Here is a 225,077-nt window from a genome sequence, read left to right on the forward strand (position 1 = left end):
CCCATGTGGTGGTGATAGGCCAGCCGGATGCCGTAACACTCCAGCAGGTGCGCGCCAAAGGCATCCAGCCGCCACGCATAGCGCTGCCAGGCCGCATCGTCGGCAAAGCGCGGGCGCCGGGACACAGGCGTGCCGATCTGCCCCTGGACCGTGCCCGCGCATTCGCCATAGACCACCACGTCGACGCCGTTGTGGCGCAGCCTGTCCATGTGGGGCTTGCAGCGCTCGGCCTCGGCGGCAAGGGCCTGGTCGTCGCTGCCCGCATCGGCCTGCGCCAGAAAGCCCGAGTACCAGCCGGAGACGCAGGCCAGCCCGTACGCGTCGAGCCTGGCCTTGAGCGCGGGGCCGGTTTTCGGAAACTTGTTGCCCAGCTCGAAACCCGCGTAGCCGATCTCGGCGCCCTCCTTCAGTGCCGTGTCCAGCGGCGTATCGCCCCCCAGCGAAGGAAGGTCGTCGTTCATCCAGGACAGGGGATTGATACCGATGCGAACCTTCCAGTTCATGCGAGTCCTCCTTGGGGCAGATAGGCGCCTAGACAGTTAGGCAGATGGGCAGAAGTCGGGCAGGGCGACGGTGGCGCGGCGTCAGCGCCGCTGGCCTGCCTTGTGGTGCAGGTACTCGCGCCGCGCGCCCTGGACCTCGGGGCGGCCCGAGACCTCGGGCACGGCAACCTCCCACCAGGCGCCGCCGTCGGCCGTGGTGCGGTGGTGGGTGGTGTCTATCACCAGCACCTGGCTGCGGCGGGACGCCCGCGCACGCAGCATTTCGCGGCGCAGTTCCTGCACACCGCCCACGTGGACGGCCTCGGCCCCCATGGCAGCGGCGTGGCGGGCGAAATCGATGGACGAGCGCTCGCCGCCCTCGGGCACGCAGTCGTCGAGCATGTTGTTGAAGCTGGCGCCGCCGCAGCGGATCTGCAACCGCTCTATGCAGCCGTAGCCACGGTTGTCCAGCACCACGACGATGATCTTTCGGCCCAGCAGCACCGAGGTGGCCAGCTCGGCGTTGAGCATCATGTAGGAGCCATCGCCCACGACCACGATGACCTCGCGCTCGGGCCTTGCCAGCTTCACGCCCAGACCGCCCGCGATCTCGTAGCCCATGCAGGAATAGGCATAGTCCACGTGGTAGTTGCCCGGCAGGCCGCTGCGCCACAGCTTGTGCAGCTCGGCCGGCAGCGTGCCGGCCGCGCAGACCACGACGTCATTGCGGGCGCTGTCCAGCCCTGCGTCGGCGGCAGACTCGCGCAAGGCCCCGATCACCTCGGCGTCACAGGGCAGCTCGCCCTGGGGCACGTGCAATGTCAGCTCCGCCACGCGCTGTGCCCAGGCTGAGGCCCGGGCGCGCAGCTCTTCGGTCCACCGTGGATCGGCCCGCCAGCCGGCCAATCCTGCACCCAACTGGGCCAGGCCAATACGGGCATCGGCCACCAGTTGGCGGCCACGCTTCCTGGCGGCATCGAAGGGCTGCACGTTCAGGCCCAGCACCGTGGCCTGGCTGTACAGCGCCTGCGAGCCGCTGGTGAAATCCTGCTGCCGCGTGCCGATGGCCAGCAGCACATCGCAGTGCCGGGCCGCGTGGTTGGCAGCCGGCGAGCCGGTCACGCCGATGGCGCCCAGATTGAGGGCATGGTCCCAGGCCAGGCTGCCCTTGCCGGCCTGCGACTCGGCCACCGGCACGCCATGCGTTTCGGCAAACACGCGCAAGGCCTCCCAGGCCTGGCTGTACAGCACGCCGCCGCCCGCCACGATCAGCGGCCTTTTGGCGCAGGCCAGCAAGGCCACGGCCTGCTCCAGCTCGGCGGCATCGGCCGGCGGGCGACGCAGGCGGATCAGCGGCGGGTGGAAGAAATCCAAGGGCCAGTCGAAGGCCTGGGTCTGCACATCCTGCGGCAGCGCAAGGCAGGCGGGGCCGCACTGCGCCGGGTCGGTCATGACCTGGATGGCGCGCGGCAAGGCCGCCAGCAATTGCCCGGGCTGCATGATGCGGTCGAAGTAGCGCGTGACCGGACGCAGGCAGTCGTTGGCGCTCAGATCACCCTGCTCGAAGCTCTCCACCTGCTGCAGGACGGGATCGGGCAGGCGCGAGGCAAAGATGTCCCCGGGCAGCAGCAGCAGCGGCAGGCGCGCCACATGCGCCAGCGCGGCGGAGGTCACCAGGTTGGTGGCGCCGGGGCCGATGCTGGAGGTCACGGCCATCATGCGCTGGCGGAAATGGGTCTTGGCAAAGGCCACGGCCGCATGGGCCATGCCCTGTTCGCTGTGGGCGCGAAAGGTGGGCAGCCTGTGCCTTTCGGCATGCAGGGCCTCGCCCAGCCCGGCCACGTTGCCATGCCCAAAGATGGCGAACACGCCGCCGCAATAGGGCTGGATGGAGGTGCTGCCGTCCGGCTGCACGACCTCGGCCCGCAAGACCGCCAGGTAGCGGACCAGCGCCTGGCTGACGGTCAATCTCACAGTGCTTGTCATGGCTTGCCTTGTCTCCGATGTCCGCCGTTCAGAACATGGCCGAAAGATTAAAACTATTGGAAATTATTTTCCTTAGGTGTAATCACTTAGAAATTAATTTCCAAAATTTCACGGCACGGAACTACAGTTCTCCTCACGGTCCGGTGCAATCCGGTGTGTGGCGAGTCCATGCGGGGCCTGCATGCGCCCCGCTGCCGCTCAGGAACAAGGAGACGAGGGATGAGTAAAAGACACCTGCTGGCTGCCATTGCCGCAGCCCTTCTGGCCGCCCTGCCGTTGCATGGCCAGGCTCAGGCTCAGGCTCAGCCACGGGCAGCGCAGGCCCAGGCCCCGGTGCAGCCCCTCAGGATCGGCGTGGCGATGGCGCTGTTTGACGACACGGGCCTGACCATCCTGCGCAACGGCATCGTCGATGCAGCGAAAAGGCACGGAGCCGGCGTGCAGATCGAGGACGCCAGCAACGACGTGGGCAAGCAGCTGAGCCAGATCCAGAACATGATTGCCCAGCGGGCCGACGCCATCATCGTCAACCCGGTCGATACCGACGCCACGCCCAAGATCACCCGCATGGTGAGCGCCGCCCGGATTCCGCTGGTCTACGTGAACCGCCAGCCCGTGGATTTCGACAAGCTGCCCGCAGGCACTGCCGTGGTCGCGTCCGACGAAAAGCTGTCGGGCACGCTGCAGGCCCGCCAGGTCTGCAAGCTGCTGGGCGGCCGGGGCGACCTGCTGGTGCTGATGGGCGAGCTGTCCAACGATTCGGCGCGCGTGCGCACCCGCGACATCGAGGAAGTGCTGGCGACCCGCGAGTGCGCAGGCATGAAGATCCTGGACAAGCGCGAAGGCAAATGGAGCCGCACGCAGGGCCAGGACATCACCATGAACTGGCTGAGTTCGGGCATGAAGTTCGACGCCATCCTCGCCAACAACGACGAGATGGCGATAGGCGCCATCAACGCGCTGAAGTCGGCCAGGAAATGGACGCCCGACATGATCGTGGCCGGCATAGACGCCACGCCGGACGGGCTGGCGTCCATGAAGAACGGCGACCTCAAGGTCTCCGTCTTCCAGAATCTGGCGGGCCAGGGCGCCAATGCCGTCGATGCCGCCCTGCGCCTGGCCGGCAAGCAGGCCGTGGAGCGCTTCGTGAACGTGCCCTTCGAACTGGTCACGCCCGAGAACATGGACCAGTACGCCAGGCCTTGAGCCGGCCTCGCCTGGTCCGCGTCGCCCCGTCACCCCCGCCCACGCCACCTCTTCACAACCTGTCCTCCAAGGAGTGCCCATGCCCACCGTCTCGCCGGGCAGGCCGCAGGCCGCCCCCTGGCCTGCAGCTTCCCCATCCCCTGCTGGCGACTGGCTTCTGGAAGTGCGTGGCGTGGGCAAGTCGTTTCCCGGCGTCGTGGCACTGGCCGATGTGCAGCTGCGCGTGCGCAGCGCCAGCGTGCATGCGCTGATGGGCGAGAACGGCGCCGGCAAATCCACGCTGATGAAGATCATTGCCGGCATGCATGCGCCCGACCAGGGCGAGATCCGCCTCAGGGGCAGACCCGTCACGCTGCACGGCCCGCTGGATGCGCTGCAGCAGGGCATTGCCATGATCCACCAGGAGCTGAACCTCATGCCCGGCATGAGCGTGGCCGAGAACATCTGGATTGGCCGCGAGCCGCTCAACCGCCTCGGCCTGGTCGACCACCGCCAGCTGCGCCAGCGCACGCAGGCGCTGTTCGACCGGCTGGCCATCGGCATCGATCCCGGGGCCGAGGTGCGCACGCTGACCGTGGCCAGCCGCCAGATGGTGGAGATCGCCAAGGCCGTGTCCTTCGACTCCGAGGTGCTGATCATGGACGAGCCCACCTCCGCGCTCACCGACAGGGAGGTGGAGCACCTGTTTCGCATCATCGGCCACCTGCGCAGCCAGGGCAAAGGCATCGTCTACATCACGCACAAGATGAACGAGCTGTTCGAGATCGCCGACGAGTTCTCGGTGTTCCGTGATGGCCGCTACATAGGCACGCATGCGGCCGCCGACGTCACGCGCGACGACATCATCCGCATGATGGTGGGGCGCGAGATCACACAGATGTTCCCCAAGCAGGACGTGGCCCTGGGCGACGTGGTGCTGTCCGTGGACGGGCTGGGCGTGCAGGGCGTGTTCAGCGGTCTGTGCTTCGAACTGCGCGCCGGGGAAATCCTGGGCGTGGCCGGCCTCGTGGGCTCCGGGCGCTCCAATCTGGCCGAGGCGCTGTTCGGCGTGGTGCCCGCCACCAGCGGCGAGATCCGCATCGACGGCCGGCCGGTGAAGATCGACTCGCCCGCGCAGGCCATGCGGCACGGCATGGCCTTTCTCACCGAGGACCGCAAGGACACCGGCTGCTTCACGGGCCTGGACCTGCAGGCCAACATGGAGATGGCGGTGCTGAGCAGCCGCCATGTGAAGTGCGGCTTCGTCGAGCGGGCTGCGCTGCGCCGCGACTGCGAGCACATGGCGCGCACGCTGCGCATCAAGTCGCCCGGCCTGCATGAACAGATACAGAACCTGTCGGGCGGCAACCAGCAAAAGCTGCTGATCGGCCGCTGGCTGCTGACGCGGCCCCGCATCCTCATCCTCGACGAGCCCACGCGCGGCATCGATGTCGGCGCCAAGGCCGAGATCCACCGCCTTGTCGGCACGCTGGCCGCCGAGGGCGCGGCCGTGCTGATGATTTCCTCGGAGATGCCCGAAGTGCTGGGCATGAGCGACCGCATCCTGGTCATGCATGAGGGACGCATGACGGGCATCGTCGAGCGCAGGGACGCCGACCAGGTACGGATCATGGAACTGGCTTCCCGCTGAGCCGGGGACCCCAAGCGGAGACAGGCAAGATGAGCAATACCCCATCGATTTCGCAGGCCCCCTCCCCGCCCGGCCCGGGCACCGGCCCGTTGCACCGGGCCAGGCGGCCGCCGGAACTGAGCATCTTTCTGGTGCTGCTGGGCATTGCACTGTTCTTCGAGGCGGCCGGCTGGCTCACCGTGGGCCAGAGCTTTTTGCTCAACGCCGAGCGGCTGCAGATCATCGTGCTGCAGATGGCGGTGATCGGCATCATCGCCGTGGGCGTCAACCTCGTCATCATCACCGGCGGCATCGACCTGTCGTCGGGCTCGGTGGTGGCCGCCACCGCCGTGGTGTCCGCCAGCCTGGCACAGGTGTCCGACTTTCCGCGTGCCGTGTTCCCGCAGCTGACCGACCTGCCCGTGGTCTGGCCGGTGGCGGCCGGCATGTGCGTGGGCCTGATGGTCGGCCTGCTCAACGGCTCGCTGATCGCCTTCACGGGCATTCCGCCCTTCATCGCCACGCTGGGCACCATGGTGGCCGCACGCGGCTTTGCCAAGTGGTTCACCAACGGCACGCCCGTCTCCATGCTGACCGACGACTTCGCAGCGATCGGCTCCGGCGCCCATCCGGTGATCATCTTTCTGGTGCTCGCCGCCGTCTTCCACGTGGTGCTGCGCCATACGCGCTTCGGCAAATTCACCTATGCCATCGGCTCCAACCGCCAGGCAGCCGTGGTTTCGGGCATCAACGTGCAGCGGCATCTGGTCTGGGTCTACATGATTGCCGGCCTGCTCGGCGGCATCGCCGGCACGGTGACGGCGGCGCGGGCCATCTCGGGCCAGTCGGGCATGGGTGTCATGTACGAGCTCGATGCGATTGCCGCCGTGGTGATCGGCGGCACCTCGCTGGCCGGCGGCATGGGCCGCATCACCGGCACGGTGATCGGCGTGCTGATCCTGGGCGTCATGACCTCGGGCTTCACCTTCATCCGCATCGACGCCTACTACCAGGAGATGGTCAAGGGCGCCATCATCGTCGCGGCCGTGGTCGCCGACCAGTACCGCAACAAGAAGGCGCGGCGCTGACGGCACGCCCTGCAGGCAGACACCATGAAAATCGCCCTCGATCCCTACATGATCCGGCACGAGCCGCTGGACCGGCTGCCGCAGGCCGTGGCCGAACTGGGCTATGCGCACATCGAGCTGTCGCCGCGCAGCGATTTCCTGGACTGGTGGGTGATGCCGCGCGCCACCAAGGAGCGCATGGCCGCATTCCGCCAGGCCATGCGCGCCAGCGGCGTGGCACTGGCATCGCTGCAGCCCATGTACCGCTGGGCCAGCCCGTTCGAGGACGAACGGCAATGGGCGATGCGCTGCTGGAAGAAGGCCATCGAGGTGGCCATCGAGATGGAGTGCGCGCTGATGGTCTCGGAGTTCGGCCGTGGAGCCTCGCCCGAGCGCTCGGTGAACGGTCCTGCCGGCGCGAATCCGAAGGAGATGTGCGAGGCCGCCTGGTTCCGCTCCATGGACGAGCTGCTGCCCATCCTGGAGCGCGAAGGCATCACGCTGTCCGTGGAGCCGCATCCGGAGGACTGGATAGAGCAGCTGCGGCCGGCCATGGACATCGTGAGGAACATGGGCTCGAAGGCGCTGCGGCTGTCCTATATCGCCCCGCACACCTTCCACTACGGCGGCGACATGGCCGCCATGCTGCGCGAAGCCGCGCCGCTGCTGGCCCATGTGCGCGTGGCCGACACCTTCGACCACAGGAAGAGCAGCCAGCTGCGCTACATCGTCAACCCGCCGGGCTCGCACCACATCCGCGTGCACCAGCACCTGGACATGGGCCAGGGCGAGATCGACTGGGACCTGTTCTTCGACACGCTGGGCAGCGCCGGCTTCGACGGCGTTCTGTCGTCCTGCGTGTTCGCCTGGGAAGAGCGTGCGGCCGAATCCAGCCGCTTCATGCGCCAACAGATACAGCAACAGCTGGAAAGGCATTTCCCGGACCGCTTTGCGCCCCTGACCACCGCTTCCCACCCGAGTCCCGGCCCATGACGAATCCCATCCATTTCGCCATCAACCGCATCAGCGCCTCTCGCATGCCGTTTGCCGGCTACCTGGCCATGTGCCGGCGCCTGGGCGTGTCGGCCATCGAGATCCGCAACGACCTGTCCCATGCCGAGACCTGCGACGGCACGGCGCCCGCCGCCATCCAGGCCGCGGCGCGGCAGGCCGGCATCACCATCGTGTCCATCAACGCGCTGTATCCCTTCGACGTTTTCGACGCCGGCCTGGAGCGCAAGGCGCGCGCGCTGGCGGCGTATGCGCGTGACTGCGGCGCCCGGGCCCTGGTCATGTGCCCGTTGAACGACAGGGCCGACCCGCGCACGCCCGGCCAGCGGCGGCGCGACCTGGTGCGTGCCCTCAGGCAGCTGCGCCCCCTCCTCGATGGCCATGGCGTGCAGGGACTGGTCGAGCCCCTGGGCTTTGCCGAGTGCGCGCTGCGCCGCAAGTCCGATGCCGTCGAGGCGATCTACGGCGCAGCCGGCGAACGCCACTTCAGGCTGGTGCACGACAGCTTCCACCACTACCTGGCCGGCGAAGACATCTTCTTTCCCGACCTGACCGGGCTGGTGCATGTCTCGGGCGTCGAGGACCACCGGCTCCAAGACGGCCAGATGCGCGACGGCCACCGCGTGCTGGTCGGCGAAGGAGACCGCCTGGGCAACATCGCCCAGTTGCGAGAACTGCTCGATCGCGGCTATGGCGGCCCGGTCTCGTTCGAGCCGTTCGCGGCCCGGATCACGGACGCGGACAGCAACGAAGCCCTGCTGCGCCAGAGCATGGACTTCATCCGCCATTCATTGCTTTGAAAGAAGGGAACCATATGACGCTGCAGATCGGAGCAATAGGCTGCGGAGCCATCGGACAAGACCACATCCGCAGGATCTCCCGGGTGCTGTCGGGCGCCCGGGTGGTGGCGGTGACAGACATCGATGCGCAGCAGGCGCGGGACGTGGTGGCCAGACATGATCCGGCCATCGAGATCATGGACAGCGGCCGGGCGCTGATCGCCGCGCCACAGGTGCAGGCGGTGCTGGTCACCTCCTGGGGTCCCTCGCACGAGGAACTGGTGCTGGAGGCCATCGCCCACGGCAAGCCCGTGTTCTGTGAAAAGCCGCTGGCGGTGACCGCCGCAGGCTGCATGCGCATCGTGCAAGCAGAGGTGGCGCAGGGCCGGCGCCTGGTGCAGGTCGGCTTCATGCGCCCCTACGACGCGGGCTACCGTGCGCTGCGCCATGTCATCGCCGCCGGCGAGATTGGCGCGCCCCTGATGGTGCACTGCGCGCACCGCAATCCCACGGTGGCCGGGGGCTACACCACCAGCATGGCCATCACCGACACGCTGATCCACGAGCTCGATGTCCTGCGCTGGCTGCTGGACGACGACTACGCCAGCGCCCAGGTGGTGTTCCCCAGGAAGACGCGCCACGCATTGCCGCATCTGAACGATCCGCAGATCATCCTGCTGGAGACCGTGGGCGGTGTGCGCATCGACGTGGAGGTATTCGTCAACTGCCGGTACGGCTACGACATCCAGTGCGAAGTGGTGGGCGAGACAGGCATCGCGCGCCTGCCGGAGCCTGCGGCCGTGCCCATGAAGCGCGCGGCCAGCAGCTGCACGCCCCTGCTGACCGACTGGAAGCAGCGCTTCATCGCCGCCTACGACGCGGAGCTGCAGGCCTTCATCGACGGCGTGCGCGACCGGCAACTGACAGGTCCCTCGGCCTGGGACGGCTACGCCGCCGCAGTGGCCGCCGATGCCTGCCTGCTGGCGCAGTCCTCCGGCGCGATAGAGCGCATGGCGAGCGCAGCGCGCCCGGCGTTCTACCAGCCCTGAGCCCCCGACGCCATGACTGCGACCATGACAGCGTCCCTGACCATTGGCTGCGCGCCCTGCTGCTGGGGCGTGGACAACGTGGACAACCCGCACCTGCCGCCCTGGCGCCAGGTGCTGGACGAGGCCTGCGAGGCGGGCTTTCGGGGCATGGAACTCGGCCCCTGCGGCTACATCCCGCTCGAGGCGGCCCTGGTACGCACGGAATTCACGCAGCGGCGCCTGTGCATCACCGCCGGCACGATCTTCGACGATCTCGTCTCGCCGGCCCGGCTGCCGCAGCTGCTGCGCCAGACTCGCGAGATCTGCGGACTCATCAGCCAGCTTCCCAGGCCGGCCGCTGCAGCCGGGCAACGCTACCCGGCGCCCTATCTCGTGGTGATGGACTGGGGCCACCCCGAGCGCGACTTCGAGGCCGGCCACCCGGACCGCGCCCCGCGCCTGTCCGATGCACGCTGGGCCGCCATGGTCGATCACATCCACCAGATAGCGCACCTTGCCTGGAGCGGCTTCGGCGTGCGCGCGGTGATCCATCCGCATGCGGGCGGCTACATCGAATTTGCCGACGAGATCGACCGCATCGCCGCCGACGTGCCGGCGCAGGCCGCCGGACTGTGCCTGGATACCGGCCACCTGCACTACAGCGGCATGGACCCGGCAAGCTGGCTGCGCCGGCATGCGGCACGGCTGGAATACGTGCATTTCAAGGACATAGACGCCCAGGTGTACGGGCAGGTGATGGGCGAGCGCATTGCGTTCTTCGACGCCTGCGCCCGGGGCGTGATGTGCCCCATCGGCCAAGGCGTGCTCGACTATCCGGCCATAGGCGCCACGCTACGGGAGATCGGCTATGCAGGCTGCATCACGGTGGAGCAGGAGCGCGACCCGCGCAATGCGGGTGCCAGCCTGCCCGACGTGGCCGCCAGCCGCGCCTTCCTGGCCCGCACAGGTTTTTGCTGAAGACGCTTTTGCTGAAGACGCAACACAAAGGTGGACACCATGATCGACGGAACCCTTCTGCCCGGCCGCCCGATTGCCTGGGGCATGGTCGGCGGCGGACACAACAGCCAGATCGGCCATGTGCACCGGTCGGCGGCGCTGCGCGACCACAATTTCCGGCTCGTGGCCGGGGCGTTCGACATCGATGCCGCGCGCGGGCGCCGGTTCGGCGAACAACTGGGCGTGGACGTGCAGCGCTGCTACGCCGACTACCGGGCGATGTTCGAGGCCGAGGCCGGCCGCCCGGACGGCATTCGCGCGGTATCCATCGCCACGCCCAACAACACCCATTTCGAGATCTGCAAGGCCGCCCTGCTCTCAGGCCTGCACGTGGTCTGCGAGAAACCGCTGTGCTTCACCACGGCCGAGGCCAAGGAGCTGCTGGAGCTGTCCCTTGCCAGGAACCGCATGGTCGGCGTGGCCTACGGCTATGCCGGCCACCCGCTCATCGCCCAGGCGCGCGAGATGATCGCGCGGGGCGAGCTGGGCGACATCCGCATCGTGCAGATGCAGTTCTCGCACGGCTTTCACAGCGAGGCGGTGGAGCAGTCCAGCCCCGCCGCGCGCTGGCGCATGGACCCGGCCTTTGCCGGCCCCAGCTATGTGCTGGGCGACATTGGCACGCATCCGCTGTACCTCTCCCAGGTGATGCTGCCGGGGCTGAAGATCGAGCGGCTGATGTGCAGCCGGCAGAGCTTCGTCAGCAGCCGCGCCCCGCTGGAGGACAACGCCTTCACCCTCATGCAGTACCAGGGCGGCGCCATGGGCTACCTGTGGGCCTGCGCGGTCAACAGCGGCTCCATGCATGGGCACAAGCTGCGCGTCATCGGCGCCAGGGCCAGCCTCGAATGGTGGGACGAACACCCCAACCAGCTGCGCCACGAAGTCCAGGGCCAGCCGGCGCAGGTGCTCGATCGCGGCATGGGCTATCTGCACCCCGCCGCGCTGCAGGAAGACCGCATCAGCGCAGGCCATGCGGAAGGCCTGTTCGAGGCATGGTCCAACCTCTACCACCGCTTCGCGCTGGCCATGGAGGCCACGGACAGGCGCGATCGCGAGGCGCTGCAAACCATCCTCCATCCGGACATCCATGCTGGCATCGAGGGCGTGCGCTGGGTGGAGAACTGCGTGCGCTCGGCCGATGCCGGCGGGATCTGGGTGGACTACTGCTAGGGAATGCCATGCCCCGCCTGGGCTGCCAGCGGCCCGGGACCCGGGGATCGCCATGGCATCATGGCCCATCCAGAAATCAGTCGATCCCTTGCCCCGGGATCGCCCACCGGCCCGCCTGCGATGAGCCCTTCCCCGCCGCCCCCCGCATCCGTGGACCGACTCCTGCAGCAGATTGCCCAGGAATACGATGGCCTGAGCCGGCAGCTCAAGGCCATTGCCCGCCACATCGAGGTCCACCGCGACCAGCTCGGCCTGCAAGGCATACAGTCCCTGGCCGCGCAATGTGGTGTGCAGCCCTCGGCCGTCGTACGGTTTGCCAAGCATTTCGGGCTCTCGGGTTTTTCCGAAATGCAGCGCCTGTTCCGCGAAGGCCTTGCCGAGCAGATCGCGCCGGGCCGCGCCTATGAGCTGCGCGTGCGCGACATGGTCGAGGCCGGCCCCGCCGCCCTGGAGCCCGTGCAGATTGCCGACGAATTCCTCAAAGGCGGCATGGCCGGCATGCAGCAGCTGCGCCAGAACCTGGACGGTCAGGCATTCGACCGGGCGGTGGAGCTGCTGGCCGGCACGCAGGCGATCTGGATCACCGGCTCGCGCCGCTCGTTTCCCGTGGCCGTGTATCTGGAATATGCGCTGCAACACACCGACAAGCGCATAGGCCTGTTCAGCGCGCTGGGCAGCATGCAGCAGGGGCAGATCCGGTCGGTGCGCAGCGGCGACGTGATGATCGCCATTTCCTTCATGCCCTATGCGGACGAAACCGTGCAGGTGGCGCAGTGGGCCAGGCAGCGCAGCGCCCACCTGATCGCCATGACCGACAGCCGCATGAGCCCCATTGCGCGCGAGGCCGAGGCGGCCCTGATCGTGCAGGACAGCGCCACCTTCGGCTTTCGCGCGCTGACGGCGGCCATGGGGCTGGCGCAAAGCCTTTTCGTGGCCCTGGCCTACCGGCTGGAGCTGTCGCTGCGCTCGTCAGCCGCGCCCGGCAGCTTGGCAGGCGAGTAGACAAAGCAAAGCGCCACCCTGGGGTGGCGCAGCGGTGGGGCAGGCAGGGGCCGTTGCCGGCCCTTGCCCTGGCCAGGGCGTTCTCAGGCCTTGGCCACGGCGGCCTCGGCAGGCAGGGCCTGCACGGGCTCTCCGTCCAGGGCGGCGTTGAGCTTGCTGTAGTCCAGCTCGTTTTCCCAGCGCGAGACCACCACGGTGGCCACGGCGTTGCCCATGAAGTTCGTCAGCGAGCGGCACTCGCTCATGAAGCGGTCCACGCCCAGGATCAGGGCCATGCCGGCCACGGGCACCTCGGGCACCACGGCCAGCGTGGCGGCCAGCGTGATGAAGCCCGCGCCGGTCACGCCGGCAGCGCCCTTGGAGCTGAGCATGGCCACCAGCAGCAGCGCGATCTCGTGGCCCAGGGTCAGGTGGGTGTTGGTGGCCTGGGCGATGAACAGCGCGGCCAGCGTCATGTAGATGTTGGTGCCGTCCAGGTTGAACGAATAGCCCGTGGGCACGACCAGGCCCACGACGGACTTGCCGCAGCCGGCGCGCTCCATCTTCTGCATCAGCGAAGGCAGGGCCGATTCCGAGGACGAGGTGCCCAGCACCAGCAGCAGCTCGGCCTTCAGGTAGCGTGCCAGCTTGAGCACCGAGAAGCCGCACAGCCGCGCCACGAAGCCCAGCACCACGACCACGAAGAGCAGCGAGGTGATGTAGAACGAGCCCACCAGCCAGGCCAGGTTGACCAGCGAACCCAGGCCGAACTTGCCGATGGTGAAGGCGATGGCGCCGAAGGCGCCCAGCGGCGCAGCCTTCATCAGGATGCCGACCAGCTTGAACACGGGGGCCGTCAGCGCCTCCAGGAAGTTGAGCACGGGCTTGCCGGCGTCGCCGACCATGGCCAGCGAGATGCCGAACAGCACGGCCACGAACAGCACCTGCAGGATGTTGTCGCCCACGAAGGGGCTGACCAGCGTCTTGGGGATGATGTCCATGGCAAAGCCGGTGAGCGTCAGCTCATGCGACTTGGCCACATAGCCCTTCACGGCAGCCTGGTCCAGGTCGGCCGGGTTGATGTTCATGCCCGCGCCAGGCTGCACCACGTGCGCCACCACCATGCCGACCACCAGGGCCAGCGTGGAGAAGAACAGGAAGTAGGCCATGGCCTTGAGGAACACCCGGCCCACCGTGCGCAGGTGCGTCATGCCCGCAATGCCGGTGACGATGGTCAGGAAGATCACCGGCGCGATGATCATCTTCACCAGCTTGATGAAGGCGTCGCCCAGCGGCTTGAACTGCTCGGCGTACTGGGGCTCGAAGTGGCCGAGCAGCACGCCCGCCACGATGGCGACCACCACCTGGAAATACAGCTGGCGGTAGAAGGGCAGCCGCTCGGGGCTGGCGGCGTGGGTGGGGACGGCATGCATGGTGCGGCTCCGGCAGGATTTCTGTGGGGTTGACGCACCACCGAGGTGCGGCAAGTTGCGGGAAGGTGCAGGTTGTACCGCTGGCATCCTCCGGCGCCGATAACCTATTGGTATTAGGCGCAGGCGCTCTCCCAGGGAGAATGGACGCAGAATCAGGGTAATCCCCAACCCCTTCCCGTCCCTGGAAGGCACCAAGCTGGCGCCCAATCGGGCCCAGACCACCATGCCCCAACCCGTTCGACGCCCTTCACGCCGCTCCTTCTGGACCCTGCTGCTGCTGTTCGGCGGCATGCTCGCCTGCATGCTGCTGGCCGGGGAACTGGTCTACCACCGCGCCCTGCGCGGCGAGGCCGAAAGCGTGCAGCGCCAGCTCAGCCTCTACGCCCAGGCCCTGGGCCAGCGCATAGACCGCTACCGCACCCTGCCCGAGGTGCTGGCGCTGGATGCGCAGCTGCGCGCCGCCCTCACCCACCCGCTGTCCGCCGCCGAGGTCGATGCCCTGAACCGCAAGCTGGAGCAGGCCAACGGCGCCAGCCAGTCGTCCACGCTGACCCTGATCGACCGCCACGGCACGGCCCTGGCCGCCAGCAACTGGCGCGAGACGCGCAGCAACGTGGGCGTGGACTACAGCTTCAGGCCCTATGTGCAGCAGGCGCTGTCGCGCGGCAGCGGGCGCTTCTACGGCATCGGCCTGACCACGGGCCTGCCGGGCTACTTCCTGTCGCAGGCCATCCTGGACGAGCACAACGCCGTCGCGGGCCTGGTGGTGATCAAGATCGCGCTGCTGGAGCTGGAGCGCGAATGGCTGCAGACGCCTGACGTGGTCATGGCCTCGGACGAGCACGGCGTGGTCTTCCTGGCCAGCCAGCCCGACTGGCGCTACCGCCTGCTGTCACCCCTGAGCCCCGCCGACGAGGCGGACCTGGCCGCCACGCGCCAGTACATCGACCAGGAACTGCACCCCATGCGCTACCGGGTGCGCCAGGGCCTGGAGCAAGGCAGCCGCCTGGTGCAGATGCAGGAACCCGCCCTGCCCGGCACCACGCTGTGGCAGACCCTGCCCCTGCCCGGCAGCGACTGGCAGTTGCACCTGCTGCATGACACGCAGGCCAGCACCGTGGCCAGCCGCTGGGCGGCGGCGGCCGCTGCGGGCGGCTGGCTGGCCCTGGGCATGCTGGTGCTATTCGTGCGCCAGCGCAGGCGGCTGGCCGCGCTGCGCCTGCGCAGCCGCCTGGAGCTGGAGACCGTGCTGCGCCAGCATGCCCAGGAGCTGCGCACGGCCCAGGACGGCATCGTCCAGGCCGCGCGCCAGGCCGACACGGGCCTGAGCCGCAGCCTGGAGCACCTGCCCCAGGGCGTGGTGGTGATCGATGCCGACCTCAACCTGGTGGCCTGGAACTCGCGCTACGTGGAGCTGTTCCGCTTTCCCTCCGAACTGCTGCGCACGGGCCAGCCCATAGAGAACCTGTTCCGCTACAACGCCCGGCGCGGCCTGCTGGGGCCCGGCCCCATCGAAGAGGCCATCCACCGGCGGCTGCAGCATCTGCGCAGCGGCAGCCCGCACCTGCGCGAAAGCACCAAGGACGACGGCACGGTGCTGGAGATCCGCGGCAACCCGCTGCCCGATGGCGGCTTCGTCACCAGCTATGCCGACATCACCAGCTACAAGAACGCCGCGCGCGAACTGCGCTCGCTGGCCGATGCGCTGGAGCAGCGCATTGCCGAGCGCACGCGCGACCTGGCCGAGGCCAAGCGCGAGGCCGAGCAGGCCAACCGCTACAAGACCCGTTTCGTGGCCGCTGCGGTGCACGACCTGCTGCAGCCTCTGAACGCCGCGCGCATGTTCAGCTCCCTGCTGCGCAGCCATCTGCATGACGAGGCGGGCCGCCACGTGGCCGACAGCATCGACGGCGCCCTGGCCGCGCAGGACGCCATCCTGGGCAGCCTGCTGGACATCTCGCGCATGGAATCGGGCCAGTTGGAGGTGCGCGTGCGCGACTTCGCGCTGGGCCCGCTGCTGCAGGTCATGCGCCACAACTTCGGCATCCTGGCCGAAAGCCGGGGCCTGCGCCTGAGCGCGGTGGACACGCGCTGCGTCGTGCGCAGCGACGAGGCGCTGCTGCGCCGAATCCTGCAGAACTTCCTGTCCAACGCCATACGCTACACGCGCCAGGGCCGCATCGTCATCGGCTGCCGGCGCCAGGGCCAGCAGTTGCGCATCGAGGTGCACGACCAGGGACCGGGCATTCCCGAGAGTCTGCAGCACGAGATCTTCGAGGAATTCCGCCGCCTGGACGAGGGCCATGGCGACGACCGTGGTGCCGGGCTGGGCCTGGCCATCGTCGAGCGCCTGGGCCGGCTGCTGGGCCATGAGATCGGCCTGCGCTCGCAACTGGGCCGGGGCAGCGTGTTCTGGGTCTGCGTGCCGCTGGGCGACCCGGGCGCCGTGCCGCAGATCGCCGCAAGCGCGCAGACCGGCGACCCGGACCAGGATGCACCGCTGCAGGGCATGAACGCCTGGTATGTGGAGGACGATCCCCAGTCCTGCACCGCCATGCGCGCCCTGCTGCAGCGCTGGGGCTGCAGCGTGCCGCTGGCCGGCGGCCCGGCCGAGGCGCTGGCGCTGGCCGCGCCCGGCGAGGCACCGCAACTGGTGCTGCTCGATGTGCGCCTGGGCCAGTTGCACGGCCCCGATGTCTACGCGCAGCTGTGCCAGCGCTGGGGCCAGTCGCCGCCCGTGATCCTGGTCACGGCCGAGCGCGACGGCATGCTGCGCCGCCAGGCGGCCGAGCGCGGCTGGGGCTTTCTGGCCAAGCCCGTGCGCCCGCCCGCGCTGCGCGCACTCATGAGCCAGATGCTGCTGCGCCACCGGTAGGGGCACGGCACGCCGCGGCATGGAGTTCAGGCCGTGCCGTCGTTCTCCAGGCTCTTGACCAGCACGGCAGCCTGCGTGCGGCTGTAGCACTCCAGCTTCTTGAGAATGGCCGTCACATGCACCTTGACGGTGTTCTCGGCCAGCCCCAGTTCATGGGCGATCTGTTTGTTGAGCAGGCCGTCGGCCAGGCACAGCAGCACGCGGAACTGCTGGGGCGTGAGCTGGGCCAGCCGCGCGGCCAGCGCGGCGTCGGCCTCGGAGCGCTCGGCGGCCATGGGCGGGAACCAGCTGCCGCCGTCCAGCACTTCCTGCAGGGCCGTGCCTATGGCCTCGGCCGGCGCCGACTTCGGAATGAAGCCTGCAGCACCGAACTGCTGGGCACGGCGGATCACGCGCGGATGGTCGTTGGATGAGATCACCACCACCGGAATGTCGGGGTACTCGCCGCGCACATGCAGCAGCGCGGAGAAGCCGCGCGCGCCCGGCATGGCCAGGTCCAGCAGCACCAGTTCGATCTCGGGGTGCTGCTGCAGCGCCGCCCCCAGGGTCGCAGCGCTTGCGGCCTCCAGCACGGCGAACTGCGGCAGGGCCTCGCGCAGCACATGGATCACCGCAGCGCGGAACAGCGGGTGGTCATCGGCAACGAGCAGGGTGGATTCGGACATGGGCGCGAGTCTGACACGTCTGCAAACACATGCCCGGCTCATGGACCCCCGTGGAGGCCGGTGGCCGGGTTGCAGGCTGGCACGCCGTTTGCAATCAGTTGCAGCCACAGGCCTGGCAACAGGCGGAAATCTTCCTCCAACCGACGAACAAGGAGCCCTGAATTGACCTTTGAGCCCTCTTGCAAGGACCTGCTGCACAGGCCTGGTGCCCCGGCCCCAACCCAGTGCACGGCAGCGTTCAAGCCGCGAGAGTGCAAAACACAAATTAAGTTTCGTCATAACTGTGTCAAAGACACCACTTTCTGGCCGGTGCAATGGCTGGGATGCGTTGTAATACGCGGCTTAGCCAGTCTGGACTGCCTCGCGCGCGCGCCGCAAAGGCACGCCGACACCGGCCGGACCCTGATGCGAAAACGCCACTGTCCCAGGTTTGCCACATAGCCCGCCCAGGGCGTTTGCCTCATCGTCTGCCCCGGTCACAGCACTGGCCAACCGTTTCCACTATCCAACAATGAAAGACTCCTCAACATGAAACGTTCCTTCATCGCACTGGCCGCTGCACTGGCCTGCGCCGGCGCAGCACACGCCCAAAGCTCGGTCCAGCTGACGGGCCTGGTGGACGCCTATGCCGGCTCCATGCGCATGGCTGGCGACGCCAGCGGCAAGGGCGTCGTGGGTTCGGGCGGCATGACCACCTCCTGGTGGGGCATGAAGGGCCAGGAAGACCTGGGCGGCGGCCTGAAGGTCGATTTCCAGCTGACGGCCTTCATGCGCGTGGACACCGGCAGCCCCGGCCGCTTCGACGGCGACCCGTACTTCTCGCGCGATGCCAACGTCGGCCTGTCCGGCGGCTTCGGCACGGTGCGCCTGGGCCGCGGCATGGCGCCCAACTTCCTGCCCACCATCCTGACCAACCCCTTCGGCGACTCCTTCACCATCTCCCCGCTGGTGCTGCACGCCAACGTGGGCACGACAGCCTGGGGCTCGGCCAACCTGACCACGCCGTCCGACACCGGCTGGAGCAACCAGGTCGTCTACACCACGCCCAAGTTCGGCGGCCTGCAGGCCAACGTCCACTACCAGTTCGGTGAAAAGGGCGGCGATTCCGGCAAGAAGAACATCGGCGTGAACGCCATGTACTTCGGCGGCCCCCTGAGCCTGGTGGCCTTCTACGAGCGCGCCCAGATCAGCAACCCCGTGAGCCTGGCCGTGATGCCCACCAAGACCGACTGGATGCTGGGCGGCACCTACAACTTCGAAGTGGCCAAGCTGTACGCAACCTACGGCCAGGCCAAGGTCAAGGATCTGGATCGCAAGAACAGCACCTACTCGCTGGGCCTGGACGTGCCCGTGACCAGCGCCGGCACCATCAAGGCCGCCCTGGCCCGCACCAAGGCCGAGATCGGCGCCGTGGACTCCACGCGCACCACGGCCAGCCTGGGCTACGACCACTACCTGTCCAAGCGCACCGATGTGTACACCGTGCTGATGCACGACCGCATCACGGACCTGAAGTCGGGCACCAGCCTGATCGCGGGTATCCGCCACCGTTTCTAAGGCGACGCCTGGCCTGCCAGCACGGGCCAGGGACTTACGTCCCGAACTTTCAGCGAGGCTCTGCCTCGCTTTTTTTTCGGCCTCTTGAAAGTCGATAGAAATTTTCTCTCAGTACTTTTTTACAAACGTCAAGAGAGAAAGCGATTGTCCGACAGCCGCGCTGCGCAATCCGGTGTGCAATGGAGTCCAGGCCCAGCCCAATGCTCTGCCTGCGCTGCCAGACAGGAGGTCCACCATGCGCAGACCCAGCCCCTTCGGACGTCATCCCTTCATCGCCTTCACCGCCACGGTCGTGCTTGCCGTAGCCGCCAGCGTTGCCACCTTCTGGCTGGACAGCGCCGCCCCGGCTGCAGACACCTTGCTGCAAAAAGACCCGGGCGCCCTGCTGTCGTCGATGTAAGCCCTGCAAATGCCTGCCCAGCGCCATCCCTTTCGGACTGGCGCTGTTTTCATTTGCCGGCCGATGTGCCCCCACCGCTGGCCGTCTTCTCCAGCAGCGACAGCCTGCGCCTGACGGCCTGGGCCTTGTCCACCTCGCCCGCCTGATCATGGGCTCTGGCCTGCAGCAGCAGCCAGGCCATCACCGCACGGCGCCAGCCCTGGGCCGAGGCGGTTTCGGCACCCAGCTCCAGCAATTGCGGCTGCGCCGCACCCGCCCGCAAGGCCGCGCCGGCCGCCACCAGCCGGGGCAGCGGCTCCTTGATGGCGCTCACGGAGGCCAGCGCCGACGCAGACCCGCCCAGCAGCGCCTGTGCCACGGGGCGCTGTAATTCTGGCAATAGCGCAACGTCTTCGGGCCGGGGCCTACCTTGCAAATAGCGCGCATAGGCTGCCTCGGCCGGCGCCGCGTCAAGCGCCAGCGCCTGGTAGCCGGGGCAGTCATCCCATTCCAGACTGGCCACCTGGGCCGCGCAGCGCATCAGCTCCAGACGCGCGGCCAGGTCGGTGCGGCCCGTGGCGGCCACCTCGGTGCGGGCCTTGTCCCATTCCATGGCCTGCACGCGCTGGCGGCCTTCCAGGTAGGCGGTGGATGCGCGCTGGGACGCAGATTCGGCATTGAGCGCCCAGTCCGGCGCGGGCGGGCGGCTGCTGCAGCCGGCCAGCACCAGGGTCAGCACGGCGCCGGCGACGGCATGGCGCGCCAGGAGGGTTGCGGCAGAAAGTTTCTTGGCGGCAGCACTCATGGCAGCTTCAACTCCGGTTGATGGGCAAACGGCCACTTGCGCTGCAGGTCGGCCAGCACGCCTTCCAGGCGGCGCAGGTTGCCCTCCACCTCGGCGCGCAGGGCGCCCAGGTCGGCCGTGGCCTCGCGCGCATTGGAGCCCACGGCCTGGGCCTCGGCCAGCACGGCGTCCACCTTGCCCAGCGTGCGGCGCGTATCGGCCAGCAGGCCGTTGAGCTGCACCACGGTGGAACGCACCTCGGGCATGACGCCGCCGGCATCGAACACCTGGCTGTCGGCCCGCGCCACCATGCGCTCCATGCGGGCCAGCGTGGCATTGGCGCGGTCCAGCAGGGCCGTGACCTTGCGCGCCTCCTGCTCGCTGCCCATGACCACGCCCAGCACGCCGCCCGGCCCCTGGGCCCGGCCGGCCAGGCCGCGCAGCTCGGTCAGCGACCCACCCAGGGCCGAGTCCGGCGCCGTGAGCTGGGCGATGTTGCCCAGCACTTCCTTGGCCGTGGACATGATCTGCGGCAGCTCGGCCGTGGCATCGCCGCGCAGCACGGGGCGCACGGCCTCATCGGGCAGCGGCGGATCACTGAGGATGCCGCTGTAGGCCTTGATGGTGGTGCCGCCCACCAGCCCCTTGACCAGGGTGAAGACGCTGGACTCGCGCAGCCAGTGCGCGTCCTTGCGCGGCACGTCGATGAGGATGCGCACATTGCCGTCCTCGGCCAGCTCGATGCGGCGCACGCGCCCGATCGGAAAGCCCGAGAAGGTCATGTCCATGCCCACGCTCACGCCCTCGGAGTCGTCGGCCGTGAGCACCAGGCGCTGCGTGGCGTCGAACACGCCGCGCGAGTAGAGCAGGTACAGGGCCGATCCAAGAATCAGCACCAGCGTGAACAGCAGCAGGCCCGCGGCCTTGGCGCGCAGGTGCGCCACGGGCTTGAGGGCCTCAATTTCCTCGCCGTCCCAGGGGTCTGGCGGCGTGCGCCGCGTATCGGTCATGGCATTCCTTGTTCTGGCACGGGCCTTGCCGTGCATGTGGGGTTCGTGGAGTTCAGCGGGCGTGCTCAGTAATAGTTGCCCATGAGCGAGATCACCTCGATCACCAGCAGCACGGCAAACATGCGCGCAAAGCCGCCCAGCGCCGCGCCGCCGAGCCGGTGGCGCCGCAGTGGCGCATACAGGCCCGAGGCCATGGGCATGATGGCCACGGTGAGGCTGAAGAACCAGGTCTTGAGCACGAACACCAGGGTCACGGCCGGCGTGAAGATCTGGCCGAAGATGCGCGTGTAGCCGGGCAGTCCCGCCAGCGTGAAGCCATAGACGCTCAAGTAGACGGTAACCAGGGCCACCACGCAGCTGAGCACGGCCAGCGTGACCGAGGCAAACACGCCACCGGCCGCGCGCGGCACCAGGGCCATGCGCAGCGGGTCGGAGCCGCGCTCCTGCCAGGCCTGGAGCTGGCCCCGCGCGCGCAGCTGCGCAATCAGCGTGCCATTGGGAATGGTGCAGCGCATGGCCACGAACAGCGCGGCCGTCAGCGGGATCAGCTCGATCACCAGCACGCGCACCACCATCTCCAGCGCATAGCGCGACAGCCCATAGCTCAGCGCCGTGACGATGACGATGCGCGTGATGACCGCGCACAACAGCGCTGCCAGCGCCGTGAAGCCCAGCAGGATGGGGCCGGTCTGCACATAGATCTGGTGCGCCATGGCACGCCGCGCACCGCGCCGGTAGCTGGAAGGGGACATGGCCAGCACCAGCAGCACGGCGCCCAGGTAGACGCTGCGCCACCAGGCCAGCGCATGGTCGCGCAGCGCCGCCCAGATGCGGTCGGGAAGGGACAGGGCTGCGTGGCTGAGGCTCATCGGGCGATGATAGCGAGCCGTACCGGGACGGTCCGTCGGACGCCGGCGCAAGACAGGCAGCTGCAGACGGCGCTACACATGGCGCTTGGCGCCGGAGCTGCCCAGGGCGGGTGCCAGCGGTTCGTCGGCCTGGGCATGCAGGGCCTCGATCAGATGGCAGTAGCTGTCCGACCCGTCGCACTGGCTGCGCAGCTGCATCAGCTCATGCTCCAGCGCGCGCAGCTCGGCCAGGCGCTCGCGCACATGGCCCAGATGCGCATCCAGGGTTTCGTTGGCGGCCACGCAGTCGGCCTTGCTGGCGCCGTCCAGCGCCAGCAGGGTGCGGACCTCGTCCAGCGACATGTCCATGGCGCGGCACAGGCGGATGAAGCGCAGCCGGTGCACATCGCTGTCGCTGTACAGCCGGTACTGGTTGTCCTCGCGCACGCCTGCACTGAGCAGCCTTTCCTTCTCGTAGTAGCGGATGTTGGCGGCGGCCACGCCGGAACGCTTGGCCGCCTCGCCGATGCGCCAGCGCGCAGATTCATGCTGTGACATGCTTGACCTTGAAGTGACTTCACCGTTTCCAATGCTCGCATGAACTCCAATCGCCTGCCAAGCCCTCAGGGCAACGAGGCCCTGAAAGCCTCCCCTGCCCTTTCCAAGCCCGCCTCGACTTCGCCGTCTTCCGCCTGCGGCACCGATTGCTGCGCGCCCTTCACCATCACCCAGCCCACGCCGGCCCGCAAGAAGGCCCAAGGCCACTCGCATGCGCATGGCGAGGGCCATGGCCACGATCACGCCCATGACCACGACCACGACCATGACCACGGTCACGACGAGAGCGATCCCCATGCCGGCCACGACCACAGCGTGCTGCCCGGCTGGCCGCGCATCACGGCCGCGCTGATTGCAGCCGTGCTGGCCGAAGCCGCCCACTGGTTCAGCGGTGCCCAGGGCGGCGTGCCGGCCCTGCAATACGGCGGCATGGCCGTGGCCGTGCTGGCCATTGCCCTATCGGGCCTGGGCGTCTACAAGGCCGGCATCCGCGACGTGCTGCGCCTGAAGCTGGGCATCCACGCGCTGATGGCCATTGCCGTCACGGGTGCCTTCGCCATCGGCCAGTGGCCAGAGGCCGCCATGGTCATGGCCCTGTACGCCGCGGCAGAGCGCATCGAGGACCAGGCCATGGACCGGGCGCGCAATGCCATCCGCAGCCTGCTGCAGATGGCGCCCGAGACGGCCGACGTGCTCCAGCCCGATGGCAGCGTGCAGCGCGTGGCCGCCGCCGACGTGGCGCTGGACGCCACCGTGCGCGTGGCCCCCGGCGCGCGCGTGCCGCTGGACGGCGTGGTCCTGCGAGGCCAAAGCTCGGTCAACCAGGCGCCCATCACCGGAGAAAGCGCCCTGGCCGACAAGGCCCCGGGCGATGAGCTCTACGCCGGCAGCATCAACCAGGATGGCGAGCTGCAGATGCGCGTCACCTCGGCGGCCAATGACAGCCTGATTGCGCGCATCGTCCATGCCGTGGAGCAGGCTCAGTCCTCCAAGGCCCCCACCCAGCGCTTTGTCGATCGCTTTGCCGCCGTCTACACGCCCATCGTGCTGGTGCTGGCCATTGCGCTGGCGGTGCTGGCGCCGCTGGTCATGGACTGGAGCTGGCATGACGCGGCCTACCAGGCCCTGGCCCTGCTGGTCATCTCCTGCCCCTGCGCCCTGGTGCTGTCCACCCCCGTCACCGTGGTCAGCGCGCTGACGGCGGCTGCACGCCGCGGCCTGCTGATCAAGGGCGGCCAGGCGCTGGAATCGGCGCGCAAGCTGCGCGCCATTGCCCTGGACAAGACCGGCACGCTGACCACGGGCAGCCCGAAGCTGGTCGAATGGAAGTCCTGGAGCGAAGAGGATGCAGCCCGGGACACCGCCCCTGGCCCCGCCCTGCCCGCCGCACGCGCCCTGGCCCTGGCCGGCCGCTCGGACCACCCGGTCTCGCGCGCCATTGCTTCCGGCCTCCAGGCCGATGCCGCCGTGGCCGCCGATGCCGCACGGGCCTCGGTCAGCAAGCTGCTGGCCCTGCCCGGCCGTGGCGTGCAGGCCGAGATCGACGGCCAGCTCTGGACCCTGGCCAACCTGCGCTGGGTGCAGGAGCAAGGCTGGGACAGCGCCGCGCTGCGTGCCAGCCTGGCCACCCATGAGGCCCAGGGCCGCACCGTGACCCTGCTGGCCGACAGCAGCGGCGTGCGGGCCCTGTTCGCCGTGGCCGACCCGCTGCGGTCCCAGGCCCGCGAGGCCGTGGCACGCCTGCAGGCCCTGGGCGTACAGCCCGTGGTGCTCAGCGGCGACAACACGGCCACCGTGCGCTCCATCGCTGCCGAAGCCGGCATCCAGGATGCGCGCGGCGGCCTGCTGCCCCAGGACAAGCTCGACGCACTGGCCGAGCTGCAGCGCACACGCGGCCCCACCGCCATGACGGGCGACGGCATCAACGATGCACCGGCGCTGGCCCAGGCCGATATCGGCTTTGCCATGGGCGGCATGCACAGCACGGGCATGGCCATGGAAACCGCCGACGTGGTGCTGATGAACGACGACCTGCGCCGCCTGCCCGAAGTGGTGGAGCTGTCACGCAGCGCCCACGCCGTGCTCTGGCAGAACATCGCCCTGTCGTTGGGCGTCAAGCTGGTGTTCTTCGCACTGGCACTGGCCGGCAACGCCAGCATGTGGCTGGCCGTGCTGGCGGACATGGGCGTGAGCCTGCTGGTGGTCGCCAACGGCCTGCGGCTGCGCCGCTGGGGCAGCGACAGGGAGGCGGCATGACCGACGCCCAGCGCCGCGCCGCCTTCACCCACCTGCTGCACAGCTTCCGTTCAAGCCAGGACCAGGCGCCCGCACAGCGCTGGCTGCTGCTGGAGGCCAGCCATGTGCTGGGCCAGCAGCTGCTGGGCCTGCACTGGCGATCCCACTGCTGGATGCTGCGCCACGCGCTGCAGTTGCGCGACGGCAGGGAGGTCGCCGGCCAGCTGCTGCGCCTGGCCCTGGTGCCCGCAGGCCATCTGCTGGACCGGCTGCCGCGCGGCAACACCGGCCGCACCACGGTGCCGGCCACCCTGCCCATGGACATGCCACCCGCCATATCGGCGCTGATCGCCGAGGCACTGCGCACCACGCGCCGCCCGCCCGGGCAGAGGGCCCGCACCTGAGGAACTTCGTGGCACCGTCCGGTATCATCCATGCCTATGCGTCGCCCCTTGTCCATTGTCCTGGTCTTGCTGCTGGTCCTGCGTGGCCTGCTGGGCGATGCCATGGCCATGGGGGCGGCTCCGGTGATGGGCGTCCCGGCTCCGGCCGTCGCATTGGCGTCGGACTCCGCACTCCACCACCATGCGCCGGAGATAGCGCAGACGCCGGACAGCCATGAACGGCATCCGGCACACGCCACGGAGCAGCCCTCTCACCCCTCGCATACGTCGCACGCCGAGCACAGTGCAGACTGCTCCCCCCAGGCCGGCAGCCCTGCGGGCGGCGGCTGCGGCGAGCATGAACACGGCCCCAGCTGTACCCTGTGCGGCATCTGCCATTCGGCCCTTTTCACCCCTGGCCAGATCGGTTCGGACGGCGCTGCGCCGTCCGCCGCACTGCGCCCCCAAGGCAGCACGCGCTTTGCCAGCGCGGCCAAGCTGCAGGCCATCAAGCCACCCATTTCCTGAAGCCTGACGCCCGAAGTGCGTCCGCGCCATCCCTGCCGCCCGTCCATGGGCAGCCCGTTCTCGGGCATGGCAGGGCGCTTGGCTGCGGATGCGTCACCCGTTACGCATTCAGGAGATCACCATGCGCCGAGCGCATTTTCTCGCCCCCCTCATCCCCCTCATCCATTTCGGGCTGGCGGCCCTTGCCGCATCCAGCCCTGCTGCCTGGGCCCAAGCCCATGACGGCAGCCTCCCCCCGGCCTCTTCCTCCGCAGGCCTGACCGGCGCCATCGATCCGGCAGCCGCCAGCCTGCCCCTGCGCCATGCGGCCCTGCCGCCCAGCGGCGCCGTGGAAACCGAGCTGACCGACTGGCGCCAGGCCAACGCCGCCGTGGCCGAGTTTCCCAACGGCCATATGGACATCCTGCGCTGGGAGGCGGCCCAGGCCGGCCGATCCACGCCTGCGCCGTCCCCGCACGGCTCTCACATGCAGCACGGAGGCCGGCCATGAAGCGCACCGTCTTCGCCCCCACCCGGCTGGTCGGCGCCATGGCTGCCGTGCTGGCCCTGGCCGGCTGCGCCAGCATCTCGCCCGACGGCCTGCGCGGCGCGGTCCAGTCCCATACCGCCAGCCGCCTGCCGGACGGCGCCCAACTGCCACCAACCGATCTGCAGGCCCGCGACGCGGCGCAGCAGCGCATCGACGAGTGGCTGCGCCAGCCGCTGGACATGGACCAGTCCGTGCGCATCGCACTGCTCAACAACCCCGGCCTGCAGGCGCGCCTGGCACAACTGGGCGTGCAGGATGCAGACCGCGTGCAGGCCCTGACGCTGCCCAACCCCACGCTGGCCCTGGGCCGCATGGTCAACAGCGACGAGCGCGAGATCGAACGCCAGCTGAGCTTTGGCCTGGTCAGCCTGATCACCCTGCCCTGGCGCAGCCGCTGGCAGGGCATGCAGATGGAACAGGCCACGCTGACCGCCGCGCAGGACGTGCTGCGGCTTGCCGCCGACACGCGCCGCGCCTGGCTGCGCGCCGTGGCCGCGCGCCAGCAGCTGGCGGCCAGCGAGCGCATGCACGAGGCGGCCGAGGCCGGGGCCGAGCTGGCGCGGCGCATGGCCCGCGTGGGCAACTTCAGCCGGCTGCAGCAGGCGCGCGAGCTCAGTATCCAGCAGGACACCGCAGCCCAGCTGGCGCGTGCGCGCCTGGCCGCCACGGCCGAGCATGAGCAACTGGCCCGCCTGATGGGCCTGTGGGGACGGCGCATCGATTTCAAGCTGCCCGACCAGTTGCCCGCCATCCCGCAGGCCGCCACGCAGTTGCGCGCCGGGGACGATGCCGAGGCCACCGCGCTGCGCGAGCGCCTGGACCTGCGCGCCCTGCGCCGCGACCTGGACCATCTGGGCGAGCGCCGGGGCTGGGCGCGCGCCGGCGCCATCTTCGGCGACATCGGCCTGGGCTACAGCCGCAACACCGCCACGGACCGGGCCACCGGCCACAGCGATGTGACACGCGGCTGGGAAATCGACCTGCCCCTGCCGCTGTTCGACTGGGGCGGCGCCGCCAGCGGCCGCGCGCGCGCCGAGCTGCAGCGCAGCGCGGCCCAGCTGCAGCAAGGCGCCATCCAGGCGCGCGCCGAGGCGCGCAGCAGCTGGATGCGCTACCGCACGGCCTGGGACCTGGCCCACCAGCAGCAGGCCGAGGTGCTGCCGCTGCGCCGCTTCATCCAGGACGAAACCATGCTTCGCTACAACGGCATGTTCGTCAGCGTCTGGCAATTGCTGGCCGAGGCCCGCAGCAGCGCCCAGGCCGTGGCCACCGCCACCGATGCGCAGCGCGACTTCTGGCTGGCAGAGACCGACCTGCAGCTGGCACTGACCGGCACGTCGCCGGGAGCCATCCAGGCTGCCGCCAGCGCTGCCGCGCCCACCCCCACCAACGAAGCGAGCCACTGACATGAACCGCCGCAATTTCTTCACCGGCGCCGCCGTGGCCGCCGTCTCCAGTGCCGCCGTCAGCCGCGTGGCCCTGGCCGCCCTGCCCGAGGCAGCGACCCAGTCCTCGGCCGAAACCGCCGCCCCGCTGGCCCCGCCCAACGGCCGCCCCTACCGCCCCGTGGTCACGCTCAACGGCTGGACCACCCCCTGGCGCATGAACGCAGGCGTCAAGGAATTCCACCTGGTGGCCGAGCCCGTGGTGCGCGAGGTGGCGCCGGGCTTCTTCGTCAACATGTGGGGCTACAACGGCCAGAGCCCCGGCCCCACCATCGAGGTGGTGGAAGGCGACCAGGTCCGCATCTTCGTGACCAACCGCCTGCCCGAGCACACCACCGTGCACTGGCACGGCCAGCGCCTGCCCAACGGCATGGACGGCGTGGGCGGCCTGACCCAGCCGCACATCCCGCCCGGCAAGACCTTTGTCTACGAGTTCACGGCGCGCCGTCCCGGCACCTTCATGTACCACCCGCATGCCGACGAGATGGTGCAGATGGCCATGGGAATGATGGGCCTGTGGATCACGCACCCGAAGGCGGCGCACCCGCAGATCGCCGAGGTCCAGCGCGACTACGCCTTCCTGCTGTCGGCCTACGACGTGGAGCCCGGCTCCATGACGCCGCGCGTGGCCGAGATGACGGACTTCAACATCTGGACCTTCAACAGCCGGGTGTTCCCCGCCATCAGCCCCGTCGTCGCCCGGCGCGGCGACCGCGTGCGCCTGCGCGTGGGCAACCTGACCATGACCAACCACCCCATCCACGTGCATGGCCACGAATTCGAGGTCACGGGCACGGACGGCGGCCCCGTGCCCCGGTCCGCACGCTGGCCCGAGGTGACCACGGACGTGGCCGTGGGCCAGATGCGGCAGGTGGAGTTCATCGCCGACGAGCTGGGCGACTGGGCCCTGCACTGCCACAAGAGCCACCACACCATGGGCGCCATGGGCCACGACACGCCGACCATGATCGGCGTGGACCACCGGGGCCTGGTCGGCAAGATCCAGAAGATCGTGCCCGACTACATGGTCATGGGCGAGCGCGGCATGGGCGACATGGCCGCCATGGAGATGCCCCTGCCCGACAACACCTTCCCGATGATGACCGGCACGGGCCCCTTCGGCCCCCTCGAGATGGGCGGCATGTTCACCACCCTCAAGGTGCGCGAGCAGCTGGGCGCCAACGACTACGGCGACCCGGGCTGGTTCAACCACCCCAAGGGCCGCGTGGCCTACGAATGGAAGGGGCCGGCGGCCGAGGCCTCCGCACCGCGCCAGACCACGCCCGGCCAGTCCCCCGGCGCACCCAGCGTGCGCAAGCCCGGTGCGGGCCATGAGCACCACTGATGCCATCCAAGGAGCACCTCATGAACACCTTTGCCCTCCTCCTCGCCACGGCACTGCTCGCCGGCCCCGCTGCCGTCTTCGCCCATGGCAGCGGGGCCCACGATGACGCTCCCAAGGCCGCCGCGGTCAAGGAGCAAAAGCCCTGGGGCATCGCCGGCGATGCCTCGGCCGCCCGGCGCACCATCACCCTGGACATGAGCGACAACATGCGCTTCACACCAGAGCGCATCAGCGTCAAGCGCGGCGAGACGGTGCGCCTGCGCGTGGCCAACAAGGGCCAGGTCATGCACGAGATCGTGCTGGGCACGCCGGCCTCGCTGGACGAGCACGCGCAGATGATGCTCAAGTTCCCCACCATGGAGCACGGCGAGCCCTACATGGCCCATGTCTCGCCCGGCCAATCCGGCGACCTGGTCTGGAATTTCAACCGCGAAGGCAGCTTCGACTTTGCCTGCCTCATCCCCGGCCACTACCAGGCCGGCATGCGCGGAACCATCACGGTGACGCAATGAGCGCGCCACTTCTTCCCCCCTTCAGGAGCACCCCATGAAACATGAACGCATGGCATCCGCCCACCCGCGCCGCAGTGCGCTGCGCCGCATGGCCCTGGCCTGCACGGCATTCGCCGCCCCTTCGCTGTGGGCGGCCGCACCCACGGCCCGCATCCCGGTCGAGGTCTGGAAGGACCCCAACTGCGGCTGCTGCCAGGACTGGGTGGTGCACATGGAGCACAACGGCTTTGCCGTCACCGTGCACGACACCGGCAACAGCGCCGTGCGCGCCCGGCTGGGCATTCCGGCGCGCCTAGGCTCCTGCCACACGGCCCTGGTCGAAGGCTATGCGCTCGAAGGCCATGTGCCTGCGGCCGACGTGCACAAGCTGCTCAAGCAAAAGCCCAAGGCGCTGGGCATTGCCGTGCCCGGCATGCCCGTGGGCAGCCCCGGCATGGACGGCCCCGAGTACGGCGGCCGCAAGGACCCCTACGAGGTGCTGCTCATCACCAAGAACCTCATGAACAGCGACGTTTCCACCCGCACCTTCACCAGCTACCGCTGAACCCCGGAGCACACCATGCACAACACAGCCCTCCTTGTTTCCCGTACGTCCCGTACCGCCCTTGCCGTGCGCCTGGCCCTTGCCGCCGCGCTGATCCCGGCCTGGGCCTGTGCCCAGGCCACGGCCCACGACCATGCGGCGCATGGCGCGCAATCTGCCGAAACCGCACCCGCCGCCGCCAGCCAGGACCTCAGCGAAGGCGAGGTCACGCGCTGGGATGCACGCACCAGCAAGGTCACGCTGCGCCACGGCGAACTCAAGAACCTGGGCATGCCGCCCATGACCATGGTCTTCCAGCTGCGCGTGGCAGCACCCGAGCCCGCCCTCAAGGCGGGCGACAAGGTGCGCTTTCGCGCCGAGCAGGACCAGGGCGCCTTCGTGGTCACGCAGCTGGAAGTGCTGCGCTGAAGACCGGGTGCAGGGCTGCCGTTTCGGCTAAGGTGAAGGCCTGTCCATCACAGAGCAGAGCAGCGCATGCCAAGCACCGACTCAGACCCCGGCTCCATCACCCGCGTACAGGGCATCGAGGTAGGCCACCACACCGATGCCCGCCGCCCCACGGGCTGCACCGTCGTGCTGGCGCGCGGCGGTGCCGTGGGAGGCTGCGATGTGCGTGGCGCCGCCCCCGGCACGCGCGAGACCGACCTGCTGCATCCCTCCAACCTGGTGCAGCAGGTGCATGCCGTCATGCTCTCCGGTGGCAGTGCCTGGGGGCTGGACGCGGCCAGCGGCGCCATGCGCTGGCTGGACGAGCAGGGCATAGGGCTGGATGTGGGCGTGGGCCGCGTGCCCATCGTGCCGGCCGCCGTGCTGTTCGACCTGGCGGTGGGCGACAGCCGCATCCGCCCGGGTGCCGATGCCGGCCATGCGGCCTGCCAGGCCGCCAGCGCCGCGCGGCCTGCCGAGGGCAATGTGGGCGCCGGCATGGGCGCCTGCGTGGGCAAGGTCTTCGGCATGGATCGCGCCATGAAGGGCGGCATCGGCACGGCCTCGCTCACCGTGCACGGCGTCACCGTGGGCGCGCTGATCGCCTGCAATGCCGTGGGCGATGTGGTCGATCCCCACAGCGGCGTGCTGCTGGCCGGCGCGCGCAGCCCCGATGGCCGCCAGCTGCACGACACCTGCCGTGCCTTGCTGCGCGGCGAAGAGCCCCGGCCGCTGCTGGCAGGCACCAACACCACCATCGGCGTGGTTGCCACCGATGCACGCATCACCAAGGCCCAGGCCCAGCGCCTGGCCGTGGTGGCCCATGACGGCCTGGCACGCGCCATACGACCCGTGCACACCATGAGCGATGGCGACACCCTGTTCGCCCTGGGCACGGGCCTGGCCGAGCACTCGCTGGGCATGCTGACCCTGTCCGCCATGGCCGCCGAGGCCGTGGCCCTGGCCACGGTGCGCGCCGTGCTGGCCGCGCAGTCGCTGACCACGGCCGAAGGGCTGGAGCTGCCCTGTGCCAGGGAGCTGGCCGCCTGCCGGCCCTGACCGGGTTCAGGCCTGCAGTGCCACCGCCCAGGCGTCGTAGCCGTAGACGCCATCGGCATTGCCACCGGCGCGCAGCCAGTTGTTGCCGCGCGAGCCGATCTGGATCTCGCTGGTGCGCTGCATACGCATGGCCTGGTAGCGCGCCAGGGCAGCGGGCACCTGCTGCGATCCCTGGGCAGCGTCCAGGTTGCGCGCCAGCACCACGGCATCCTCGATGGCCATGCCCGCACCCTGGGCCATGAAGGGCATCATCGGGTGGCAGGCATCGCCCAGCAGCGTGATGCGGTCCTGCGACCAGGCCGGCAGGGGATCGCGCTCGTACAGCGCGGTCTTGAGCACCGTGTCGCAGGCGTCGAGCAGCGCACGCGCGTCGGGATGGAAATCGGCGTAGAAGCCGCGCAACTCCTCGACGCTGCCCGGCGTGGTCCAGGATTCCTCATGCCACGATTCCTGGGCCGTGGTGGCAAAGATGAAGGTATCGCGCCCCTGGTTCAGCGGAAAGGTCACGATCTGGCTTTGCGGCGTGGCGCCCCACCATTTGGTGAAGGCCTGGATGTCGGGCACATGGCGCACGCGCTCGGTAGGCACCACCGCGCGGAAGGCCACCACGCCCGTGAAGCGCGGGCTTTCGGCGCCAAACAGGGCCGCGCGCACCACGGAGTGGATGCCGTCCGCGCCAATGAGTGCGTCCAGCCCGGCCACTTCGCTGCCATCGGTGAAGGCGATGTCCACGCCTTGCCCCGTCTGCGTGATCTGGCTGGCGCGCTTGCCCAACTGCACCTGGTCCAGCGGAAAGGCATCGGCCAGGGCCGCCAGCAGGTCCGCGCGGTGGATGGTGAGCTGGGGCGCGCCGTATTTGCGCTCGGCCTCGTCACCCAAGGTCAGGCGCGAGGTTTCCTCGCCCGTGTCCCAGTTGCGGCTGATGCGGTGCGTGGGCCGTGCGGCGCTGGCGCGCACGGCGGCGGCGATGTCGGCGCCCAGGCCATCGAGGGCGCGCACGGCATTGGGCGTGAGGTTGATGTCCGCGCCCACGCGCAGGAACTGCCGGCTTTGCTCGAACACCAATACTTCATGCCCTGCCTGGTGCAGCGCATTGGCTGCCGCCAATCCGCCAATGCCTGCTCCGACGATGCCTATCCTCAAACGCGCCATGGTTCCTGTCTCCTGCTGGTGGGGTCTATTCGGTGGTGATGCGCCCCGTGATCCGGGGCGCATCGATGCAGGACATTGTCTTTTTGACGCGCCTCAAGCCTCAACCTCCGCAACGCCCGAATTGGGCACGATTCGTCCCCATCGGCACCGGCGCATGTCCGGCAGGCGCCTCAGTCCACGCGCCGCAGCTTCCCTTGCGCCAGCAGCTTGTCGCGCATGCGGCGCGTCATGGACTGGGTGCTGCCATCGGTGGCCGTGAACAGGAACAGCGTCTGCTGCGGGCTGACCCAGGTCAGCTGGGTGCGGATGCTCTGCCGGGCATTGGACAGCTCCACCCAGGTGCCCAGCGCCCAGTCCTCGGAGACCACGGGCGCCACGGGTGCCACAGGTTCAGGTGCAGGTGCCACGGATGTCGCATGCGGCGTCACCTGGGGCCCGGCAGGCTCGCCAGGCATCCTGGTCGGCGACGCCGCAACGGCCGGGGGGGCAGGCAGCTCGTCCTGCAGCGCCTCGGGCAGCTCCAGGTCCTGCTCGGTCAGGGTGGCCATCTCGTGCGCCATATCGCTCGCCATGGGCTGCGGCACATCCAGCGGCACCGGCATGGAGGCCGCCACGCCGAACAACGACTGTGGCAGGCGCGCTGCCGAGGAGCCGGGCCTGGCCTGGCCGGGCCCGGCAGCATCGAACCGGGAAGGCAGGGACGCCAGCACCGAGTCCGACCCATAGACGGTGGGCGGCACGGAGTCCAGATAAATATCCACGCTCTCAATGGGCTGGCGGACCACACCCGCATCCAGCGCATCCTGGTGCAGGCCGGCCAGGCGCGCGGCAAAGGCCTGGATCTCCTCCTCCGTGCGCCCCACGCTGCGCAGGCCGGCGCGCAGCCGGGCCTGCAGGCGCGGCGCCAGCGCCACCAGCCGGTCGGTATCGCGGCCGGCGTGTGCGGACACGCTCCACAGCAGGCTGGGCACCAGGGCGAGGTAGCCGCCGGGGTCGCGGGCCTCGCTGCCGTCCACAGGCTCCTGGACGCTGGCAATCACCTGGGCCCACGGCCCCGTGGCGAATTCCAGGATGTCATCGGGTACGCCCTGGGCACTGGGCAGGCGCCGGATGGCGGCTGCGATCTGCTCGGCCCGGGGCATGGCGGTTTCCGGCCAGCGCGGGTCCGCACGCCGCCCTTCCACGCGCCGGAGCGCGGCCGAGACGGGGCCGGTCACCGTGCCATCTTCAGGTGCTTCGCTCGGGCCCACGGGCTGCATGCCGCTGCCGCCCCAACCGTCACGCAGCTGCTGCAGCACCGTGGCAAAGGCCGATGCATCGGCGCGCTGCAGGGCCGCCAGCCGCATGGCAGCGGAATCGGCCACCTGCAGGAACTGGCCATAGCCCGGTGCGGATTCACTGTCGAACCACAGGCTGCGCGCCGTCAGCTCGTCGAGCAACTGGCGCGCAGGGTGATTGCGGTCCTCGAAAAAGCGCGTGTCCTGGACCACCAGCTGCTGCAGCAGCGGCTCCAGCCGGCCCACCGTGCGCTGCACGGAAGGCAGCAGGCGCGTGTCGGCGGCCATGAAGCGCATCATGCGCTGCAGCGTATGCAGCGCCGCGCCGTCGTCGGCGCGCGCGCCCGGGAGAGGCTCCTGCGGCTCCTGCGGCTCCTGCGGCTGCAGGGCCTGCATCAGCTGCTCCAGCTGGGCCGAGTGGTGCTGCACGGACTCCAGCGCCATGCAGCTCAGCGAGGTCCAGCCTTCGGGCAGCGCCGCCAGCACGGTGGGTGCCGTCTCGCTGCCCTGCCAGGCGGTGGTCTGCAGCCGGCTTGCGCCGTCCATGGCCGGCGCAAACTGCCCGGGCACGGAATAGGCGGATGGTTGGGCCAGCGCCAGCATGGAAGAAGGCGCCGCAGCGGGCGCCTCGCGGTGTGAATCCATCCAGCGGGGGTCGGACAGCAGGGCGGCCACCAGGCGCCGCGTCAGCTCATCTTCCTGCGCCTGCTGGCCGAAGGCGCCGTAGGCGCGGCTCTGTGCCACGGCATCGCCATAGTGTGAAGGCGCACGCCAGCGGTTCGGCCCCGGCATGTCGGTCTGGCGCCGGCCCGGCTCGGGCGGCGGTGCCACGCCATAGGCGGCAGGCTGCACGCCCTGGTCGCGCAGGGACTGGGCCACATGGCCGTACTCGGATACCAGCAATGCGCCCAGATGCTCGCGCATGAAGCCCAGCCAGCAGGCGGCGCATTCGGGCTCGACCCCGGTGTCGTCGATCACGCGCTGCAGCGCCTGCACATAGCTGTGGGGCCTGAGCGGGTTGCGTTCGGGCTGGACACGGTCCAGGCCCTGGATGGCGCTGACCAGGGCATCGAGCTCGGCCAGTGCGATCTCCACCTGCGGCGCCACATGCTGCAGCAGGCGCTGGTGGGCCAGCTGCGACTGCAGCACGGAGTCATCCAGCAGGGAGAGGGAGGCGAAATCGGTAGTGCCGGGCACACCGGACGCACCGGAGATGCCCGGCACCGGCGGCCAGGCGGCAGCGCCACCGGATTGGCCAAAGCATTCCAGCAGCGCCAGCCCATAGCCCTTGAGCATGGCGGCCCGGTGGCGGGCCAGCAATTCCAGCGCCTCGGGGATTTCAGCGCGGCGCGGCAGGCCGGAGCCAGGCAGCTCGGCCTGCTCCATGGCATGAGCCGTGCGCTGCAGCAGTCGCAGGATCAGCGCCTCCGAGCCGCGGACAGCCTGCACCAGGCAGGCCTGCAACGCGGCAACAGAAACGGGTGGAGGATTCATGGCCCGAAGAATACAGGCTCCAGCCCGTGCCGGAGGCGCTTTGAGGCTTGCCTTTGATGCTTACTTCAGTGCCTTGTAGCGCATGCGCTTGGGCTTGGCGCCTTCTTCGCCCAGACGCTTTTTCTTATCGGCTTCGTACTCCTGGTAGTTGCCGTCGAAATACACCCACTGCGAATCGCCTTCGGCGGCCAGGATGTGCGTGGCGATGCGGTCGAGGAACCAGCGATCATGGGAGATCACCAGCACCGTGCCCGCGTACTCCAGCAGCGCATCTTCCAGCGCGCGCAGGGTTTCCACGTCCAGGTCGTTGGAGGGTTCGTCCAGCAGCAGCACGTTGCCGCCCTGGATCAGCGTCTTGGCCAGGTGCAGGCGGCCGCGCTCGCCGCCGGAGAGGTTGCCGACCTTCTTTTGCTGGTCCTGTCCGTTGAAGTTGAAGCGGCCTGCGTAGGCGCGCGAGGCCATCTGGAACTTGCCGACGTTGATGATGTCCAGCCCGCCCGAGATGTCTTCCCACACCGTCTTGTCGTTGGCCAGCGCGTCACGCGTCTGCTCCACATAGGCCATCTTGACCGTCTGGCCCACGATGACTTCGCCGGAATCGGCCTGCTCACGCCCCGCGATCAGCTTGAACAGCGTGGACTTGCCGGCGCCGTTGGGGCCGATGATGCCGACGATGGCGCCAGCGGGGATGTTCATGGTCAGGTTGTCGATGAGCACGCGGTCGCCAAAGCTCTTGGTGACGTTGTTGAACTCGATGACCTGGGTGCCCAGGCGCTCGGCCACAGGAATGAAGATTTCCTGGGTTTCATTGCGCTTTTGGTATTCGAAATCGCTCAGTTCCTCGAAGCGCGCGATACGGGCCTTGGACTTGGCCTGGCGGCCCTTGGCGTTCTGGCGAACCCACTCCAGTTCCTTCTTCAGGGCCTTGGCACGGGCTTCCTCGCCCTTTTGCTCGGACTCCAGGCGGTTTTGCTTCTGGATCAGCCACTCGGAGTAGTTGCCCTTGTAGGGAATGCCGTGGCCACGGTCCAGTTCCAGGATCCACTCGGCAGCGTTGTCCAGGAAGTAGCGATCGTGGGTGATGGCCACCACGGTGCCGGTGAAGCGGTGCAGGAACTGCTCCAGCCATTCCACGGACTCGGCGTCCAAGTGGTTGGTGGGCTCGTCCAGCAGCAGCATGTCGGGCTTGGACAGCAGCAGCTTGCACAGCGCCACGCGGCGCTTCTCGCCGCCGGACAGCTTGCCGATCACGGCGTCCCAGGCCGGCAGGCGCAGGGCGTCGGCGGCGATCTCCAGCTGGTGCTCGGAGTCGGTGCCGGCAGCCGCGATCTTGGCTTCCAGCTCGCCTTGCTCGGCAGCCAGCGCGTCGAAGTCGGCGTCGGGCTCGGCGTAGGCGGCGTAGATTTCATCGAGGCGCGCGCGGGCCGCGTTGACTTCGGCCATGGCCTCTTCCACGGCCTGGCGCACCGTGTGCTCTGGATTGAGCTGAGGCTCCTGCGGCAGATAGCCGATGGACAGGCCCTGCATGGGCAGCGCCTCGCCTTCGAATTCCTTGTCCACCCCGGCCATGATCTTGAGCAGCGAGGACTTGCCAGAGCCGTTCAGACCCAGCACGCCGATCTTGGCGCCCGGGAAAAAGCTGAGAGAGATATCCTTCAAGATCTGCCGCTTGGGCGGCACGGTCTTGGTGAGGTGGTTCATCGAAAAAACGTATTGAGCCATTCTGGTCCGAGTACTTGAATCGTTGATTTCTGCAAAAACCGGGCAACAAATCGGTTGCACGCCAGCCGTGATTATCGGCGCATGCGACAATACCCTGCGTTGCGGGTTCCAGTTGCCCGTGACATCAGCATTCCAGCTGGGGACGATGGACGCTGTTTTCCAGGCTCCCGACATTGAACCTCATCCGCCTACGACTGGTCCGGCAACCGCCCTGGTTGCCTCGGCAGGCTGATACCCAGCGCCCCGGACGGGCGCATCTTTGATCACATGACATTTGAAGAACTGAATCTGGCTCCCGCCATTCTGAAGGCCGTGCTTGAGGAGGGTTACGAGAACCCGACTCCCATCCAGGCACAGGCCATTCCGGCGGTGCTCGCCGGCCACGACCTGCTGGCAGGCGCCCAGACCGGCACCGGCAAGACCGCGGCCTTCACCCTGCCCATGCTGCACCGCCTCTCGCAAGGCCAGGTGCCGCGCAACAAGTTCGGCGGCAAGGGCATCCGCGCCCTGGTGCTGACGCCCACGCGTGAACTCGCAGCGCAGGTCGAGGAATCGGTGCGCAGCTACGCGAAGTACCTGGACATCAACTCCACCGTCATCTTCGGCGGCGTGGGCATGAAGCCCCAGATCGACCGCATCAAGAAGGGCGTGGACATCCTGGTCGCCACGCCGGGCCGCCTGCTGGATCTGCAGCAGCAAGGCTTCATGGACCTGTCCACCGTCGAAGTCCTGGTGCTCGACGAAGCCGACCGCATGCTGGACATGGGCTTCATCCACGACGTCAAGAAGGTGCTGGCCCTGGTGCCCAAGGAAAAGCAAAGCCTGCTGTTCTCGGCCACCTTCAGCGACGAGATCCGCGACCTGGCCAACGGCCTGCTGCGCAATCCGCAGTCCATCCAGGTCACGCCCAGCAACACCACCGTGCAGCGCATCACCCAGGTGATCCACCCCGTGGGCCGCGGCAAGAAAAAGCAGGTGCTGCTGCACATCATCAACGAGAACAACTGGAGCCAGGTTCTGGTGTTCACGCGCACCAAGTTCGGCGCCAACAACGTTGCCGAATTCCTGACCAAGAACAACATCAGCGCCATGGCGCTGCACGGCAACAAGAGCCAGAGCGCACGCACCCAGGCACTGGCCGGCTTCAAGACCGGCGAGCTGCGCGCACTGGTGGCCACCGACATCGCTGCACGCGGCATCGACATCGATGAGCTGCCGCACGTCGTGAACTACGAAATCCCCAACGTCTCCGAAGACTACGTGCACCGCATCGGCCGCACGGGCCGTGCCGGGCGCGAAGGCCATGCCGTCAGCCTCGTGTGCATGGACGAAGAAGGCTTCATGATGGACATCGAGCGCTTCACCAAGCAGGAAATCCCCGTGCAGGTGCTCGAAGGCTTCGGCCCGGAAGAAGGCGAAGTGGCCGAACCCATCGCCATGGGCCGCCAGACCATCTGGGGCGGCGCGGGCAAGCCGCCCAGCCGTGACGTCATGCAGGCCGCCGCCAAGGCCGCGCGCCAGGAAATGATGGACCGCATCCGCACCAACAAGGCTGCCCAGCCCGACCGCGGCGGTCGTGCAGGCGGCCGTGGCCAGGCAGCACCCAAGGCAGGCTCGGACGAAGGCCGCTCCGAAGGCAGCGCAGGCGGCCAGGGCCGTGGCCGCAACCACGCCGGCGCAGGCGCCAACAACAAGCCGCGCCGCGACCGCTTCGACGGTCCGGGCAACGGCTCCGGCGCTGCTCACCGCCCCAAGGCAGGTCCCCAGAACGCCCCCCGTCGCGGCCCGCGTTCTGACGGCGAAGGCGGCGGTGGCCGTCGCTTCGACGACCAGCCCCCGCGCGCTGACGCCCACCTGGGCACGCAGCTCGGCCATGCACGCAGCAGCGGACCGCGCGGCGGCGCCGGCGGCGGCCAACCCGACCCGATGCGCACCAGCGTGGACACCATGGCCGAACGCGGCCGCCGCGGCGGCGGTGGTTTCAACCGCGGTGGCGGCGGCGGCGGTGGTGGCTTCGGCGGCGGTGGCCGTGGCGGCTCCTCGCGCGGCGGCTACGGTCGCTGACCTGCACTGAATACCCGGCGTGCCAGGCGGCATGCCGGGCATTGCACCAGCCCAAAGGGCTGCATCTCCCCGGGGCTGCAGCCCTTTTGCATTGCACAGATTGCGCCTTCAGCCGACAGCGCGCCGCAAGCCTGCATGGCTATCATCCCGATAGCATTGCGGCCTGCGGCGACTGAAGGCCGCACCCCTTTTCCCGGATTCCCCAAGATTCCCCACGACTGGTTCCTCAAGGCCACGCCATGACACTGCTGACTCCACCCGCCATACCCTCCAGCCAGCGCCCCGATCCGGAGCTGCCACAGGGCCGGCTGCGGTGGTCGGCCCTGGCATGCACCGCCCTGCTGGCCGCCTGCTCCAGCACGCCGCTGCCGCCCTGGCCCACGTCCTCCAAGCCCCAGGTGGCCACGCCCACCCGCCCGGCCCCGGAAATACCCGTGGTGCCCCAGGCGACCACGCAGCCGATCGCACCGGCCAACAACCTCGTCCCCCTGCCCTACAACGCGGCCGTGGCGGCGCGCTTCCCCGACCCGGCCACGCGCTATGACACGCCCGGCCTGGCGCCGCAGCGCAACCAGTTCACCACGGCCAGCGAACTGTCTTCCTGGCTGAACAGCCAGGCCAGCAAATCCCTGGGCCGCGACACGCGCCTGGGAATCGTGCAGCCCGGCAGCTCGCAGCGCGGCAGCCCCATCCAGGCCCTGGTGGCCACGCGCGCTCCCGGCATCCAGCCGTCGGCGCTGTATGACAGCCGCCGCCCCACGGTCATGCTCGTGGCCGGCCAGCATGGCGACGAGCCTGCAGGGACCGAGGCATTGCTCATCATTGCCCGCGAACTCGCTCCCGGCGGCCTGCTGGAGCCGCTGCTGCAGCAGATCAACGTGATCCTGGTCCCGCGCGCCAACCCCGATGCCGTGGAAGCCGGCACGCGCAATGCAGCCGATGGCACCGACATCGCCCATGACCACCTGCTCCTGAACACGCCGGAGGCCAAGGCTCTGGCCACGCTGGCACGCGACTACCGCCCCGTCGCCGTGGTGGACCTGCAGGAATTCCCGGCCGCCAGCATCTTCCTGCAGAAGTACCAGGCCATACAGCGCTACGACGCCCTGCTGCAGTATTCGGCCACGGCCAACCAGAATGAATTCGTGACCAAGGCTGCGCGCGAGTGGTACACGGCACCGCTGCGCACCGCGCTGTCGCAGGCCGGCCTGAGCAGCGACTGGTACTACACCACCAGCCAGGACCTGCAGGACAAGTCCATCTCCATGGGTAGCCTGGCGCCAGATTCGCTGCGCAACATCAGCGGACTCAAGAACTCGGTGGGCTATCTGGTCAGCAGCCGTGGCTCGGACCTGGGCCGCGCCCACATCCAGCGGCGCGTGCACACCCTGGTCACCGCCGCCACACGCATGCTGCATTCGAGCGCCGAGCGCGCCAAGGACCTCACCCAGGTGCAGGCCTTCGTGGCGCGCGAGACCGCCTCTCTCGCCTGCCACCAGCAACTGGCCGTCCAGGCCGAGCAGACGCCCGAGCAGCGCACGCTCACCATGATCCAGCCCGACACGGGTGCCGACCAGCAGGTGCGCGTGGACTGGAACGCCTCCCTGCAGGCCCGCACCACGCTGTCGCGCCCGCGCTCCTGCGGCTACTGGCTGTCCGCCAGCGCCCAGACCGCCGTGGACAGGCTGCGCCTGCTGGGCCTGCAAGTGCTCAAGGTGGCCGAGCCCGGCCAGCTGCTGGCCGACTCGTACAACGAGGCCCGCTCGGCCACGCCCGCCAGCGGCGCCTATGCGCTCACGCGCGGCGCCGTCGAAGCACCCGTGGGCAGCTACTACCTGTCGATGAACCAGCCCATGGCCAATATTGCCGCTGCGGCGCTGGAGCCCGACACGCCCTACAGCTACCTCGCACGCGGCCTGGTGCCCACGCTGAGCGACATGGCGCGCGTGATGGCCCCCCCTTCGGTGGTGTTCGAGGAAGAAGAAGACGCCGAATGACGGCAAGGGCGCCAGGGCACGCCGCCAAGCCCTGAGCGCCCGCCCATTGCGGGTATGATCCGCGCTGGCCCGTCAGCGGCCATACCTGCCCGTAGCTCAACCGGATAGAGCAATTGCCTTCTAAGCAATAGGTCGGGGGTTCGAGTCCCTCCGGGCAGGCCATCCTGGCATCCCAAGAAATCCCAATAGATCCAAAGAAGTCCAAGAGCCCGCGCTGGTCTCGGGCTTCAGGTACATCCAGCTTAGGACGTCGTCCATCGGCCAGCGATGAAGATGGAGTTCCAGGTTGTAGCCAGTCAGGCAGGCACGATTGCTGCCGCGCATTGCCAAGCTGGAAAGGCTGTGGCTGCGGGAGATGCGTTGATGGAGCTGGAAGCGTCGCAACCGGCCGGCTCCTGAAGTCCTGTGCGGCATTCAAGGAGACCGGCCTTTTCAGCACGGCGCGATGTGCTGGCTGGGCGATAGGAGTATCAGGTGGGATCGCGTCGCCAGCTACGCCTTCAGAAGCGGTGATGCAACGTGATCTCCGCGCGCCGCCCCTCGCCCACCAGCCACTGCGTCGTGGTGTAGTAGGCCGTGGAGAAATAGTGCTTGTCCAGAACGTTGAACCCGCGCAGCGTCAGCGTGGTATCTGCGGTGGCCTTCCATTGCAGAGCCATATCGAAGGTGGTGTACGCCCCCAGCTTCAAGGTATTGGCGTTGTCGGCGTAGCGTTTGCCGACATGGCGCAGCCCTCCTGACAGTGTCCAGTTCGAAGCGAGGTTCCAGCCCACCCAGACATTGGCGACACGTTCAGGCACATCGGTGGGCACGTTGCCATTGCGGGACACGGCGACACCGCCAACCGACTCGCTGAAGTCGTCGTACCGCGCCTTGAGCAAGGCCACGTTGGCATCCAGCCGGACCGTCTTGGCGACCTGCATCGACAGGGTGCTCTCCATGCCTTTGGATGACCGCTGCCCCACCTGGATGCGCAGCGCGGGGTTGGCAGGGTCACGCGTGAGCAGATTGTTCTTGGTGATGGAGTACATGGCCAGCGTCCAGTCGCCCTTGCCTTCCCAGAACGATTGCTTGAGGCCGATTTCGAACTGCCGCCCTGTGGACACGTCGAAAGCGGCGTTGGCGGCAGACAGCATCAGCAGGCCGCTCACCGGATCCGCCGCCTTGGATGCCTGGGCATACAGTGACAGGCCGGGGTGGAGTTGGTAGACCGTTCCCAAGCGCCACCCCGCATTGGAGTAGCTGCGCTTGAAGGCCTGCGTACCAGCCACCAGGTCCTGGCGCGAGAGATTTGCATGGTCAAACCGCGCACCTGCCACCAATGACCAGCGGTCCGTCATCTCCAGGCGGTCCTCGGCGAACAGCGCATATTGCTCGGCCTTGTTGCGATAGCGGGGAATGAAGGGAATGGAGCTGGTGTATTGACCGGGATCGGGGTTGTAGGGGTCCACCGGACCGGAGCTGCCCGCATAGGTGTTGTTGGAATGCCGGAATGCCGCGTGGTTGACATCGAAGCCCAGGGACACCTGGTTCTTGCGGCCGAAGAGACTGCCGCTGAAGGTCGCATCCGTGGTGTTGCCGGTCTGCGTCTGGTCATGGGCGATCTCGGTGTTTCCGGATCGGTCGATCAGGCCGGTGGAGGCGTTGTACAGGTAGGTCTCGGCGTTGCGCCAGTAGCGGTCGCTGGCTATGTGATAGAGCTTGCTGCGCACGATCACGTTGCTGGAGGGCGTCCATTGCGCCGCCAGTTCGGTCCAGCGGTCCTTGTACTGGATGCGGCTGTCGGCCACGTTGTAGTTGCGTTCGCGTACCGCCGGATCCTGAACTCCATTGATCAACGGCGTGCCGAAGTAGCGCATGGGCTTTTGCCTGCCCAGCGCGTGGGACAGTTGCACGCTGAAGTCCTGCACCGGATCCCATCGCAAGGCTGCGGAGAGGGTGCGGTTGCTGGAATCACCCCGGTCAACCCATCCGTCGGCGCGGTCGCCACTGGCATCCAGGCGGTAGGACCAGTGCTCATTGATTGCGCCGCCGCTGCCAAAGGCCAGGCCGCGTTTTCCGTCGGTGCCTACCGTGGCCTGAACCTCGTTGCGTATCGGACTGCGCGTGGGCTTCTTGGGAATCACATTGATGACCCCGCCAATGGCGCCATCGCCATAGATCACGGAAGCAGGTCCACGCAGCACTTCGATGCGGTCTACGGACCAGGTATCGAAGGGAAAACTTACGCCCACACCGCCATATTGGCGAGTGCCGTCATACAAGCGCATGACCGACGTGGTGTCGGTGAAGCCCCGTGCCGACAGCGAACTGCCGCTGTTGCCCGGATGCCCCAGGCTGGTGATACCCGTGGAGCGGGTGATTGCATCGACCAGCGAAGTGTCTCCCCTGGCCTGCAGTTGCTCGCGCGTGATCACTTCGACACTGGCGGGCGTATCGCGTGCGCTGAGATCCAGTCGGCTGCCGGTGGCCAGCGGGCGCTCCAGGGCGCTGTCGCCGGATGAGCGCACGGTGACGGTGTCCAGGGTTGTGGAGGCCTGCCCCCAGCTTGCCGAGCAAGCGAACGCCATGGGGAGCAACACCACGGCCCGGGTCTGGCGAGAACGTTGCAAAAAGATGGACGAAGAAGTGTGAACGATGCCTTCGGGCATCGCGGGGCCAATGGAACGGGTCATGAGCGATTTGCGTGCAAGTGAGACCTGCCGTGCCCCACAAGGCCCGGCGGCGAAGGTGCGGCAGGCATCGGGGCCCGTCGCACAAGGCTTACACGCGCGCCGGCGGACCTCTGGGCGGAAGCGGTGCCCCCACCAGCGCGGCAATGCGCGCCGACTCCACGGGCTGCACCGCCAATCCCAACGCCTGCGGCTGTTCAAACTCCGGCGAAGGATGAAGCGAGGCAGGCGTGACCGCCAGGCACAAAGGACAGTCGAGCGAGTGGTGCGTGCCGGCACTCGCCTGTCCTTCGTCATCCAGCACGACGACCTGCATGCTGCCATTGCCCGTGCAAACCACTTCCAGGGAGCGCGGATGCACGATGGGCGACGCCACGGCCATCGCCAATGCCAGCATGAACCACGCCAAAGCAAGGCGGGGCAGCATCAGGCAGTTGCGCAAGGTTTGCATGCGTACGCATTATGGGGGGCCATCGCCCGTTGAGCGAGGCAACTGCCTGGCAAGCTGTTGTGAGTTCCATGCAAAGCTGACTTGCCATCCGCCGCCTTCAAGCGGCGACAGCGCCTTGACCAAGATCAACCGGGCCGGATCTGCATCCGCCATTGCGCAAGAAGGTTGCTGTCGGTCCGATATCGCCGCCATAATCGCGGGCTATGCACACCCTTCGCACATCGTCATTCTGGAAGCGCCTCGCCCTGGCGTGGTTCCTGCTGACGCTGGGTGTTGCGGGCGCTTCGCCCTTCGTCAACCCCAAGACCATGGAGTTCATCTGCTCCAGCGGCGGAGCCATCACCATGGTGGTTCTTGACGACGAGGGCCAGGCCCAGGCGCCAGGTCAGCACACGCTCGATTGCTCGATGTGCCTGGCCCCTGCATTGCCTCTGCCTCCCGTCAGCCTGGCGGTGGCACAACCCCATCCTCTGGCGGCAGCCCTGCATCCGTTTGCAGCGGCCCATATCGCAGCCCTGGTCGGCGCGCCGCTTCCGCCCCGCGGGCCTCCCGCACAGGCCTGATTCCCTCGCATCGATAGCGCGGCTGCCTTGGCCGCGACACCATGGCAAGGCCTTGCGCCACGCCAGTTGCGAGGTCATTTCCTGGCCTGCCCCAAGCCCCCATTGCGCCCGCCTGTGACCAGGCCGGCGGTGCGGCGCATGGGCAATGGCCTGCCCTGGATCGTCCAACAATGACTTGCGCAGTTCAGACGGACTGCGTGCACACCCATGCCTGCCCAACGCTTCACCTGCATTCCGGCCGTTTTCCACAGGTCCTCCATCGCCTCGGCCCTTCTCACACTGGCTGCCGGCGCGCATGCCCAGGAGCCTCGGATGGCCCCCGTCACCGTCAATGCCCGCCCCGTGGTGGAAGAGATGGAGCTGGATGCGTTTTCCTCCAACTCGGCCGTGATCGCCCAGGACCAATTGCGCGACCAGAACGCGGTGGACCTGGCCTCGGCCCTGCGCCGCACGCCCGGTGTGCAGATCTCGCGCTACAACCCCGTGGGTGCCTTTGGCGGCGATCAGGGCGGCGCCGTCTATATCCGCGGCATGGGTATGAGCCGACCCGGCAGCGAGATCAAGACCTATGTGGACGGCGTGCCGTTCTACATGGGACTGTGGAGCCATCCCCTGCTGGACCTGCTGCCCGTCAACGGCATGCAGTCCATCACGGTCTACAAGAGCCCGCAGCCCCAGGTCAATGGCAACAACTTCGCCTCCATCGACTTGCTCACGCGCCGCGCCACCGAGGACGGCGTGCACGGGGATGCCAGGATCTCGGCGGGCTCCTACGGCACCCTCACCGAACAGGCCAGTCTGCTGGGCAGAAGCGGCAACCTGGATTGGAGCCTGGCCCAGGGCTTTGCGCGCTCGGACGGCCACCGCGCCAATGCGGATGGCCGGCTCAGCAACCTCATGGGGCGCATTGGCTACAGGCTGGATGCGAACTGGTCGGTGGCGGCCAGCTTCCTGCAGGTGGACAACAAGGCCAGGGACCCTGGCGACGCACGGCTTGCCGCTGCGGCGCAAGCCCCCCAGTACAACACCAAGGCAAGCATGTTCAGCAGCTCCGTGTCCCACGTGCATGGTGACTGGCGGGGCGAGCTCAAGCTGTACAGCAACCATGGCCGTGGCGACTGGCTGGACCAGCCCGCGCCGGACGGCGACAGCATCAACAAGTTCCGCATGAGCGGCCTGCGCTGGAAGGAACAGTTCTCGCCCTGGAAGGGGGCCACCGTCACTGCAGGCCTGGACCATGACCGCATTTCGGGCGATGCCGCTTTCAACCGCGTCGCACCAGCGCCCCAGGGATTTTTCCAGGCGCCCACCTTCAGGATCACCTCCCCCTATGCGGGACTCAGCCAGGAGATCCCGCTGTCGGCGACATGGAGCCTGGTGCCCTCTGCCGGCCTGCGCATGTACGACCACAGCCAGTTCAACTCCAAGGCGGCCCCCCATGCGGGCCTGTCGCTGGCCTCGGAGCAGTTCACCGTCTACGCCAACCTGTCGCGCGGCATCAACTACCCCGGGCTGGAGACACCGCTGCTGGCATCGCTGATTCCGGCCCTGGGCTCCACGTGGCAGCAGTTGTCCGCCGAGGAGATGGACCACGCCGAACTGGGCTTCAAGTGGACGCTGTCGCAGGCCACGCAGCTTGACGCCAGCATCTTCCACGACAAGGTCAAGAACCGCTATGTCTTCGGCTTTCCGCCCAATGTCCCGCCCCCGCCGCAGTTCATCAACCTGGGCGGCTACACCATGCGCGGCATGGAGCTGTCGCTGCGCCAGGCGCTGGGCGGCGGCTGGTCGGGCTTTGCCGGCCTGACGCTGCTGGACCCCAGCATGGACAACCTGCCCTACAGCCCGCGCCGCGCGCTGACGCTGGGCGTCAATGGCAAGGCCGGCCCGGTGCGGGTCGCCTTCGATGCGCAGTACCAGTCGGCAGTCTGGGCGCTGAGCCGCGCGCGGGGCGCCGATGCCGCCAACACCGAGCGCGTGGCCGGCTTTGCCGTGGCCAACCTGCGAGTGGCCTATCCGGTGCCTGCGCTGGGCAGCAAGGGAGAGGTTTTCCTGGCCGTGGAGAACCTGTTCGACCGCAACTACGCCTATCGCCCCGGCTACCCCATGCCCGGCCGCTCGGCACAGATCGGCGTGGCGGCCAGCTTCTGATCCCCCGCCCGCACAGCCCGCACAAGGAGCACGCATGAGACATCTTTCCGACGGCATGGTCCATATGGACGCGCAGGGCCAGCATCCCTCATCCGCACATCCGGCCCGTTGAGCCGATCGCCTCCTCCACACCATCCACCGTCTGCCTCACGTGATGTCTGTCTCCCTCTCCTTCTCGCGCAGCCCCCTGGCCCTGTCCATCACCCTGGCACTGGCCTCGGCGGCCCATGCCCAGGGCCTGGTCGCCCCCCAACCGTTGAGCCAGGACGACTCCGCCCTGACGCTGGGCACCATCAGCATCACCTCCAAGGCCTCCGGCCCGCTGTCCACACGCAGCGTGTTCAGCTCCGTGGACATCGTGGGCTCGGACATCCTCGAGAACGAGCATGTGGACTACAGCTGGGAGCTGCTGTCCAAGGCGCCCGGCGTGCAGGTCACGCAGTTCAAGCAGGGCACGGATGCCGGGCGCTTCTCCTTCCGGGGCTTCAACGGCGAAGGCCGCATCAATGCGGTCAAGCTGCTGATCGATGGCATCCCCAGCAATGACAACGCCGGGGGCATGCCCTTTCTGGACGCGGTCTTCCCGCTGGACATCGAGGCCATCGAGATCGTGCGCGGCACCAATGACGCGCGCTACGGCCTCAACAACATCGCCGGCAATGCCAACGTGATCACCCGCACGGGCGGCAACGAGGGCCGTGCCAGCGTGACCGTGGGCAGCTTCGGGACCAAGGAGTTGCAGGTGTCCAAGGGCATCGAGAGCGGCAACTGGAGCCAGAACTATTTCCTGGCCTGGCGCGATTCGGACGGCTACCGGGACCATGCCGATGCCCGCAAGCTGTCCCTGTCCGGCAAATGGTTCTACACCTCGGACGATGGCCGCTGGCGCACCGGCGTGATCGCGCGCTACTACCGCAACAAGGCGCTGGAGTCGGGCTACCTCAGCTACGAAGAAGCCATCAAGGCGCCGCGCAGCTCCCCGGCCTACGCGGCGGCCGACCGTGGCGAGCGGGAAACCGGCCAGCTCAGCGCCCACCTGGATGGCGAACTGACGCCCGAGCTGTCGCTGTCCGCCAAGGTCTACGCCAACCAGTACGAGAACCAGCGCTGGGTACGCTTCTCGGCAGCGGGATCGCAGCAGGAGCGCTACAACGACGAGCAGCAGCAAGGCGCCATCACCACCCTGACCTGGCGCCCCAAGGTGGCCTGGGCGCATGAATTCACGCTCGAAGGCGGTCTGGACGCCCAGCGGCAAAGCAACCTGGGCCAGCGCTACCGCACCACGGAGCGCGTGCGGACCTCGCAGTTCCGCGACTGGGACTTCGACCTCCATACGCAGGGCGCCTATGTGCAGGCCGTGATCCGCCCCATCGAAGCCCTGCGGATCATCCCGGCGCTGCGCGTCGACAATGTCGATGGCCACTTCATCGACCGCCTGGCCGGCACGCGCGCCCCCGTGCATGACTATGGCCTGATCAAGCAGCCTAAGATCAGCATCGCCTACACCCTGAGCCAGCAGGCCAGCGTCTACGCGAACTGGGGCCGGACCTTCCAGATCGGCTCGGGCATCGACGCCTACCGCACGCAGGATCGCAACCTCAGGCCCTCCATCAATGATGGCTGGGAAGCGGGCGTCAAGTTCTCTCCCCTGCCCTGGCTCAACGGCCGCCTGGCCTACTGGGAGCAGCGCGCCTCGGGCGAGGTGGCCCGGGTGCTGGGCGTGGACGGCCTGCCCGACCCGGGCGGCCTGGGCAACGTGGGCAAGACGCTGCGCAAGGGCTACGACATCCAGCTCAACATGAAGCCCCATGCCCGCACCACCGCCTGGATCGCCTACTCCCATCAGGTGGCGCGCATCACCGCGCCCGACCCCAGCGCTCCCGCCACCCTGGGCAAGGAAATCGAGAACGTGCCGCACTACCTGGTCTCGGCCGGCGTGGACTGGCAGGCCACGGACCGGCTGAAGCTGTCGGCCTGGGGCAATGCCCAGGGCGACTACTACCTGGAGCGCACCAATACCCAGGGCCGCGCAGGCAAGTTCGCCGTGCTGAACCTGGGTGCCAGCTACCGGCTCTCGGACACCATGGACCTGGGCCTGCAGGTCAAGAACGTCACCAACCGCAAGTACGTCTACGCCTGGTATGACAGCGGCTCCTCGGGCTACTCGCCCGCCGACGGGCGCGGCATCTATGCCAGCATGAACCTGCGCTTCTGATGGACACCTTCCAGCCGTCCACCGCACCAGTCGCGTACCAGTCACGCACCAGGCACGCACCCGACACACACGACATTTTTGCCAACGAAGGAGAAACCCATGAAACGCCACGTCCGTTTGCTTGCCCTCGCCGCCGCCATGATCAGCGGATTCGCCAATGCCCAGGTCAGCGTCAGTGATGCATGGGTGCGCGCCACCGTGCCGCAGCAAAAGGCCACCGGCGCGTTCCTGAAACTGCAGGCCGCACAGGACAGCAAGCTCGTCGCAGCGACTTCGCCCCTGACGCCGGTCGTCGAAGTCCATGAGATGGCCATGCAGGACAACGTGATGAAGATGCGCCAGGTGCCGTCCATCGCCCTGCCGGCAGGCAAGACCGTGGAGCTCAAGCCCGGGGGCTACCACGTGATGCTGCTGGACCTCAAGCAGCAGGTGCAGGAAGGCCAGACCGTGCCGCTGACCCTCATCATCGAAGGCAAGGACGGCAAGCGTGAATCCGTGCAGGTGCAGGCGCCCGTGCGCCCGCTGGCCACCAAGGCGGCGCCCTCGGGCCACGATCACAAGCACTGACACAGGGCCCATGCGCTGCAGCAGCCTCCGCATCAAGCATCTGGTGGCCTTCGGGCCACCCGCCTGGCCGTGGGCGTTGCCGGGCGCACGACAGCGGCGCGACCAGGGCCGGCGCTTTGCCGCCTGGATGGTTGCGGCGCTGCTGTTCGCCTTTGTGCACCCTGCCCTGGCGATGGTGCTGGCATCGGGCCAGGTCAGTGGCGACCCGCTGGCGCGGCTGGCCATGGAAGTCTGCACACCCCTGGGCCTGCAGCAGGCGCAACTGGTGTCTGCTGCAGGCGAGCCCGAAGCCGATGGTCAAACCACGGCCGCTGGCCAGGCGCATTGCCCCCTGTGCCGGGTCGTGGGCGATGCCCCTCCTGATGTGTCCCGCGCGGACCTGCGCTTTGCCGCGCCGCCGCCTCCCACCCCGCTGCCGCCCCAGGCCCTGCGCCCGCGGGACACCGTGCTGCGCGTGGTGCTGAGCACTCCCCCCAGGGCACCTCCCCTTTCCTGACGCCCGAAAGGGCCGCACGGGCGGCATGCCGTCGCCCATTCCCGAACTCCTTTCCCATGCCAAGCCGCGACCCGTGTCACAGCCTGCAGGGTTACCCACGCCTGCGCGCCGCCATGGCCCCAGCGCAGGCACCAAGAAACCGTTTACCCATGCGTACCACTTACTTTGACAACTCCCGCTTTCCCCTCGCCCTGATCGCCACCGCGCTGCCGCTGCTGCTGGCCGCCTGCGGTGGCGGCGGAGGCGGTGACAACGGCCAGCCCACCACGCCCACCACACCCACAGGCCCCCAGGCCGTGGCCATCGAGTTCGCCGCCAAGGCCGGCAACCTGCCCGCCAAATGCGGCACGCCCATCGCCGGCATGGGAACCACCCAGGCCACGGTGGACCTGCATGACCTGCGCTTTTACGTCAGCGGCGTCTCGCTGATCAATGACAAGGGCGAGGCCGTGGCGGTCACCCTGGATGTCAACGACTGGCAGACCAAGGAGGTGACGCTGATCGACCTGGAGGACGGCACCGGCGCATGCGCCGACGCAGGCACGCAGGCGCAGAACACGCAGGTCCGGGGCACGGTGCCCGCAGGCACGTACAAGGGCATCAGGATGACCGTGGGCGTGCCCTCCTCGGTCAACCACACCGACTATGCCGTCGCACCCAAGCCGCTCGATGTGCAGGCCCTGGCCTGGTCCTGGCAGGCCGGCCGCAAGTTCGCCCAGATCGAGGTCAACCCCGTGGGCGGCGTGGCCCGCCCCGCGCCGGCCGCCCCCGGCAAGACGTTCTACGTGCACCTGGGCTCCACCGGCTGCACGGGCAACCCCGTGACCGGCGAGACGGTCAGCTGCGCGCGTCCGGACCGCATGGATTTCGGGTTCGGCGATTTCAATGCCGGCACCCAGAAGGTGGTGCTGGACATTGCGCAGCTGCTGCAGGGCTCGAACGTCAAGGAAGACCTGGGCGGCGCCGCCGGCTGCATGTCCGGGGCCACCGATCCGGAATGCGTGCCCATCTTCAGCGCGCTCAAGATCGATCTGACCACGGGCCGCTCCATCAATGAAGGCAGCGGCCAGACCGTGTTCCGTACCGAGGCCAAGTAATGCACAAGCCCCATTCGCTTCGGCGGGTGGCGGCATGGACCGCCGCCCTGTGCGGCCTTGCCGGGGCCATCGCCCTGGCGGGCTGCGGGGGCGGCGACACCGCCGTCCACGATGACTCCGGCAGCAGCACGGGCTGGTCCTGGGCGCTGCCCTCCTTTTTCCCCACCCCCAAGGTGCCCGACACCAATCCCATGACGGCAGAGAAGGCCGCGCTCGGCCGCTTTCTGTTCTACGACAGGCGCCTTTCGGGCAATGGCACGCAGGCCTGCGCGAGCTGCCACATACAGTCCAAGGCCTTCACCGATGGCCTGACGACATCACTGGGCTCCACAGGGCACGCACATCCGCGCAACGCCCAGAGCCTGGCCAACGTGGTCTACAACGCCACGCTGACCTGGGCCAACCCCTCGCTGGTCACGCTTGAAAAGCAGATGGAGACACCGCTGTTCGGCACGGACCCGGTGGAGATGGGCGTCAACGACAACAACAAGGAGGAAATCCTCGCGCGGCTGGCTGCCGACACCGGCTACGGCCCGCGCTTCGCCAAGGCCTACCCGGGCCAGGCAGCGCCCATCACCTGGGGCAATGTGATCCACGCCATCTCGGCGTTCCAGCGCACCATTCTTTCGGGCAACAGCAAATATGACCAGTACCTCAAGGGCGGCACGGCACTGAGCCCGGCCGAGCAGCGCGGCATGAACCTGTTCTTCGGCGAAAAGGCCGAGTGCTTCCACTGCCACAGCAGCTTCAACTTCAACGACCAGATCGTGCACGCGGGCAGCCGCATCGTCGAGACCCCGTTCCACAACACGGGCCTCTACAACATCGGCGGCACCGGCGCCTTCCCCGAGCCCAACCGGGGCGTCTACGAACTGACCCAGCTCTTCAAGGACATGGGCAAGTTCCGCGCGCCCAGCCTGCGCAATGTGGAAGTCACCGGCCCCTACATGCATGACGGCAGCATCGCGACGCTGGAGGAAGTGCTGCAGTTCTATGCAGCCGGGGGCCGCAACATCACGTCCGGCCCGCATGCCGGCGACGGGCGCGCCAACCCCAACAAGAACGACTTCATCAACCAGATCGCCCTGACGGCCGACGACCGCGCCGACCTGCTGGCCTTTCTCAAAACCCTCACGGACCATGAGCTGCTCACCAACCCCAGGCTCGCCGATCCCTTTGCACAGCAGGCAGGCCAATAGCATGCAACGCACCTTCCTCGCGCAATGCACACCGCTGGCAGCGGCCATCGCCGCCGTCATCGCCTTGGCGGCAGGCGGCGCCGCCGCGCACACCCTGGATGACGGCATACCGCAGACCAACGGCCTGCGCATCGACATGGCGGCGGTGGCCGCCTATCTCCATGGCGACTCCACCTTGCCGGCGCCCAGGCTGGCCGGCACGCTGGGCCTGGGCGACACGCCTGACGACCAGCGCGGCTGGCGGCTGGAGCATGGCACCCTGGGCGCCGGCCTGCGCGTATCTCCCCAACTGGGGGCCAACATCGTGATGGGCTGGCACGACAGCGACCCAGCCCACGTGGAGGCCGCCTGGATGGAGGCGCGCAGCGGCTCAGACGCCGAGCTGACCCTGGGCGCAGGCCGCAACCGCGTGCCCATGGGGCAGGTGCTCACGCGTGCCGGGCACTTCGACCGCTACGGCCAGATGCCGCTGGCCAAGCGGGCGGCCTTCAACGGCGACTGGATCGAGGATGGCGTCAACGCCGCCTGGCGTCCCCACCTGCAAGGCGCCATGTCCTGGCTGCAGGGCATTGACCTGGGGCTTTGGCGCGCCCGGCGCTTTCCCGGCAGCGACAACGCCGCCTGGGCGCCCGTCCTGCATGCCAGCGCCGCCTGGACCTCGGTGGAGGCAGACGTCTTCTACAGCCGGATGCAGCCCAAGGGGCGCGGCGCCTATGTGCAGCGCTCCAACAGCGGCCACATCCACACGGCGCCACAGTGCAATGCCAGCCTGCGCGACATCACCTGCTTCGACGGCACCGTGGACCTGGCCGGGGCCAGCGCTACCTGGACCACGCCGCTGCCCGGCGTCCAGCTCACCGCAGCAGGCATCTGGCGGCGCGAAAGCGGAAACCTCTATTCCCAGAACGGCGACACCCGCTACCAGGGCCGCACGCTGGGCGGCTGGCTGGAGGTGCTCTGGCAGCCGCGCGCACGCTGGGAATTCGGCGCCCGCCAGGAATGGCTCAGAAGCACCAATCGCGTCAGCGGGCCGGGCGCCCTGCTGGTGGCCACGGACGCCAACCTGCTGCCCAACAACCCATCGCGCCGCTTCACGGCCATGGCCGGCTGGCGCCCCGTCAAAAGCGTTCTGATCGCGCTTGAAGCCGGGCGCGAGCACATTGCCGGCAAAGGCCATACGGTGGCAGGCCTGCGGCTGATCTGGACCCCCGATGCCCTGTTGGAAAGGAACTGGAAATGACCACAATGCTTCGCCGCCAGGCGCTTGGAATGCTGCTGGGCACGGGCTGTGCCCTGACACTGCCGCTGACGGCACGGGCCCATGACTTCCGGGCGGGAGACCTGGTCATAGACCACCCCTACGCCACGCCCTCCATCGCCGGCTCCAGCAACGGGGCGGCGTATTTGCGGGGGATCAGGAACAAGGGAAAGAACGCCGACCGGCTCATCGGGGCCAGCACGCCAGCGGCCGCACGCGTGGAGCTGCATGAGATGAAGATGGAGGGCGACATCATGCGCATGCGCGAAGTGCCCTTCATCGAACTGCCCGCAGGCCAGGAGGTGCAGTTGCGCCATGGCCAGTCACACCACCTCATGCTGATCGGACTCACGCAGCCCCTGCGCGAGGGTGATCGCTTCGATCTGACGCTGCAGTTCGAAAAGGCTGGCGAATACAAGGTCAAGGTCTGGGTGCAGCAACCCAAGCGCATGCCATCCGGACACCAACACCCGCATTGAACGGACATGCGGCAGGAGCCGTGCCCCACAGGTCGAGATGCAGCCATGAACTGCTGCAATCGCCACCATGGGGCTTGCCGGCAGCTCAGTCTTCGTCCAGCGCCTCAAACCGCTCGGCCAGGAAATCCAGCAGCGCCCGCACGGCCGGCAGCAGCCCGCGCCGAGAGGCGAACACCGCGTGGATGATCTCGCGCCGTGGCGCCCAGCCCGGGATGACGTGGACCAGTTCACCGCGCGCGATCTGCTCGCGCACCATCATCGAGGGCAGTTGCACCACGCCCACCCCCGCCAAGGCCGCCGCGCGCAGCGCCAGCATGCCGCGCGTGACCAGGCGCGGCCGGTGGCGGATGGCCGCCTGCGTGCCGTCCGGGCCGATCAGGTGCCACACATGCTCGTGCTGCGGCAGGCCCAGGTCCATGCTCGGCAGGCCTGCCAGGTCGGCGGGCACCTGGGGGATGCCGCCTGTCAGCAGCTGCGGGCAGGCCACCAGGCATTGACCGCGCTCGGCGAGCATGCGCATCACCAGGTCGCTGTCCTCCAGCGGCGGCGGGCGCACGCGGATGGCAACGTCGATTCCCTCGCCCACCACGTCGACGCGGCGGTTGGTTTCCTCGAGGTGGATCTCCACGCGCGGATACGCGGCCATGAAGGCCGCCAGCATGTCGGCGATGCGCGCATCGAGCAGCGCCACCGGGCAGGTCATGCGCACGATGCCGCGCGGCTCGGCGTGGGTCAGCGCGATGGCCTCGTCGGCGGCGTCGGCCTCCACCAGCATCGCCTTGCAGTGGCCGTAGTAGGTCTGGCCGGTCTCGGTGACGGCAAATCGCCGCGTGGAGCGCTGGATCAGGCGCGTGCCGAGACGCTCCTCAAGCTGCGCGATGCGCCGGCTCAGCTTGGATTTGGGCATCCCCAGCGCGCGGCCCGCGGGCGCAAAGCCGCCGTGGTCCACCACCTGCACGTAGTAGTAGAGGTCGTTCAGGTCTTTCATTGCACACCGCCTTCATCGTTCCTCAGATAGGACTCTGATGGCAAATATTAACGACTACCGCGTTCATCGTTCAAATCCTATTCTCTATCCGTCAGCCAAGACCTTTGTCTCGGCGACACAAGGAGATCAGCATGAAGAAAATCCTCGGTGTCTACAGCGCCCCCCGCATGCACTGGGTAGGCGACGGTTTTCCGGTGCGCTCGCTGTTCGGCTACGACGGGCTGGGCAAGCACCTGAGCCCGTTCCTGCTGCTTGACCACGCGGCGCCGACGCCCTTTGGGCCGACCGACCGGCCGCGCGGCGTCGGCCAGCACCCGCACCGTGGTTTCGAGACCGTGACCATCGTCTACCAGGGCGAGCTGGAGCACCGCGACTCCACCGGCGCCGGCGGCCTGATCGGCCCCGGTGACGTGCAGTGGATGACCGCTGGCGGCGGCATCCTGCACGAGGAATTCCACTCGCGCGCCTTCACCGAACGCGGCGGAACCATCGAGATGGTGCAGCTCTGGGTCAACTTGCCCGCCAAGGACAAAATGACCGCGCCGGGCTACCAGACGCTGCTGGATGCGCAGATTCCCTGGGCGGACCTGGCGGAAGGCGCGGGCCGTGTGCGGGTGATTGCCGGCGAGTTCGGCGGCCACCGCGGCCCGGCGCAGACCTTCACGGCGATGGACGTGTGGGACATCCGCATCCGCCATGGCGGCGTGGGCCGGTTCGACGCGAAGGACGGCCACACGCTGGCCCTGGTGGTGCTCCACGGCTCGGTGCTGGTCAACGGCGCCATCGCGCGGGAAGGACAACTGGTGCACCTGGAGCGCGCCGGCAGCGGCGTGGAGATCGAGGGCAGCAGCGACGCCACCGTGCTGTGGCTGTCCGGCGAGCCCATCGATGAGCCGGTGGTGGGCTATGGCCCGTTCGTGATGAACAGCGAGGCCGAGATCCGTCAGGCCATGACCGACTTCAACAGCGGACGCTTCGGCCAGATGGCGCACTGAGCGCCGCAGGGCTCCCGCCGGGAGTCCTGCATGTTTCCCCCGACGCGGCTTTGTTCAGCCGGGGCCTGCTGCCCCGGTCGTGCACGGCTGCGCCTGAACCGCCCATCCCGGGCACTTTGCAACCCCAAGGAGATTCACCATGACCAAGCCCTACGTCCGCCTGGACAAGGACAACGCCGCCGTGCTGCTGGTAGACCACCAGACCGGCCTGCTCTCCCTTGTACGCGACATCGACCCGGACAAGTTCAAGAACAGCGTGCTGGCGCTGGCCGACATCGCCAGCTATTTCAAGCTGCCCACCATCCTGACGACCAGCTTCGAGAACGGCCCCAACGGACCGCTGGTGCCGGAGCTCAAGAGCCAGTTTCCCCAGGCGCCCTACATCGCCCGGCCCGGCAACATCAACGCCTGGGACAACGAGGACTTCGTCAAGGCCGTGAAGGCCACGGGCAAGAAGCAACTCATCATCGCCGGCGTGGTGACCGAGGTGTGCGTGGCCTTCCCCGCACTGTCGGCCATCGAGGAAGGCTTCGACGTCTTCGTGATCACTGACGCCTCCGGCACCTTCAACTCCATCACCCGCGATGCGGCGTGGAATCGCATGTCGCAGGCCGGCGTGCAACTGATGAGCTGGTTCGGCGCTGCCTGCGAACTGCACCGCGACTGGCGCAACGATGTGCAGGGGCTGGGCACTCTGTTTTCCAACCACATCCCCGACTACCGCAACCTGATCACGAGCCACACCACGTTCACCCAGGGCAATTGAGGAGAAGACCGTGAGCACACCCCAAACCATCGCCAACTTCAACGGCGCCCGCCCGGTCATCGATCCCGACAATGCGGCGATGCTGCTGATCGACCATCAAAGCGGCCTGTTCCAGACCATCAAGGACATGCCCTTCACCGAGGTACGTGCCAATGCCACCACACTCGCCAAGGTAGCGACACTGGCGAAGATCCCGGTCATCACCACCGCATCGGTGCCGCAGGGTCCGAACGGCCCCTTGATCCCCGAGATCCACCAGTACGCCCCGCATGCCCGGTACGTTGCGCGCAAGGGCGAGATCAACGCCTGGGACAACCCGGAGTTCGTCGCTGCCGTCAAGGCCACCGGGCGCAGGCAGCTCATCATCGCGGGGACGATCACCAGCGTCTGCATGGCCTTTCCCAGCATCGCCGCGGTGCACGAGGGCTACCAGGTCTTCGCGGTGATCGACGCCTCGGGGACCTACTCGAAAATGGCGCAGGAAATCACGCTGGCGCGCATCGTGCAGGCTGGTGTCGTGCCGATGGACACGGCGGCGGTGTGCTCGGAGGTGCAAAAGACCTGGAACCGCGAGGACGCGTTGCAGTGGGCGCAGGCCTACAGCGCAGTCTTCCCGCCGTACCAGTTGCTGATCGAAAGCTACTCCAAGGCGCAGGAAGTGGCCAGGAACAGTGAGCAGCTGGATTCGCAACGCACCTGACTGCGGTAGCACGGCACGGGTACGAGGCCGCTTGCCCAAGGTGTCGGCGGCCATGGTGGAATTCGTGGATGAGGCGCAGGACTGAGACCCCGGCCCCTGTGGCGCTCAGCGCCAGCAGTCCTCCACCGTTCCCAGGGGCGAGATGCCTTTCACGCCCAGGGCGTTCAGGGTGTAGTCGCCGCAGCGCCTGTCCGATGCCTGGCGGCCGGTGCGCGTGGCCTTGAGCGTGTAGCCGCCGTCATTGGCGGCCGTGGCCATCGTCAGGGTGTAGTGGCCGTTCTCGGACTTGTCTCCCCAGGGCAGCCTGAGGTTGGCGACGGAACTTGTGTATCCGCCGTTCTGCGCCCGCCAGCGCTCCTGCCGGGCGGCGGCCTCGCCCAGCAGGCTTTGCGCTTCCACGCGCCGCGATCGCAGCACGTATTCCTGGTAGGAGGGGTAGGCGATCGCCGAAAGAATGGCGACCACCGCCACCGTGATCATCAGCTCGATCAGCGTGAATCCATGTAGCTTGCTGCGCACGCATTTCTCCTTGGGGGCCCGCAGGGCCAGCCAGACGGCCGGGGCCGGCAGGCCCCTGTGTGTAGTGGATGGGTGTGTAGTGGATGGGATGGCGGTCACGGGTTCGCTGGCTGGCGGCGCCAGCTCTGTCGCCCCCGGTCCACTCCGCTGTTGATATCGTCGCCCCCGGTCTTGACTGGGTCTCCCGCCCCGCTTGGCTTTCCGCTGGAGTCGAAGATCTTCGCGCCGCTGATGGTAGGCCTGCCCGGCCCCACCTCGCGGCCGTTGACCTGCTGGCCTGCCAGGTTGTCGGAGGCGTTGAAGATGCCGTCGCCGTTCACATCGAAGGCGACATAGTCGGTCTTGCCCCCGGTGTCGGGATCGATGGCGTAGATCGTGCTGGCCAGGCCTGCGGAGCAAGGGTCGCCCAGCGGTGGCCGGATGGAGGTGAACACCAGTCCCCGCCCGTACAGGCTCATGTCGTAGACCAGTCTTTCTCCATCGCGCGGCAGATCGACGTACCAGCCCCAGCTGTGCACATTGGAGTCGGCGGTGCTGGTGGCGTCCTTGTACCAGGTGACCGGGTTGGCCGACAGGGCGAACTTGCCCGGAAAGCCGCTCACCTGGGTGAACTGCTGGGCCTGCAGATCCCCGCGCCCCTTGCCGGCGGTAGGCAGCGGCTGCGGCGCAGTCGTGGCGGGTGTGCCGTAGCGATCCCAGATACCGAACACCGATTGCCGGCGCATGTCCAGCTTGTCGTCATCCGTCATGAAGCGGCCCGTGCCGAAGGCCACCACATCGCCCTTGCCGCTGGAGTGCCGCACCACGTAGGGTGCGGTGGTGATGGACAGCCGCTTGCCGCCGCTGCGTTCGGACTCGCGTGCCACAAAGAACAGTTGCGCATTCCATGAGCCGCTGGCGCCACTGGCCAGGTCCACGCGCCATACATTGCCCGCAAGATCACCGGCATAGGCCACGTCCACCTTGCCATCGCCGTTGTTGTCCACCACGGCGGCGCGCGACAGGCCGTTTTTCGGCGCAGGCAGCGCGCTCAACTCCGCGGCCGTCATGCCTGCCGCGAAGTCAAAGCGCCGGATGACCTCGCCACTGGAAACATCCAGCACAAACAGGCTGGACTCGCCGGAGGCGCTGTTCGACGCCTGGTAGCCATTGGACAGGAATACCACCCACTTGCCCATGGACCGGCCGGCGTCGTTGAGCCGCGCCACGACAGGCGCGGGCATCGAGTAACCCATGCGTTCGTCCTGTTCAACCCCGAACTCCCACAGCAACCGGGGGGAGGTGGGGTCCGTGACGTCCAGCGCGAAGACCTGCCGCCCGCCCGCGCCCAGGCTGCCGACCAGCACCCTGTGCCAGGCGTTGCCGAAGTAGACATCCGAGACCACGGGCGTCCCGTCCACGAAGTAGCGGTGGGGAGCGCCGCCCGCGCCATACCGGGACGCCAGGACATTGAGCGAATCCTTCACGCCCGATGGAATGAAGGCGAACTCCTCCTTGCCCGATGCCGCGTCGAAGGCGTGCAGCATGCCGTCGTTGGCGCCCACATACAACATCTCCTTGGCAGCCTGTTTCGCGGCAAAGGCGGCATAGGTGGTGCTGCCCTCCAGCTTGTCCGCGGCAGAGGCGCGGTACAGGCCGCCCTTGACCCGCACCAGCGAGGAATTGACGATATCGCCCAGCACATTGGGCTTTCCGCTGTCCAGGGGCTTGCGCACGCGCAAGTCATCGCGCACCTCGCCACGCAGGAACTCGATGCGCTTTTTTGCCTGGCCATCGGCGGAGTTCGTGGCAGGGTCCGTGTTGAGCACGGCCAGCCAGGACGCATCGGAGCGCTGCCCGCTGAGACTGGAGTACGTGAAAGGGCTCAGCGACACGGCACTGCCGGTCCTGCTGGGATAGTAGATCTTGCGGTCATCGGCGGACCGCTCCGACAGGAGTTCCGCCGCGCTCCAGACCAGCGTTCTGTCGCTGGTGGTGAGCTTCTCGCGGATGACATCGCCGCTCCAGTACTGGACCTCGAACGTGGTCCGGTACAGGTCGGCGCCTTCGCCCAGTGTCGCAGTGGGCATGTCCACGCTGACCGCCGTCACGGAACTGATGCTCTGCAGGATGTCGTTGAACGCCTTGGTCAATTGGTCCTTGAGCGTGCCGGCATTGGTCACCAGAAAATAGTTGTCCGGATCTCCCGTGATCTTGGAGGGGTCGCGGTCCGGCACTCCGTACTTGGCGGCATACCACAGAGGCCCCTTCAGGAAGCTGCCCGCGTCGGTCGCATTGCCGGGAGTGAAGCTGCGGGTGGCCGTGAGTCCCAGGTTCGTGCATTCCGTGCGCTGCTGGGCCGAGATGCTGCCCCGGCAGTAGCCCGGATCGCGATTGGGTGGCGTGTTGTAGGCGTAGTAGGCCGAGGCCGTGTCCTTGTCACGCACCTCCAGGTACATGCCGTCCTTGGTGGTGCCCGAGATCACATAGCCCATGTGCTGTCCCAGGCCGCCAGCGGCGTATTCGGACACCATGTCGATCTTCACCTTGCCATCGGCCTGCAGCGCGACCGTGTAGCGCGCGATGGCGTCCATGTCATGGTCGGCGCCCTGCTCCACGTCCTCGTAGTTGATGCGGAACTCCGCATAGGGCCGCCCGCCATTGACCGAGGCATCGATGTCCGCCTTGCCCGTGTTGGCAATGTTGACCACGTAGTAGTCGACGATCTGGTTGGTCGGCGTGAAGACCGCATTGTTCACGGTGCTGCCGCCGGCACTGCCGGAGACGGTCTTGGCAAACGGCGCAATGGTCACAAAGCGTTTGCCGCCGATCGGAAAGCGTATTTCCGGCAGCGGTGACGCAATGGCCACGGAGTAGGTCCTCAGCGCATTCTTGCCCTGGCTGTTGCCGAAGATGGCATTCCTGGCGCCGAAACGGGCCACGCCGGCGGCATAGTAGGTGCCTTCCTTGCTGGGCTCCTCGGGAGACAGGCCGCGCGCCCAGGACAGGTCTGCAATGGTCTTGACCGAAGGAGCCTGGTCGGCATTGCCCGACGTTGACTGGCCGATGAAGAAGTTCTTCCCGTCTATGCGCTCGGCCGAGCCGATGGCCGCCACCTCGTCAGAGACATTGAAGCCATTGAGGGCGCTGGCGCCGACGCTCGCGTAGCGGCTGCCAGGCAGCTTGCCGTCGTAGGAGGGATTGATGTCGCTGAGCACCGTCATGACGGGACGGGAGCAGTACTGGTAGCCGCCCCCGCCTTCGGCCTTGGCCCTGTAGGGCGTTTCCCAGGCGGGCTTGGACAGGCCCAGGGACGCATCCTTGGAGGAGCCGCCGGCGTAGTCATAGATGCCGAGGGCCTGGGACGCGCCGCCGAAATAGCGCATGGTCTCGAACATCATTTCGCTGATGGGATTGCCCCACATGGCGCACTTCGAAGGCTTGTCCAGCGAACTGATGGGGCCGGACGTGATCCAGCCGCATTCCACGTATTTGCCGCCGGTGTAGCCGATCAGGCGCTGGCGGTCTATGTTGGCGACCACGCCATTGACACCCGTCCTGAACTGGCCCGTCTGAGGGTCGACTTCCTCTGCGAAATTGCTGATATTGCGGCGCAGCACGCCGCCGGCGATGTTTTTCTCGTACGAGCCTGTGAGCAGGCCGAAGTACATCTTCCCGTTCTCTCCGAAGTCGTGCAGCAGCCCCGTGGGCTTGTAGATGGTCTTGCCGCCGTTGGGATAGGCCTTGCAGCTGGCCTCGAGCAACTGGACATTGCTGCTGGAGCAGGCCTCCACAAGCAGGTTGTAGTCGGTGATCCTGCTGGTGCCTCGCGCGCACGAATTGCCGCCTGCACAGTTGCTCTGCCCTGCAAAGCCCTCCTGGGACACCCAATCCCAGATCTGGAACGAGGAGTCATTGAGCACGCGCAACTGGGTGATGACGCCAGCGGCCTCCCCCAGCGTGGTGACGGCAAACAGATGGCGCGTGCCGACCGCCGGCTGGCGCAGCGGCGCATAGTCCGAAATGCTGTAGACCCCGAGATCCCGCGCAGGGTCATAGGCCTTGCCCCAGCTGTGCGCATCCCTGGGAATGTAGGCGGTCTGCAAAACGGTGCGCGAAGCCGTGTCCTCCGCACGCATGCCGCCATAAAGCACGCGGCGTATGGCATCCATGCGCGATGTGCCCAGATAGTTCAGGAAGTCGCCACTCCAGTTGTTCGAGCACTTTTTCCTGTTGCTTCCGGTCGCTGCCTGCGAGGGCACGAAAACACCCTTGGAATAGCTGTAGCAGACGTTGTTGTTGAAGTAGCCGTAGTAGTCGATCTGGTCTGGCTTGTACCCGACATCGATCACACCGTCGCCGTTGAGGTCGGAGGCATCGTTGTAGGCCTCGTAGTACAGCTTGTGGTCACGCCCCATCACCAGCATGTTCAAGGGCGCCAACGCCTGGTTCACGAACAGCGGCATCTGGGACAGCACGGTGTCCGCGCGCCCCTGGGCATGCGCCGGCGTACTGGCCAGTGCCAGTGCGCACGTCCACAGCGCCAGGGCCGGCCACGCGCGTGCCCGGCCCTGGCGCGCCCTCGGGCCATGCATGGTTTTCCAACTTGCAATGCGAGCCATTGAAGCTCCCTCCCCCTGCTTACTTTATGAACATGTTGACGCTGGACCGCAGGCACAGCGCATCCGCTCCGCAGGCCTGGGCCTGCGACTTTTCCGTGGCCTGGGCATTGACCTCATAGAAGTCCGTGCAGCCGGTGGCGGGTGCATCCAGCGCGGACGTCGCACTACCCGACTTGGGACAGGCGGTCGTGATGTATCGGGGATACCAGTACCCATCGGGCTTCTGAAACCCGGCCGCCTTGGCCTTGGTCGTCCGAAAATCCGTGCCGAGCCCGATGGAGTCCGTACGCACATCGGACACCGAGCAGGGAATGCCGCTGCCCTCGGCCACCGGAGTGCCGGCGCCATTGCAGGGCTTGAGTGCGACGGCATGCTCCAGCAGCTTGCGCTCGCCTTCTCGCAGCGTGCCATCCGCGGTTTCATACAGCCGCTGGCTATCCACCATGTTGGCGGCGATGCGCGCCTCCAGCGTGGCCACGCGCATGCCGACCACCGCCAGCAACAACACCAGCAGCAGCATGATCATGGACACCAGCAAGGCATTGCCGCGCTGGCGCCCGTCCAGGACACAGGGCATGCAGCGGCGGCTCCGGGCTCCGATCAGCGCGGTCATGGCATCAGATTCCTCAGGGTGAGCGTGCCGGTGGCCAGTTGCAGCAGGGCGCCGGCATTCGCATCGCATCGGGCCGCGGCGCCGCCCAGTTGCGCCCAACGCTCGCAGACGGTGGAGGCCATGCCCTGCGTCACCTTGCCGGAGCTTTCCAGCAAGAGGGCAAGGCGCAGGGAACGGATGGCTTCCTGCTGCCCGGGCAACGTGGCCGCGAAGGCATCGACCCGGCGTATCGCGCCGGGCGCTGTCTGCCGATCGATGCCGAACTCGAAATGCACCGCCCGCACGCCATCGGCGAGCGGCACAACCTCCTGCGCCGCCCGGCACACCAGCACACCACTTTCAACGGTGTATTTCTCCGCGAACATGCCGGTCGCCGGCGTCGGAGCGTCATAGGGGCCGGCGGCTCCCAGGTTCGCGGGCGTGCCCGCACAGTCGGTTTCCGCAGCGTCCCGGGGCTGGAAGCGAAGGCAGATGCTCTGCGTGTCAGCCGCGTAGAGCGCCTGTCCCTGGGCGAACTGGCAGCCGTTGGGATGGGGCGAGGAATCGGCAGGAAATGCGTCGAACATCGCCTGCGAAGGGTCTCTTCTGTAGCCTGCCTTGGAAAACTCGGAGTCCAGCACGGCCAGTGCCAGCCGGCTGTTGCCGAGGTTCTCGCTCTGCCCCACGCGAAAACCGAAGCTCGACAGCCCCTGCATGTAGATGGTGGTGGCAATCAGCACGAGGAACAGGCCGATGGCCAGCGCCACCATAATCTCCACCAGGGACATGCCCGCCTGGGACGGCATGCGCATGCGGCACGCCCATGCGCCCGGCCCGCGCTCAAAGCCGCGACCGCAGCGTGAATGTGCAAAATTCATTGTCGCTTCCATCCAGACATTGGCCTTTCTTGACCGGCCAGGCCACCGTCACGGACACCAGGCCATCGGCATCGGCGCTCACGGCGAAGGAGCTGTCGATGCGGTCCGCGGTGAGATCGGGCACCAGCTTGCGGGCCCGGTCGCCCCAGCAGGCCAGGCGCTGCTCCCGCGGCTGCGGCAAAGGCTGGCAGGCCACGGGTGCCGCGGGCATCGCGGCACCCTCCAGCTTCTGGTAGCCGCCCAGTTCCGCCACGGGCGCGCCCTTCGCGTCCAGGACCGTGGCCGTGTCCCCCCGCAGGGTCTCCAGCAGCTCGGAAGCCAGCATGGATGCCATCTGGCGCCGCTCGGTATCCACGGTGTATTCAATGGCACGCACATGGATGCGCACGGCGCCCAGCAGCCCCACGGCCACCAGCAGCACGGCGACGAGTACCTCGATAAGGCCTGCGCCGCGTTGCCTGCGAGAAGGAAAAGGAATGGACATGTTGCAGACCCGTTGCACGCGCATCAGCAACTGCCGCCGGCAGGCAGCCGCTGCTGGCGCACAAGCCCGGCGCGAGTCACTCTCAGGCATTGCATGCGCGTGGCATGGCGAGCCGTGACGGTCAGCGTGTACAGCGTGCTGGCGCCGGAGAACTGCCTGGCGGTCCCCGTGGTTTCGAACAGGACACCCTGGGAAGAATCACCGGAGGGCGAGACGGTCACGGCATCAGGCACCCGGGCCTCGCGCACCAGTTGCCCGCCCGACTTGGCGGACCATGTCTGCCCCGCGCCCACGAAGCTGCTTTCCACCCGTTTGTAGACCGCTTCGGAGCGAGCCAGCTGCAGCAACGACTGCAACTCGAGCGCAGCCGAGCTGACGCGCTGGTTGGCTATTTGAGCGATGAAGGAAGGAGCGGCCAGAGCGGCCAGAATCGCGACCAGCGCCACCACCACCATCATCTCGATGAGGGTGAAGCCACGGGGCCATTGCCATGTGCCGCCTGGACAGCCGTTGCGCGTGTAACCGGGGTTTTTCATGCAAGCGTGCTTCTCGTTGCCGGGGAACCATGCGACAGGCCTGCAAGCCCTGCGCCATTGCTCTTGATTGATGTTTGCAATCGTAATGCAAAGGCAATTTGGAACACCTATTGACACAGGTTATGGGACAAATATAGGACTTGTCTTATAAAAACCTGCGCAAAGCGCAACACCCCATCCAGCAAGCCCGGCCCGCCGTCCGTGCACGCAAGCTCGGCGGGACGGCCCGCGCAACGGGCATGGCATGGCCACGGTGGCGATAGGGCAGGTCCCGAAGTCAGGAGGCAGGCCTCGCACCAAGCGCCTGAAAATCCACCGCAGCATGCGCGGCCGCAATCCAGCCGCAGCGCAATTGGCGATGCGAATATCCCGTCAGCTTCCAGCCCGAGGAAGATAAAGTTTGCGCCCAAAGCAAAAATCCCCAGTGCATTTCTGCACTGGGGATTTTCTTGTTTGGGGTGGCTGATGGGGCTCGAACCCACGACAACAGGAATCACAATCCTGGACTCTACCAACTGAGCTACAGCCACCGTTGAAGCATTCGATTATATGCCAAAAACCAGCAGACAAATGCTTTGGAACAGGCGTTGCGTGACGGATCGGGTGCAGCAGGAACAACGGCGCATCGGGGGACGCGGGCAAAGGGCAGGATGCCGCCATCCTCCATGCAGCCGCAGCCGGCAGGAGCCTTGCCCGGCGTCCCTGGACGCTTTCGGGGGCAACCAGTCCCCCTGCCGCCCAAAGCAAAAATCCCCAGAGCATTTCTGCTCTGGGGATTTTTTTATTTGGGGTGGCTGATGGGGCTCGAACCCACGACAACAGGAATCACAATCCTGGACTCTACCAACTGAGCTACAGCCACCGTAGAAGAACGCTATTCTATTCCAAAAAACTGCTTGATTTCTGAAATTTCTGTTTTTCTAGAAATTTCCCTCATCAGGGGCGCGGGACCTTGATCTGCACCTTGAGCTGTTTCTTGAGAAGCTCGTAGTATGCCATAGCTTCCGCCACGGCCGAGCTTCGCAGGAAGTCCTGCTTCTGCGCGGCAGCCGCCTGCGCATCATCGGCCGGACGCTCGACGATGCGGTTGATCTTGACCACGGCATAGCCTTGCGCGCCCAGGTCAACACCCGTCCACGCAGGCAGCTGGGCCGTGGGCGCACGCAGGGCAGCGTCCACCACTTCGCGCGACTGGCCTTCGGGCTGGTCACGGCTGATCACCTTGGCTGCGGGCAATTGCGCCGCGTCAGGCTTGGCCTTCCATGCGGCGAGCTTGGCTTCGCCATCGGCCTTGGCCAGTTCGGCGGATTTTTGCGCCACATACAGGGTGCGCAGCTTGTCGCCGACCTCGGCCATGGGCAGCGTGCGGGCAGGCGTGTACTCCACCACGCGGCCGGCCACCAACTGGTTGGAACCCAGCTCCACCGCATCGGTGTTGCGCTTGTTGTTGAGCGAATCGCTGGAGAACAGCGCCTCCAGGAAACGGGGATTGGCCAGGGGGCCCTTGACGTTGGGGCCGGGCTGGCGCGTCACATGGTCTGCCTTTTGCACGGTGAGCTTGAACTTCTCGGCCACGGGCTGCAGGCTGTCCGACTGCTCGTAGACCGCGTTGGAGAAGCCTTCCGCCAGTTCGGCGAACTTGCGCTGCGCCTGCTGCTGCTTGAGTTCTGCTTCCAGCTTGGGACGCATCTGCTCGAAGCTCGGCGCCTTGGGCTTCTTGATGTCCACCAGCGAGATGATGTGGTAGCCGAAGTCGCTGTGCACCACGTCACTGATGTCGCCGACCTTCATGCCGAAGGCTGCATCCTCGAACGGCTTGACCATGGCACCACGGCCGAAGTAGCCCAGGTCGCCACCCGATGCAGCGGAGCCGCCGTCCTGCGAGTTGGCCTTGGCCAGCTCCGCGAAGCGCTTGGGGTCCTTGCGCAGCTCGGCCAGCAGTTCCTCGGCCTTGGCCTTGGCTTTCTCCTGCTCTGCCGCGGGGGCATCCTTGGATGCGTTGATCAGGATGTGGCTGGCGCGGCGCTCCTCGGGACCGGCCAGGCGCTCGGCGTTCTGGTTGTAGTAGGAACGCACATCGTCTTCGCTCAGCGTGATGCCGGCCTCGATGCTGGGCACATCCAGCAGCAGGTATTCCACCTTGGCCTGCTCCAGTTGCTGGAACTGGCTGGTGTGGGCGTCGTAGTAGGCCTTGAGGTCGGCCTCGGTGGGCTGGACCTTGCTGGCGTAGGCGCTGGCTTCGAAGCGTGCCACCTGCACTTCGCGGCGCTGGTACAGCGCATCGATGGCCTGCTTGACCTGGGCGTCGGTCGCAAAGGCCGTGCCCGTGACGCCACCCATCACCTGGTTCATGGACAGTTCGCGGCGCAGATTGGCCTCGAAGCCCTCAGGCGTCAGGCCCTGCGATCCGACCAGGGCGCGGTAGGCTTCGGCATCCATCGAGCCATCCGGCTTCTTGAGCGCGGCAATCGCGGGAATCTCCTGCAGCGTGCGCACCAGCTGTGCATCCGATGCGGCCAGGTGCATCTTCTGCACGGCAGCGGCCAGCACCTGGTCACGCACCATCTTCTCCAGCGTGGCGTAGCGCGCCTGCGGCGAATCCAGCAGCTTGGGGTCGACGTTGGGGTTCTCGGCGCGCAGGCGGTCGCTTTCCATGCGGTGCGCGTTCTCCCAGTCGGCCTGTTTGATCTCATGTCCATCCACACGCGCGACGATCACGCTGGATTCGGTGAAGTAGTTCTGGTTGACCCCCACGAAGATGAACGAGGGAATGATCAGCAAGAACAACAAGATCATCACGAACTTGGAATGCTTGCGGATGGATTCGAACATGGTCTGTCTTTCAGTGGCAGAAATAGAAAAGGCGAACTTTCGTTCGCCTTTTGTTCTTGGTGGGTGCTGACGGGGTCGAACCGCCGACCTACGCCTTGTAAGGGCGCCGCTCTACCAACTGAGCTAAGCACCCCACCTTGACTGGTGTCAGTTCAGGGCATCCTTCAATGCCTTGCCCGGACGGAACTTGGGAACCTTGGCGGCCTTGATCTTGATGGTCTCGCCGGTGCGGGGGTTGCGGCCCGTGCGGGCGGCGCGCTTGCCAACGGCGAATGTACCAAAACCAACGAGCGACACTGTACCACCCTTTTTGAGGGTTTTCTTCACAGCCTCAATCGTGGAATCCAGTGCGCGAGCAGCCGCAGCCTTGGAGATGTCGGCGTTGTTAGCGATGTGCTCAATCAGTTCGGTTTTATTCACAAGATGCCTCTGGAGAAATAAGTGAATGGAATGTCTCTGCGGCCACCAACTTGGCGCGACCAGAAACCCGGCGCGACGGATACGGAATCTGGCTTGCCGTTCGACGCTTGCCTCGGGGCAGGCATCGGTGAATTAAAGCCATCGACCTTCCAGGTGTCAATGCACGCTGTGCATCGCAACGACAGGGCACGATTCTATGCGGTTTTGGCGCCAGCTTTGGCTTTGCGGCCGGTTTTTTGCGCGCAGCGGGTGCTAGCGGCTTCACGAATTGACAAGGGTTGACAATGGACTTGCCCGCCGCAGGCCTTGCCAGTGCTGCAATGCGCCTCACCGCTTCGCATCCACGACGCCGCAGCCGCTGCCCTGCCTGATTCAAATGCTTCCAAAAATATAGCAACGCCAGACAGTTTGACGTGTCTGGCGCAGGATCCCGGGAACGGCCGGAAAGGCCCTCAGTGCGTGACCCGCGCGCGGATCTCGGGCAGGGCTTTTTGCAGGTAGTAGACCATCGACCAGACGGTGAGCACCGCCGCCACCCAGATCAGCACCTGGCCCCAGACGCCAGTGTCGATCATGCCGAACACACGGCCGTCGTACAGCAGGAAGGGGATGGCCACCATCTGCGCCGTGGTCTTGAGCTTGCCCAGCATGTGCACGGCCACGCTCTTGCCCGCGCCCAGGTGGGCCATCCATTCGCGCAGGGCCGAGATGGCGATCTCGCGGCCGATGATGATCAGGGCCACGAACACATCGGTGCGCTGCAGATGCACCAGCACCAGCAGCGAGGCGCAGACCAGGAACTTGTCGGCCACGGGATCGAGGAAGGCGCCGAAGGCCGATGTCTGGTTGAGCTTGCGCGCCAGGTAGCCGTCGAGCCAGTCGGTGGCCGCGAAGACGATGAACATGACCGTGGCGACCAGGTTGCGGGTCGCCACGTCGAAAGGCGCATAGAACACCCCGACGATCAGCGGAATCGCGACGATCCGCGTACAGGTCATCAAGGTGGGGATTGTGAGAAACATGGCCGCCATTGTGTCACGTACCTTGGTGTTTGAGGTTCTGTTTGCGGGCCTGCGGTGCAGCCCGCGGGACAGTCGTTTCAATGCAATGCACGGTAGATATCTTCAGCCAGCGCAGCCGAGATGCCGTCCACGCTGCACAGGTCCTCCACCGTGGCTTCCGACACGCCGCGCACGCCGCCGAAGCGCTGCAGCAGGCGCGCGCGCTTCTTGGGGCCCACGCCCGGAATCTCCTCGAGCTTGCCGCCGCCCACGCGCACCTTGGCGCGCGCCGCGCGCATGCCGGTGATGGCGAAGCGGTGGGCCTCGTCGCGGATCTGGGCCACCAGCATCAGCGCGGCCGAGTCGTAGCCCAGGTAGATCTTCTCGCGCCCGTCGGCAAAGACCAGTTCTTCCAGGCCGACCTTGCGCCCCTCGCCCTTTTCCACGCCCACGATGCGCGAGACATCGAGCCCCAGCTGCTCGAAGACTTCGCGCGCCATGCTGACCTGGCCCTTGCCACCGTCGACCAGCACCAGGTCCGGCAGTTGCGGCTGCTTGCCGGTGAGCTCGGCACCGCCCGCCTCTCTTTGCGCCTCGGCCACGCGGCTGTAGCGGCGCGTCAGCACCTGGCGCATGGCGGCATAGTCGTCGCCGCCGGTGATGCCTTCGATGTTGAAGCGCCGGTATTCGCTGCTTTGCATCTTGTGGTGATGGAAGACCACGCAGGAGGCCTGCGTGGCCTCGCCTGCCGTGTGCGAGATGTCGAAGCATTCGATGGTGAGTTCGTCCAGGTTCTCGCAGGCCAGGTCCAGCGCCTCGACCAGGGCGCGCGTGCGCGCCTGCTGCGAGCCTTCTTCAGCCAGCAGGCGGGCCATCTGGATGTCGGCGTTCTTTTGCGCCATCTCCAGCCAGATGCGCCGCTGCTCGCGCGGCTGCTGCACGGCGGTGATGCGCACGCCGCCTTGCTCGCTCAGCAGCGCCAGCAGTTTCTTGTCCACCGGGTGGCTGACGATGAGCACGGGCGGCACGGCCACGCCGGTGTAGTGCTGGGCGATGAAGGCCTCCAGCACGATCTCCTCGACCGGGCGCGCGGACTCGGCAAGACTGGCCTCTTCCTCGCCGGCGTAGACCGAGGCGGCATCTCCCAGGTTGGCGGGAAAGTACGGCCGGTCGCCCAGGTGGCGGCCGCCGCGCACCATGGCCAGGTTCACGCAGGCGCGGCCGCCCTGCACCTTCACGGCGAGGATGTCCACGTCGCGGTCGTCGGCGGTTTCTATGACCTGCTGGTGCAGCACGCGCGACAGTGCCGTCATCTGGTTGCGCACCTCGGCGGCCTGCTCGTATTCCATGCGCCCGGCGTGCTCCATCATGCGGGCCTCCAGCTGGCGCAGCAGTTCCTGGGTCTCGCCGCGCAGCATGGCCTCGGCATTGCGCACATCCAGCGCATAGGCTTCGGGCGAGATCAGGTCCACGCAGGGGCCGGAGCAGCGCTTGATCTGGTAGAGCAGACAGGGCCGCGAGCGGTTGGCGAAGACCGTGTCCTCGCAGGTGCGCAGCCTGAAGACCTTTTGCAGCAGCTGGATGCTTTCCTTGACGGCCCAGGCATTGGGATAGGGGCCGAAGTAGCGGTGGCGCTTGTCCACGGCGCCGCGGTAGTAGGCCATGCGGGCAAAGAGCTGGTGGGCCGGCTCGCCATCCCGGCCGTCGCGCGCGGCGACGCCGGTGATCTTCAGATAGGGATAGCTCTTGTCGTCCCTGAACAGGATGTTGTACTTGGGTTGCTGCGTCTTGATCAGATTGTTTTCGAGCAGCAGGGCCTCGGCCTCGGAGCGCACCACCGTGGTCTCCATGCGGGCGATCTTGCTCACCATGTGGCCTATGCGCGTGCCGCCATGGTTCTTGGTGAAGTAGCTGGAGACGCGGCGCTTGAGGTTGATGGCCTTGCCCACGTACAGCAGCGTGCCTGCCGCGTCGAAATAGCGGTAGACGCCGGGCAGGCCCGGCAGCGCTGCCACCTGGGCCAGCAGTTCATCGGAATGGGGTTCGGACATGCGCCTATTGTGGCCGCTGCCCGGGCCCGCCGCAGCGGGCCTGCGGGCCCTCGGGCTCTTACTCGGCCTCGATCTTCGAGGACTTGACCACCTGGGCCCAGTTGGCCCAGTCGGTCTTGACCATGGCGCCGAGCTGCTGCGGGTTCATGTAGTCGGCCGTGGCGCCCTGCTCCTGCGCCTTTTGCTTGAAGGCCGGGTTCTCCACGACCTTCTTGAGGTCGGCCGTGAGCTTGTCGATCACGGGCCTGGGCGTGGCGGCGGGCGCGAACACGGCAAACCAGGAGGTGGCGTTGACGCCTGCGTAGCCGGCCTCGGCCGTGGTGGGCGCATCCGGCAGGCTGGGCAGGCGCTGCGTGCCGGTGACGGCCAGCACGCGCAGCTTGCCGCTTTGCACATGGGGCATGAAGGGCGGCGCCGTGCCGAAGGTCAGGTCCACCTGGCCACCCAGCAGGTCCTGCAGCGCGGGGCCCGTGCCCTTGTAGGGGACGTGGACCATCTTGATGCCGGCCTGCTGCTCCAGCATGGCGCCGGTCACGTGCTGCAGCGATCCGTTGCCGGAAGAGGCGTAGTTCAGCTTGCCCGGGTTGGCCTTGGCATAGGCCACGAGTTCGGCCAGCGTCTTCACGGGCAGCTCGGACCGCACCACGATGATCTGCGGCGCCGACAGCACATTGGCCACGGGCTGGAAGTCGCCCTGCTCCCAGGTGCGGGCCTTGGTCAGGTGTGGCGAGATCACGTGATAGCCCGAGTACTGCATGAGCAGGGTGTAGCCATCGGCCTCGGCACGCTTGACCAGGCTGGCCGCGATGGAGCCGTTGCCACCGCCCTTGTTGTCCACAACCACCGACTGGCCGATGACGGGCGCCAGGGCCTGGGCCGCCATGCGCGCGGCCAGGTCGGTGGTGCCGCCGGCTGCGGCCGGCACGATCATGGTGATGGTCTTGGCGGGGTAGCCGCCCTGCGCCAGTGCGGCTGTGCCGCCCAGGCCCAGTCCTGCGATGGCCATGGCCACGGCTGCGATCTGTCTGCGTTGAATCTTCTTCATCTTTGTCTCCTTGGTTTGCTCGGTTCTTGTGAATGAGAATGCGCGCCGGCCTCAGCCCTTGGCCAAAGCCCGTTCGCGGATGGCTGCAAAGTCGGCTGGTGGCTGGTGCAGGTCCAGCCGCGCGCCGGCCTTGGCGATCTGGCTGGCCGTGTCATGGCCGATCAGCGCGGGCAGGCTGCGCGCGGCCGCGACGATCTGCGCCAGGTCCACGCCGGTGTCGTAGCCCATGAGCTGCAGCGCGTGGACGATGTCCTCCGTACAGGCATTGCCCGAGGCGCCCGGCGCATAGGGGCAGCCGCCCAGGCCGCCGATGGAGGCATCGAAGCGGTCGCCGCCCGCCTCGATGGAGGCCAGCACATTGGCCAGCGCCATGCCGCGCGTGTTGTGGAAATGCAGGGTCATGCCCAGCTGCGGCCAGCGCTGCCGGAAGGCGGCCACCATGGCGCGCACCTGGGTCGGGAAGGCCATGCCCGTGGTGTCGCACAGCGTGATGCCCTGCACGCCCAGATCGGCAAAGCGCTGCACCCAGCCGAAGACTTCTTGCTGCGGCACATCGCCCTCCATGGGACAGCCAAAGCAGCACGACAGCGAGACATTGACGGGCACGCCCGCCTGCTGCGCCGTGGCCACGACCTGGGCCAGCGCCGCGAACGACTGGCTGCGCTGCATGCGCAGGTTGCACAGGTTGTGGGTCTCGCTGACCGACATGACCAGGTTGAGTTCGTCCGTGCGCGCCTCGATGGCGCGCTCGGCGCCCCGCGCATTGGGCACCAGGGCGGTGTAGACGGTGCCGGGGCGGCGCTCTATCTCGCGCATGACGATTTCGCCGTCGCGCAGCGCGGGAATGGCGGTGGGCGAGACAAAGGCCGTGACCTCGATCTTGGACAGGCCGGCCTGCGACAGCGCATTGACCAGGGCGATCTTGTCCTCGGTGGGGACGAAGGCCTGCTCCATCTGCAGCCCGTCTCGCGTGCCGACCTCGTTGAAGAAAACGCGGCGGCCCGCGCCCTGCCAGACATCCGTGGTGTGTACGGCGTTCATTGGATCACTCCCTTGCTGCGCAGCAGCGCAATCTGTTCGGCCGTGAGGCCGGCCTCGGCCAGCACCGCGTCGGTGTCGTCGCCCACATGGGGGGCGCTGGTGCGCACCGTGCCCGGCGTGAGCGAGAGCTTGGGCACGATGCCCGGCACCTCGATGTCGTCGCCGTCGCGCGTGTGCTGGCTGAGGATCATGTCGCGGGCGCGGTAGTGCGGGTCCTCGGCAATGTCCTTGGCGGTGTAGACCTTGCCGGCCGGCACGCGTGCGGCGGCCAGCTGGTCCATCACGGCCTGCACGCTCTGCGTGCGCGTCCAGCCGCCGATGACGGCATCGATCTCGGCAATGCGCGCCACGCGGCCCGCGTTGTCTGCCAGTTGCGGATCGTCGGCCAGGTCCTGGCGGCCGATGGTGGCCATCAGGCGCTTGAAGATGGAGTCGCCATTGCCGGCCACCAGCACCCAGCCGTCCTGGCAGGGATAGGCGTTGGACGGCGCGATGCCCGGCAGCGCACTGCCCGCCGCCTCGCGCACGGCGCCGAAGGCGCTGTATTCGGGCAGCAGGCTTTCCATGACGTTGAACACGGCCTCATGCAGCGCCACGTCGATGACCTGGCCGGCACCGCCGTTCACCTTGCGGTGGTACAGGGCCATCATCACGCCGATCACGCCATGCAGCGCGGCCAGCGTGTCGCCAATCGAGACGCCCACGCGCACCGGCACGCGGCCTGGCTCGGCCGTCAGGTGGCGCAGGCCGCCCATGGCCTCGCCGATCACGCCAAAGCCCGGCAGGTCGCGGTAGGGGCCGGTCTGGCCGTAGCCCGAGATGCGCAGGATGACCAGGCCGGGGTTGAGTGCATGGAGCTCTTCAGGCGACATGCCCCAGCCTTCCAGCGTGCCGGGGCGGAAGTTCTCGACCAGCACATCGGCCTCGGCGATCAGGCGCCGGGCGATGTCCTGGCCCTCCTGCTGGCGCAGGTCCAGCGCCACCGAACGCTTGTTGCGCGACTGCACCTGCCACCAGACCGAGGTGCCGTTCTTGATCAGGCGCCAGTTGCGCAGCGGATCGCCCGCGCCCGGCGCCTCGATCTTGACCACGTCGGCGCCGAACTCGCCCAGCGTCTTGCCGCAGAACGGCCCGGCGATCAATTGCCCCATCTCGACCACGCGCACGCCGCTGAGCGCGCCGGGTGTGGGGGCCTGCCTTGTCTGTTGTGTCATGGGTTAGCGCTTCCTCTTTGTCTCCTGCGGCCGGCCTCCGATGGCATTGCCGCGGCGCCGATCTTGCCGCCGTCCGCGCCGGCCGCAAAACGCTCAAGCGCGACGCTGCCATCGCAAACCGGCATGGCAGAACCCGGTCGGGCGGGGCCGGGCGATAATCGCCACCCCATGAAACTCGACCCGATTTCGCTGCGCCTGTTCGTGGCCGTGATGGAGGAAAGCGCCATCGCACGCGCTGCCGCACGCGAACACATCGCCCCCTCGGCCGCCAGCCGGCGGCTGGCCGAGCTGGAGAGCCAGCTGCAGGTGGAGCTGTTCACCCGCAGCAACCGCGGCAGCGTACCCACGGCCGCCGCCTATGCACTGCTGAACATGGCGCGCGGCGTGCTCAATGACCTGGACGGCATCGGCGAGCAGATGCGCGAGTACGGCAGCGGCCTGCGCGGCCATGTGCGCGTGATGGCCAACATCTCGGCCATCACCCAGTTCCTGCCCTCCCAGCTGCAGCGCTTCCTGGACCAGCATCCGCATGTGGACGTGCGCCTGCAGGAGCGGGTGAGCAGCGACATCGCGCGCGCCGTGGCAGACAACGAGGCCGATATCGGCATCCTCAACCAGGGCAGCTACGGAGAGAAGATCCGCCTGCGCCCGTACCGGCGCGACCGCCTCATCGTCATCGTGCCCCAAGGCCATGCGCTGGTACGCAGGCGCTCGCTGCGGCTGACCCAGGTGCTGGACCATGACCTGGTGGGCATGCACGCCGGCAGCGCGCTCAACCACCAGATCACGCGTGCCGCGGCCGACCTGGGCCTGCAGCCGCGGCTGCGCATGAAGGTCACGGGCTATGACGCGCTGTGCCTGATGGTGGCCTCGGGCCTGGGCGTCGGCATCCTGCCCGAAGGCAGTGCCCGCCTGTACCTGGGCGCCCTGCCGCTGCGCTGCATTGCGCTGGACGAGCCCTGGGCCGAGCGCCAGCTGATGTTGTGCGTGCGCTCGCAAGAGGCACTGCCGCCCGTGGCCCAGTTGCTGGTCGAACACCTGTGCGAACCCTGACTCCCATGCTTGCCTTCAACCCCATCCCCCCGGCCCCTCTGCCAGAGCAGGCCGTTGCACGGACCTGGGACATCTTCTGCCAGGTCATAGACAACTTCGGCGACATCGGCGTGTGCTGGCGCGCGGCGGCCGACCTGGCCTCACGCGGCCAGCGCGTGCGGCTGTGGATGGACGACGCCAGCGCCCTGACCTGGATGGCGCCCCGGCCGCACCCGGCCGGACTCAGCGTGCACGGCTGGCCCACGCAGGCGCAGGACATTCCGCAGGCCGTGGGTGATGTGGTCATCGAGGCCTTCGGCTGCGAGATTTCGCCGCCCTTTCTGGCGGCCATCGCGCGCCGCGCGCCGCTGTGGATCAACCTGGAGTACCTGTCGGCCGAGGACTATGTGGAGCGCTGCCACCGCCTGCCCTCGCCGCTGATGTCGGGGCCGGCTGCGGGGTTGACGCGCTGGTTCTTCTACCCGGGCTTCACGGCCGCCACGGGCGGCCTGCTGCGCGAGCCGGACCTGGCCGCGCGCCAGGCAGCCTTTGCTTCCGGGGGCCGGCAGGCCTGGCGCACACGCCACGGCCTAGGCACCGGCGATTGCGCCATCTCGCTGTTCTGCTACGAACCGCCTGCCCTGCCGCACTGGCTGTGCCAGCTGCATGCTGCGCCGCCCGCACCACAGGCCACGCATCTGCTGGTGACTCCCGGGCGCGCGGCAGCCGCGGTGCAGCAGGCCATGGCCGGCGTGACCGCCGCAGACCACGGTTCGGTGACCCGGCATGCGCTGCAGCCCTGCCCCCAGCCGCAGTTCGACGAGATGCTCTGGGCCTGCGACCTGAACCTGGTGCGCGGCGAGGATTCGCTGGTACGCGCGCTGTGGGCCGGCCAGCCCCTGGTCTGGCACATCTATCCCCAGCACGACGACGCCCACCACGACAAGCTCGACGCCTTCCTGGACTGGCTGCAGGCGCCGGCCAGCCTGCGCGCCTTCCACCATGCCTGGAACGGCATGGCACCGGCAAGCACCCTGCCCGCAATCACGCCTGCGCTGCTGCGGCAATGGCAGGACTGCGCACTGGCCGCGCGCGCGCGGCTGCTGCAACAGACCCCATTGATTGAGCAGCTGCAAGCTTTCGTGACCGAAAAAAGCTAGAATGCACGTTTTGCCTCCCTGGAGGCGCCGTTGCGGGCGACCGCCAGCCGGCCGCCATCGACCAACCAGGGTTGCACCCGCCGCGGAACTGCGGCAGGCGCACCGTCCCAGCGACTTCGCTTGCCTGCCCTGTTGAGCGGCTTCAACCTCAGCCAAGCAAGCTATGAAAATCGCTCAAGAAATCCGCGCCGGCAACGTGATCATGCACGGCAAGGACCCGATGATCGTCCTGAAGACCGAATACGCTCGCGGTGGCCGCGGCGCCGCCACCGTGCGCATGAAGCTCAAGGCCCTGCTGTCGAACATGGGCACCGAAGTCGTGTTCAAGGCCGACGACAAGATCGACAACGTGATCCTGGACAAGAAGGAGTGCACCTACTCCTACTTCGCCGATCCGATGTACGTCTGGATGGATGCCGAATACAACCAGTACGAAGTGGAAGCCGCCAACATGGGCGACGCCATCAACTACCTGGAAGACGGCATGCAGGCCGAAGTCGTGTTCTACGACGGCAAGGCCATCTCCTGCGAACTGCCCACGTCCGTGGAACGCGAAATCACCTGGACCGAACCCGCCGTCAAGGGCGACACATCGGGCAAGGTGCTCAAGCCCGCCAAGATCGCCACCGGCTTTGAAGTGCCCGTGCCCCTGTTCGTGAGCCAGGGCGACAAGATCGAAATCGATACCCGCACGGGCGAATACCGCAAGCGCGTCTGACCGACGCCTGCAGTTCCCTCTGCGAAGCCCCTGGCAATCTCTGCCAGGGGCTTTTTCTTTGGGCGCGCGGCATCCATGCAGATATTTACCCGGGTTTAATTGACTTGCAAATTTTACCCGGCTAATATCCAGCACATGACTACCGACTCTTGCATGGCGGGCGCCGAGCCCGCACCCAGCTACACCATCTTCCAGGGCCATGGCCGCCTGCTCCAGGGGGACAGGCCTGCCGTCCTGCAGTTCCTGCAAAGCCATGAACAGCAGCCGCAAGGCAGCGGATCGGCGCCGCCGCTGTGGGTTTTCGACGACCACAGCGGCATGCGGCTGGACCTGGACTGGCGCAGCGAACTGGCCGCATCGCCCGCACCCGGACAAGCCGCCGCACCGCGCAGCGTGGGCCGCCCCAAGCTGGGCGTGGTGGCACGCGAAGTCACCTTGCTGCCACGGCACTGGGAATGGCTGAACCGCCAGCCCGGTGGCGCCTCCGGCGCACTGCGCAGACTGGTGGACGAGGCGCGTGGCAAGCATGCCGCACAGGATGCCGTGCGCGCCGCCACCGAGGCCGCCTACCGATTCATGAGCGAGATGGCGGGCGACCTGCCCCATTTCGAGGACGCCAGCCGCGCCCTCTTTGCACACCAGGCCGACGCCTTTGCAAGGCACACCGCCACCTGGCCCGAGGATGTGCGAAGCTATCTGCAGCAACTGAGCAGCGCTGCCTGGTCCTCGCCGCCATCGCCGCCATCGCCAGCGCAGGACTGAAGCCCCCGCCTTCCATTGCATTTTCTCGTCGCATTAACAGACACAACATGACGAAACCTAACGAACCTCTGCCCCAGGCTGCTGCGCCTGCCGCATCCAGCCCCGCCGGGCCGCCCATCGCCCACGGCACCCAGCCGCTGTGGCGCACCTTCCTGGTGTTCCTGGGCCCCATGGTCCTGGCCAATATCCTGCAGTCGCTGTCGGGCACCATCAACAGCGTCTTCATCGGCCAGATGCTGGGCGTGCAGGCCCTGGCGGCCGTCGCGGCCTTTTTTCCGGTGATGTTTCTCTTCATCGCCTTCGTGATCGGCCTGGGCGCAGGCTCCTCGGTGCTGATAGGCCAGGCCTACGGTGCGCGCATGCACGACAAGCTGCGCGCCATCGCAGGCACGGCCATGTGCATAGGGCTGCTGTTCGGCGCCGTCGTGGCCCTGTTCGGCGGACTGTTCACCGAGCCGCTGATGCGCCTGCTGGGCACGCCGCCCGACATCATGGAGCAGGCCACGCTGTATTCGCGCATCGTGCTGCTGGGCATGCCGGGGCTGTTCGTGTTCCTGCTGGCCACCTCGCTGCTGCGCGGCGTGGGCGACACGGTCTCGCCCATGCTGGCCCTGCTGATCTCCACCGGCACGGGCCTGGTCTGCACGCCGGCGCTGATTGCGGGCTGGGGCGGCCTGCCGCGCCTGGGCGTGGCCAGCGCGGGCGTATCCATGATCCTGGGCTTCACCCTGGCCCTGGCCTGGCTGGGCTGGCGGCTGCGCCGCATAGCCAGCCCGCTGGCGCCCAATGCCGCGCTGTGGAAGGCCATGCGCATTGACCGGACCCTGCTCAAGAGCATCCTGCGCGTGGGCATTCCCACGGGCGTGCAGATGATCGCCTCGTCCATGGCCGGGCTGGTCGTCGTGTCGCTGGTCAACGGCTTCGGCTCCAGCGCCACGGCAGCCTATGGTGCGGTCAACCAGATCAACTCGTTTGCGCAGTTCCCGGTCATTTCGGTGGCCATCACGGCCTCCATCCTCGGCGCCCAGGCCATCGGCGCTGGCCGCAGCGAGCGCCTGGGCGCCATCACGGCCACGGCCATCCGCATGAACCTGGCATTGGGCGCCGCCCTGGCCCTGATCGGCAGCCTGTTCGCGCGGCCGCTGCTGGGCATGTTCATCACCGACGAGCAGGTGCTGGTGCTGGCCATCGAGCTGCTGTACATCGTGCTGTGGAGCGGCCTGCTGCTGGGCTGCTTCATTGCCCTGTCGTCCATCATGCGTGCCAGCGGCGATGTGGTCATTCCCACGGCCATCACCATCACGGTGCTCGCCGTGCTGGAGCTGCCCCTGGCATGGTGGCTGAGCCGCAGCTTCGGGCTGATGGGAATCTGGATGGCCTTTCCGCTGTCCTACACCCTGACGCTGTGCCTGCAGACCGCCTACTACAAGCTGGTGTGGAAGAAGCGCCCGATCCGCCGCATGGTGTAAGGCGTGCGCCATGCAAAACAGGCTTCCCGAGGGAAGCCTGTTTTTTTGGGGGTGGGCAAAGCGTCAGGCGTTCAGGTCCAGCACCACGCGCCCTTCGATCTTGCCTTCATGCATGCGCGCGAAGATGTCGTTGATGTTCTCCAGCCGGTCGGTGGACACGGTGGCCTTGACCTTGCCCATGGCCGCGAAATCCAGCGACTCCTGCAGGTCCAGCCGCGTGCCCACGATGGAGCCACGCACCGTCACGCCGCTGAGCACCATGTTGAAGATGGGCAGCGGGAAGCTGCCGGGCGGCAGGCCGTTGAGCGATACCGTGCCGCCGCGCCGCACCATGCCCAGCGCCTGCTCGAAGGCCTTGGGCGAGACCGCCGTGACCAGGGCGCCGTGCGCGCCGCCAATCTCTTTTTTCAGATAGGCCGCAGGGTCCGTGGTCATGGCATTGACCGTGACCTGTGCGCCCAGGCGCCGGGCCAGCGCCAGCTTGTCGTCATCCACGTCCACCGCCGCCACGTTCAGGCCCATGGCCTTGGCATATTGCACGGCCATGTGGCCCAGGCCGCCGATGCCCGAGATCACCACCCAGTTGCCGGGCCTGGTGTCGGTGACCTTCAGGCCCTTGTAGACCGTGACGCCCGCGCACAGCACGGGAGCGATCTCGATCAGGTCCACGCTGCCGGGCAGCAGGCCCACGAAATTGGCATCGGCCAGCGCGTACTGCGCAAAGCCGCCGTTGACGGAGTAGCCGGTGTTCTTTTGCTGCTCGCACAGCGTCTCCCAGCCACCCAGGCAATGCTCGCAATGGCCGCAGGCCGTGTACAGCCAGGGAATGCCGACGCGGTCGCCCTCCTTCACATGGGTGACGCCCGCGCCCACGGCGGCCACATAGCCCACGCCTTCGTGGCCGGGAATGAAAGGCGGATTGGGCTTGACGGGCCAGTCACCCTGCGCCGCGTGCAAATCGGTATGGCAGACGCCGCAGGCCTCGATCTTCACCAGCACATGGCCGGGATCGGGCCTGGGCACCGGGACTTCCTCGATGGTGAGCGGCTTGCCAAACTCCCGCACCACGGCGGCCTTCATGGTCCTGTTCATTCGCGCCATCCTTTCTTTGCGTCAAAGTAGGTACAGCATTTCAGCGAAGCGACCTGAACGCCTTGATCAAAATCAGGCCTTGAACCATCAAGGACAAAAAAAGCGGGCAAGGAAAACCTTGCCCGCTTTTCAGGGATGCGAATGCAGGCCTTACACAGGCTGGCCCACCAGGTCGTGGCCCTGCGTGCCCACGATGCGCGCCTTCACGAAGTCGCCCACCTTGTAGGTCTTGCTGGCCTTCTCGGGCGGCAGCAGGTGCACCAGGCCATCGATCTCGGGGGCATCGGCATAGCTGCGGCCCACGCCACCCTTCTTACCCAGGCCCACGGACTTGTCTACCAGCACCTGCATGGTCTGGCCGACGCGCTTTTGCAGGCGTGCCGTGGAAACCTCCTCGGCCACGGCCATGAAACGCGCGCGGCGCTCCTCGCGCACTTCCTCGGGCAGCATGCCGGGGATCTCATTGGCGGCGGCGCCTTCGACGGGGCTGTAGGCAAAGCAGCCCGCACGGTCGATCTGCGCCTCGCGCAGGAACTGCAGCAGGTGCTCGAACTCCTGCTCGGTCTCGCCGGGGAAGCCGGCGATGAAGGTGGAGCGGATCACCAGATCCGGGCAGATCTCGCGCCAGCGCTGCAGGCGCTCCAGGTTCTTTTCACCGTTGGCGGGGCGCTTCATGCGCTTCAAGACATCGGGATGGCTGTGCTGGAAGGGCACGTCCAGATAGGGCAGCACGCGGCCCGTGGCCATGAACGGAATGATCTCGTCCACGCTGGGGTACGGGTAGACATAGTGCAGGCGCACCCAGGCGCCATAGCGCTCGGCGATCTCGGCCAGCGTCTGCACCAGTTCGAGCATGCGTGTCTTCACCGGCTTGCCGTCCCAGAAGCCCGTGCGGTACTTCACGTCCACGCCATAAGCCGAGGTGTCCTGGCTGATCACCAGCAGCTCCTTGACGCCGCCCTCGAACAGTGCACGCGCCTCCTTGAGCACATCGCCCACCGGACGCGAAACCAGATCGCCGCGCATGGAGGGAATGATGCAGAAGGTGCAGCGGTGATTGCAGCCCTCGGAAATCTTCAGGTAGGCGTAGTGCCTGGGCGTGAGCTTGATGCCCGCCTCGCCAAAGGCGCCCGGCACCAGGTCGATGAAGGGATCGTGCGGCTTGGGCAGATGGGTGTGGACGGCATTCATCACCTCCTGCGTGGCGTGCGGCCCGGTCACGGCCAGCACGCTGGGGTGCACTTCCTGGATCAGGTTGCCGCCGTCCTTGCCCGCCTTGGCGCCCAGGCAGCCCGTGACGATGACCTTGCCGTTCTCGGCCAGCGCCTCGCCAATGGTGTCCAGGCTCTCGCGCACGGCGTCATCGATGAAGCCGCAGGTGTTGACGATCACCAAGTCAGCGCCCTCGAAGGTCTTGGAGGTCTGGTAGCCCTCGGCGCTGAGCTGGGTGAGGATGAGTTCGGAGTCCGTGAGTGCCTTGGGGCACCCGAGGGAGACGAAGCCCACGCGCGGAGCGGCCGCGCCGGCAGGGGTTGTCATGGTTGTTGCGTCGCTCGTGGGGGTCATAGGGGCGATATTGTCCCAGTTCTGCGCGAACTTGGTAAACCGCCCCCGAACTTATCCCTGCAAGCTCAGCTATTGCGCTTGATCCCGAGCGCGCCCAGCATCTGCTCGGTCTGCTTTTGCATCTGCTCCTGCATCTGGGCGAACATGTTCTGCGACTGCTCCATATAGCTGCTCATCATGTTCTGCATGGCGGGCGGCTGCATGCGCATGAACTGGCTCCAGGCCTCGGGCGAGGTGCCCTGGGCCTGCTCGGCCAGCTTGTTCTGGAAGTCGGTGAACATCTGCACGTTCTTTTCCAGGTAGGAGCCCATGTAGCCCTGCATGGCGTGGCCGTAGAAACGGATGATGTTGGCCAGCACGGTCTCGGAGAACATGGGCGCGCCGCCCGCCTCTTCTTCCAGAATGATCTGCAGCAGGATGCTGCGCGTGAGGTCTTCGCCCGTCTTGGCGTCCTTGACCACCACGGGCTCGTTTCCCATCACGAGCTGCTTGACTTCCGTCAGCGTGATGTAGGAGGACGTGTTGGTGTCGTAGAGACGGCGGTTGGGGTATTTCTTGATCACGCGCTGGGCGCTGGGGGCGGCGGCTGTTGTCGTCTCTTGCATTGCAATGCTTCTCCTCTTGTACCTGCTGTACCTGTTTGCGCCTGCTTGCACCGGCTCGTGCGGGCAATCGGCTATTGCACTGCAACAGATTCTAGGCAGCACCTGCAGCACCCGGCGCAGCAGTAACCCTGATGGGGATCAACGCATGCGACACGGCAAATGGCCGCCATGCAACCGTTGGGGCAAAAAAAAATCCCGCTTGAAGCGGGATTTCTTTTTTGCAGCCCCTGGTGAGACTGCTTTGTTTGGTAGGCGCGATTGGACTCGAACCAACGACCCCCACCATGTCAAGGTGGTGCTCTAACCAGCTGAGCTACGCGCCTGTCGTTTGTTGAAGCCGCAAGTATAGCAGTGCAAAACAGGGCTTCCGGGCAAGTTGCGCAGTTTTTTGGATCAACCCGCCACCCTGGCGCGTTCCAGCATGGCGTGCATCAGCACATTGCAGCCTGCGGTGATGTCGGCCGGCGTGGCGTCCTCGATCTCGTTGTGGCTGATGCCGTCCTTGCAGGGGATGAAGACCATGCCGGCCGGTGCCAGCCGCGCCATGTAGACCGCATCATGCCCGGCGCCCGAGACGACGGGCATGTGCGAGTAGCCCAGGGCCTTGGCGGCGCGCGCCACCGCATCCACGCAGTCGGCATGGAAGGGTTGGGCGGGGTAGCTGGACACCAGGTTGATCGCTATGGGCAGGCCCGTCTCCCGGCTGATGCGGTCGGCCACGGCGCGGATGTCGGCGTCCATGGCTTCGCAGTCGGCATCGGTGGCGTTGCGCAGGTCGATGCTGAATTTGACCTGGCCCGGGATCACGTTGCGGCTGTTGGGATGGACCTGCACCATGCCCACGGTGCCGCGCCCGTGGGGCGGATGGCGGTGGGCGCAGGCCACCACTTCCTGCATCAGCTGCGCGGCCACCTGCAGCGCGTCCTTGCGCAGGGCCATGGGCGTGGGGCCGGCATGGGCTTCCATGCCCGTGACCACGCAGTCATACCAGCGGATGCCCAGCACGCCGGTGACCACGCCAATGGTCCTGGCGTTGTCCTCCAGCACCGGGCCCTGTTCGATGTGGGACTCGAAGTAGGCGCCGATCGGGTGGTCTCCCGGTTCCTGGCTGCCCACATAGCCGATGCGCTCTAGCTCGCCCTTGACGGTCTTGCCTTCGGAGTCGGTGGCCGCATAGGCATGCTCCAGCGTGAAGGCCTTGGCGAACACGCCCGAGCCCATCATTACCGGCACGAAGCGCGAGCCTTCCTCGTTCGTCCAGAAGGCCACTTCGATGGGCGCTTCGGTCTCGATGCCGTGGTCGTTGAGCGTGCGCACCACCTCCAGCCCCGCCAGCACGCCGTAGTTGCCGTCGAACTTGCCGCCCGTGGGCTGGGTGTCGATGTGGCTGCCCGTCATGATGGGCGGCAGGCTGTTGTCGCGCCCGGGCCGGCGCATGAAGCCGTTGCCGATCTTGTCGATGGTCACCGTCATGCCCGCCTCGCGCGCCCAGCGGGTCACCAGATCACGGCCCTGGCGGTCCAGGTCGGTCAGCGTCAGGCGGCAGACGCCGCCCTTGGGCGTGGCGCCGATCCGGGCCAGCTCCATGAGTGAATCCCACAGCCGGCTTCCGTTGACGCGCAGCTGCGCGATGTCCTGCTTCACTTGGGTATCTGTATCCATTGCGGTCTCCTTGTCATGCGGGCTTCAGCGCGCCACGGCCGTGGGCTGCAGCGTGGCGGCGCGGCGCTGCACCGCGTCGAAGTTGGGGCCGAAGGCAGGGCGCTTGATATAGCGCCCCTTGCCCTTCTCGGCACGCAGATCGCCCTGCGCATAGGCCACCACGCCCTGGCTGATGGTGTGGCTGGGCATGCCTTGCACGGTGCGGCCCTCGAAGATGTTGTAGTCGCCCTTGGAATGCTGGGTCCTGACCGACAGGGTGTGGGTGGCGGCAGGGTCCCAGACGACCAGATCGGCATCGGCGCCCACGCCGACCAGGCCCTTGCGCGGATAGATGTTGAAAAGCTTGGCCGTGTTGGCCGAGGTGATGGCCACGAATTCGCTGGGCGTCAGCCGGCCGGTGTTCACGCCCGCATCCCAGATCACGGCCAGGCGCTCCTCCACGCCGCCGGTGCCGTTGGGGATCTTGGCGAAGTTGTCCCGGCCCATGGCTTTCTGCGCGGCGCAGAAGGTGCAATGGTCGGTGGCCGTGGTGTGCAGCTGGCCCGACTGCAGGCCCTGCCACAAGGCCTCCTGGTGGCCCTTGGCCCGGAAGGGCGGGCTCATCACGTGGGCCGCCGCCTTGGCGAAGTCGGGGTCGCGGTACACGCTTTCGTCGATCACCAGATGGCCGGCCAGCACCTCGCCATACACGCGCTGGCCGCGCGCACGGGCAGCGGCAATGGCCTGCGCCGCCTCGGTGCAGCTGACGTGCACCACGTAGATGGGCACGCCCAGCACGCCGGCAATGGCGATGGCGCGGTTGGCCGCCTCGGCCTCCACCATGGGCGGGCGGGCCAGCGGATGGCCCTCGGGCCCGGTGATGCCCATCTTGGCCACTTCCTGCTGCAGAAGGTAGACCAGCTCGCCGTTTTCGGCATGCACCGTGGGCATGGCGCCCAGCTCCAGCGCGCGCTTGAAGCTGTTCACCAGGGTTTCGTCGTCGCACATGATGGCGTTCTTGTAGGCCATGAAGTGCTTGAAGCTGTTGATGCCCTCCTCGCGCACCAGCGTGCCCATGTCGGCATGGACGCTGTCGCTCCACCAAGTGACGGCCACGTGGAAGGAGTAGTCGGCCGCAGCCTTCTCGGCCCAGCCGCGCCATTTGCGGTAGGCGTCCAGCAGCGGCTCCTGCGGATCGGGAATGACGAAATCGATGATGCTGGTGGTGCCACCGGCCAGCGCCGCCGCCGTGCCGGTGTAGAAGTCATCGGCCGTGACCGTGCCCATGAAGGGCAGCTGCATGTGGGTGTGCGGATCGATGCCGCCGGGCATGACGAACTGCCCCGAGGCATCGATCACCTGCGCCCCGGCCGGCACCAGGGCCGCCACATCCGGCCCCACGGCCGCAATCGTCCCATCCACACACAGCACGTCGGCCTTCTCCTGCCGGTCTGCATTCACCACCGTGCCGCCACGCACCCATACCGAACCCTGTGATTGACCCATAGCGTCATGCCTCCTGTTGGTTGGTCCGGCCTATGCCTTGCTCAGCGCGGGTGCGCCCTTGGTCACCTGGCCTGCCATGCCGATGCGGTAGACCACGCCGGCAATGAACAGGCCGATGAACCATGCGTAGTCATAGGCATGCTTGAAGAAATCACCCACGTTCGGGAATGCAGCGGGGAACGCTGCGTGCAGGAAGCCGGGCAGGTTGGGCGCCACGCCCAGGGCGAAGGCGGCCACGGCCACCCAGTTCCAGCCGTTGGAGTAGCGGTAGACGCCCTCTTCCCTGTACAGGTCTTCCACCACCAGCTGCTTTTTGCGCACCAGGAAGTAGTCCACCATCAGAATGCCCGCGATCGGCCCCAGCAGTGCCGAGTAGCCGATCAGCCAGGTAAAGATGTAGCCCTCGGTCGATTCCAGGATCTTCCAGGGCATCATCACGATGGCAATGGCCACCGTCATGTAGCCGCCCACGCGGTAGCTGATCTTCCTGGGCGCCAGGGCGGAGAAGTCATAGGCCGGCCCCACCAGGTTGGCCGCCAGGTTCACGCTCACGGTGTCGATCAGCAGCACGATCAGCGCGATCAGCACGGCCGCGCCCGTCATGCGGCTGGCGACATCCACGGGGTCCCACAGGGCCTTGCCGTAGATCACCACGGTGCCCGATGTCACCACCACCGCCAGCATGGCCAGCAGCCCCATGGGCACGGGCAGGCCGATGGCCTGGCCCACTACCTGGTCCTTCTGCGACTTGGCAAAGCGCGTGAAGTCCGGAATGTTCAAGGCCAGCGTGGCCCAGAAGCCCACCATGGCTGTCAGCGACGGCCAGAACACCGACATGAACTGGCCCGCCTTGGGGCCGCCCGGCGCGTACTGCGAAGGCTGCTCCATGATGGGGCCGAAGCCGCCGGCCTTCTGGTAGACCCATCCCAGCAGCACGAAGCAGATCAGGATCTTGAGCGGCGCTGTCCAGGTCTCGAGCTTGCGGATGGACTCGATGCCATGCACCACGAAGTAGAACTGGATCGCCCAGAACACCAGAAAGCACACCAACTGCCCCACATTGATGCCCAGGCCAGCGATCTTCTCGCCTTCCAGCGGATGGCCCAGCAGCACGCCCAGCAGGGTGTAGATCATCATGCCGCCGAACCAGGTCTGGATGCCGTACCAGCCACAGGCCACCAGGGCCCGCAGCATGGCCGGCAGCTTGGCGCCGTGGGTGCCGAACGAGGCACGGGCCAGCACAGCGAAAGGAATGCCGTACCTGGCCCCGGCATGGCCGATGAGCAGCATGGGAATCAGCACGATGAGATTGCCCAGGAACACCGTCATCACAGCCTGCGACCACGACATGCCGTTCGTGATCATGCTGGCGGCCAGCGTGTAGGCCGGGATGCACATCACCATGCCTATCCACAGGGCGACGAAGTGGTACCAGGTCCAGGTGCGCTGGCTAGGCAGCGTGGGTGCGAGGTCGTGGTTCCACAGGCTGCCTGCGGACTCACCGGAATGCGGGGCATGCGACATTGCGAAGCTCCTTCTCGAAGAGAGAAATCACCATCCATTGCTGATCCAGGGTCTGACCGTTTCCATCAAGCGCATTTCGTGCCAGGTCGGCCCGGATGCGGGCCGTGCGCCGACCTGCCGCAATGCCCCCTCTAGCCCTGCGCCGTCACGGCCTGGCGCATGGGGTTGTTCGGGTGCGTGGTCCAGTTCGCATACTCCCCGGTGACCGTCTGGCCGGTGCGGGGGTCCACCTCGCCCGGCTGCAGGCTGCGCATGGTGATGCACTCGGGCACGGGGCAGATGGACACGCACAGGTTGCAGCCCACGCATTCGGTGTCATCCACCTCGAAGCGGCGCACACCGCCCTCCTTGCTGAAAGTGATGGCCTGGTGGGAGGTGTCCTCGCAGGCCACATGGCAGCGCCCGCACTGGATGCAGCTGTCCTGGTTGATGACGGCCTTGTCGATGTGGTTGAGGTTGAGGTCCTTCCAGTCCCTGACCGTGGGCACGGCCCGGCCCTGGAAGTCCTCGATGCGCGCAAAGCCGTGCGCGTCCATGTAGTTGGACAGCCCGTCGCACATGTCCTGCACGATGCGAAAGCCGTAGACCATGGCCGCCGTGCACACCTGGACATTGCCGCATCCCAGCGCGATGTATTCGGCCGCGTCCTTCCAGGTGGTGATGCCGCCGATCCCCGAGATGGGCAGGCCCGCCGTCTGCGGATCGCGCGCGATCTCGGCCACCATGTTCTGGGCGATGGGCTTCACGGCCGGGCCGCAGTAGCCGCCGTGCGAGCCCTGGCCGTCGGTGCTGGGGTGCATGACCAGAGTGTCCAGGTTCACGCCCATCAGCGAGTTGATGGTGTTGATCAGGGACACCGCATCCGCCCCGCCGGCCTTGGCCGCCCGCGCGGGAAAGCGCACGTCGGTGATGTTGGGCGTGAGCTTCACGATCACCGGCAGCCGGCTGTACTGCTTGCACCACTGCGTGACCATCTGGATGTACTCGGGCACCTGGCCCACGGCCGCACCCATGCCGCGCTCGCTCATGCCGTGCGGGCAGCCGAAGTTCAGCTCCAGCCCGTCGGCGCCGGTGTCCTCCACCATGGGCAGGATGCGCTTCCAGCTTTCCTCCACGCAGGGCACCATCAGCGAGGCGATCAGCGCGCGGTCAGGCCAGGCCTTTTTCACGCGGGTCATTTCCTCCAGGTTGGTGCGCAGCGGCCGGTCGGTGATCAGCTCGATGTTGTTCAGGCCCATCACGCGCCGGTCCTGCGCCATGAGGGTGGAGTAGCGCGGCCCGTTCACGTTGACCACATGCGGGTCCTCGCCCAGCGTCTTCCACACCACGCCGCCCCAGCCGGCCTCGAATGCGCGGGTGACGTTGATCTCCTTGTCCGTGGGCGGTGCCGAGGCCAGCCAGAACGGATTGGGGCTGGAAATGCCCAGAAAGCGGCTGCTGATGTCTGCCATGTCAATGCTCCTTGAAAAGCGCGGGCACAGCCGCTCAAACCCCGGCCGCCACGGCGCTGGTCAGCGCCTGGTGCATGGCCCGCGCGGCGACCTTGCCGTGCTCCACCGCCTGCACGGTCAGGTCCTGGCCACCGGCGCGGCAGTCGCCGCCGGCCCACACGCGCGGCACGCTGGTGCGGCCTTCGTCGTCGGTGTCGATGCGGCCGTCACGCAAGGCAATGGCCGCGCCCGCCGGCGTGGCGACATAGGTCTGGCCAATGGCCTTGAGCACCATGTCGGCCGGCACGTCGAACACCTCCTGCGTCACCTGCAGCCTGTCGCCCTCCATGCGGGTGCAGGCCATGCGCACGCCGCAGACCTTGCCGTCCTGCACCAGGATCTCCTGGGGCGCGGCCCACAGCCGCAAGTTGACGCCATGGGTCTGCGCCCATTCCTGCTCCACCCAGGAGGCGGACAGCGCATCCTTGCCCCGGCGGTAGAACATGGTGACCTCGTCGGCGCCCAGCAGCCGGGCCTGCACGGACGCATCCACCGCCGTCATGCCGCCGCCGATCACCACCACGCGCCGGCCCACCGGCACCATGGATTTGTCGGCCGTCTGGCGGATGTCGGCAATGAAGTCCACCGCATTGCGCAAGCCTTCGGCCTGCGGCTCGGCCGCGCCCAGCGCATTGACGCCCGCCAGGCCCAGGCCGAGGAATACGGCGTCATGCTCTGCCAGCAGCGAATCCAGCGTGAAATCTCGTCCCAGCCGCTGGTTGTTGCGCGGCGTGATCCCGCCCACGGACAGCAGCCAGTCGATTTCCTTTTGCGCAAAATCACCGGGGGTCTTGTAGCTGGCCAGGCCGTATTCATTGAGCCCGCCCAGCTTGGGCCGGGCGTCGAACAGCACCACCTCGTGGCCCTGCAGCGCCAATTGGTGCGCGCATGTCAGGCCGGCAGGGCCAGCTCCGACCACGGCCACCTTGCGGCCCGTGGCGGCGGCACGCTGGAACAGCGGTGCACCACCGGAGGCCATGAAGGCATCGGTCGCATAGCGTTGCAGTGCACCAATTTCGACCGGCTTGTCTTCCTGGGTGTTGCGCACGCAGGCCTGCTCGCACAACTGCTCCGTGGGGCAGACACGGGAGCACATGCCGCCCAGCGGGTTGGCCGTCAGGATCTCGCGCGCCGCGCCACGGACGTTGTCCTGGGCGATGCGGGCGATGAAGGCCGGCACATCGATGCTGGTGGGGCAGGCCGTGGTGCACGGCGCGTCATAGCAGTAGTAGCAGCGCTCGGCCTCGATCAGGGCCTGGGCGCGGTTCAGCGGGGGGTGGGCGTCGGAGAAATTGGCCGCGTAGTCGGCCAGGTTCAGTCGGCCGGCGGCAATGCCGCAGGCGCGGTGCGAGGGGCTATCCATGGTGCATCCTCCAGAGTCAGGATTGAGGGCGTGAAGGGGGACACGGCATGCAGGGCCATGCCGGGCCATCTCGGACAACGCAAGGCGGCCCGCAGGAGGAACTCCTGCAAGGCCCCGGATCCAGCAACACAGTCTTCGGAGGTTTCATCGTGGTCCTCGCATGTGCAAGTGACGCCTCTTGTCGGGCGCACTGGGGGTGGAGCGGAATTTACGCGGGTGAAAAAATTTACCAATCAGTAAAATCACCCAGAAAGTCGTCAGCAAGAAAGATGCCAGACAATCGCACCAAAATGGCGCCACTTATCCCGACTTACCATCTGCGCAATGGCAACCCTTTCTGACAATGCGCCCCCTTCCCTGGCGCGATCGGCCACGCGCAAACCCACGGCTGCACGCCTGCGCAAGGAACTGAACATCCTGCAGACGGCCGAGCTTCACTTTGCGCAATACGGCTTCGAAGGCGCATCGCTGGAACTGATCGCGCACGACGCCGGCCTCAGCCGCCACAACCTGCTGTACTACTTCGCCAGCAAGGAGGAGCTGTATCTGCGCGTGCTGGGCGACGTGCTGACGCAGTGGCTCGCCGGCATGTCCGACCTGCTGCGCGGCGACGACCCGGCGGAGGCCCTGCGCATCTACATCCGGGCCAAGCTGCAGTCCTCGCGCGAGCGGCCCCATGGCTCCCGTGTCTTCACGCGCGAGGTGATGGCCGGCGCGCCCCGCTTCGGGCAGGCCATATCGAGCCAGGTAGGCCCGGCGCTGGCAGCCGACGTGCAGGCTTTCGAGCGCTGGGTGGCGCAGGGCAAGATTGCCCGCGTGGATTTCACCCACCTGATGTTCATCCTCTGGTCCGTGACCCAGGCCTACGCCGACCAGCAGGCCCAGTTCGCGCTGCTGCTGGGCCGGCCGGAACTGACCGCCGACGACTACGACACGGCGGCCGACCTGATCTACCGGCTGGTAATCCGTGGCCTGCAGCCGGATACCGCGGCTCTCGCACAATGAGCACATGAATCACAGCATCCGCCTGAGACCCCTGGAGCGCGAAGATCTGCGCTCCGTGCATCTGCTCAACAACAATGCCGCCATCATGCGCTACTGGTTCGAGGAGCCTTACGAGACCTTCGACGAGCTTTCCGCGCTCTACGACGCGCACGTGCACGACCAGACCGAGCGCCGCTTCATCGTCGAGCACCAGGGCGATCGCGCCGGTCTCGTCGAGCTGGTGGAGATCGACCTGATCCACCGGCGCGCCGAATTCCAGATCATCATCGCCCCCGAGCAGCAGGGCCAGGGCATCGCAGCCCAGGCAACGCGGCTGGCGCTGGACTATGGCTTCAAGACGCTCAACCTGCACAAGATCTTTCTCCATGTGGACCAGGAGAACGAGAAGGCCATCCACATCTACGCGCGCATAGGCTTCGTGCAGGAAGGCGTGCTGATCGACGAGTTCTTCGCCAACGGCCAGTACCGCAACGCCATCCGCATGTACCTGCTGCAAAACGACTACCTGCAGGCACAGGCCGGAGTCGGCACCTGACCTCCTGACAGAGGAGCGCGGGCCCTGCCCGCCTCCTTGACCGGCAAGTCTTCCCATCGTTGGCGGGCGCACAAACAAAAAAACCAAACAAAAAAGCCTTCTGAGTGATCAGAAGGCTTCTTGCATTCCATCTGGCAATGGAAAATTGGTAGGCGCGATTGGACTCGAACCAACGACCCCCACCATGTCAAGGTGGTGCTCTAACCAGCTGAGCTACGCGCCTGTGTTTGTTCGAGAAAGCGATTCTAGCACGGGTTTTCCAGGGCTCCGGCAAAAATACCCGAACAGGCTCAGCGCCGCCGTGCCGAACGCACGCCCGCCACGGCGGCCACAATGCCCAGCACCTTGTTGAGGCGACCGGAATCGGCCACTTCCACGGTGAAGGTCATCCAGGCCGTTCCCTTGACGGATTGGGTCTGCACGCCGATGACATTGGTCTTCTCCCGCGCAAAGACTTCGGAGATATCGCGCAGCAGGCCCTGCCGGTCGGCCGCTTCCACGGACACATCGACCGGGTAGACGGCCGAGGCCACGGCCGCCGCCTTGGGCTGGCCCCAGGCCACGTCAATCACGCGCTCGGAATTGCGCGCTGCCATTTCACGGAAGTTGGAGCAGTCGCAGCGGTGCACGCTCACGCCCTTGCCGCGCGTGACAAAGCCCCGGATGTCGTCCGGCGGCGCAGGCTTGCAGCACTTGGCCAGCTGCGTCATCAGCGAATCCACGCCCACGACCAGCACGCCGCCCTTGGGCGAGTCCGTGCCGCGTGCCTTGCGCACCGGGGAGAATTCCTCGACTTCCTCCTCCGCCTCGGCCGGTCGCAGCACGGTCTCGATGTTGCGCAGCGAGTATTCATCCTTGCCGACGACTTCGAACAAGGCATCGGCCGATTTGAAGCCGAGCTGAACGGCCAGCTCCTCCAGCTTGACGGCCGTCTTGCCCTCGCGCTGCAGCAGTTTCTCGACCGCCTCGCGGCCGCGCGCCACGGTCTCGTGCGTGGCCTGGGCATTGAACCAGGCACGCACCTTGGCCTTGGCCCGGTTGCTGGTCAGGTAGCCGAGGTCGGCGTTGAGCCAGTCGCGCGAGGGGCGCCCCTCCTTGACCGTGGTGATCTCCACGGTCTGGCCGTTTTGCAGCGGCGTGTTCAGCGGCACCATGGCGCCGTCCACGCGCGCGCCGCGGCAGCGGTGCCCCAGGCTGGTGTGCACCGAATAGGCGAAATCCACGGGCGTCGCGCCCTGCGGCAGCTCGATGACGGCCGCATCGGGAGTGAGCACGTAGATGCGGTCCTCGAACAGGCCGCGATGGTGCGCACCCGCCAGGTCGCTGCCCCAGGCCAGCAACTGGCGCAGCACGGCGATCTTGGCGTCGTACTCGCTGCTGGCCGTGACACCCGCGTATCCCTTGGTGCCCGCCTCCTTGTAGGCCCAGTGGGCGGCCACGCCGTGCTCGGCATGGTCGTGCATGGCCTGGGTGCGGATCTGGATCTCGATGGCGCGGCCCGTCTCGTCGCGCACCACGGTGTGCAGCGACTGGTAGCCGTTGGGCTTGGGCTTGGCGATGTAGTCGTCGAATTCCGCCTCGATGGGCGTGAACTGCTCATGCACCCAGGACAGGGTGGCGTAGCAGTCCTTGATCGTGGGCACGACGACACGCATGGCGCGGATGTCGAAGACCTGGTCGAAGTTCAGCGACTTGCCTCGCATCTTCTTGACGATGCTGTAGATGTGCTTGGGCCTGCCTTGCACGGTGGCGCTGATGCTGTGCGCGCGCAGGTCGGCCTCCAGCCGTGCGCGCATCTGCTCCATATAGGCTTCGCGCTCAACGCGCTTTTCATCGAGCAGGCGGGCCACTTCGCGGTAGGTCTCGGGCTCCAGGAAGCGCAGGGACAGATCCTCCAGCTCCCACTTGATCTGCCAGATGCCCAGCCGGTTGGCCAGCGGCGCAAACACCGTCAGCGCCTCGCGCGCAATGCCGGGCGAGACCGGGCGCTTGCTGGCTGCGTAATAGCGCAGCGTCTGCAGGCGCGACGCCAGCCGCAGCAGCACCACGCGCAGGTCGCGCGAGAAACCCAGCAGCATCTTGCGCACGTTCTCGGTCTGCGTGGCCTCATCGTCCAGGTACTGGCCGCCCAGCTCGGCGCCGCGCGCCTGCTCCTGCACGCGCATGAGCTTGTTGGTTTCCACGGCCAGGGTGGCGAAATTCTCGCCAAAGGCCTTGGCGATCACTTCCTGCGGGCGATTGAGGTGCACGCTGGCATGCACCAGATAGATCGCCGCCTGCATGGTTTCGGAGCCGCCGATGGTCTTGAGGATGGCAGCCACCGCATCGGCATGGGCCATGGTGTTCTCACCGGACTCCATGGTCTCGGTGGCGATCAGCGGCTCGGCAAAGCTGCGCGCGCGCGCCAGCGCGTTGACCTGTTCGGGCAGGGTCTGCGACGTGGCCGTGATCAGGTGCGGCAGCACCGACGGCACCTGGCCCGGCGCGGCTGCGCCGGGCGAAGGCGCCTGCACGGCGGCCTCGCTGCTGGCAGTCTTCATTCGTCACTCTCCCTGGCCTGCTCGGCAAGATTCATGGTGCTTGGCAAGCGCTCTTCTCCCCATAAGAACCGGCACAGCAAGGCCACCTGCCCTGCTGCGACGAAGGTGGGCGCATGCCCCACCCCTTCAAATTCCACGCAATGCGCCTTCGGGCCGCGCTGCGCCATGGCCTGTGCCGTGGCCGCCGTCAGCAGATCGGACTGCGCACCACGAACTAGCAAGACGCGTGCCTTGATCTGGTCATACAGCTGCCACAGCAGCGCTTCGCCGGCCTGGGCCATCTCGCGCGTCATGTGCTGCAGGGGCACCGCAATCTGAGGGTCATAGTGCAGGACAAGGCCGCCATCGGCGGCCGGCCGCATCATAGGTCGCGTCAATCGCAACCATTGCCCTTCGCTATGTGGGCCGAAGCCTTCGGAAATCAAGAGCAGCGCATGGGCTGCCTGCTCAAGATTTTCAAAATGCGCGCCCTTGCCCAGGTACTGCCCTATGCGCTCCAGGGCAGACCACTCGATGACAGGTCCCACATCGTTGAGCACCAGCCTGCGGATGGGCGCCGGCAGCGGCAGCCCCGGCTGGCCCGCAAGCGCCATGCCGATCAGCCCGCCCATGCTGGTGCCCACCCAATCCAATTGTTCGACAGGCGCCTGCGCATGCACCTGGGCCAGCAAGGCCAGCATGTCGGCTGCGTAAAGAGGCACCTGGTAGGCGGTCGGATCCTGCAGCCAGTCGCTTTCGCCACGCCCGACCACATCGGGGCAGATCACGCGGGCACGTTCGCTGAGCCGCTCGGCCAGCGCATCAAAGTCACGCCCCTGGCGCGAAAGGCCGTGCACGCAGACCACGACATGGGGATGGTGCGGATCGCCGGTGCGATTCCATTCCCAATAAGCCATGCGGTGCGAAGCATTCTCTTGAGCAGCCGGGCTGGCAGTACGGCTCCAGGGTGAGGCACGCCCGGCAACCCCCGGGCAGGATACGTAGTTCAGCGTAGGATGATTCATGGAAACGCATTCGCGGAGCCGGCGCCGATAATGGCTGTGTTGCATCGTACATTCATTCGGAGACTCTCTATGTTGAAAGGCAAGACCGCCCTCGTGACCGGCTCGACCAGCGGCATCGGCCTCGGGATCGCGAAGGCGCTGGCCCGCCAGGGCGCCAATATCGTGCTCAATGGTTTCGGCGATGTGGACGGCCCCCGTGCCGAAGTGCTGGCCGCAGGCCAGGCCGCCGGCGCCCAGGTCGCCTACCACGGCGCCGACATGAGCCGCGTGGCAGACATCGAGGACATGGTCCAGTACAGCGTGCGCAACTTCGGCCAGATCGACATCCTCGTGAACAATGCCGGCATCCAGCACGTGGCGCGCGTGGAAGACTTCCCGCCCGAGCGCTGGGATTCCATCATCGCCATCAACCTGTCCAGCGCCTTCCACACCTCGCGCCTGGTCCTGCCCATGATGCAGGCGGCCGATGGCGGCAAGGGCTGGGGCCGCATCATCAACGTGGCCTCTGTGCACGGCCTGGTGGGTTCGGCGCAGAAGTCTGCCTACGTGGCGGCCAAGCACGGCATTGTCGGGCTGACCAAGGTCACGGCGCTGGAGAACGCCACCTCCGGCATCACCTGCAACGCCATCTGCCCCGGCTGGGTGCTGACGCCACTGGTGCAAAAGCAGGTGGACGCCAAGGCCGAGCAGCACGGCATCAGCAACGAAGAAGCCAAGAAGCTGCTGCTGGGCGAGAAAGAGCCCTCCATGCAGTTCACCACGCCCGAGGAACTGGGCGAACTGGCGGTGTTCTTCTGCTCGCCCGCCGCAGCCAATGTGCGCGGCGTGGCCTGGAACATGGATGGCGGCTGGGCGGCGCAGTAAGCGCGCCAGCACCGGTTCACGTCAAAAAAGGAGCGCCACGGCGCTCCTTTTTTCATGGGCGACCCACGCCTGCTCAGTACATCTGCACCGAGCCCGACACGTGGACCATCACCTGCGCCTTGCCCGCTTCCACGGACACGGCATCCATTTCCGCGCCAGCGGCCTTGGCGGACATGGCCATCATGCGCGGACGCGGCATGGGCACGGAGGTGTCGCTGCTGCTCACGTTGACCTCGCGCAGGCTGTAGTTGGCAAAGCCGAAGCTCTTGGACAGCGTGGAGGCGCGCTGCTTGAACTGCTCGATGGCCTTGGCCTGGGCCTCGCCTTCGACCTTTTCACGGGCCTCGCGCGACAGGCCGAAGCCCACTTGCGACAGCGTCATGTCCTGCACCTGTGCCGCCGTCTGCGTGATGCGCGCGAAGTCGCGGCCCTGCAGAAGAATCTCGGCGCGGCCCTGCCAGCCTTCCACCTTGTTGTCCTTGCCATAGCGCGGATAGATGCCGAAGCTGCCGGTGCTCACATCCATCTGGCCCGACTGGGCGCTGCGCTTGGTCACGGCCATGGCGGCCTCGACCACCTTCTGCAGCTGGGACTGGACCGTGGCGGCATCGCGCCCTTCGCGCGTGGCCGACAAGGTGGCGGTCAGCAGGTCCTGCACCACGTCCACCGAGCCTTCTGCAGACAACTGCACCACGTTGGCAGGCTGTGCCGGCGCCGTGGCGGCGTTCTGCGCCCAGGCACCGCTGGCACAGGCCAGCGCAGTGGCCGCGACCACGGACTTGACCCAGGGGCGGGACAGCTGTTTGGAAAGCTTGCTCATGCGTTCACCCTTTGAAATGAAAGGTAGTTCAGGGATACAACTGCATGCCGCCCTTTCGCTACGGCATGCCGCCAGATGGTGACAGGTGTGGAGCCAAGCAGGCCTGCCGGCTCCTCCATTGACAACATTATTGCAACGATAAATGCATCAACATGGAAAACCCATAGTTAAATATTCTAAAGACACATTTTCCGTTCTAAATTTAAACGCAACATCTGTAACACACGGCAATATTTCGGGGGTTTGTCCAGACTTTTCGGCGCAAGCTGGTAACAATGGCGGCTGTTACAAATGACCGACCGAGGATGAACATGGCCACTACGACCAACCGCACCGACAAGATCCTGGTGGTGGATGACGATGCGCGCATCCGCGACCTGCTGCGCCGCTACCTGACGCAGGAAGGCTTCGAGATCATGATTGCCGAAGATGGCAAGGCGCTGAACCGCATCCTGCTGCGCGAAACGGTGGACCTGATCGTGCTTGACCTGATGATGCCCGGCGAAGATGGCCTGTCCATCTGCCGCCGCCTGCGCTCGGCCAACGACCGCACGCCCATCATCATGCTGACCGCCAAGGGCGAGGATGTGGACCGCATCGTGGGCCTGGAAGTGGGCGCCGACGACTACCTGGGCAAGCCCTTCAACCCGCGCGAACTGCTGGCCCGCATCCATGCCGTGCTGCGCCGCCGCCCGCCGCAGGAAGCGCCGGGCGCGCCTTCCGGCGACAACGAGGTGGTGAGCTTCGGCCCCTTCACCTTCGACCTGGGCACGCGCGTGCTGCAAAAGAACGGCGAGGAACTGCCGCTGACCACGGGCGAATTCGCCATGCTCAAGGCCCTGGTGCGCCACCCGCGCCAGCCGCTGTCGCGCGAGAAGCTGGCCCTGCTGGCGCGTGGCCGCGAGTTCGAGCCCTTCGACCGCAGCCTGGACGTGCAGGTCTCGCGCCTGCGCAAGCTGATCGAGGAAGATGCCGCCGCTCCGCGCTATATCCAGACGGTCTGGGGCGTCGGCTATGTGTTCGTACCGGACGGCGCGAACTGAAATGCATCACCCCCTGAGGCGCTGCGCGCCTTCCCCCTCTCTCGCTCCGCAGGAGGGGGACGACGCCCTCGCCGCGAGGCGGCTCTTGCTTGGCGTCCCTGGGTTGGGGCCGTAACGTTTTATGTGCCGTTGACAATGCGCAGCGCCAAAACCTCACCCTGTCGACCGAGACAACCGGTAACGCAGGCTGGCCGGCACAGGCGTAATCTCGCAGCCGGCCCCTAGAATGACGAACCGCTTCCATGAGTTCCTTCACCGTCCCGCCCCATGACGCCACCAGCCCTGCGCCGCTCGACTACGAGCGGCGCATGACTGCGCGCTCTCCGCTGGGACTCAATCTTTTCTGGCGTACCTTCTGCCTGCTGGCCCTGCTGCTGGTGGGCAGCATCCTGGCGTGGCTGCAGACGCTGCGCGCCTTCGAATTCGAGCCGCGCACGCTGCACACCGCCCAGCAGATCGCCTCGCTGGTCAACCTCAGCCGCGCGGCCCTGGTGCATTCGGATGCCATCAACCGCGTCTCGCTGATCAAGACCATGGCCGACCAGGAAGGCGTGCGCATTCTGCCGCGCGAGCCTGGCGACAGCTTCGAGCTGCTGGACCAGAGCACGCTGGGCAAGCGCCTGACCGAAGAACTCACGCGCCGCCTGGGCTACGGCACCATCGTGGCGCGCAGCGTCAATGGCGAACCGGGGCTGTGGGTGGGGTTCACCATCAATGGCGACCGCACCTGGCTGCTGATGGACCGCTCGCGCTTCACGCCGGCCAGCGGGCGCACCTGGCTGATCTGGCTGATCACGGCCGGCCTGCTGTCCCTGGCGGGGGCGGCAGCCATCGCGCGCCTGATCAACCGGCCGCTCAAGCAGTTGAGCTATGCGGCCAACCGCGTGCGAGATGGCGACTTCGACGCCAGCCAGCTGGACGAGGAAGCCGTCACCAGCGAGATCCGCGAGGTCAACATCGGCTTCAACCGCATGGCGCAGAAACTCGCCCAGCTGGAGCAGGACCGCGCGGTGATGCTGGCCGGCATCTCCCACGACCTGCGCACGCCGCTGGCGCGCCTGCGGCTGGAGACCGAGATGAGCGTGGTGGACGACGTGGCGCGCGAGCACATGGTGGCCGACATCGTGCAGCTGGACGCCACCATCGACAAATTCCTGGACTACGCCCGCCCCGACCATGTCACCCTCAACCCGGTGAACCTGCATGCCGTGGTGTCCTCCTGCGTGTATGCGGTGCAGGACCACCGCGAGCTGCAGATCAGCATGGCCGTGCCCGAAGGCGTCTATGTGCTGGCCGACGAGGTGGAACTGGCGCGCGTGATCTCCAACCTGTTCGAGAACGCACGCCGCTACGGCAAGACGCCCGAGACCGAAACCACCCACGTGGATGTGACGGCATCGGAACGCGAAAGCTGGGTGGTGATCCGCATCCGCGACCATGGCCGTGGCGTGCCGCCCGAGCAGCTGGCCAGCCTGACCCAGCCCTTCTTCCGTGGCGACTCCGCGCGCACGGCCGCAGCGGGCGCGGGCCTGGGCCTGTCCATCGTGGACAAGACGGTGCAGCGCATGGGCGGCGTGTTTGCGCTGTCCAACTCCTCCACGGGCGGGCTGGTTGCCCATGTGCAGTTGCAGCGTGCCTCGGGCGTGGCCAAGGGTGCCGAGCCCGAGCAGCGTCTGCAGCGCCCGCAGATCAAGCGCCAGCTGCCCCCGCGTGCGCAGGACGGCGCCCTGGACGGAGAGGACTGAGCCCGCAGCGCGCGTTCGTCAGATACGTTCGGCAGATACAAAGGCCCCGGCGATCGTTGACCGATCGCCGGGGCCTTTTGCATGGGGATGGCACCCCGCTGGTCAGGCGCGGAACAGCAAGGCGGCGGCGCGCGCCTCCATGGCCTGCTGCTGGCCCACGGGGCCGAGCTTTTCGGCCGTCTTGGCCTTGACGTTGACCTGGTCCAGCGCCAAGCCCAGCGCCGTGGCGATGCGCTCGCGCATGGCAGGAATGTGCGGCGCCAGCTTGGGGGCCTGGGCAATGATGGTGCTGTCGATGTTGCCGATCTCCAGCCCCGTGGCGCGCACGCGGCGCGCCGCTTCCACCAGCAGCACCAGCGAATCGGCGCCACGGAATTCGGGGTCGGTGTCAGGGAAATGCCGGCCGATGTCGCCCAGCGCCGCGCCGCCCAGCAGCGCGTCGGTGATGGCGTGCAGCAGCACGTCGGCATCGGAATGGCCCAGCAGCCCCAGTTCGTGCGGCACCTCGATGCCGCCCAGGATCAGCTTGCGCCCGGGCACCAGGGCATGCACGTCCCAGCCCTCGCCAATACGAAAATTCATGTGAAACATTCCAGGTTCAGAAAAATGGATTGCCCGACGCCTGCGGATGGTCGCGCTGGCCCCGGTATCGCTCCAGCGTGGTGCTGCGCTCGCGCTGCGACAGCACGGCGGCGGCCAGCGCGAAATCGTCCGGATAGGTGACCTTGAAGTTCTGCGCGCCGCCGGGCACCAGGCGCGGGCGCTGGCCCACGGCCTCCATGGCGCTGGCCTCGTCGGTCACGGCCGAGCCGGCGTGCTGCAGCGCATCGAGCAGCGGCGCGATGCGGAACATCTGCGGCGTCTGCGCCAGCCATTTGTCGCTGCGGTCCACCGTGCCCGCCACGCGCACCCCGCTGGGCCCGGCCACGGCCGTCTTGAGCGTGTCGGGCAGCTTGTGCGCCAGCAGGCCGCCCACGGCATCGTGCTCGCAGGCGTCGATCAGGGCATCGATGAGCGCGGGCGTCACCAGGCAGCGCGCGGCGTCGTGCACCAGCACCCAGTCATGCGCGCCCGCACCGCGCGCCAGCAGCTCCTTCAGGCCGTTGGTCACGGATTCGGCCCGCGTGGCGCCTCCGCATGCCGCCGTGGAGTAGCGCGTGGGCGACGGGCCCGGCAGGCCCTGGCGCCAGAAGTCGTCGCCGGGCGCGATCACCACCAGCGTGTGGTGTACGCGCGTTGCACCCGCAAAGGCGGCCAGCGTGTGCGCCACCATGGGCGCACCGGCCACCAGGTGGTATTGCTTGGGCAGTTCAGGCGCAGGCGCATCGGGCGCGATGGCGCGCGAGCCCGTGCCCGCGCAGGGGATCAAGGCCCACAGGCGGGCCGGCTCCAGGGATGCGGGCGCAGCCGCCGCAAGCAGATCTGTCATGGTGGCGCATTGTAGTGACGGCCATGTGCCGCCATGGACATGCGGGCATGCCTGCATGGCCGCCATGCGTGCTGGCTAAAATGCTTCGATACCCCTCTGCGCGTGCCGAGGGGTTTTGTCGTTACTTCGCCCAGGCGCTGCGGCGCCCACGTCCAAGCACCATGGAACTGCCCAAGCTCACTCCCGGAAAACGCTTCACCCTGCCCCGCCCCGTGGGCAGCGCCGACGCCCTGCTGCTGGCCCGCCTGGGCGAGCGCGAGAAGGCGGCAGGCCGGGTGACGGCCATCGTCACGGCCGACGCCTCGGATGCCCAGCGGCTGATCGACGAGATGGCCTTCTTCGCCCCGGGCCTGCGCTGCGCGCTGTTCCCCGACTGGGAGACCCTGCCCTACGACAGCTTCTCTCCCCACCAGGACCTGATCAGCGAGCGCCTGGCCACGCTGTGGCGCATCAACCAGCGCGACAAGGAGCATGGCGCCGACGTGGTGCTGGTGCCCGCCACCACCGCGCTGTACCGACTGGCGCCGCCCTCCTTCCTGGCCGGCTACACCTTCGAGTTCAAGAGCGGCCAGAAGCTGGACGAGGCCAAACTCAAGGCCCAGCTGACGCTGGCCGGCTACCAGCATGTCTCCCAGGTGGTCAGCCATGGAGAGTACGCGGTGCGGGGCGGCCTGATCGACCTGTTTCCCATGGGCTCGCTGCAGCCCTACCGGGTGGACCTGTTCGACGACGAGATCGACTCCATCCGCACCTTCGATCCCGACACCCAGCGCAGCCTCTACCCCGTGCCCGAGGTGCGCCTGCTGCCCGGCCGCGAGTTCCCCATGGACGAGGACGCGCGCGCCAAGTTCCGCCAGCGCTGGCGCGAGCTGCTGGAGGGCGATCCCACGCGCAGCCGCATCTACAAGGACATGGGTCAGGGCATTGCCACGGCCGGCATCGAGTACTACCTGCCGCTGTTCTTCGACGAAACGGCCACCGTGTTCGACTACCTGGGTGCCGATGCCACCGTGGTCATGCATGGAGACCTGGAGCCGGCCTTCCAGCGCTTTTGGCAGGACACCAAGGAGCGCTTCCGCCTGGTGCAGGGCGACCCCGAGCGCCCGGCCCTGCCGCCCGAGGTGCTGTTCCTGTCCGCCGACCAGTTCTACACGCGCGCCAAGGAGCACGCCCAGCTCGCGCTGCGCCCAGGCACCGAGGACGTGGCCGACAGCGCCATCTTCCAGAAGCTGGAGGACCTGTCCGTGGTGCGCGGCGCGGAAGACCCTCTGGCGCGCCTGCAAAGGCACATTGCCGCCAGCGCCCACCGCGTCCTGCTGCTGGCCGAGTCCGATGGCCGGCGCGAAAGCCTGCTGGACTTCTTCCGCGCCTCGGGCGTGAACCCGCCGGTCTTCGACTCGCTGGCCGAGTTCCAGGGCGATGCGGGCGAGAAGGTGGGCATTGCCACGGCCGGGCTGATGAACGGCTTTGCCTGGGTGGAGGAAGGCCTGGACTTCGTCACCGAGACCGAGCTGTTCGCCACCAGCCCCACGGGCCGCAGGCGCCGCCGGCAGGAGCAGGTCAGCGATGTCGAGGCACTGATCAAGGACCTGTCCGAACTCAAGGTGGGCGACCCCGTGGTGCACTCGGACCACGGCATCGGTCGCTACCAGGGCCTGGTCCACATGGACATGGGCCAGAAGAACCCGGACGGCACGCCGGCCGTGCAGGAATTCCTGCACCTGGAGTACGCGGGCAACGCCGTGCTCTACGTGCCCGTCAGCCAGTTGCAGCTGATCAGCCGCTACACGGGCGTCTCACCCGAGGACGCGCCGCTGCACAAGCTCGGCGGCACGCAGTGGGAAAAGGCCAAGCGCAAGGCGGCCGAGCAGGTGCGCGACTCCGCGGCCGAGCTGCTGAACATCTACGCACGCCGCGCCGCACGCCAGGGCCACGCCTTCCGCTACTCGCCCCAGGACTACGAGCAGTTCGCCAACGACTTCGGCTTCGAGGAAACGGCGGACCAGCGCGCCGCCATCCACGCCGTGATCCAGGACATGATCAGCCCCCAGCCCATGGACCGCCTGGTCTGCGGCGACGTGGGCTTCGGCAAGACCGAGGTGGCGCTGCGCGCGGCCTTCGTGGCCATCACGGGCGGCAAGCAGGTGGCCTTCCTCGCGCCCACCACGCTGCTGGCCGAGCAGCACTACCAGACCCTGGTGGACCGCTTCTCCAAGTGGCCGATCAAGGTGGCCGAAGTCTCGCGCTTTCGCTCGGGCAAGGAGATCACGGCGGCCGTCAAGGGCATTGCCGACGGCTCGGTGGACATCGTCGTGGGCACGCACAAGCTGCTGTCCGAGTCCACGCAGTTCAAGAACCTGGGCCTGCTGATCATCGACGAGGAGCATCGCTTCGGCGTGCGCCACAAGGAAGCCATGAAGGCCATGCGCGCCGAGGTGGACGTGCTCACGCTGACGGCCACGCCCATCCCGCGCACCATGGGCATGGCGCTGGAAGGCCTGCGCGACCTGTCCGTCATCGCCACCGCGCCCCAGCGGCGCCTGGCCATCAAGACCTTTGTGCGCAACGAGGGCACGGGCGTGATCCGCGAGGCCGTGCTGCGCGAGCTCAAGCGCGGCGGCCAGTGCTACTTCCTGCACAACGAGGTCGAGACCATCGAGAACCGCAAGCAAAAGCTGGAGGAAATCCTGCCCGAGGCCCGCATCGCCGTGGCCCACGGCCAGATGCCCGAGCGCGAGCTCGAACGCGTCATGCGCGACTTCGTGGCCCAGCGCTACAACATATTGCTGTGCTCGACCATCATCGAGACCGGCATCGACGTGCCCAGCGCCAACACCATCCTCATCAGCCGCGCCGACAAGTTCGGTCTGGCCCAGCTGCACCAGCTGCGCGGCCGCGTGGGTCGCAGCCACCACCAGGCCTATGCCTACCTGATGGTGCCCGACCTGGACAGCCTGACCAAGCAGGCCCAGCAGCGGCTGGAGGCCATCCAGCAGATGGAGGAACTGGGCTCGGGCTTCTACCTGGCCATGCACGACCTGGAGATCCGCGGCGCCGGCGAGGTGCTGGGCGAGAACCAGAGCGGCAACATGATGGAGGTGGGCTTCCAGCTCTACAACGAGATGCTGTCCGAGGCCGTGCGCAGCCTCAAGGCCGGCAAGGAGCCCGACCTGCTCAGCCCGCTGTCGGCCTCCACCGACATCAACCTGCACGCGCCGGCCTTGCTGCCGGGCGACTACTGCGGCGACGTGCACCTGCGCCTGTCCTTCTACAAGAAACTGGCGACGGCCCGCACCAGCGACCAGATCGACACCCTGCTCGAAGAAATCGTGGACCGCTTCGGCAAGCTGCCGCCCCAGGCGCAGACGCTGATCGACGTGCACCGCCTGCGCGTGCTGTCCCAGCCCTACGGCGTGGTCAAGGTCGATGCGGCGCCCGGCGTCATCAACATCACCTTCAAGCCCCAGCCGCCGGTGGACCCGATGGCCATCATCCACCTCATCCAGAAGAACAAGCACATCAAGCTGGCCGGCAACGAGAAGCTGCGCATAGAGCGCGCCCTGGACAATCCCAAGGACCGCGCCCAGATGGTGCGCGACGTGCTGCGCAGCCTGGGCCAGCCGCTGGTGGAGGCAAAGGCGGCCCAGCCCGCATAGAGGGTTGTCCTAGCCATGTTCCTCGAAGCGAGCATCGCCCTGCTGGCCCTGGCCGCCGCGCTGTGGCTGCGCCCCTGGCGCATGCTGGCCGGCCGCCCGGGCCCGGGCGGGCCGCTGGACCGCATGGCCTCGCCCCTGGTCACGCCGCTGCTGGGCGTGCTCGTGCTGCTTCCCTGGATCTGGGCCCTGCCCACGCTGCACCGCATGCCGCTGCAATTGCAGTGGTCCTCGGCGCCTCTGGTGGTGCTCATGCTGGGCTGGCCGCTGTCCGTGCCGCTGCTGCTCATCGTGGGCGGGCTGGCCGCCCTGCTGTCGCCGGCCCTGGGCTGGGGCGATGCGCTGGGCATCGCGGTCTGGCAGGGTATCGTGCCTGCCACGCTGGCCATGCTCTGGGGCGCGGCGCTGCGGCGCTGGCTGCCACACCAGATCTTTGTCTTCATTCTCGCGCGCGGCTTTGCGGGCACGGTGCTGTGCGTTTTCATCTCGGCCCTGCTGGCCCAGGCCGCGGGCCACGCCCTGCCCGGCGTCAACGAGGATCTGTCACGCATCGCGCGCTGGCTCATGGCCTGGGGCGATGCCGTGGTCACCGGCATGGTGACGGCCATCTTCGTGGTGTTCCGCCCCCAATGGCTGGCCACCTGGTCGGATGCCATCTACCTGCGCCGCCCACCCGCGCCCTGAGGGCGCATCCAGGCACAAGCCGTGGCGCGCCGCAGTGCCAAGGCCAGTGACTGCGCCGCGCGGCCCTGGCTCTGGATATGATTCGCGCCTGATACCCGCCAGCCCGGCGGCCCGTCCCTTTTTGCTGCCCCACCCATGACCGATGTCACCGAATTCGCGCCCGGACTGCTGATCCGCGGCATCCAGCCGCCACTGAAGCTGGCCGACTACAAGCTCATCGCGTTCGACATGGACTCGACGCTGATCACCATCGAATGCATCGACGAGATCGCCGACGCCACCGGCAAGAAGGCAGAGGTCGCGGCCATCACCGAAGCCACCATGCGCGGCGAGATCACCGACTTCAAGGACAGCCTGCGCCAGCGCGTGGGCAAGCTCGTCGGCGTGACCGAGGCCGACATGGCCCGCGTGCTGGCCGAGCGCCTGAAGCTCTCCCCGGGCGCCGAAACCCTGGTGCGCGCAGCCCAGGCTGCGGGCCTGAAGGTGCTGCTGGTCTCGGGCGGCTTCACCTACTTTGCCGAGCACGTGCGCGGCATGCTGGGCATCGACTTCGTGCGTGCCAACGTGCTGGAGATGCGCGATGGCGCGCTGACCGGCGGCCTGATCGAGCAGCCCTGGGGCGACATCTGCGACGGCGCCGAAAAGCGCCGCACGCTGCTGGAAGTCGCCTCGCTGCTGGGCATTCGCCCCGACCAGTGCATCGCCGTGGGCGACGGCAGCAACGACATTCCCATGATGCAGGTCGCAGGCCTGTCCGTGGCCTACCACGCCAAGCCGCGCGTGCGCAACGAGGCCAAGGTCTCCATCACCGAAGGCGGCCTGGACCGCCTGCTGGAAGTGCTGCGCTGAAAACCGGCGGCGGGGGCTGGCGCAGGCCGCTGCACTGCTCCGCAATCAATAGCTGAGAATGTTTTGTGGGCTTGCTTTTCCGGCAGGCCCCGGTCTTTTCTACAATGCTTGATGCAGCCCCATAGGCCACCGCCTCAGCGCCGGTGGCTCTCCTACAACAGCAGGCTGCACACCGGCGTATCCGCATGCCGGTGCTTGGAATCTCCTGCCCCATCCCCATGTGACACCCAAGGCCGCAGGCCTGCCCGCAGACGGGCGGCCTGTGGCGCTCCGACCGGCGCAGGCCCGCCTGCGCCGACCGTGCACATGACCACCATGATTGGAAAAACCTTCGTGAAGACTTCGTTCCGCACCACTGCCTCCGTGATCGCCCTGGCCATTGCATCGCTGACCGTGCCCACGCTGGCCCAGGCCAAGCGCATGGGCAGCGGCGGCAAGTCCGTGCGCCCGGCGTCGATCGGCAAGGCCCCTGCCCAGCCCGCAGCGCCTGCGGCGCCCACCGCCAGCAAGGCGGCAACGCCTGCCAGCCCGGCAGCTCCTGCCACGCCAGCAACGCCGGCCGCGCCCGCCGCAGCCGCCGCTCCGGCAGCGGCACCTGCCACTGCAGGTGCCGCAGGCCCGGGCATGATGGGCACGCTGGGCGCCGCCGCCGTGGGCGCCGTTGCCGGCTCCATGGCCGGCAATGCGCTGGCCGGCGCCATGACCCCTGAAAAGGACGCTGCCGCCAAGGAGGCCGAAGCCAAGGCCAAGGCCGCCGAAACCGAGGCAGCCGAGCTGCAGCGCAAGGCCGATGAAGCCAAGGCCAAGGCAGAAGCCGCCCGCGCCGCCGCCAAGTAAACCGCCTGCTTCTTGCAAAAGGCCGCGCCTGTCGCGGCCTTTCTGTTTTGTCCAGCGACCTGCTTCAACGGCCTTGCGCATGCTCTCCACGCAGCGTCATCACGGCGCTGGCGATGCTCGCAACGGTCTTGCCATCATCACGCTCGATTTCACAGCGGTAGTGGCTGATCGTGCGCCCACGGTGCTCGGCCCACGCCCGCGCGCACAGCCTGGAGCGCCAGACCGGGCGCAGGAAGGCCGCCTTCAGGTCGATGCTGGTGAAACTCTGGCCTGGCTCCATCAAAGTGGAATGCGCCGTGCCTATGGCAGCATCGGCCAGTTCGCACAGCATCCCGCCATGGACCGTGCCCTGCTGGTTGCCATGGCGCTGCGCATCGGCGTCGAACTCCACGACGGCCATGGCTTCGCCGACGGCCACTATGCGAAACCCCAGCATCTGCGAGATCGCGGTCGGATAGTGCATGTGCGTGGCCTCGTCTGCGGCAAGCCGCCCTTCGATCTGCCGCTGCAGATAGTCGAGCACGGGGAGATAAGTGCTGGGAAGATGCATGGATTTCCTGTCTGGAGCGGGAGGGCAAGACCCGGGAATGCCCGTCTCGCCAGTGTGATGACCTAGACTAGAACAATCAAAAAATTGTCCTAACTACACTCCATGGCTGCCTCTCGCGTTGCTCTGCTGACTGAACGGCTGGCCGAAGACATCCGCGCCGGCCGGCTCGCTCCCGGCACGCTGATGCCCACGCACCGCGACCTCGCGGCCCGCCATGGCATGGCCGTGGTATCCGCCAGCAAGGTGTATGCGCGGCTGGCCTCCCTCGGCCTGGTCATCGGCGAAACCGGGCGCGGCACCTTTGTGCGGGATCGGCCGCAGCAGCGCGAATGGGATGGCGGCGACGAATCCCGCCTGAGTTCGGATACGGCCGACCTGTCCTTCAACCATCCCACCTGGCCGGGGCAGGCCGGGCTGTTGCGCTCCATGCTGCGCGAGCTGGCTGCTTCGGGCGACCTGGCTGCGCTCATGCACCAGCAGCCGCCCGGCGGCCGGCTGCACGAGCGGCGCATCGTGGCCGACTTCCTTGCCCGCGAACGCGGCCTGGCTGCCGAGCCGGAACGCATCTTCCTGGTCAACGGCGCGCAGCAAGGACTGGACATTGCCGTGCGTGCGCTGCTGCGGCCCGGCGATGCGGTGGCCGTGGACGCGCTGACCTACCCGGGCTTCAGGATGCTGGCCGAGCTCCAGGACCTGGACCTCCAGCCGGTCCCTGCCCTTGACGAGGGTCCCGACCTCGATGCATTGGAGCGGCTGTGCGCGCGCCGGCGCATACGCGCCATCCATGCCATGCCCACGCTGCACAACCCCCTGGGATGGGTGATGCCGCTGGCGCAGCGCCAGCGCCTGGTGGAGATCGCAAGGCGCCACGATTGCCTGCTGATCGAGGATGCTGCCTATGCCTTTCTGGCAGGCAAGGCGCCCGCAGCCCTCGCAACGCTGGCGCCAGAGCGCTGCATTCACGTCTCCAGCCTCTCGAAAAGCGTGGCCAGCGGGTTGCGCTTCGGCTTCATGGTGGTGCCCCAGGCATGGGCAGGCCGCGTCAAGGCCGTGGTGCGCGCCAGCCACTGGAGCATGCCGGGCCTGGTCACGGCCATGGCCACGCGCTGGATGGCCAGCGGCTCCGTGCGGCAGCAGGAACAACGCATGCGGCAGGAGGCACGGCGCCGGCAGGCGATTGCGCGCAAGGCGCTGGCAGGAATGCAGATGCTGGCCCACCCCTGCTCGCTCTTCCTCTGGCTGCGCCTGCCCGGGGAGCTGCGGATGGACCGGGTGGCCACGGCGCTGGCCCAGTGCGGCATCGCCGTATCGCAGGCCCACGCCTACGCAACGACTCCCCATGCCCCGCATGCGCTGCGCCTGGGACTGGGTTCAGTGCCTCTGCCGCAACTGGAGGCCGTACTCGTTCAGTTGCGGGATACCGTGGAAGGCTTTCCGCCCTGAGCCTGTGCCGGGCCAGGGCCCGGTTCAGGGGCCTTGCGCTTCAGCGCCGCCCGTCGCGCAGCGGCTGCAGCAGGTGCGACAGGCCGTTGTGGTCCAGCTCCTGCATCAGCGCCAGCAGTTGGCCCAGCTCTCCCTTGGGAAAGCCCTCGCGTGCGAACCAGTTCAGATAGTTGCCGGGAAGATCGGCGATCAGCCGGCCCTTGTACTTGCCATAGGGCATTTGCACCTGCACCAGCTTTTGCAGCATTTCGGAGTCCATGGCGGCGATGGTACGCGCTGCGCCATCGCAAGAATCCGCATAAAAAACCACAGCCTTATAACCAAATATCAAAAATGTTCAACGCGGCCCCTGGCGCAGCACTAGACTATGCGCCTGCCTGCCGCCAAGCCCGACGCGGAGCCGTTCTCCTGGGCCGGCGGCGTTTTATCGCAACCCGTTGAAGAAAGTCCTCCGGTCATGTTGAAGAAAGCCCTCTCCGCAATCGCGATTGCCACGCTGGCACTGACAGCCCAGGCCGCCGACGTGCTCAAGGTCGGTGCCACGGCCGTGCCGCATGCAGAAATCCTCAATCACATCAAGCCCGCGCTGAAGGCCCAGGGCATCGATCTGCAGATCAAGGAATTCAGCGACTACGTGCAGCCCAATGCGGCCGTCGAGGACAAGCAGCTGGACGTGAACTTCTTCCAGCACCAGCCCTACCTGGACAGCTACAACAAGGACCGCAAGACCTCGCTGGTGGCCGTGCCCAATGGCAAGGTCCATGTGGAGCCCTTCGGCGGCTACTCGCAGAAGATCAAGAACGTCAAGGACCTGAAGGACGGCGCCACCATTGCCATCCCCAACGACCCCTCCAACGGCGGCCGCGCCCTGATCCTGCTGGCCAAGCAGGGCCTGATCGAGCTCAAGGACCCCAAGAGCCTGACGCCCACGCCGCTGGATGTGGCCAAGAACCCCAAGAAGCTCAAGTTCAAGGAACTCGAAGCCCCGCTGCTGCCGCGCGCACTGGGCGATGTGGACCTGGCGCTGATCAACACCAACTACGCCATCGAGGCCAAGCTCAATCCCACCAAGGATGCGCTGTTCATCGAAGGTGCCGACTCGCCCTACACCAACATCGTGGTGTCGCGCCAGGACCGCGCCAACGATCCCAACATCGCCAAGCTGATGAACGCACTGCACACGCCTGATGTGAAGAAGTTCATCGTCGAGAAGTACAAGGGCGCCGTCGTTCCCGCGTTCTGAATGCGAGGTGGCCGCAGCCTTGCCGGCTGCGACCGTTGCGAAAAAAAAACGCTGCCGGGGCAGCGCTTTTTTTGTGGCTGGCATTCCTTGCCTCAGCCTGCGGAGGCCACCTCCGCCGGCGCCTTGGCCGCAGCAGCCGGCCGCGTGATGGCGCTGCCCATGGCCGCGCCCATGATGCAGGCAATGGCCAGCCACTGCGTTCCCACCAGTTGCTCATGCAGCAGCAGCATGCCCATGAGGGCGGCTATCGCGGGCTCAGTTGCAAGCGCGATGCCGAAGGTGGCGGGCGGCAGGCGGCGCAGCGCCATCATCTCCAGCGTGTAGGGCAAGGCGCTGGAGATGGCCGCAACCATCAACCCGAAAAGAAGTATGGATGGCTGCAGCAGCTTGGCCCCCGCCTCGGCCACGCCGAAGGGCACCACCACCATGGCGGCGAACACCAGGCCCAGCGACACGGCCTGGCCGCTGGGAATGCTGCCCAGCCGCTGGCCCAGCAGGATGTACAGCGCCCAGCAGATGGCCGCGCCCACGGCGCAGGCAATGCCCACGGGCTCCAGCACCAGGGCGCCGGCGCTGGCACCGCCTATGGGCAGGATCAGGGCCAGCCCCGCCACCGCCAGCGCAAGCCAGACAAAATCCACGGGCCGACGCGAGTGGTAGATGGCCACGGCCAGCGGCCCCGAGAACTCGATGGCCACGGCCAGGCCGAAGGGAATGGTGCGCAGCGCCATGTAGAACAGCAGGTTCATGGCGCCCAGCGCCACGCCGAAACGCAGAAGCGCCCAGGCCTGAGGCCGCGCCAGCGTCCAGCGCCAGGGCCGCCAGATGGCCACCAGGATCAGCGCGGCAAAGCCCACGCGCAATGCCGAGGTGCCCTGGGCGCCCAGCACCGGAAAAAGCTGCTTGGCCAGTGACGTTCCCACGCCCAGCGCCGTCACCGAGCCCAGCACGGCCAGCAGCGGCCAGGCGCGGTTCCATGTGATGTTTGTTGTCATGGCGCGTACGATATTGCAAGCGCACCGCGCAAACAGCTCGTTTTTGAGCCGCTTCACGCAATATTCGCTCTTTTCCTCTTCTCGCCGCCAGCCGCCCATGCCCGCCATCGCCCTGGACTCCTTCGACCGCGCCATTCTCGACGTGATGCAGCGCGACAACCTCACGCCACAGCGCCTCATCGCCGAGCGCGTGCACCTTTCCGCGCCGGCCGTGCAGCGGCGCATCAAGCGGCTGCAGGAGCTGGGCGTGATCGCGGCCAACGTGGCCGTGGTCGATCCGGCGCGCATAGGCCGGCCGCTGACCGTGCTCATCAACGTGCAGCTGGTCAACGAGCGCCCCGATCTGTCGCAGGCCTTTCGCGCACGCGTGGATCGGGAGGACGCGGTACAGCAGTGTTATTACGTGACCGGTGAAGCCGACTATTCATTGATCGTCACGGCTGCCGATATGGAGGAGTACCAGGCGCTGGCGGCTCGGCTGTTTGCGGGGGACGACAACATCCGGCGCTACACCACCTCGATAGCGCTGGAACGCGTCAAGACCGGGCTGCAGCTACCGCTGCAGCCGCAAGCCACGGATGCCTGACCACCGTCATCAGATCGTTTTGAACATAGAACGCCATCACAGGCAGGGAGACTTCAATGAGCGCACCGCATCCGGACAGCATGGCCAATCTGGTGGCCATCCGCACCCTCGACAAGTACGAGAACGACTATTTCCCCAAGCGCGACCGCATCACCATCGCCTTTCGCGGCGATCTGGCAGAGCAGTTCAAGTACGACAAGATCCGTCCGCTGTCGCCGGCCCAGCGCCATGGTCACCGCGTGGTGATCGAGGCCGAGAGCCAGAAGACCGGCACCACCGGCCACTACTGCATCGAGTGCAACAGCTGGAACCTCATCGAGGCCGTGGGCACCTGGGCACCGGAGCCGGAGCAGGCGGCGGGCTGAGCCTGCCGCCTCTGGCCGGCCCAGGCCGGCTCAGGCCCCGGCCGGCGCCCAGACGCTGCCGGCCACCCACCAGGCCAGCGCCAGCATCATCACCCCCGTCAGGCCATCGAGAATCCGCCAGGCACGCGGCTTCTCGAACAGGCGCCTGAGGCGGCGGCCCGCAAAGGCCAGCAGCACGAACCATGACAGGCTGGCCGAAGCGGCGCCAATCACATACACCCATTTGAGCGCGCCTTCCTGGCGCGCGCCGATGGAGCCCATCAGCAGCACCGTGTCCAGATAGACATGGGGGTTGAACAAGGTGATCACGGCCAGCGTGGAGACCACGCCCAGCAGGCCGCGCGGCGCCAGCTGCCCGCCCGAGGCGGCCAGCTGCGCATCGGGCGCCATGGCCATGCGCCACAGCGCCATCAGGCCGTAGGCCAGCAGGAACAGGGCGCCGCCCAGGGTCAGGTAGCGGGCCAGATCGGGGTTGTCGCCCAGCAGCCGGGCCATGCCCGCCACGCCCAGGCCGATGAGCACCACGTCGCTGACCACGCACCATGCCACGCAGGCGCGTACATGCTGGCCGTGCACGGCCTGGCGCAGCACATACAGGTTCTGGGCTCCGATGGAGACGATGAGCGACAGGCAGACCGTGAAGCCCGCCAGCCAGGAAGAAGAAACATTTGCAGTCCACATGGGCAGGGATTGTCTGGCTCGCAAATGGTTAAGTAAAATTACATTTACTCAATCAAATGAAGAATATCTAAATGCTCGACTACGCCGGACTCGAAGCCCTGGCAGCCGTGGTGCGCGAAGGCAGCTTCGAACGCGCGGCGCGCAAGCTGCACGTCACGCCCTCGGCCGTCTCCCAGCGCATCAAGCTGCTGGAAGAGCGCGTGGGCCAGGTGCTGGTGCTGCGCGGCCAGCCCTGTTCAGGCACGGAGGCAGGCCGCCGCCTGTGCCTGCATGTGGAGCAGGTCGCCCTGCTGGAAAACGACCTGCGCCGCAAGAACCCCGAACTGGTGCCCGAGGGCCAGACGGCCCTGCCCACGCTCAAGCTGGCCGTCAATGCCGACTCGCTGTCCACCTGGTTCATGGACGCCATGTCCGCCTTCACGCGCGACGGCAACGAGCTGCTGGACATCAGCATCGACGACCAGGACCACACGGCCAAGCGCATCCGCGAGGGCGAGGTGCTGGCCGCCGTCACGGCCACGTCCTCGGCCATTCCGGGCTGCAACACCTGGCCGCTGGGACGCATGCGCTACGTGGCGGCCGCCAGTCCCGATTTCATCCGCCGCTACCTGAAGGACGGCATCACGCCCGAGGCCATGGCACGCACGCCCATGATGAGCTACGGCCGCAAGGACAGCCTGCAGGACCAGTGGCTGCAGCGCCTGGGCGCGGAAGGCCGGCGCAGCACGCCGCGCCACTTTCTGCCGTCCAACCAGGGCTATACGCGGGCCTGCGAGCTGGGCATGGGCTGGGGCATGCACCCGCCGCTGATGATCGGCGCGCAACTGGCCGAAGGCAGCCTGGTGGAGCTGCTGCCCGGCAACGATCTGGACATTCCCATGTACTGGGCCCATGCGCGCAATGCGCAGGCCAGCCTGCAGCGGCTGACGGACTGCGTGATCCAGGCGGCAGCCGCCTGTCTTGACCCGATGGAGTGAGGGGGCGACGGCGGCGCCGTCCGCGCCCGGCTCAGGGCTGGCGGCCGGTGTCGTCTGCCGGGGTGGACGGCTCAGCCTGGGCCTGGTCGTTGCGTTCCGGCCGCTGTATGGTGCGCACGGCCGCGCGCACGCGGGTCAGGGTGTGGAAGTCCAGCAGGCTGGTGGCCATGATGGTTTCCCAGAGAAAGCAGGCCAGGGCCGAGAGAAACATCAGCACGCCGAACAGAAAGCCCAGCACCGCATAGCCATGGCCGTTGATGCCGTAGGCCTCGCCCAGGAACAGCAGGGCAATGGTCAGGCCGATGCAAAAGCCGCAGACGGTCAGCAGCCCTATGCAGACATTGGCCAGCCGGCCGCGCTTGCGCAGAAAGTGCAGCTCGGTCAGGCTGCGCGCGATGAATTCCTCCTCCTGCGGCGTGCGCAGCAGTTCCTCCAGCTTGCGCGCGCGGTCGATGATGCGGGCCAGCCGCCCGGCCACGGCGCCTATCATGCCGGCCACGGCCGTCAGGAAGAACACCGGCGCCAGCGCCAGCTGGATGCTGTGGGTGACGGTATCGGCGTCTAGCGACCAATTGATCATGCGGTCCTCTGCGTGCTTTCTGTTGTCTGGTCCGGCCGTGCTGCCGTGTTTTCGCGCGGACAGTATTGTGGCCGCAACCGGGGGCCGCAAGAAGCCATGCCGCCCGCTTTCAGCGCGCCGGGGGTGACGGCAGAACCTGCGCGCACAGCGAAAGCATCTGGTCCAGCAGGGCGGGCGCCCGGTCGCGGCGGCGGACCACGCCCAGCGGCGCCAGCCGGCCCGTCAGCTGCACGTCGAGCCGGCACACGCGCGCATGGGTCTGCAGGCCCGGCGCGATGCTCAACGGCACCAGGGCCACGGCGCCGGGCTGGCTCAACAGGCCTTCCAGTATCGGCAGGGAAACGGTGGAGACAGGAAACCAGGGCGCATCGGGCAGTGCCTGGAGCACCTCGGCCTCGAAAATCCCGCGCACGGCGATGTTGGCCGTGGGCAGCACCCAGCGCGCGCCGGTCAAGGCCTGCAGCGGCACGCCACGGCGCCCGGCCAGTGCATGCGAGCGTGCGGCCACCACCACGGCCGTGTCGGCCAGCAGCGGTTCGAAGACGAAGGGGCCGGGCAGCAGCGCCGGCTCGCGGCAGAACACCGCGTCCAGCCCGCCGCCCAGCAGCTGGGACAGCAGCCGGGTGCTGGCGTCTTCGTGCACATCGACATGCACCTCGGGGTGCTCGGCATAGAACCGCGCCAGCAGGGGCGAAAGAATGGCCAGGGCTGCCGCCGGAATGGCGCCCAGGCGCAGCGCGGCCGCGGCGCCCCGGCGAATGGCGGCCAGCGATTCCGCCACCTCCTCCAGCGCGGCCAGCACGCCGCGCACCGTGTCCACCAGGGTCTGGCCGGCCAGCGTGGGGCGTATGCCGCGCGCATGGCGCTCGAACAGGCGGATGTCGAGCACGCGCTCCATCTCGGCCAGCGCCTGGGTGGCTGCCGACTGGCTCATGTGCAGCGTGGCGGCGGCCTGCACCACCGAGCCGCATTGCTGCAGCGCCACCAGCAGCTGCAGCTGGCGCAGGCGCACATGCTTGGTCAGGCGCGAGAACAGCAGCCGGCCCTGGGGCGTGGCCGCATCGTCCAGGCCTTCGCGGTCGTCAAAATCGTGGCTCATGGGAATCTCGGTGTTTTCCCCAGGCAGGCCCTGGCGCGCCACAGGCGGCGAAGGGCAAGCTATCGGAACGGCTTATAGCTTGGCACAAATACCGTGGCCCACGCGGGCGGCAGGATTTCTATAGTCGCCTGCATCGGGAGCCGGCACGGCCCAGGCTGCGGCTCCCTCCCCGTCGATGGAGTCCATGCCATGCAAGCCAAGCCCCTCTTACAGCCTCTCTCTCACCTGCCGCGCCGCACCCTGCTTTCCCTGGGCGCGGGCCTTTGCGCCGCGCTGTGCGGCCTCACCCTGGCCCGCACTGCCCATGCGGCCGACGCCTATCCGAGCAAGCCCGTCAAGCTCATCGTGCCCTTTGCGGCCGGCGGCTCCACCGACATCGTCGCGCGCGTGATCGCCGAAGGCCTGCGCAGCACGCTGGGCCAGCCCGTGGTGGTGGACAACAAGGCCGGCGCGGGTGGCCTGATCGGTACCGAAAGCATTGCCCAGGCGGCGCCAGACGGATACACCATCGGCATGGCCACGGTGAGCACGGCCACCATCAACCCCTCGCTGTATACGCGCGCCGCCAGGCTGGAAGGCAGGCTCCTGCCCGTGGCCAACCTGGTGACCATGCCATCGGTCTACATGGTCCATCCCAAGATGGGCGTCAAGGATTTCGCGGGGTTCCTGGCCAGGCTGCGCGCCCAGCCCGGCGCCTACAGCGCGGGCGTGCCCGGCCTGGGCACGCTGGGCCATCTGATGGTGGCGTCCTTCAACGAGACCATGAAGACCCAGATCCAGATCGTGCCCTATCGCGGCAACGGCCCGGCGCTCAACGACGCCCTGGCGGGCATGGTGCAGGTGATGACCGATCAGCTGCCTTCGGCCATGCCCCAGATCAAGGGTGGCAAGCTCATCCCCGTGGCACTGTCGGGCGACAGCCGCTCGCCCGATCTGCCCGATGTACCCACCTTCAAGGAGCTGGGCTATGCGCAGCTCAACGAGCTGGGCATCAGCTGGTTCGGCCTGGTCGTGCCGGCCGGCACGCCGCCCGCCATCGTCCGGCAGTTGCAGGAAGCGTCCACGAAGGCCGTGCGCCTGCCCGAGGTGCAAAAGCACCTGAAGCTGCTGGGCGCATCGGTCACCGAGATGGACCAGAGCCGCTTCCCGGCCCAGATCGCCAGCGAACTGCAGCGCAACAAGGCGCTGCTGGACAAGGCAGGAGTGAAGCCGGAATGAGCGCGGTCGATCATCTCCAGGATTTTTTCCAGCAGCAGTCCGCGCGCATGGCGGCCCTGGCCGACAGCATCTGGTCGCTGGCCGAGCTGCGCTATGCCGAGACGGCTTCGGCCCAGCTGCACATCGATGCGCTGGAGCAGGCCGGGTTTCGCATCACACGCGCCCTGGCCGGCATTCCCACCGCCTTTCTGGCCGAATGGGGCGACGAGGGCCCGGTGCTGGCGTTCCTGGGCGAGTACGACGCACTGTCGGGCCTGAACCAGCAAAGCGGCGCCCTGGTCTGCACGCCGTCCACCGACAGCCCGGGCCTGGCCGGCCACGGCTGCGGCCACCACCTGCTGGGCACCTCGGCGCATTTCGCGGCCATCGCGCTGCAGGAGCACCTGCGCCGCAGCGGCGCCAAGGCGCGCGTGCGCTACTACGGCTGCCCGGCAGAAGAAGGGGGATCGGGCAAGACCTTCATGGCGCGCGCCGGGGTCTTCGACGATGTGGACACGGCGCTGACCTGGCACCCGGCCAGCTTCTCCGGCGTGTTCAGCCAGAGCACGCTGGCCAATATCCAGGCCAAGTTCGTCTTCCACGGCAAGGCCTCGCATGCCGCGCACTCCCCCCACCTGGGCCGCAGCGCGCTCGACGCCGTGGAGCTGATGAACGTGGGCGTGAACTACCTGCGCGAGCACATGCCCACCGATGCGCGCGTGCACTACGCCATCACCGACTCGGGCGGCCTGTCGCCCAACGTGGTGCAGGCGCGCGCCGAGGTGCTGTACCTGGTGCGGGCCGCGCGCAACCACGAGGCGGCCGCACTCTACGAGCGCGTGCAGAACGTGGCGCGCGGCGCGGCGCTGATGACGGATTGCCGGCTGGAGATCGTCTTCGACAAGGCCTGCTCCAACCTGCTGCAGAACCGCACGCTGAACCAGGTCATGTACGAACAGATGCAGGCCCTGGGCCCGCTGCGCGTGGACCCCGGACTGCACAGCCTGGCCGGAGACTTCCAGGCTACGCTGGACAGCAATGACGTCGACCAGGTCAGCCGCCCGCTGGCCAGCGTGCTGCGCGGCAAGGTGCCGGCCGTGTTCGAGGGCCTGGCGCCCTACGATCCCGCTGTGGAGGGCACCCTGTTCGGCTCCACCGACGTGGCCGATGTGAGCTGGATCACGCCCACCGTCCAGGCCTGGGTGGCCTGCTACGCCTTCGGCACGCCGCTGCATTCCTGGCAGATGGTCTCGCAGGGCCAGTCCGGCCTGGCCCACGCCGGCATGGTGCGCGCCGCCCAGGTGATGGCCGCCACCGCCATCGCCCTGCTGCAGCGGCCCGAGCGCATGGCCGAGGCCAAGGCGGAGCTGCTCGAGCGCCGCGGCGGCAGGCCCTATGCCTGCCCGATTCCTGCGGAGGTGCCCCTGCCGTTCATGCGGGGGTGATGGGCTTGGCTCGCCCTGGATGATCGACTCCTACCCCATGCCCAGTTCCCGGGCTTGCAGGGGCTTGCAGGGGCTTGCCCCTTTGCGCTGCCGCAAACCCGCCCCGCCGCCGCGTTGACCCATCACAAGCCCTCCACGCCATGCCACGGCGATAGTCGGATCGGGACCCCACCGATACCTACAAACCACAGGAGGACTTGTGAAGCTGATGATCGATCTCTTTTCCACCGACTACGGGCTGATGAGCCTGGGCGTCATCGTCTTCATCCTGATCATGGCGGGCTTTTTCCTGCGCCTGTTCCTGGGCAAGATGAAGCACGTGGCCAACAAGCCGCTTGAATGAAAAGATGCCCAGGCAGGGCCTGGCCTGGGCATTCGCATGCAGCCCTGCGCACTCAATAGTGCGGGGGCAGCTCGTCGCGCAGATGGGTCGCACCGCCAGCAGGCCCGCCCTCCGGCACCCGTCGGCGCAGGTCGCGCAGCTCGTCCAGGAGCCGGTCGATCTGCTGCTGCTGGCGGTAGATGGTCAGGTTCAGCTGCTCCAGCAGGTCGTCGGTGTAGCTGGCCTTGATCTCCAGCTCCATCACGCGCGCCTGCAGGGCCTGGGCCTCGTCGCGTTCGCCGCTGCGCTCGTTGTCCCCAGCCACGCTCACGCCTTGAGCGCCTGGGCCAGGCGGGCGATGCCTTCGCGGATCTTGTCCTCGTCGGCCGTGGCGAACGAGAGGCGGAAGCTGGTGGCATCGGGGTTTTGCGCGAAGAACGGCGCGCCCGGCACAAAGGCCACGCCCTGGGCGATGGCCCGCTTGGCCAGCTCGCCGGCATCGGCCAGCGCGCCGCCCTTGCCGGTCAGGCGCACCCACAGGAACAGGCCGCCCTGGGGCTGCAGGAATTCCACGGCATCGCCGAGGTGCTCGCGCAACGCATCGCCCATGGCCTTGGCGCGGCGCGCATAGACCTCGCGCACATGGGCCAGCGTGGCGGGCATGGCGCCGGACTTCAGGTACTGCGCGGCCGTGGCCTGGGCAAAGGTGCTGGTGTGGGCGTCGCTGAACTGCTTGCACATCACGGCGCGGGCCAGCAGCTCGGGCGGGGCCACCAGCCAGCCGATGCGCAGGCCGGGGCTGAGCACCTTGCTCAGCGAGCCGCAATGGGCCAGCCAGTCGCGGCTGCCGGGCACCTGGCTGGACAGGGCCAGCAGGCTGGGAGGTGGCGCCTCGCCAAAATACAGGTCGCCGTAGGGATCGTCTTCCACCACCAGGGTCTGGTACTTGACGGCCAGCTCCAGCACCTTCTTGCGGCGCTCCAGGCTCAGCATGGCGCCGCTGGGATTGCCGAAGGTGGGGATCAGGTAGACCAGCTTGGGGCGGTGCTCGGCAATGAGCTTTTCCAGCGCATCGACCTGGGCGCCTTCGGCATCGATGGGCGCGCTGATGACTTGCGCGCCGTACAGGCGAAAGCACTGGATGGTGGCCAGGAAGGTCGGGCCTTCCACGATGACCTTGTCGCCGGGGTTGATCATGGTCTTGCCCAGCAGGTCCAGCGCCTGCTGGCTGCCCGTGGTGACCACCAGTTGCTCGGGGGCCAGCTCACGCACGCCCTTGCCGGCCATGAAGGCGGCGATCTGCTCGCGCAGCGGCTGGTAGCCCTCGGTGGCGCCGTACTGCAGCGCGGCGCCCGGCTCCTGCTGCAGCGCTGCCTGGGAGGCGGCGCTGATGCCGGCCACGTCGAACATGGCGCTGTCCGGGAAACCACCCGCGAAGCTGATGATGCCGGGCTTGCCCAGCAGCTTGAACAGCTCGCGGATGGCGGAGGTTTCTACGTTGTTCAGACGGTCGGCGAATTGCATGGGCAGGATTCTCGTTGTCGATGCGATGAAAAGGCGAAGCCTGCATTGTCGCCAATCCTGCCGCAGCTTTCCTGCACGATTAGAAGTCCCCTGAGTCGCTTCGCGCCTTCCCGTTGCACGGCGCCCCCCAAGGGGGACGACGCCATCTCTGCCCCCTCTCTCCCGGAAGGCAGCTGCGTTCAATCCACCTTGATGTCGGCCCTGGCGGCCACGGCGCGCATCTGCGGCAGTTCGCGCTCGATGCGCTCCTGCAGCGCGCTGCCCGGACCCCATGCGGGCGACAGGCCGATGTCCACCAGCTTCTTCTTCATGGCCGGCTCGGCCATGGTGTCAGCCAGCGCCTTTTCCAGCTTCCTCTGGATGGGAGCGGGCAGGCCGGCCGGTGCGAGGAAGGCAAACCAGGTGTCCATGGCAAAGCCGGGGTAGCCGCTTTCGGCCACGGTGGGCACCTGGGGCAGCAGGGGCAGGCGCTGCGGGCCCAGGGCCGCGATGGGGCGGATCTTGCCGGCCTTGATCAGCGGCGTAGTAGCCACCACCGTGTCCACGGCCACCTGCACCTGGCCGCCCATCAGCGCGGTCAGGCTGGGCGAGCTGCCGTTGAAGGGCACGTGCACCATGCGCATGCCCGTGGCGGTCTTGAGCATTTCGCCACCGAAGTGCACCGACGACCCCGTGCCGAAGGAGCCGTAGGACAGCTTATCCGGATCGGCCTTGGCCAGGGCCACGAGTTCAGGCAGGGTGCGTGCAGGCGTTTCGTTGTGCGCCACCAGCACCAGCCCCATGTCGGCCACCAGGCCCAGCGGCGTGAAGCTGCGCAGCGGATCGTAGGGCAGCGGGTTGCGGATCACGGGGTTCAGCGTCAGCGTGGTGCTGGCGCCCAGCAGCAGCGTGTAGCCATCTGGCGGCGCCTTGGCCACCAGCGCGCCCGCCACCACGGTGCCCGCGCCGGGACGGTTTTCCACCACCACGGGCTGGCCCAGGCGCTCTCCCAGCGATGTGGCCAGCAGGCGGCCCAGGATGTCGGTGGCGCCGCCGGGCGCAAAGGGCACGACCAGCTTGATCGGGCGATCCGGGTAGGACTGGGCCTGGGCATGCGCCAAGGGCAAGGCAAGCGCAGCGGCGCCGGCCATCAGGCACGACAGAAAACGGGAACGGGACAAGGCCATGGCACGGATCTCCTGGGGAACGAGGGAACGGGAACCTGGGAACAGCTCAATGCGGCAATTCAGTCGTCAGTCTTCAGTCGAGCAGCGGGCTGCGCACGCGCGACAAGCCGCTGGCCTGGTCATAGGCATGGCCGATCTGCAGCACGGCCAGGTCGGCCTGCGCCGGGCCGATGATCTGCAGCCCGGCAGGCAAACCCTGCGGCCCGAAGCCCGCAGGCGCGGCCAGGGCCGGAAGGCCGGCCATGGTGGCAGGCACCACGGTCTGCATCCAGCGGTGGTAGGTGTCCATCTCGCGGCCGTCCACGGCGTGAGGCCAGTCCAGCGCTGCGTCGAAGGGAAAGACCTGGGCGGAAGGCAGCACCAGAAAGTCGTAGCTGTCGAACAGGCGGCGCAATGTTTCATACCAGGCCGAGCGCACGCGCGCCGCGTCATAGACGGCCATGGCCGGCAGCGCCAGGCCGCGCTCGATTTCCCAGACGGCCTCGGGCTTGAGCAGGGCGCGTTTGGCCGGATCGTTGTACAAGGCGGCGTTGGCGCCGGCCACGCTGAAGCTGCGCAGGTCGATCCAGGCGCGCCACAGGCGCTCGAAATCGAACTGCGGCACGGCCTCCTCCACCGTGCAGCCTGCGGCCGTGAAATGCTGCAGCGCCGCCCGGCAGGTCTGCAGCAGGCCAGGCTCGGTGGGCAGGTGCCCGCCCAGGTCCCCCAGCCAGCCGATGCGCAGGCCCTTACAGTCGCGCTGCAGCTGGGCGGTCCAGTCCTGGGGCGGCTCGCTGCGGCGGGTCAGCGGCAGGCGCGCATCAAAGCCTGCCTGCACGGACAGCAGCAGGGCCAGGTCGGGGATGTCGCGCGCCATGGGGCCGGCGACGCTGAACTGCTGGAAGAACACCTCTTCCGAGGGGCCATGCGGCACGCAGCCCACCGAGGTGCGCAGTCCGTAGACATGGTTGAAGGCGGCCGGCGTGCGCAGCGAGCCCATCATGTCCGAGCCATCGGCCACGGGCAGCATGCGCAGCGCCACGGCCACGCCCGCCCCGCCGCTGCTGCCGCCTGCCGATCGCGAAGGATCGAAGGCATTGCGCGTGGTCCCGTAGACCGGGTTGTAGGTATGGCCGCCCAGGCCGAACTCGGGCGAATTGCTGCGTGCCACGAAGAGCGCACCGCCTGCGCGCATGCGCTCGAACACCACGCAATCGGCCTGCGACAGCTGGTTCGCGAAGATCGGCGATCCCTTGGTCGTGACCATGCCTGCGGCCGGCATGATGTCCTTGGGCGCCTGCGGAAAGCCGTGCAGCGGCCCCAGGCTCTGGCCGCGCGCCAGCAGCGTATCCAGCTCGCGGGAGCGGCCGCGCAGCCAGTCCCGGTCCAGCGGAGCCACCAGCGCATTGACCACGGGGTTGAGCCGGTCGATCTGCGCGCAGTAGGCATCCAGCACTTCCAGGCAGGACAGCTCGCGGCCGTGGATGGCCTTGGACAGCGCGACGGCCGACATCTCCACCACGGCACCGCCCCCGGTGGCCAGACCCGGCTGCAGCGCAGCGGCGCTTGTGCTTGACTCCATGGATTTCCTCGTTTTCGTGACAGAACGAAGTCAGCATAAGCAGGCGCAAATATTTCGACAATCGCCATTTTCTCGGCTTATCGTTGCGTTTTCCGCAAACCATAAATGGGAGCCACATGCTTTCCAACCGCCTTCAGGACACGGCCCTGCGCTACTTTCTCGAAGTGGTGCGCAGCGGCTCGGTCAGCGATGCCGCCGCGCGGCTCAACGTCTCGCCCTCGGCCGTGAGCCGCCAGGTCGCCGGTCTGGAAGAGATGCTGGGCGTGCCGCTGTTCGAGCGCCGCCCGCGCGGCATGGCGCCCAGCCCGGCAGGCGAGCTGCTGGCCGCCCACGCGCGCCGCGGTGCGCTGGAGGCCGACCGCGTGGTCTCGGACATCGAGGCCCTGCAGGGCCTGCGCCGGGGCGTGGTGCGCGTGTGCAGCTCGGGCGGCTTTGCCATCGAATTCCTGCCGCGCGCCATGGCGCTGTTTCGTGAACAGTACCCGGGCATGCAGTTCCACCTGCGCGTGGAAGCGCCTGCCGCCGTGACCCAGGCCGTGCTGGGCGGCGAGGCCGATGTCGGCCTGACCTACAGCCGTGCGGCGGCACGCGATATCGAGGTCTGGCACCGCCAGGTCTCGCCCGTGGTCGCCATCATGCGGCCCGACCACGCACTGGCCCGGCATGCCAGCATCACCCTGGCCCAGATGCATCCCCATGCCATTGCCCTGCCCGAGGACGCCAACACCGCGCGCCAGCTGTTCGACATTGCCTGCAGCCACCGGCGCCTGGTGTTCGAGCCTGCCCTGGTCAGCGGCCAGTTCGAGACCCTGGTGCACTTCGTGCTGCATGGCGGCGGCCTGTCATTGGGTGGTGAGGTCACCATGCGCGAGCGTGTGCGCCGTGGCGAACTGCATGCGGTGCCCATACGCGAACGCGGCATGAATGCACGCGCCATCGAGCTGCAGACGCTGGCAGGCCGCACGCTGTCCAAGGGCGTGCGGGCCTTCGTGGAGCATCTGCGGGAGCTTCTGCCTCCCGGGTAAGAAGACGAAGTAGAAGAAGCAGAGAAAGACGGAAGGGATGGACTGCAGGCCGGGGCCCGTGCTCAGCCCTGCCCGACTTCCAGGTGGCACTGTGCCCAGTGCCACTGCGCCCGGCGCGTGGCCTCCCGCAGCCGCTGGGCCAGCACATGGCGAGCAGGCAGGCCGGGCAGATACTCGGCCATCTGGACGCCGCCGCGGCCCAACTCCAGCAGCTCGATCTGCTCCGAGCTGTTGCCCGAGCACAGCATGATGCCCAGCGGCGCATCCTCGCCCGGCTCATGCTCATGCCGATCCAGCCAGCGCAGGTAGTGCTCCATCCGATCCTTGTCCTCGTCCGCGAATTCGCCCACCTTCAGCTCCACCGCCACCAGCCGCCGCAGCCTGCGGTGGTAGAACAGCAGGTCAAGCTGGAAATCCTGGTCATCCATCTGCATGTGCCTTTGTCGCGCCACCAGGCTGAAGCCCATGCCCGACTTCAGGAAAAAGGCTTCCATCTCGCGGATGACGGCCGCCTGCAGGTCGCCCTCCTGCCAGGCATCGTGCAGCCCCAGGAAGTCGAGGATGTAGGGGTCTCGCATGAACAGCGCTGGCGACATGCGCTCGGTGGCTCGCTGCGTGGGCTCCTGCGCGACCAGCGTGTCCGCATCGAAGGACAGCACGGTGCGCTCGTACAGCCGGGAATCGATGCGGCTGCGCAGCGTGCGGGCGCTCCAGCGCTCAATGCTCGCCATGCTGGCGTAGTACTCGCGCTGCAGGGCGTCCTTGAGCGGAATCAGCGCGATGAAATGCGCCCAGCTCAACTGCCGCGTGGGCGAGATGACCAGGGGCTCATCAGGAAAGGTGGTGGAGAACTGCACCATGCGCCACAGGTTCTTTTCCGAGAAACTGCCGCCATAGCCCTGGACCAGATGCCCGGCCAGGGAGGGCAGGACCTTGTCGCTGCAGCCGGCCTGCCGCACCTCGGATTCGCAGTCATGGATGTGCTGGCCGATATGCCAGTACAGCAGGGTCATTTCGCTGTTGATGGTGGAAGCCACCCGAAGCCGCGCGGCCTCGATCAGGTCGCGGACATCACCCAGCAGGGTCTGCGCCGCCGCGATCGCGGGAGAAACGGATATCTTGCGAGTGGCCATGCGGTCGCCCCCTCCTGGTGGCGTGTTGTCTGTATGTGTGGTGTCGGCGGAATCGATCCGGCCCACTATTGCCATGCGGCCCCAGCACGTCAACGCCGCAACGGCATAACCAGACGATCTGGCCCTCGCAGACATCAAAAACCAGAACAGTCCTAGAAATCACACTTGCACGACAATGCTCGCCACATCGATGGACACGCGCTTCCCACAATGAAAACCACCAGCATCGAACCCTTCTTCGCCACACTCAAGGCCGCCAACCCCTCGCCCCAGACCGAGCTGGAATACACCAACGTGTTCGAGCTGCTGTCTGCCGTGCTGCTCTCGGCCCAGGCCACGGACGTGGGCGTGAACAAGGCCACGCGCAAGCTGTTTCCCGTGGCCAATACGCCCCAGGCCATCCTGGACCTGGGACTTGAAGGGCTAGAGGGCTACATCAAGACCATCGGCCTGTACCGCAGCAAGGCCAAACACCTGATGCAGACCTGCCAGATCCTGGTCGAGCGCCACGGCGGCCAGGTGCCGCGCACGCGGGAGGAACTGGAAGCCCTGCCCGGGGTGGGCCGCAAGACGGCCAACGTGGTGCTGAACGTCGCCTTTGGCCAGCCCACCATGGCCGTGGACACGCACATCTTCCGCGTGGGCAACCGCACGGGCCTGGCGCCAGGCAAGACGCCGCTGGCCGTGGAAATGCAGCTCATGAAGCGCGTGCCGGCGGCCTATGCCGTGGACTCGCACCACTGGCTCATCCTGCTGGGCCGCTATGTCTGCCAGGCCCGCAAGCCACGCTGCTGGGAGTGCGTGGTGGCGCCGTACTGCGACTACTCGCCCAAGACGCCTGCGCCGGCTGCGGGCAAGCGCTGAGCTTCAATCGGCCTTGAAGCCCGTGGCCGCCACGGCCTTGCCCCAGGTGACCGTGTCGGCGCGCATGATGCGGGCGAGTTCGTCGCCCGTGGTGCCCGTCACGCGGAAACCGGCCTCTTCCAGCCGGCTGCGGCTGTCGGGCTGCTGCAGGGCGCGCACGATGTCGGCCTGCAGCCTGGCCACGATCTCGGGCGGTGTCTTGGCGGGCGCGACCACGCCGAACCAGGAATTGAACTCCAGCGACGGATAGCCCTGCTCCCGGATGGTGGGCAGCTCGGGCATGGACGGGGTGCGCGTGGCGCCCGTGCTGCCCAGGGCCGTGAGCTTGCCGGCCTTGACCTGGGGCGCGGCCAGGGCCGCCGTGGCAAAGACGGCCTGCACGTCGCCGCTGAACAGGCCGCCCAGGGCATCGTTGGTGTTCTTGTAGTGCACGGGCTCGGGCCTGAGCTGCACGGCATTGCCGAACATGAAGGCGCCGAAGTGGCCGGGCGTGCCGGCGCCGAAGGTGGCGATGAACAGCTCCTTGCGCTGGCGCGCCCAGGCCACGAAATCGGGCACATTGCGGGCCGGCACTTTCTGCGGATTGACCAGCAGCACGAAGTCGGAGGTGACGACCTGGCTGACGGGCACAAAGTCCTTTTGCGGGTCGTAGGGCAGGCGCTGGTAGGTGTTGGGCGCAATGCTGAGCTGGCCGGTCTCGCCCAGCATCAGCGTGTAGCCGTCAGGCACGGCCCGTGCCGCCTCGCTGGCGGCGATGAGGCCGCCAGCGCCCGGCTTGTTGTCCACGACCACGCCCAGGTTGCCCCATTGCTCGGACAGCTTTTGCGCAAGCAGGCGTGCCACGATGTCCGGCCCCGTTCCCGCAGGAAAGCCGACGAGCAGGCGCACGGGCTTGCTCGGAAATGCAGGCTGGGCGCTGGCCGCGGCCCAGGGAGCCAGGCCGGTGGCCAGCACGGCGGCAAGAGTGCAGGCCACGGCGGCGCGGCGCGCCTTGGATGCAGGGTTGTTCATGTGTTGTGTCTCCTGTGTTGTAGGTATCGAAGCGGGGAAGGCCCCCTCAGAGCAGCTCGTGAAAGCGCATCTGCACGCGATCGGGATGGCGCGCGCCGGTGCCGAAGAACAGGCGCTCGTTGATCCAGGCCAGCGCACGGCTGGCCGTCTCCATGCGGGGCGCGCAGCGGAAGTAGATATGTGCAGGGTCCACGGGCTCGCCACGTGCCAGCTTGGCCATGTGCGCCGGGTCGCCGCTGCGCAGGGCCTGGTTGCAGACATAGATCAGGTCGCCGGCATCGGTCTCCAGCACATAGCGCGCGTCGAGTTCGGCCAGCCCGCCGTGCACGATGCGCTGGAAGTCCGCGCCTCCGGGCAGCACGCGCGCGCTCCAGCCGTCGCCCCGGGCCGTGCCGCCCAGGATGGGGATCAGCCGGCGCCCGCCGTGCGCCGTGGCACCGACCTCCTGCGGCGGGCCCACCTGCACGCTCAGGTCGGCGAAGAAGCGAAAGCGCGGATCGGGCAAGGCCGCAAGCTGCGGCACGTCATCTGGCATGGTTCTGGGGCTCCGGTGAATGGGATCGGGACCTAGCATAAGCACCATTGCCCGGGCAGGCCGTCATCCCGGAAGATGACAGCGCCCTGCCCGCCCCTGCCATCCCTTGAGACACTGGACCTGCCCCTCCCCCGCCCTTGACGCCAGCGCCTTGCCCGGCCAGGCGTCCAGCCATGCGCTGGGCCAGATGGTGTCCAGCCTGGGTGGGCCGGGCTTCGCCCTGCAGGTGCTGCAGGCCATGAACGCGCTGCTGCCCGTCGCCTCCTGGTCGGTCTACCGCACGGGGCAGCGCAGCCGGCCGCAGCTGTTCCTGTCGGCCAGCAGCGAGGCGCGTGACACCACACGCGAGTGCTGGCGCGCCTATCTCTCAGGCCCCCATCTGCGCGACAGCACGTGGAAGCACGGCGGCACAGCGCCGGCACGCAGCACGGCGCTGTGCCACATCACGGCCCAGGAGGTGGAAGGCGAGCACCGCGCCCTGGTCTACGACGCGCACGGCATGGCCGAGCGCGTATCCATCGTCGAGCACCAGGACGACGGCGGTGTGTTTGCCGTCAACTTCTACCGCCACCAGCACCAGAGGGCGCTGGGCGATGCGCAGATCGGCTGCTTCGAGAGCATGGCGCCCGTGCTGCTGGCCCTGGCGCACAAGCACATCGCGCTGACGCAGGCGCAGCCTGCCGTGGCTGCGGCATCGGCGTCCCCAGCCCCCCAGCCCAGACAGCGCCAGACATTGCCCGCCCTGCGCATGCGCCTGCTGCAGGCACAGCCCGGCCTCACGCCGCGCGAACTCGATGTCTGCGCCCGGCTGCTGCAGGGCATGACGCACGAGGGCATTGCCTGCGACCTGTCCCTCAGCCTGCCCACCGTCAAGACCTACCGTAACCGCGCATTTGCACGGCTGGGCATCCACTTTCGCAGCGAGCTGTTCGCGCTGGCCATGGAGCCGCAGGGCTGAAGGGGCCGGGGCTCAGTCCAGCGAGGCGCCGGAGTCCTTCACAATGCGCGCCCACTTGGCGATGTCCTCGCGCAGCAAGGCCGCCATCCGGTCCGGTGACACGGGCTTGTCGGCCGGGCCGGCCAGCTCCACGCCGGAGGCTTCGAGCTTGCCGCGCAGATCGCCGGCCGCCAGCGCGCGGGCCATGCCGTCCTGCAACTGCGCCAGCACCGGCGCGGGCACGCCTTCAGGAGCAAACAGCCCTACCCACAGCGTGCCGTTGTAGCCGGGCACCGTTTCGCCAATGGTGGGTACATCAGGCAGCAGCGGCGATCGCGCCGCGCCGCTCACGGCCAGCGCGCGCAGCCGGCCGGCCTGGATATGGGGCAGCGTTGACGGCAGGCTGCCGAACAGCAGCGGCACCTGCCCGCCCAGCACATCGTTGAGCGCGGGCGCCACGCCCTTGTAGGGCACATGCTGCAGCTGGATGCCCGCCATGCTGTTGAGCATCTCGCCCAGCAGATGGTTGAGCGTGCCGTTGCCGGCCGAGGCATAGCGGAACTCGTCGGGCCGGCCCCGGGCCATGGAGATCAGCTCGGGCACGGATTTGGCCGCAAAGCCGGGATGGGCCAGCAGCACATTGGGCACGGAGCCGATCAGGCCGATGGGCCGGAAGTCCTTCACCGGATCGAAACCCGGTTTGCGGTACAGCGCGGGGTTGATGGCCTGGCTGCTGCTGATGGTCATCAGCAGCGTATGCCCGTCGCGCGGCGCCTTGGCCACGGCCTGTGTGCCGATGTTGCCGCCCGCACCGGGCCGGTTCTCGACCGCCACGCTGGCGCCCAGCACCTCGGCCAGCTTCTGGCTGACCAGCCGGCCCACGATGTCGTTGGTGCCGCCCGGCGCCTGCGGGACGATCATCACGATGGGCCGCGCGGGCCAGGCCTGGGCATGGCCCAGCAGGGGCAAGGCGAGTGCGGCGGCCAGCAGGCTTCGGCGGTGCAAAAGGCTCGACGGCAGGGGAAAGGAAGAATCCGGCATGGTCATGTCTCCATTTGTTCTTGTCGCAAGCCCGCATGGTTGCCCGTGCCGGGCGAGCGCACAATCGCGCATTTCCTGACCCGGCCTTCGGAATTGACAAAACCTTGACCCCGCCCATGCCCTCTTCGCCCTTCATGCCCCTCATGCACTTCGACCTGACGGACCTGCGCCTGTTCGTGCATGCCGCCGAACTGGGCAGCCTCACGCGCGCCTCGCAAAGGCAGCACCTGTCCCTGGCCGCAGCCAGCCTGCGCATCAAGGCGCTGGAGGAGCAGGCGGGCATGCCCCTGCTGTACCGCGAGGCACGCGGCGTGCGCCCCACGCCGGCCGGCGAAGCCTTCCTGCACCATGCGCGCGGCATGCTGCTGCAGTCCGAGCAACTGCGCCACGACCTGCAGGAGTACGGCGCCGGCCTGCGCGGCCATGTGCGGGTGTTTGCCAACACCACGGCCGTGACCGACTTTCTGCCCGAGATCCTGCCCGCCTTTCTTGCCGACCACCCGCGCGTGAACGTGGACCTGCAGGAGCGGCCCAACGCCGAGATCGCACGCGGCGTGCTCGATGGCCGGGCCGACCTGGGCATCGTGGCCGGCCAGGTGGACACGCTGGGCCTGCAGACCATCCACTTCAGCACCGACCGGCTGGTGCTGGCCACGCCGCGCGGCCACCGCTTTGCGCGGCGCAAGCGCATTGCGTTTGCCGAGACGCTGGACGAGGACGCCATCGGCATGCAGCAGGGCAGCACGCTGCAGACATTTCTGGCAGGTGTGACCGAGCGCCTGGGCAAGCCCATGAAGCTGCGCATACAGCTGTCCAGCTTCGACGCCATGTGCCGCATGATCGGCGCCGGCGTGGGAATCGGCATCGTTCCCGAGAGCGCCGCACGGCGCAACAGCGACAGCATGCGGCTGGCACTGATCGAGCTGACCGATGCCTGGAGCGTGCGCGAGCGCCGCATCCTCGTGCGCGACCAGGGCCGGCTGCCGCGCCATGCGCAGGCCCTGATCGAGGTGCTGCAGGCCTACTACGCCACGCCGGCAGGCTCCTGAGCCGGCTGCGCTCCCGGCTCCATCAGGCTGGACAGCGAACGCAGCTGCCCGCCCTGCGCATCGAAGTTGCCCGGCTCCAGCCAGCGCTGGTAGGCCGCGCGCAGCGCCGGCCATTCGCTGTCGATGATGGAGAACCAGGCCGTGTCGCGGCTGCGGCCCTTGTAGACCACGGCCTGGCGGAACACCCCCTCGAACCGGAAGCCCAGGCGCGCCGCTGCGGCACGCGACGGCGCATTCAGGCTGTCGCACTTCCACTCGTAGCGGCGGTAGCCCAGCTCGTCGAAGGCGCGCTGCATCAGCAGGAACTGCGCCTCGGTGGCCGCACGCGTGCGCTTGAGCTGGCGCGAGTAGCAGACAAAGCCCACTTCCATCACGCCGCTGGCCGTGTCCACGCGCATCAGCGCCAGCGAGCCGATGGCACGGCCCGTGGCCAGGTCGATGACGGCGTGGTGCAGCGGGTCTTCGCTGGCCTGGGCGGCCTCGGCAAAGCGCAGATAGGCCTGGGCATCCGCGAAGGGGCCCACCGACATGTAGGTCCAGTCGCTGGCGTCCGGCGCCTGGCTGAAGGCATCGAACAGATCGGCTGCATGGCGCGCGGCGGACAGCGGCTCCAGCCGGCAGTAGCGGCCTTGCATGGGCGTGCGCGGCGGGCGCTGGCGCGGGGTCCAGTTGGGAAGGTCGTGGCCTACGGGTTGGGAGTGGGCGTTGAGTGCGGGGGGCATCGGAGATTCCTGGTCAGGTCATTTGGCAGGGCCACGATAGCGCTGGCGTGGCATCATTGAAAGTGCCATATCCCTCTTATTTCATGGTGCCACGCCACCCATTGCATGCCCGCCCCTGACCTGCTGACCAGCCCCTTGCTCACCGGCGCCGGCGCGCCGCCGCGCCAGCGCCAGCTGATCCAGCGCCTGAAGCAGGCCATCCTGGCGGGCCGGCTGCCGGCCGGCGACCGCCTGCCGGCCTCGCGCTCGCTGGCGGAGGATCTGGGAGTCTCGCGCAACACCGTGCTCATCGCCTACGAGCAACTGGCGGCCGAAGGCTATGTGGTCGCCGACCGGCAGGGCACGCGCGTGGCGGCTGTATCCACCCATTCCATGGCAGCCGCCGAGGCCGCCGCCCCGCCCCCCTGCGCACCCCGCACGGCACGGCGCCTGGACCGCATCGCGCCCACACGCCACGCCTTGGACCGCAGCCTGCCCCTGACGCCGGGCACGCCCGCCCTGGACAGGTTCCCCCTGCCCGCCTGGCGCCGATCGCAGGACCGCGCATTGCGCCTTCCCGCCAGCGCCACGCTGGACTATGGCGACCCTGCGGGCGAGCCTGCACTGCGCCAGGCCATTGCGCAGCACCTGCGCATCTCCCGCGGCGTGCGCTGCGATGCCTCGCGCATCATCGTCACCGAAGGCGCCCAGGGTGCGCTGGACCTGTGCGTGCAACTGCTCACCAACCCGGGCGACCATGCCTGGCTGGAGGAGCCCGGCTACCGGGGCGCCAAGTCGGCCTTTGCGGGGGGAGACCTGTGCGTCAGCACACTGCGCGTGGATGCGGATGGCGCAGCCATCGCGCCCGGCCTGTGGGACAGCCATCCTCCACGGCTGATCCAGATCACGCCGTCGCACCAATATCCCACGGGCGCCGTGCTGTCGGTGGCGCGCCGGCTGGACCTGCTGGAGCGCGCGCGCCGCGCGGGGGCCTGGATCATCGAGGACGACTACGACAGCGAATTCCGCCACCAGGGCACGCCCATCGCCGCCATGCAGGGCCAGGTGCCGGACGCGCCCGTGCTCTATGTGGGCACCTTCAGCAAGACCATGTTCCCGGCACTGCGCCTCGGCTTTGTGGTGCTGCCGCAGGCCCTGGCCACCAGCGCGGCATCCGCCGTGCAGGAGATGCTGCGCGGCGGCCATCGACTGGAGCAGCTGGCCATGGCGGACTTCATGGAAAGCGGCCAGTTCTCGCGCCACCTGGGCCGCATGCGGCGCCTGTACCGCGAGCGCCAGGCGGCCCTGCGCGAGGCGCTTGCCACGCAACTGGGCGTGGAGCATGAGGTGCTGGGCGGCCACGGCGGCCTGCATTTGACCGTGCGGCTGCCGCCGGACCTGTCCGACAGTGCCATCGTGGAGCAGGCGCGGCGCGCCGGCATGAACCCGGGCGCCCTCTCGTCCTTCGCCCTGGCACCGCTGCCCCAGGACAACGGCCTGGTGATCGGCTATGGCAACACCGATGCCGCGCGCTTCGGCGCGCTGGTCAGGCGGCTGGGCAAGCTGGCGGCAGCTGCGTTATCGCGCTAGCCGCGGCGCGGCTCCAGCGGCTATGCCTCCTCCGAACGCGTGCTCACACCGGCCTGCGCAAAGCTGGCCATCTCGCCCAGCATGGCGCAGGCCGACACCAGCAGCGGCCAGGCCAGGGCCGCGCCCGAGCCTTCGCCCAGGCGCAGTTGCCAGTCCAGCAGCGGCTCGGCACCCAGGTGGGCCAGCATGCGCACATGGCCGGGCTCGCCCGAGCGGTGCGAGAAAACGCAGCGCTCCAGCACGGCCGGCTGCAGGCGGCTGGCCACCAGCACGGCGGCCGTGGTGATGAAGCCATCGACCACGATGACGCGCCGCTCGGCGGCGGCCTGCAGCACGGCGCCCACCATGGTGGCGACCTCGAAGCCGCCCATGGCCGCCAGCGCGTCCAGCGGTTCCGTGGCCTGCGCGTGCAGCTGCAGCACCTCCTGCAGCACCCCGATCTTGCGGGCCAGCCCGGCTACATCCAGGCCGGTGCCCGCACCCGTGACCTCGGCCAAGGGCTCGCCGCACAGCCGCGCCAGCAGCAAGGATGCGCTGGAGGTATTGCCAATGCCCATCTCGCCCAGCAGCAGCGCATTGCCCGGCAACTGGCGCACCAGGGCCGCGCCGTTGCGCAGGGCCATGGCGCATTCGGTGGCCGTCATGGCCGGGCCCTGGCTGCAGTCGCGCGTCCCGTAGCCCAGCTTGCGGCGCCACAGGCGCGGCTGGCCGGGCTGGGGAAGCTTGTCGTCGGGGTCCTGCTCGCGCGCGGGAAAGTCGCGTGCCACGCCGCAGTCCACCACGTTCAGCGCCAGCCCATGCTGGCGTGCCAGCACGCTGACGGCGGCGCCGCCGGCCATGAAGTTCTCGACCATCTGCCAGGTCACATCCACCGGATAGGCCGACACGCCACGCGCCGCCAGCCCGTGGTCGGCCGCAAACACCAGCATCTGCGGCTGCTGCAGCACCGGCCTGTCCTGGCCCAGGATGCAGGCAATGCGCAGCGCCAGCTGCTCCAGCCGCCCCAGTGCGCCCAGCGGCTTGGTCTTGTGGTCTATGGCGTGCTGCACGCGCTGGGTGAAGGCGGCATCGGCCAGGGAGGCGATGGCGGGCACGGCGGCCGCAGAGTCGGTAGTGGGGGTTCGCATGGAAAAAGGGCTCGGCCCGGTAAGGCAGATGGCAAAAGCGCAAGTATCGCGCGCCGCGCAGGCCCGCAAGAATCCTGCAGACGCGGCTTGCAACAGCAGCAGACCTGCATTGCGCCCATGCAAGCAGCAACGGACCATTGCCAGGCTGAACTGGAAAACCACAGTCCTGGCAAATAGTCAATTTCAATTTACCAAGTTTCAGTGATTTTGCAAAAATCCACAATTTCGCAGAATCGGTACCAATCCAGCCACCTTACCCATTACCTTGCCCTGGACCTGCGCAACTTCAGGCCAGGTCACCTCGCACACCCGGACAGCCCTGGCAGCGCCGCCAAGTACCGCGTCCCTGCCGGAGGCCTAGCCGACAGGAGCCATCCGTCAAATGCCTTCCCCTCTTTTTGTCCGTCGGCCACTGCCCCCCACTTCGGCCGGTCCGGTGGCCCTTGCCACCACCGCCGTCCTCGCCCTGCTTACCGGTCCTGCCGGGGCGGCGGACATCAGCCTCACGCCCCCCGCGGGTGGCGGCGTGATCATCTACTCCACACCCAACACCCCGGCGCTGCGCGTACAGCCCACGGGAGAGGTGCAACTGCCCGGGCTGCCAGGCACACCCGCCACATCCACCAGCCACGTATGCCATGACGCCAGCGGCAGTCTGGGCCGTTGCGATCCCGCCTCCACGCAGGGCGCGCAAGGACCCAGAGGCGACGCAGGCCCTACCGGCGCTACAGGACCGGCAGGTGCTACCGGCGCCACAGGCCCCGCCGGTGCCACAGGCTCTGCGGGGCCCACCGGCGCCACAGGGCTTGCCGGAGTAACGGGGCCGGCAGGCGCTGCCGGAGCCACGGGCTCCGTCGGTGCCACCGGACCTGCCGGCGCTACGGGAGCCACGGGCGCTACCGGCCCTGCCGGTGCCACCGGACCTGCCGGCACTACAGGCGCGGCAGGCGCGCCAGGTAGCCCGGGAGCGGTCGGCGCGGCGGGCACCGATGGCCGGGAATCCCTGATGGTGACCCAGGTAGAAGCTGCTGGCGCCACCTGCGCCACGGGCGGTCAGCGCATCAGCCAGGGCCTGGATACCAACCGCAACGGCGTACTGGATGCAGCAGAGATCACCAGCACCAGCTATGTATGCAACGGCCTCCAAGGCTCGGTGGGCCCGCAGGGTCCCATGGGACCGACGGGCATGGGTGGTGTCACAGGTCTGGCCGAAGTGCGCCACGGCTGCGTTGCACCCGATCCGGGCGACGCCACCAAGGCCGTTATCCGCAGTGGTGCAGGCTATGCAGCAGCACGCAATGGCGCGAGCGGCCCCTTCACGATCGCTTTCAACCCCGCCGTAGCCCCGGGCAGCTACACCCTGCTGCTGGACAGTCGCACCAACAAGGGCCGGGCCGTGGCCATCGCGGCAACGGGGGACCCCGTTGCCGGCATCGCTCTGGCGCCTGGCTGGGTGGACCCGGAGAAAGAGACGCTGGATCGCATCTGCTTCATGCTCGCCCGTTGATACAAGCTACGCCCCTATAGCCTCCCAGGATTCCGCCATGTCCCAGAACTCAACCTCTTTGCCGCGCAAAACCGCTCTCGCGCTGGCCGTCACGCTGTCAGCGTCCTTCATGCCTTCAGCCCACGCAGGATCAGAATCTTACGTCGGTGAACTTTTTCTCTTCGCGGGCAACTTCTGCCCTCGAAGCACGTTGCCGGCCGCAGGGCAGACGCTCGTAATCAGCCAAAATACCCCTTTGTTCTCGCTACTTGGCACGACGTATGGAGGCGACGGCCAGATCACCTTCAGACTCCCCGATCTGCAAGGACGTGTTCCCGTGGGCACAGGCAGCGGCCCGGGGCTGTACCCCACCAGCCTGGGCCAGATCGGCGGCACTGAGACCCAGACGCTGACGCAGACCCAGATGCCCGCGCATACGCACGCGGCCGTTGTCACCTCAAGCGTTACCGCCAGTACCCAGGAAGCGACCCATGCCACACCCGCTCCCGGCAGAATGCTGGCCCAGGCGCAGAATGCAGGCATCTATCGGGAAACTGCGACAGCCGACGTGACTCTTGGCAATTCAGCGAACGTCAGCGTAGGAGTTGCAGGGGGCAGTCAGCCTTTTTCCATACGCGACCCCTACCTGAGTATGCAGTGGTGCATTGTGGTGGACGGGATCTATCCACCCCGGCCTTGACTGCCGGGCGCGAGGGCCTGAGTGCCGCACCGTTCTGAGACAATCGCTGCCACACGTGTCTCCCCAGCCCCCCACCCCCTCCATGACGGTTTCCTTCTCTGCCATCCAGCCCGGTCTCAAGCTTGCGGACCAGGTTGCCCGGCAGCTGGAGGCGCGCATCCGCGCCGGCAATCTGCAGCCGGGGCAGAAGCTGCCGACCGAGGCCGAGCTCGTGCAGCAGCTCGAGGTCAGCCGCACCGTGGTGCGCGAGGCGGTGTCCCAGCTCAAGTCGCGCAACCTGGTGGAATCGCGCCAGGGCAGCGGCGTGTTCGTGAAGGCGGCAGGCATAGAGCCACTGGACTTCGAAGGCCTGCCGGCGGCTGGCAGGAATGCGCTGATCCAGATCACCGAGGTGCGCCGCGCACTGGAGACCGAGGTGGCCGAACTCGCGGCGCGGCGGCGCAGCGAAGAGGATATGCAGCGCATCCACGATGCGGAGAGCGCCCTGGCCGAGGCCGTGCGGCTGGGCCGTGACGGCGTGGAGGAAGACATGGCGTTTCACCGCGCCATTGCCCAGGCCTCGGGCAACCCGTTCCTGATCAGCACGCTGGACTACCTGTCGCAGTTCCTGCGCGGCGCCATGCGCATCACGCGCGCCAACGAGGCGCGGCGCGAGGACTTCGGCAAGGCCGTGGAACGCGAGCACCACAGCATCGTGCTGGCCATCGAGGCCGGCGACCCCAAGGCCGCGCGCAAGGCCGCCGCCACGCACATGGGCAACGCCATAGACCGCATCCACCGCGCCGACGCCAGCTTCTGGGAGCAGGACGGCGAACGCCTGGCCCGCGACATCCTGGCCGCCAAGCCCTGAACCTCCGAAACCACCCCTTGGCGCATGGCCAAGGGTTTTCACCTTGTTTGGGTTTTTGCGCAAAATTTGTATGATGACCTGATGACAATATCAGTCACATCTCTTTTTGCACCCCGCACACCCGGCCTTTGCCTGGGCGTTCACCCATGAGCGACGAATCCCGCATCCGCGAGCAGATCTGCGCCACCGGCGCCAGCCTCTACCAGCGCGGCTACACCGTCGGCGCGGCCGGCAACATCAGTGCGCGCCTGCATGACGGCTGGCTGATCACCCCCACCGACGCCTGCCTGGGCAGGCTCGACCCGGCAGAGCTGTCCAAGGTCGATGCCGGCGGGCATTGGGTCAGCGGCGCCAAGCCTTCCAAGACCCTGGTCCTGCATCGGGGCATCTACGGCAATGACGGCGAGGCGTGTGCCGTCATCCACACGCATTCCACCCATCTCGTGGCGCTGACGCTGTCCGGCGTCTGGCGCGAGGACGAGGTGCTGCCGCCCATCACCCCCTACCAGGTCATGAAGGTGGGCCGCATCCCGCTGATCCGCTACCGCCGGCCCGGCGACCCGCAGGCCGCCGCCGAGGTGGCCGCGCTGGCCGGCCAGGTGCGCGGCGCCCTGTTCGAGCGCCTGGGCCCCGTGGTCTGGGAGCGCTCGGTGGAGCAGGCCAGCCATGTGCTGGAAGAGCTGGAGGAGACCGCAAGGCTCTGGCTCATGACCCATCCCCGGCCGCAGCCCCTGGACGCGGCCGCCATCGACGAGCTGCGCACCACCTTCGGGGCGCGCTACTGATTTGCACAGCGGCGCCCACGGCCGCATTCCACCACCCAGCCCATCCACAGCCGCGCAGCCGCCAGGCGGCGCACCAAGCGGCGAATCAAGCGGCGAACCCAAGGGAGACTTGAAATGACGACAACGGATATCGCATCCGGCCAGGCCGGGGCCCACCCTGCCCAGGCCGACTCTGCAGAGACGGCGCGCGCCTACGCCAAGGTGTTCTGGCGCCTCGTGCCGTTCCTGATGCTGTGCTATGTGATCGCCTACCTGGACCGCGTGAACGTGGGCTTTGCCAAGCTGCAGATGTCCCAGGACCTGGGCTTCAGCGAGACCGTGTTCGGCCTGGGCGCAGGCGTGTTCTTCATCGGCTACTTCCTCTTCGAGGTGCCCAGCAACCTGCTCATGCACCGCCTGGGCGCGCGCGTCTGGATCGCCCGCATCATGATCACCTGGGGCATTCTGTCGGCCATGTTCATGTATGTGGAAACGCCCACGGGCTTCTACATCCTGCGCTTTCTGCTGGGCCTGGCCGAGGCGGGCTTCTACCCCGGCGTGATCCTGTACCTGACCTACTGGTACCCGGCCCACCGGCGCGCCAAGATCGTGGCGCTGTTCATGTCGGCCATCCCCGTGGCCGGCATCTTCGGCAACCCGCTGTCGGGCTGGATCATGCAGGCCTTCCACGGCGACCATGGCCTGCACGGCTGGCAGTGGATGTTCCTGATCGAGGCCATCCCCGCCCTGGTGATCGGCGTGGTGACCATCTTCTATCTGGACAACGGCATCTCCAGCGCCAAGTGGCTGACGGCCTCCGAAAAGCAGCTGCTGGCGCGCGAGATCGAGCTGGACCAGCAGCACTCAGGTGCCCAGAAGCATTCGCTCAAGGCCGTTTTCGCCGACCGCCGCGTCTGGTGGATGTGCCTGATCTACTTCGCCTTCGTCGCCGGCCAGTACGGGCTGACCTTCTGGATGCCCACGCTGATCAAGTCCACGGGCGTCACGGGCGCGCTGAACATCGGCCTGCTCAGTGCCATCCCCTTCCTGTGCGCCATCGTGGTGATGAACCTGATGGGCCACAGCGCCGACAGGCGCCGCGAGCGCCGCTGGCACCTGATCGTGCCCGCGCTGATGGGCGCCGTGGGCTTTGCGATGACGGCCTTCTTCGCCGACAACACCGTTCTTTCCCTGATCTTCCTGTCGCTGGCCGCAGCCGGCGTGCTGACCTGCGCGCCGCTGTTCTGGTCGCTGCCCACGGCCTTCCTGTCGGGTACGGCGGCGGCGGCGGGCATTGCCATCGTCAACTCGGTCGGCAACCTCGCGGGCTTCGCCAGCCCTTACATGATCGGCTACCTCAAGGACCTGACCCAGTCCACGCAGGCCGGCATGTTCGTGCTGGCGGGGGTGCTCGTGGTGGGCGCCCTCGCGGTCTGGCTCACCCCCGCAAAGATGGTCAACCGCTGACCGGCCCTTCTTCCCATCCTTCAAGCTCCAAGCCCCAAGACACATGAAAGTACTGATCACCGGCGGCGCCGGATTCCTGGGCCAGCGCCTGGCCCGCAAGCTGCTCGAACAGGGTGCGCTGACGCTGGCCGGCACCCGCTGGCCCATCCACCAGATCGACCTGCTCGACGTGGTGGCCACCCAGGCCATTGACGACACGCGCGTGCGCTCCCTGGTGGGCGACATTGCCGACCCGCAGGTGCTGCGCGGCGCCATAGACCAGGACACGGCCGTGATCTTCCATCTGGCCGCCGTGGTCAGCGGCCAGGCCGAGGCCGACTTCGACCTGGGCATGCGCATCAACCTCGATGCCTCGCGCGCCCTGCTGGAGACTTGCCGCGCCGTGGGCCACATGCCGCGCGTGGTCTTCACCAGCTCGGTGGCCGTCTACGGGGGCGACCTGCCAGACATCGTGCTGGACGGCACGGCCCTGAACCCGCAGTCCTCCTACGGCACGCAAAAAGCCATTGCCGAGCTGCTGCTGGCCGACTACACGCGGCGCGGCTTTGTCGACGGCCGCGTGCTGCGCCTGCCCACCATCAGCGTGCGCCCGGGCCGGCCCAATGCGGCCGCCTCGTCGTTTGCCAGCGGCATCATCCGCGAGCCCCTCAACGGCGAAGCGGCCAACTGCCCCGTGGGTGCCACCACGCGCCTGTGGCTGCTGTCCCCGCGCCGCGCCGTCGAGGCCCTGGTCGCAGGCTGCGAACTCGATGCCAGTGCCGTCGCCGACCGCCGGCCCATCAACCTGCCCGGCGTGTCCGTCAGCGCGGGCGACATGGTGCGCGCGCTGCGTGAAGTGGCTGGCGACGAAGTAGCCAACCGCGTGAGCTGGCAGCGCGACGACAAGGTCGAGCGCATCGTCGGCAGCTGGCCCGGCCGCTGGGATACCACGCGCGCCGATCGGCTGGGCCTGTGCGGCGACGAGAACTTTGCGGCCATCGTGCGCGCCTACATCGCCGATGACCTGACACCCCCACGCCAGCCATGAACCACACCACCGCCACACCCCGCGCCGTCGGCGTGATCGGCCTGGGCGCCATGGGCGCCGGCATGGCGCAAAGCCTGCGCCGCGCCGGGCACCACGTGCATGTCCACGACATCCGCCCCGAGGCCGCAGCCGCCTTCGCCGCCGAAGGTGGCACGGCCTGCGCCACGCTGGCCGACATGGCCGCCGCTTGCCGCATCATCGTCAGCGTGGTGGTCAACGCCCGGCAGACCGAGGCCGTGCTGTTCGGCGAAGGCGGCATCGCCCCCGCGCTGCAGCCCGGCTCCGTCTTCGTCATGTGCTCCACCGTGGACCCCAACTGGTCCGTGGCACTGGAGGCCAGGCTGCAGGCGCAGGGCGTGCACTACATCGATGCGCCGATCTCGGGCGGCACGGCCAAGGCAGCGTCCGGGCAGATGACCATGATGACGGCCGCCCGCCCCGAGGCCTATGCCGCCTGCGAAGGCGTGCTCGACGCCATGGCCGCCAAGGTCTACCGCCTGGGCCACAGCGCGGGCGCGGGCAGCAAGGTCAAGATCATCAACCAGCTGCTGGCCGGCGTGCACATTGCCGCAGCGGCCGAGGCCATGGCCCTGGGCCTGCGCGAAGGCGTCGATGCCGCCGCGCTCTACGAAGTCATCACCCACAGCGCCGGCAACAGCTGGATGTTCGAGAACCGCATGGCCCACGTGCTGGCCGGCGACTACACCCCGCTGTCGGCCGTGGACATCTTCGTCAAGGACCTGGGCCTGGTGCTGGACACCGCGCGCCACAGCAAATTCCCGCTGCCCCTGGCCTCCACGGCCCACCAGATGTTCATGCAGGCATCCACCGCCGGCCATGGCCGCGAGGACGACAGCGCCGTCATCAAGATCTTCCCGGGCATCACCCTGCCACCGGCTTCATCGGAATCCCCATGACGCTTCTTCTGGGCTGCATAGCCGACGACTTCACGGGCGCCACCGATCTGGCGAACAACCTGGTGCGCGCAGGCATGCGCGTGGTGCAAAGCATTGGCGTGCCCGCCGGCCCGGTGGACGAGGGCGTGGACGCCGTCGTGGTCGCGCTCAAGTCGCGCACCATCGCGCCGGCCGATGCCATTGCGCAATCGCTGCAGGCCCTCGAATGGCTGCAGGCCCAGGGCGCCAATGGCCGCGCGCCGCAGATCTACTTCAAGTACTGCTCCACCTTCGACAGCACGCCGCAGGGCAATATCGGCCCCGTGGCCGATGCGCTGATGGACGCGCTGGGCTGCGAATTCGCCATTGCCACGCCTGCCTTTCCCGACAACCAGCGCACCGTCTTCAAGGGCCACCTGTTCGTGGGCGATGTGCTGCTCAGCGACAGCGGCATGCGCAACCACCCTCTCACGCCCATGACCGATGCCAACCTGGTGCGCGTGCTGCAGGCGCAGACAGGGCGCAAGGTGGGGCTGATCGACCATGTGGCCGTCGCGCAGGGCGAGGCCGCCATCCGCGCGCGCATCGCCGCACTCCAGGCCGAGGGCACGGGCATGGCCGTGGTCGATGCCGTCTCCAACGACGACCTGCTGCGCCTGGGCCCGGCGCTGGCCGGCATGCCCCTGGTCACGGCCGGCTCGGGCGTGGCCATCGGCCTGCCCGCGAACTTCGGCATCCAGCCCACGGCCCAGGCCGCTGCCCTGCCCACCGCCACCGGCCTGCAGGCGGTCGTCTCGGGCAGTTGCTCGGTGGCCACCAATGCGCAGGTGGCGCACTTCATCGCCTCGGGGCGCCCTGCCCTGGCGCTGGAGCCGCTGCGCATCGCCGCCGGCGAGGACGAAGCCGGCAAGGCCCTGGCCTGGGCCCGCCAGCACATCGCCAGCGGCCCCGTGCTGATCTACTCCACCGCAGAATCCGCCGCCGTCAAGGCCGTGCAGGGCCGCCTGGGCGTGGAGCAGGCCGGCGCACTGGTCGAACAGACCATCGCCGCCATCGCCCGGGGACTGGTCGAGATGGGCGTGCGCCAGCTCGTCGTGGCCGGCGGAGAAACCTCGGGCGCCTGCGTGCAGGCGCTGGGCATCGAGCAAATGCGCATAGGGCCGCAGATCGACCCTGGCGTGCCCTGGTGCCATGCCGCCTCGCCCCTGGCGCCGCAGGGGCTGCACCTCACGCTCAAGTCCGGCAACTTCGGCACCACGGACTTCTTCACCAAGGCCTTCGGCGCGTTGCAGCGCGCCTGATGCCACACTCAGCATCCGTTTTCAGGAAAGCTTTCATGCCCCGTTTCGCCGCCAACCTGTCCATGCTCTACAACGACCTGGACTTTCTTGACCGCTTCGAGGCCGCCGCACGCGACGGCTTCCAGGCCGTCGAATACCTGTTCCCCTACGACTTCGCGCCCGAGCAACTGGCCCGCCGCCTGCAGGACCACGGCCTGCGGCAGGTACTGTTCAACGCCCCGCCCGGCGACTGGAACGCGGGCGAGCGCGGCCTGGCCTGCATCCCCGGGCGCGAGGCGGAATTCGCCCAGGGCATGGAACGCGCCATTGCCAATGCCCGCGCGCTGGGCTGCCCACGCATCCACGTGATGGCCGGCCTCAAGCCCGAAGGCGCCAGCGACGATGCCCTGCGCGCCACCTACATCGCCAACGTGCGCCACGCCGCACGGCTGGCCGCGCCCCACGGCATCGCCATCCTGCTGGAGCCCATCAATGGCCGCGACATGCCCGGCTTCTTCCTGAGCCGCCAGGACCAGGCCCACGCGCTGCTGGCCGACATCGCAGAGCCCAATGTCCAGGTCCAGATGGACCTCTACCACTGCCAGATCGTCGAGGGAGACCTCGCCATGAAGATCCGCCAGTACCTGCCCACGGGCCGTGTGGGCCACCTGCAGATCGCAGGCGTGCCCGAACGCCACGAACCCGATGTGGGAGAGGTCAACTACCCCTACCTGTTCCGCCTGCTGGACCAGCTGGGCTACGACGGCTGGATAGGCTGCGAATACCGCCCCGCGCGCGGCGCGGCCGCGCACGCCACCAGCGAGGGGCTGGGGTGGATGAAGGAGTGGCTGTAGGCCAAGCCCCCGCCTTCAACGCAAGTCCTTGACAATGCGCCAGGTCGCGCCCTCGTCCGTGCTGCGCACGATGGCATTGTCTGGAAGAAAAGCCAGCAGGGAGCCGTCCCTCCGGTCCACAGCCATCTCCAGGACGGCCAGCTTTCCGGCCAGACCGGGCGACTCGCCGGTATGCACCCAGGTCTTGCCGCCATCACGGGTCGTCATCAAGCCATAAGGGCCGGGGAACAGGCCGGGATTGATGGCAGTGAGCGCATAGCCGGTCGTCGCATCCTTGAAGGCCTGGGTCAGGGCGAAGCGGCCCAGGCCGGTATCGCTCCAGGTGGTGCCCCCATCGCGCGAGATGAGCGTGCTGGTGGCCACGGTGGCGACACGGGCCACGATGGAGCCATCGGGCTGTCCTTGAATGGCAAGAGTCGACTGGCCGGTGGCCCGCCGGTGCAGGCTCTGGCCGTCGTAGAGATGCATCTCCCCGTTGGGAAGAACAATGCCAGCACGGTCCGGCAAAGCGATGGCCATGGATCGCTTCCAGCCGATGTTGAGCGACATGCTGTCGTCAAAACTCCCAAGCTTCTGCCACACAATCGTGTCGGTACCGCTGCCCGCATAGGCCGTCCACACCCGGTCGCGGCGGACAAAGGCCGCAATGCGGCCATCCGGCAGCGGCTGTGCCACTGCGATGAAGGCGTTGTCGGGCGGGTTCAGCATCTTCCAGTTCTGCCCCTGCCCATCTGACAGCGCCAACAGCCCTTCCTCTCCTGCGGCAAGCAGGCCGCCCTTCCAACGGCGCACAAAGGCCACCTCCCGCAGCGTTCCTATTTCAAGCTCCTGCCAACGGCTGGAGTCTGCCTTGCGCCAAAGCACCTTGCCCAATTTGGAGCCCGCCAGGAATTCTCCATCCGCCGACTGGTTGAGACCATTCCATGTCGAGGCAAGCATCTTGATCCTGGGCATGAGGCCAGCCTGGGCTGCCAGACGCGAATCAGGGTCGAAGCCCAGGGCGGGTCGCCCCTGAGTCTGCCGTGCCAGCGCGGGATAGAGCTCCTTGACCGTGGCCATCATGTCGGCCTCTGGAGCCACATAGCCCGTCACGAAACCGCGACCCGTGGTCGGGTGCATCACCAGGGTGCCCAGCAAGGTGACTTCCCCCTGCCGCACCTCAAACGTGCCGAATCGCTGGCTGAGCGGATAGTAGTACGACATGTTGCCGCGGCCACCGGACAACTGAACGAGCGTATAGCGCCCGGGACGCACCATGCCGCTGAAGACTGCGGTGGAAAGCGTTGTGGTTCTTCTGCGCAGCAACACCGCAGAGTCCTGTCCGGTAGCCTCCTCCCCGGGATTGAGCACACGCCGGATAGCGAGATCGCTCAGCGTATCCGCAGGGTCCAACTCGCCGGTGCCGGCAGTGATCAGCTTCAGGACAACAGCCCCTTCGGTGCCATTGAGCGTTTGTGTGGGCTCGATGGGTCGCGTGGCGCAGCCGGAAAGCAGCAGAGCGGCAAGGACAAGGCTTGTCGCGAGAAAGGCACGTTTCTTCATTGTGGTGGAGCGCAGACTGGCGCAAGTGATGGCTGAATAGCGGCGCGGATTCTACAAAATGTCATTTGCCTTCCACGCAAAGACGGCCGTGCATCGCAAGCGATGAGGGCAGGCTCAACGGAAACCCTTTGAAGCAGATGGCGTGCACGCTATGCGGCCAGCCCGGCCTTCTTTGCCGCAGGCCGTGGCAACAACGCCCGCAAAGCCCGCACCAGCGGCGAATCATCGGCACGCCGCCAGACGGCGACCGTCTCCACGGCCGTCCTTTCCCCCAGCAAGGGCCGGTAGACCACGCCTTCACGGTGCAGGGCCTGCACACAGGCGGGTACCAGCGCCACGCCCAAACCGCCAGAGACCAGGCTGACGATGGTGTGCATCTGCCGCGCCGCGAACAGCCGGGGGCTGAAGCCGTGGCGCATGCAGGTGGAGACGATGGCATCGAACATCAACGGCCCCTGGTGGCGCTCGAAGCCCAGGAAACGCTCCTGGGCCAGTTTCTCCAGCGCGATGCGCCGGTTGCGGGCCAGCGGGTGGGACTCGGGCAAGGCCACCACCAGCGGCTCGCTGCGCACCAGCACAGAGTCCAGTGACGCGGGCAGGTCCGGCGTGCGAAATACCAGGCCGATATCCAGCCGCCCGCTCTCGATGTCATGTGCAATCTGGTCGGTCGTGCCCTCCTGCAGCGATAGCCGGACCTGCGGATAGTCCTCGCCAAAGCGCCTCAGCGTTTCCGGCAGGAAGGAGTAGGCCGGCAGGCTGATGAACCCGATGGACATGGAGCCCATGAGCCCCTGCGAGGTCTCGCGTGCGCGGCGCCGCATGGTGTCGGCAGCGGCCAGCACGGCACGGGCGTCGCGCAACGCATCCTCCCCGGCTTTCGTAAGCACGATGCGCCGCGACGTGCGCTCCAGCAGCGTCACGCCCAGCTCCTCCTCCAGCTCCTTGATGGCCAGGCTCACGGGGGGCTGGGTCAGGTGCAGGCGCTCGGCCGCACGACCGAAGTGCATCTCCTCGACCACGGCCACGAAGCACCGCAGATGTCGCATGTCCATTCATAGCCTCCGCAAATCGATCCATATGAATTGCAAATTTCCTTGCATTGAACCAGATCCCTAGACTGCGCTGCAGGCCTGTACGCACCATCCCGCGCCCAGGACAACACAAGCTGAATACAAAGCAGCAGCAGGAGACAAACATGCCAGAGCGCCTCGCGGGCCTGCCCAGGCCACGCACCCTCATACATCCCGGCCCCTGCAGCGCCGTGCGACTGGATCACCGACAAGCGCCCGCTGCGCGCCACATGCGGCTGGCCCTGGCGCCCGGGCTGACGCTGTTCGACGCCATCGTCGGCGCACTGTCATCGGCCAGCGTCGAGAGTGCCTCGCTGACCTTGCTGGAAGGCGATCTCGAAGACCTGGATTTCTGCGTGGCGCCACCCGATCGCAGCGGCCATGTCGTGGCCACCTACGGCCAGCCCGCGACACTGCAGTCCGCCAGGCTGCTGTTCGGCAACGCCACGCTGGGCTGCGCCGAAACAGGGCATCCGGCTGTGCACTGCCATGCCGTCTTCTCCAGCGCACAGGGCCACCTGCTCGGCGGCCATGTGCTCACGCAGCGCTGCCGCATCGTCAATGCGCCCGTCAGCGCCCTGGCGACCTCGCTGGACGGGTTCGGACTGCGCATCGCCTACGACCCTGAAACGCGCATGTCCCTGATGCGTCCGGCCGCCGCGCAGGTCTGCCATGGCTGAGGCCCGCATGGTCGAGTCAGGCCGCATGGGCCGCGTCGCCTACGCACGCATTGCCCCCAACGAAGATCTGGTGCTGAGCGTGGAAAAGCTCTGCGCGCTGCAGGGCTTTCGCAATGCCTTCGTGCGCGGCGCCCTGGGCAGCCTGGTCGATGCCTGCCTGGCGCGCGCCGACGGCGGTTGCCTGTTGCTGCGCGGGCCGGCCATCGAGGTGGTCAGCCTCGCCGGCGAGGTACGCTGCCAGGACGACGGCTCGCTGCGTGCCTGCCTGAGCGGCGTGGTCGCCGACACCACCGGCCAGGTGCATGGCGGCCCCTTCGTGGCCGGAGCCAACCCCGTCTGCATCACCTTCGAGCTGACCCTCGAAGAGTGGCTTCCCCAAACCCCTTCTGCCTTGACCCCGGATCCAGGAGCCTGTCCATGAACCAACGAGATTCCCATCCATCCCCCGCACGCGTCGCCGTGGTCACCGGAGGGGCGCGCGGCATAGGCCGGTCCATCGGCGAATGGTTTCTACAGCGGGGCTGGCGCGTAGCGCTGCTGGACATCGACAGTGAAACGCTGGAGCGCACGGCGCTGGACATGGACTGCCCGGCCCGGCTGCTGTGCCAGCATTGCGACGTCTCGAACCCGCAGCAGGTGGACGAGGCCGCCACCGCCGTCATGGCGCGCTGGGGCCGCGTGGATGCGCTGGTCAACAACGCCGGCGTGGCGGTCTTCAAGCCCGTGCTGGAGACATCGTTCGAGGAATGGCGCACGGTCATGGCCACCAACCTCGACGGCGCCTTTCTCTGCACGCAGGCCTTCGGTGCCCGGATGGCTCGCAACGAAGGCCACGGCGGCAGCGGCGGAGCCATCGTCAACATCGCCTCCATCTCGGGCCTGCGGGCCAGCACGCTGCGCGTGGCCTATGGCACGAGCAAGGCCGCCCTCATCCACATGACGCGCCAGCATGCGGTGGAACTGGGCAATCTGGGCGTGCGCGTCAACGTGATCGCGCCAGGGCCGGTGGAGACCGAGATGGCCAAGCTCGTGCACAGCGTCGCCATACGCTCCGACTACCACGACGCCATCCCGCTGGGCCGCTACGGCACACCACAGGAAATGGCAGAGGCCGTGGGCTTTCTTTGCAGCGATACGGCCAGCTTCATCAACGGCCAGGTGCTGGCCGTCGACGGCGGCTTCGATGCCGCAGGCGTGGGTCTGCCCACGCTGCGCCGCCGGCTGGCCGAGGCACCGGCAACCGTGCAGTCCGCGCAGTCCTGAACACCGCCCGCACCACAGGAGCCACGCCATGAACCCACCCCGCATCATCGGCTGGGGCCACACGCCCTTCGGAAAGCATGCCGCAGCCGATGCCGAGCAACTGCTGCGTGACGCCATCGACCCGGCACTGCAAACCGCCGGCCTGGAGGCCCGGGACATCGACGGCATCTTCGTCGGCCACTTCAATGGCGGCCTTCTGCCCCAGGATTTCAGTGCCAGCCTGGTGGCCCTGGCCGTGCCTGAACTGCGCCATGTGCCCGCCACGCGCAGCGAGAACGCCTGCGCCACCGGCTCGGCTGCCATCTGGGCTGCGCTCGACGCCGTGCAGTCCGGCCGCATACGTTGCGCGCTGGTGGTGGGCTTCGAGATCATGAACGCCCAGCCTGGGCAGAAAATTGCCGAGATCCTGCTGCGCTGCTCCTACGTGAAGGAGGAAGCTGCCACACCGGCGGGCTTCGCAGGCGTGTTCGGGCAGATCGCCACCCGCTATTTCGAACGCTTCGGCGACCAGAGCGATGCACTGGCAGCCATCGCGGCCAAGAACCATGCCAACGGCGTGCACAACCCCTTCGCCCACATGCGGCGTGACCTGGGCCTGGACTTCTGCCGCCACGCCTCGGACAGGAACCCCTTCGTCGCAGGCCCGCTCAAGCGCTCGGACTGCTCGCTGGTCTCCGACGGCGCGGCCGCCCTGGTCATCTCGCGCCAGGCCTGCGGCAATGCCAGCGTGGCGCCCGTGCGCTGGCGCTCGCGCACCCAGGTCAACGACCTCCTGCCCCTGTCGCGGCGGGACCCCACGCGCTTCGAAGGCGCCGCCCTGGCGTGGCAGCGCGGGCTGGCCGACGCAGGCGCCACGCTGGCCGACCTGGGCTTCGTGGAAACACATGACTGCTTCACCATGGCCGAACTGCTGGAATACGAGGCCATGGGCTTGGCGCCACATGGCCAAGGCGCGCGCGCCATCCTCGACGGCAGCACATGCCGCGACGGGCGGCTGCCCGTCAACCCGTCGGGAGGACTCAAGTCGCGCGGCCATCCCATAGGCGCGACAGGCGTTTCCCAGCATGTGATGGCGGCCATGCAGCTGTCAGGCTCGGCCGGGGCCATGCAACTGCCCGCGCCCCGGCTGGGCGCCGTCTTCAACATGGGTGGTGCGGCCGTGGCCAACTACCTGAGCGTGCTGGAGGCCGCATGAACAGGCTTGCACCTGCGGACATCGCGGCAGTCCCCGCGCCCCAGGCAGCCAACCTGTCGCTGCTGCTGTCGCAGACGGCCGCCCTGTTTCCCGACAGGCCCGGCCTGATCCAGGGCGACCGCCGCTGGACCTGGGCGCAGATCGATGCGCGCGTCAATGCGCTGGTCCAAGGCCTGCGCGCGCTGGGCATGCAGGCCGGTGACCGCCTGCTGGTGCAGTCTCGCAACGGCATTGCCCTGTTTGAAAGCTGCTGGGCCGCCTTCCGGCTCGGCGCCGTCTGGGTGCCGGTCAACTTCCGGCTTACACCATCCGAAGTGGCTTGGCTGGGCCACGCCAGCGGCGCCACCGCCATGCTGGCCGAAGAGGGCTTCGCAGGCCATGTGGACGCCGTGCGCGCCGCCTCGCCACGGCTGCGGCCTGTGATCACCATCGGCCGGCCTCGCGAAAGCCAGGGCGAGCAGGACTACGAGCAATTGCTGCATGACAACGCAGGCGCTCCCGCATCTACAGCCCATGTGCATGCCGATACGCCGCTGTGGTTCTTCTACACCTCCGGCACCACAGGCCGGCCCAAGGCCGCGATGCTCACCCATGGACAGATGGCCTTCGTGGTGACCAACCACCTTGCCGACCTGATCCCGGGCACGGACGAGCGCGACTGCTCCATTGCCGTGGCACCGCTGTCGCACGGCGCAGGCATACATGCCCTGCTCAACGTGGCGCGCGGTGCGGCCACAGTGCTGCCCACCGCCGACCGGCTGGACCCTGCCGAGGTCTGGGAGCTGGTGCAGCGGCACCGGGTCACCAATCTCTTCACCGTGCCCACCATCGTCAAGCTGCTGGTGGAAGACCCCGCGGTGGACCGCTTCGACCACGGATCGCTGCGCTACGTGGTCTATGCGGGCGCGCCCATGTACCACGCCGACCAGCAGCGCGCATTGCACAAGCTGGGCCCGGTGCTGGTGCAGTACTTCGGCCTGGGCGAGGTGACGGGCTGCATCACCGTGCTGACGCCCTCCATGCACGCACTGGACGACGGGCACAGCGACGGCAGCACCGGCACCGCCGACACATTGATCGGAACCTGCGGGCGCCCGCGCACGGGCATGGAGGTCGCCATCCTCGACCACCGGTTGCAGCCCGTTCCAACGGGCGCCATCGGCGAGATCTGCTGCCGCGGCCCCGCCGTCTTTGCGGGCTACCACGACAACCCCGAGGCCACGGCCCAGGCCTTTCGGGGCGGCTGGTTCCACACGGGCGATCTCGGGCGGCTGGACGAGCGGGGCCTGCTCTACATCACGGGGCGGGAATCGGACATGTACATCTCGGGCGGCTCCAACGTCTATCCGCGCGAAATCGAGGAGGCGCTGCTGACCCATCCCGCCGTGGCCGAGGTCGCCGTGCTCGGCATGCCCGACGCCACCTGGGGCGAGATCGGCGTGGCCGTGGTGGTCGCGCGGGAGGGTGCCGATGCCACCGCTGGAGACCTCACGGCCGAGGCGCTGCTGGCGCACCTGGAGGGCCGCTGCGCGCGCTACCGCTGGCCGCGCCAGTTCCACTTCTGGGACGCCCTGCCCCGCTCGGGCTACGGCAAGGTGGTCAAGAAGGACATACGCGAACGCCTGCTGCAGAACATGACGCAGGGAAAGGAGCAGGCCGCCCCGACCCCGTGATGCGCCCCCCGCGCGCAGCTTGCGCCCGAACGACACAAAGACAACACTCAGGAGACAAGCCATGACCCTTTCCCGACGCCACGTGCTGCACGGTGCCGCAGCCTGCGCCCTTCCACTGGCCCTTTCACAGCGCAGCGCCTTCGCCAGCAAGGCCGAATTCCGCTACAAGTACGCCAACAACCTGCCCGCCACGCACCCCATGAACATCCGGGCCCTGCAGATGTCGCAGGCCATCCTGGCCGAGACCGGTGGACGGGTGGACATCCAGGTCTTCTCCAATGGGCAGCTCGGCTCGGACACCGATGTGCTGGGCCAGTTGCGCTCGGGCGGCGTGGAGTTCTTCACGCTGTCGGGCCTGATCCTGTCCACCCTGGTGCCGGCAGCCTCCATCAGCGGCGTGGGCTTTGCATTCGACGGCTATGACAGTGTCTGGAAGGCCATGGACGGCGAGCTGGGCGCCCATATCCGCGCACGCATCGCCCAGGCCAACCTGGTGGCCATGGAGCGCATCTGGGACAACGGTTTCCGGCAGATCACCTCCTCCACGCGCCCCATCGCGGGTCCCGCCGACCTGCAGGGCTTCAAGATCCGCGTGCCCGTCTCTCCGCTGTGGACCTCGATGTTCAAGGCGCTGGACAGCGCGCCCGCGTCCATCAACTTTGCCGAGGTCTATTCCTCGCTGCAGACGAAGATCGTGGACGGGCAGGAGAACCCGCTGGCCATCATCTCCACGGCCAAGCTCTACGAGGTGCAGAAGTACTGCTCGCTCACCAACCACATGTGGGACGGTTTCTGGTTCCTGGCCAACCGCCGCGCCTGGGAAAGACTGCCCCCAGACCTGCGCGACATCGTGGCGCGACACATCAATGCCGCAGGCCTGCGCGAACGCGACGATGTCGCCGAGCTCAACGCCGGCCTGCAAAAGGAGCTGGCCGCCAAGGGCCTGGCCTTCAACACTGCCGACACCGCCGCCTTCCGTGAGCGGTTGCGCAAGGCCGGCTTCTACGCCGAATGGAAGCGCAAGCACGGTGACCAGGCCTGGGCCATCCTCGAGCGCAGCGTCGGGGCGCTGGCATGACTGCGCCCCAGGACAAGCCCGCCCATACCCCGCACGATGCCTGGACCGCGTGGGACCGCATCGACCGCTGGATGGGCGCGGCCGTGGCTTGCGCGGCGGGCCTGCTGGTGCTGGCTGATATCGGCGTGCTGTTTGCGGGAGTGGTGGCACGCTTTGTCTTCCACCAGCCACTGGTCTGGGCGGATGAACTGGCCTCCATGCTCTTCATCTGGCTGGCCATGCTGGGTGCCGTGATCGCACTGCGGCGCGCCGAGCACATGCGCATGACGGCCCTGCTCTCACGCCTGTCGCCTGCGCGCCGGGCCCTGTTCGATGCCATCGGCACCTGTGCCACGCTGGCCTTTCTCGCCCTGGTGGCCTGGCCCGCCTGGGAATGGGCAGCGGACGAGCGCTTCATCACCACGCCCGCGCTGGAAATCTCCAACATCTGGCGCGCTGCGGCACTGCCCGCCGGCATCGTGCTGATGGGTGTTTTCTCGGTGCTGCGCCTGGTGCGCAGCGGCGAAAAGGCGGCGGCCTGGAAGGCACTGGCCGTGGTGGCCGCCATCATGGCGGCGTTCGTGCTGGCAAACGGCATCTTCGGCCTCTTCGAGGACCTGGGGCGCCTGAACCTGCTGGTCTTCTTCGTCGGCGTGGTCGCGGCCTGCGTGTTCGGCGGCGTGCCCATTGCCTTTGCCTTCGGCCTGGGCACGCTCGGCTATCTGGCCCTGGCCACGGACACCGCCCTGCCCGTGATCGTCGGGCGCATGGACGAAGGCATGTCCCACCTCATCCTGCTGGCCGTTCCGCTGTTCGTCTTCCTGGGGCTGCTGATCGAGATGACGGGCATGGCGCGCGCCATGGTGGCTTTTCTCGCGGGCCTGCTCGGCCATGTGCGCGGCGGCCTGTCCTATGTGCTTGTGGGGGCCATGTACCTGGTCTCGGGCATCTCGGGCTCCAAGGCGGCCGACATGGCGGCCGTGGCTCCGGCACTGTTCCCCGAAATGCGCAAGCGCGGCGCGGACGAAGGCGATCTGGTGGCCCTGCTGTCAGCCACGGGCGCGCAGACGGAAACCGTGCCGCCCAGCCTGGTGCTGATCACCATCGGCTCGGTCACGGGCGTGTCCATTGCAGCGCTGTTCACGGGCGGACTGCTGCCGGCGCTGGCCCTGGGCCTGTCGCTGTGTGTGGTCGTCTGGTGGCGCTCGCGCCATGACCAGCCGCCGCAGACACAGCGCCAGCCCTGGTCGCAGATCGCGCGGCTAGGCTTCATCGCCCTGCCGGCACTGGCGCTGCCCTTCGTGATCCGCGCGGCCGTGGTCGAGGGCGTGGCCACGGCCACCGAAGTCTCGACCCTGGGCATTGCCTACGCGGCCATTGCGGGTCTGCTGATCTACCGCCAGTTCGACTGGCGCCGCCTGGGGCCCATGCTCGTGGCCACGGCATCGCTGTCGGGCGCCATCCTGCTCATCATCGGCACTGCCACGGCCATGGCCTGGGGCCTGACCCAATCGGGCTTCTCGCGCTCGCTGGCGGAGGCGATGGCCGCCCTGCCCGGCGGGGCACCCGCGTTTCTCGCGGTCTCGCTACTGATCTTCGTCATCCTCGGATCGGTGTTGGAAGGCATACCCGCCATCGTGCTGTTCGGCCCGCTGCTGTTTCCCATCGCACGCGACCTGGGCATCCATGAAGTGCACTACGCCATCGTCGTCGTGCTCGCCATGGGCCTGGGCCTGTTCGCCCCACCACTGGGCGTGGGCTACTACGCAGCCTGCGCCATAGGCCAGATCCACCCGGACAAGGGCTTGCGGCCCATCGTGGGCTACCTGCTGGCGCTGTTGCTGGGTACGGTGGCGGTGGCGGCCGTGCCCTGGCTGTCGATCGGATTTCTGTAGAGGCGCGGCCGCCTGCGTTCAGGAATACTCCAGATCGCTGTGCTTGCTGGTCACCAGCCGGCCGGCCGACAGCGACATCATCAGCAGCGCAATCGCCTCATGCATGATCAGCGTGTGCGTGTTGCCGGTCTCCACCATCTTGCTGCGCAACGACTCGCGCACCTGGGGGGAGCCGGTCACGTCGATGATGATGTCCACCGCTGCATCCACCAGATCCATGAACCGTGTGGTGACCGGCACGCCACGCGCGCGTGCCAGCACGATGCCGGGCTGGTCCAGGTCCAGGTCGGCCACCCCGAGCAACTGCACGAAGGGCGCGTCCAGCAACTGCTGCAGCAAGGGAGTGCCGGTCTGCCCCGCACCAATGACCACGATCCGGAAGGCTTGCATGGGTTGAATCCTTTTCCATATGGGAAGTACGGCGCCATCATAGAAATGCCTTGCCGGTGCGCGCCGGTCCGGGGCGGGTGGAATGGGTTTGTATGACCCAGGTCAAATCCGGTGGACAGGGGCGTGGTGGCGGGCCAGGTCTCTGCGGTCGAGGTTCGATACCGGCTGCCTGCAGCACGGACCACACCACAGGCTGCTGACGCGGGAGCCTGCATTCGCCCACAAAAAAACCCGCCGGCTTCGTGGCCCGGCGGGTTTTCTCAGGTGAACAACAGCGCTGTTATTGCCTTACAGGAACCTGCTCCGTGTACTCGCGCAGCACGCCGCCGCCTTCGACGGAGCCGCTGACCTGGCCGTCCTTGACGCGCTCCACGCAGGAGCGGCGGTCGCCTTCGTTCTTGAAGACATCGCAGCGGGCCACGGCATTGCGCTGGAAGTTGTCGCCCGACTGGACGCCGCCTCGGCGCGATTGCTCCTGGACGGCGGCGGCTTCGTGCTGGGCAGGGTCGCGGCGGTCATAGCCGCGCTTGGCGGGCCCCTTGTGCTCGGCGTGCTTCTTGTGGTGGTGATGGGGCTTGGCCTTTTCCGCAGCGGGGGGCGGTGGCGGCGTGCCATCAGGCCCGGGGCCGGGCTGGGCGGTGGCCAGGCCGGCCATGCCCAGGACGGCAGCGCCAATACACAGCTGCAGGGGACGGATCCATGGATTCTTCATAGCTTCACTCCATTCCTCGTGAAAAAGTCAAGGCCCAAGCATGCGTGTTTTCCAGCTCCCCATTTATCGGTACAGCACGGCTGCGCATGCAGTCCATGGCCTACATGTTGCCGCGCAACGCGCAAGCGGTGGCCGACCTGGGTCAAGCCTGGGTGGCAAACCAGCGCTGAACGCCGTCGGCCATGCGCGCGAAGACGCTGTCCAGCGTGGGTACCTCGGCACCCCACAGGGCGCGCAGCACGTCCGCGTTCTCGAACAGGCCGTGCCAATAGCAGCCGGCGATGCGGCCGTCAGGGCTGTGCCACAGCAGGCCCGGCACAGGCTCGGCCACGGCGCTGCCGGCAGCCACCATGTCGGGGCGCACGCTGGTCTGGCCATGGTGGATTTCATAGACCCGGGCCTGCACGCCGGACAGCGCCGCCAAAGCCCCTGGCAGCGGCGGCAGCTGCACGCTGGCGGGCAGCACGGTCTTGTCGGGCGCGAACAGGGTCGTCAGCGGCAGCAGGCCCAGGCCGGCTGCGTTGCCGTCCACGCCGTGCAGGTCGATCAGCGCCTCGCCCAGCATTTGCAGGCCGCCGCAGATGCCCAGCACCTGCCGGCCTGCCGCCGCATGGGCGGCGACGGCAGCATCCAGGCCCTGGGACCGCATCCAGGCCAGATCGGCAGCCGTGGCCTTGGAGCCCGGCAGGATGATCCAGTCCGCGCCGGCCAGCTGGGCCGGCGTGCGCGCCCAGACCACGCGCAGGCCCGGCACCTGCAGCAGGGGCTGGAATTCGTCGAGGTTGCTGATGCGCGGGTAGGCGACGATGGCGATGGTGGTGTGCACGGCGCGTCCCACGCCTCCTCCAGAGCCACGGTCGTCAAAGACGCCATCCTCCTCCGGCAGGCCATGCCGGAACTGCATGGGGATGGTGGCCACGGTGGGCACGCCGGTGCGCTCCTGCAGCATCTGCGGGGCGGGCGCCAACAGGCTGGCGTCGCCCCGGAATTTGTTGAGCACGAAGCCGCGGATCAGCGCCTGCTCGTCAGGCGGCAGCAGCGCCCAGGTGCCGTAGAGGTGGGCAAAGGCGCCGCCCCGGTCGATGTCGGACACCAGCAGGCAATGCGCGCCGCAGTGGCGCGCCACGCGCATGTTGACCACGTCGCTGGCATGCAGGTTGATCTCGGCCGGCGAGCCTGCGCCCTCGATGACGACCACGTCGTTGTCGGCACGCAGGCTGTCCAGCGCCTCGGCGATCTGCGGCCACACGCGGGCGCTGCGGCCGCGCCAGGGCAAGGCCGAGAGTTCCTCGCTGACCCGGCCCAGCAGCACGACCTGGCTGCGCATGTCGGCCTCGGGCTTGAGCAGCAGCGGGTTCATGCGCACATCGGGCGCGCAGCCTGCGGCCAGGGCCTGCAGGTACTGTGCCGTGCCGATCTCGCCCCAGGCACTGCCCGGCGCGCAGACCACGCGCGCGTTGTTGCTCATGTTCTGCGCCTTGAAGGGCGCCACCTTGTAGCCCTGGGCGCGGTACCAGGCGCACAGCGCGGTGGCCACCCAGCTCTTGCCGGCACCGCTGCTGGTGCCCAGCACCATCACGCACAGCGCGGGGCGCTGGCCGGGCTCGGGCAAGGGCAGGTTCACGGCGGCGGGTTCACTCGATTGCATGGTGTTTCTCCATTGGCTGCCAGGCAGCCAGCAAGGCGTTCTGGGATGCAGGCGCCAGCACGCCCATGCGCACGCAGCCGGGCAAGCCGAAGCTGTCGCAGTCGCGCAGCTTGATGCCCTGCGCGCGCAGTTGGGCCAGACGCGTCTGCATGGCGTCGCCCTGCCGTGCCTGCGGCCAGCGCGCCACAAAGTAATTGGCCTGCGAGCCGGGCAGCACCTGCCAGCCCAGGCGCTGCACCAGATCGATCTGTTGCGCCTTCCAATCGCGCAGCCGTTGCAGGCTTTGCGCCAGCCATTGCCGGGTGGCCGGAGCGGTCCAGGCCGTGAGCATGGCCTCGCCATGGGCGCCCACGGGCCAGGAGGGTGACAGGGCACGCAAGGCATCGATCTCGTCGTGCGGCACGGCTTCGGGCGCAATGGCGTAGGCCGCGCGCACGCCGGTCATGCCAAGGGCCTTGTTGGGAGTCCACATCTGCCAGGCATCGCGCACCGGGAAGGGCACGGCGGGTTCCATGCCCGGCTCCAGTCTGAGGGGCGCATAGGCGCAGTCGATCACGCGCCAGGTGCCGGGCGGTGCGGGCTCGGTCCACAGGGGCCAGACGTCTTCGGGCTGACCCAGGGGGCTCGATGGTGCGCAGGCCCAGTGCAGGCCGGGGCCGGCTTCGGTGATACCGTCGCGCGCGGCCTGGCGCAGGCGCCAGACCTGCGCCGCGTGGGCGTAGTCGCCATAGTGGTGTGCCGGCAGGCTGGCGACGGCCGCGCCCTCTCGCACCGCATGCATGGTGATTCGGTGGATGAAGTCGCTGGCACTGGCCGCGATGACGATGCGCTCGGCCGGCACACCATGAAAATCCGCCAGCCGTGTGCGCAACGCCGTGTAGTGCGGGTCCGGGTACTGGGCTGCATGTGCCTGGGACAGCGCATCCAGCGCCTGCGGGCAAGGTCCGCAGGCATTGCGGTTGGTGGAGAAATCGTGCGCGGGCACGCCCAGCGCATCCGTGCCGCCGTGGGTGACTGGGATCGGTTTCATGGTGTCTTTCCTGCCATCGCCCATGCAATGACCAGGGCGGCGGCCAGCCCTGCAGCCACCAGCATGGCGACCACGCGGCCCGCATGCGCCACGGCCTGCTGCAGCTCGGCCGCCTGCGGCACGCAGCCTGCGGGGTTGAGCACGTAGACGCCGGGCTTGCCCAGGCGCACACCCAGCAGCCTTGCCATGGCGCCCATGGGCCAGCCGCCGTTGGGCGACGGGGTGATGCGCGCGTCCTGGCGCAGCGCACCCCAGCCCGGACGTCGGCCAGCGGCCAGGCCGGACAAGGCCAGCAGCAAGGCGGTCAGGCGCGCCGGTATCCAGTTGAGCAGGTCATCGGCACGCGCCGTCCATTTGCCGGCCCATTGCCAGTGGCGCCGGTCATCGCCATGCCCGCGCCAGCCCGGATAGCCCCACATGGCATCGGCCGTGTTGGCAAAACGGTAGAGGGCCGCGCCCGGCAGGCCGGCCACGGCAAACCAGAACAGCGGCGCCAGCACGGAGTCGCTGAGGTTCTCGGCCAGGGTTTCGATGGCGCTTTCGCGCACCTGGCCTGCGTCGAGCTGCGCCGTGTCCCGGCTGACCAGCCAGGTCAGGCGCTCGCGGCCTGCAGGCAGGGATTGCTGCAGTGCGGCTTCCACGGCCAGCACCTCGTCGCGCAGCATGCGCCAGGACAGCAAGGGCTTGAGCAGCACCCCCAGCACCAGCGCCCCCAGCCACCAGGGCATGGGCGGCAGCAGCCACTGGATGAACGCGTAGATGGCGAAGAACAGCAGCGCCAGCAGACACCAGGCGACTGCGCCCAGCGCAAAGCGTGGCCAGTCGCGCACATGTTCTTCGCGTGGGGCAATTCTTCGTCCAACCGCAGCCAGCAGCCGGCCCATGGCGACCACGGGGTGCATCCACACGGGCGGCTCGCCCCAGAGCCGGTCGACCAGCAGGGCCACGGGAACGGCCAGAGCGGCGGCCAGGGCGTGGCGGGCCCAGGGGTCGGGCACAGGCTGCGACAGCGCCTGCCAGCTCCACCACAGCGGACTGAACGCGGCGCCCGACAGTTGCCAGAAATGGCTGTCGTTCATGCCTGCGGTGGCGCCCCGGCGGCGCGCTGGTCCCACAGGTCGTCGTAGAGCATGTCCTGCAGCGGCGCACGGCTGGCCCATTTCTGCTGCTGCAGCATGGGCTCTGCGTAATAGGCGGACACGGGGCCCAGGCACAGCACGGCCAGCGGCCGGCTGCCGACTGGCATTTGCAGCAGCGCGGCCAGCACCTCGGGATCGAACAGCGAGACCCAGCCCAGCCCCAGCCCCTCGGCACGCGCGGCCAGCCACAGGTTCTGGATGGCGCAGGCGGCCGAGGCCACATCCATCTCGGGCAGGGTGCGCCGGCCAAAGACATGGGCCTCGCGTCCTGGCGGCATGGCCACGACCAGCACCTCGGCCGCATCCAGCACGCCCTGGACCTTGAGCTGCATGAAGTCTTCCTCGCGCTCGCCCAGCGCACGCGCAGTCTGCAGGCGTTCCTGCTCGATCACGTCATGGATCTCCTGGCGCAATTGCGCATCGCGCACGCGGATGAAGCGCCAGGGCTGCATGAAGCCGACGCTGGGCGCATGGTGGGCCGCGCGCAGCAGGCGCAGCAGAACATCGGGCGCGACCTCGCCTCCGCAGAAATGGCGCATGTCGCGCCGCTCATGGATCGCGCGGTAGACGGCTGCCCGCTCGGCCTCGGCAAAGGGTTGGGCGGGAATGGTCTCTGGCGCCCGGGAATGCGTTTCGCTGCTCATGCCGCCATTGTCCGCCGCAGGCCGGGCCTGCGGGCGGCATCAGTCCTCAATACCACGCTGGGCGGGAATGCCGGCCTGGAAGGCGTGCTTGACCAGTTCCATGCGCGTGACCGTATCGGCCACGGCAATGATTTCCTCGGGGCAGCGCCGGCCCGTGAGCATGACGTGCACATGGCGCGGGCGGTCGGCCAGGGCCTGCAGCACGGGCTCCAGCGGCAGCCAGCCGTAGATCAGCGGATAGGTGATTTCGTCGAGCACGACCAGGAAGTGATCGCCCGAGAGAATGGCCGTGCGGGCGCGCTCCCAGCCTTCGCGTGCGATCTGGGCAGAGCGTTCATGGTCCTGGCTCTTCCAGCTGAAGCCGTCGCCCAGTCCCTCGATGGGCATGCCCAGCTGCTCGAACATGCGGTGCTCGCCAAAGCGCGCCGTGGGCACCTTCATGAACTGGAAGATCTTGACGGACTTGCCCCGGCCATGCGCGCGCAGGGCCAGGCCGAAGGCCGCCGTGCTCTTGCCCTTGCCGTCGCCGGTGTTCACCAGCACCAGGCCACGGCGTTCGCCTTCGGGCTTTTCATAGGGCTTTTCCGTCGGGGCCTGTTCAATCTGCATGGGTCTGTCGTCCTCAAAAGTTGCACACGCTGCGGCGGGCATGCGCCGCAGCGGAGCGCCACTTTAACCGAGGCGCACGCCCAGCCGGCGCTGCAGGGCACGCACGGCGCTGTCCACCGTGGTGAGCACGGGCAGGCCCGTGGCGGCCTCGCAGGCGGCGCGGGCACGCGCCATGCTGAACTGGGCCAGCGCAATGCGCGTGCAGCCGCGTGCGGCCAGGGCCCTGGCCTGCTCGACCACCAGGCGGTCATGCGTGGCGGTGTCGCCCCGGTTGAGCGCGTCCATGGCGCCATCGGCCAGGGCGGGCACGAGTTCGATGCCGGCCGGAAACTCCGGCGGCATGGACTGCAGCGTGGGCGCGAAGCTGGAGATCAAACCCAAGGCCCCCTGCTGGCCCTGCACGGCCTGCACCGCCTCTTCGATCATGGCCTCGTTGGGCTTGAGCACGGGCAGCGCCGCATGGCGCGCGGCCACGGCCTCGATGCAGGGGCCAAAGGCCGAGCAGGTGAACAAGATCCCCTGCGCGCCCGTGTCCACGGCGTACTGCGCCAGGCGCTGGAAACGCTCGTGCATGGCGGCGTCCAGCCCGCGCCCGTTGCGCGCCAGGTCGGCCGAGAGGCTGTCGTCCAGCAGGTTCATGCGTACCGCCTCGGGCCAGTCGCGCGCAAAGGCTTCGTTGATGGGAGCGACGGAATGGCTGAGGGCGTGGATGAGGGCGATGCGGGTCATGGATGCGTGCAATAAGTTCAGATGCCCTTGGACGAGGGATGGGCGAAGGCCTCGCGCGTCTCGGCGTTGAGCGGGTAGTTGATGTTCCTGGGCGGGATGGGCGACATGAACCAGCGGTTGTAGAGCTTTTCCATCTCGCCGGACTGCATCATGCCCGTTACTACGCGGTCCACGATGGCCTTGAAGCCGGCATCGTCCTTGCGCAGCATCAGCGCCTGGTTTTCGGTGCGCAGGCTTTCGCCCGTGATCAGGTAGTCCTGCGGGTTCTTGGCATTGGCGATCTGCCCGGCGAGCAGGATGTCGTCCAGCACGAAGGCCTGGGCACGGCCGCTCTCCACCAGCATGAAGGAGTCCGAATGGTCCTTGCCCGAGAGATTGGTGACGTCGAGGTTGCGGCCCCGGTCCGCCTCGCGCAGTAGGCGGAAGGACGTGGTGCCCGCCGTCGTCGCCACGGTCTTGCCCTGCAGGTCGGCGACGGAGCGCAGCCCCGAGTCCGCGCGCACCAGCATGCGCACGTTGTAGCGGAAGATATCCGGCGAGAAGGCCACCTGCTTTTGCCGCTCCACCAGGTTGGTGGTGGAGCCGCACTCCAGATCCACCGTGCCGTTGGCCACCAGCGGGATGCGGTTGGCCGAGGTCACGGCCTGATAGCGCACCTGCAGTGCGGGCAGCTTGAGCTGGGCCTTGACCTCGTCCACGATGCGCCGGCAGATGTCCATGCTGTAGCCCACGGGCTTGAGATCGCCATCCAGGTACGAAAAGCCGAACGAGGACTCGCGGTAGCCCAGCGTGATGGCCCCCGCCTGCTGGATCTTGGCGAGCGTGCCGCTGTCCTGGGCATGGCTGGCGGCCAGCGGCAGCAGCGCGGCGATCAGGGCGCTGGTCACGGCCAGGGCCGTGCGCTTCAGGGTCGGGCGGGATGGGGTCATGGGGACACTCCTGTGGCGGGGTTGGGGAAAACGTGGGGAAGCGTGGAAATGCGCGCGAGCGCAGGAACGGATCAGAGAACCTGGGCGAGTGCGGCCTCGATGGACTCGGCCAGGCGCGTGGCGATGGTCTGCAGCTGTTCCCGCGTGGCGATGAAGGGAGGCGCCAGCAGCACGTGGTCGCCTGCACGGCCATCGGCCGTGCCGCCGCCGGGGTAGCACAGCAGGCCGCGCTGCAGGGCTTCGGTCTTGATGCGGGCGTTGAGCTTCAGGCCCGCATCGAAGGGCGCCTTGCTGGCGCGGTCGGCCACCAGCTCCACGCCCCAGAAGAAGCCGCGCCCGCGAATGTCTCCAACGTGCTCGCCCACGCGGCGGTGGCTGCCCAGGGCCTGCGCCAGCATCTGCCCGAAGGCTTCGCCATCGGTACGCACCTTGTCCAGCAGTCCGTCGCGCCGTATCACGCGCTGCACGGCCAGCGCCGCCGCGCAGGCCACCGGGTGGCCCAGGTAGGTATGGCCGTGCTGGAAGAAGCCGCTGCCGCGCGACATGGCATCCACGATGCGCCCCTGCGCCAGCACCGCACCCACGGGCTGGTAGCCACCGCCCAGGCCCTTGGCCACGATGATCAGGTCGGGCACCACGCCTTCCTGCTCGCAGGCATGCAGGGTGCCCGTGCGGCCCATGCCGCACATCACCTCGTCCAGGATGAGGAGCACGCCGTGGCGGTCGCACACCTCGCGCACGGCCTTGAAGTAGCCGGGCACGGGCGTGAGCACGCCAGCAGTGGCGCCGCCCACGGTCTCGGCCACGAAGGCGATCACGCTGCGCGGGCCGTGGAGGCCAATGGCCGCATCCAGCTCGTCGGCCAGGCGCTGGCCGTATTGCTCTGAGGTTTCATCGTCGCGCTGGTCGCGGTAGGCATTGCAGGGCGAGACATGGGTAGCCGGCACCAGGATGGGCGCGAACGGCGCGCGCCGCCAGGCATTGCCGCCCACGGCCAGCGCACCCAGCGTGTTGCCGTGGTAGCTCTGGCGGCGCGCGATGAAGTGCGTGCGCTCGGGCTGGCCGATCTCCACGAAGTACTGGCGCGCCATCTTGAGCGCGGCCTCCACGGCCTCGGAGCCGCCGCTGACCAGGTAGGCGTGGCTGGTGCCTTCGGGCGCGCCGCGCACCAGTTCCTGCCCCAGTTCCTCGGCCACCGCAGTGGTGAAGAAGCTGGTGTGGGCATAGGCCAGCCGGTCGATCTGGTCATGCATGGCGGCGATCACGTCGGGATGCCCGTGGCCCAGCGAGGACACGGCCGCGCCGCCCGAGGCATCGATATAGCTGCGCCCCTGCGCGTCGCGTATCTCCAGGCCGCTGGCGGCGACGGCGACGGGGGGCGTGTGGTGCAGATGGCGATGGAACACATGGCTCATGGCAGTTCTTTCAAGGAACAAATGTTTCATCACATTATTTGACGGAACATTTGTTCCGTCAACAGAGATTCCAACAACAGCCGTTCCAAGCCGGCCCGCGCCTGGGCTACAGTCGGCGCAGCCAACACCGCCCTTTTCCCCTCCTCTCTCCTGAAAAACCATGTCCGTTCAAGACGACATCCGCCAGCGATTTGCCGAGTTGAGCCCGGCCCTGCAACAGGTGGCCCGCTTCGTGCTGGAGCATCCCAACGATGTGGTCACGGCCTCCATGCGCAGCGTGGGCACGCGCGCCGGCAGCCCGCCCGCCACGCTGGTGCGGTTTGCGCAGTGGCTGGGTTTTGACGGCTGGCCGCAGCTCAAGCAGGCCTTCGCGCAGGACATGGGACTGGGCAGCGACGAGGCGTACGGCCAGCGCGCCAAGGCCCTGGTGGGCCGCGCTGGCGACCATGATCTGGTGGGCGAGACCTTCGAGGTGCACCGCCGCAATCTGGAGTCCACCGAGCGGCGCCTGGGCGACGCCCTGCAGCAGGCCTGCGCACTGCTGGAAAAGGCCCGCAGCGTGCATGTGGCGGGCTTTCGCGCCAGCTACCCCGTGGCCTTTTCCTTCGTCTATGTGTACCGGCTGCTGCGCGCCAGCGTGCATCTGCTGGACGGCCAGGGCGGCACGCTGGAGATGCAGTGCCGCGCCATGGAGCGCGGCGACGCCTTGCTGGTAGTCGCCTTTGCGCCCTACTCGCGCGAGGCGTTGGCCGTGGCCCAGGCCGGCAGGGATGCGGGCTGCCGTATCGTTGCGCTGACCGACAGCCCCGCCTCGCCCCTGGCGCTGCTGGCCGACGCCACGCTGCTGTTTTCGCTGCACAGCCCGTCGTTCTTCCCCTCCATCACCTCGGCCGTGGCGCTGTCCGAGGCCCTGGTGGAACTGCTGGCCAGCCGCGCCGGCAAGGGCGTGGTGCAGCGCATCGACCAGGCCGAGGAGCAATTGTTTGCCAGCGGTGCGTATCTGGAGGCGCCGCGATCGAGGAAAACCGGTCGCGACTAGCCCAAGGCCGAAGCCGCCATTTGAGCCACAGCCATCGCAGCGCCAGGATCGTCGCCATCTTCCATGCTCCAGACGGCAGACAGCCCCGACCAGGCCAGCACCCATTGCAACAGGCGCCTGTGCTCAATGCCCGAGACTTCGGCAATGGTGGCCATGCGGCGCGCAAAGCGCCCCGGCGCCAGTGCGCTGGCGGGGTCGGGATTGCTCAGAATGTTGGCGTAGTCAAAGCCGCGCTCGCCGTGCAGGCCCTTGGGGTCGATGGCCAACCAGCCCAGGCGGCCGAAGTCCAGCACATTGCCGTGGTGAAGATCGCCATGCAGCACGGCCACGTCGCGCGGTGCGGCCAGCAGCTCACGCGCCGTGGTGGCGCACAGGCCGAGCAGGCTGGCGGGTTCATCGGTCTTCACCAGCAGTGCCTGGAACCATTGCGCCAGCGGCACCAAAGACGGCAAAGGCCGGGCGCTCGGCAGGTGCTGGTGCAAGTGCAGGCGCGCGGCGGCCGTGCACAGGATGCGCGTGGCCTCTTCATCGCGCGCGCCACGGGCCATCTCCACCAGCGATTCGGGTCCTGTGGCGCGCAGCATCAGCAGGGCCGGCCCTTCCTGGGCCAGCACAGGTGCAGCGCCGTCGCCATTCCACCAGGCCATCAAGCGAGCGCCGGCCATCTCTTCGGGCTTCAGCGCAATCTTGAGCATGGCGGGCGTGCCGCCCTGGCGCACGGGCAGCAACACACCGCGCGGCGTGGACAGGGGCTGGCCATCGATGGTCAGAGCCCAGCGGCTCAGATACGGCGCATGGAGAGACATTTTTCTAACAGGCGATCAGGGAGCTGCGGCTTGCCCCCGCAGCCGTGGCAGGGCCAGCCACTGCCCGTCGATGGCGCGGATGCGCAGCCGGTGCTCGAACACGGCCTCCAGCGCCGCATGCGTGGCCGCGTCGGCGCAGGCCCCCTGGTGCACCACTTGCCCCTTGTCGAGAATGACCAGGTCCTGGGCCTGCAAGGCCATCGATATCTCATGCAGCACGCTGACCACGGTGCAGCCCTGGGCGACCAGGGCCTGCACGCATTCCAGCCAGTCGGCCTGGTGCGGCGGGTCGAGGTTGGCCAGGGGTTCGTCCATCAGCAGCACGCGGGCCTGCACGGCCAGGGCGCGCGCCAGCAGCACGCGCTGGCGCTCCCCGCCCGAGAGACTGCCCACGCTGCGCATGCGCCAGTCCCAGCCCTGGGTCTGGCGCAGCGCCTGCTCCACAGCGGCATGGTCTGCCTGGCTGGGCGCCGCCAGCCAGCCCTGGTGCGGCAGGCGGCCCAGCATGACCACGTCCTGGACCCGCATGTCGCCGGCCACGGGCTGGTTCTGGCCCAGCCAGGCGAGCGAGCAGGCCCGTTCGCGCGCACTCCATTGCCGCAGCGGGCGGCCCAGGAGCTCCACCTCCCCTTGCACGCCAGCGCCGGACTCCATGCCTGCCAGGGCGCGCAGCAGCGTGGATTTGCCTGCGCCATTGGGGCCGACGATGGCGGTCCAGCGGCCGGCGGGCAGGGCCAGGCTCAGGCCGCCCAGGACCTGTCGATCGCCCAGGCGAACCTTCAGGGCGCGCGCTTGCAGGGCGGGGGCCAGTGCCGTCATGCGCCCTCCCCGCCGCGCAGGGCGTGGCGGCGGTGCATGAGCCACAGCAGGTAGCTGCCGCCCAGCAAGGCCGTGAGCGCGCCCACGGGCAGCTCCTGCGGGGCGATGAGCCAGCGCGCCAGCAGGTCGGCGGCCAGCAGCAGCACGGCGCCCATGCCCGCGCTGAGCACCAGCAGCCAGCGGTGCATGGACCGCACCATGGAGCGCACCAGATGCGGCGCGGCCAGGCCGACGAAGGCGATGAGCCCGGTCTGCGCTACGGCCGTGCCCGTGGCCAGCGCCAGCAGCAAGATGAGCACCATGCGCAGCGGCGCCAGCGGCAGGCCCAGGCTGTGGGCCGTGGCCTCGCCCAGGGACAGGCCGTCGAGCACGCGGCCCAGGCACCAGGCGCCCAGGGCGGTGGCCAGCAGCACGGCCAGCATCAGCGCGCAGGCGCCCCAGCCGATGAAGGAGGTGCTGCCCAGCATGAAGGCCTGCATGGCCTGCATGATGTCCGGGTTCATCAGCAGCACCAGCGATGCGGCCGCGCCCAGCACCACCCCCACCACCACACCGGCCAGCAGCAGGCGCATGGTGTTGTGCACGCCCTGGGCCAGCACCAGGGTCAGCAGCACGGCCAGGGCCGCGCCCGCAAAGGCCGCGCCCGTGACGCCCAGGCGCGCCAGGCCCGCGAGTGCAAAGGGCGAGGCGCCCAGCGCCGCCATGCTCAATGCAACGCCCAGCGAGGCGCCCGAGGCGCTGCCCAGCAGATAGGGATCGGCCAGCGGGTTGCGGAACACGCCCTGGGCAATGGCCCCGGCCAGCCCCAGCAGGCCGCCGGCCAGCCAGGCGCCCGCCGTGCGCGGCAGCCGGATCTCGGTGACGATCTGCCAGGACAGCGGATCGCTGCGCGCGGCCCACACGCTTTCCCAGCCCGTGCTGCCCACGCCCGCACCCAGCAGCATGAGCAGGGCACTCACGGCCAGCAGGGCCAGCGCCATCCACGGCGCAGCCAGGCCGCTGTGGTGCCTGCGGGCCTGCCTCACCGTGCGGCCCCGTTCAGGCAGCGCGCCATCAGCGCGGCGCCCTCGGCCATGCGTGGTCCGGCGCGCACCAGCACGTCCAGCTCGGCCGGTTCAAAGCGGCAGACGCGCCCGGCCTGCATGGCGCGCATGCGGCCCCAGCCCGGATAGGGCTCGCCCGAAGTGCCCAGGCTGCGGTCGCCGCCCAGGATGAAGTCCGGGTCGGCGCGCACCACGAATTCAGGGTTGATGCGCGGGAACGGCCCCAGCTGCGCGCCCACGATGTTGCGCATGCCCAGGCGTGCCAGGGTCTCGCCGATGAACGAGGACTCGCCTGCGGCAAAGGGGCCACGGTTGACCTCGAAATACACGGTCTGCCCGCGCAGCGCGGGCGCCATGCTGCGCCCCACCTCCTGCATGCGCGCCTCGATGGCGGCCCAGACCCGGTCGGCACCCTGCTCGGGCGGCAGGTCCAGCAACTGGCCCACGGTGCGCAGCACGGCCTGCGCATCGGCATGGGTGCGCGGCTCCAGCGCCACGACCTTGAGGCCCAATGCCTGCAGCCGCGCCACCGAGCGCGAGGCCATGGACACCAGCACCAGATCGGGCTTGAGCGCGACGATGGCCTCGATGTTGGGATCGATTCCGCCGCCCACCACGGGCAGGGTCTTCACATGGGCCGGCCAGTTCGAATAGCGGTCCACGCCGACCAGGCGCTGGCAGCCGCCCAGCGCGCACACGCTTTCGGTCAGCGAGGGCAGCAGGCTGACGATGCGCTGCGGCGGCTGTGGCAGCTCCACCGGAACGCCCCGCCCGTCCGTGACCCGGATGGCAGCCTGCGCCGCAGACAGCGCCAGTGCCAACGCCAGGCCCCACAGGGCGGGACACCATGGCCTCACGGCTGCGGGCCCTTGAGCGCCAACGGCAGGCCGGCGCACATCAGCGTGACGGTTTCGCAGCTTTGCGCCGCACGCTGGTTGAGCACACCCAGCGCATCGACGAAGGCGCGCACCTGCGATCCCAGCGGAATCACGCCCAGGCCGATCTCGTTGCCGACCAGGATCACCGGGCCGGGCGCGCCCTGCAAGGCGTCAAGAAAGGCCGCGCATTGGCCCGACCATCCACGCGCCAGTTCCTCGGAAGGCTGGGCCGGCATCATCCAGTTGGTCAGCCACAGCGTCAGGCAGTCCACCACCAGCAGGCGCTGCGGCGTGCTGTGCCGCGCAAGCATGGCGGCCAGATCCAGCGGCTCCTCAAGCGTGGCCATGCCGGGCACGCGCTCGGCGCGGTCGCGCCGGTGGCGGGCGATGCGCTCGCGCATTTCGTCGTCCCAGGGCTGGCCGGTGGCGATCAGCGCGGCCTCGCGGTCCGGTGCGCCATCGAGCCAGGCGCGCGCCAGCAATTCGGCGCGGCGCGACTTGCCGCTTTTCTGGCCACCCACAATGAGCTGGCTGCGGGGAAGCGAAACGGTGGAGATGGGCTCGGTCATCACGCGGTCCCCGGATGAATGTCGGCGCCCAGCAGCGCGGCCACGGCACGCGGCTGCGAGGCAAACCAGGCATGGAAATAGCTGGCATGCACGCTGCCGTGGCGGTACAGCGCCTCGCCCCGGTCGGGATGGGCGTCCTGTCCCGGACGGCTGCTGCGCCCGGCCTCGGTCATGGAAGTCTCCAGCCGGCTGTAGTGAAAGGTGTGGCCGCGCAGCAGGCCCCAGGGCGTGGGCAGCTGCAGCATGCCCAGTCCCGCCAGGCGCGGCTGCATGCAGGCATGGCCGGGCAACAGGCCCCAGAGGTCCGTGGTCCGGCCCGCGGTGTCGGTCAGTCGCTCGCACAGCGCCAGCATACCGCCGCACTCAGCCCAGACCGGGCGGCCGGCAGCCACGTGGCCGGCGATGTCGCCGCGCAGCGCGGCATTGGCGGCCAGAGCATCCAGGTGCAGCTCGGGATAGCCGCCGGGCAGCCACAGCGCATCGCAATCCGGCAGGCGCTCGCCGGCCAGCGGCGAGAAAAACGCCAGCCGCGCGCCCATGGCACGCAGGCAGTCGAGGTTGGCCGCATAGATGAAGCTGAAGGCCGCATCGCGCGCCACGGCCACGGTGCGGCCCGCCAGCCAGGGCTGCACCTGCTCGGTGCGTTCGGCAGGCAGCTCAAAATCCACGGACCAGTCCTGCCAGCTGGCGCCCTGCCCCGGCCCGGCCTGCCAGGGCAACTGGCCCAGCGGCGTAGCCTGCAGCGCATCGGCGGCCACGTCCAGGCGCACCAGCGCATCGTCCAGTTCATGTGCGGCGACCAGGCCCAGGTGTCTTTCGGGCAGCAGCGAGGCGGCGCCCTTGCCCTGCACGCGCGCCAGCGCGCCCAGCCACAGCGAGGGATCGCGCAGGCCGGCACGCAGCAGATCGGCATGGTGGGCGCTGCCCACGCGGTTGGCCAGCAGGCCGGCCCAGCGCAGGCCCGGCCGATAGTGCTGCAGGCCATGGGCCAGCGCGCCAAAGGTGCCGGCCATGCCCGAGGCGTCGATGACGGCCAGTACCGGCAGGCCCAGCCGCTCGGCCACATCGGCCGCGCAGGGCGTGCCGTCGAACAGCCCCATGACGCCTTCCACCAGGATGAGATCGGCCTCGCAGGCGGCTGCGTGCAGGCGTGCACGCATGTCGGACTCGCCCGTCATCCACAGGTCTACGCTGTGCACGGGCGCGCCGCTGGCCAGTTCATGCCAGTGCGGATCCAGGAAGTCGGGGCCGCACTTGAACACGCGCACGCGCCGGCCCTGGCGCGCATGCAGCCGCGCCAGCGCAGCCGTCAGCGTGGTCTTGCCCTGGCCCGAAGCCGTGGAAGTGATCAGCAGCGCCGGGCAGCGTGCCCCGCCCTGGCCAAGGTCAATGTTCATGTGTTCGCTCCGCGCGGCGCATTGTAGTGCGCGCCCGCACCGCGGCCGCAACCAATGCTTACGCAATACATCCCGCCGAAGCAGACGAGTCCTACAGATGGCGCTACGATTTTGTGAGACAGTCTGGCGCTCGCTCTCCAATACCCGAGCAAGGCGCTGACGTCAAGCCGTGTACGCCTGCCTGTTACCAGGTTTCCTCGGATACTTCCACGGAATGTGCTCACTTCGTTCGCACGTCCTACAATCTCAGCGTCTATGACCTCCCAGACTTCCCTCGACCACATTGCAGAGCGCGTGGAGCGCCTGCTGGTTCGCCACGAGGAACTGCAACGCACCAATGCGCTGCTCGCCGAGCAGGTGGCGGCCCTGACCCAGGAGCGTGATTCGCTGCGCTCGCGGCTCAACGCCGCCCGGGCCCGCGTCGATGCCCTGATCGAGCGCCTGCCCTCCAACCAGGGGGCCTGACCCCTTCGCAACCGCCGACGCCCCGAACGCCCATGAAGCAGATCGAAGTGCAAATCCTGCAGCAAAGCTATGTGCTGACCTGCCCCGATGGCCAGGAAGAGCGTCTGCTCGAAGCCGTGCGCCGTGTGGACACGGCCATGACCCGCATCCGCGACAGCGGCAAGGTCCGCTCCCGCGAGCGCGTGGCCGTGCTGTCCGCGCTGAACATGGCCTTCGACGTGCTGGACCGCGAAGCCCAGGAAAGCGCCATGGCCACGGCCCAGGCCGAGATGCAGTCCCTGCATGACGAGGCCGCTTCCCAGCACAACGCCCCATCCCAGCCGCCCGAGCCCAGCCCCGAGGAACTGGCCGAGCGTGCGCGCCAGCAGGCCCTTGCCGAGCAACTGGTGCTGCGCCTGGACCAGGCCCTGGAGGGCGATGCGCGGCTGATCTGAGCCTGGGCCGCCGCTGCCTTTCCTTGCCCCGCACGACAGCCTCTTCGGAGGCTGTTTTCATTGCATCGCCCATGTCAATGAAAAGCCCATGCCGTTCAAAGAACTTGATCGCGGGCCTGATCAACGGCCTTAGAATGGAGGCGTCTGCAAACCCGCCGGGCTTTATAGTTCCTTGGACCAATGCTCTATGAGCCCGGGCTTGGTACATTGCCATTCGAGCGTGATCGTCTCGCGTCAGATGAACCCAACGTCTGGCTGCCCTTGCCCCCCTGAACCCCGGTTCAGGATGACGGCCCGGTGGTCTTTGCAGACACCTGATTCCAACCCGGCGCACCTCCACGGTGCGCCGGGTTTTTTGTTGCCCGCCCCTCCACTACCGATCTGCCGCCGCATGCCTGATCTGCTGTTTCTCGAACTGGCCCTGCTGGGCCTGTGCTCCGGTTTCCTGGCCGGCCTGCTGGGAGTGGGCGGCGGCATGGTGCTTGTGCCGTTTCTGACCTACTTTCTCGACAAGCGCGGGGTCGGCCCGGACCTGTCCGTGAAGATGGCGATCGCCACGGCCATGGCCACCATCGTGTTCACCTCGATCTCCAGCCTGCGCGCCCACCACGGTCGCGGCGCCGTGCGCTGGGACATCGTGCGCAGCCTGGCGCCGGGCATCATCACGGGCGGGCTGCTGGCCAGCCTGGGAGTCTTCGCACTGCTGCGCGGCAAGTACCTGGCGCTGTTCTTTGGCGTGTTCATCGGCTACATGGCGCTGCGCATGCTGCGCAGCAACAGCCAGCCCACGGCCACGCGCGCCCTGCCGGGGCCGCTGGGGCTGTACGGCGCGGGTACGGGCCTGGGCTTCATCTCGGGGCTGGTGGGGGCAGGCGGGGCCTTCATCAGCGTGCCCTTCATGATGCGCTGCTCGGTGCCCATGCACATGGCCGTGGGCACCAGCGCGGCGCTGGGCTTTCCGATTGCCGTGGTGAATGCGGCAGGCCTGATCTTCACAGGCGCGGGTGACGCGGGGCGCCCCGAATACTCGCTGGGCTACCTGTGGCTGCCGGCCCTGCTGGCACTGGCCTGCTGCAGCGTGCTGACCGCACCGCTGGGCGCGCGGGCCGCGCACCGGCTGCCCGTGGCCCAGCTCAAGCGGATCTTCGCCACGCTGCTGTTCGGCTTGGCGGCCTACATGCTCTGGAAGGGCTTGAGCGCGGGCAGCTGAGCGCTTGCCACCTGGGCCATTCTCTGCCGGTAGGCGATGGCGCCGATGCCGGCGCGCTGGGCCTGCAGGCATTCGCCGAATTGCTCGCGCGGCAGGCCCGGCGCGCACAGAAAGCCCTGGAAGTAGTGGCCCTGCATGCGGTGGATGGCCGTCAGTTGCTCGTGCGTTTCCACGCCCTCGGCCACGATCTCCACGCCCAGCGCCAGACCCAGGCTGATGATGGCGCCGACGATGGCCTGGTCGCCCTCGTCGCTGGGCAGGCCGCGCACGAAGCTCTGGTCGATCTTGATCTTGGAGATGGGCAGCTTCTTCAGGTAGGCCAGGTTGGAGTAGCCGGTGCCGAAGTCATCAATCACCATGCCCACACCCAGATCGGCGATCTGGCATACGCGCAGCGCCATGTCCTGTGCATCTTGCAGCAGGATGCTTTCGGTCAGCTCCAGCTCCAGCAGATGGGGCTCCAGGCCGTAGCGGCGCAGCAGCTCGGTCACGCGCTCGACAAAGCCCGACTGGCGAAATTCCAGCGCCGAGACATTGACCGACACCTTGATCGGCATGCCCTGCTTCTGCCAGCGCGCAGCCTCCTGCACCGCCTGCTCCATGACCCAGGCGCCCAGCGTGACGATGTAGCCCGACTCCTCGGCCAGCGGAATGAAGACACCGGGCGAGACCACGCCGAATTCGGGGTCGGTCCAGCGCAGCAGCGCCTCGGCCGCGACGATGCGGTCGCTGTCGATGTGCACCTGGGGCTGGAAGTACACGGCCATGCGGCCATGCTCCAGCGCCTGGCGCATGGCATGCTCCAGCTTCATGCGCGACAGCAGGCCCGCGCTCATTTGCGGCTGGTAGAAGCTGAAATGGCCCCGGCCCCGCTCCTTGACGCGGTACATGGCCGTGTCGGCCTGGCGGATCAGCTCGTCCAGCGTGAGGCCATCGGCCGGGTACTGGGCCACGCCGATGCTGCACTGCACGGAAAAACCCAGGCCGTCGAGCAGGAAGGGCCGCTCCATCTCCTGCAGGATGCGCTTGGCCACCGCGGCAGCCAGCTCGGCGTTGCAGCCGTGCAGGTAGAGCACGAACTCGTCGCCGCCCAGGCGGCACAGGATGTCTACCGGCCGCATGCAGTCGCTCAGGCGCTGTGCGACCAGCTTGAGCACTCGGTCGCCGAACTGGTGGCCCAGCGAGTCGTTGATGATCTTGAAGCGGTCCAGGTCGATGAACAGGATGCTGAACACCGTGCCGCCTGCGCGTGCGGCCTCGATGGCCGCATCCACGCGCTCCGTGAGATTGAGCCGGTTGGGCAGGCCGGTGAGCGCGTCGCTGTAGGCCAGCTGTTCGATGCGCTGCTGTGCCACGCGCTGCTGGGTGAGGTCGCGCATGAAGCCGATGCTCTGCACCACGTCGCCCTGCGCATTGCGCAGCGGCACCCAGGACAGGCGCACGGCGCAGCGCGCACCGCCGGCCTGGCGCAACCACAGGTCGCCCTCCCAGAAGCCGCCTTGATGCCACTGTATGCGGGCCAGGTCGCCCAGCGTGTCGGATGGGTCTTCGGTGGCTTCGAACAGCGATTCCACCGTGCGGCCCTGCACGGGCATGCCGCCCAGCAAGCGTTCGCAGGCCGGGTTGGTGCGTGCCACGTCCATGTGGCCATCGGCGATGAAGATGCCGTCCAGGCTGGACTCGAAGACCCGCGCAGCCAGCTCCAGGCCCGCCTGGGTCTGGACCTCGGCCGTGATGTCGCGGAAGGAGAAAATGCGCCCCATGGGCAGGCCCCGGCGCAGCTGGGGCACGGCGCGGCGCTCCAGGATGCGGCCGTCGCGCAGGTCCAGTACGTCGGACGCTTCCATCAGGGGCTGGGCCGACAGCAGCTTCAACTGCTGCGCGTAGGACTCGGCATCGCGCACCTGGCCGGCCAGGTGATCGAGGATGGCCGCGTCGTTGCGGCGCACCAGCAACGCCTCGGGAATGCCCCAGAGCGTGGCGAATCGGTGGTTGAAGGCGCGGATGCGGCCATCGGGATCGCACACCAGGATGGCGTCGGCGGCCGACTCCAGCGTGGCGCGCAACTCGCCCAGCAGGCTTTCGAATTCGGCCTCGTGCAGCGCCTGCTCGCGCCGGTCCAGCATGCTGACCAGGAGCACCTCGCCGTCGAGCGCGCGCACGCGCATCTCCACGGGCGCCAGCTGGCCGTCGGCACGGCGCACCTCGGAAATGAACTGGGCGCCGGCCTGCCAGTTGAAAGGGTCGCTCCAGAACGCCTGCTGCTGCGGCGTGGCGGCCAGCACCTGCACGGGCAATCCCACGGCGGCATCGGTCTCATAGCCGGTGACGGATTCGCTGGCGGCGTTGGCGCGCAGCACCTTCAGGCTGCGGGCATCGATCAGCCACAGCGCCTCCTGCAGTGCATCGAGCAGGCGGGGCCAGGCGCGGTTGAGCGCTTGCTTGTTCAAGACGCCACCTTCGGCGGATCCAATTCCACCGCCCGTTCAAAGTAATAGCAGACACGCCGGCGCGGCGACAGATAGTCCAGCGCGTCGCGCGGCAACTGCGCAGGAGCCACGCCCCGGCGTATGCCCAGCGCGGGAAACAGCTCCAGCGCCAGCACGGGCGCCTGGGCGGCCGGCACGCTGGCGTCATGGACCATCACCGAAGGCTTGAGCGGCCGTGATGCATTGACGGACATGACCATGGCATGGCGCCCATCGGTCAGCTCCACCACCGAGCCCGGCGGGAACACGCCCATCATGCGGATGAAGCCATTGAGCACGGGCGCGGCGAACTTGTCGCGCAGCCGGCTGAACAGCATGGACAGCGCCTCGTGCGGCGTGTGCGGCGTCTGCGCATCGCCGGGATTGCACAGGCGGTCATAGGTGTTGACCAGGGCCAGGATCTGGCCCGTGAGCTCCATGTCCTCGGCCACCAGGCTCAGCGGGAATCCCGTGCCGTCGGCCCATTCATGGTGCTGTGCGATGGCGGTGGTGACCTGGGCCGACAGGCCCATGCGCATGGCGATGGCCACCGATTCACCCACATGGCGCTCGTAGCGGTCGCGCAGCGCGTCGGGCACGGAAGACTCCAGGGCCAGGCCGTGCATGCCCTCGGCGCCGGCCACCGGCTTGCCGGCATCGTGCAGCAGCGCCGCCAGACCCAGGTCGCGCAGCAGCGCAGCCTCCAGGCCCAGGGCCCGGCCCAGCAGCAGGCCGAGCACGGTCACGTTGACGGCATGCACGCTCTGGTTGCTGCCCACGCCATCGGACAGGAGGTGAATCGCCACGTCCTGCGGGCCGGCCAGTTCGGCCAGGCAGCCGTCGACCAGGGCTTCGGTGGGCATGCGCGCCTGCTCGGGCGCGCTGGCAAGGGTGGTTTCGATGGCCACATAGCCACGCTCCACCTTCTGAAAGCGCGCATTGCAGTCCTCCAGCCGGCCGCGCCAGTTGGGCACGGACAGCAGCAGCGGCGCTGCGGGTGCAGGTTCCTCGGCGGGTTCGGCTGCGGCGGCCGCCACAGCGGGCAGCGGCTGCGGCGGCGGAGTGCGCACCTCGGCCGGCCAGGCGTCGCTTTTGTGCGGAACGCAGCGCACCGCCTCCAGGCCCAGGGATTTCAGGGTCTGGATCTGTGCGCTGGAGGTGATCTTGAAGCTGCTGACCGGAAAGGGATGGTTCAGCCATCCAACATCGAGCTGGACAAACATGCCCGGACGGAGGTCTCGGATATCGATGAGGACGGAATGGTTCACGCGCGGCAACGGCCCCGAGGCTGAAGGAATCGGCAAATGTAAGCCGATGATTCGGGCATTATCTCCAGTTCTGAGGGCCTTGCAGGCAATCCGCGACCCTCAGGACCAAGTCTGTCCCCCGCTGTTGTTCATCGGCACCAGAGACTGGGCTTGTAGATCAGGTCCATCCACAGCGCCCACACGGCCACGCCCACCAGCATCAGGCCGGCCAGCCGCGTGCCCCATTCGGCACGCAGGCCGTTCAGGCGCTGGCGGCCCAGCCGCCACAGCCAGGGGCCGGCCACCAGCCACAGCCCGCTGCCCACGCCAAAGGCCGCCATGGCCGATGCGCCCTGCAAGGGGCCACCGCTGAGCGCGGCGACCAGCACGGCCGAATACAGCAGTCCGCAGGGCATGAGCGCCCAGGCATAGCCCGCCGCCAGCGTGCCGCCAGGGGCGGACACCCAGGGCTGCACGCGCCGCCAGGCGGCGCGGCCCGCAGACTCCAGCCAGGCGGGCTGGCGGGCCTGCACCATCATGGCCAGGCCCCAGGCCATCACGGCGACATGGGTCAGCGTCCAGAACGGCTGCAGCGCCGTGGTCTGGCTGGTGAGCCAGGACAGGCTTTCCATGGCCAGCGCCGAGGCAGCGCCCAGGCTGGCATAGCCGGCCAGCCGCCCGCCATGGAACAGCGCCGTGCGCAGCCACAGCCGGCTTTGCAGTCCATGGACGGCGACCACCTGCCCACCACCCTGTACCGTGCCCTGCCCCGCCCCGCCCGTGACCACGCCGCAGGGCGCGGCGCACATGGCAAGGCAATGGGGCCCGCCGACGAGCCCCATGATCAAAGCGGTCCAGAGCAGCGACAACAGCATGGGGCCTAGATGATCCTCGAAAACCGCGCCCGGTTCTTGTCGGCCTGCAGATATCGGTCAAACAGCATGGCCACGCCACGCACGAAGTACCAGCCCATGGGCGTGACCTGGAATCCCTCGTCGCTGATCTGCACCAGCCCCTTGGCCTGCAGGTCCTGAAGCGCCGCCAGCTCGGGGGCGAAGTACTCGCGAAAGCCCAGCAGCCAGGCCTGCTCCATGGGCTCGAACAGCACGGCGCCCTGGCACATGATGGCCATGATGACGGCGCGCCGCACCAGATCATCGCGCGACAGTGCCAGGCCGCGCACCACGGGCAGGTGGCCGGCGTCGATGGCGTCGTAGTACTCCTCCAGCGTCTTGGCGTTCTGGCTGTAGCTGGCCCCCACCTTGCCGATGGCCGACACGCCCAGCGCAATCAGGTCGCAGTCGGGCTGGGTGCTGTAGCCCTGGAAGTTGCGATGCAGCCGGCCCTGGCGCTTGGCCACGGCCAGCGCGTCCTCGGGCAAGGCGAAGTGGTCCATGCCCACGTAGACATAGCCGCCCTCCATGAAGGCCGCGATGGAGCGCGAGAGCATGGCCAGCTTGTCGGCGCCCTGGGGCAGGTCCTCGGCCGCGATGCGCCGCTGCGGCTTGAAGCGCTCGGGCAGGTGGGCATAGGCATAGAGCGCGATGCGGTCGGGCCGCAGCGCATTGACCTGGGCCAGCGTGCGCTCGAAGGACTCGGGCGTCTGCTTGGGCAGGCCGTAGATCAGGTCCACGTTGATGGAGGCAAAGCCCAGCTGCCGTGCGGCCGCCACCAGCGCGAACACCTGCTCGGCCGGCTGCACGCGGTGCACGGCGATCTGCACCTGTTCGTCGAAGTCCTGCACGCCGAAGCTTAGGCGGTTGAAGCCCAGCTCCTTGAGCACGGCCAGGCGTTCGACGCTGACGGTGCGCGGATCGACCTCGATGGAGTATTCGCCGCCCGGCTCCAGCTTGAAATGCTCGCGCAGCAGGGCCATCAGCGTGCGCAGCTCATCGTCCGAGAAGAAGGTGGGCGTGCCGCCGCCCAGGTGCAGCTGGCTGACGGCCTGGCCCTTGCCGCAATGGGCCGTGTGCAAGGCCATCTCGCGCGCCAGGTAGTCCAGGTAGACGGCAGCGCGATCGTGGTGGCGCGTCACGATCTTGTTGCAGGCGCAGTAATAGCACAGCGACTCGCAGAACGGCACATGCACATACAGCGACAAAGGCATGGCCCGCGCTGCGGTACTCGATTTGCGGTGCTCAAGTGCCAGGATATAGTCTTCAGCACCGAAAGCCTCCACGAAACGATCGGCCGTGGGGAACGAGGTGTATCGGGGCCCCGGTACGTCGAAGCGACGCAGCAGCTCTGGGGTGACAGCGGTCATGGGTTTTTTCCTCTAATGTCGTCCACTGTGCCGCAGCCCATTGGCCGCGTCCTTGACTCATATCAAGAGTTGTTCGCGGCAGTGCTGCGACAATTTGATCCAACTCATCGCCATCCACGAGGTCACCGCCGGCGCACTGCTGCGCCGCTGATGTTTACTCCATGAACCTTCAGACCATCAAAGCATCCTGTTCCAATTGCAACCTGCGCGAGCTGTGCATGCCCATGGGCCTGGATGCCGAGCAGATGCAGCGCATCGACGACATCGTGGCCACGCGCCGCAAGGTCAAGCGCGGCGGCCTGCTGTTTCGCAACGGTGAGTCCTTCACCTCGCTGTACGCCATCCGCACGGGCTTCTTCAAGACCTGCGTGGCCACCGAGGACGGGCGCGACCAGGTCACGGGCTTTCAGATGGCCGGCGAGATCATCGGCCTGGATGGCATCGTCAACGACCACCACACCTGCGATGCGGTCGCGCTGGAAGACGCCGAGGTCTGCGTCATGCCCTTCGACAAGCTGGAGGACCTGTCGCGCGAGGTCACGGCCCTGCAAAACCATGTGCACAAGGTCATGAGCCGCGAGATCGTGCGCGAGCATGGCGTGATGCTGCTGCTGGGCAGCATGCGCGCCGAGGAGCGGCTGGCCGCCTTCGTGCTCAACCTGGTGCAGCGCCTGCACGCCCGGGGCTTTTCCAAGTCGGAACTGGTGCTGCGCATGACGCGCGAGGAAATCGGCAGCTACCTGGGCCTGAAGCTGGAGACGGTGAGCCGCACCTTCTCGAAGTTTGCCGAGGAAAACATCATCGAGGTGCGCCAGCGCCATCTGCGCATCCTGGACACGGACGCGCTCAAGCGCATCGTCAACAGCCAGCAGTGCCAGTGAGGCCGCAAGGCCCCGCCCACCGGCAATGAACAGGGCCCGCGATCGCGGGCCTTGTTCATTGCCATTGCAGTGCACGCAGGTTCAATCGCGCCCCAGGCCCTGCATGGCCAGATTTGGGTCCGGCTCGGAGACCACGCCGTCGTTGAGATCGTGCGTGGAGCGTCCCAGCATGGTGGTCATGAGGCTGGACAGCATGGTCACGCCCCAGAAGGCGAAGAAGGCCAGCGTGTAGATTCCCTGCCGCGACCAGCCCAGGTCGCCGAGCCAGTGCAGCTCCAGCGGGTCCACGAAGGCGAATACCAGCATCTCCATCACGGCGGCGGCCAGAAAGGCCGGCCAGGCAATCCACATCCAGCGTTGGGCCAACATCAGCGATCTCCTTGAGCTGTCGAGGGGTGGCTTTCATTGTGCGCGCCGCCCTCGCACCGTGCCAAGCCCTGCGCACCCTGCACTGCCTGTAGGAAACCCTTGGCCCTCGCGCATGCTGGAGATGCCATCCACCATACAAAAAAGGCCGCGACTGCGGCCTTGTGCACGGCATTTTCCTGCGTTCAGCGGTCCGTGGGATGGTCCTGCGCGGGCGTGGCCGCGTGGTTGCGGCCGGTGACCGCGGGCGCCAGGCTCTTGGGCACTTCGCGCACGCCATCGGCACGCTCGTTGATGGTGATGCCATTGCGGTAATAGTCAGGATCGATCACGGGATCGGCGCCATTGATCGCAATGACGGCCGTGACCACGCCGGCCACCACGACGGCGGCCGGGCCGGCCACCACGAGCCAGACATGGGCGAACTTCCACCAGGGCTTGCCGGCGTCCGGATGCGAAGGGGCCGTGGCGGGCGCGGAGACTGCGGGACTGGAAGACATGGATAACCTCTTTCTTTCAAACAGCCGGCGCAGCCTGGGCGGCGCCGGCCAGACATATCACCGGGGCACCAGGAAGACGGCCTTTTCGGACGCGCGTCCCGCGCCTGAATGCACGGCATCGATATCGAAGAATACGGTGTGCGAGCCCGGCTCGGCGGAACCGTAGGGAATCTGCAGCCGCGCCGCAATGCCGCGCGTCTCGGCCGGGCCGACCTCGACCTCCTGCTCGGACGCCAGCTCCAGCCCGTCGAGGCCATGGGCGCTGATGCGGTAGCGCTGGGCCTGCTCGGTGGCATTCATGATCTGCAGGCGGTAGACATTTTCCAGCTTGCCGCCCGCGACGATGCGCGACAGCGACGCCCGGTCGCGTATCACGTCGACCTTGACCGACTGGCGCAGCGCCAGGCTCACGATCATGGCCATGCTCAGGCCGATCAGCACGGCCGAGTAGACCAGCACGCGCGGACGGAAGATGCGGCGCAGCACCTGGGCCCGCCGCCACAGGCCGGCCATGGCGTTCTGCGTGGTCAGCCGGATGAGGCCGCGCGGATACTCCATCTTGTCCATGATGGAATTGCAGGCGTCTATGCACAGACCGCAGCCTATGCATTCGTACTGCAGGCCGTTGCGGATGTCGATGCCCACGGGGCAGACCTGCACGCACATCTTGCAGTCGATACAGTCGCCCAGGCCCTGGGCCTTGTAGTCCACCTTCTTGGTGCGCGGCGCGCGCGGCTCGCCCCGGCCCGTGTCGTAGCTGACGATCATGGTGTCGCGGTCGAACATGGCGCTCTGAAAGCGCGCATAGGGGCACATGTACTTGCAGACCTGCTCGCGCATGTAGCCGGCGTTGCCATAGGTGGCGAAGCCGTAGAACAGCACCCAGAAGACCTGCCAGCTGCCCTGCAGCGCCAGCAGCTCGCCGCCCAGCTCGCGGATGGGCACGAAGTAGCCCACGAAGGTGAAGCCGGTCCACAGGGCAATGGCAATCCACAGCAACTGCTTGAGCGACTTCTTCCAGAGCTTTTCAAAAGTCCAGCCGTTCTTGTCCAGGCGCATGCGCGCGCTGCGGTCGCCCTCGACCTTGCGCTCCACCCACATGAAGATTTCGGTGTAGACCGTCTGCGGGCAGGAAAAGCCGCACCACAGGCGACCGGCCACGGCCGTGAACAGGAACAGCGCCAGCGCCGAGATGATCAGCAGGCCCGCCAGGTAGATGAAATCCTGCGGGTACAGCACCAGCCCGAACAGGTAAAAGCGCCGCGCACCCAGGTCGAACAGCACCATCTGGCGCTGCCCCCATTCCAGCCAGGGCAGGCCATAGAAAACCAGTTGGGTGAGAAACACCAGAGCCCATCGCCAGCGTGCGAAGACACCGCTGATGGAGCGCGGGTAGACCTTCTTCTCGGACTCGAACATCGACACCAGCTGGCCCGGGTCCGGGTCGGCAGGCGTGATCGGAATGACTTTGCGGGGAGGCTTCCCGGCATCATCCCCGTTCTCGGGCTTCATGGTGGGTTCCTTGGTTTTTTGGAATATCTGAAAACTCAAAAGGCAAAAAGGCGGCGCCGCAGCGCCGCCCCCTGTCCTTATTGACGGACTGCGCCGTCTTTGTGCGACATGCCCCAGACATAGGAGGCAAGCACCGCGATCTGCGCCTCGGTCAGCTTGTCCTTCTGGGCAGGCATCTCGTTGTGCTTGCCGTTGTTGATCATGGCCGTGATGGCGGCCTCGCCCCAGCCGTGCAGCCAGATGTCATCGGTCAGGTTGGGCGCGCCCAGGGCCTGGTTGCCCTTGCCGTCCATGCCATGGCAGGCGGCGCAGGCCGTGAACTTGGACTTGCCCAGCGAAGCCTTGAGCGAGTCGTGCGGGCTGCCCGACAGGCTCAGCACATAGTGCGAGAGGTTGCGCACATCATCGGGCGTGCCGACGGCAGCGGCCATGGGCGGCATGATGCCGATGCGGCCCGCCGTGATGGTTTCCCTGATCTTGTCGGGCGTGCCGCCATGCAGCCAGTCGCCATCGGTCAGGTTGGGGAAGCTCTTGCCGCCGCGTGCATCCGAGCCGTGGCACTGCGCGCAGTTGTTCATGAACAGGCGCTCGCCGATGGCCATGGCCTGGGGGTCCTTGGCCATGTCTTCGGTGCTCATGCTCGTGAACTTGGCGTACAGCGGCTCCAGGTCCGCGCGGGCCTTGGCCATCTCGTTTTCATAGGCGCCCAGCTGCGTCCAGCCCAGCTTGCCCGCGAACGAGCCCAGGCCCGGATAGGCCGCCAGGTAGGCGAAGCCGAACACCGAGGTGATGATGAACAGCCACATCCACCACTTGGGCATGGGGTTGTTCAGCTCGCGCAGGTCCTCGTCCCAGACGTGGCCCGTGGTGTTGTCGGCCGAGGGGACCACCTTCTTGCGTGCGGTGAGATACAGCAGCAGCAGGCAGCCGATGATGCCGCCCAGCGTGATCGCCGTGACATAGATCGACCAGAAGTTGTTTACGAAATCGCTCATGGGAAGTTCTCGTTCTGGTGGAGGGACTCAGTCTTGCTCGAACGGCAGCTGGGCGGCCTCTTCGAAACGGGCCTGGTTGCGGCGGGCGAACGCCCACCACCAGATACCGATGAAGCAGGCCAGAGAGGCCAGCGTGGCCACGATGCGCATGGTGGTGATGTCCATGTCGCTCTCCTTTACTTGACCGAACGGCCCAGCACCTGCAGGTAGGCGATGACGGCGTCCATTTCCGTCTTGCCCTTGACCTGCTCGGCGGCGCCGCTGATTTCCTCGTCGCTGTAGGGCACGCCCACCTTGCGCAGCGCGCTCATGTGCTGGGCGACCACGGTGTCATCCACCTTGTTCTTCTCCAGCCAGGAGTAGGCAGGCATATTGGACTCGGGCACCACGTCGCGCGGGTTGTTCAGGTGGATGCGGTGCCATTCGTCGCTGTACTTGCCGCCCACGCGGTGCAGGTCGGGACCCGTGCGCTTGGAACCCCACTGGAAGGGGTGGTCGTAGACGAACTCGCCAGCCACCGAGTAGTGGCCGTAGCGCATGGTCTCGGCGCGGAAGGGGCGGATCATCTGCGAGTGGCAGTTGTAGCAGCCCTCACGCAGATAGACGTCGCGGCCCATCAGCTGCAGCGGCGTGTAGGGCTTGAGGCCCGCCACCGCTTCCGTGGTCGACTTCTGGAAGAACAGCGGAACGATTTCCACCAGGCCGCCGACGGCGACCACCAGCAGGGTCAGCACGATCAGCAGGAAATTGTTGGTTTCCACCTTCTCGTGGGAAAAGCTCTTGGGAGCGCTATGGTTGTGATCGGACATGAGTAATGCTCCTAGACGCTCAGGCGTGGGCCACGACGGCAGGCACGGCCACCTTCACGGAACGGCCGGAGATCGCGGTCTTCCAGGTGTTCCACAGCATGACCAGCATGCCGCCCAGGTACAGCAGGCCACCGGCCACGCGGATCACGTAGAACGGATAGCTGGCCTTGACGCTTTCGACGAAGGTGTAGGTCAGCGTGCCATCGGGATTGACGGCGCGCCACATCAGGCCCTGCATCACACCGGCGATCCACATCGCGGCGATGTACAGCACGATGCCGATGGTGGCCATCCAGAAGTGCAGTTCGATGGCGCCCACCGAGTGCATCTTGGTCTTGCCGAACAGGCGCGGGATCAGGTAGTACAGCGAGCCCATGGTGATCAGGCCCACCCATCCGAGGGCGCCCGAGTGAACGTGGCCCACGGTCCAGTCCGTGTAGTGCGACAGCGCGTTGACGGTCTTGATGGACATCATCGGACCCTCGAACGTGGACATGCCGTAGAACGACAGCGACACGATCAGGAAGCGCAGGATGGGGTCGTCGCGCAGCTTGTGCCATGCGCCCGACAGCGTCATCACGCCGTTGATCATGCCGCCCCAGCTGGGAGCCAGCAGGATCAGCGAGAACACCATGCCCACGGACTGCGTCCAGTCGGGCAGCGCGGTGTAGTGCAGGTGGTGAGGACCCGCCCACATGTAGGTGAAGATCAGCGCCCAGAAGTGGACGATGGACAGGCGGTAGCTGTAGACCGGACGGCCAGCCTGCTTGGGAATGAAGTAATACATCATGCCCAGGAAGCCTGCGGTCAGGAAGAAGCCCACGGCGTTATGGCCGTACCACCACTGCACCATGGCATCCTGCACGCCGGCGTAGGCCGAGTAGCTCTTCATCCAGCCGGCCGGAATGGCCGCGCTGTTGACGATGTGCAGCAGCGCCACGGCGATGATGAAGGCGCCGAAGAACCAGTTGGCCACATAGATGTGACGGACCTTGCGGATGCCGATGGTTCCGAAGAACACGATGGCATACGAGACCCAGGTCACGGCGATCAGCAGGTCGATCGGCCACTCCAGCTCGGCGTACTCCTTGCCCTGGGTGTAGCCCAGCGGCAGGCTGATCGCGGCGGCGAGAATGACGATCTGCCAGCCCCAGAAGGTCAGGCTGGCCAGCTTGGGCATGAACAGCCGCGTCTGGCAGGTGCGCTGCACCACGTAGTAGCTGGTTGCGAACAGCGCCGATCCGCCAAAGGCAAAGATCACGGCGTTCGTGTGCAGCGGACGCAGGCGTCCGTAGCTCAGCCATGGAATGCCGAAGTTGAGTTCCGGCCAGGCCAGCTGCGAGGCGATCAACACCCCGACAGCCATGCCCACCACTCCCCAGACGACGGCCATGATAGAGAACTGCCTTACGACGGTATCGTCGTAATAGACAGCGTTGTTATTTGAACTATCCATCGTGCACCCCTTAGATTGCTATCAAAGTGTTACTTTCTTCGCTGTCGGGCGTGTTGACCCACGTCAATCGTCCCGAAGAATGCGTTCGCCCTCTTGTTCCACGCTCTCGAATTGCCCTCGATAGACGGCCCACCACAGGGCCGCGAGGATGGCGAGCACAAGCACCACCGACAGCGGGATCAGTAAATAGAGAATGTCCATAGTCAGAACCTCCCCACCGTTGCGGTGGAGCCCGTCGGCATGGTGACGGACGCTGCGGGCGCAGCAGGCGTGCCCGTGTGATTCGTCAAGGCCAGTGGAAGGCTGCGCGCAAGGCGCGCGGCGTTGAGCACCACCAGCAGCGAACTCAGTGCCATTCCCAGGCCGGCCACCCAGGCAGGCATGAAGCCCGCCAGGGCCAGTGGAATCGACACCGCGTTGTAAGCGGCAGCCCAGGCCATGTTCTGGCGCACCACCTGCAGTGTGCGGCGCGACAACAGACATGCCTGGAGCACCAGTTCCAGGCTGTCGCCCAGAACAACGAAATCTGCGCGCGATTGTGCCAGCGGCACTGCTCTACCAAAAGCAAAAGAGACATGCGCTCCAGCTAAAACTGGGCCGTCGTTGAGGCCGTCGCCCACCATGGCCACATGGTGGCCGGCTGCCTGCGCCTGCTGCAGCCGCTCCAGCTTGTCCTGCGGGCTGCAGCCGCCGTGGGCCTGGGTAATGCCCACGCGCGCCGCCATGGCGCGTGCGGCGTCCTCGCGGTCGCCGGACAGCAGCATCACGGCGATGCCCTGCTTCCCGAGCGCCTGCACGACGGCGGCGGCCTCGGGCCGCACGTCCTCGCTGAGTACAAAGCGCGCCAGCGTATGCCAGCCCTGTTCGGTCTGCTCGGCCAGCAACACGCCCTGCACGGGCTGCTCGCCCGCCACGCCCGCATGCAGGGCCGATCCCAGGCGCAGATGGCGGCGTCCGCCCGGGCCCTGCACCCAGGCGTCCAGGCCCATGCCTGCCACTTCCTGCATGGTGTCCAGCTTCCAGTGCGTCGCGGCATGGGCGCCGGCCTGCGCGATGGCGCGCGAGGCCGGGTGCATGGACTGGCGCGCCAGCAGCGCCGCCAGCGCCAGCACCTCGTCGGCATCCTCGCCGCGCGCAGGCTCGAACGAGGACAGCGCCAGGCCGTCGCGTGTGAGCGTGCCGGTCTTGTCGAACACCAGGGTGTCCACGGCGGCCAGCGCTTCCAGGCCCTGCAGGTTGCGCACCAGCACGCCGCTGCGCGCCAGCGTGCCGGCGGCCGTGAGCATGGCCACGGGCGTGGCCAGCGACAGCGCGCAGGGGCAGGTGACGATGAGCACGGCCACGGCCACCATCATGGCCTTGCCGGGATCGGTGGGCCACCACCAGATGGCAGCGCCCAGCGCGGCCAGCAGCACCACGACCAGGAATGGCCGCGCCACCTTGTCGGCCAGCTGGGCCAGGCGCGGCTTTTGCAGCGAGGCGCTTTCCATCAGGCCCACGATCTGGGCAAAGCGCGTGTCGGCCCCCACGCCGTCCACGCGCACATCGACCACGGCGTCCAGGTTGTAGCTGCCGGCCGTGACGCTGTCGCCCTCGGCACGCAGCACGGGCGTGGACTCGCCCGTGAGCAGGGCTTCGTCGGCATGGGTGCGGCCGCGCACGATGGTGCCGTCGGCCGGGAAGGCCTCGCCGCTGAGCACGCGCACCAGGTCGCCGGCACGCAGGCGGCGCGTGGCCACGCGCTCGAAGTGGCCGGCCGCGTTCTCGCGCAGCACGGCATCGGGCAGGCGATTCATCACGGCTTCCAGCGCACCGGCCGTGCGGTCGCGCAGCCGCAGCTCCAGCCAGCGGCCGGACAGCAGGAAGAAGACGAACATGGTCAGCGAGTCGTAGAAGACTTCCTCGCCGAAGGGCCCCGAAGGATCGAAGGTGCCCAGCGAGCTGATCACGAAGGTGATCAGCATGCCCAGCGCCACGGGCAGGTCCATGCTCACGCGGCGCTGGCGTATGTCGCGCAGCGCGCTGGAGAAAAAGGGTCCGCAGCAAAACAGCACCACGGGCAGCGAGATGACCCAGGAGGCCCAGCGCAGCAGCGTCTCCATCTCCTGCGACAGGTCGCCGGGGCGGGCCACGTAGGCGGGCCACGCATACATCATCACCTGCATCATGCAAAAGCCGGCCACCAGCCAGCGCCACAGCGCACGGCGGCTTTCGGCCTGGCGGCGCTCGCGCGCAAAGGCATCGCGCGCAGGAAGCGCCTGGTAGCCGGCGCGCCGCACGGCCTCCATCCACTGGGATGGAAGCACCTGCTCGTGGCGCCAGGTGACTCGCGCGCGGCGCGTGGCTGCGCTGACTTCGGCCTTCTCCACCCCGGGCACGGCCCGCAGCGCATCCTCGATGGTCAGCGCGCATGCGGCACAGTGCATGCCCTCCAGAACGACGTGCGAATCCCAGGCAGGGAAATCGGTGGGTTCTTTGGAAGGGTCGGCGGGAGTTGCGGGGCCTGCGGGCCGTCCGAACGAACTCCACTCCTGCGGATCATCCAGCAGTCGGGCCGTGGCCTGCTGCGAGGGCGAGAGACCTGAATCAGGCGCCGCCACCGCCGCCTCGCAGGATGGGGCTGCAATGGTGTGGGGCATGGTTCTTAGCGTAATCGGGGGGCATGATAAGCGTATTGACATTAATCAACCGTTAACTCATGGTTGGGTCTATGCTGACTTCGTCCCACCCATCAGCACACACGAAAGGAGCACGCATGTACAACCGCATCCTGATCGCCACCGACGGTTCCGAGCTTTCCGACAAGGCCGTGGACAGCGGCCTGGGCCTTGCCGCCTTGTGCGGCGCCAGCGTGATCGTCGTCAAGGTGGTCCAGCACTATCCGCGCAGCTACTTCGAAGGCGGCGAAACCGTGGATCTCAAGCAGATCGAACGCATCGAAGGCCAGTGGACGGCCAATGCGCAGACCGTGCTGGATGCCATCCACGCCAAGGGCCAGGCGCTCAAGGTCCACGTGACCACGGAGATCGTCAAGTCCGACCTGGTGGCCGAAAGCGTGATCGACGTGGCCAAGCGCCGCGACTGCGACCTCATCGTCATGGCCTCGCACGGCCGCAAGGGCCTGCAGCGCCTGCTGCTGGGCAGCGAGACGCAGCACGTGCTCACGCACACCCACATTCCAGTGCTGGTACTGCGCTGAAGGGTAGCGGCAGCTTCGGCTTTCGCTGCACAAAAAAAGGCATCGGCGGCGCCGATGCCTTTTGCTTTTTCAATCAGGCCAGGGCGCGACCCGCGCCTTGGCGACCACTCAGGCGAACAACTGCTTGTGCTGGTCGCGCAGGAGATTCTTCTGCACCTTGCCCATGGTGTTGCGCGGCAGCTCCTGCACCACGAAGCAGCGCTTGGGAATCTTGAAATTGGCCAGCTGGCCCTTGAGCGCATCGACCACCGCCTGGGGCTCGAGCGAAGCGCCAGGACGCGGCACCACCACCACCACGCCCACCTCGCCGAAGTCGGGGTGCGGCACGCCGACCAGGGCGCTTTCGGCCACGCCGGGCAGCTCGTTGATGAAGCCTTCGATCTCGGCCGGATAGACGTTGTAGCCGCCCGAGATGATCAGGTCCTTGCTGCGGCCCACGATGCTGACATAGCCCCGCTCGTCGAGCTTGCCCACGTCGCCCGTGCGGAACCAGCCATCGGCCGTGAACTCCTCAGCCGTCTTCTCGGGCATGCGCCAGTAGCCCTTGAACACATTGGGGCCGCGCACCTGGATGTTGCCGATCTCGCCCACGGCCACCGGCTGGCCTGCGTCGTCCACGATGCGCACGCCCACGCCGGGCAGCGCAAAGCCCACGGTGCCGGCGCGGCGCTCGGACTGGCCGCCGTTGCGGTCATCGGCACGGTAGGGGTTGGAGGTCAGCATGATGGTCTCGCTCATGCCGTAGCGCTCCAGGATGACGTGGCCGGTGCGCTCCTGCCAGTCGCGGTGCGTCTCCACCAGCATGGGTGCCGAGCCCGAGATGAACAGCCGCATGTGGGCCGCCGCCTCGCGCGTGAGCCGCGCATCGGCCAGCATGCGCACATAGAGCGTGGGCACGCCCATGAAGACGGTGGCGTCACGCATGCGCGAGATCACCGTGCCGGGTTCGAACCTGGCCAGCCAGATCATGGGACTGCCGTTGAGCAGCGCGCCATGGATGGCCACGAACAGGCCATGCACATGGAAGATGGGCAGCGCGTGGATGAGCACGTCGCCGTCCTGCCAGCCCCAGTAGTCCTTGAGCGTCTCGGCGTTGGACAGCATGTTGCCGTGCGTGAGCATCGCCCCCTTGCTGCGGCCCGTGGTGCCACTGGTGTAGAGGATGGCGGCCAGATCGTCCTCGCCGCGCTCCACCACCTCTTGCTCGTCGCCATGGTGGGCGGCGCGCTCCAGCAGCGTGCCGCTGCGGTCGTCGCCCAGGGTGTAGACATGGGCCACGCCCGAGGTGAAGGCGATCTTGGACACCCAGCTGAAATTGGCCGGAGTGCAGACCACGACGGCGGGCTCGGCATTGCCCACGAAGTACTCGATCTCGGCGGCCTGGTAGGCGGTGTTCAGCGGCAGAAAGACATGGCCGCTGCGCAGCGTGGCCAGGTAGAGCATCAGCGCTTCCACCGATTTGTCCACCTGCACGGCGATGCGGCTGGCGGGCGGCAGCTGCAGCGACTGCAGCAGGTTGGCCATGCGCGCGCTGCCACGGTCCAGGTCGGCCCAGCTGTAGAACAGGCTGGCGCCGTCAGCGCCTATGGCCTCTACGGCCCACTTTTGCAGATCCTGGGGAAAGGCGGCGCGCAAGGCAGCGAACAGATTGCGGTTGGTCATGGCTGTGAAGAAGAAGGAAGAATCCGCTGGGGACCGGGAAATCTCAGGCACGTTCATGGATTGGCGAAGGCGGCGCCACGGACAGCTCGCGCAGGATGCGCTCGCGGTCCGCGTCCAGCGCGGGCGGCTGCCTGCGCACCAGGGGCTGGCCGAGCGAGGCCTGCAAGGGATTGCCCGCCACGCGCAGCGTCTGGCCGCTGGGGGTCTGCACCTGGGCCAGCATGCCGCGCTCGCGCACCTGGGGGTGCTCGACGATGTCAGCCACGCTGTTGTACTCCCCCGCCGGGATGCCATTATCAGTGAGCAACCCCAGCCAATGCGCCCTGGGACTGTCCCGCAGGCGCGCCTGCAGCGCGGCCTTGAGCTCGGCCTGGTGCTCGCACCGCTGCGCGTTGCCGGCAAAGCGCGCGTCCTCGGCCAGTTCGGGCAATTGCAGCAGGCCGCAGAGCTTGCGAAACAGCGCATCGCTGCCCACGGCGATGACGAACCAGCCGTCCTGCGCCGCGAACACATCGAAGGGCGCCATGGAGGGATGCCGCGTGCCGATAGGCCCCGGCACGCTGCCCAGCGCGCCCAGGCGGGCCACGGGGTTTTCCAGCAAGGCCACCTGGCAGTCGAGCATGGAGACATCGACGCGCTCGCCCTGCCCCGTGCGCGAGCGGCGCATCAAGGCCGCCTGTGTGCCGATGACCGCGTACAGGCCCGCGCCCAGGTCGCCGATGGACACGCCCACGCGGCAGGGCCCGGCGTCCGGGTGGCCGGTCACGCTCATCATGCCGCTCATGGCCTGCACCACCATGTCGTAGGCGGGAAAGCCGCTGTAGGGCCCCGTCTGGCCAAAGCCCGAGACCGAGGTCATCACCAGCCGGGGATGGCGTGCATGCAGGGTCTCCCAGCCATAGCCGAGCTTGTCCATGGTGCCGGGGCGAAAGTTCTCGACCAGCACATCGGCGCCTTGCAGCAGGCGCTCGAAGACCTCGCGGTCCTGCGGCTGCTTGAGGTCCAGCGCAATGGATTCCTTGTTGCGGTTCACCGACAGGAAATAGGCCGACCCTCCGTCCACAAACGGCCCGATGCCGCGCGCATCGTCGCCCGTGCCGGGCTGCTCCACCTTGATCACGCGCGCGCCCAGGTCGGCCAGCATCTGAGTGCACATGGGTCCGGCCAGCACGCGCGTGAGGTCGATGACGGTAAGGCCTTCCAGCGGCAGGCCCGTGGCTTGTTCATTCATGGTTTGCTCATTCATATTCACTGCAATCCGGCGCCGGAACGCTGGGTCAGGGCCTTGGACTCCTGCCCTTCCTTGAGGGCCCAGGCGCGGAATTCTTCTAGGGATGCCGAGGGCGCGGCCAGATTGCCCTGCTTGGCCAGCCTGGCCTTCACATCGGGGTCTTCCAGCGCCTTGGTGCTGGCATCGAACAGCTTCTTCGCCACGTCTTCGGGCAGACCCGCCGGGGCGAACAGGCCGAACCAGAACGTGTAGTCAAAACCCGGCACGCCGGACTCCTTCATGCCAGGCAGCTCGGGAAACAGCGGGGAGCGCTCGGCCGTGCTCACGGCCAGCATGCGCAGCTTGCCCGCCTGGGCCAGCGGCAGCACCGAGGGCGGTGTGCCGAAGGTCAGGTCCACATCGCCGGCGGCCACGGCCTGTATCGATGGCGCACCGCCCTTGAACGGCACATGCAGCATGCGCAGCCCGCCGCTGGCGCCCGCGAACGACAGCGTGGCCAGGTGCGTGATCACGCCTGCGCCCGAGGAGGAATAGCTGAGCTTGTCGGGCTGGCTGCGCGCCAGCGCCACCAGATCGCCCACGCCCTGGCCCGGAAAATCCTTGCGCACGGCCAGCAGCATGGGGGCCGAACTCCAGCGCGTGATGCCCGTGAAGTTGCGCGCGCCGTCATAGCGCGCGCTCTTGTAGAGCAGCTGGTCCGAGCCATAGATATTGGCGCTGCCCAGCAGCAGCGTGTAGCCGTCGGGCGCTGCACGCGCCACATGCTCGGAGGCCAGCGTGGTGCCGGCGCCCGGGCGGTTGTCCACCAGCAGGGGCTGGCCCAGGATCTTGCCGACCTTGTCGGCCACGATGCGCGCCACCGCGTCGGCGCCGCCGCCGGGTGGAAATCCCACGACCAGCGTGACGGGCCGGGCGGGATAGGACTGGGCCATCGCGCCACCGGCCAATCCGGCCAGCAGCAACGACAGTGCAAAACGCTTGAACATGGCTTGTCTCCTGTTTATTGATACCCCCTGAGTCGCTGCGCGCCTTCCCCCAAAGGGGGACGACACCCTCGGTGCGGGAGCGGCCCTTCCTCGGTGTCCCCGGGTTGGGCCGCGCCGGTTCCGTGGGCTGTGGGCGGTAGGCAGCACCACGGGCAATCTGCGTGTATGCGGAAGGATGCGGTTCAGCGCCCCTTGAACTCCGGGCTGCGTTTCTCGCGCCAGGCCCGGCCGCCTTCCTGCAGGTCTTCGGAGGCGATGCTGCGCTGCACCTCGCGCGTGATCTCGGCCACGTCATGGCGGCCGCGCGCGATCAGGTTCAGGTGCTTTTTCATGCCGAACAGGGGGATGGGAGCCATGGCGGCCAGCGTGCCGGTGAGCTGCTCCACGGCCGCGGCGAAGGCGGCGTGATCGGCCAGATGGGTGAGGAATCCGCAGGCCTTCATCTCCGGGGCCTGGATGCGCTCGCAGGTCAGGAACAGCCGCTTGGCCGTGTCCAGGCCCAGGCGCGAGACATAGCGCTCCAGCCCGCCGGCGTAGAAATGCAGGCCCAGGCGCGCGGCCGGCATGAACATCTCGGCCGCCGTGCTGCCCACGCGAAAGTCGCAGGCCAGGGCCATGTCGGTGGCGCCGCCGTAGACGCCGCCGTGGATGGCGGCCACGGTCACGGCGCGGCATTGCTCGATGGCGTCCACCATCTCGCCGAAGCTGCTGCCCTCGGTCTGGCTGCCCTGGATCTCTGATATATCATAACCACTGCAAAAGTACTTGCCTTCGCTGCGCAGCACCACCACGCGCACATCGTCGCGGTGGTTGATATGCTCCACATGCGCGACCAGCGTGCCCAGGTCTTCGGGGGCCAGCTTGTTGGCCGCTTCGGGACGCTGCAGCGTGATGGTGGCCAGGTGATCCTGGATGTCGAGTCTGGGTGTCATATGTATCAGTCAGTCAATCAGATATATTTGAATTAGAAAATGCTTCCAGCCAAGCAGCCATTGGAGAAAACCCCGGCCACGTCCAGCCTGCAGGAGCGTATACGGCAATCGCTGGAAGACGAGCTGCGCTCGGGCGCCATGCGGCCCGGCGACGCCATCGACGAGCCGGCCCTGTGCGAACGCTTCGGCGCCTCGCGCACTCCCGTGCGCGAGGCGCTGCTGCTGCTGGTGGCCAAGGGGCTGGTGGAGATCGTTCCGCGCTCGGGCATCTATGTGCGGCGGCTGGATGCGCGCGAGCTGGTGGCCATGATGGAAGGCCTGGCCGAGCTGGAAGGCGTGCTGGCCCGGCTGGCTGCCACGCGCATCCATGCGCAGCTGCGCGAGCGGCTGCAGGCGGCGCTGGCGCACACCGCCGCCTGCGCCCAGGCGCAGGATGCCGAAGGCTATGTGCAGGCCAACATGCAGCTGCACGAACTGATATACGAGGCCAGCGGCAACGACTTCATCGTGGAACAGACCCGGCTGCTGCGGCTGCGCATCACGCCCTACCGGGGCCGGATGTTCGAGAAGCCGGGCCGGCTGGCGCGCTCGCAGCAGGAGCACGTGGCCGTGGTGTCTGCGATCTGCGCGGGCCAGGCGGAGGTGGCCGCCGAGGCCATGCGCCAGCACATCTGCGCAGGCGGCAGCGCCTTCACCGACATGGTGCTGGGCGCGCCCGCAAGCGCAGGCTATGAACGCCCGCGCAAGCCGAGATAGCCCGAAGAGGGCTCAGGGCCGCACTTCGAAGGCCAGGAACTGCGTGACCTGGTTGTCCGCGAAGTTGTTGTCGGCCACCAGCACCAGGGTGCGGTTGCCGTTGGCCAGGCGCGGGCCCCAGGAGATGCCTTCGATGTTGTCCAGCTTAACGCCCTGGTAGGTCACGGGCATCTCCAGCAGCAGCTCGCGCTTCATGGGCTTGTAGCTGGCGCCCACCAGGCTCTTGAAGCTGCGCACATCGGTGGTGTCCGGCTCGATGGTGGCGCGCGTCAGGCGGATGGTGTTGCCTACGCCGTCGGCAAAGGCGCGCTCGATGGCGATGAACTCGTGGTTGGAGACCGCCAGCAGCTCGGGCAGGCCGTTGTCCGGCGGAAAGCTGCCGCTGGCGGCCTTGTCCAGCGGAATCTTCGGCAGCTGGTAGACGTACTGCGCGCCGGACTTGCCCGTGGCCGGATCGAGCTTGAGGACGCGGACCACGCTGCCCGCCGCCAGCGTGGTGAGGGGGCCGTCTTCCACCAGCGCATCCTCGTTGGCCGTGAACACGCTGCCGTCGGGCGTGACGGCCAGGGCCTCGAACAGCTTGTTGTTGCGCCCTCCGCTGGTGGTGTTGTCCACGTAGTTGAAGGCCGCAGGCGTCTCGAAGTCGCGCACGAAGCTGCCGTCCACCCTGATCTCGCGCACGAAGGGCTGGAACAGGCTGGCGGGGTCGGTGCTGAAGTTGCCCTCGCTGGACACGTAGAGGTTGCCGTTGGGCGCCACGCGGATGCCTTCGGGGTCCACGGTGCGGCGCGTGCCGGGCAGGGGCTGGCCGTCGCGGCCCTTGAGCGTGACCATCTTGCGGATGGTCACGGCCTGGATGGCCTTGTCATCGAACTGAATGCCCAGGTTGTAGAAGCGCGGCGTGCCGCGCTCGCCGCCGCGCTCATCGGAGATGGCCCAGTAGCTGCCATCGGGCGCGCGGTCCAGGCCGGAGATGCCGCCGAACTCCACGCCGTCGAACAGTGTCTTGGTCTTGATGCTGTAGTCGCCGATCAGCCGCAGCGAGCCGATGGTCTCGGGGCCGTCGTCGCTGCCGCCGCAGCCTGCCAGGCCCGTGGCCGTGCCGAAAGCCAGGACCAGCGCGAGCAGCACGGATGCGGGCGAGCGGACCTTGTCTGCCTTGTTCATATTCCCTCCCAGGATGGATCTCAGAAGGGATGGACCGTAGCCAAGGCCCGTGACAGGGTGGTGACATGCACGCGCATGCCGCCGCCCTGCCCCCGCCCTGACCGGCCCCTCGTCCGCTACTCCAGCTTGGCGCCCGAGGCCTTGACCACCTGGGCCCAGCGCGCGATCTCGCCATGCACCATGGCCGCGAACTGCTGCTGATTCATGCCGCCGTAGTCGGCGCCGTTGCGCGCCCAGATGGACTTGATCTCTTCGGCCGAGCCTATGCGCTGCACCTGGTCGATGACCTGGGCCTGCACCGCCTGCGGCGTGCCCTTGGGCGCCCACAGGCCGTACCAGGTGGTGACCGTGTAGTCGGGCAGGCCGGACTCGGCCGCGCAGGGCACGTCGGGGAAGGCGGGGTTGCGCTTGTCGCCCGAGACCATCAGCGCACGGATGCGTCCGCTCTTGATGTGCTGGGCCGAGGAGCCCAGGCCGTCGAACATCATGTCCACATTGCCGGCGATCAGGTCCTGCAGCGCCGGGCCTGCGCCTCGATAGGGAATGTGGGTGATGAAGGTATTGGTCTGCAGCTTGAACAGCTCTCCGGCCAGATGGTGCGATGTGCCCGCGCCCGCCGAGGCGTAGTTGAGCTTGCCCGGCCGCTTGCGCAGGTCGGCCAGCAGCTCCTGCACGGTCTTGCCCGGCACGTTGCGCGGGTTGACCACCAGCACCTGGGGCACGCTGGCCAGCAGGGCCAGCGCGACGAAGTCGCGCTCCAGGTCATAGTCCAGGCGGGGGTACATGGACGGCGCAATCACATGGTGGGTGCCGCCCATGAAGAAGTTGTAGCCGTCCGGCGCCAGCTTGGCCGCGTAGCTGGCGCCCAGGGTGCCGCCTGCGCCGCCACGGTTGTCGATCACCAGGGTCTTGCCCGCGCTCTTGGCGAACTGGGCCGAGAACGGCCGGGCAAAGGCATCGGTGCCCCCGCCGGCCGGAAACGGCACGACCAGGTTCACGGGTTTGGACGGCCAGTCCGTCGCGGCGCGGGCTGCCATGGGCAGGGCCAGCGCGGCCATCGAGGCCCCGGCCGCGCGCAACACCGCGCGCCGCCCCGTGGGGTGGGAAGCTTGCATGACTTGTCTCCTTGTCGCCTCTTTGAGGCTGTCTTCGTTGTCAGGCGCAGCAATCCCTGTGCAAGAAAAGGGGCACGGCCTGCGCCGCGCCCCTTTTCATTTGCACAGGGCTTCGATGTCCGAGGACACCGGTATGCGGCCCTGCGCCAGCAGGCCGCGATGCTTGTCCAGGCGCTTGAGGTCGTAGAGATAGTTGACCATCAGGCCCAGCGACTGCTTGAGTCCCTTGGCCGACAGGTCGGCCGCCCAGTTGAGCCGCTCCACGCGCGCGCCGTTGCCCAGGTGAAAGCGCGCCACCGGGTCCAGCGGCCGGCCCTTGGCCGTCTCGCGCCCCAGATAGTGGGCAGCGCAAAACAGCAGGGCGCGGCGCACAGGCGCGTCGGGCTTGAGATCCTGCGGCGCATCCAGCGCCGCCAGCAGGTGCTCGGCGCCCGTGCCGCCGGCCTTGAGCTCGAAGGCCTTGCGCTGGCGCTCGTCCATCTTCTCCAGGATGGCGTCGCCGTGCTTGGCGATCCAGGCGCGCAGGCCCGGAATGGGCGACAGCGTGGCGAAATGGCGCAGCCGGGGGAATTCGCCCGTCAGCGTCTCCACCACATGCTTGATCAGCGAGTCGCCGAAGCTCACGCCACGCAGGCCGGTCTGGGTGTTGCTGATGGAGTAGAAGATGGCCGTGGTGGCGCGGCCCAGGTCGGAGGCTGCGGCGGTCTCGTCCAGCAGTGGGGCAATGCTGTCGGACATCTTGTCCACCAGCGCCACCTCCACGAAGATCAGCGGCACGGTGGGCATGCGGGGGTGAAAGAAGCCGTAGCAGCGGCGGTCGCTGTCCAGGCGGTTCTTGAGATCGGCCCAGCTGCGGATGTCGTGCACGGCCTCGTACTGGATGAGCTTTTCGATCAGCGAGGCCGGCGAGTCCCAGCTCAGGCGGCGCAGCTCCAGCAGGGCCACGTCGAACCAGGTGGAAAACAGATGCTCCAGCTCGGCATCCAGCGCGGAAAAGCGCTGCTGTTCCGCCTTGGGCAGGGCCAGCAGTTCGGCACGCAGGTCCACCAGAAAGCCCATGCCGCCCTGCGGCTGGGCAAACCGCTGCAGCAGCCGCGTGCGCGGCGACATCAGCGCGCGGCGCAGATCCATCTCGGCATGGCCGCGCTCGGCGTCGCTGGTGGCCGTGTCATAGCGCTTGCGTGCGGTCATCAAGGCGTCGGTGTCGGGGCCGAACTGCTCGACGATCAGCGCCCAGAAATCCTGGCGCGCCGGCAGCTCGGCCTGGGCATACCAGTCCATCAGCTGCTGCGCGTGGCGGCCACCCTCGACATCGCTGAGCGCTGCGTCGGCGGCCGCCTGCAGGTCTTCCATGAGCTTGCGCAACTCGCGCGGGGACAGCACTTCCTGGCCTCGGCGCAGGGTGGCCTGCAGGCGCTGGGCCGTGCCGCGCGGCGCGGGAGCCTTGGCTGCATCGCCTTCGGCCTTTTTTGCAGGCGCAGCGGCCTCGGTGCTGCGAAAGCGGGACACATTGCGGGCAATCCAGTCGGTAGCCAGACCCATTCAGACACTCCTCCATATCAAGCGGTCACGGGACTGTCATGCCGCCAACGGGCCAATGACAATCCCTTGCTGCTCACATTATGGGAGTCTGTACGCCAGCGCGTGTACGCCGATGTCGCGTTCTTGTCTTCGGGCAATCCCCAGCACGCGCGCGCCACGCCAAAAAGAAAGCGGGCCCAGGGCCCGCTTCGCATTGTGTCCAGCCAGATTCAGGCCGGCTTGCCCGCATGGGCCGGATAGGCCGGACGCCCCGCCGCCCAGAGCCACATGGCAATGCCGCCGATCACCATGGGCACGCACAGCCACTGGCCCATGCTCATCCCCAGCGACAGCAGGCCCAGGAAGTCGTCAGGCTCGCGGAAGTACTCGGCAATGAAGCGGAAGGCACCATAGCCGGTCAGGAAGACCGCCGCCACCTGGCCCGGCTTGTGCTCCTTGCGTGCATACAGCCACAGCAGCACGAACAGCAGCAGGCCTTCGAGCAGGAACTGGTAGACCTGCGAAGGATGGCGCGGCAGCATGGAGCCGCTTTGCGGGAAGACCATGGCCCAGGGCAGCTCGGGGCTGGCAAAGCGGCCCCACAGTTCGCCATTGATGAAGTTGCCGACACGGCCCGCCGCCAGGCCCGTGGGCACGCAGGGCGCGACGAAGTCGGCCACCTCCAGCCACGAGCGTGCGCGCGAGCGCGCGAACCAGACCATGGAGCCGATGACGCCGATCAGCCCGCCATGAAAGCTCATGCCGCCCTGCCAGACGTAGAAGATTTCCAGCGGATGGCTGAGGTAGTAGCCGGGCTTGTAGAACAGGCAGTAGCCGAGCCGCCCGCCGACGACCACGCCGAGCACGCCCAGGAAAAGAATGTCTTCCACGTCCTTGCGCGTCCAGGCACGGTCGCCCTGCATGCGCACGAAGGGCGGGTGGCGCAACCTGCGCGTGCCCAGCCAGAGGAAGAGGCCGAAGGCGGCCAGATAGGTCAGGCCGTACCAGTGCACGGCGAGGGGCCCGATCTGCAGGGCCACGGGATCGATCTGCGGGTACATCAGCATGGTCGGCATTGTGCCGCAGCGCCGCATGGCCGGCGCCGGCCAGGGGTTGGAAAGATGGCGTCCCGCCCGCTCAGCCTTGCGGGCCTTCCTGGATGGCCGTGAGCTTGTCCAGGGCAGACAGCAGATGGCGCTGCTCGGTGGCGGTGAGCAATTGCTCCAGTTCGTCTTCCAGCTGCACCACCACGCCTTCGGCCCGCGCCTGCAGTGCGCTGCCGTCGTCCGTCAGGTGCAGCTGCTGCAGCCGGCGGTCGCGCGGATCGGGCTGGCGCCCGATGAGGCCGCGCTGCACCAGGCGCTCGACCACGGGCACCAGGTTGGAGGGCGAGATGTCCAGCGCCTCGCCCAGCTGGCGCAGGTAGATGCCGGGATTGGAGTGGATCAGCACCAGGATGGAGAACTCGCTGGGCTTGAGGTCCAGTTCGGCCACGCGCCGCGCAAACAGCTTGTGGATGTGGATTTCCGCGCGCGTGAGGCGGTAGCCCAGAAAGCGCTGCAGGCGCGACTGGTCGACGGCGGGTTCGAAGGAGCTGTCCATGGACACGGATCCGGAAGAGGAAGAAGGCGCAACGAGGCAAGGCCGCACCGGCGCCTGCGGTTCTGCAGGGCCGGTGCGGCGTTCCATCATAAAAGCCCCGGCAGCCCGCTCAAGCCACGGCGGCTGGCAGCGGTGTACGGGCAGCGGCCTCGGTACGGCGCAGCCAGTGCTCCGCATCCAGCAGGCCATGCGCAAGGAACCAGGCCGCGCTGTCCGCCTTGGAGCGGCGCAGCGCCGGATCGGCCAGCGGCAGGCTGACGCGCGCCGCGCGTGCCCAGGCAAAGGCCATGCACAGCGTGCCGACCAGTCGCAAGTAGTCCTCGGCACAACGCGCCAGCAATTGCCTGTCGCCGGCAGCGCCGGTACACAGCTCGCCCGTCAGCGCTTGCATGCGCTCGGCCCAGCTGCGCAGCGCGCCTGCAAAGCCGGTCTCCATGCCCGCGGCGTCGCAGGCATCGGCCTCTTCACGCAGCACCTTCAGCAGCGGCGCCAGCGCGGCACCGCCGCTGGAGGCCACCTTGCGCTGCAGCAGGTCCAGCGCCTGGATCTGGTTCGTGCCTTCGTAGATCATGGCGATGCGGGCATCGCGCAGCGTCTGCTCGATACGGTACTCGTGCACATAGCCGTAGCCGCCGAAGACCTGCAGCGCCTCGCTGGCCAGCGCAAAGCCCCGCTCGGTGAAGAAGGACTTGACCACGGGCGTGAGCAGCGAGGCCAGCGCATGGGCCTGGGCGCGCTCCTCGGCATCCGGCGCCTGTTCGGCCAGGTCCAGCTGGTGCGCCACCCAGCCTGCAATGGCGCGCATGCCTTCGGTCCAGACGCGCAGGTCGGCCAGCATGCGCTGCACGGCCGGCTGCAGGGCGATGGGGTCGGCGGGGCCCTGCGCATCGGCAGGCCGGGGCTGGGCGCGCATCTGGCGTCGCTCGGCCGCATAGGCGCGCGCCAGCTGCCAGGCCATCTCGGCATGACCCAGGCCCTGCAGGCCCACGTGCAGGCGGGCCGAGTTCATCATCACGAACATGGCAGCCAGGCCCTGGTGGGGCTGGCCCACCAGCCAGGCCTGCGCGCCCTCGAAGCGCATGGCGCAGGTGGCGCTGCCCTTGATGCCCATCTTCTTTTCGATGCCGTCGCAGTGGATGGCGTTGGGCAGAAAGCTGCCGTCGTCCCGGGGAATGCCGCGCGGCGCCAGGAACAGCGACAGGCCGCGCGTTCCCTCAGGCGCATCGGGCAGGCGCGCCAGCACCAGGTGGACGATGTTCTCGCTCATGTCCTGGTCGCCGCCCGAGATGAAGATCTTGCTGCCGTCCAGGCTGTAGCTGCCATCGCCGCGGGGCCTGGCCTGGCTGCGCAGCAGGCCCAGGTCGGAGCCGGCCTGGGGCTCGGTCAGGCACATGGTGGCCAGCCAGCGGCCGCTGACGATGTGTGGCAGGTAGGTGGCGCGCAGGTGCTCGTCGCCATGCGCGTGCAGGCAGGCATAGGCGCCGTGCAGGATGCCCGGATACATGGTCCAGCCATGGTTGGCCGAGGCCAGCATTTCGTGCAGCGCGGCGTCCAGCAGCTGGGGCAGGCCCTGGCCGCCAGCGTCGGGGGCGCAGGCCAGTGCGGGCCAGCCTGCCTCCACGAAGGCTGCATAGGCGGCGGGAAAGCCGTCGGGCGTGCGCACCCTGCCCTGCTCCAGGCGGCAGCCTTGCAGGTCGGCCGGGCCGTTGAGCGGGGCCAGCACGTCGGCGCAAAAGCGCCCGGCCGCCTCGACCACCATGTCGGCCGTCTCCTGGTCCAGGGCTTCATGGGCCGGCATGCGGCGCCAGTCGCCCTCGGCGCCCAGCCAGTGCTGCTGGACGAAGCGGATGTCCTGCAGCGGCGGCTGGTAGTGCGAGCAATGTGATGCCTGCGCGCTCATGCCCGGCCCTCCGTGGCCGCGACCAGGCGGCGGTAGGGACCGATGGCGCTGGCCAGGCACAGCACGGACAGCAACGCGGCCAGTGCGGACACCAGGCCCAGCGACAGGCCCACGAGCTTTTCGTCATGGAAGACGAAGTCCGTGAAAAATGCCACGAGGAAGGGGCCGAGCCCCAGCCCGATCAGGTTGATCAGCAGCAGGTAGATGGAAGTCACCTGGCCGCGCAGCTGGTTGGGCGTGACCGCCTGCAGGATCGGCGGCGCCAGCGCCACCGGCATGCCCAGGAAGAAGGTGGTGGCCGCCACGGCCACCAGCGCCACCGTGGGCGTGGGCGCAAAGGCCAGCACCAGGCCGGTGATGACGAGCACGCCGGTGGCCACCAGCGAGATGACGATCGATCCCACCTGCTTGCCGCGCGCCGTGAGGTAGTCGGCCAGGAAGCCGCTGAGCAGCATGCCGCCAATGCCGAAGGTCAGGATGATGACGCCGTAGGCCGGGCCGATCTCGCCAGGCGTCCAGCCCCACTGGCGGATGAAGGTGGCCGGCAGCCAGGCCGTGACGCCGAAGGTGATCATGGCCGTGATGCCCGGCGCCAGCAGCAGCGGCAGGAAGGCGCGCTTGTTGCGCAACACATGGGACAGGTCGGGCGCCGGTCCCGCGGGCGCGGCCACTTTGGCGGACGCGGCCCGGGCCTGCAGGCCCCGGCGCACCGGCTCGCGCACGGTGTACATCAGCGCCACCAGCGGAATGCCGGGCAGGGCCACGAAGATGAAGGCCGCCTGCCAGGGCTTGAAGCTGCCCAGCAGCGGGAACACCACCTCGCCGGCCTGGCTGGTGGCCTGGATGACCAGGCCGCCCACGATGAAGGCCGTGGCCGAGCCGATGTACACGCCCGAGGTGTAGATGCTCATGGCGCGTGCGCGGCGCTCGGGCGGGAAATAGTCGGCCAGCATGGAATAGGCCGCCGGCGACAGTGCCGCCTCGCCCACGCCCACGAACATGCGCGCCACGAACAGCGAGACGAAGCCCGTGACATAGCCGCCCGCCGCCGTGGCCACCACCCAGATCGCCATGCCGATGACGATGAGGTTGCGGCGGTTCCAGCGGTCGGCCAGGCGCCCCAGGAAGATGCCGACGAAGGTGTAGAAGATGGCGAAGGCAAAGCCGTGGACGATGCTGAAGACCCAGTCCGACAGCTGCAGATCCTTCTTGATGGGCTGCACCAGCAGGCCCAGGATCTGCCGGTCCACGAAGGACAGGGTGTAGGCCAGCAGCAGGATGATGGTGACGTAGTAGGCATAGCCGAGTCCGTTCGACTCGGCCGGCGCGGGCGTGGACACGCGGCCCGGCGGGTAAGGCAGGCTCATGGAGACCTCCTGTGGAGGAAGGGAAAGCGGAAAAAAGAAAGCGGGAAAGCGAGACAGGGCTGCGCATGAAAAGGGCCGGCGCGCCGCGCCAGCCCTTGCGCGGGCATCAGCCGGCGCTGTGCTCGACCAGCATCAGCGCATCGAGCGCCACCACGCCCTGCCCTTCGGGCAGCACGATGACCGGGTTGAGGTCGATCTCGCGGATGGCCGGCGTGCCGCGCAGCACCTGGCCCAGGCGCACGATGAGTTCGGCCAGCGCCTGGCGGTCCAGCGCCGGGGCGCCACGGTAGCCGTGCAGCAGCGGAGCGCCCTGCAGGCGGTCCAGCTCGCGCAGCACCTCGCCGGTGGACAGGTCGGCGTCCAGCAGGCGCGCATCGCGCATGATCTCGGCCGTCACGCCACCCAGGCCCGCCAGGATCACGGGGCCCCACTGCGGATCGTTGCGCGCGCCGATGATCATCTCCAGGCCACGCCGCCCCATGGCCTCGACCAGCACGCCGTCCAGCGCAATGGCGCTGTCATAGGCGGCCACATTCGCATGCAGCCGGCTCCAGGCCTCGCCCATGGCCTGCGCATCGGCAATGTTCAGGATCACGCCGCCTGCATCGCTCTTGTGGCTGAGGTCGGCCGACTGCGCCTTGAGCGCCACGGGCCAGCCGATCTCCGCCGCAATCGCCACGGCCTGCTCGGCCGAGGTGGCCAGGCGGCCCTTCGCAAACGGCACGCCGACCTGGGCCAGCACGGCCTTGGATTCGTACTCGGGCACCACCGTGCGGCCTGCGGGCAGGGCCAGCGCGACGGGCTGGGCATCGGTGCACTCGAAACTGCGCTCGCTGAAAGCGGTCAGGCGCTGCACGGCGCGCAAGGCACGCTCGGTGCTGGGGAAATACGGCACGCCCAGCGCACGCATCTCGGCGATGAACTCGGCAGGCACGGCCGCGCCCTCGTCCAGGCCCGCCACGATGACGGGCTTGGCCGGCCGCAGCTCGCGCACGGCGCGCAGCACGGGCGGCATCTTGATGCCGCAGGTCACCGGGTCGCCCTGGATCAGGCCGACGATGATGGTGGAAAAGCGCGCATCGCCAAACAGCGCATCCAGCGTGCGGAAATACAGGTCCGGCTCGACCAGGCCCTGGGCCGTGAGGTCCAGCGGGTTGCTCACGCCCACGAACTCGGGCAGCGCAGCCCGCAGCGCGGGCGAGTCGTCGTCGCCGATGGCGGGCAGTGCCAGGCCCAGCTCCTCGGCCCAGTCCAGCGTCAACGCCTTGAAGGCACCGGACTCGCCCAGCACGGCAACTCCAGCTGCAGCTGCTGCACCGGCTGCACCAGCCGATGGCAGCACCGGGCAGCGGATGGCGATCTCGGCGATGTCGCCCAGCTCCTCCAGCGTCTCGGCAAACACCGCGCCTGCGCGTTCCAGCTTGGTGCGCATCAGCGCATAGTCGCCGGCCATGGCGCCGGTGTGCGTGGCGGCCGAGGCGCGCGCCGCGCTGCTCTTGCCCGGATGCAGCAGCACCACCGACTTGCCCAGGCTGCGCGCACGGGCCACGGCGGCCAGAATGCGCCCGGGCTGGCGGAACTGCTCGACGATCATGGCGACCACGCGCGTGGAAGGCTGCTCCAGCAGGAAGTCCACATAGTCCTCGGCATGGCTGGCGGCCTCGTTGCCCGTGGAGATGGCGTGCGACAGCGGCAGCGCGCGGCTGGCCAGCGTGGTGCACAGCACGGTCATCATGGCGCCGCTTTGCGAGACCACGCCAATGGCGGGCCGCGCGGCATCGACCTGCTGCGCGTCGATATTCACTTCGACAAAGGTCAGCGGCACGCGCTGCAGGTAGTTGATGCAGCCCAGGCAGTTGGGGCCCTCCACCACCATGCCGGCCTCGGCGGCGATGCGTGCGATCTCGCGCTGCTCGGCCATGCCGCGCTCGCCTGCCTCGGCAAAGCCGGCCGAGAAAATCACCACCGCGCCCACGCGCCGCGCCGCCAGCGCGCGCACCGTGTCCAGCACAAAGGGCTGGGGGATGGCCAGCACGGCCACGTCAACGCCCTCGGGCAGCTGGTCCACCGAAGCCAGGCAGGCCCGGCCGGCGATCTCGCTGCGCTTGGGATTGATCAGGTGGATGTCGCCGGCAAAGCCGTTGCGCTCCAGATTGCCCAGCACCGATGCGCCCAGCGCACCCGGCGTGGCCGAGGCGCCGACGATGGCGATGGAACGCGGCCTCAGCAGCCTGCCGATGTCGGGCCGCAGGGCGGCCGCCATCTCTGTCGTTGTCATTCTTGTCTCCAATGATTAAAGCTGGGAGGCCTACCGCCCGTGGTGGACGCTGCCCAAGCGAGGGACACCGAGGAAGGGCCTAAGCCGGCCGCGCCGCCCCGCACTGAGGGTGTCGTCCCCCTCCCTCGCGAAGCGAGTTAGAGAGGGGGAAGGCGCGAAGCGCCTCAGGGGGTGACTTGCTTGCTCAAGTCGTAGGTTCCGAGACCTGGCTTGTAGGTCTTGTCGTCCAGGAACTGGCGCATGCCTTCCTTGCGGCCTTCGTTGTCATAGCTGTTGGCGGCTTCCTGGGCACGCACCAGATAGTCCTCGGCGTTGTCGTAGCTCATGTCGCGCACGCGGCGGATGGCGTCCTTGGTGGCCTTCAGGGCGATGGGGTTCTTCTGCAGCAGGGCCTCGGCCACTTCGGTGACGCGGGCCTGCAGGCGGTCGGCCGGCAGGGATTCGTTGACCAGGCCCCACTCGGCCGCCGTGCGGCCGTCGATGTTCTCGCCGAGCATGGCGTGGTACATGGCACGGCGGAAGGACAGCAGCTCCACCGCCACCTTGGAGGCGCCGCCGCCGGGCAGGATGCCCCAGTTGATTTCGGACAGGCCGAACTTGGCGTCATCCGAGGCAAAGGCCAGGTCGCAGGCGAACAGCGGGCCGTAGCCGCCGCCGAAGCACCAGCCGTTGACCATGGCGATGGTCGGCTTCTGGAACCAGCGCAGGCGGCGCCACCAGCCATAGCTCTCGCGCTGGGCCTTGCGGGTGCCGGCCAGGCCCGTGGCCTCGGTCTCGCGGAAGTATTCCTTCAGGTCCATGCCGGCAGTCCAGGCCGTGCCCTCACCGGCCAGAACGACCACGCCCACGTCGTCACGAAACTCCAGGTCGTCGAGCACGCGCATCATCTGGCGGTTGAGCTGGGGGCTCATGGCATTGCGCTTTTCGGGGCGGTTGAATTTCACCCAGGCCACGCGGCCTGTGACGGTGCAGGACACGGTCTGTTCTTCGGTACGTTCGGTGCTCATTGCGCTTCCTTGTGCAAAAGGGAAATGGGAGGTTGGACACCGATGCTTCGGATCCATAATCGTTATGATAAATAACTATTATTCGACATAGCAATACAGCGTTTACCCTAGGCCCCGCCTCCACCCAGACCGGTGGCGATGCGAATGCTTCTGCGTCGCGCATGCATGCAATGCGCGGCCCGCGGGGAATTGCGGCAGGCGTTTTGGCCGATCCGGGGGTTCACGCGATACTTGCGGTGTTCAACACAGTCAGGAGAAGAAGAACATGCAAGGCCAGCCAGAAGTCATCGAATGCCTCATAGAGCTGCTGCGCGGCGAACTTTCCGCACGCGACCAGTACTTCATCCACTCGCGCCAGTACGAGGACCAGGGCCTGCTGCGCCTGTTCGAGCGCATCGGCCATGAGATGGAAGAGGAAACCCAGCACGCCGACGCCATCCTGCGCCGCATCCTGTTCCTGGGCGGCCGCCCCGACATGCGCCCGCATGAGTTCACGCCCGGCGAGACCGTCGAAGAGATGCTGCGTAAGGACCTGGCCACCGAATACCGCGTGCGCGACAGCCTGCGCTCGGCCATGGCCCTGTGCGAGCGCCACGGCGACTACAACAGCCGCGACCTGCTGCTGGCCCAGCTGCGCGACACCGAGGAAGACCACGCCTACTGGCTGGAGAAGCAATTGGGCCTGATCGAGAAGATCGGTCTGCCCAACTACCTGCAAAGCAAGATGGGCGAACCGGCCTGAATGAAGCTCCCCCTGAGGCGCTTCGCGCCTTCCCCCTCTCTCGCTTCGCGGGGGAGGGGGACGACAGCCTCGCGGCGGGGCAGCCCTTGCTCGCTGTCCCTTGTTTTGGCCGCGCCAGTTTTTCAGGCACTTCCCATAAATGAGAGTGGGCTGTTTGCTCCACGATGAAAGCCCGAACCGGCAGCCACGATGAAACGGCAAGCCGGTCGCCCCACGATGAAACAAGAGCCCTCGAGGGCCTGAGAGAAGAGAAAAGAAAAAGGGATGGAAAGCCGCAAGGCCTTCCATCCCTTTTCATTTCCATCGGGTGCGCACCGCCGGGCGGCGGTGCAGCCCGGTGTCAGTCGTCCAGCAGCGACAGGTCGCGCACGGCGCCCTTGTCGGCCGACATCACCAGCTTGGCATAGGCCTTGAGCGCGGCCGAGACCTTGCGCGGGCGCGGCTGGGCGGGCTTCCAGCCCTTGGCATCCTGCTCGGCGCGGCGGCGGGCCAGTTCCTCGTCGGAGACCAGCACGTTGATGCTGCGGTTGGGAATGTCGATGCGGATGCGGTCGCCGTTCTTCACCAGACCGATGGCGCCGCCAGCGGCAGCTTCAGGAGAGCAGTGGCCGATGGACAGGCCCGAGGTGCCGCCCGAGAAGCGCCCGTCCGTCAGCAGCGCGCAGGCCTTGCCCAGGCCCTTGGACTTGATGTAGCTGGTCGGGTACAGCATTTCCTGCATGCCGGGGCCGCCCTTGGGGCCTTCGTAGCGCACGATGACGATGTCACCGGCCTTGACCTTGTCGTCCAGGATGTTCTGCACGGCCTCGTCCTGCGACTCGGTCACGTGGGCCGTGCCCTCGAACACATGGATGCTTTCGTCCACGCCGGCCGACTTGACCACGCAGCCGTCCAGGGCGATGTTGCCCGTCAGCACGGCCAGGCCGCCCTCCTTGGAGAAGGCGTGCTCGTAGGAGCGGATGCAGCCTTCTGCACGGTCCAGGTCCAGGCTGGGCCAGCGCGTGTTCTGGCTGAAGGCCACCTGGGTAGGGATGCCGGCCGGTCCTGCCAGGTAGAAGTGCCGCACGGCTTCGTCCTGGGTGGTGGTGATGTCCCACTGCGCCAGGCCTTCGCCCAGGGTCTTGGCGTGCACGGTGGGCACGTCGGTGTGCAGCTTTCCGGCGCGAGCCAGCTCGCCCAGGATGGCGAAGATGCCGCCGGCGCGGTGCACATCCTCGATGTGGTACTTCTGCGTGTTGGGCGCGACCTTGCACAGCTGGGGCACCTGGCGCGAGAGGCGGTCGATGTCAGCCATGGTGAAGTCGATCTCGGCTTCACGGGCAATGGCCAGCAGGTGCAGGATGGTGTTGGTGGAGCCGCCCATGGCGATGTCCAGCGTCATCGCGTTCTCGAAGGCCTTGAAGCCCACCGAGCGCGGCAGCACGGATGCGTCTTCCTGCTCGTAGTACTCGCGGGCCAGCTCGACGATGCGGCGGCCGGCGCGCTTGAACAGTTCCTCGCGGTCGGCATGCGTGGCCAGCACCGTGCCGTTGCCGGGCAGGGACAGGCCCAGGGCCTCGGTCAGGCAGTTCATGGAGTTGGCGGTGAACATGCCCGAGCACGAACCGCAGGTGGGGCAGGCCGAGCGCTCGACCTGGGCGACCTGCTCGTCGGTGTAGTTGGAGTCGGCCGCGATCACCATGGCATCGACCAGGTCCAGCTTCTTGAACTCCAGCGTGTGCGTGGTGGGATTGGCCAGCTTGGTCTTGCCCGCTTCCATGGGGCCGCCCGAGACGAAGATCACGGGAATGTTCAGCCGCATGGCAGCCATCAGCATGCCGGGGGTGATCTTGTCGCAGTTGGAGATGCACACCAGCGCGTCGGCACAGTGGGCGTTGACCATGTACTCCACCGAGTCCGCGATGATGTCGCGGCTGGGCAGCGAATACAGCATGCCGTCGTGGCCCATGGCGATGCCGTCGTCCACGGCGATGGTGTTGAATTCCTTGGCCACGCCGCCTGCGGCCTCGATCTCGCGCGCCACCAGCTGGCCCAGGTCCTTGAGGTGGACGTGGCCGGGCACGAACTGCGTGAAGGAATTGGCGATGGCGATGATGGGCTTGTCGAAGTCGCCATCCTTCATGCCGGTGGCACGCCACAGGGCGCGCGCACCAGCCATGTTGCGGCCGCCGGTGGAAGTCTTGGAACGGTATGCGGGCATGGGCAATCCAGTTGTCTGTCGTCTCGGTCCGTCCCTGGTCCTGTGGGGAAGGCCAGGGTCTGGGCGAAGATTATGGCGCAGCACCCGCCGCACCGCTGGGGCGCAGGAATGCCCCGGCCGGCGTGGACCGCCCCTTTGCAGACCCCAGGCATCGCCTGCGACGAAGCCTGCTGCGCAATTCAGATCCGATCAGCGGCGCGAACGCGTGCCCGTGCCCATGGCTTCCTTGTTCTTTTCGATGCGCTTCAGGCGCCGCTGCTCGATCTTGTCAGCCGCGCGCCGCTTGGTGTAGCCCGACATGTCCGCCCAGGCCCACCAGGCCGCCGTCAAGCCATAGGCGCCCAGGATGACGTACCACGACCAGGTGGCGACAGGTTCGATATCGGCCAGCTTGAGCAGGGTGAGCAGGACCGCAATTCCCAACAGATACATCACTTCTCCTTCGCCACAAAGCGCTTCACACGAGGTAACGCATCACGCATGCGCGCCCACTACAATGGTTCGCATAATTATTCCCGACAACACCCCAGGAACTCATGATGAAGCAGACATTGATTGCATTTGCCCTGACCGTCGCCGCCGTGGCCCCCGCCATGGCCGACCAGGCACTTGCCACCTCCAAGAACTGCATGGCATGCCACGCAGTGGACAAGAAGCTGGTGGGCCCCTCCTACAAGGATGTGGCCGCCAAGTACGCCGGCCAGAAGGACGCCGTGGACAAGCTGGCAGGCAAGATCATGAAGGGCGGCAGCGGCGTCTGGGGCCCGGTTCCCATGCCCGCCAACCCCCAGGTCAACGAAGCCGATGCCAAGAAGCTGGCCGCCTGGGTGATGTCGCTGAAGTAGGCTCCGCCTTTCCTTCGGGGCCCCGCCTCAGGGCCCGCAAAAAAACCGCGCAACGCAAGTCGCGCGGTTTTTTCATGGTCCGCCGGTGAATCCGGGCCCGGCCCCCTTACCTGTAGTCCGCAGCGCCCGTGCCGGGCTGCTGGTGCAGGCGTACCTGCTGCTCCAGCTGCCCCACATAGGCGGCCGTGCTGTTGTCCGACTCCTGGGCGCGCTGCACCAGATGGGCCTCCAGCGCATCCAGCCGCGCCATCAGCACCTCCTTGTCACGCGCATGCAGGTCTTCCAGCACGGTGCGCAGCTCGGTGAAGCGCGAGGCCTCGGCCTTGTCGGCCAGGTCGCGCTGGGCCTGCATTTCCTTGGCGTGTCGGCGCGCCTCCATCAGCACCGAGCCCTGCAGCCACAGCACATAGGCGACGAAGAACACGCCCAGCAGGCAGGTCAGCGCCAGCATCAGCACGCCCAGCGGCGCCTGGACATCGGTGACGCCCAGCGACACGACGGATGGCGCGGCCAGCGTGTTCCAGTTGAATGCCGCCAGCAACGCGATCAGGGCCACGGTGATCAGCAGCGACAAGGTTCTCAGATTCATGGTGAAAGGCCTCCCTCGGCAGTGGTGAAAGCAACAGCTTCGGTTGTACCGCAACCATCATGCCTGAGCTGTCGGCCCACACAAAATAGGACTGCAAGACAGGGCGCCGCCCGCAGTCCGGCCAAGAAAAAACCGGAGCCAGGGCTCCGATTCTTCATGGCGGTCGTGTCGGACCTCAGTTCGTCTCGGCCAGCTGGTCGAGGATGGCCGGGTTCTCCAGCGTGCTCGTGTCCTGGGTGATGGCCTCGCCCTTGGCAATCGAGCGCAGCAGGCGGCGCATGATCTTGCCGCTGCGCGTCTTGGGCAGGTTGTCGCCGAAGCGGATGTCCTTGGGCTTGGCGATGGGGCCGATTTCCTTGGCCACCCAGTCGCGCAGCTCCTTGGCGATCTGCTTGGCTTCCTCGCCCGTGGGGCGTGCCCGCTTCAGCACCACGAAGGCGCAGATGGCCTCGCCGGTCAGATCGTCGGGGCGGCCCACGACGGCGGCCTCGGCCACCAGATCCGTCTTGGCGACCAGGGCCGATTCGATCTCCATCGTGCCCATGCGGTGGCCGGAGACATTGAGCACGTCGTCGATGCGGCCGGTGATGCGGAAGTAGCCCCGGTCCTCGCTGCGCACGGCGCCGTCGCCTGCCAGATAGGTCTGCCCGCCGAGTTCGGCCGGGAAATAGCTCTTCTTGAAGCGCTCGGGGTCGCCCCAGATGGTGCGGATCATGCTGGGCCAGGGCTTGGTGACCACCAGCAGGCCGCCTGCGCCGTTGGGCAGTTCGTGGCCGGTCTCGTCGACGATGGCGGCCATGATGCCCGGCAGCGGCAGCGTGCACGAACCCGGCACCAGCGGCGTGGCACCCGGCATGGGGGCGATCACGTGGCCCCCGTTTTCGGTCTGCCAGAAGGTGTCCACGATGGGGCAGCGCTCGCCGCCCACATGCTTGTGGTACCACATCCAGGCCTCGGGATTGATGGGCTCGCCCACGCTGCCCAGCAGGCGCAGGCTGGACAGGTTCCAGTTCTTCGGATGCACGGCGGCATCGCTGTCGGCGGCCTTGATCAGCGAGCGGATGGCCGTGGGAGCCGTGTAGAAGATGGTGCAGCCGTGGCGCTCGATCATCTGCCAGAAGCGGCCCGCATTGGGGAAGGTGGGCACGCCCTCGAACACGATCTGCGTGGCGCCAGCGGCCAGCGGGCCGTAGGCCACGTAGGTGTGGCCCGTGATCCAGCCGATGTCGGCCGTGCACCAGAACACGTCGCTGGGCTTGAGGTCGAAGGTCCACTCCATGGTCTGCTTGGCCCACAGCACGTAGCCGCCCGTGCAGTGCTGCACGCCCTTGGGCTTGCCGGTGGAGCCGCTGGTGTAGAGGATGAACAGCGGGTGCTCGGAATCCACGGCCACGGGCGCGCACTCCGTGCTCTGGCCGGCCAGGATCTCGCCGAAGGTCTTGTCGCGGCCCGCCGTCATGGCACAGGCCGTGGCCGTGCGCTCGTAGACGAAGACATGGCGCACGGCCTCGCAGCCGCCCAGCGCCAGCGCGTCGTCCACGATGGCCTTGAGCGGCAGTTCCTTGCCGCCGCGCATCTGGTAGTTGGCGGTGATCACCGCCACGGCGCCCACGTCGACGATGCGTTCCTGCACCGCCTTGGCCGAGAAGCCGCCGAACACCACGCTGTGCGTGGCGCCGATGCGCGCGCAGGCCTGCATGGCCACCACGCCCTCGATGGTCATGGGCATGTAGATCAGGACACGGTCACCCTTTTGCACGCCCTGCGCCTTGAGCGCGTTGGCGAACTGCGAGACGCGCTCCAGCAGCTCGCGGTAGCTGACCTTGGTGACCTCGCCGCCATCGGCCTCGAAGATGATGGCCGTCTTGTGCTCGACGGCCGTGCCCATGTGCTTGTCCAGGCAGTTGGCGCTGGCATTGAGTTCGCCATCGGCAAACCAGCGGAAGAAGGGGGGATTGCTGTCGTCCAGCACCTGGGTGAAGGGCTTGGACCAGACCACGTTCTCGCGCGCCAGGCGGGCCCAGAAGCCCTGGTAGTCGTTCTCTGCCTCGGCGCACAGCGCCTTGTACTGCTCCATGCCGGAGATGCGGGCCTTGGCGGCAAAGTCTGCCGGCGGCGGGAAGACCCGGTTCTCCACCAGTACCGATTCAATGGGGGATGCTGTTGCGGTGCTCATGCTTGCTTGTCTCCTGGGCTGGCCAAATAAAAATTGTGGTGTGACTGTCGGGGGCCGGTCTTACATGCCACTGACTGAAACACCCTTGGGCGCGTCTACCTGGGGATTCCCCGCAGTTCCTGGCTGTCACCGGCAATGGCCTGTTTCGCCGCTAAAATCGCGCGCCCGTTTTCCACGGCCATTGTCCCCTCCCATCCACGCCCCCACGCAAGACAAGCGCGACCGACCACCATGGCCCGCCAGCAAAACTCCAACCGAGCCCCCGGCTCCCCCCTGCGTCCCCTGCCCTCCCTGATCTTCGCCAGCCGCTGGCTGCAGCTGCCGCTGTACCTGGGCCTGATCGCCGCCCAGGGCGTCTATGTCTGGCACTTCCTGCTGGAGCTGTGGCACCTGATCGAGGCCGCCTTCGGCAACCAGGAAGCGCTGCAGGCGCTGATCACCAGCATCGGCTACAAGCACGATGCGCCCATCGGCGCGCTCAACGAAACCATCATCATGCTGGTGGTGCTGGCGCTGATCGACGTGGTGATGATCTCCAACCTGCTGATCATGGTCATCGTGGGCGGCTACGAAACCTTTGTCAGCCGTCTGGGCCTGGACAGCCACCCCGACCAGCCCGAGTGGCTGGGCCACGTGAACGCCTCCATCCTCAAGGTGAAGCTGGCCCTGTCCATCATCGGCATCAGCTCCATCCACCTGCTCAAGACCTTCATCAACGCAGGCAGCTACGACGTGAAAGTGCTGATGTGGCAGACCATCATCCACGTCACCTTCCTGGCCAGCGCCCTGGCCATCGCCTACACCGACAAGCTGATCAACAGCACGGCCGGCAACCACTGAGCCGGCGGCATCCCACACCGAAGCCCCGCAGCGCCAGCCGCTGCGGGGCTTTTTTCATGGGCGGGCGCAGGCACGCTTTTTGCCGCAGATCGGGCCTGAAGCTTTCCTCAAGCTGACGCTTGACCGATTTTATTCATCGATGACAGCATATGCCTTGTGAATCATGATCTCTATGCTCTCATTAAGTGAGCAAATACTGACCGGATTGCAGCCCTCAAGGGCTTGAAACAGCCCGAAACAGGCCTTTTCCGGCTCATGCGTTTTGACGCAGTAAAACCTGTTTTATATAATTTCGGCTTCTTTACAACCTGCCAAGCAGGTCATCGGCACCGTCTTCACGGCCTGCCGATCCCTCCGGCGGATCGTTGTGCTCCCGGCACAGCCCCGTCAACCGGGCCGAAACTCGGTCCTGATGTTGTGGGGCATCGCGCTGGCTGATCTTCAGCCACGATGCCCGCCTGAGACACCGCGCGCGCTTGCCGCCGGCTGCTCTCGACCTCTGGCTCTTGCGCACCGCTTCGCGTGCCATCCGAGCCGTCTCGGGTGCTTTCGCACCTGTTTGAATTCCAGCAACGGGGGACGGCCGTCCCCTGCAGCGAACGGCATCAGGGCTTCATTTTTGGCTTGCGCGCCAGCGTCTTCGCCCGTCGAGGACGCTGGACTGTGTTCCATCTCACCCAAAAGGAGAACGCCACAGTGGCCAAGCAGATCATCATCGATCATGTGTTCAAGGTTTTCGGGGACGACCCCAGGACCGCACTCGAGCTCGTCCAACAAGGCCTGAGCAAACAGGAGATCCTGGAGCGCACGGGCCAGTCCATCGGCGTGTTCGACGCCGACTTCACCATCGAGGCCGGCGAGATCTTCGTCGTCATGGGCCTGTCGGGCTCGGGCAAGTCCACCCTGGTGCGCATGCTCAACCGCCTGATCGAGCCCACGGCCGGGCGCATCGTGGTCGATGGCCAGGACATCAATGCCCTGAGCGAGCGCGATCTGCGCGCGCTGCGCCGCAAGGACATCTCCATGGTGTTCCAGTCCTTTGCGCTGATGCCGCACATGACGGTGCTGGACAACACGGCCTTCGGCCTGGAGCTGGCCGGCGCCGACAAGGCCGAGCGCCAGAAGCAGGCCCAGGCCGCGCTGGAGCAGGTGGGCCTGGGCGCCTGGGGCGCCAGCTATCCCGACGAGCTGTCGGGCGGCATGCAGCAGCGCGTGGGCCTGGCCCGGGCGCTGGCGTCCGATCCGTCCATCCTGCTGATGGACGAGGCCTTCTCGGCCCTGGACCCCATCATCCGCACCGAGATGCAGTCCGAGCTGCTGCGCCTGCAGCAGATCCAGCGCCGCACCATCGTCTTCATCTCGCATGACCTGGACGAGGCCATGCGCATCGGCGACCGCATCGCCATCATGAAGGACGGCCAGGTGATCCAGGTCGGCACGCCCGACGAGATCCTGCGCAGCCCCGCCGACGACTATGTGCGCAGCTTCGTGCGCGGCGTGGACGCGGCCTCGGTCTTCAAGGCCGGGGACATTGCGCGCCAGGCCCTGACCGTGGTGTCGGAGCACAGCGACCGCGGCTGCCGCGCAGCCCAGCGCCTGCTGGAAGACTCCGACCGCGACTACGCCTATGTGGTCAACGCGCGCCGCCGCTTCCTGGGCGTGGTGTCCTCGCAATCGCTGCGCGACGCACTGCATGGCCGCCCGGGCATGCTGGGCCTGAGCCACGCCTTCCTGCCCAACGTGGAGCCGCTGTCCGCAGGCACGCCCGTGGCCGAGCTGTTCGGCCCCGTGGCCGCTGCGCCCTGCGCGCTGCCGGTGACCAGCGACGACGGCCAGTTCATGGGCGTGGTCAGCCGCACCACCATGCTGCGCTTCCTGGACCGCGACACGCCGCCCGTGCCGCCGCCGCAGGAGATCGTGCCGCCCGTCACGCTCAACCCGCATTTCCCGGCCTCCAACGCCCCCACCGACGCCCCCACCGTCGCGCCGACCGTGGAGCCGATCGAACAACGACAAGGAGATGCCGCATGAGCGATGCCAACAACAACCTGAACCCGAACACCGCCGCTGCCGCCACCGATCCCTGGGCCGAAGCGAGCGCAGCCCCTGCTTCCACCGATTCCGCAGCCTCTGCAAGCGCCGATCCCTGGGCCACCGCCGCCACGCCGGCACCCGATGCCTCGCCCGATCCCTGGGGCGCTGCCAGCAGCGGCGATGCACCGGGCGGCGACTGGCTGGGCGCGTCGGCCGGGGTTCCCGACGACGCACAGGCCAGCCTCTGGCACCAACTGACCACGGACGGCCTGCCCGTGCAGGGCTGGATCAACAGCGGCCTGGAATGGGTGGTCCACCATTTCCGCCCCTTCTTCCAGGCCGTGCGCACGCCCATCGACGGCACGCTGTCGGGCATCACCGATGCCATGCTGGCCCTGCCCTGGCCGCTGCTGATCCTGATCCTGACCCTGGTGGCCTGGCAGTTCGCGGGCCGCGCCATGGCCATTGGCGCCGCCGTTTCGCTGGTGGTGGTCGCCATGCTGGGCATCCGGCCCGAGGCCATGGTGACGCTGTCCCTGGTGCTGACCTCGCTGGTGTTCTGCATGGTCATCGGGCTGCCCGTGGGCATCCTGCTGGCCTCCAGCGACCGTGCGCAGCGCTGGACACGCCCGCTGCTCGACGCCATGCAGACCACGCCGGCCTTCGTCTACCTGGTGCCCGTGGTGATGCTGTTCGGCATCGGCAACGTGCCCGGCGTGATCGTGACCATCATCTTCGCGCTGCCGCCGCTGATCCGCCTGACCAACCTGGGCATACGCCAGGTGCGCCCCGACCTGATCGAGGCCAGCCGCGCGTACGGCGCCTCGCCCTGGCAGCTGCTGTGGAAGGTGCAGCTGCCGCTGGCCATGCCGTCCATCATGGCCGGCGTGAACCAGGCGCTGATGCTGTCGCTGTCGATGGTGGTGATCGCCTCCATGATCGCCGTGGGCGGCCTGGGCCAGATGGTGCTGCGCGGCATCGGCCGCCTGGACATGGGCCTGGCCACCGTGGGCGGCCTGGGCATCGTGCTGCTGGCCATCGTGCTGGACCGCATCACCCAGGCCATGGGACAGACCACCCGTGGCGGCGCGCGCTGGTGGCACAGCGGCCCCGCCGGCTGCATTGCCCGCCTGCTGGGCGCCGGCAGCAAGCCAGTTCATCGCGGCAGCACCAGCTGAACGCCTTGCCTGCGGCGCGGACGGGCCTTCTACCGCGCCGCCTTCCCGAAAAACGGCCAGCCCCGCTGGCCGCCCGCTCCCCTTTCATCACACAACGGAGGAACCCGAGGATGATCCAAGCCCTGAACCCCAACCGACTGCAGGCCAACGCACTGCGCCACTGGCTGCGCGCCGGCGCCATCGCCACAGGCATTGCGCTGGCCAGCGCCAGCGCATGGTCGGCCGACGAACAGCCCGGAAAGGGCGTGAAGGTGTTGCCACTGAAGAGCTCCATCGCCGAAGAGAGCTTCCAGACCCTCATCGTCATGAAGGCCCTGGAGAAGCTGGGCTACGACGTGCAGCCCTTCCAGGAGGTCGAGTACCCCACGGCCCACGTGGCGATTGCCAATGGCGATGCCACTTTCCTGGCCACGCACTGGAACCCGCTGCACGCCGACTACTACAAGAACGCGGGCGGCGACGCCAAGCTGTTCCGCAAGGGCGTGTACTCGGACAACGCCGCCCAGGGCTACCTGATGGACAAGAAGACGGCCGACGAATACAAGATCACCAACCTCGGCCAGCTCAAGGACCCCAAGATCGCCAAGCTGTTCGACTCGGACGGCGACGGCAAGGCCGACCTCACCGGCTGCACGCCGGGCTGGGGCTGCGAGGCCGTGATCGAGCACCACCTGACGGCCTACAAGCTGCGCGACACCGTGACCCACAAGCAGGGCACCTACTCGGCGCTGATCGCCGACACCATCTCGCGCTACAAGGCCGGCAAGCCCATCCTCTACTACACCTGGACGCCCTACTGGGTGAGCAACGTGCTCAAGCCCGGCAAGGACGTGGTATGGCTGGAGGTGCCGTTCTCCTCGCTGCCCGGCGAGCAGGCCAAGCTGGACACCAAGCTGCCCAACGGCAAGAACTACGGCTTCGTGGTGAACAAGCAGCAGATCATCGCCAACAAGGCCTTCACCGACAAGCATCCCGATGCCGCCAAGTTGTTCGAGCTGATGCAGGTCCCCGTGGGTGACATCAGCGCACAGAACCACATGATGAGCCAGGGCCAGAGCAAGCCTTCGGACATCAACCGCCATGTGGACGGCTGGATCAAGGCCCACCAGAAGACCTTCGACGGCTGGCTGGAACAGGCCCGCGCCGCAGCCCGCTGAACGCTGCGGGGGAGCCGCGCCAGGCGCTCCCCCGGCTTCCTGCTTCAAAGGCCCGCTTCGGCGGGCCTTTTGAACATGCGCAGGGCGATGGCCGTGACCACCACGCCCGCCACCAGCGCCACCGCATACATGGCCACATGGGTCACGGCATTGGGAATGGGTGCGACGAAGATGCCGCCATGCGGCACCTTCAGCTCCACCCCCGCCAGCATGGACACGGCACCGGCCACGGCCGAGCCCAGTACCAGGGCCGGAATCGTACGCAGCGGATCGCGCGCCGCATAGGGAATGGCCCCCTCGGTGACAAAGGCCAGGCCCAGCACGCCGGCCGAGGCGGCGCTGCCGCGCTCCTCGCGCGTGAAGCGGTCGGCAAACAGGCGCGTGGCCAGGGCCAGCCCCAGCGGCGGCGTCATGCCGGCAATCATGGCCGCAGCCATGGGCGTGTAGACCTGGCTGGCGATCATTCCCGTGGAAAACGCATAGGCGGCCTTGTTCACCGGCCCGCCCATGTCAAAGGCCATCATCGCGCCCAGCAACAGGCCCAGCAGCAAGGCACTGGCGCCCTGCATGCCGCGCAGCCAGGCGCTCAGCCACTGCAGCAGCTCGGCCACGGGCGCACCGACCAGATAGAACATCAGCAGCCCCGTGAACAGGCTGCCCAGCACGGGCAGGATGAGCATGGGCAGCAGGCCCTTGAGCGCCTGCGGCAGCCGGATGTGCGCCGCCATGAAGGCCACGCCGTAGCCTGCAATGAAGCCGGCCGCAATGCCGCCGATGAATCCCGCCCCCATGCTGGACGCGATCATCCCGCCGATCATGCCCGGCGCAATGCCGGGCCGGTCGGCAATGGAATAGGCGATATAGCCGGCCAGTGCCGGCACCATCAGCGCAAAGCCGCCCTTGGCGCCGATCTGGAACAGCGTCCATCCCAGCGTGCCCTGGTGGGCATCGTCATGGACATAGATGCCGCCCAGCGCAAAGGCCATGGCGATCAGAATGCCGCCGGCCGTGACGAAGGGCAGCATGAAGGACACGCCGGTCATCAGGTGGCGATAGGCACCGCCCTGGGTCCGGGCCGGCGTGGGCGCGGCGCTGCCTGCAGCAGCAGCGCCCACGGCGGCACCATGCACGGTGGCTTCGGCCAGCGCCTTGGCGATCAGCCCCGAGCCGTCGCGTATGGCCGGCTTGGTGCCGCTGCGCAGCAGCGGCTTGCCCGCGAAGCGCGAGAGATCCACCTCGCGGTCGGCGGCGATGATGACCAGGTCGGCCTCGGCAATCTCCTGCGGCGTCAGCGCATCGAGCGCGCCCACCGAGCCTTGCGTCTCCACGCGCATGGCGTGGCCCAGCGCCGCCGCGCCGCGCTGCAGGCCCTCGGCCGCCATGAAGGTATGGGCGATGCCTGTGGGGCAGGAGGTGACGGCCACGATCCGCTTGCCCAGGCTCTCGCCCGTGCGCTGTGCTGCGGGACTGGCGGCAGCGCAGCGTGCAAGCACGCCGGCCGGATCATCAAGCGCCTCGCGCAGGCTGCAGCGCTCGACGGCGGCGTGCACGAAGCGGGAGGCATCGGCGGCGGTATCTGCATCGTCATGGGTGCCGGCATCCCCCACGATCAGCAATTGCCCGGCCTGCGCGGCGGCATCGGCCGCATGCAGCCCGATCACACCGCCGCTGGCGCGCACTTCCACGGCCAAGGGACGCTGTCCGGCCGCATGACGCAGGGCTTCGGCGGCCAGCAGCGCTTCGGCGTCGTGCCCGGCGGCTGCGATCACCACAAAAAGAGGGTTCATGAGAGCTCCTGAAGAATGGGGGATCACGGCCACTGGCATGGCTCCAGCAGCACGCTGGCAGCCAGGGCCTGGACGCGGTTGGCATCGACTTCGCGCGCGGGCACTGCCTGCAGCCAGGCCAGCGCGCTGGCCGTGGACAGGCGTGCGGTGTCCGCCAGATCCAGTCCGCGCAGCCGCGCGGCCACCATGCCCGCGACCATGGCATCGCCCGCGCCCACGGAGCTGCCGCGCGCCCGCTGCGGCGGCCGCGCGATCACCGCGCCTTGCGTGGTGGCGAACAGCGCGCCCTCCTCGCCCATGGACACCACGGCCAGTCCCAGCCCCCTGTCCAGCAGGCGGCGCGCGGCGGCCAGCAGCGCGTCGCGGCCGTCCAGGCGCAGGCCGGTGGCGGCCTGCAACTCCTCCCGGTTGGGCTTGATGGCCCAGGGCATGGCCGCATGGGGTGCCGCCAGGGCAGCAGCCAGGGGGCCCTCGCTGGTGTCCAGCAGCACGTCGGCGCCGGCAGCCACGGCCTGGGCCTGGAGCCGGGCCCAGCTGTCCGCAGGCAGGCCGGCCGGCAGGCTGCCCGACAGCACCACGGCCAGGCCGGGCCGCAGATACCGGGCCAGCGTGGACATGACGGCGTCCAGATGCGCTTCGGCCAAGGCCAGGCCCGGCAGGTTGATGTCCGTGGTCTGGCGTCCGCCGTCGGCCACCAGCTTGATGTTGGTGCGCGTCTGGCCCGGCACGCGCAGGCAGGCGTCGGCAATGCCGCGCTGGGCGAACAAGGCCTCGAACATGCCGGCATTGTCACTGCCCAGCACGCCCAGCGCGGCCGTGGAAATGCCCAGGCCCGCCAAGGCGGCGGCAACATTGATGCCCTTGCCGCCCGGCGCCTGCACGCTGCCCAGCGCGCGCTGCACCTGGCCGGGCAGCAGCGCATCCAGGGTCACAAGCTGGTCTATGGCCGGGTTCAGGGTCACGGTGATGGCTTGCGGGGCGTTCATGCCATCACCTCCTTGGCCAGTGCCCGCACCTGCGCGGCATCCTCGCAGCCGAGCGCCCTGCCTGCGAGCGCCTGCAGCTGCCGCAGGCTGGCCGCGCGCAGGCCGGCTTTGACACCGGCGATGTCGTTGGGCGTCATCGACAGCTCGCCCACCCCCAGCCCTGCCAGCAGCAGCGCGCCGAACGGGTCGCCGGCCAGTCCGCCACAGACGCCCACGGGGCGCGCGCAGGTGGCAGCGCCCTGCACGGTGGCGCGCACCATCCGCAGCACGGCCGGATGCAGGCTGTCCGCCTCGGCCGCCAGTTGCGGGTTCTGGCGGTCCATGGCCAGCACGTACTGGGTCAGGTCGTTGGTGCCTATGGAGAAGAAATCGGCATGGCGGGCCAGTGCGTCGGCCTGCACGGCGGCGGCGGGCACCTCGATCATGATGCCCAGCGGCAGGACCGGGGCGTCCAGTTCGGCACGCAGCCGTTCGCAGGCCGCGCGCAGCGCCAGCAGCTCCTGCACGCCGGTGACCATGGGAAACATCACGGACAGCCTTGCGCCATCGCGGGCCGCCCGGTACAGGGCGCGCATCTGGGGCTCCAGCAGATCGGGGCGGCGCAGCAGCAGCCGCGCGCCGCGCACGCCCAGGAAGGGGTTGTCCTCGCGCGGCAACTCCAGGTGGGCGACCTGCTTGTCGCCGCCGATGTCCAGCGCGCGGACGATCAGCGGCCGGCCCTCCAGCGCCTGCGCCATGGCGCGGTAGGTTTCGTACTGCTCGTCCTCGCCGGGCGTGCTGCCGCGCTCCAGGAACAGGAATTCCGTGCGCATCAGGCCCACGCCCTCCGCGCCCTGGGACAGGGCCAGCGGCACCTGCCCGGGCAGGTTGACGTTGGCGCAGACTTCGATGCGCACGCCATCGGTGGTGATGGCAGGCAGGCTGCGCTGCGCGGACACGCGTTCCTGCAGCGCCCGCTGCTCGGCCATGTGGGCACGCGCCGAAGCCAGGTCCTGCTCCGAGGGATCAAGGTAGATGCGGCCATTGGCGCCATCGACGATGGCCAGGGCCCCATCGGCCATGCCCAGCACGCCGCCGCCTGCCGCCACGGCGGCCGGCAGCCCCAGCGTGCGCGCGAGTATGGCCGTGTGCGAGGTGGGACTGCCCTGCGCCGTGACCAGCGCGGCCACGCGCGCCGTGTCCAGCTGGGCGGTTTCCGAGGGAGAAAGATCGGCCGCGACCAGGATGCAGCCGCCTTCCGGCAGGCCATCCGGCCCCGCCGCTGCCAGCGAGGGCTGCAATTGCACGAGCACGCGCCGGCCCACGTCGCGCAGGTCGGCGGCACGCGCGGCCAGCGCAGGGTTGTCCAGCGCCTGGAGACGGGCAGCGCACTCCTCCACGGCCTGGTCCCAGGCCCAGGCCACGCCGTGGCCCTGGACCATGAACTGGCAGGCGCGCGTGATAAGTCCGGTGTCGCCCAGCCACTCGGCCTGCGCGCTGAAGATGGCCGCATCGCCTTCGCCCAGGCGGCGGCGGGTGTCGTCATGCAGGGCGCGCAGCTGGCCCTGCGTCTCGGCCAGAGCCGCATGCAGCCGCGCACCGCCCACGCTGAGCGGCTCGGGCAGGTCGGGGATCTCGGCGGCCTCCACACGCCACTGGTGGATGCGGGCCACGGCCAGCCCCGGGCTGGCGCCCAGGCCCACAAAGGCAGGCCGCGCCAGCGGCGGCAGCCAGCCCGTGGCGGGCGATTCGGCCGCCTTGCGCGCAGCGGCGTCGGCATCGGCACGTTCCTGGGCCACCAGGGCCTGGGCCACGGCGCACAGGCGCTGGACCGCGGCCCTGGCGTCGAGCCCCTCTGCCGAGACGGTGACCTTGTCGCCTTCGCGCAGTCCCAGCTGCAGCAGGCTGGCCATCTGCCGCGCATCGGCCACCTCGCCGCCATGGCGCACCTGCATGCGCGAGGCAAAGCCGCGCGCCGCCTCCGCCCAGCGCGTGGCAGGCCGCGCATGCAGGCCGTTGGGATAGGCAATGGTCCATTCGCACGCCTCGGCCAGGTCCACTGCCGCCGGGCGGGCGGCAGGCGGTGCCGGGTCCGCCTGCCCCTGGAGTGCATCGATGACCTGCTGCGCATCGCCGGTGGTGAACAGCGCCTGCAGCCGGGGTGTCTGCAGCAGGCCGGCCAGGCGGCGCAGCAAGGTGATGTGGGCATCGGAGCGTGCCGCCACCGCCACGACCAGATGCACGTTCTGGCCGGCATTCCAATCCAGGCCCTCGCGCACCTGGAGCACGGCCACCGCGTCGCGCAGCACCAGGGCCCGGTCTTCGGCGCGGCCGTGGGGAATGGCCACGCCGTGGCCCAGAAAGGTTTCGGCCTGGGCCTCGCGCGCCTGCATGCCGGCGGCATAGCCAGGGGCCACGCAGCCGCTGTACTGGAGCAGCCGGGCGGCCTGGTCAATGGCGTCGGCCTTGTCGCGCACCCTGGCGCCCAGGCGCACGGCGATCTGCAGGCCCGCAGAAGCGGTGGGTGCAACCGCCGGGAGGGATGAATGGGCATTGTTCATGGCGCGGATTGTGGGAACGTTCCCAATCATCAGTCAATCTGCACTGCAACATAACCTGGCCACAATCCGGCCATACCCCGGCATTTCTTTGGAGTTATCCTCTGCGGCACACCACAACCAACGGGAACGATTGCATTGAGCATCAGCATCAACGATGTGGCCCGTGCGGCCGGGGTTTCCAAATCGACGGTGTCGCGCGCGCTGGCGGGCGGCTCGGTCAGCGAAGAAGTCCGGGCGCGGGTCGCGGCCGCCGTGCAGGCCACGGGCTACCGGCCCAATCTGATGGCGCGCCGGCTGCGCGCGCGCGACGCAGGGCCCATGGGCGTGCTGGTGGCCGACATACGCAACCCGTTTTTCACGGCCCTGATCCGCGCGGTCGAGGCCGAGGCCTATCGCCAGGGCCGGCGCGTGCTGTTGTGCAATACCGACGAAGACCCGCAGCGCGAAGCCATGTACCTGCAGCTCATGCAGGAAGAGCGCATCGCGGGACTGATCTTTGCGCCCACCCAGGCCAGCCTGCACAAGCTCGAGCGCATGCAGCTGGAGTTTCCCGTCGTCCTGGTGGACCGGGCGGGCGCCCCGGCCTTCCATGACAGCGTGGTGCTGGACAACGCCCAGGCCTGCGCCACCCTGGTCAGGCATCTGGTGGACCAGGGCCGCCGCCGCATTGCAGGCGTCTTCGGCAGCACCAGCAGCACGGCGCGCGAGCGCTGCGACGGCTATCTGGCCGCCATGCGCGATGCAGGCCTGGAGCCCGACTTGCGCCAGTTGCCCCCGACCAGCGATGCCGCCGAGGCCGAAGTCACGCAATGGCTGCGCCAGCCGCAGCGGCCCGACGCCTTCGTGGCCAGCAACGGCCTGCTGCTGGAAGGCTGCCTGCGCGCGATACGCGCCGCAGGCCTGCGCATCCCCGGCGATGTGGCGCTCGCCGGTTTCGACAACGAGCGCTGGACGGAGCTGGTGGCCCCCGCCATCACCGTGATCGAGCAGCCGATCGACGCCATGGGCCGAACGGCCTTCAGCCTGCTGATGGAGCGGCTGCATGCGCCCGAGCTGCCCGTGCGCAAGGTGGTCATGCAGGGGCGCTGCATCGTGCGCGAGTCCACGCAGGCGATTCGCTGAGCGCGGCTTTCGGGGCCGCCTGCCAAGCCCCGCCCCAGGAGGGGGCACATGGACTTTCAATGTTACAAACAGTCGCAAACAACGGACTTGCACCCATAATCGCTCACAATTTTGTCCCGTTGACCTCATGAACCAGCCCCAACATCCCATCGTCCATGGCACGGAAGACGTGCTGATCAGCCTCTGCAACTCCGTCTCGCGCGTGCTCCAGGTGGCCACGCAGTGCCAGATCCAGTATTCGGGCATGGTGCAGCGCATCACCAAGACCAGCCTCAAGCCCGACATCGGCTGCTTTGTCCTGGTGGACGGCGGCTTCTCGGGCCTGGTGATCATCAACTTCTCGGCCGCCGCCGCCATGGAGCTGTACCGCAGCTACATGCTGAGCATGGGCATGGGTGAGGAGGACCTTGCCAGCTCCTACACCTCCGACGATGTCAGCAACGTCATGGGCGAGCTGATGAACCAGGTGGTGGGCGACTTCACCAGCAAGGTCCAGCGCGAGCTTCAGACCTACATCACGCAAAGCCAGCCCAAGATGATCCGCCTGAACAAGCAGGTCAACCTCAGCGTGGATGCCAACCTCGACTCTCCCGAGGCGCGCCGCGTGACCTTCTACACGGGCAACAACAACATCTTCTATCTCGAGCTGGCCATGGACCGCACGGAGTTCATCAAGGTGGTGGATTTCGAACCGCAGGAGCGTCCCGACCCGGACGCCCTCATGGCGCAGGCCAACGCCAGCGCCCCCGCCGCAGCGCCTGAACCGGCCGGCAGCACGGACACCGACGAACTGCTCAAGTCCCTGGGCATGTAGGCCCCGCCTCCCCTGCGGGGGCCAAAACCCTGACGCCTGCGGATGTATCAGGCGGCTCCGGGAAACGATATCGTTGACATGCAGATAATTGGAATGCCAACTATTTGAATGCCACGATGTCTTCCCTTCCCGACCAGTCCCCGCCCGCGCAAGCCGATGCCGCCAGCGTGCAGCGGCATTTCATGTTCACGCTGGGCCAGGTCAACAAGCAATGGCGCCGCACGCTGGACAGGCTGCTGGCGCCCATGGGCCTGACCCAGGCGCTGTGGATGCCGCTGATGCATCTGGCGCGTTCGCCTGAAGCCATGCGCCAGAAGGATCTGGCCCATTCCCTGGCGCTGGACAGCTCCTCGGTCGTGCGCCTGGTGGACGGCCTGGCCGCCCAGGGCTGGATAGAGCGCGTGGACGACAGCGACCGCCGCGTCAGGAAAATCCAGCTCACGCCAGCCGGCCATGCCCAGGTCGAAGCCGTGCAGGGCCTGCTGCAGCAGGCCCGCGCCCAGGTGCTGGGCGCCGTGCCGCCCGAGGAACTGGACGCGGCCTACGCCACGCTGCAGCGCCTGCTGGAGGCCATGGCCGCCGAGCCCGC

At 67.8% G+C, this 225,077-nt stretch carries 202 protein-coding genes and 6 tRNA genes (2 of these 208 only partly in view); 96 read left to right on the forward strand and 112 right to left on the reverse strand.

Annotated elements, in window-relative coordinates; all coding sequences use genetic code 11:
* Together iolE and iolD are read right to left on the reverse strand one after the other, a co-directional pair.
* Positions 1 to 503, reverse strand: the 5' portion of a protein-coding gene (iolE, locus tag AAN986_RS17895) for a myo-inosose-2 dehydratase (RefSeq protein ID WP_047217209.1). The gene continues 424 nt to the left of window position 1, outside the view; the window shows 503 of its 927 coding nt (coding positions 1-503); its start codon is at positions 501 to 503; the stop codon falls past the left edge of the window.
* A gap of 81 nt (positions 504 to 584) precedes the next feature.
* Positions 585 to 2,468 (reverse strand): 3D-(3,5/4)-trihydroxycyclohexane-1,2-dione acylhydrolase (decyclizing), encoded by a 1,884-nt coding sequence (gene iolD, locus AAN986_RS17900; RefSeq protein WP_047217208.1) that lies wholly within the window; start codon positions 2,466 to 2,468, stop codon positions 585 to 587.
* Between the two features lie 219 nt (positions 2,469 to 2,687).
* Here iolD and AAN986_RS17905 point away from each other — a divergent pair, with 219 nt between their 5' ends.
* From AAN986_RS17905 to AAN986_RS17945, 9 genes are all read left to right on the forward strand, one after another.
* Positions 2,688 to 3,674 (forward strand): sugar ABC transporter substrate-binding protein, encoded by a 987-nt coding sequence (locus AAN986_RS17905; protein WP_156179755.1) that lies wholly within the window; start codon positions 2,688 to 2,690, stop codon positions 3,672 to 3,674.
* Between the two features lie 79 nt (positions 3,675 to 3,753).
* The gene (locus AAN986_RS17910; protein ID WP_034364969.1) at positions 3,754 to 5,304 is read left to right on the forward strand and encodes a sugar ABC transporter ATP-binding protein; all 1,551 of its coding nucleotides are present in this window, start codon (positions 3,754 to 3,756) and stop codon (positions 5,302 to 5,304) included.
* A 29-nt stretch (positions 5,305 to 5,333) separates the two neighbouring features.
* Positions 5,334 to 6,371: an ABC transporter permease gene (locus AAN986_RS17915; protein WP_016449899.1), complete on the forward strand. Its 1,038-nt coding sequence runs from the start codon at positions 5,334 to 5,336 to the stop codon at positions 6,369 to 6,371.
* A 24-nt stretch (positions 6,372 to 6,395) separates the two neighbouring features.
* Positions 6,396 to 7,343 (forward strand): sugar phosphate isomerase/epimerase, encoded by a 948-nt coding sequence (locus AAN986_RS17920; RefSeq protein ID WP_047217207.1) that lies wholly within the window; start codon positions 6,396 to 6,398, stop codon positions 7,341 to 7,343.
* A complete protein-coding gene (locus tag AAN986_RS17925; protein WP_047217206.1) occupies positions 7,340 to 8,161 on the forward strand; it encodes a TIM barrel protein in 822 nt (273 codons plus the stop codon). Before AAN986_RS17920 ends, AAN986_RS17925 begins: the two co-directional genes overlap by 4 nt.
* A 14-nt stretch (positions 8,162 to 8,175) precedes the next feature.
* The gene (locus tag AAN986_RS17930; protein ID WP_016449902.1) at positions 8,176 to 9,189 is read left to right on the forward strand and encodes a Gfo/Idh/MocA family oxidoreductase; all 1,014 of its coding nucleotides are present in this window, start codon (positions 8,176 to 8,178) and stop codon (positions 9,187 to 9,189) included.
* 24 nt (positions 9,190 to 9,213) lie between these two features.
* Positions 9,214 to 10,146, forward strand: a complete 933-nt coding sequence (locus tag AAN986_RS17935; protein WP_349335429.1) for a TIM barrel protein — start codon at positions 9,214 to 9,216, stop codon at positions 10,144 to 10,146.
* 39 nt (positions 10,147 to 10,185) lie between these two features.
* Positions 10,186 to 11,358, forward strand: coding sequence for a Gfo/Idh/MocA family oxidoreductase (locus AAN986_RS17940; protein WP_017404563.1), 1,173 nt, complete (start codon positions 10,186 to 10,188; stop codon positions 11,356 to 11,358).
* Between the two features lie 120 nt (positions 11,359 to 11,478).
* Positions 11,479 to 12,360, forward strand: a complete 882-nt coding sequence (locus tag AAN986_RS17945) for a MurR/RpiR family transcriptional regulator (RefSeq protein WP_016449905.1) — start codon at positions 11,479 to 11,481, stop codon at positions 12,358 to 12,360.
* An 83-nt stretch (positions 12,361 to 12,443) separates the two neighbouring features.
* Here the strand turns inward: AAN986_RS17945 and AAN986_RS17950 are convergent, their stop codons facing one another.
* On the reverse strand, positions 12,444 to 13,772 hold the full coding sequence (locus tag AAN986_RS17950; RefSeq protein ID WP_016449906.1) for a dicarboxylate/amino acid:cation symporter: 1,329 nt from the start codon (positions 13,770 to 13,772) through the stop codon (positions 12,444 to 12,446).
* 223 nt (positions 13,773 to 13,995) lie between these two features.
* Between AAN986_RS17950 and AAN986_RS17955 the strand changes: the two genes are divergently transcribed.
* Positions 13,996 to 16,647 (forward strand): PAS-domain containing protein, encoded by a 2,652-nt coding sequence (locus tag AAN986_RS17955; RefSeq protein WP_047217202.1) that lies wholly within the window; start codon positions 13,996 to 13,998, stop codon positions 16,645 to 16,647.
* Positions 16,648 to 16,673: 26 nt separating this feature from the next.
* Here the strand turns inward: AAN986_RS17955 and AAN986_RS17960 are convergent, their stop codons facing one another.
* A complete protein-coding gene (locus tag AAN986_RS17960) occupies positions 16,674 to 17,312 on the reverse strand; it encodes a response regulator transcription factor (RefSeq protein ID WP_016449908.1) in 639 nt (212 codons plus the stop codon).
* A gap of 528 nt (positions 17,313 to 17,840) precedes the next feature.
* Here AAN986_RS17960 and AAN986_RS17965 point away from each other — a divergent pair.
* Together AAN986_RS17965 and AAN986_RS17970 are read left to right on the forward strand one after the other, a co-directional pair.
* Positions 17,841 to 18,869 (forward strand): porin, encoded by a 1,029-nt coding sequence (locus AAN986_RS17965; RefSeq protein WP_013803085.1) that lies wholly within the window; start codon positions 17,841 to 17,843, stop codon positions 18,867 to 18,869.
* A gap of 235 nt (positions 18,870 to 19,104) precedes the next feature.
* Entirely contained in the window at positions 19,105 to 19,269 is a 165-nt protein-coding gene (locus AAN986_RS17970) for a hypothetical protein (RefSeq protein ID WP_013803086.1), read from the forward strand.
* Positions 19,270 to 19,318: 49 nt separating this feature from the next.
* Here the strand turns inward: AAN986_RS17970 and AAN986_RS17975 are convergent, their stop codons facing one another.
* From AAN986_RS17975 to AAN986_RS17990, 4 genes are all read right to left on the reverse strand, one after another.
* On the reverse strand, positions 19,319 to 20,053 hold the full coding sequence (locus tag AAN986_RS17975) for a hypothetical protein (protein ID WP_047217201.1): 735 nt from the start codon (positions 20,051 to 20,053) through the stop codon (positions 19,319 to 19,321).
* Positions 20,050 to 21,042 carry an MlaD family protein gene (locus tag AAN986_RS17980; RefSeq protein WP_013803088.1) on the reverse strand — a complete coding sequence of 331 codons (993 nt, stop codon included), beginning with the start codon at positions 21,040 to 21,042 and terminating at the stop codon, positions 20,050 to 20,052. The genes AAN986_RS17975 and AAN986_RS17980 overlap by 4 nt, the downstream gene beginning before the upstream one ends.
* Before the next feature lie 65 nt (positions 21,043 to 21,107).
* Positions 21,108 to 21,911 (reverse strand): ABC transporter permease, encoded by an 804-nt coding sequence (locus AAN986_RS17985; protein WP_012204765.1) that lies wholly within the window; start codon positions 21,909 to 21,911, stop codon positions 21,108 to 21,110.
* A 72-nt stretch (positions 21,912 to 21,983) separates the two neighbouring features.
* The gene (locus tag AAN986_RS17990; protein WP_013803089.1) at positions 21,984 to 22,448 is read right to left on the reverse strand and encodes a Cd(II)/Pb(II)-responsive transcriptional regulator; all 465 of its coding nucleotides are present in this window, start codon (positions 22,446 to 22,448) and stop codon (positions 21,984 to 21,986) included.
* Positions 22,449 to 22,487: 39 nt separating this feature from the next.
* On the opposite strand from AAN986_RS17990, the gene AAN986_RS17995 reads away from it, so the two are divergent.
* The 10 genes from AAN986_RS17995 (at position 22,488) to AAN986_RS18040 (ending at position 31,454) form a co-directional block, all read left to right on the forward strand.
* Entirely contained in the window at positions 22,488 to 24,704 is a 2,217-nt protein-coding gene (locus AAN986_RS17995) for a heavy metal translocating P-type ATPase (protein ID WP_047217200.1), read from the forward strand.
* Positions 24,701 to 25,087 carry a DUF3703 domain-containing protein gene (locus AAN986_RS18000; RefSeq protein ID WP_016449914.1) on the forward strand — a complete coding sequence of 129 codons (387 nt, stop codon included), beginning with the start codon at positions 24,701 to 24,703 and terminating at the stop codon, positions 25,085 to 25,087. Before AAN986_RS17995 ends, AAN986_RS18000 begins: the two co-directional genes overlap by 4 nt.
* Positions 25,088 to 25,135: 48 nt before the next feature.
* Positions 25,136 to 25,594, forward strand: a complete 459-nt coding sequence (locus AAN986_RS18005; protein ID WP_017404570.1) for a hypothetical protein — start codon at positions 25,136 to 25,138, stop codon at positions 25,592 to 25,594.
* A gap of 121 nt (positions 25,595 to 25,715) precedes the next feature.
* Entirely contained in the window at positions 25,716 to 26,084 is a 369-nt protein-coding gene (locus tag AAN986_RS18010; protein ID WP_017404571.1) for a hypothetical protein, read from the forward strand.
* A complete protein-coding gene (locus AAN986_RS18015; protein ID WP_047217199.1) occupies positions 26,081 to 27,529 on the forward strand; it encodes a TolC family protein in 1,449 nt (482 codons plus the stop codon). Before AAN986_RS18010 ends, AAN986_RS18015 begins: the two co-directional genes overlap by 4 nt.
* Position 27,530: 1 nt before the next feature.
* Positions 27,531 to 28,913 (forward strand): copper oxidase, encoded by a 1,383-nt coding sequence (locus tag AAN986_RS18020; RefSeq protein ID WP_016452435.1) that lies wholly within the window; start codon positions 27,531 to 27,533, stop codon positions 28,911 to 28,913.
* Between the two features lie 20 nt (positions 28,914 to 28,933).
* Complete coding sequence (locus tag AAN986_RS18025) at positions 28,934 to 29,425, forward strand: cupredoxin family protein (protein ID WP_047217329.1); 492 nt, start codon at positions 28,934 to 28,936, stop codon at positions 29,423 to 29,425.
* Positions 29,426 to 29,459: 34 nt separating this feature from the next.
* The gene (locus AAN986_RS18030) at positions 29,460 to 29,969 is read left to right on the forward strand and encodes a DUF411 domain-containing protein (RefSeq protein WP_047217198.1); all 510 of its coding nucleotides are present in this window, start codon (positions 29,460 to 29,462) and stop codon (positions 29,967 to 29,969) included.
* Between the two features lie 15 nt (positions 29,970 to 29,984).
* Positions 29,985 to 30,377 (forward strand): copper-binding protein, encoded by a 393-nt coding sequence (locus AAN986_RS18035; protein WP_016449920.1) that lies wholly within the window; start codon positions 29,985 to 29,987, stop codon positions 30,375 to 30,377.
* A 66-nt stretch (positions 30,378 to 30,443) separates the two neighbouring features.
* Entirely contained in the window at positions 30,444 to 31,454 is a 1,011-nt protein-coding gene (locus AAN986_RS18040; RefSeq protein ID WP_016449921.1) for a P1 family peptidase, read from the forward strand.
* Between the two features lie 6 nt (positions 31,455 to 31,460).
* Here AAN986_RS18040 and AAN986_RS18045 read toward each other — a convergent pair whose 3' ends face one another.
* From AAN986_RS18045 to ettA, 3 genes are all read right to left on the reverse strand, one after another.
* Complete coding sequence (locus AAN986_RS18045) at positions 31,461 to 32,606, reverse strand: FAD-dependent monooxygenase (protein WP_047217197.1); 1,146 nt, start codon at positions 32,604 to 32,606, stop codon at positions 31,461 to 31,463.
* Between the two features lie 170 nt (positions 32,607 to 32,776).
* Positions 32,777 to 35,377, reverse strand: a complete 2,601-nt coding sequence (locus AAN986_RS18050) for a DUF1631 family protein (RefSeq protein WP_047217196.1) — start codon at positions 35,375 to 35,377, stop codon at positions 32,777 to 32,779.
* 60 nt (positions 35,378 to 35,437) lie between these two features.
* Positions 35,438 to 37,099: an energy-dependent translational throttle protein EttA gene (ettA, locus tag AAN986_RS18055; RefSeq protein ID WP_016449924.1), complete on the reverse strand. Its 1,662-nt coding sequence runs from the start codon at positions 37,097 to 37,099 to the stop codon at positions 35,438 to 35,440.
* 267 nt (positions 37,100 to 37,366) lie between these two features.
* Here ettA and AAN986_RS18060 point away from each other — a divergent pair, with 267 nt between their 5' ends.
* The 3 genes from AAN986_RS18060 to AAN986_RS18070 all read left to right on the forward strand — a co-directional run bounded on the left by AAN986_RS18060 (position 37,367) and on the right by AAN986_RS18070 (position 41,322).
* A complete protein-coding gene (locus tag AAN986_RS18060; protein ID WP_047217195.1) occupies positions 37,367 to 39,163 on the forward strand; it encodes a DEAD/DEAH box helicase in 1,797 nt (598 codons plus the stop codon).
* Positions 39,164 to 39,402: 239 nt separating this feature from the next.
* A complete protein-coding gene (locus AAN986_RS18065; protein ID WP_016449926.1) occupies positions 39,403 to 41,160 on the forward strand; it encodes a M14 family metallocarboxypeptidase in 1,758 nt (585 codons plus the stop codon).
* Between the two features lie 85 nt (positions 41,161 to 41,245).
* Positions 41,246 to 41,322 (forward strand) — tRNA-Arg (locus AAN986_RS18070).
* Positions 41,323 to 41,660: 338 nt separating this feature from the next.
* Here AAN986_RS18070 and AAN986_RS18075 read toward each other — a convergent pair.
* Entirely contained in the window at positions 41,661 to 43,835 is a 2,175-nt protein-coding gene (locus AAN986_RS18075; protein ID WP_047219088.1) for a TonB-dependent receptor, read from the reverse strand.
* Positions 43,836 to 43,923: 88 nt separating this feature from the next.
* The gene (locus tag AAN986_RS18080) at positions 43,924 to 44,283 is read right to left on the reverse strand and encodes a DUF2946 family protein (RefSeq protein ID WP_047219087.1); all 360 of its coding nucleotides are present in this window, start codon (positions 44,281 to 44,283) and stop codon (positions 43,924 to 43,926) included.
* 203 nt (positions 44,284 to 44,486) lie between these two features.
* On the opposite strand from AAN986_RS18080, the gene AAN986_RS18085 reads away from it, so the two are divergent.
* The 9 genes from AAN986_RS18085 to AAN986_RS18125 all read left to right on the forward strand — a co-directional run bounded on the left by AAN986_RS18085 (position 44,487) and on the right by AAN986_RS18125 (position 54,308).
* Positions 44,487 to 44,846 carry a hypothetical protein gene (locus AAN986_RS18085; RefSeq protein ID WP_016445422.1) on the forward strand — a complete coding sequence of 120 codons (360 nt, stop codon included), beginning with the start codon at positions 44,487 to 44,489 and terminating at the stop codon, positions 44,844 to 44,846.
* Between the two features lie 312 nt (positions 44,847 to 45,158).
* Positions 45,159 to 46,997 carry a TonB-dependent receptor gene (locus tag AAN986_RS18090; protein WP_047219145.1) on the forward strand — a complete coding sequence of 613 codons (1,839 nt, stop codon included), beginning with the start codon at positions 45,159 to 45,161 and terminating at the stop codon, positions 46,995 to 46,997.
* Positions 46,998 to 47,151: 154 nt separating this feature from the next.
* A complete protein-coding gene (locus tag AAN986_RS18095; protein ID WP_047219086.1) occupies positions 47,152 to 49,212 on the forward strand; it encodes a TonB-dependent receptor in 2,061 nt (686 codons plus the stop codon).
* A 99-nt stretch (positions 49,213 to 49,311) separates the two neighbouring features.
* Positions 49,312 to 49,779: a copper chaperone PCu(A)C gene (locus AAN986_RS18100; RefSeq protein ID WP_013803107.1), complete on the forward strand. Its 468-nt coding sequence runs from the start codon at positions 49,312 to 49,314 to the stop codon at positions 49,777 to 49,779.
* A 10-nt stretch (positions 49,780 to 49,789) separates the two neighbouring features.
* Positions 49,790 to 50,275 (forward strand): DUF2946 family protein, encoded by a 486-nt coding sequence (locus AAN986_RS18105; protein WP_047219085.1) that lies wholly within the window; start codon positions 49,790 to 49,792, stop codon positions 50,273 to 50,275.
* 149 nt (positions 50,276 to 50,424) lie between these two features.
* Complete coding sequence (locus AAN986_RS18110; RefSeq protein ID WP_047219084.1) at positions 50,425 to 51,372, forward strand: MbnP family copper-binding protein; 948 nt, start codon at positions 50,425 to 50,427, stop codon at positions 51,370 to 51,372.
* The gene (locus AAN986_RS18115) at positions 51,372 to 52,571 is read left to right on the forward strand and encodes a methanobactin export MATE transporter MbnM (protein WP_047219083.1); all 1,200 of its coding nucleotides are present in this window, start codon (positions 51,372 to 51,374) and stop codon (positions 52,569 to 52,571) included. Before AAN986_RS18110 ends, AAN986_RS18115 begins: the two co-directional genes overlap by 1 nt.
* Before the next feature lies 1 nt (position 52,572).
* A complete protein-coding gene (locus AAN986_RS18120; RefSeq protein ID WP_047219082.1) occupies positions 52,573 to 53,811 on the forward strand; it encodes a hypothetical protein in 1,239 nt (412 codons plus the stop codon).
* Positions 53,808 to 54,308, forward strand: a complete 501-nt coding sequence (locus AAN986_RS18125; RefSeq protein WP_013803112.1) for a copper chaperone PCu(A)C — start codon at positions 53,808 to 53,810, stop codon at positions 54,306 to 54,308. Before AAN986_RS18120 ends, AAN986_RS18125 begins: the two co-directional genes overlap by 4 nt.
* An 85-nt stretch (positions 54,309 to 54,393) precedes the next feature.
* Here AAN986_RS18125 and AAN986_RS18130 read toward each other — a convergent pair whose 3' ends face one another.
* Positions 54,394 to 55,296 carry a LysR family transcriptional regulator gene (locus AAN986_RS18130; protein ID WP_016445413.1) on the reverse strand — a complete coding sequence of 301 codons (903 nt, stop codon included), beginning with the start codon at positions 55,294 to 55,296 and terminating at the stop codon, positions 54,394 to 54,396.
* A gap of 131 nt (positions 55,297 to 55,427) precedes the next feature.
* Here AAN986_RS18130 and AAN986_RS18135 point away from each other — a divergent pair, with 131 nt between their 5' ends.
* The 3 genes from AAN986_RS18135 (at position 55,428) to AAN986_RS18145 (ending at position 57,757) form a co-directional block, all read left to right on the forward strand.
* Positions 55,428 to 56,291 (forward strand): pirin family protein, encoded by an 864-nt coding sequence (locus AAN986_RS18135; protein ID WP_017404961.1) that lies wholly within the window; start codon positions 55,428 to 55,430, stop codon positions 56,289 to 56,291.
* Between the two features lie 139 nt (positions 56,292 to 56,430).
* Positions 56,431 to 57,057 carry an isochorismate family cysteine hydrolase YcaC gene (gene ycaC, locus AAN986_RS18140; RefSeq protein WP_047219081.1) on the forward strand — a complete coding sequence of 209 codons (627 nt, stop codon included), beginning with the start codon at positions 56,431 to 56,433 and terminating at the stop codon, positions 57,055 to 57,057.
* A 10-nt stretch (positions 57,058 to 57,067) separates the two neighbouring features.
* Positions 57,068 to 57,757 (forward strand): hydrolase, encoded by a 690-nt coding sequence (locus AAN986_RS18145; protein ID WP_047219080.1) that lies wholly within the window; start codon positions 57,068 to 57,070, stop codon positions 57,755 to 57,757.
* Between the two features lie 105 nt (positions 57,758 to 57,862).
* On the opposite strand, the gene AAN986_RS18150 is transcribed toward AAN986_RS18145, so the two are convergent.
* The 16 genes from AAN986_RS18150 to AAN986_RS18225 all read right to left on the reverse strand — a co-directional run bounded on the left by AAN986_RS18150 (position 57,863) and on the right by AAN986_RS18225 (position 74,971).
* Positions 57,863 to 58,276: a type IV pilin protein gene (locus AAN986_RS18150; RefSeq protein WP_174538912.1), complete on the reverse strand. Its 414-nt coding sequence runs from the start codon at positions 58,274 to 58,276 to the stop codon at positions 57,863 to 57,865.
* 95 nt (positions 58,277 to 58,371) lie between these two features.
* Entirely contained in the window at positions 58,372 to 62,850 is a 4,479-nt protein-coding gene (locus tag AAN986_RS18155; protein WP_241150415.1) for a PilC/PilY family type IV pilus protein, read from the reverse strand.
* A 46-nt stretch (positions 62,851 to 62,896) separates the two neighbouring features.
* Positions 62,897 to 63,490, reverse strand: a complete 594-nt coding sequence (locus AAN986_RS18160) for a PilX N-terminal domain-containing pilus assembly protein (protein ID WP_047219078.1) — start codon at positions 63,488 to 63,490, stop codon at positions 62,897 to 62,899.
* The gene (locus tag AAN986_RS18165) at positions 63,487 to 64,281 is read right to left on the reverse strand and encodes a prepilin-type N-terminal cleavage/methylation domain-containing protein (protein ID WP_047219077.1); all 795 of its coding nucleotides are present in this window, start codon (positions 64,279 to 64,281) and stop codon (positions 63,487 to 63,489) included. The genes AAN986_RS18160 and AAN986_RS18165 overlap by 4 nt, the downstream gene beginning before the upstream one ends.
* A gap of 28 nt (positions 64,282 to 64,309) precedes the next feature.
* Positions 64,310 to 64,831 carry a type IV pilus modification protein PilV gene (gene pilV, locus AAN986_RS18170; protein ID WP_241150414.1) on the reverse strand — a complete coding sequence of 174 codons (522 nt, stop codon included), beginning with the start codon at positions 64,829 to 64,831 and terminating at the stop codon, positions 64,310 to 64,312.
* A gap of 23 nt (positions 64,832 to 64,854) precedes the next feature.
* Positions 64,855 to 65,367 (reverse strand): GspH/FimT family pseudopilin, encoded by a 513-nt coding sequence (locus AAN986_RS18175; protein ID WP_016445404.1) that lies wholly within the window; start codon positions 65,365 to 65,367, stop codon positions 64,855 to 64,857.
* A gap of 454 nt (positions 65,368 to 65,821) precedes the next feature.
* A tRNA-His gene (locus tag AAN986_RS18180) sits at positions 65,822 to 65,897 on the reverse strand.
* A 256-nt stretch (positions 65,898 to 66,153) separates the two neighbouring features.
* Positions 66,154 to 66,229, reverse strand: a tRNA-His gene (locus AAN986_RS18185).
* Between the two features lie 74 nt (positions 66,230 to 66,303).
* Positions 66,304 to 68,199, reverse strand: coding sequence for a SurA N-terminal domain-containing protein (locus AAN986_RS18190; RefSeq protein ID WP_016445403.1), 1,896 nt, complete (start codon positions 68,197 to 68,199; stop codon positions 66,304 to 66,306).
* A 57-nt stretch (positions 68,200 to 68,256) separates the two neighbouring features.
* Positions 68,257 to 68,332 (reverse strand) — tRNA-Val (locus AAN986_RS18195).
* A gap of 14 nt (positions 68,333 to 68,346) precedes the next feature.
* Complete coding sequence (locus tag AAN986_RS18200; RefSeq protein ID WP_012204727.1) at positions 68,347 to 68,619, reverse strand: HU family DNA-binding protein; 273 nt, start codon at positions 68,617 to 68,619, stop codon at positions 68,347 to 68,349.
* 452 nt (positions 68,620 to 69,071) lie between these two features.
* Positions 69,072 to 69,641, reverse strand: coding sequence for a CDP-diacylglycerol--glycerol-3-phosphate 3-phosphatidyltransferase (gene pgsA / locus AAN986_RS18205; RefSeq protein ID WP_026062576.1), 570 nt, complete (start codon positions 69,639 to 69,641; stop codon positions 69,072 to 69,074).
* A 77-nt stretch (positions 69,642 to 69,718) separates the two neighbouring features.
* Complete coding sequence (uvrC, locus tag AAN986_RS18210; protein WP_046237912.1) at positions 69,719 to 71,671, reverse strand: excinuclease ABC subunit UvrC; 1,953 nt, start codon at positions 71,669 to 71,671, stop codon at positions 69,719 to 69,721.
* A gap of 58 nt (positions 71,672 to 71,729) precedes the next feature.
* Positions 71,730 to 72,716, reverse strand: a complete 987-nt coding sequence (locus tag AAN986_RS18215) for a tripartite tricarboxylate transporter substrate binding protein (protein WP_016445351.1) — start codon at positions 72,714 to 72,716, stop codon at positions 71,730 to 71,732.
* Positions 72,717 to 72,767: 51 nt separating this feature from the next.
* Entirely contained in the window at positions 72,768 to 73,757 is a 990-nt protein-coding gene (locus AAN986_RS18220; RefSeq protein WP_017406150.1) for a hydroxymethylglutaryl-CoA lyase, read from the reverse strand.
* A complete protein-coding gene (locus AAN986_RS18225; RefSeq protein WP_047217675.1) occupies positions 73,754 to 74,971 on the reverse strand; it encodes a CoA transferase in 1,218 nt (405 codons plus the stop codon). Before AAN986_RS18225 ends, AAN986_RS18220 begins: the two co-directional genes overlap by 4 nt.
* A 168-nt stretch (positions 74,972 to 75,139) precedes the next feature.
* On the opposite strand from AAN986_RS18225, the gene AAN986_RS18230 reads away from it, so the two are divergent.
* From AAN986_RS18230 to AAN986_RS18250, 5 genes are all read left to right on the forward strand, one after another.
* A complete protein-coding gene (locus AAN986_RS18230; protein WP_047217674.1) occupies positions 75,140 to 76,024 on the forward strand; it encodes a LysR family transcriptional regulator in 885 nt (294 codons plus the stop codon).
* A 5-nt stretch (positions 76,025 to 76,029) separates the two neighbouring features.
* Positions 76,030 to 77,163 (forward strand): elongation factor P maturation arginine rhamnosyltransferase EarP, encoded by a 1,134-nt coding sequence (earP, locus tag AAN986_RS18235; RefSeq protein ID WP_047217673.1) that lies wholly within the window; start codon positions 76,030 to 76,032, stop codon positions 77,161 to 77,163.
* 163 nt (positions 77,164 to 77,326) lie between these two features.
* On the forward strand, positions 77,327 to 77,881 hold the full coding sequence (gene efp, locus AAN986_RS18240) for an elongation factor P (protein ID WP_016445346.1): 555 nt from the start codon (positions 77,327 to 77,329) through the stop codon (positions 77,879 to 77,881).
* 153 nt (positions 77,882 to 78,034) lie between these two features.
* Positions 78,035 to 78,643: a DUF2239 family protein gene (locus tag AAN986_RS18245; protein WP_016453014.1), complete on the forward strand. Its 609-nt coding sequence runs from the start codon at positions 78,035 to 78,037 to the stop codon at positions 78,641 to 78,643.
* Positions 78,644 to 78,690: 47 nt separating this feature from the next.
* On the forward strand, positions 78,691 to 80,112 hold the full coding sequence (locus AAN986_RS18250; RefSeq protein ID WP_046237908.1) for an MATE family efflux transporter: 1,422 nt from the start codon (positions 78,691 to 78,693) through the stop codon (positions 80,110 to 80,112).
* 63 nt (positions 80,113 to 80,175) lie between these two features.
* On the opposite strand, the gene adhP is transcribed toward AAN986_RS18250, so the two are convergent.
* From adhP to AAN986_RS18295, 9 genes are all read right to left on the reverse strand, one after another.
* Positions 80,176 to 81,204, reverse strand: coding sequence for an alcohol dehydrogenase AdhP (adhP, locus tag AAN986_RS18255; protein WP_016445343.1), 1,029 nt, complete (start codon positions 81,202 to 81,204; stop codon positions 80,176 to 80,178).
* A 150-nt stretch (positions 81,205 to 81,354) separates the two neighbouring features.
* On the reverse strand, positions 81,355 to 82,743 hold the full coding sequence (rimO, locus tag AAN986_RS18260) for a 30S ribosomal protein S12 methylthiotransferase RimO (RefSeq protein WP_047217672.1): 1,389 nt from the start codon (positions 82,741 to 82,743) through the stop codon (positions 81,355 to 81,357).
* Positions 82,744 to 82,835: 92 nt separating this feature from the next.
* Positions 82,836 to 83,375: a polyhydroxyalkanoate synthesis repressor PhaR gene (gene phaR / locus AAN986_RS18265; RefSeq protein ID WP_016445296.1), complete on the reverse strand. Its 540-nt coding sequence runs from the start codon at positions 83,373 to 83,375 to the stop codon at positions 82,836 to 82,838.
* A gap of 246 nt (positions 83,376 to 83,621) precedes the next feature.
* Positions 83,622 to 83,698 (reverse strand) — tRNA-Val (locus tag AAN986_RS18270).
* A gap of 70 nt (positions 83,699 to 83,768) precedes the next feature.
* Positions 83,769 to 85,037 carry a Zn-dependent hydrolase gene (locus tag AAN986_RS18275; RefSeq protein WP_047217671.1) on the reverse strand — a complete coding sequence of 423 codons (1,269 nt, stop codon included), beginning with the start codon at positions 85,035 to 85,037 and terminating at the stop codon, positions 83,769 to 83,771.
* A gap of 24 nt (positions 85,038 to 85,061) precedes the next feature.
* Positions 85,062 to 86,522, reverse strand: coding sequence for a dihydropyrimidinase (gene hydA / locus AAN986_RS18280; protein WP_047217670.1), 1,461 nt, complete (start codon positions 86,520 to 86,522; stop codon positions 85,062 to 85,064).
* A 30-nt stretch (positions 86,523 to 86,552) separates the two neighbouring features.
* Positions 86,553 to 88,046 carry an NCS1 family nucleobase:cation symporter-1 gene (locus tag AAN986_RS18285; RefSeq protein ID WP_047217669.1) on the reverse strand — a complete coding sequence of 498 codons (1,494 nt, stop codon included), beginning with the start codon at positions 88,044 to 88,046 and terminating at the stop codon, positions 86,553 to 86,555.
* 131 nt (positions 88,047 to 88,177) lie between these two features.
* Entirely contained in the window at positions 88,178 to 89,497 is a 1,320-nt protein-coding gene (gene preA / locus AAN986_RS18290; RefSeq protein ID WP_013803150.1) for an NAD-dependent dihydropyrimidine dehydrogenase subunit PreA, read from the reverse strand.
* A 34-nt stretch (positions 89,498 to 89,531) separates the two neighbouring features.
* Positions 89,532 to 90,899: an NAD(P)-dependent oxidoreductase gene (locus AAN986_RS18295; protein ID WP_047217668.1), complete on the reverse strand. Its 1,368-nt coding sequence runs from the start codon at positions 90,897 to 90,899 to the stop codon at positions 89,532 to 89,534.
* A gap of 324 nt (positions 90,900 to 91,223) precedes the next feature.
* Here AAN986_RS18295 and AAN986_RS18300 point away from each other — a divergent pair, with 324 nt between their 5' ends.
* Positions 91,224 to 91,904 carry a TetR/AcrR family transcriptional regulator gene (locus AAN986_RS18300; RefSeq protein ID WP_047217667.1) on the forward strand — a complete coding sequence of 227 codons (681 nt, stop codon included), beginning with the start codon at positions 91,224 to 91,226 and terminating at the stop codon, positions 91,902 to 91,904.
* A gap of 4 nt (positions 91,905 to 91,908) precedes the next feature.
* On the forward strand, positions 91,909 to 92,439 hold the full coding sequence (gene speG / locus AAN986_RS18305; protein ID WP_016445275.1) for a spermidine N1-acetyltransferase: 531 nt from the start codon (positions 91,909 to 91,911) through the stop codon (positions 92,437 to 92,439).
* Positions 92,440 to 92,585: 146 nt separating this feature from the next.
* Here speG and AAN986_RS18310 read toward each other — a convergent pair.
* From AAN986_RS18310 to AAN986_RS18320, 3 genes are all read right to left on the reverse strand, one after another.
* Positions 92,586 to 92,662 (reverse strand) — tRNA-Val (locus AAN986_RS18310).
* 67 nt (positions 92,663 to 92,729) lie between these two features.
* Positions 92,730 to 94,979: a bifunctional (p)ppGpp synthetase/guanosine-3',5'-bis(diphosphate) 3'-pyrophosphohydrolase gene (locus tag AAN986_RS18315; protein ID WP_016445274.1), complete on the reverse strand. Its 2,250-nt coding sequence runs from the start codon at positions 94,977 to 94,979 to the stop codon at positions 92,730 to 92,732.
* The gene (locus AAN986_RS18320) at positions 94,976 to 95,983 is read right to left on the reverse strand and encodes an alpha/beta hydrolase (protein WP_200903739.1); all 1,008 of its coding nucleotides are present in this window, start codon (positions 95,981 to 95,983) and stop codon (positions 94,976 to 94,978) included. The genes AAN986_RS18315 and AAN986_RS18320 overlap by 4 nt, the downstream gene beginning before the upstream one ends.
* A 69-nt stretch (positions 95,984 to 96,052) precedes the next feature.
* Between AAN986_RS18320 and AAN986_RS18325 the strand changes: the two genes are divergently transcribed.
* Positions 96,053 to 96,847, forward strand: a complete 795-nt coding sequence (locus AAN986_RS18325; protein WP_012204702.1) for a 3-hydroxybutyrate dehydrogenase — start codon at positions 96,053 to 96,055, stop codon at positions 96,845 to 96,847.
* A 73-nt stretch (positions 96,848 to 96,920) separates the two neighbouring features.
* On the opposite strand, the gene AAN986_RS18330 is transcribed toward AAN986_RS18325, so the two are convergent.
* Complete coding sequence (locus tag AAN986_RS18330) at positions 96,921 to 97,667, reverse strand: SIMPL domain-containing protein (RefSeq protein WP_047217665.1); 747 nt, start codon at positions 97,665 to 97,667, stop codon at positions 96,921 to 96,923.
* 305 nt (positions 97,668 to 97,972) lie between these two features.
* Between AAN986_RS18330 and ompR the strand changes: the two genes are divergently transcribed.
* Both ompR and AAN986_RS18340 read left to right on the forward strand, forming a co-directional pair.
* Positions 97,973 to 98,710: a two-component system response regulator OmpR gene (ompR, locus tag AAN986_RS18335; RefSeq protein WP_017404718.1), complete on the forward strand. Its 738-nt coding sequence runs from the start codon at positions 97,973 to 97,975 to the stop codon at positions 98,708 to 98,710.
* 242 nt (positions 98,711 to 98,952) lie between these two features.
* Complete coding sequence (locus tag AAN986_RS18340; RefSeq protein WP_012204699.1) at positions 98,953 to 100,455, forward strand: ATP-binding protein; 1,503 nt, start codon at positions 98,953 to 98,955, stop codon at positions 100,453 to 100,455.
* 102 nt (positions 100,456 to 100,557) lie between these two features.
* Here the strand turns inward: AAN986_RS18340 and ispF are convergent, their stop codons facing one another.
* Both ispF and ispD read right to left on the reverse strand, forming a co-directional pair.
* Positions 100,558 to 101,037 (reverse strand): 2-C-methyl-D-erythritol 2,4-cyclodiphosphate synthase, encoded by a 480-nt coding sequence (gene ispF, locus AAN986_RS18345; protein WP_013803157.1) that lies wholly within the window; start codon positions 101,035 to 101,037, stop codon positions 100,558 to 100,560.
* A gap of 16 nt (positions 101,038 to 101,053) precedes the next feature.
* Positions 101,054 to 101,884, reverse strand: a complete 831-nt coding sequence (gene ispD / locus AAN986_RS18350) for a 2-C-methyl-D-erythritol 4-phosphate cytidylyltransferase (protein WP_046238331.1) — start codon at positions 101,882 to 101,884, stop codon at positions 101,054 to 101,056.
* Between the two features lie 161 nt (positions 101,885 to 102,045).
* Here ispD and mfd point away from each other — a divergent pair, with 161 nt between their 5' ends.
* From mfd to AAN986_RS18370, 4 genes are all read left to right on the forward strand, one after another.
* Positions 102,046 to 105,540, forward strand: coding sequence for a transcription-repair coupling factor (gene mfd, locus AAN986_RS18355; protein WP_047217664.1), 3,495 nt, complete (start codon positions 102,046 to 102,048; stop codon positions 105,538 to 105,540).
* A 15-nt stretch (positions 105,541 to 105,555) separates the two neighbouring features.
* On the forward strand, positions 105,556 to 106,221 hold the full coding sequence (locus tag AAN986_RS18360; protein WP_047217663.1) for a hypothetical protein: 666 nt from the start codon (positions 105,556 to 105,558) through the stop codon (positions 106,219 to 106,221).
* A 135-nt stretch (positions 106,222 to 106,356) separates the two neighbouring features.
* Entirely contained in the window at positions 106,357 to 107,070 is a 714-nt protein-coding gene (gene serB / locus AAN986_RS18365) for a phosphoserine phosphatase SerB (RefSeq protein WP_016445267.1), read from the forward strand.
* A gap of 306 nt (positions 107,071 to 107,376) precedes the next feature.
* On the forward strand, positions 107,377 to 107,907 hold the full coding sequence (locus tag AAN986_RS18370; protein ID WP_016453029.1) for a hypothetical protein: 531 nt from the start codon (positions 107,377 to 107,379) through the stop codon (positions 107,905 to 107,907).
* A 64-nt stretch (positions 107,908 to 107,971) separates the two neighbouring features.
* Here AAN986_RS18370 and AAN986_RS18375 read toward each other — a convergent pair whose 3' ends face one another.
* Entirely contained in the window at positions 107,972 to 108,457 is a 486-nt protein-coding gene (locus AAN986_RS18375) for a PaaI family thioesterase (RefSeq protein WP_046241293.1), read from the reverse strand.
* 102 nt (positions 108,458 to 108,559) lie between these two features.
* Here AAN986_RS18375 and AAN986_RS18380 point away from each other — a divergent pair, with 102 nt between their 5' ends.
* Complete coding sequence (locus AAN986_RS18380) at positions 108,560 to 109,900, forward strand: PLP-dependent aminotransferase family protein (protein WP_047217662.1); 1,341 nt, start codon at positions 108,560 to 108,562, stop codon at positions 109,898 to 109,900.
* A gap of 40 nt (positions 109,901 to 109,940) precedes the next feature.
* Here AAN986_RS18380 and AAN986_RS18385 read toward each other — a convergent pair whose 3' ends face one another.
* Entirely contained in the window at positions 109,941 to 110,159 is a 219-nt protein-coding gene (locus AAN986_RS18385) for a DUF3820 family protein (RefSeq protein WP_017404429.1), read from the reverse strand.
* 198 nt (positions 110,160 to 110,357) lie between these two features.
* Here AAN986_RS18385 and AAN986_RS18390 point away from each other — a divergent pair, with 198 nt between their 5' ends.
* Positions 110,358 to 111,143, forward strand: a complete 786-nt coding sequence (locus AAN986_RS18390; RefSeq protein WP_017404430.1) for a MetQ/NlpA family ABC transporter substrate-binding protein — start codon at positions 110,358 to 110,360, stop codon at positions 111,141 to 111,143.
* 92 nt (positions 111,144 to 111,235) lie between these two features.
* Here AAN986_RS18390 and AAN986_RS18395 read toward each other — a convergent pair whose 3' ends face one another.
* Positions 111,236 to 112,138, reverse strand: coding sequence for an EamA family transporter (locus tag AAN986_RS18395; RefSeq protein ID WP_016445261.1), 903 nt, complete (start codon positions 112,136 to 112,138; stop codon positions 111,236 to 111,238).
* A gap of 97 nt (positions 112,139 to 112,235) precedes the next feature.
* Between AAN986_RS18395 and AAN986_RS18400 the strand changes: the two genes are divergently transcribed.
* Together AAN986_RS18400 and AAN986_RS18405 are read left to right on the forward strand one after the other, a co-directional pair.
* Positions 112,236 to 112,724, forward strand: a complete 489-nt coding sequence (locus AAN986_RS18400; protein WP_016445260.1) for an Lrp/AsnC family transcriptional regulator — start codon at positions 112,236 to 112,238, stop codon at positions 112,722 to 112,724.
* Between the two features lie 56 nt (positions 112,725 to 112,780).
* Positions 112,781 to 113,089, forward strand: a complete 309-nt coding sequence (locus AAN986_RS18405; RefSeq protein ID WP_016445259.1) for a hypothetical protein — start codon at positions 112,781 to 112,783, stop codon at positions 113,087 to 113,089.
* Positions 113,090 to 113,119: 30 nt separating this feature from the next.
* Here the strand turns inward: AAN986_RS18405 and AAN986_RS18410 are convergent, their stop codons facing one another.
* Complete coding sequence (locus tag AAN986_RS18410) at positions 113,120 to 113,770, reverse strand: LysE/ArgO family amino acid transporter (protein ID WP_016445258.1); 651 nt, start codon at positions 113,768 to 113,770, stop codon at positions 113,120 to 113,122.
* Between the two features lie 71 nt (positions 113,771 to 113,841).
* On the opposite strand from AAN986_RS18410, the gene AAN986_RS18415 reads away from it, so the two are divergent.
* Positions 113,842 to 114,747, forward strand: coding sequence for an HTH-type transcriptional regulator ArgP (locus tag AAN986_RS18415; RefSeq protein WP_017404434.1), 906 nt, complete (start codon positions 113,842 to 113,844; stop codon positions 114,745 to 114,747).
* Between the two features lie 31 nt (positions 114,748 to 114,778).
* Here the strand turns inward: AAN986_RS18415 and AAN986_RS18420 are convergent, their stop codons facing one another.
* Both AAN986_RS18420 and AAN986_RS18425 read right to left on the reverse strand, forming a co-directional pair.
* Entirely contained in the window at positions 114,779 to 115,327 is a 549-nt protein-coding gene (locus AAN986_RS18420; protein WP_016445256.1) for a DUF2721 domain-containing protein, read from the reverse strand.
* Between the two features lie 109 nt (positions 115,328 to 115,436).
* Positions 115,437 to 116,426, reverse strand: a complete 990-nt coding sequence (locus tag AAN986_RS18425) for a LysR family transcriptional regulator (protein ID WP_070081001.1) — start codon at positions 116,424 to 116,426, stop codon at positions 115,437 to 115,439.
* Between the two features lie 189 nt (positions 116,427 to 116,615).
* Between AAN986_RS18425 and AAN986_RS18430 the strand changes: the two genes are divergently transcribed.
* The 3 genes from AAN986_RS18430 to AAN986_RS18440 all read left to right on the forward strand — a co-directional run bounded on the left by AAN986_RS18430 (position 116,616) and on the right by AAN986_RS18440 (position 119,411).
* Positions 116,616 to 117,644: a tripartite tricarboxylate transporter substrate binding protein BugE gene (locus AAN986_RS18430; protein WP_047217661.1), complete on the forward strand. Its 1,029-nt coding sequence runs from the start codon at positions 116,616 to 116,618 to the stop codon at positions 117,642 to 117,644.
* Positions 117,641 to 119,068, forward strand: a complete 1,428-nt coding sequence (locus AAN986_RS18435) for a M20 family metallopeptidase (RefSeq protein WP_016453036.1) — start codon at positions 117,641 to 117,643, stop codon at positions 119,066 to 119,068. Before AAN986_RS18430 ends, AAN986_RS18435 begins: the two co-directional genes overlap by 4 nt.
* 208 nt (positions 119,069 to 119,276) lie before the next feature.
* Positions 119,277 to 119,411 carry a DUF3149 domain-containing protein gene (locus AAN986_RS18440; RefSeq protein ID WP_016445252.1) on the forward strand — a complete coding sequence of 45 codons (135 nt, stop codon included), beginning with the start codon at positions 119,277 to 119,279 and terminating at the stop codon, positions 119,409 to 119,411.
* 52 nt (positions 119,412 to 119,463) lie between these two features.
* Here the strand turns inward: AAN986_RS18440 and AAN986_RS18445 are convergent, their stop codons facing one another.
* From AAN986_RS18445 to AAN986_RS18460, 4 genes are all read right to left on the reverse strand, one after another.
* Entirely contained in the window at positions 119,464 to 119,715 is a 252-nt protein-coding gene (locus tag AAN986_RS18445) for a SlyX family protein (protein WP_255247311.1), read from the reverse strand.
* Positions 119,716 to 119,717: 2 nt separating this feature from the next.
* Positions 119,718 to 120,914 (reverse strand): PLP-dependent aminotransferase family protein, encoded by a 1,197-nt coding sequence (locus AAN986_RS18450; RefSeq protein WP_016445250.1) that lies wholly within the window; start codon positions 120,912 to 120,914, stop codon positions 119,718 to 119,720.
* Between the two features lie 179 nt (positions 120,915 to 121,093).
* Positions 121,094 to 122,080, reverse strand: coding sequence for a tripartite tricarboxylate transporter substrate binding protein (locus AAN986_RS18455; RefSeq protein WP_047217659.1), 987 nt, complete (start codon positions 122,078 to 122,080; stop codon positions 121,094 to 121,096).
* Positions 122,081 to 122,153: 73 nt separating this feature from the next.
* Positions 122,154 to 123,641 carry an amidase gene (locus tag AAN986_RS18460; protein ID WP_016445248.1) on the reverse strand — a complete coding sequence of 496 codons (1,488 nt, stop codon included), beginning with the start codon at positions 123,639 to 123,641 and terminating at the stop codon, positions 122,154 to 122,156.
* Between the two features lie 116 nt (positions 123,642 to 123,757).
* Between AAN986_RS18460 and AAN986_RS18465 the strand changes: the two genes are divergently transcribed.
* On the forward strand, positions 123,758 to 124,666 hold the full coding sequence (locus AAN986_RS18465; protein ID WP_016445247.1) for a LysR family transcriptional regulator: 909 nt from the start codon (positions 123,758 to 123,760) through the stop codon (positions 124,664 to 124,666).
* Positions 124,667 to 124,728: 62 nt separating this feature from the next.
* Here AAN986_RS18465 and AAN986_RS18470 read toward each other — a convergent pair whose 3' ends face one another.
* The gene (locus tag AAN986_RS18470; RefSeq protein ID WP_047217658.1) at positions 124,729 to 125,799 is read right to left on the reverse strand and encodes a PDDEXK nuclease domain-containing protein; all 1,071 of its coding nucleotides are present in this window, start codon (positions 125,797 to 125,799) and stop codon (positions 124,729 to 124,731) included.
* Between the two features lie 210 nt (positions 125,800 to 126,009).
* On the opposite strand from AAN986_RS18470, the gene nth reads away from it, so the two are divergent.
* A complete protein-coding gene (nth, locus tag AAN986_RS18475; protein WP_017406542.1) occupies positions 126,010 to 126,663 on the forward strand; it encodes an endonuclease III in 654 nt (217 codons plus the stop codon).
* Positions 126,664 to 126,666: 3 nt separating this feature from the next.
* Here the strand turns inward: nth and AAN986_RS18480 are convergent, their stop codons facing one another.
* Together AAN986_RS18480 and AAN986_RS18485 are read right to left on the reverse strand one after the other, a co-directional pair.
* Positions 126,667 to 127,674, reverse strand: a complete 1,008-nt coding sequence (locus tag AAN986_RS18480; RefSeq protein WP_047217657.1) for a tripartite tricarboxylate transporter substrate binding protein — start codon at positions 127,672 to 127,674, stop codon at positions 126,667 to 126,669.
* Between the two features lie 46 nt (positions 127,675 to 127,720).
* On the reverse strand, positions 127,721 to 128,209 hold the full coding sequence (locus AAN986_RS18485) for a DUF3237 domain-containing protein (RefSeq protein ID WP_016453040.1): 489 nt from the start codon (positions 128,207 to 128,209) through the stop codon (positions 127,721 to 127,723).
* Between the two features lie 187 nt (positions 128,210 to 128,396).
* On the opposite strand from AAN986_RS18485, the gene AAN986_RS18490 reads away from it, so the two are divergent.
* The gene (locus AAN986_RS18490) at positions 128,397 to 129,167 is read left to right on the forward strand and encodes a helix-turn-helix transcriptional regulator (protein ID WP_016445242.1); all 771 of its coding nucleotides are present in this window, start codon (positions 128,397 to 128,399) and stop codon (positions 129,165 to 129,167) included.
* Positions 129,168 to 129,179: 12 nt separating this feature from the next.
* Here AAN986_RS18490 and AAN986_RS18495 read toward each other — a convergent pair whose 3' ends face one another.
* Positions 129,180 to 130,187 carry a tripartite tricarboxylate transporter substrate binding protein gene (locus AAN986_RS18495; protein ID WP_047217680.1) on the reverse strand — a complete coding sequence of 336 codons (1,008 nt, stop codon included), beginning with the start codon at positions 130,185 to 130,187 and terminating at the stop codon, positions 129,180 to 129,182.
* Between the two features lie 143 nt (positions 130,188 to 130,330).
* Between AAN986_RS18495 and AAN986_RS18500 the strand changes: the two genes are divergently transcribed.
* Entirely contained in the window at positions 130,331 to 131,236 is a 906-nt protein-coding gene (locus AAN986_RS18500) for a LysR family transcriptional regulator (protein WP_174538880.1), read from the forward strand.
* Here AAN986_RS18500 and AAN986_RS18505 read toward each other — a convergent pair.
* Entirely contained in the window at positions 131,212 to 131,958 is a 747-nt protein-coding gene (locus tag AAN986_RS18505) for a GNAT family protein (RefSeq protein ID WP_047217656.1), read from the reverse strand. The genes AAN986_RS18500 and AAN986_RS18505 overlap by 25 nt on opposite strands.
* A gap of 105 nt (positions 131,959 to 132,063) precedes the next feature.
* Between AAN986_RS18505 and AAN986_RS18510 the strand changes: the two genes are divergently transcribed.
* Positions 132,064 to 133,527, forward strand: a complete 1,464-nt coding sequence (locus AAN986_RS18510; RefSeq protein ID WP_047217655.1) for a PLP-dependent aminotransferase family protein — start codon at positions 132,064 to 132,066, stop codon at positions 133,525 to 133,527.
* A gap of 20 nt (positions 133,528 to 133,547) precedes the next feature.
* Here the strand turns inward: AAN986_RS18510 and cobT are convergent, their stop codons facing one another.
* Entirely contained in the window at positions 133,548 to 134,654 is a 1,107-nt protein-coding gene (gene cobT, locus AAN986_RS18515; RefSeq protein ID WP_047217654.1) for a nicotinate-nucleotide--dimethylbenzimidazole phosphoribosyltransferase, read from the reverse strand.
* A gap of 1,006 nt (positions 134,655 to 135,660) precedes the next feature.
* Here cobT and AAN986_RS18520 point away from each other — a divergent pair.
* The 9 genes from AAN986_RS18520 (at position 135,661) to otnI (ending at position 143,978) form a co-directional block, all read left to right on the forward strand.
* Entirely contained in the window at positions 135,661 to 136,161 is a 501-nt protein-coding gene (locus tag AAN986_RS18520) for a hypothetical protein (RefSeq protein ID WP_047217678.1), read from the forward strand.
* Positions 136,162 to 136,198: 37 nt separating this feature from the next.
* Positions 136,199 to 136,840 (forward strand): tail fiber protein, encoded by a 642-nt coding sequence (locus AAN986_RS18525; RefSeq protein WP_047217653.1) that lies wholly within the window; start codon positions 136,199 to 136,201, stop codon positions 136,838 to 136,840.
* 82 nt (positions 136,841 to 136,922) lie between these two features.
* The gene (locus AAN986_RS18530; RefSeq protein ID WP_016445234.1) at positions 136,923 to 137,690 is read left to right on the forward strand and encodes a FadR/GntR family transcriptional regulator; all 768 of its coding nucleotides are present in this window, start codon (positions 136,923 to 136,925) and stop codon (positions 137,688 to 137,690) included.
* A 146-nt stretch (positions 137,691 to 137,836) separates the two neighbouring features.
* Positions 137,837 to 138,475, forward strand: a complete 639-nt coding sequence (locus AAN986_RS18535; protein ID WP_016445233.1) for an aldolase — start codon at positions 137,837 to 137,839, stop codon at positions 138,473 to 138,475.
* Positions 138,476 to 138,589: 114 nt separating this feature from the next.
* Positions 138,590 to 139,921: an MFS transporter gene (locus tag AAN986_RS18540; RefSeq protein ID WP_046988821.1), complete on the forward strand. Its 1,332-nt coding sequence runs from the start codon at positions 138,590 to 138,592 to the stop codon at positions 139,919 to 139,921.
* A gap of 43 nt (positions 139,922 to 139,964) precedes the next feature.
* Positions 139,965 to 140,948, forward strand: a complete 984-nt coding sequence (denD, locus tag AAN986_RS18545) for a D-erythronate dehydrogenase (RefSeq protein WP_047217652.1) — start codon at positions 139,965 to 139,967, stop codon at positions 140,946 to 140,948.
* On the forward strand, positions 140,945 to 141,865 hold the full coding sequence (ltnD, locus tag AAN986_RS18550) for an L-threonate dehydrogenase (protein ID WP_047217651.1): 921 nt from the start codon (positions 140,945 to 140,947) through the stop codon (positions 141,863 to 141,865). The genes denD and ltnD overlap by 4 nt, the downstream gene beginning before the upstream one ends.
* Positions 141,862 to 143,145: a 3-oxo-tetronate kinase gene (otnK, locus tag AAN986_RS18555; protein ID WP_047217650.1), complete on the forward strand. Its 1,284-nt coding sequence runs from the start codon at positions 141,862 to 141,864 to the stop codon at positions 143,143 to 143,145. The genes ltnD and otnK overlap by 4 nt, the downstream gene beginning before the upstream one ends.
* A gap of 35 nt (positions 143,146 to 143,180) precedes the next feature.
* Positions 143,181 to 143,978, forward strand: a complete 798-nt coding sequence (otnI, locus tag AAN986_RS18560; protein WP_047217649.1) for a 2-oxo-tetronate isomerase — start codon at positions 143,181 to 143,183, stop codon at positions 143,976 to 143,978.
* A gap of 15 nt (positions 143,979 to 143,993) precedes the next feature.
* Here otnI and AAN986_RS18565 read toward each other — a convergent pair whose 3' ends face one another.
* Entirely contained in the window at positions 143,994 to 145,520 is a 1,527-nt protein-coding gene (locus AAN986_RS18565; RefSeq protein WP_349335430.1) for a hypothetical protein, read from the reverse strand.
* Between the two features lie 149 nt (positions 145,521 to 145,669).
* Complete coding sequence (locus AAN986_RS18570) at positions 145,670 to 146,572, reverse strand: LysR family transcriptional regulator (protein WP_047217647.1); 903 nt, start codon at positions 146,570 to 146,572, stop codon at positions 145,670 to 145,672.
* 143 nt (positions 146,573 to 146,715) lie between these two features.
* On the opposite strand from AAN986_RS18570, the gene AAN986_RS18575 reads away from it, so the two are divergent.
* From AAN986_RS18575 to AAN986_RS18605, 7 genes are all read left to right on the forward strand, one after another.
* Positions 146,716 to 147,270: a DUF296 domain-containing protein gene (locus AAN986_RS18575; RefSeq protein WP_047217646.1), complete on the forward strand. Its 555-nt coding sequence runs from the start codon at positions 146,716 to 146,718 to the stop codon at positions 147,268 to 147,270.
* Positions 147,263 to 147,691, forward strand: coding sequence for a PPC domain-containing DNA-binding protein (locus AAN986_RS18580; RefSeq protein WP_017406556.1), 429 nt, complete (start codon positions 147,263 to 147,265; stop codon positions 147,689 to 147,691). The genes AAN986_RS18575 and AAN986_RS18580 overlap by 8 nt, the downstream gene beginning before the upstream one ends.
* A complete protein-coding gene (locus tag AAN986_RS18585) occupies positions 147,688 to 148,533 on the forward strand; it encodes an SDR family oxidoreductase (protein ID WP_047217645.1) in 846 nt (281 codons plus the stop codon). Before AAN986_RS18580 ends, AAN986_RS18585 begins: the two co-directional genes overlap by 4 nt.
* A 28-nt stretch (positions 148,534 to 148,561) precedes the next feature.
* The gene (locus AAN986_RS18590) at positions 148,562 to 149,728 is read left to right on the forward strand and encodes an acetyl-CoA acetyltransferase (protein WP_017406558.1); all 1,167 of its coding nucleotides are present in this window, start codon (positions 148,562 to 148,564) and stop codon (positions 149,726 to 149,728) included.
* A complete protein-coding gene (locus AAN986_RS18595) occupies positions 149,725 to 151,401 on the forward strand; it encodes an acyl-CoA synthetase (RefSeq protein WP_017406559.1) in 1,677 nt (558 codons plus the stop codon). Before AAN986_RS18590 ends, AAN986_RS18595 begins: the two co-directional genes overlap by 4 nt.
* Before the next feature lie 61 nt (positions 151,402 to 151,462).
* Positions 151,463 to 152,479, forward strand: coding sequence for a TRAP transporter substrate-binding protein (locus tag AAN986_RS18600; RefSeq protein ID WP_047217644.1), 1,017 nt, complete (start codon positions 151,463 to 151,465; stop codon positions 152,477 to 152,479).
* A complete protein-coding gene (locus AAN986_RS18605) occupies positions 152,476 to 154,353 on the forward strand; it encodes a TRAP transporter large permease subunit (RefSeq protein WP_017406561.1) in 1,878 nt (625 codons plus the stop codon). Before AAN986_RS18600 ends, AAN986_RS18605 begins: the two co-directional genes overlap by 4 nt.
* Positions 154,354 to 154,371: 18 nt before the next feature.
* Here the strand turns inward: AAN986_RS18605 and AAN986_RS18610 are convergent, their stop codons facing one another.
* From AAN986_RS18610 to AAN986_RS18655, 10 genes are all read right to left on the reverse strand, one after another.
* Positions 154,372 to 154,743 (reverse strand): oxidoreductase, encoded by a 372-nt coding sequence (locus AAN986_RS18610; RefSeq protein WP_047217643.1) that lies wholly within the window; start codon positions 154,741 to 154,743, stop codon positions 154,372 to 154,374.
* A 280-nt stretch (positions 154,744 to 155,023) separates the two neighbouring features.
* Positions 155,024 to 155,455: a hypothetical protein gene (locus tag AAN986_RS18615; RefSeq protein ID WP_016445226.1), complete on the reverse strand. Its 432-nt coding sequence runs from the start codon at positions 155,453 to 155,455 to the stop codon at positions 155,024 to 155,026.
* Between the two features lie 142 nt (positions 155,456 to 155,597).
* A complete protein-coding gene (locus tag AAN986_RS18620; RefSeq protein ID WP_047217642.1) occupies positions 155,598 to 157,103 on the reverse strand; it encodes a cobyric acid synthase in 1,506 nt (501 codons plus the stop codon).
* Positions 157,090 to 158,133, reverse strand: coding sequence for an aminotransferase class I/II-fold pyridoxal phosphate-dependent enzyme (locus tag AAN986_RS18625; protein WP_047217641.1), 1,044 nt, complete (start codon positions 158,131 to 158,133; stop codon positions 157,090 to 157,092). Before AAN986_RS18625 ends, AAN986_RS18620 begins: the two co-directional genes overlap by 14 nt.
* Positions 158,130 to 159,212 carry an adenosylcobinamide-phosphate synthase CbiB gene (gene cbiB, locus AAN986_RS18630; protein ID WP_047217677.1) on the reverse strand — a complete coding sequence of 361 codons (1,083 nt, stop codon included), beginning with the start codon at positions 159,210 to 159,212 and terminating at the stop codon, positions 158,130 to 158,132. Before cbiB ends, AAN986_RS18625 begins: the two co-directional genes overlap by 4 nt.
* Positions 159,209 to 159,916, reverse strand: a complete 708-nt coding sequence (gene bluB / locus AAN986_RS18635) for a 5,6-dimethylbenzimidazole synthase (protein WP_047217640.1) — start codon at positions 159,914 to 159,916, stop codon at positions 159,209 to 159,211. The genes cbiB and bluB overlap by 4 nt, the downstream gene beginning before the upstream one ends.
* Positions 159,917 to 159,955: 39 nt before the next feature.
* Positions 159,956 to 160,525, reverse strand: a complete 570-nt coding sequence (gene cobO, locus AAN986_RS18640) for a cob(I)yrinic acid a,c-diamide adenosyltransferase (RefSeq protein WP_013803210.1) — start codon at positions 160,523 to 160,525, stop codon at positions 159,956 to 159,958.
* 63 nt (positions 160,526 to 160,588) lie between these two features.
* The gene (locus AAN986_RS18645) at positions 160,589 to 161,254 is read right to left on the reverse strand and encodes an aspartate/glutamate racemase family protein (RefSeq protein ID WP_047217639.1); all 666 of its coding nucleotides are present in this window, start codon (positions 161,252 to 161,254) and stop codon (positions 160,589 to 160,591) included.
* Between the two features lie 17 nt (positions 161,255 to 161,271).
* Positions 161,272 to 162,183: an amino acid ABC transporter substrate-binding protein gene (locus tag AAN986_RS18650; protein ID WP_047217638.1), complete on the reverse strand. Its 912-nt coding sequence runs from the start codon at positions 162,181 to 162,183 to the stop codon at positions 161,272 to 161,274.
* A 71-nt stretch (positions 162,184 to 162,254) separates the two neighbouring features.
* Positions 162,255 to 163,598 carry an aspartate aminotransferase family protein gene (locus AAN986_RS18655; protein WP_047217637.1) on the reverse strand — a complete coding sequence of 448 codons (1,344 nt, stop codon included), beginning with the start codon at positions 163,596 to 163,598 and terminating at the stop codon, positions 162,255 to 162,257.
* A gap of 160 nt (positions 163,599 to 163,758) precedes the next feature.
* Between AAN986_RS18655 and AAN986_RS18660 the strand changes: the two genes are divergently transcribed.
* Positions 163,759 to 164,637 carry a MurR/RpiR family transcriptional regulator gene (locus tag AAN986_RS18660; RefSeq protein WP_047217636.1) on the forward strand — a complete coding sequence of 293 codons (879 nt, stop codon included), beginning with the start codon at positions 163,759 to 163,761 and terminating at the stop codon, positions 164,635 to 164,637.
* Here AAN986_RS18660 and AAN986_RS18665 read toward each other — a convergent pair.
* The 6 genes from AAN986_RS18665 to AAN986_RS18690 are packed head-to-tail and all read right to left on the reverse strand — an operon-like array spanning position 164,634 to position 170,149.
* Complete coding sequence (locus AAN986_RS18665; RefSeq protein WP_047217635.1) at positions 164,634 to 165,443, reverse strand: aminoglycoside phosphotransferase family protein; 810 nt, start codon at positions 165,441 to 165,443, stop codon at positions 164,634 to 164,636. The genes AAN986_RS18660 and AAN986_RS18665 overlap by 4 nt on opposite strands.
* A 15-nt stretch (positions 165,444 to 165,458) precedes the next feature.
* Entirely contained in the window at positions 165,459 to 166,262 is an 804-nt protein-coding gene (locus tag AAN986_RS18670) for an ABC transporter ATP-binding protein (RefSeq protein WP_047217634.1), read from the reverse strand.
* On the reverse strand, positions 166,259 to 167,242 hold the full coding sequence (locus tag AAN986_RS18675; protein WP_047217633.1) for an iron ABC transporter permease: 984 nt from the start codon (positions 167,240 to 167,242) through the stop codon (positions 166,259 to 166,261). The genes AAN986_RS18670 and AAN986_RS18675 overlap by 4 nt, the downstream gene beginning before the upstream one ends.
* Positions 167,243 to 167,283: 41 nt before the next feature.
* Positions 167,284 to 168,162 (reverse strand): helical backbone metal receptor, encoded by an 879-nt coding sequence (locus AAN986_RS18680; RefSeq protein ID WP_047217632.1) that lies wholly within the window; start codon positions 168,160 to 168,162, stop codon positions 167,284 to 167,286.
* Positions 168,159 to 168,752, reverse strand: a complete 594-nt coding sequence (locus tag AAN986_RS18685) for a bifunctional adenosylcobinamide kinase/adenosylcobinamide-phosphate guanylyltransferase (RefSeq protein WP_047217631.1) — start codon at positions 168,750 to 168,752, stop codon at positions 168,159 to 168,161. Before AAN986_RS18685 ends, AAN986_RS18680 begins: the two co-directional genes overlap by 4 nt.
* Positions 168,752 to 170,149 carry a cobyrinate a,c-diamide synthase gene (locus AAN986_RS18690; protein ID WP_047217630.1) on the reverse strand — a complete coding sequence of 466 codons (1,398 nt, stop codon included), beginning with the start codon at positions 170,147 to 170,149 and terminating at the stop codon, positions 168,752 to 168,754. Before AAN986_RS18690 ends, AAN986_RS18685 begins: the two co-directional genes overlap by 1 nt.
* 255 nt (positions 170,150 to 170,404) lie before the next feature.
* On the opposite strand from AAN986_RS18690, the gene AAN986_RS18695 reads away from it, so the two are divergent.
* The 3 genes from AAN986_RS18695 to AAN986_RS18705 all read left to right on the forward strand — a co-directional run bounded on the left by AAN986_RS18695 (position 170,405) and on the right by AAN986_RS18705 (position 172,258).
* Positions 170,405 to 170,614: a hypothetical protein gene (locus AAN986_RS18695; protein ID WP_012204637.1), complete on the forward strand. Its 210-nt coding sequence runs from the start codon at positions 170,405 to 170,407 to the stop codon at positions 170,612 to 170,614.
* A 32-nt stretch (positions 170,615 to 170,646) separates the two neighbouring features.
* A complete protein-coding gene (locus AAN986_RS18700) occupies positions 170,647 to 171,048 on the forward strand; it encodes a cell division protein ZapA (protein ID WP_016445211.1) in 402 nt (133 codons plus the stop codon).
* 391 nt (positions 171,049 to 171,439) lie between these two features.
* The gene (locus tag AAN986_RS18705) at positions 171,440 to 172,258 is read left to right on the forward strand and encodes a sulfite exporter TauE/SafE family protein (RefSeq protein ID WP_016445210.1); all 819 of its coding nucleotides are present in this window, start codon (positions 171,440 to 171,442) and stop codon (positions 172,256 to 172,258) included.
* Here AAN986_RS18705 and AAN986_RS18710 read toward each other — a convergent pair.
* The 4 genes from AAN986_RS18710 to hemN all read right to left on the reverse strand — a co-directional run bounded on the left by AAN986_RS18710 (position 172,222) and on the right by hemN (position 178,236).
* A complete protein-coding gene (locus AAN986_RS18710; protein ID WP_349335431.1) occupies positions 172,222 to 174,708 on the reverse strand; it encodes an EAL domain-containing protein in 2,487 nt (828 codons plus the stop codon). The genes AAN986_RS18705 and AAN986_RS18710 overlap by 37 nt on opposite strands.
* Positions 174,705 to 175,949 carry an HD-GYP domain-containing protein gene (locus AAN986_RS18715; RefSeq protein ID WP_016445208.1) on the reverse strand — a complete coding sequence of 415 codons (1,245 nt, stop codon included), beginning with the start codon at positions 175,947 to 175,949 and terminating at the stop codon, positions 174,705 to 174,707. The genes AAN986_RS18710 and AAN986_RS18715 overlap by 4 nt, the downstream gene beginning before the upstream one ends.
* A gap of 173 nt (positions 175,950 to 176,122) precedes the next feature.
* Entirely contained in the window at positions 176,123 to 176,848 is a 726-nt protein-coding gene (locus AAN986_RS18720; RefSeq protein WP_017406349.1) for a sulfite exporter TauE/SafE family protein, read from the reverse strand.
* A 5-nt stretch (positions 176,849 to 176,853) separates the two neighbouring features.
* Positions 176,854 to 178,236 (reverse strand): oxygen-independent coproporphyrinogen III oxidase, encoded by a 1,383-nt coding sequence (hemN, locus tag AAN986_RS18725; RefSeq protein ID WP_026062632.1) that lies wholly within the window; start codon positions 178,234 to 178,236, stop codon positions 176,854 to 176,856.
* 161 nt (positions 178,237 to 178,397) lie between these two features.
* Between hemN and fnr the strand changes: the two genes are divergently transcribed.
* The gene (gene fnr, locus AAN986_RS18730; protein WP_016445205.1) at positions 178,398 to 179,117 is read left to right on the forward strand and encodes a fumarate/nitrate reduction transcriptional regulator Fnr; all 720 of its coding nucleotides are present in this window, start codon (positions 178,398 to 178,400) and stop codon (positions 179,115 to 179,117) included.
* An 81-nt stretch (positions 179,118 to 179,198) separates the two neighbouring features.
* Here the strand turns inward: fnr and AAN986_RS18735 are convergent, their stop codons facing one another.
* From AAN986_RS18735 to AAN986_RS18775, 9 genes are all read right to left on the reverse strand, one after another.
* Positions 179,199 to 179,486, reverse strand: a complete 288-nt coding sequence (locus tag AAN986_RS18735; protein ID WP_016445204.1) for a hypothetical protein — start codon at positions 179,484 to 179,486, stop codon at positions 179,199 to 179,201.
* 182 nt (positions 179,487 to 179,668) lie between these two features.
* Positions 179,669 to 179,983 (reverse strand): FixH family protein, encoded by a 315-nt coding sequence (locus AAN986_RS18740; protein WP_016445203.1) that lies wholly within the window; start codon positions 179,981 to 179,983, stop codon positions 179,669 to 179,671.
* 57 nt (positions 179,984 to 180,040) lie between these two features.
* Complete coding sequence (gene ccoG, locus AAN986_RS18745; RefSeq protein ID WP_016445202.1) at positions 180,041 to 181,495, reverse strand: cytochrome c oxidase accessory protein CcoG; 1,455 nt, start codon at positions 181,493 to 181,495, stop codon at positions 180,041 to 180,043.
* A 77-nt stretch (positions 181,496 to 181,572) separates the two neighbouring features.
* Entirely contained in the window at positions 181,573 to 182,490 is a 918-nt protein-coding gene (ccoP, locus tag AAN986_RS18750) for a cytochrome-c oxidase, cbb3-type subunit III (RefSeq protein WP_016445201.1), read from the reverse strand.
* Between the two features lie 27 nt (positions 182,491 to 182,517).
* The gene (locus tag AAN986_RS18755; protein ID WP_016445200.1) at positions 182,518 to 182,655 is read right to left on the reverse strand and encodes a cbb3-type cytochrome c oxidase subunit 3; all 138 of its coding nucleotides are present in this window, start codon (positions 182,653 to 182,655) and stop codon (positions 182,518 to 182,520) included.
* An 11-nt stretch (positions 182,656 to 182,666) separates the two neighbouring features.
* A complete protein-coding gene (gene ccoO / locus AAN986_RS18760; protein ID WP_016445199.1) occupies positions 182,667 to 183,299 on the reverse strand; it encodes a cytochrome-c oxidase, cbb3-type subunit II in 633 nt (210 codons plus the stop codon).
* Positions 183,300 to 183,318: 19 nt separating this feature from the next.
* A complete protein-coding gene (gene ccoN / locus AAN986_RS18765) occupies positions 183,319 to 184,755 on the reverse strand; it encodes a cytochrome-c oxidase, cbb3-type subunit I (protein WP_016445198.1) in 1,437 nt (478 codons plus the stop codon).
* 63 nt (positions 184,756 to 184,818) lie between these two features.
* Positions 184,819 to 184,956 (reverse strand): cbb3-type cytochrome oxidase assembly protein CcoS, encoded by a 138-nt coding sequence (gene ccoS, locus AAN986_RS18770; protein ID WP_013803228.1) that lies wholly within the window; start codon positions 184,954 to 184,956, stop codon positions 184,819 to 184,821.
* Between the two features lie 2 nt (positions 184,957 to 184,958).
* The gene (locus AAN986_RS18775) at positions 184,959 to 187,394 is read right to left on the reverse strand and encodes a cation-translocating P-type ATPase (RefSeq protein ID WP_047217629.1); all 2,436 of its coding nucleotides are present in this window, start codon (positions 187,392 to 187,394) and stop codon (positions 184,959 to 184,961) included.
* Positions 187,395 to 187,510: 116 nt separating this feature from the next.
* Between AAN986_RS18775 and AAN986_RS18780 the strand changes: the two genes are divergently transcribed.
* Positions 187,511 to 187,954 (forward strand): universal stress protein, encoded by a 444-nt coding sequence (locus AAN986_RS18780; RefSeq protein ID WP_016445196.1) that lies wholly within the window; start codon positions 187,511 to 187,513, stop codon positions 187,952 to 187,954.
* A gap of 108 nt (positions 187,955 to 188,062) precedes the next feature.
* On the opposite strand, the gene AAN986_RS18785 is transcribed toward AAN986_RS18780, so the two are convergent.
* The 4 genes from AAN986_RS18785 to AAN986_RS18800 form a co-directional block, all read right to left on the reverse strand.
* The gene (locus AAN986_RS18785) at positions 188,063 to 189,616 is read right to left on the reverse strand and encodes a malonyl-CoA synthase (protein WP_047217628.1); all 1,554 of its coding nucleotides are present in this window, start codon (positions 189,614 to 189,616) and stop codon (positions 188,063 to 188,065) included.
* Positions 189,617 to 189,659: 43 nt separating this feature from the next.
* Complete coding sequence (locus AAN986_RS18790) at positions 189,660 to 190,847, reverse strand: CoA transferase (protein ID WP_047217676.1); 1,188 nt, start codon at positions 190,845 to 190,847, stop codon at positions 189,660 to 189,662.
* Positions 190,848 to 190,864: 17 nt separating this feature from the next.
* Positions 190,865 to 191,833, reverse strand: a complete 969-nt coding sequence (locus tag AAN986_RS18795; protein WP_047217627.1) for a tripartite tricarboxylate transporter substrate binding protein — start codon at positions 191,831 to 191,833, stop codon at positions 190,865 to 190,867.
* Positions 191,834 to 192,015: 182 nt separating this feature from the next.
* Positions 192,016 to 192,765 carry an enoyl-CoA hydratase/isomerase family protein gene (locus AAN986_RS18800; RefSeq protein WP_047217626.1) on the reverse strand — a complete coding sequence of 250 codons (750 nt, stop codon included), beginning with the start codon at positions 192,763 to 192,765 and terminating at the stop codon, positions 192,016 to 192,018.
* A 39-nt stretch (positions 192,766 to 192,804) separates the two neighbouring features.
* Here AAN986_RS18800 and AAN986_RS18805 point away from each other — a divergent pair, with 39 nt between their 5' ends.
* Positions 192,805 to 193,521: a GntR family transcriptional regulator gene (locus tag AAN986_RS18805; RefSeq protein ID WP_047217625.1), complete on the forward strand. Its 717-nt coding sequence runs from the start codon at positions 192,805 to 192,807 to the stop codon at positions 193,519 to 193,521.
* Positions 193,522 to 193,533: 12 nt separating this feature from the next.
* Here the strand turns inward: AAN986_RS18805 and AAN986_RS18810 are convergent, their stop codons facing one another.
* The 9 genes from AAN986_RS18810 to AAN986_RS18850 form a co-directional block, all read right to left on the reverse strand.
* The gene (locus AAN986_RS18810) at positions 193,534 to 194,688 is read right to left on the reverse strand and encodes an esterase-like activity of phytase family protein (protein ID WP_043789635.1); all 1,155 of its coding nucleotides are present in this window, start codon (positions 194,686 to 194,688) and stop codon (positions 193,534 to 193,536) included.
* A gap of 116 nt (positions 194,689 to 194,804) precedes the next feature.
* The gene (locus AAN986_RS18815; protein WP_026062480.1) at positions 194,805 to 195,803 is read right to left on the reverse strand and encodes a tripartite tricarboxylate transporter substrate binding protein; all 999 of its coding nucleotides are present in this window, start codon (positions 195,801 to 195,803) and stop codon (positions 194,805 to 194,807) included.
* Positions 195,804 to 195,899: 96 nt separating this feature from the next.
* Entirely contained in the window at positions 195,900 to 197,345 is a 1,446-nt protein-coding gene (locus AAN986_RS18820; RefSeq protein WP_043789634.1) for a malonyl-CoA decarboxylase, read from the reverse strand.
* A gap of 209 nt (positions 197,346 to 197,554) precedes the next feature.
* Positions 197,555 to 198,400 carry a prolipoprotein diacylglyceryl transferase gene (gene lgt, locus AAN986_RS18825; RefSeq protein ID WP_223275185.1) on the reverse strand — a complete coding sequence of 282 codons (846 nt, stop codon included), beginning with the start codon at positions 198,398 to 198,400 and terminating at the stop codon, positions 197,555 to 197,557.
* A 61-nt stretch (positions 198,401 to 198,461) separates the two neighbouring features.
* Positions 198,462 to 198,926: a MarR family transcriptional regulator gene (locus tag AAN986_RS18830; protein ID WP_043789709.1), complete on the reverse strand. Its 465-nt coding sequence runs from the start codon at positions 198,924 to 198,926 to the stop codon at positions 198,462 to 198,464.
* Between the two features lie 109 nt (positions 198,927 to 199,035).
* A complete protein-coding gene (locus tag AAN986_RS18835) occupies positions 199,036 to 200,826 on the reverse strand; it encodes an acyl-CoA dehydrogenase (RefSeq protein WP_047217624.1) in 1,791 nt (596 codons plus the stop codon).
* Positions 200,823 to 202,193 (reverse strand): MFS transporter, encoded by a 1,371-nt coding sequence (locus AAN986_RS18840; RefSeq protein WP_016453086.1) that lies wholly within the window; start codon positions 202,191 to 202,193, stop codon positions 200,823 to 200,825. Before AAN986_RS18840 ends, AAN986_RS18835 begins: the two co-directional genes overlap by 4 nt.
* 106 nt (positions 202,194 to 202,299) lie before the next feature.
* Entirely contained in the window at positions 202,300 to 204,471 is a 2,172-nt protein-coding gene (locus tag AAN986_RS18845; RefSeq protein WP_047217623.1) for an acetate--CoA ligase family protein, read from the reverse strand.
* Between the two features lie 164 nt (positions 204,472 to 204,635).
* Positions 204,636 to 205,478, reverse strand: a complete 843-nt coding sequence (locus tag AAN986_RS18850) for a p-hydroxycinnamoyl CoA hydratase/lyase (protein WP_047217622.1) — start codon at positions 205,476 to 205,478, stop codon at positions 204,636 to 204,638.
* A gap of 265 nt (positions 205,479 to 205,743) precedes the next feature.
* Between AAN986_RS18850 and bfr the strand changes: the two genes are divergently transcribed.
* On the forward strand, positions 205,744 to 206,220 hold the full coding sequence (gene bfr, locus AAN986_RS18855) for a bacterioferritin (RefSeq protein ID WP_016445182.1): 477 nt from the start codon (positions 205,744 to 205,746) through the stop codon (positions 206,218 to 206,220).
* Positions 206,221 to 206,560: 340 nt separating this feature from the next.
* Here the strand turns inward: bfr and ilvD are convergent, their stop codons facing one another.
* Both ilvD and AAN986_RS18865 read right to left on the reverse strand, forming a co-directional pair.
* Positions 206,561 to 208,420 (reverse strand): dihydroxy-acid dehydratase, encoded by a 1,860-nt coding sequence (ilvD, locus tag AAN986_RS18860; RefSeq protein ID WP_016445181.1) that lies wholly within the window; start codon positions 208,418 to 208,420, stop codon positions 206,561 to 206,563.
* Between the two features lie 189 nt (positions 208,421 to 208,609).
* Positions 208,610 to 208,852: a TIGR04438 family Trp-rich protein gene (locus AAN986_RS18865; RefSeq protein WP_016445180.1), complete on the reverse strand. Its 243-nt coding sequence runs from the start codon at positions 208,850 to 208,852 to the stop codon at positions 208,610 to 208,612.
* Between the two features lie 107 nt (positions 208,853 to 208,959).
* Between AAN986_RS18865 and AAN986_RS18870 the strand changes: the two genes are divergently transcribed.
* Complete coding sequence (locus tag AAN986_RS18870; RefSeq protein ID WP_016445179.1) at positions 208,960 to 209,265, forward strand: c-type cytochrome; 306 nt, start codon at positions 208,960 to 208,962, stop codon at positions 209,263 to 209,265.
* A 106-nt stretch (positions 209,266 to 209,371) separates the two neighbouring features.
* Here AAN986_RS18870 and AAN986_RS18875 read toward each other — a convergent pair whose 3' ends face one another.
* Entirely contained in the window at positions 209,372 to 209,854 is a 483-nt protein-coding gene (locus tag AAN986_RS18875) for a hypothetical protein (RefSeq protein ID WP_016445178.1), read from the reverse strand.
* 175 nt (positions 209,855 to 210,029) lie between these two features.
* A complete protein-coding gene (acs, locus tag AAN986_RS18880) occupies positions 210,030 to 212,030 on the reverse strand; it encodes an acetate--CoA ligase (RefSeq protein ID WP_016445177.1) in 2,001 nt (666 codons plus the stop codon).
* A 231-nt stretch (positions 212,031 to 212,261) separates the two neighbouring features.
* Here acs and AAN986_RS18885 point away from each other — a divergent pair, with 231 nt between their 5' ends.
* The 4 genes from AAN986_RS18885 to proX all read left to right on the forward strand — a co-directional run bounded on the left by AAN986_RS18885 (position 212,262) and on the right by proX (position 217,239).
* A complete protein-coding gene (locus tag AAN986_RS18885) occupies positions 212,262 to 212,870 on the forward strand; it encodes a TIGR00645 family protein (protein WP_016445176.1) in 609 nt (202 codons plus the stop codon).
* Between the two features lie 696 nt (positions 212,871 to 213,566).
* Positions 213,567 to 214,901 carry a glycine betaine/L-proline ABC transporter ATP-binding protein ProV gene (gene proV, locus AAN986_RS18890; RefSeq protein ID WP_156179777.1) on the forward strand — a complete coding sequence of 445 codons (1,335 nt, stop codon included), beginning with the start codon at positions 213,567 to 213,569 and terminating at the stop codon, positions 214,899 to 214,901.
* On the forward strand, positions 214,898 to 216,082 hold the full coding sequence (gene proW / locus AAN986_RS18895) for a glycine betaine/L-proline ABC transporter permease ProW (RefSeq protein WP_047217619.1): 1,185 nt from the start codon (positions 214,898 to 214,900) through the stop codon (positions 216,080 to 216,082). Before proV ends, proW begins: the two co-directional genes overlap by 4 nt.
* A gap of 110 nt (positions 216,083 to 216,192) precedes the next feature.
* Positions 216,193 to 217,239 (forward strand): glycine betaine/L-proline ABC transporter substrate-binding protein ProX, encoded by a 1,047-nt coding sequence (proX, locus tag AAN986_RS18900; protein ID WP_046985394.1) that lies wholly within the window; start codon positions 216,193 to 216,195, stop codon positions 217,237 to 217,239.
* Between the two features lie 44 nt (positions 217,240 to 217,283).
* Here proX and AAN986_RS18905 read toward each other — a convergent pair whose 3' ends face one another.
* The 3 genes from AAN986_RS18905 to ptsP are packed head-to-tail and all read right to left on the reverse strand — an operon-like array spanning position 217,284 to position 222,552.
* A complete protein-coding gene (locus AAN986_RS18905; RefSeq protein WP_047217618.1) occupies positions 217,284 to 219,026 on the reverse strand; it encodes a fructose-specific PTS transporter subunit EIIC in 1,743 nt (580 codons plus the stop codon).
* Between the two features lie 23 nt (positions 219,027 to 219,049).
* Complete coding sequence (locus AAN986_RS18910; RefSeq protein ID WP_047217617.1) at positions 219,050 to 220,012, reverse strand: 1-phosphofructokinase family hexose kinase; 963 nt, start codon at positions 220,010 to 220,012, stop codon at positions 219,050 to 219,052.
* Entirely contained in the window at positions 220,009 to 222,552 is a 2,544-nt protein-coding gene (gene ptsP / locus AAN986_RS18915) for a phosphoenolpyruvate--protein phosphotransferase (RefSeq protein ID WP_047217616.1), read from the reverse strand. Before ptsP ends, AAN986_RS18910 begins: the two co-directional genes overlap by 4 nt.
* A 135-nt stretch (positions 222,553 to 222,687) precedes the next feature.
* Between ptsP and AAN986_RS18920 the strand changes: the two genes are divergently transcribed.
* The 3 genes from AAN986_RS18920 to AAN986_RS18930 all read left to right on the forward strand — a co-directional run.
* Entirely contained in the window at positions 222,688 to 223,674 is a 987-nt protein-coding gene (locus tag AAN986_RS18920) for a LacI family DNA-binding transcriptional regulator (RefSeq protein ID WP_047217615.1), read from the forward strand.
* Between the two features lie 127 nt (positions 223,675 to 223,801).
* Positions 223,802 to 224,488: a DUF3334 family protein gene (locus AAN986_RS18925; protein ID WP_016445168.1), complete on the forward strand. Its 687-nt coding sequence runs from the start codon at positions 223,802 to 223,804 to the stop codon at positions 224,486 to 224,488.
* Positions 224,489 to 224,604: 116 nt separating this feature from the next.
* A protein-coding gene (locus AAN986_RS18930) for a MarR family transcriptional regulator (RefSeq protein ID WP_047217614.1) crosses the window boundary here: on the forward strand, positions 224,605 to 225,077 show its 5' portion. 37 nt of this gene lie beyond the right edge of the window; 473 of the gene's 510 nt are visible here — the first part of the coding sequence; the start codon lies at positions 224,605 to 224,607; its stop codon lies beyond the right edge, outside the window.

Source organism: Delftia sp. DS1230, assembly GCF_040112715.1.
Taxonomy (GTDB): domain Bacteria; phylum Pseudomonadota; class Gammaproteobacteria; order Burkholderiales; family Burkholderiaceae_C; genus Comamonas; species Comamonas tsuruhatensis.

Bases quoted from the DNA above. Each gene is read 5' to 3' on its own strand.
- iolD (WP_047217208.1), bottom strand. From the start codon at position 2,468: ATGACAAGCACTGTGAGATTGACCGTCAGCCAGGCGCTGGTCCGCTAC.
- AAN986_RS17905 (WP_156179755.1), top strand. From the start codon at position 2,688: ATGAGTAAAAGACACCTGCTGGCTGCCATTGCCGCAGCCCTTCTGGCC.
- AAN986_RS17910 (WP_034364969.1), top strand. From the start codon at position 3,754: ATGCCCACCGTCTCGCCGGGCAGGCCGCAGGCCGCCCCCTGGCCTGCA.
- AAN986_RS17915 (WP_016449899.1), top strand. From the start codon at position 5,334: ATGAGCAATACCCCATCGATTTCGCAGGCCCCCTCCCCGCCCGGCCCG.
- AAN986_RS17920 (WP_047217207.1), top strand. From the start codon at position 6,396: ATGAAAATCGCCCTCGATCCCTACATGATCCGGCACGAGCCGCTGGAC.
- AAN986_RS17925 (WP_047217206.1), top strand. From the start codon at position 7,340: ATGACGAATCCCATCCATTTCGCCATCAACCGCATCAGCGCCTCTCGC.
- AAN986_RS17930 (WP_016449902.1), top strand. From the start codon at position 8,176: ATGACGCTGCAGATCGGAGCAATAGGCTGCGGAGCCATCGGACAAGAC.
- AAN986_RS17935 (WP_349335429.1), top strand. From the start codon at position 9,214: ATGACAGCGTCCCTGACCATTGGCTGCGCGCCCTGCTGCTGGGGCGTG.
- AAN986_RS17940 (WP_017404563.1), top strand. From the start codon at position 10,186: ATGATCGACGGAACCCTTCTGCCCGGCCGCCCGATTGCCTGGGGCATG.
- AAN986_RS17945 (WP_016449905.1), top strand. From the start codon at position 11,479: ATGAGCCCTTCCCCGCCGCCCCCCGCATCCGTGGACCGACTCCTGCAG.
- AAN986_RS17950 (WP_016449906.1), bottom strand. From the start codon at position 13,772: ATGCATGCCGTCCCCACCCACGCCGCCAGCCCCGAGCGGCTGCCCTTC.
- AAN986_RS17955 (WP_047217202.1), top strand. From the start codon at position 13,996: ATGCCCCAACCCGTTCGACGCCCTTCACGCCGCTCCTTCTGGACCCTG.
- AAN986_RS17960 (WP_016449908.1), bottom strand. From the start codon at position 17,312: ATGTCCGAATCCACCCTGCTCGTTGCCGATGACCACCCGCTGTTCCGC.
- AAN986_RS17965 (WP_013803085.1), top strand. From the start codon at position 17,841: ATGAAACGTTCCTTCATCGCACTGGCCGCTGCACTGGCCTGCGCCGGC.
- AAN986_RS17970 (WP_013803086.1), top strand. From the start codon at position 19,105: ATGCGCAGACCCAGCCCCTTCGGACGTCATCCCTTCATCGCCTTCACC.
- AAN986_RS17975 (WP_047217201.1), bottom strand. From the start codon at position 20,053: ATGAGTGCTGCCGCCAAGAAACTTTCTGCCGCAACCCTCCTGGCGCGC.
- AAN986_RS17980 (WP_013803088.1), bottom strand. From the start codon at position 21,042: ATGACCGATACGCGGCGCACGCCGCCAGACCCCTGGGACGGCGAGGAA.
- AAN986_RS17985 (WP_012204765.1), bottom strand. From the start codon at position 21,911: ATGAGCCTCAGCCACGCAGCCCTGTCCCTTCCCGACCGCATCTGGGCG.
- AAN986_RS17990 (WP_013803089.1), bottom strand. From the start codon at position 22,448: ATGTCACAGCATGAATCTGCGCGCTGGCGCATCGGCGAGGCGGCCAAG.
- AAN986_RS17995 (WP_047217200.1), top strand. From the start codon at position 22,488: ATGAACTCCAATCGCCTGCCAAGCCCTCAGGGCAACGAGGCCCTGAAA.
- AAN986_RS18000 (WP_016449914.1), top strand. From the start codon at position 24,701: ATGACCGACGCCCAGCGCCGCGCCGCCTTCACCCACCTGCTGCACAGC.
- AAN986_RS18010 (WP_017404571.1), top strand. From the start codon at position 25,716: ATGCGCCGAGCGCATTTTCTCGCCCCCCTCATCCCCCTCATCCATTTC.
- AAN986_RS18015 (WP_047217199.1), top strand. From the start codon at position 26,081: ATGAAGCGCACCGTCTTCGCCCCCACCCGGCTGGTCGGCGCCATGGCT.
- AAN986_RS18020 (WP_016452435.1), top strand. From the start codon at position 27,531: ATGAACCGCCGCAATTTCTTCACCGGCGCCGCCGTGGCCGCCGTCTCC.
- AAN986_RS18025 (WP_047217329.1), top strand. From the start codon at position 28,934: ATGAACACCTTTGCCCTCCTCCTCGCCACGGCACTGCTCGCCGGCCCC.
- AAN986_RS18030 (WP_047217198.1), top strand. From the start codon at position 29,460: ATGAAACATGAACGCATGGCATCCGCCCACCCGCGCCGCAGTGCGCTG.
- AAN986_RS18035 (WP_016449920.1), top strand. From the start codon at position 29,985: ATGCACAACACAGCCCTCCTTGTTTCCCGTACGTCCCGTACCGCCCTT.
- AAN986_RS18040 (WP_016449921.1), top strand. From the start codon at position 30,444: ATGCCAAGCACCGACTCAGACCCCGGCTCCATCACCCGCGTACAGGGC.
- AAN986_RS18045 (WP_047217197.1), bottom strand. From the start codon at position 32,606: ATGGCGCGTTTGAGGATAGGCATCGTCGGAGCAGGCATTGGCGGATTG.
- AAN986_RS18050 (WP_047217196.1), bottom strand. From the start codon at position 35,377: ATGAATCCTCCACCCGTTTCTGTTGCCGCGTTGCAGGCCTGCCTGGTG.
- ettA (WP_016449924.1), bottom strand. From the start codon at position 37,099: ATGGCTCAATACGTTTTTTCGATGAACCACCTCACCAAGACCGTGCCG.
- AAN986_RS18060 (WP_047217195.1), top strand. From the start codon at position 37,367: ATGACATTTGAAGAACTGAATCTGGCTCCCGCCATTCTGAAGGCCGTG.
- AAN986_RS18065 (WP_016449926.1), top strand. From the start codon at position 39,403: ATGACACTGCTGACTCCACCCGCCATACCCTCCAGCCAGCGCCCCGAT.
- AAN986_RS18075 (WP_047219088.1), bottom strand. From the start codon at position 43,835: ATGACCCGTTCCATTGGCCCCGCGATGCCCGAAGGCATCGTTCACACT.
- AAN986_RS18080 (WP_047219087.1), bottom strand. From the start codon at position 44,283: ATGCAAACCTTGCGCAACTGCCTGATGCTGCCCCGCCTTGCTTTGGCG.
- AAN986_RS18085 (WP_016445422.1), top strand. From the start codon at position 44,487: ATGCACACCCTTCGCACATCGTCATTCTGGAAGCGCCTCGCCCTGGCG.
- AAN986_RS18090 (WP_047219145.1), top strand. From the start codon at position 45,159: ATGGCCCCCGTCACCGTCAATGCCCGCCCCGTGGTGGAAGAGATGGAG.
- AAN986_RS18095 (WP_047219086.1), top strand. From the start codon at position 47,152: ATGTCTGTCTCCCTCTCCTTCTCGCGCAGCCCCCTGGCCCTGTCCATC.
- AAN986_RS18100 (WP_013803107.1), top strand. From the start codon at position 49,312: ATGAAACGCCACGTCCGTTTGCTTGCCCTCGCCGCCGCCATGATCAGC.
- AAN986_RS18105 (WP_047219085.1), top strand. From the start codon at position 49,790: ATGCGCTGCAGCAGCCTCCGCATCAAGCATCTGGTGGCCTTCGGGCCA.
- AAN986_RS18110 (WP_047219084.1), top strand. From the start codon at position 50,425: ATGCGTACCACTTACTTTGACAACTCCCGCTTTCCCCTCGCCCTGATC.
- AAN986_RS18115 (WP_047219083.1), top strand. From the start codon at position 51,372: ATGCACAAGCCCCATTCGCTTCGGCGGGTGGCGGCATGGACCGCCGCC.
- AAN986_RS18120 (WP_047219082.1), top strand. From the start codon at position 52,573: ATGCAACGCACCTTCCTCGCGCAATGCACACCGCTGGCAGCGGCCATC.
- AAN986_RS18125 (WP_013803112.1), top strand. From the start codon at position 53,808: ATGACCACAATGCTTCGCCGCCAGGCGCTTGGAATGCTGCTGGGCACG.
- AAN986_RS18130 (WP_016445413.1), bottom strand. From the start codon at position 55,296: ATGAAAGACCTGAACGACCTCTACTACTACGTGCAGGTGGTGGACCAC.
- AAN986_RS18135 (WP_017404961.1), top strand. From the start codon at position 55,428: ATGAAGAAAATCCTCGGTGTCTACAGCGCCCCCCGCATGCACTGGGTA.
- ycaC (WP_047219081.1), top strand. From the start codon at position 56,431: ATGACCAAGCCCTACGTCCGCCTGGACAAGGACAACGCCGCCGTGCTG.
- AAN986_RS18155 (WP_241150415.1), bottom strand. From the start codon at position 62,850: ATGCATGGCCCGAGGGCGCGCCAGGGCCGGGCACGCGCGTGGCCGGCC.
- AAN986_RS18160 (WP_047219078.1), bottom strand. From the start codon at position 63,490: ATGACCGCGCTGATCGGAGCCCGGAGCCGCCGCTGCATGCCCTGTGTC.
- AAN986_RS18165 (WP_047219077.1), bottom strand. From the start codon at position 64,281: ATGCGCATGCCGTCCCAGGCGGGCATGTCCCTGGTGGAGATTATGGTG.
- pilV (WP_241150414.1), bottom strand. From the start codon at position 64,831: ATGTCCATTCCTTTTCCTTCTCGCAGGCAACGCGGCGCAGGCCTTATC.
- AAN986_RS18175 (WP_016445404.1), bottom strand. From the start codon at position 65,367: ATGAAAAACCCCGGTTACACGCGCAACGGCTGTCCAGGCGGCACATGG.
- AAN986_RS18190 (WP_016445403.1), bottom strand. From the start codon at position 68,199: ATGTTCGAATCCATCCGCAAGCATTCCAAGTTCGTGATGATCTTGTTG.
- pgsA (WP_026062576.1), bottom strand. From the start codon at position 69,641: ATGTTTCTCACAATCCCCACCTTGATGACCTGTACGCGGATCGTCGCG.
- uvrC (WP_046237912.1), bottom strand. From the start codon at position 71,671: ATGTCCGAACCCCATTCCGATGAACTGCTGGCCCAGGTGGCAGCGCTG.
- AAN986_RS18215 (WP_016445351.1), bottom strand. From the start codon at position 72,716: ATGAAGAAGATTCAACGCAGACAGATCGCAGCCGTGGCCATGGCCATC.
- AAN986_RS18220 (WP_017406150.1), bottom strand. From the start codon at position 73,757: ATGAACGCCGTACACACCACGGATGTCTGGCAGGGCGCGGGCCGCCGC.
- AAN986_RS18225 (WP_047217675.1), bottom strand. From the start codon at position 74,971: ATGACACAACAGACAAGGCAGGCCCCCACACCCGGCGCGCTCAGCGGC.
- AAN986_RS18230 (WP_047217674.1), top strand. From the start codon at position 75,140: ATGAAACTCGACCCGATTTCGCTGCGCCTGTTCGTGGCCGTGATGGAG.
- earP (WP_047217673.1), top strand. From the start codon at position 76,030: ATGCTTGCCTTCAACCCCATCCCCCCGGCCCCTCTGCCAGAGCAGGCC.
- efp (WP_016445346.1), top strand. From the start codon at position 77,327: ATGAAAATCGCTCAAGAAATCCGCGCCGGCAACGTGATCATGCACGGC.
- AAN986_RS18245 (WP_016453014.1), top strand. From the start codon at position 78,035: ATGGCGGGCGCCGAGCCCGCACCCAGCTACACCATCTTCCAGGGCCAT.
- AAN986_RS18250 (WP_046237908.1), top strand. From the start codon at position 78,691: ATGACGAAACCTAACGAACCTCTGCCCCAGGCTGCTGCGCCTGCCGCA.
- adhP (WP_016445343.1), bottom strand. From the start codon at position 81,204: ATGAACAGGACCATGAAGGCCGCCGTGGTGCGGGAGTTTGGCAAGCCG.
- rimO (WP_047217672.1), bottom strand. From the start codon at position 82,743: ATGACAACCCCTGCCGGCGCGGCCGCTCCGCGCGTGGGCTTCGTCTCC.
- phaR (WP_016445296.1), bottom strand. From the start codon at position 83,375: ATGCAAGAGACGACAACAGCCGCCGCCCCCAGCGCCCAGCGCGTGATC.
- AAN986_RS18275 (WP_047217671.1), bottom strand. From the start codon at position 85,037: ATGGATACAGATACCCAAGTGAAGCAGGACATCGCGCAGCTGCGCGTC.
- hydA (WP_047217670.1), bottom strand. From the start codon at position 86,522: ATGGGTCAATCACAGGGTTCGGTATGGGTGCGTGGCGGCACGGTGGTG.
- AAN986_RS18285 (WP_047217669.1), bottom strand. From the start codon at position 88,046: ATGTCGCATGCCCCGCATTCCGGTGAGTCCGCAGGCAGCCTGTGGAAC.
- preA (WP_013803150.1), bottom strand. From the start codon at position 89,497: ATGGCAGACATCAGCAGCCGCTTTCTGGGCATTTCCAGCCCCAATCCG.
- AAN986_RS18295 (WP_047217668.1), bottom strand. From the start codon at position 90,899: ATGGATAGCCCCTCGCACCGCGCCTGCGGCATTGCCGCCGGCCGACTG.
- AAN986_RS18300 (WP_047217667.1), top strand. From the start codon at position 91,224: ATGGCAACCCTTTCTGACAATGCGCCCCCTTCCCTGGCGCGATCGGCC.
- speG (WP_016445275.1), top strand. From the start codon at position 91,909: ATGAATCACAGCATCCGCCTGAGACCCCTGGAGCGCGAAGATCTGCGC.
- AAN986_RS18315 (WP_016445274.1), bottom strand. From the start codon at position 94,979: ATGAAGACTGCCAGCAGCGAGGCCGCCGTGCAGGCGCCTTCGCCCGGC.
- AAN986_RS18320 (WP_200903739.1), bottom strand. From the start codon at position 95,983: ATGAATCATCCTACGCTGAACTACGTATCCTGCCCGGGGGTTGCCGGG.
- AAN986_RS18325 (WP_012204702.1), top strand. From the start codon at position 96,053: ATGTTGAAAGGCAAGACCGCCCTCGTGACCGGCTCGACCAGCGGCATC.
- AAN986_RS18330 (WP_047217665.1), bottom strand. From the start codon at position 97,667: ATGAGCAAGCTTTCCAAACAGCTGTCCCGCCCCTGGGTCAAGTCCGTG.
- ompR (WP_017404718.1), top strand. From the start codon at position 97,973: ATGAACATGGCCACTACGACCAACCGCACCGACAAGATCCTGGTGGTG.
- AAN986_RS18340 (WP_012204699.1), top strand. From the start codon at position 98,953: ATGAGTTCCTTCACCGTCCCGCCCCATGACGCCACCAGCCCTGCGCCG.
- ispF (WP_013803157.1), bottom strand. From the start codon at position 101,037: ATGAATTTTCGTATTGGCGAGGGCTGGGACGTGCATGCCCTGGTGCCC.
- ispD (WP_046238331.1), bottom strand. From the start codon at position 101,884: ATGACAGATCTGCTTGCGGCGGCTGCGCCCGCATCCCTGGAGCCGGCC.
- mfd (WP_047217664.1), top strand. From the start codon at position 102,046: ATGGAACTGCCCAAGCTCACTCCCGGAAAACGCTTCACCCTGCCCCGC.
- AAN986_RS18360 (WP_047217663.1), top strand. From the start codon at position 105,556: ATGTTCCTCGAAGCGAGCATCGCCCTGCTGGCCCTGGCCGCCGCGCTG.
- serB (WP_016445267.1), top strand. From the start codon at position 106,357: ATGACCGATGTCACCGAATTCGCGCCCGGACTGCTGATCCGCGGCATC.
- AAN986_RS18370 (WP_016453029.1), top strand. From the start codon at position 107,377: ATGACCACCATGATTGGAAAAACCTTCGTGAAGACTTCGTTCCGCACC.
- AAN986_RS18375 (WP_046241293.1), bottom strand. From the start codon at position 108,457: ATGCATCTTCCCAGCACTTATCTCCCCGTGCTCGACTATCTGCAGCGG.
- AAN986_RS18380 (WP_047217662.1), top strand. From the start codon at position 108,560: ATGGCTGCCTCTCGCGTTGCTCTGCTGACTGAACGGCTGGCCGAAGAC.
- AAN986_RS18385 (WP_017404429.1), bottom strand. From the start codon at position 110,159: ATGGACTCCGAAATGCTGCAAAAGCTGGTGCAGGTGCAAATGCCCTAT.
- AAN986_RS18390 (WP_017404430.1), top strand. From the start codon at position 110,358: ATGTTGAAGAAAGCCCTCTCCGCAATCGCGATTGCCACGCTGGCACTG.
- AAN986_RS18395 (WP_016445261.1), bottom strand. From the start codon at position 112,138: ATGACAACAAACATCACATGGAACCGCGCCTGGCCGCTGCTGGCCGTG.
- AAN986_RS18400 (WP_016445260.1), top strand. From the start codon at position 112,236: ATGCCCGCCATCGCCCTGGACTCCTTCGACCGCGCCATTCTCGACGTG.
- AAN986_RS18405 (WP_016445259.1), top strand. From the start codon at position 112,781: ATGAGCGCACCGCATCCGGACAGCATGGCCAATCTGGTGGCCATCCGC.
- AAN986_RS18410 (WP_016445258.1), bottom strand. From the start codon at position 113,770: ATGTGGACTGCAAATGTTTCTTCTTCCTGGCTGGCGGGCTTCACGGTC.
- AAN986_RS18415 (WP_017404434.1), top strand. From the start codon at position 113,842: ATGCTCGACTACGCCGGACTCGAAGCCCTGGCAGCCGTGGTGCGCGAA.
- AAN986_RS18420 (WP_016445256.1), bottom strand. From the start codon at position 115,327: ATGATCAATTGGTCGCTAGACGCCGATACCGTCACCCACAGCATCCAG.
- AAN986_RS18425 (WP_070081001.1), bottom strand. From the start codon at position 116,426: ATGAGCCACGATTTTGACGACCGCGAAGGCCTGGACGATGCGGCCACG.
- AAN986_RS18430 (WP_047217661.1), top strand. From the start codon at position 116,616: ATGCAAGCCAAGCCCCTCTTACAGCCTCTCTCTCACCTGCCGCGCCGC.
- AAN986_RS18435 (WP_016453036.1), top strand. From the start codon at position 117,641: ATGAGCGCGGTCGATCATCTCCAGGATTTTTTCCAGCAGCAGTCCGCG.
- AAN986_RS18440 (WP_016445252.1), top strand. From the start codon at position 119,277: ATGATCGATCTCTTTTCCACCGACTACGGGCTGATGAGCCTGGGCGTC.
- AAN986_RS18450 (WP_016445250.1), bottom strand. From the start codon at position 120,914: ATGCAATTCGCCGACCGTCTGAACAACGTAGAAACCTCCGCCATCCGC.
- AAN986_RS18455 (WP_047217659.1), bottom strand. From the start codon at position 122,080: ATGGCCTTGTCCCGTTCCCGTTTTCTGTCGTGCCTGATGGCCGGCGCC.
- AAN986_RS18460 (WP_016445248.1), bottom strand. From the start codon at position 123,641: ATGGAGTCAAGCACAAGCGCCGCTGCGCTGCAGCCGGGTCTGGCCACC.
- AAN986_RS18465 (WP_016445247.1), top strand. From the start codon at position 123,758: ATGCTTTCCAACCGCCTTCAGGACACGGCCCTGCGCTACTTTCTCGAA.
- AAN986_RS18470 (WP_047217658.1), bottom strand. From the start codon at position 125,799: ATGGCCACTCGCAAGATATCCGTTTCTCCCGCGATCGCGGCGGCGCAG.
- nth (WP_017406542.1), top strand. From the start codon at position 126,010: ATGAAAACCACCAGCATCGAACCCTTCTTCGCCACACTCAAGGCCGCC.
- AAN986_RS18480 (WP_047217657.1), bottom strand. From the start codon at position 127,674: ATGAACAACCCTGCATCCAAGGCGCGCCGCGCCGCCGTGGCCTGCACT.
- AAN986_RS18485 (WP_016453040.1), bottom strand. From the start codon at position 128,209: ATGCCAGATGACGTGCCGCAGCTTGCGGCCTTGCCCGATCCGCGCTTT.
- AAN986_RS18490 (WP_016445242.1), top strand. From the start codon at position 128,397: ATGGTGTCCAGCCTGGGTGGGCCGGGCTTCGCCCTGCAGGTGCTGCAG.
- AAN986_RS18495 (WP_047217680.1), bottom strand. From the start codon at position 130,187: ATGCCGGATTCTTCCTTTCCCCTGCCGTCGAGCCTTTTGCACCGCCGA.
- AAN986_RS18500 (WP_174538880.1), top strand. From the start codon at position 130,331: ATGCACTTCGACCTGACGGACCTGCGCCTGTTCGTGCATGCCGCCGAA.
- AAN986_RS18505 (WP_047217656.1), bottom strand. From the start codon at position 131,958: ATGCCCCCCGCACTCAACGCCCACTCCCAACCCGTAGGCCACGACCTT.
- AAN986_RS18510 (WP_047217655.1), top strand. From the start codon at position 132,064: ATGCCCGCCCCTGACCTGCTGACCAGCCCCTTGCTCACCGGCGCCGGC.
- cobT (WP_047217654.1), bottom strand. From the start codon at position 134,654: ATGCGAACCCCCACTACCGACTCTGCGGCCGCCGTGCCCGCCATCGCC.
- AAN986_RS18520 (WP_047217678.1), top strand. From the start codon at position 135,661: ATGGTGACCCAGGTAGAAGCTGCTGGCGCCACCTGCGCCACGGGCGGT.
- AAN986_RS18525 (WP_047217653.1), top strand. From the start codon at position 136,199: ATGTCCCAGAACTCAACCTCTTTGCCGCGCAAAACCGCTCTCGCGCTG.
- AAN986_RS18530 (WP_016445234.1), top strand. From the start codon at position 136,923: ATGACGGTTTCCTTCTCTGCCATCCAGCCCGGTCTCAAGCTTGCGGAC.
- AAN986_RS18535 (WP_016445233.1), top strand. From the start codon at position 137,837: ATGAGCGACGAATCCCGCATCCGCGAGCAGATCTGCGCCACCGGCGCC.
- AAN986_RS18540 (WP_046988821.1), top strand. From the start codon at position 138,590: ATGACGACAACGGATATCGCATCCGGCCAGGCCGGGGCCCACCCTGCC.
- denD (WP_047217652.1), top strand. From the start codon at position 139,965: ATGAAAGTACTGATCACCGGCGGCGCCGGATTCCTGGGCCAGCGCCTG.
- ltnD (WP_047217651.1), top strand. From the start codon at position 140,945: ATGAACCACACCACCGCCACACCCCGCGCCGTCGGCGTGATCGGCCTG.
- otnK (WP_047217650.1), top strand. From the start codon at position 141,862: ATGACGCTTCTTCTGGGCTGCATAGCCGACGACTTCACGGGCGCCACC.
- otnI (WP_047217649.1), top strand. From the start codon at position 143,181: ATGCCCCGTTTCGCCGCCAACCTGTCCATGCTCTACAACGACCTGGAC.
- AAN986_RS18565 (WP_349335430.1), bottom strand. From the start codon at position 145,520: ATGAAGAAACGTGCCTTTCTCGCGACAAGCCTTGTCCTTGCCGCTCTG.
- AAN986_RS18570 (WP_047217647.1), bottom strand. From the start codon at position 146,572: ATGGACATGCGACATCTGCGGTGCTTCGTGGCCGTGGTCGAGGAGATG.
- AAN986_RS18575 (WP_047217646.1), top strand. From the start codon at position 146,716: ATGCCAGAGCGCCTCGCGGGCCTGCCCAGGCCACGCACCCTCATACAT.
- AAN986_RS18580 (WP_017406556.1), top strand. From the start codon at position 147,263: ATGGCTGAGGCCCGCATGGTCGAGTCAGGCCGCATGGGCCGCGTCGCC.
- AAN986_RS18585 (WP_047217645.1), top strand. From the start codon at position 147,688: ATGAACCAACGAGATTCCCATCCATCCCCCGCACGCGTCGCCGTGGTC.
- AAN986_RS18590 (WP_017406558.1), top strand. From the start codon at position 148,562: ATGAACCCACCCCGCATCATCGGCTGGGGCCACACGCCCTTCGGAAAG.
- AAN986_RS18595 (WP_017406559.1), top strand. From the start codon at position 149,725: ATGAACAGGCTTGCACCTGCGGACATCGCGGCAGTCCCCGCGCCCCAG.
- AAN986_RS18600 (WP_047217644.1), top strand. From the start codon at position 151,463: ATGACCCTTTCCCGACGCCACGTGCTGCACGGTGCCGCAGCCTGCGCC.
- AAN986_RS18605 (WP_017406561.1), top strand. From the start codon at position 152,476: ATGACTGCGCCCCAGGACAAGCCCGCCCATACCCCGCACGATGCCTGG.
- AAN986_RS18610 (WP_047217643.1), bottom strand. From the start codon at position 154,743: ATGCAAGCCTTCCGGATCGTGGTCATTGGTGCGGGGCAGACCGGCACT.
- AAN986_RS18615 (WP_016445226.1), bottom strand. From the start codon at position 155,455: ATGAAGAATCCATGGATCCGTCCCCTGCAGCTGTGTATTGGCGCTGCC.
- AAN986_RS18620 (WP_047217642.1), bottom strand. From the start codon at position 157,103: ATGCAATCGAGTGAACCCGCCGCCGTGAACCTGCCCTTGCCCGAGCCC.
- AAN986_RS18625 (WP_047217641.1), bottom strand. From the start codon at position 158,133: ATGAAACCGATCCCAGTCACCCACGGCGGCACGGATGCGCTGGGCGTG.
- cbiB (WP_047217677.1), bottom strand. From the start codon at position 159,212: ATGAACGACAGCCATTTCTGGCAACTGTCGGGCGCCGCGTTCAGTCCG.
- bluB (WP_047217640.1), bottom strand. From the start codon at position 159,916: ATGAGCAGCGAAACGCATTCCCGGGCGCCAGAGACCATTCCCGCCCAA.
- cobO (WP_013803210.1), bottom strand. From the start codon at position 160,525: ATGCAGATTGAACAGGCCCCGACGGAAAAGCCCTATGAAAAGCCCGAA.
- AAN986_RS18645 (WP_047217639.1), bottom strand. From the start codon at position 161,254: ATGACCCGCATCGCCCTCATCCACGCCCTCAGCCATTCCGTCGCTCCC.
- AAN986_RS18650 (WP_047217638.1), bottom strand. From the start codon at position 162,183: ATGACCCCATCCCGCCCGACCCTGAAGCGCACGGCCCTGGCCGTGACC.
- AAN986_RS18655 (WP_047217637.1), bottom strand. From the start codon at position 163,598: ATGAGCCATGTGTTCCATCGCCATCTGCACCACACGCCCCCCGTCGCC.
- AAN986_RS18660 (WP_047217636.1), top strand. From the start codon at position 163,759: ATGTCCGTTCAAGACGACATCCGCCAGCGATTTGCCGAGTTGAGCCCG.
- AAN986_RS18665 (WP_047217635.1), bottom strand. From the start codon at position 165,443: ATGTCTCTCCATGCGCCGTATCTGAGCCGCTGGGCTCTGACCATCGAT.
- AAN986_RS18670 (WP_047217634.1), bottom strand. From the start codon at position 166,262: ATGACGGCACTGGCCCCCGCCCTGCAAGCGCGCGCCCTGAAGGTTCGC.
- AAN986_RS18675 (WP_047217633.1), bottom strand. From the start codon at position 167,242: ATGGCGCTGGCCCTGCTGGCCGTGAGTGCCCTGCTCATGCTGCTGGGT.
- AAN986_RS18685 (WP_047217631.1), bottom strand. From the start codon at position 168,752: ATGACCGAGCCCATCTCCACCGTTTCGCTTCCCCGCAGCCAGCTCATT.
- AAN986_RS18690 (WP_047217630.1), bottom strand. From the start codon at position 170,149: ATGAACATTGACCTTGGCCAGGGCGGGGCACGCTGCCCGGCGCTGCTG.
- AAN986_RS18695 (WP_012204637.1), top strand. From the start codon at position 170,405: ATGACCTCCCAGACTTCCCTCGACCACATTGCAGAGCGCGTGGAGCGC.
- AAN986_RS18700 (WP_016445211.1), top strand. From the start codon at position 170,647: ATGAAGCAGATCGAAGTGCAAATCCTGCAGCAAAGCTATGTGCTGACC.
- AAN986_RS18705 (WP_016445210.1), top strand. From the start codon at position 171,440: ATGCCTGATCTGCTGTTTCTCGAACTGGCCCTGCTGGGCCTGTGCTCC.
- AAN986_RS18715 (WP_016445208.1), bottom strand. From the start codon at position 175,949: ATGTTTGTCCAGCTCGATGTTGGATGGCTGAACCATCCCTTTCCGGTC.
- AAN986_RS18720 (WP_017406349.1), bottom strand. From the start codon at position 176,848: ATGCTGTTGTCGCTGCTCTGGACCGCTTTGATCATGGGGCTCGTCGGC.
- hemN (WP_026062632.1), bottom strand. From the start codon at position 178,236: ATGACCGCTGTCACCCCAGAGCTGCTGCGTCGCTTCGACGTACCGGGG.
- fnr (WP_016445205.1), top strand. From the start codon at position 178,398: ATGAACCTTCAGACCATCAAAGCATCCTGTTCCAATTGCAACCTGCGC.
- AAN986_RS18735 (WP_016445204.1), bottom strand. From the start codon at position 179,486: ATGTTGGCCCAACGCTGGATGTGGATTGCCTGGCCGGCCTTTCTGGCC.
- AAN986_RS18740 (WP_016445203.1), bottom strand. From the start codon at position 179,983: ATGTCTTCCAGTCCCGCAGTCTCCGCGCCCGCCACGGCCCCTTCGCAT.
- ccoG (WP_016445202.1), bottom strand. From the start codon at position 181,495: ATGAAGCCCGAGAACGGGGATGATGCCGGGAAGCCTCCCCGCAAAGTC.
- ccoP (WP_016445201.1), bottom strand. From the start codon at position 182,490: ATGAGCGATTTCGTAAACAACTTCTGGTCGATCTATGTCACGGCGATC.
- AAN986_RS18755 (WP_016445200.1), bottom strand. From the start codon at position 182,655: ATGGACATCACCACCATGCGCATCGTGGCCACGCTGGCCTCTCTGGCC.
- ccoO (WP_016445199.1), bottom strand. From the start codon at position 183,299: ATGTCCGATCACAACCATAGCGCTCCCAAGAGCTTTTCCCACGAGAAG.
- ccoN (WP_016445198.1), bottom strand. From the start codon at position 184,755: ATGGATAGTTCAAATAACAACGCTGTCTATTACGACGATACCGTCGTA.
- ccoS (WP_013803228.1), bottom strand. From the start codon at position 184,956: ATGGACATTCTCTATTTACTGATCCCGCTGTCGGTGGTGCTTGTGCTC.
- AAN986_RS18775 (WP_047217629.1), bottom strand. From the start codon at position 187,394: ATGCCCCACACCATTGCAGCCCCATCCTGCGAGGCGGCGGTGGCGGCG.
- AAN986_RS18780 (WP_016445196.1), top strand. From the start codon at position 187,511: ATGTACAACCGCATCCTGATCGCCACCGACGGTTCCGAGCTTTCCGAC.
- AAN986_RS18785 (WP_047217628.1), bottom strand. From the start codon at position 189,616: ATGACCAACCGCAATCTGTTCGCTGCCTTGCGCGCCGCCTTTCCCCAG.
- AAN986_RS18790 (WP_047217676.1), bottom strand. From the start codon at position 190,847: ATGAATGAACAAGCCACGGGCCTGCCGCTGGAAGGCCTTACCGTCATC.
- AAN986_RS18795 (WP_047217627.1), bottom strand. From the start codon at position 191,833: ATGTTCAAGCGTTTTGCACTGTCGTTGCTGCTGGCCGGATTGGCCGGT.
- AAN986_RS18800 (WP_047217626.1), bottom strand. From the start codon at position 192,765: ATGACACCCAGACTCGACATCCAGGATCACCTGGCCACCATCACGCTG.
- AAN986_RS18805 (WP_047217625.1), top strand. From the start codon at position 192,805: ATGCTTCCAGCCAAGCAGCCATTGGAGAAAACCCCGGCCACGTCCAGC.
- AAN986_RS18810 (WP_043789635.1), bottom strand. From the start codon at position 194,688: ATGAACAAGGCAGACAAGGTCCGCTCGCCCGCATCCGTGCTGCTCGCG.
- AAN986_RS18815 (WP_026062480.1), bottom strand. From the start codon at position 195,803: ATGCAAGCTTCCCACCCCACGGGGCGGCGCGCGGTGTTGCGCGCGGCC.
- AAN986_RS18820 (WP_043789634.1), bottom strand. From the start codon at position 197,345: ATGGGTCTGGCTACCGACTGGATTGCCCGCAATGTGTCCCGCTTTCGC.
- lgt (WP_223275185.1), bottom strand. From the start codon at position 198,400: ATGCCGACCATGCTGATGTACCCGCAGATCGATCCCGTGGCCCTGCAG.
- AAN986_RS18830 (WP_043789709.1), bottom strand. From the start codon at position 198,926: ATGGACAGCTCCTTCGAACCCGCCGTCGACCAGTCGCGCCTGCAGCGC.
- AAN986_RS18835 (WP_047217624.1), bottom strand. From the start codon at position 200,826: ATGAGCGCGCAGGCATCACATTGCTCGCACTACCAGCCGCCGCTGCAG.
- AAN986_RS18840 (WP_016453086.1), bottom strand. From the start codon at position 202,193: ATGAGCCTGCCTTACCCGCCGGGCCGCGTGTCCACGCCCGCGCCGGCC.
- AAN986_RS18845 (WP_047217623.1), bottom strand. From the start codon at position 204,471: ATGACAACGACAGAGATGGCGGCCGCCCTGCGGCCCGACATCGGCAGG.
- AAN986_RS18850 (WP_047217622.1), bottom strand. From the start codon at position 205,478: ATGAGCACCGAACGTACCGAAGAACAGACCGTGTCCTGCACCGTCACA.
- bfr (WP_016445182.1), top strand. From the start codon at position 205,744: ATGCAAGGCCAGCCAGAAGTCATCGAATGCCTCATAGAGCTGCTGCGC.
- ilvD (WP_016445181.1), bottom strand. From the start codon at position 208,420: ATGCCCGCATACCGTTCCAAGACTTCCACCGGCGGCCGCAACATGGCT.
- AAN986_RS18865 (WP_016445180.1), bottom strand. From the start codon at position 208,852: ATGTATCTGTTGGGAATTGCGGTCCTGCTCACCCTGCTCAAGCTGGCC.
- AAN986_RS18870 (WP_016445179.1), top strand. From the start codon at position 208,960: ATGAAGCAGACATTGATTGCATTTGCCCTGACCGTCGCCGCCGTGGCC.
- AAN986_RS18875 (WP_016445178.1), bottom strand. From the start codon at position 209,854: ATGAATCTGAGAACCTTGTCGCTGCTGATCACCGTGGCCCTGATCGCG.
- acs (WP_016445177.1), bottom strand. From the start codon at position 212,030: ATGAGCACCGCAACAGCATCCCCCATTGAATCGGTACTGGTGGAGAAC.
- AAN986_RS18885 (WP_016445176.1), top strand. From the start codon at position 212,262: ATGGCCCGCCAGCAAAACTCCAACCGAGCCCCCGGCTCCCCCCTGCGT.
- proW (WP_047217619.1), top strand. From the start codon at position 214,898: ATGAGCGATGCCAACAACAACCTGAACCCGAACACCGCCGCTGCCGCC.
- proX (WP_046985394.1), top strand. From the start codon at position 216,193: ATGATCCAAGCCCTGAACCCCAACCGACTGCAGGCCAACGCACTGCGC.
- AAN986_RS18905 (WP_047217618.1), bottom strand. From the start codon at position 219,026: ATGAACCCTCTTTTTGTGGTGATCGCAGCCGCCGGGCACGACGCCGAA.
- AAN986_RS18910 (WP_047217617.1), bottom strand. From the start codon at position 220,012: ATGAACGCCCCGCAAGCCATCACCGTGACCCTGAACCCGGCCATAGAC.
- ptsP (WP_047217616.1), bottom strand. From the start codon at position 222,552: ATGAACAATGCCCATTCATCCCTCCCGGCGGTTGCACCCACCGCTTCT.
- AAN986_RS18925 (WP_016445168.1), top strand. From the start codon at position 223,802: ATGAACCAGCCCCAACATCCCATCGTCCATGGCACGGAAGACGTGCTG.